Annotated in this window: 245 protein-coding genes, 4 tRNA genes and 1 pseudogene (2 of these 250 running past the window's edge); 86 read left to right on the forward strand and 164 right to left on the reverse strand. The window is 66.2% G+C overall.

Translation table 11 applies throughout. From position 1 onward, the window contains the following. The 3 genes from LGT36_RS10565 to LGT36_RS10575 all read right to left on the reverse strand — a co-directional run. On the reverse strand, window positions 1-689 hold the 5' portion of the coding sequence (locus LGT36_RS10565) for a hypothetical protein (RefSeq protein ID WP_226095751.1). It extends 229 nt beyond the left edge of the window; the window shows 689 of its 918 coding nt (coding positions 1-689); it begins with the start codon at window positions 687-689; the stop codon falls past the left edge of the window. A 3-nt stretch (window positions 690-692) separates the two neighbouring features. After that, complete coding sequence (gene pyrE, locus LGT36_RS10570) at window positions 693-1,259, reverse strand: orotate phosphoribosyltransferase (protein WP_226095752.1); 567 nt, start codon at window positions 1,257-1,259, stop codon at window positions 693-695. 79 nt (window positions 1,260-1,338) lie between these two features. Beyond that, a complete protein-coding gene (locus LGT36_RS10575; RefSeq protein WP_226095753.1) occupies window positions 1,339-2,100 on the reverse strand; it encodes an SDR family oxidoreductase in 762 nt (253 codons plus the stop codon). Window positions 2,101-2,139: 39 nt separating this feature from the next. Here LGT36_RS10575 and LGT36_RS10580 point away from each other — a divergent pair, with 39 nt between their 5' ends. Next, window positions 2,140-2,946, forward strand: coding sequence for an exodeoxyribonuclease III (locus LGT36_RS10580; RefSeq protein WP_226095754.1), 807 nt, complete (start codon window positions 2,140-2,142; stop codon window positions 2,944-2,946). Window positions 2,947-2,952: 6 nt separating this feature from the next. Here the strand turns inward: LGT36_RS10580 and LGT36_RS10585 are convergent, their stop codons facing one another. Continuing rightward, window positions 2,953-3,384: a septum formation family protein gene (locus tag LGT36_RS10585; protein ID WP_226264552.1), complete on the reverse strand. Its 432-nt coding sequence runs from the start codon at window positions 3,382-3,384 to the stop codon at window positions 2,953-2,955. Window positions 3,385-3,426: 42 nt separating this feature from the next. Next, window positions 3,427-4,011: a hypothetical protein gene (locus LGT36_RS10590; protein WP_226264551.1), complete on the reverse strand. Its 585-nt coding sequence runs from the start codon at window positions 4,009-4,011 to the stop codon at window positions 3,427-3,429. Window positions 4,012-4,199: 188 nt separating this feature from the next. Here LGT36_RS10590 and LGT36_RS10595 point away from each other — a divergent pair, with 188 nt between their 5' ends. From LGT36_RS10595 to LGT36_RS14155, 5 genes are all read left to right on the forward strand, one after another. After that, window positions 4,200-4,844, forward strand: coding sequence for a response regulator transcription factor (locus LGT36_RS10595; RefSeq protein WP_226094745.1), 645 nt, complete (start codon window positions 4,200-4,202; stop codon window positions 4,842-4,844). Continuing rightward, window positions 4,841-6,049, forward strand: coding sequence for a sensor histidine kinase (locus tag LGT36_RS10600; protein ID WP_226094744.1), 1,209 nt, complete (start codon window positions 4,841-4,843; stop codon window positions 6,047-6,049). Before LGT36_RS10595 ends, LGT36_RS10600 begins: the two co-directional genes overlap by 4 nt. Beyond that, window positions 6,046-7,077 carry a hypothetical protein gene (locus LGT36_RS10605; protein WP_226094742.1) on the forward strand — a complete coding sequence of 344 codons (1,032 nt, stop codon included), beginning with the start codon at window positions 6,046-6,048 and terminating at the stop codon, window positions 7,075-7,077. Before LGT36_RS10600 ends, LGT36_RS10605 begins: the two co-directional genes overlap by 4 nt. 219 nt (window positions 7,078-7,296) lie before the next feature. Continuing rightward, on the forward strand, window positions 7,297-7,566 hold the full coding sequence (locus LGT36_RS10610) for a hypothetical protein (protein WP_226094486.1): 270 nt from the start codon (window positions 7,297-7,299) through the stop codon (window positions 7,564-7,566). A 112-nt stretch (window positions 7,567-7,678) separates the two neighbouring features. Beyond that, window positions 7,679-8,524: a tyrosine-type recombinase/integrase gene (locus LGT36_RS14155; protein ID WP_226264550.1), complete on the forward strand. Its 846-nt coding sequence runs from the start codon at window positions 7,679-7,681 to the stop codon at window positions 8,522-8,524. Between the two features lie 16 nt (window positions 8,525-8,540). On the opposite strand, the gene LGT36_RS10620 is transcribed toward LGT36_RS14155, so the two are convergent. The 9 genes from LGT36_RS10620 to LGT36_RS10660 all read right to left on the reverse strand — a co-directional run bounded on the left by LGT36_RS10620 (window position 8,541) and on the right by LGT36_RS10660 (window position 17,080). Next, window positions 8,541-8,816: a hypothetical protein gene (locus LGT36_RS10620; RefSeq protein ID WP_226094768.1), complete on the reverse strand. Its 276-nt coding sequence runs from the start codon at window positions 8,814-8,816 to the stop codon at window positions 8,541-8,543. A 141-nt stretch (window positions 8,817-8,957) separates the two neighbouring features. Then, entirely contained in the window at window positions 8,958-9,419 is a 462-nt protein-coding gene (locus tag LGT36_RS10625; RefSeq protein ID WP_226094767.1) for a holin, read from the reverse strand. A 54-nt stretch (window positions 9,420-9,473) separates the two neighbouring features. Beyond that, complete coding sequence (locus tag LGT36_RS10630; protein ID WP_226094766.1) at window positions 9,474-9,800, reverse strand: DUF2746 domain-containing protein; 327 nt, start codon at window positions 9,798-9,800, stop codon at window positions 9,474-9,476. A 3-nt stretch (window positions 9,801-9,803) separates the two neighbouring features. Then, the gene (locus LGT36_RS10635; RefSeq protein ID WP_226094765.1) at window positions 9,804-10,673 is read right to left on the reverse strand and encodes a D-alanyl-D-alanine carboxypeptidase family protein; all 870 of its coding nucleotides are present in this window, start codon (window positions 10,671-10,673) and stop codon (window positions 9,804-9,806) included. Between the two features lie 203 nt (window positions 10,674-10,876). Next, entirely contained in the window at window positions 10,877-11,692 is an 816-nt protein-coding gene (locus LGT36_RS10640) for a hypothetical protein (protein ID WP_226264549.1), read from the reverse strand. Between the two features lie 9 nt (window positions 11,693-11,701). Further along, window positions 11,702-12,547: a hypothetical protein gene (locus LGT36_RS10645; protein WP_226096380.1), complete on the reverse strand. Its 846-nt coding sequence runs from the start codon at window positions 12,545-12,547 to the stop codon at window positions 11,702-11,704. Continuing rightward, the gene (locus tag LGT36_RS10650) at window positions 12,544-13,677 is read right to left on the reverse strand and encodes a hypothetical protein (protein ID WP_226096381.1); all 1,134 of its coding nucleotides are present in this window, start codon (window positions 13,675-13,677) and stop codon (window positions 12,544-12,546) included. The genes LGT36_RS10645 and LGT36_RS10650 overlap by 4 nt, the downstream gene beginning before the upstream one ends. Next, entirely contained in the window at window positions 13,677-14,468 is a 792-nt protein-coding gene (locus tag LGT36_RS10655; RefSeq protein WP_226096382.1) for a hypothetical protein, read from the reverse strand. Before LGT36_RS10655 ends, LGT36_RS10650 begins: the two co-directional genes overlap by 1 nt. Continuing rightward, window positions 14,465-17,080, reverse strand: coding sequence for a hypothetical protein (locus LGT36_RS10660; protein ID WP_226096383.1), 2,616 nt, complete (start codon window positions 17,078-17,080; stop codon window positions 14,465-14,467). Before LGT36_RS10660 ends, LGT36_RS10655 begins: the two co-directional genes overlap by 4 nt. 18 nt (window positions 17,081-17,098) lie before the next feature. Between LGT36_RS10660 and LGT36_RS10665 the strand changes: the two genes are divergently transcribed. Then, the gene (locus tag LGT36_RS10665) at window positions 17,099-17,245 is read left to right on the forward strand and encodes a hypothetical protein (protein ID WP_226096384.1); all 147 of its coding nucleotides are present in this window, start codon (window positions 17,099-17,101) and stop codon (window positions 17,243-17,245) included. A gap of 11 nt (window positions 17,246-17,256) precedes the next feature. Here LGT36_RS10665 and LGT36_RS10670 read toward each other — a convergent pair whose 3' ends face one another. From LGT36_RS10670 to LGT36_RS10830, 34 genes are all read right to left on the reverse strand, one after another. Next, on the reverse strand, window positions 17,257-17,760 hold the full coding sequence (locus LGT36_RS10670) for a hypothetical protein (protein ID WP_226096385.1): 504 nt from the start codon (window positions 17,758-17,760) through the stop codon (window positions 17,257-17,259). A 17-nt stretch (window positions 17,761-17,777) separates the two neighbouring features. Further along, on the reverse strand, window positions 17,778-18,389 hold the full coding sequence (locus LGT36_RS10675; RefSeq protein WP_226096386.1) for a hypothetical protein: 612 nt from the start codon (window positions 18,387-18,389) through the stop codon (window positions 17,778-17,780). A gap of 10 nt (window positions 18,390-18,399) precedes the next feature. Continuing rightward, a complete protein-coding gene (locus tag LGT36_RS10680) occupies window positions 18,400-19,428 on the reverse strand; it encodes a phage tail tube protein (protein WP_226096387.1) in 1,029 nt (342 codons plus the stop codon). 3 nt (window positions 19,429-19,431) lie between these two features. After that, the gene (locus LGT36_RS10685; RefSeq protein ID WP_226096388.1) at window positions 19,432-19,851 is read right to left on the reverse strand and encodes a hypothetical protein; all 420 of its coding nucleotides are present in this window, start codon (window positions 19,849-19,851) and stop codon (window positions 19,432-19,434) included. 9 nt (window positions 19,852-19,860) lie between these two features. Continuing rightward, the gene (locus LGT36_RS10690) at window positions 19,861-20,355 is read right to left on the reverse strand and encodes a hypothetical protein (RefSeq protein ID WP_226096389.1); all 495 of its coding nucleotides are present in this window, start codon (window positions 20,353-20,355) and stop codon (window positions 19,861-19,863) included. Beyond that, window positions 20,352-21,134: a hypothetical protein gene (locus LGT36_RS10695; RefSeq protein WP_226096390.1), complete on the reverse strand. Its 783-nt coding sequence runs from the start codon at window positions 21,132-21,134 to the stop codon at window positions 20,352-20,354. Before LGT36_RS10695 ends, LGT36_RS10690 begins: the two co-directional genes overlap by 4 nt. A gap of 10 nt (window positions 21,135-21,144) precedes the next feature. Further along, window positions 21,145-21,492, reverse strand: coding sequence for a hypothetical protein (locus LGT36_RS10700; RefSeq protein WP_226096391.1), 348 nt, complete (start codon window positions 21,490-21,492; stop codon window positions 21,145-21,147). Window positions 21,493-21,567: 75 nt separating this feature from the next. Further along, window positions 21,568-22,968 (reverse strand): hypothetical protein, encoded by a 1,401-nt coding sequence (locus LGT36_RS10705; protein WP_226096392.1) that lies wholly within the window; start codon window positions 22,966-22,968, stop codon window positions 21,568-21,570. A gap of 99 nt (window positions 22,969-23,067) precedes the next feature. Next, window positions 23,068-23,805: an HK97 family phage prohead protease gene (locus LGT36_RS10710; protein WP_226096393.1), complete on the reverse strand. Its 738-nt coding sequence runs from the start codon at window positions 23,803-23,805 to the stop codon at window positions 23,068-23,070. Beyond that, complete coding sequence (locus LGT36_RS10715; RefSeq protein WP_226096399.1) at window positions 23,802-25,091, reverse strand: phage portal protein; 1,290 nt, start codon at window positions 25,089-25,091, stop codon at window positions 23,802-23,804. The genes LGT36_RS10710 and LGT36_RS10715 overlap by 4 nt, the downstream gene beginning before the upstream one ends. A 2-nt stretch (window positions 25,092-25,093) precedes the next feature. Further along, a complete protein-coding gene (locus LGT36_RS10720) occupies window positions 25,094-25,234 on the reverse strand; it encodes a hypothetical protein (protein ID WP_226096394.1) in 141 nt (46 codons plus the stop codon). Between the two features lie 9 nt (window positions 25,235-25,243). Further along, a complete protein-coding gene (locus tag LGT36_RS10725; RefSeq protein WP_226096395.1) occupies window positions 25,244-26,722 on the reverse strand; it encodes a hypothetical protein in 1,479 nt (492 codons plus the stop codon). Beyond that, a complete protein-coding gene (locus LGT36_RS10730; RefSeq protein ID WP_226096396.1) occupies window positions 26,712-27,245 on the reverse strand; it encodes a hypothetical protein in 534 nt (177 codons plus the stop codon). Before LGT36_RS10730 ends, LGT36_RS10725 begins: the two co-directional genes overlap by 11 nt. Before the next feature lie 119 nt (window positions 27,246-27,364). Next, window positions 27,365-27,688: an HNH endonuclease gene (locus LGT36_RS10735; protein ID WP_226096400.1), complete on the reverse strand. Its 324-nt coding sequence runs from the start codon at window positions 27,686-27,688 to the stop codon at window positions 27,365-27,367. A gap of 186 nt (window positions 27,689-27,874) precedes the next feature. Beyond that, window positions 27,875-28,075, reverse strand: a complete 201-nt coding sequence (locus LGT36_RS10740) for a hypothetical protein (RefSeq protein WP_226096397.1) — start codon at window positions 28,073-28,075, stop codon at window positions 27,875-27,877. After that, the gene (locus LGT36_RS10745; RefSeq protein ID WP_226096398.1) at window positions 28,072-28,731 is read right to left on the reverse strand and encodes a hypothetical protein; all 660 of its coding nucleotides are present in this window, start codon (window positions 28,729-28,731) and stop codon (window positions 28,072-28,074) included. Before LGT36_RS10745 ends, LGT36_RS10740 begins: the two co-directional genes overlap by 4 nt. After that, window positions 28,655-29,824 (reverse strand): hypothetical protein, encoded by a 1,170-nt coding sequence (locus tag LGT36_RS10750; protein ID WP_226264674.1) that lies wholly within the window; start codon window positions 29,822-29,824, stop codon window positions 28,655-28,657. The genes LGT36_RS10745 and LGT36_RS10750 overlap by 77 nt, the downstream gene beginning before the upstream one ends. 36 nt (window positions 29,825-29,860) lie before the next feature. Next, window positions 29,861-30,229: a hypothetical protein gene (locus LGT36_RS10755; protein WP_226094656.1), complete on the reverse strand. Its 369-nt coding sequence runs from the start codon at window positions 30,227-30,229 to the stop codon at window positions 29,861-29,863. 8 nt (window positions 30,230-30,237) lie between these two features. Then, on the reverse strand, window positions 30,238-30,642 hold the full coding sequence (locus tag LGT36_RS10760; protein WP_226094657.1) for a hypothetical protein: 405 nt from the start codon (window positions 30,640-30,642) through the stop codon (window positions 30,238-30,240). Further along, window positions 30,642-31,112: a hypothetical protein gene (locus LGT36_RS10765; RefSeq protein ID WP_226094658.1), complete on the reverse strand. Its 471-nt coding sequence runs from the start codon at window positions 31,110-31,112 to the stop codon at window positions 30,642-30,644. Before LGT36_RS10765 ends, LGT36_RS10760 begins: the two co-directional genes overlap by 1 nt. Then, a complete protein-coding gene (locus LGT36_RS10770; protein ID WP_226264675.1) occupies window positions 31,109-31,630 on the reverse strand; it encodes a hypothetical protein in 522 nt (173 codons plus the stop codon). Before LGT36_RS10770 ends, LGT36_RS10765 begins: the two co-directional genes overlap by 4 nt. Then, on the reverse strand, window positions 31,627-31,953 hold the full coding sequence (locus LGT36_RS10775) for a hypothetical protein (RefSeq protein WP_226095936.1): 327 nt from the start codon (window positions 31,951-31,953) through the stop codon (window positions 31,627-31,629). The genes LGT36_RS10770 and LGT36_RS10775 overlap by 4 nt, the downstream gene beginning before the upstream one ends. Then, a complete protein-coding gene (locus LGT36_RS10780) occupies window positions 31,950-32,831 on the reverse strand; it encodes a DNA adenine methylase (protein ID WP_226095937.1) in 882 nt (293 codons plus the stop codon). The genes LGT36_RS10775 and LGT36_RS10780 overlap by 4 nt, the downstream gene beginning before the upstream one ends. Next, window positions 32,828-33,370 (reverse strand): hypothetical protein, encoded by a 543-nt coding sequence (locus LGT36_RS10785; RefSeq protein WP_226095939.1) that lies wholly within the window; start codon window positions 33,368-33,370, stop codon window positions 32,828-32,830. The genes LGT36_RS10780 and LGT36_RS10785 overlap by 4 nt, the downstream gene beginning before the upstream one ends. Next, window positions 33,367-34,299 carry a hypothetical protein gene (locus LGT36_RS10790; protein ID WP_226095940.1) on the reverse strand — a complete coding sequence of 311 codons (933 nt, stop codon included), beginning with the start codon at window positions 34,297-34,299 and terminating at the stop codon, window positions 33,367-33,369. The genes LGT36_RS10785 and LGT36_RS10790 overlap by 4 nt, the downstream gene beginning before the upstream one ends. After that, window positions 34,296-34,682 (reverse strand): WhiB family transcriptional regulator, encoded by a 387-nt coding sequence (locus tag LGT36_RS10795; RefSeq protein ID WP_226095941.1) that lies wholly within the window; start codon window positions 34,680-34,682, stop codon window positions 34,296-34,298. The genes LGT36_RS10790 and LGT36_RS10795 overlap by 4 nt, the downstream gene beginning before the upstream one ends. After that, window positions 34,679-35,305 carry a hypothetical protein gene (locus LGT36_RS10800; protein WP_226095947.1) on the reverse strand — a complete coding sequence of 209 codons (627 nt, stop codon included), beginning with the start codon at window positions 35,303-35,305 and terminating at the stop codon, window positions 34,679-34,681. Before LGT36_RS10800 ends, LGT36_RS10795 begins: the two co-directional genes overlap by 4 nt. A gap of 26 nt (window positions 35,306-35,331) precedes the next feature. Beyond that, window positions 35,332-35,544, reverse strand: a complete 213-nt coding sequence (locus tag LGT36_RS10805) for a hypothetical protein (protein WP_226095948.1) — start codon at window positions 35,542-35,544, stop codon at window positions 35,332-35,334. 211 nt (window positions 35,545-35,755) lie between these two features. Beyond that, on the reverse strand, window positions 35,756-37,321 hold the full coding sequence (locus LGT36_RS10810) for a ParB/RepB/Spo0J family partition protein (RefSeq protein ID WP_226095949.1): 1,566 nt from the start codon (window positions 37,319-37,321) through the stop codon (window positions 35,756-35,758). 37 nt (window positions 37,322-37,358) lie between these two features. Beyond that, window positions 37,359-37,640 carry a hypothetical protein gene (locus tag LGT36_RS10815; RefSeq protein ID WP_226095950.1) on the reverse strand — a complete coding sequence of 94 codons (282 nt, stop codon included), beginning with the start codon at window positions 37,638-37,640 and terminating at the stop codon, window positions 37,359-37,361. Next, complete coding sequence (locus LGT36_RS10820; protein WP_226095952.1) at window positions 37,633-38,034, reverse strand: hypothetical protein; 402 nt, start codon at window positions 38,032-38,034, stop codon at window positions 37,633-37,635. Before LGT36_RS10820 ends, LGT36_RS10815 begins: the two co-directional genes overlap by 8 nt. Continuing rightward, window positions 38,034-38,408, reverse strand: coding sequence for a hypothetical protein (locus LGT36_RS10825; RefSeq protein WP_226095953.1), 375 nt, complete (start codon window positions 38,406-38,408; stop codon window positions 38,034-38,036). Before LGT36_RS10825 ends, LGT36_RS10820 begins: the two co-directional genes overlap by 1 nt. Next, window positions 38,405-38,536 (reverse strand): hypothetical protein, encoded by a 132-nt coding sequence (locus tag LGT36_RS14160; RefSeq protein ID WP_255633401.1) that lies wholly within the window; start codon window positions 38,534-38,536, stop codon window positions 38,405-38,407. Before LGT36_RS14160 ends, LGT36_RS10825 begins: the two co-directional genes overlap by 4 nt. A gap of 268 nt (window positions 38,537-38,804) precedes the next feature. Further along, entirely contained in the window at window positions 38,805-39,044 is a 240-nt protein-coding gene (locus tag LGT36_RS10830; RefSeq protein WP_226095954.1) for a hypothetical protein, read from the reverse strand. Between the two features lie 71 nt (window positions 39,045-39,115). On the opposite strand from LGT36_RS10830, the gene LGT36_RS10835 reads away from it, so the two are divergent. Next, window positions 39,116-40,033 (forward strand): hypothetical protein, encoded by a 918-nt coding sequence (locus LGT36_RS10835; protein ID WP_248642073.1) that lies wholly within the window; start codon window positions 39,116-39,118, stop codon window positions 40,031-40,033. Between the two features lie 5 nt (window positions 40,034-40,038). Here LGT36_RS10835 and LGT36_RS10840 read toward each other — a convergent pair whose 3' ends face one another. Continuing rightward, a complete protein-coding gene (locus LGT36_RS10840) occupies window positions 40,039-40,254 on the reverse strand; it encodes a helix-turn-helix domain-containing protein (protein ID WP_226095956.1) in 216 nt (71 codons plus the stop codon). Between the two features lie 95 nt (window positions 40,255-40,349). On the opposite strand from LGT36_RS10840, the gene LGT36_RS10845 reads away from it, so the two are divergent. Further along, entirely contained in the window at window positions 40,350-40,688 is a 339-nt protein-coding gene (locus tag LGT36_RS10845) for a helix-turn-helix transcriptional regulator (RefSeq protein ID WP_226095957.1), read from the forward strand. On the opposite strand, the gene LGT36_RS10850 is transcribed toward LGT36_RS10845, so the two are convergent. Both LGT36_RS10850 and LGT36_RS10855 read right to left on the reverse strand, forming a co-directional pair. After that, a tRNA-Arg gene (locus LGT36_RS10850) sits at window positions 40,654-40,726 on the reverse strand. The two genes, LGT36_RS10845 and LGT36_RS10850, sit on opposite strands and share 35 nt — an antisense overlap. 59 nt (window positions 40,727-40,785) lie before the next feature. Further along, window positions 40,786-40,879, reverse strand: a tRNA-Ser gene (locus LGT36_RS10855). Between the two features lie 277 nt (window positions 40,880-41,156). Between LGT36_RS10855 and LGT36_RS10860 the strand changes: the two genes are divergently transcribed. Beyond that, the gene (locus LGT36_RS10860) at window positions 41,157-41,534 is read left to right on the forward strand and encodes a metalloregulator ArsR/SmtB family transcription factor (protein WP_226095959.1); all 378 of its coding nucleotides are present in this window, start codon (window positions 41,157-41,159) and stop codon (window positions 41,532-41,534) included. Between the two features lie 27 nt (window positions 41,535-41,561). On the opposite strand, the gene LGT36_RS10865 is transcribed toward LGT36_RS10860, so the two are convergent. The 6 genes from LGT36_RS10865 to LGT36_RS10890 form a co-directional block, all read right to left on the reverse strand. Then, window positions 41,562-41,649: transfer RNA gene (locus LGT36_RS10865), tRNA-Ser, on the reverse strand. Further along, window positions 41,640-42,092: a PIN domain-containing protein gene (locus tag LGT36_RS10870; protein WP_226095960.1), complete on the reverse strand. Its 453-nt coding sequence runs from the start codon at window positions 42,090-42,092 to the stop codon at window positions 41,640-41,642. Before LGT36_RS10870 ends, LGT36_RS10865 begins: the two co-directional genes overlap by 10 nt. Window positions 42,093-42,134: 42 nt before the next feature. Continuing rightward, window positions 42,135-42,734, reverse strand: a complete 600-nt coding sequence (locus LGT36_RS10875; protein WP_226095962.1) for an ATP/GTP-binding protein — start codon at window positions 42,732-42,734, stop codon at window positions 42,135-42,137. Further along, window positions 42,715-43,116: a DUF742 domain-containing protein gene (locus LGT36_RS10880; RefSeq protein WP_226095964.1), complete on the reverse strand. Its 402-nt coding sequence runs from the start codon at window positions 43,114-43,116 to the stop codon at window positions 42,715-42,717. The genes LGT36_RS10875 and LGT36_RS10880 overlap by 20 nt, the downstream gene beginning before the upstream one ends. 9 nt (window positions 43,117-43,125) lie before the next feature. Continuing rightward, on the reverse strand, window positions 43,126-43,563 hold the full coding sequence (locus LGT36_RS10885) for a roadblock/LC7 domain-containing protein (protein ID WP_226095965.1): 438 nt from the start codon (window positions 43,561-43,563) through the stop codon (window positions 43,126-43,128). A gap of 49 nt (window positions 43,564-43,612) precedes the next feature. Further along, window positions 43,613-48,235 (reverse strand): nitrate- and nitrite sensing domain-containing protein, encoded by a 4,623-nt coding sequence (locus LGT36_RS10890; RefSeq protein WP_226264677.1) that lies wholly within the window; start codon window positions 48,233-48,235, stop codon window positions 43,613-43,615. 177 nt (window positions 48,236-48,412) lie between these two features. Between LGT36_RS10890 and LGT36_RS10895 the strand changes: the two genes are divergently transcribed. After that, window positions 48,413-49,375 (forward strand): NAD(P)H-quinone oxidoreductase, encoded by a 963-nt coding sequence (locus tag LGT36_RS10895; protein WP_226095932.1) that lies wholly within the window; start codon window positions 48,413-48,415, stop codon window positions 49,373-49,375. 45 nt (window positions 49,376-49,420) lie between these two features. Here the strand turns inward: LGT36_RS10895 and LGT36_RS10900 are convergent, their stop codons facing one another. Next, complete coding sequence (locus tag LGT36_RS10900; protein WP_226095931.1) at window positions 49,421-50,275, reverse strand: HAD family hydrolase; 855 nt, start codon at window positions 50,273-50,275, stop codon at window positions 49,421-49,423. Between the two features lie 77 nt (window positions 50,276-50,352). Then, window positions 50,353-51,630, reverse strand: coding sequence for a serine--tRNA ligase (gene serS / locus LGT36_RS10905; protein WP_226095930.1), 1,278 nt, complete (start codon window positions 51,628-51,630; stop codon window positions 50,353-50,355). A 37-nt stretch (window positions 51,631-51,667) separates the two neighbouring features. Here serS and LGT36_RS10910 point away from each other — a divergent pair, with 37 nt between their 5' ends. Next, window positions 51,668-52,816, forward strand: coding sequence for a diacylglycerol kinase family protein (locus tag LGT36_RS10910; protein WP_226095929.1), 1,149 nt, complete (start codon window positions 51,668-51,670; stop codon window positions 52,814-52,816). An 11-nt stretch (window positions 52,817-52,827) separates the two neighbouring features. On the opposite strand, the gene pheA is transcribed toward LGT36_RS10910, so the two are convergent. Continuing rightward, window positions 52,828-53,763: a prephenate dehydratase gene (pheA, locus tag LGT36_RS10915; RefSeq protein ID WP_226095925.1), complete on the reverse strand. Its 936-nt coding sequence runs from the start codon at window positions 53,761-53,763 to the stop codon at window positions 52,828-52,830. Continuing rightward, complete coding sequence (locus tag LGT36_RS10920) at window positions 53,760-54,659, reverse strand: glycosyltransferase (protein WP_226095923.1); 900 nt, start codon at window positions 54,657-54,659, stop codon at window positions 53,760-53,762. The genes pheA and LGT36_RS10920 overlap by 4 nt, the downstream gene beginning before the upstream one ends. A gap of 108 nt (window positions 54,660-54,767) precedes the next feature. On the opposite strand from LGT36_RS10920, the gene pgm reads away from it, so the two are divergent. From pgm to LGT36_RS10990, 14 genes are all read left to right on the forward strand, one after another. Continuing rightward, entirely contained in the window at window positions 54,768-56,444 is a 1,677-nt protein-coding gene (gene pgm, locus LGT36_RS10925) for a phosphoglucomutase (alpha-D-glucose-1,6-bisphosphate-dependent) (RefSeq protein WP_226095922.1), read from the forward strand. 110 nt (window positions 56,445-56,554) lie between these two features. Continuing rightward, complete coding sequence (locus LGT36_RS10930) at window positions 56,555-57,469, forward strand: hypothetical protein (protein WP_226095921.1); 915 nt, start codon at window positions 56,555-56,557, stop codon at window positions 57,467-57,469. A gap of 71 nt (window positions 57,470-57,540) precedes the next feature. Continuing rightward, complete coding sequence (locus LGT36_RS10935) at window positions 57,541-58,209, forward strand: hypothetical protein (protein ID WP_226095920.1); 669 nt, start codon at window positions 57,541-57,543, stop codon at window positions 58,207-58,209. A 33-nt stretch (window positions 58,210-58,242) separates the two neighbouring features. Beyond that, the gene (locus LGT36_RS10940; protein WP_226095919.1) at window positions 58,243-59,067 is read left to right on the forward strand and encodes a hypothetical protein; all 825 of its coding nucleotides are present in this window, start codon (window positions 58,243-58,245) and stop codon (window positions 59,065-59,067) included. Next, window positions 59,064-59,918 carry a hypothetical protein gene (locus LGT36_RS10945; protein ID WP_226095916.1) on the forward strand — a complete coding sequence of 285 codons (855 nt, stop codon included), beginning with the start codon at window positions 59,064-59,066 and terminating at the stop codon, window positions 59,916-59,918. Before LGT36_RS10940 ends, LGT36_RS10945 begins: the two co-directional genes overlap by 4 nt. A gap of 30 nt (window positions 59,919-59,948) precedes the next feature. Further along, the gene (locus tag LGT36_RS10950; RefSeq protein WP_226264678.1) at window positions 59,949-61,235 is read left to right on the forward strand and encodes an MFS transporter; all 1,287 of its coding nucleotides are present in this window, start codon (window positions 59,949-59,951) and stop codon (window positions 61,233-61,235) included. Window positions 61,236-61,260: 25 nt separating this feature from the next. Next, window positions 61,261-62,163 carry a RimK family alpha-L-glutamate ligase gene (locus LGT36_RS10955; RefSeq protein ID WP_226094613.1) on the forward strand — a complete coding sequence of 301 codons (903 nt, stop codon included), beginning with the start codon at window positions 61,261-61,263 and terminating at the stop codon, window positions 62,161-62,163. After that, window positions 62,160-62,492, forward strand: coding sequence for a DUF4190 domain-containing protein (locus LGT36_RS10960; protein WP_226095373.1), 333 nt, complete (start codon window positions 62,160-62,162; stop codon window positions 62,490-62,492). The genes LGT36_RS10955 and LGT36_RS10960 overlap by 4 nt, the downstream gene beginning before the upstream one ends. A gap of 118 nt (window positions 62,493-62,610) precedes the next feature. After that, window positions 62,611-63,099 (forward strand): SRPBCC domain-containing protein, encoded by a 489-nt coding sequence (locus LGT36_RS10965; RefSeq protein WP_226095374.1) that lies wholly within the window; start codon window positions 62,611-62,613, stop codon window positions 63,097-63,099. Between the two features lie 179 nt (window positions 63,100-63,278). Next, window positions 63,279-63,425 carry a hypothetical protein gene (locus LGT36_RS10970; RefSeq protein WP_226095375.1) on the forward strand — a complete coding sequence of 49 codons (147 nt, stop codon included), beginning with the start codon at window positions 63,279-63,281 and terminating at the stop codon, window positions 63,423-63,425. Between the two features lie 30 nt (window positions 63,426-63,455). Next, complete coding sequence (locus LGT36_RS10975; RefSeq protein ID WP_226095376.1) at window positions 63,456-64,604, forward strand: MalY/PatB family protein; 1,149 nt, start codon at window positions 63,456-63,458, stop codon at window positions 64,602-64,604. A gap of 52 nt (window positions 64,605-64,656) precedes the next feature. After that, the gene (locus LGT36_RS10980) at window positions 64,657-65,247 is read left to right on the forward strand and encodes a hypothetical protein (protein ID WP_226095377.1); all 591 of its coding nucleotides are present in this window, start codon (window positions 64,657-64,659) and stop codon (window positions 65,245-65,247) included. A 51-nt stretch (window positions 65,248-65,298) separates the two neighbouring features. After that, window positions 65,299-65,799, forward strand: coding sequence for a copper chaperone PCu(A)C (locus LGT36_RS10985; protein WP_226095378.1), 501 nt, complete (start codon window positions 65,299-65,301; stop codon window positions 65,797-65,799). After that, window positions 65,796-67,034, forward strand: coding sequence for a Dyp-type peroxidase (locus LGT36_RS10990; protein WP_226095379.1), 1,239 nt, complete (start codon window positions 65,796-65,798; stop codon window positions 67,032-67,034). The genes LGT36_RS10985 and LGT36_RS10990 overlap by 4 nt, the downstream gene beginning before the upstream one ends. Here LGT36_RS10990 and LGT36_RS10995 read toward each other — a convergent pair. Next, a complete protein-coding gene (locus LGT36_RS10995; protein ID WP_226095380.1) occupies window positions 67,023-67,637 on the reverse strand; it encodes a bifunctional 2-polyprenyl-6-hydroxyphenol methylase/3-demethylubiquinol 3-O-methyltransferase UbiG in 615 nt (204 codons plus the stop codon). The two genes, LGT36_RS10990 and LGT36_RS10995, sit on opposite strands and share 12 nt — an antisense overlap. Before the next feature lie 77 nt (window positions 67,638-67,714). Between LGT36_RS10995 and LGT36_RS11000 the strand changes: the two genes are divergently transcribed. Next, entirely contained in the window at window positions 67,715-68,662 is a 948-nt protein-coding gene (locus LGT36_RS11000) for a phosphotransferase (protein WP_226095381.1), read from the forward strand. Here LGT36_RS11000 and LGT36_RS11005 read toward each other — a convergent pair. The 7 genes from LGT36_RS11005 to LGT36_RS11035 all read right to left on the reverse strand — a co-directional run bounded on the left by LGT36_RS11005 (window position 68,652) and on the right by LGT36_RS11035 (window position 74,601). Continuing rightward, window positions 68,652-69,110: a hypothetical protein gene (locus LGT36_RS11005; RefSeq protein WP_226095382.1), complete on the reverse strand. Its 459-nt coding sequence runs from the start codon at window positions 69,108-69,110 to the stop codon at window positions 68,652-68,654. The two genes, LGT36_RS11000 and LGT36_RS11005, sit on opposite strands and share 11 nt — an antisense overlap. A 46-nt stretch (window positions 69,111-69,156) precedes the next feature. After that, a complete protein-coding gene (locus LGT36_RS11010) occupies window positions 69,157-70,032 on the reverse strand; it encodes a siderophore-interacting protein (RefSeq protein ID WP_226095383.1) in 876 nt (291 codons plus the stop codon). Between the two features lie 3 nt (window positions 70,033-70,035). Next, a complete protein-coding gene (locus LGT36_RS11015) occupies window positions 70,036-71,109 on the reverse strand; it encodes an ABC transporter substrate-binding protein (RefSeq protein ID WP_226264524.1) in 1,074 nt (357 codons plus the stop codon). Further along, window positions 71,106-71,975: an ABC transporter ATP-binding protein gene (locus LGT36_RS11020; protein ID WP_226264523.1), complete on the reverse strand. Its 870-nt coding sequence runs from the start codon at window positions 71,973-71,975 to the stop codon at window positions 71,106-71,108. Before LGT36_RS11020 ends, LGT36_RS11015 begins: the two co-directional genes overlap by 4 nt. Beyond that, entirely contained in the window at window positions 71,972-72,967 is a 996-nt protein-coding gene (locus LGT36_RS11025) for an iron chelate uptake ABC transporter family permease subunit (RefSeq protein ID WP_226096127.1), read from the reverse strand. The genes LGT36_RS11020 and LGT36_RS11025 overlap by 4 nt, the downstream gene beginning before the upstream one ends. After that, complete coding sequence (locus LGT36_RS11030) at window positions 72,964-73,959, reverse strand: iron ABC transporter permease (RefSeq protein WP_226096126.1); 996 nt, start codon at window positions 73,957-73,959, stop codon at window positions 72,964-72,966. The genes LGT36_RS11025 and LGT36_RS11030 overlap by 4 nt, the downstream gene beginning before the upstream one ends. Before the next feature lie 162 nt (window positions 73,960-74,121). Continuing rightward, a complete protein-coding gene (locus LGT36_RS11035; protein WP_226096125.1) occupies window positions 74,122-74,601 on the reverse strand; it encodes an N-acetyltransferase in 480 nt (159 codons plus the stop codon). 120 nt (window positions 74,602-74,721) lie between these two features. Here LGT36_RS11035 and LGT36_RS11040 point away from each other — a divergent pair, with 120 nt between their 5' ends. The 8 genes from LGT36_RS11040 to LGT36_RS11075 all read left to right on the forward strand — a co-directional run bounded on the left by LGT36_RS11040 (window position 74,722) and on the right by LGT36_RS11075 (window position 81,535). Next, window positions 74,722-75,573, forward strand: a complete 852-nt coding sequence (locus LGT36_RS11040; protein WP_226096123.1) for a redoxin domain-containing protein — start codon at window positions 74,722-74,724, stop codon at window positions 75,571-75,573. Continuing rightward, entirely contained in the window at window positions 75,539-76,126 is a 588-nt protein-coding gene (locus LGT36_RS11045; protein WP_226096121.1) for a TetR/AcrR family transcriptional regulator, read from the forward strand. Before LGT36_RS11040 ends, LGT36_RS11045 begins: the two co-directional genes overlap by 35 nt. A 160-nt stretch (window positions 76,127-76,286) precedes the next feature. Continuing rightward, on the forward strand, window positions 76,287-76,712 hold the full coding sequence (locus LGT36_RS11050) for a VOC family protein (protein WP_226096119.1): 426 nt from the start codon (window positions 76,287-76,289) through the stop codon (window positions 76,710-76,712). 382 nt (window positions 76,713-77,094) lie between these two features. Continuing rightward, a complete protein-coding gene (locus LGT36_RS11055; RefSeq protein ID WP_226096117.1) occupies window positions 77,095-77,574 on the forward strand; it encodes a cation:proton antiporter regulatory subunit in 480 nt (159 codons plus the stop codon). A gap of 3 nt (window positions 77,575-77,577) precedes the next feature. Further along, a complete protein-coding gene (locus LGT36_RS11060; protein WP_226096116.1) occupies window positions 77,578-78,837 on the forward strand; it encodes a cation:proton antiporter in 1,260 nt (419 codons plus the stop codon). A gap of 183 nt (window positions 78,838-79,020) precedes the next feature. Further along, window positions 79,021-80,388: an MFS transporter gene (locus tag LGT36_RS11065; protein WP_226096114.1), complete on the forward strand. Its 1,368-nt coding sequence runs from the start codon at window positions 79,021-79,023 to the stop codon at window positions 80,386-80,388. After that, complete coding sequence (locus LGT36_RS11070; RefSeq protein WP_226096112.1) at window positions 80,385-80,942, forward strand: GNAT family N-acetyltransferase; 558 nt, start codon at window positions 80,385-80,387, stop codon at window positions 80,940-80,942. The genes LGT36_RS11065 and LGT36_RS11070 overlap by 4 nt, the downstream gene beginning before the upstream one ends. 170 nt (window positions 80,943-81,112) lie before the next feature. After that, window positions 81,113-81,535 (forward strand): type IV pilin protein, encoded by a 423-nt coding sequence (locus LGT36_RS11075; protein WP_226096110.1) that lies wholly within the window; start codon window positions 81,113-81,115, stop codon window positions 81,533-81,535. A 169-nt stretch (window positions 81,536-81,704) separates the two neighbouring features. Here LGT36_RS11075 and LGT36_RS11080 read toward each other — a convergent pair whose 3' ends face one another. From LGT36_RS11080 to LGT36_RS11105, 6 genes are all read right to left on the reverse strand, one after another. After that, entirely contained in the window at window positions 81,705-82,247 is a 543-nt protein-coding gene (locus tag LGT36_RS11080) for a hypothetical protein (RefSeq protein WP_226096109.1), read from the reverse strand. Further along, window positions 82,244-84,193, reverse strand: a complete 1,950-nt coding sequence (locus tag LGT36_RS11085; protein WP_226096108.1) for an alpha/beta hydrolase — start codon at window positions 84,191-84,193, stop codon at window positions 82,244-82,246. The genes LGT36_RS11080 and LGT36_RS11085 overlap by 4 nt, the downstream gene beginning before the upstream one ends. Continuing rightward, the gene (locus tag LGT36_RS11090; protein ID WP_226096106.1) at window positions 84,190-84,543 is read right to left on the reverse strand and encodes a hypothetical protein; all 354 of its coding nucleotides are present in this window, start codon (window positions 84,541-84,543) and stop codon (window positions 84,190-84,192) included. Before LGT36_RS11090 ends, LGT36_RS11085 begins: the two co-directional genes overlap by 4 nt. A 165-nt stretch (window positions 84,544-84,708) precedes the next feature. Further along, window positions 84,709-87,018: a 5-methyltetrahydropteroyltriglutamate--homocysteine S-methyltransferase gene (gene metE / locus LGT36_RS11095; protein ID WP_226096104.1), complete on the reverse strand. Its 2,310-nt coding sequence runs from the start codon at window positions 87,016-87,018 to the stop codon at window positions 84,709-84,711. 119 nt (window positions 87,019-87,137) lie between these two features. Next, complete coding sequence (locus LGT36_RS11100; protein ID WP_226264340.1) at window positions 87,138-87,566, reverse strand: OsmC family protein; 429 nt, start codon at window positions 87,564-87,566, stop codon at window positions 87,138-87,140. 210 nt (window positions 87,567-87,776) lie between these two features. Next, window positions 87,777-88,661 (reverse strand): methylenetetrahydrofolate reductase, encoded by an 885-nt coding sequence (locus LGT36_RS11105; protein WP_248642074.1) that lies wholly within the window; start codon window positions 88,659-88,661, stop codon window positions 87,777-87,779. A 282-nt stretch (window positions 88,662-88,943) separates the two neighbouring features. On the opposite strand from LGT36_RS11105, the gene LGT36_RS11110 reads away from it, so the two are divergent. The 12 genes from LGT36_RS11110 (at window position 88,944) to LGT36_RS11160 (ending at window position 99,765) form a co-directional block, all read left to right on the forward strand. After that, window positions 88,944-89,510, forward strand: coding sequence for a DNA-3-methyladenine glycosylase I (locus LGT36_RS11110; RefSeq protein WP_248642075.1), 567 nt, complete (start codon window positions 88,944-88,946; stop codon window positions 89,508-89,510). A gap of 264 nt (window positions 89,511-89,774) precedes the next feature. Next, the gene (locus LGT36_RS11115) at window positions 89,775-91,121 is read left to right on the forward strand and encodes a geranylgeranyl reductase family protein (RefSeq protein ID WP_226094785.1); all 1,347 of its coding nucleotides are present in this window, start codon (window positions 89,775-89,777) and stop codon (window positions 91,119-91,121) included. A gap of 181 nt (window positions 91,122-91,302) precedes the next feature. After that, the gene (locus tag LGT36_RS11120; RefSeq protein ID WP_226094783.1) at window positions 91,303-92,580 is read left to right on the forward strand and encodes a class I SAM-dependent methyltransferase; all 1,278 of its coding nucleotides are present in this window, start codon (window positions 91,303-91,305) and stop codon (window positions 92,578-92,580) included. 694 nt (window positions 92,581-93,274) lie between these two features. Beyond that, the gene (locus tag LGT36_RS11125) at window positions 93,275-93,901 is read left to right on the forward strand and encodes an ABC transporter ATP-binding protein (protein WP_226096669.1); all 627 of its coding nucleotides are present in this window, start codon (window positions 93,275-93,277) and stop codon (window positions 93,899-93,901) included. Then, window positions 93,898-94,566: a heme exporter protein CcmB gene (locus LGT36_RS11130; protein WP_226096670.1), complete on the forward strand. Its 669-nt coding sequence runs from the start codon at window positions 93,898-93,900 to the stop codon at window positions 94,564-94,566. The genes LGT36_RS11125 and LGT36_RS11130 overlap by 4 nt, the downstream gene beginning before the upstream one ends. Beyond that, on the forward strand, window positions 94,563-95,309 hold the full coding sequence (gene ccsA, locus LGT36_RS11135; RefSeq protein WP_226096671.1) for a cytochrome c biogenesis protein CcsA: 747 nt from the start codon (window positions 94,563-94,565) through the stop codon (window positions 95,307-95,309). The genes LGT36_RS11130 and ccsA overlap by 4 nt, the downstream gene beginning before the upstream one ends. Beyond that, on the forward strand, window positions 95,302-95,424 hold the full coding sequence (locus LGT36_RS14165; RefSeq protein ID WP_255633222.1) for a hypothetical protein: 123 nt from the start codon (window positions 95,302-95,304) through the stop codon (window positions 95,422-95,424). The genes ccsA and LGT36_RS14165 overlap by 8 nt, the downstream gene beginning before the upstream one ends. Continuing rightward, window positions 95,421-95,840: a cytochrome c maturation protein CcmE gene (locus tag LGT36_RS11140; protein WP_226096672.1), complete on the forward strand. Its 420-nt coding sequence runs from the start codon at window positions 95,421-95,423 to the stop codon at window positions 95,838-95,840. The genes LGT36_RS14165 and LGT36_RS11140 overlap by 4 nt, the downstream gene beginning before the upstream one ends. Next, window positions 95,837-97,813, forward strand: a complete 1,977-nt coding sequence (locus LGT36_RS11145) for a heme lyase CcmF/NrfE family subunit (protein ID WP_226096673.1) — start codon at window positions 95,837-95,839, stop codon at window positions 97,811-97,813. The genes LGT36_RS11140 and LGT36_RS11145 overlap by 4 nt, the downstream gene beginning before the upstream one ends. Further along, complete coding sequence (locus tag LGT36_RS11150; protein ID WP_226096674.1) at window positions 97,806-98,288, forward strand: cytochrome c-type biogenesis protein; 483 nt, start codon at window positions 97,806-97,808, stop codon at window positions 98,286-98,288. Before LGT36_RS11145 ends, LGT36_RS11150 begins: the two co-directional genes overlap by 8 nt. After that, window positions 98,285-99,109, forward strand: coding sequence for a tetratricopeptide repeat protein (locus tag LGT36_RS11155; protein WP_226096675.1), 825 nt, complete (start codon window positions 98,285-98,287; stop codon window positions 99,107-99,109). Before LGT36_RS11150 ends, LGT36_RS11155 begins: the two co-directional genes overlap by 4 nt. Beyond that, window positions 99,106-99,765: a redoxin family protein gene (locus LGT36_RS11160; RefSeq protein WP_226096676.1), complete on the forward strand. Its 660-nt coding sequence runs from the start codon at window positions 99,106-99,108 to the stop codon at window positions 99,763-99,765. Before LGT36_RS11155 ends, LGT36_RS11160 begins: the two co-directional genes overlap by 4 nt. Window positions 99,766-99,802: 37 nt before the next feature. Here LGT36_RS11160 and LGT36_RS11165 read toward each other — a convergent pair whose 3' ends face one another. Beyond that, the gene (locus LGT36_RS11165) at window positions 99,803-100,525 is read right to left on the reverse strand and encodes a cytochrome c biogenesis CcdA family protein (protein ID WP_226096677.1); all 723 of its coding nucleotides are present in this window, start codon (window positions 100,523-100,525) and stop codon (window positions 99,803-99,805) included. 165 nt (window positions 100,526-100,690) lie between these two features. Beyond that, window positions 100,691-100,876 carry a hypothetical protein gene (locus LGT36_RS11170; protein ID WP_226096678.1) on the reverse strand — a complete coding sequence of 62 codons (186 nt, stop codon included), beginning with the start codon at window positions 100,874-100,876 and terminating at the stop codon, window positions 100,691-100,693. A gap of 741 nt (window positions 100,877-101,617) precedes the next feature. On the opposite strand from LGT36_RS11170, the gene LGT36_RS11175 reads away from it, so the two are divergent. After that, the gene (locus LGT36_RS11175) at window positions 101,618-103,000 is read left to right on the forward strand and encodes a prolipoprotein diacylglyceryl transferase family protein (protein ID WP_226096679.1); all 1,383 of its coding nucleotides are present in this window, start codon (window positions 101,618-101,620) and stop codon (window positions 102,998-103,000) included. A 54-nt stretch (window positions 103,001-103,054) separates the two neighbouring features. On the opposite strand, the gene LGT36_RS11180 is transcribed toward LGT36_RS11175, so the two are convergent. The 6 genes from LGT36_RS11180 to LGT36_RS11205 form a co-directional block, all read right to left on the reverse strand. After that, on the reverse strand, window positions 103,055-103,510 hold the full coding sequence (locus LGT36_RS11180) for a signal peptidase II (RefSeq protein ID WP_226096680.1): 456 nt from the start codon (window positions 103,508-103,510) through the stop codon (window positions 103,055-103,057). Between the two features lie 84 nt (window positions 103,511-103,594). Beyond that, window positions 103,595-105,538, reverse strand: a complete 1,944-nt coding sequence (locus LGT36_RS11185; RefSeq protein ID WP_226096681.1) for a cation-translocating P-type ATPase — start codon at window positions 105,536-105,538, stop codon at window positions 103,595-103,597. Next, entirely contained in the window at window positions 105,535-105,936 is a 402-nt protein-coding gene (locus LGT36_RS11190; RefSeq protein WP_226096682.1) for a metalloregulator ArsR/SmtB family transcription factor, read from the reverse strand. The genes LGT36_RS11185 and LGT36_RS11190 overlap by 4 nt, the downstream gene beginning before the upstream one ends. A 166-nt stretch (window positions 105,937-106,102) precedes the next feature. After that, complete coding sequence (locus tag LGT36_RS11195; protein ID WP_226096683.1) at window positions 106,103-108,565, reverse strand: heavy metal translocating P-type ATPase; 2,463 nt, start codon at window positions 108,563-108,565, stop codon at window positions 106,103-106,105. Between the two features lie 64 nt (window positions 108,566-108,629). After that, the gene (locus LGT36_RS11200; RefSeq protein WP_226096684.1) at window positions 108,630-108,932 is read right to left on the reverse strand and encodes a zf-TFIIB domain-containing protein; all 303 of its coding nucleotides are present in this window, start codon (window positions 108,930-108,932) and stop codon (window positions 108,630-108,632) included. Then, window positions 108,929-109,384, reverse strand: a complete 456-nt coding sequence (locus tag LGT36_RS11205; protein ID WP_370634290.1) for an ArsR/SmtB family transcription factor — start codon at window positions 109,382-109,384, stop codon at window positions 108,929-108,931. The genes LGT36_RS11200 and LGT36_RS11205 overlap by 4 nt, the downstream gene beginning before the upstream one ends. Before the next feature lie 459 nt (window positions 109,385-109,843). On the opposite strand from LGT36_RS11205, the gene LGT36_RS11210 reads away from it, so the two are divergent. Together LGT36_RS11210 and LGT36_RS11215 are read left to right on the forward strand one after the other, a co-directional pair. After that, window positions 109,844-110,680, forward strand: a complete 837-nt coding sequence (locus tag LGT36_RS11210) for a thioredoxin domain-containing protein (protein ID WP_226096685.1) — start codon at window positions 109,844-109,846, stop codon at window positions 110,678-110,680. A gap of 108 nt (window positions 110,681-110,788) precedes the next feature. Next, window positions 110,789-111,346, forward strand: a complete 558-nt coding sequence (locus LGT36_RS11215) for a vitamin K epoxide reductase family protein (RefSeq protein WP_226096686.1) — start codon at window positions 110,789-110,791, stop codon at window positions 111,344-111,346. 636 nt (window positions 111,347-111,982) lie between these two features. On the opposite strand, the gene LGT36_RS11220 is transcribed toward LGT36_RS11215, so the two are convergent. Beyond that, the gene (locus tag LGT36_RS11220) at window positions 111,983-112,921 is read right to left on the reverse strand and encodes a cytochrome c oxidase assembly protein (RefSeq protein WP_226096687.1); all 939 of its coding nucleotides are present in this window, start codon (window positions 112,919-112,921) and stop codon (window positions 111,983-111,985) included. Between the two features lie 253 nt (window positions 112,922-113,174). Between LGT36_RS11220 and LGT36_RS11225 the strand changes: the two are divergent. Beyond that, a pseudogene (locus LGT36_RS11225) lies at window positions 113,175-113,279 on the forward strand (IS481 family transposase); the annotation flags it as partial. Window positions 113,280-113,315: 36 nt separating this feature from the next. On the opposite strand, the gene LGT36_RS11230 reads toward LGT36_RS11225, so the two are convergent. Beyond that, on the reverse strand, window positions 113,316-113,660 hold the full coding sequence (locus LGT36_RS11230) for a helix-turn-helix transcriptional regulator (protein WP_226096688.1): 345 nt from the start codon (window positions 113,658-113,660) through the stop codon (window positions 113,316-113,318). A gap of 85 nt (window positions 113,661-113,745) precedes the next feature. Here LGT36_RS11230 and arsD point away from each other — a divergent pair, with 85 nt between their 5' ends. Both arsD and arsA read left to right on the forward strand, forming a co-directional pair. Further along, window positions 113,746-114,129: an arsenite efflux transporter metallochaperone ArsD gene (arsD, locus tag LGT36_RS11235; RefSeq protein ID WP_226096689.1), complete on the forward strand. Its 384-nt coding sequence runs from the start codon at window positions 113,746-113,748 to the stop codon at window positions 114,127-114,129. 1 nt (window position 114,130) lies between these two features. After that, window positions 114,131-115,918 carry an arsenical pump-driving ATPase gene (gene arsA / locus LGT36_RS11240; protein WP_226096690.1) on the forward strand — a complete coding sequence of 596 codons (1,788 nt, stop codon included), beginning with the start codon at window positions 114,131-114,133 and terminating at the stop codon, window positions 115,916-115,918. Between the two features lie 199 nt (window positions 115,919-116,117). Here the strand turns inward: arsA and LGT36_RS11245 are convergent, their stop codons facing one another. The 3 genes from LGT36_RS11245 to LGT36_RS11255 all read right to left on the reverse strand — a co-directional run bounded on the left by LGT36_RS11245 (window position 116,118) and on the right by LGT36_RS11255 (window position 118,777). After that, the gene (locus LGT36_RS11245; RefSeq protein WP_226096691.1) at window positions 116,118-117,206 is read right to left on the reverse strand and encodes an IS630 family transposase; all 1,089 of its coding nucleotides are present in this window, start codon (window positions 117,204-117,206) and stop codon (window positions 116,118-116,120) included. A gap of 47 nt (window positions 117,207-117,253) precedes the next feature. After that, window positions 117,254-117,682 (reverse strand): OsmC family protein, encoded by a 429-nt coding sequence (locus tag LGT36_RS11250; RefSeq protein WP_226264340.1) that lies wholly within the window; start codon window positions 117,680-117,682, stop codon window positions 117,254-117,256. Between the two features lie 210 nt (window positions 117,683-117,892). Beyond that, window positions 117,893-118,777: a methylenetetrahydrofolate reductase gene (locus LGT36_RS11255; RefSeq protein WP_248642076.1), complete on the reverse strand. Its 885-nt coding sequence runs from the start codon at window positions 118,775-118,777 to the stop codon at window positions 117,893-117,895. Window positions 118,778-118,973: 196 nt separating this feature from the next. On the opposite strand from LGT36_RS11255, the gene LGT36_RS11260 reads away from it, so the two are divergent. Further along, window positions 118,974-119,540 (forward strand): DNA-3-methyladenine glycosylase I, encoded by a 567-nt coding sequence (locus LGT36_RS11260; protein WP_248642077.1) that lies wholly within the window; start codon window positions 118,974-118,976, stop codon window positions 119,538-119,540. A gap of 14 nt (window positions 119,541-119,554) precedes the next feature. On the opposite strand, the gene LGT36_RS11265 is transcribed toward LGT36_RS11260, so the two are convergent. Beyond that, window positions 119,555-120,514, reverse strand: a complete 960-nt coding sequence (locus LGT36_RS11265) for a DUF808 domain-containing protein (RefSeq protein ID WP_226095217.1) — start codon at window positions 120,512-120,514, stop codon at window positions 119,555-119,557. 203 nt (window positions 120,515-120,717) lie between these two features. On the opposite strand from LGT36_RS11265, the gene LGT36_RS11270 reads away from it, so the two are divergent. Beyond that, the gene (locus LGT36_RS11270) at window positions 120,718-120,942 is read left to right on the forward strand and encodes a hypothetical protein (protein ID WP_226095216.1); all 225 of its coding nucleotides are present in this window, start codon (window positions 120,718-120,720) and stop codon (window positions 120,940-120,942) included. Between the two features lie 374 nt (window positions 120,943-121,316). Next, complete coding sequence (locus tag LGT36_RS11275) at window positions 121,317-122,444, forward strand: prolipoprotein diacylglyceryl transferase family protein (protein ID WP_226095215.1); 1,128 nt, start codon at window positions 121,317-121,319, stop codon at window positions 122,442-122,444. A gap of 14 nt (window positions 122,445-122,458) precedes the next feature. On the opposite strand, the gene LGT36_RS11280 is transcribed toward LGT36_RS11275, so the two are convergent. After that, window positions 122,459-123,130, reverse strand: a complete 672-nt coding sequence (locus tag LGT36_RS11280) for a DUF3105 domain-containing protein (protein ID WP_226095214.1) — start codon at window positions 123,128-123,130, stop codon at window positions 122,459-122,461. 300 nt (window positions 123,131-123,430) lie between these two features. Here LGT36_RS11280 and LGT36_RS11285 point away from each other — a divergent pair, with 300 nt between their 5' ends. From LGT36_RS11285 to LGT36_RS11295, 3 genes are all read left to right on the forward strand, one after another. After that, on the forward strand, window positions 123,431-124,117 hold the full coding sequence (locus LGT36_RS11285; protein WP_226095213.1) for an ATP-binding cassette domain-containing protein: 687 nt from the start codon (window positions 123,431-123,433) through the stop codon (window positions 124,115-124,117). Continuing rightward, the gene (locus LGT36_RS11290; RefSeq protein ID WP_226095212.1) at window positions 124,114-125,625 is read left to right on the forward strand and encodes an ABC transporter permease; all 1,512 of its coding nucleotides are present in this window, start codon (window positions 124,114-124,116) and stop codon (window positions 125,623-125,625) included. The genes LGT36_RS11285 and LGT36_RS11290 overlap by 4 nt, the downstream gene beginning before the upstream one ends. A gap of 232 nt (window positions 125,626-125,857) precedes the next feature. Further along, window positions 125,858-126,253 (forward strand): metal-sensitive transcriptional regulator, encoded by a 396-nt coding sequence (locus LGT36_RS11295; RefSeq protein WP_226095211.1) that lies wholly within the window; start codon window positions 125,858-125,860, stop codon window positions 126,251-126,253. Window positions 126,254-126,361: 108 nt separating this feature from the next. On the opposite strand, the gene LGT36_RS11300 is transcribed toward LGT36_RS11295, so the two are convergent. From LGT36_RS11300 to LGT36_RS11310, 3 genes are all read right to left on the reverse strand, one after another. After that, window positions 126,362-126,574 (reverse strand): hypothetical protein, encoded by a 213-nt coding sequence (locus LGT36_RS11300; RefSeq protein ID WP_248642078.1) that lies wholly within the window; start codon window positions 126,572-126,574, stop codon window positions 126,362-126,364. Window positions 126,575-126,640: 66 nt separating this feature from the next. Next, the gene (locus LGT36_RS11305) at window positions 126,641-129,421 is read right to left on the reverse strand and encodes a heavy metal translocating P-type ATPase (RefSeq protein ID WP_226264576.1); all 2,781 of its coding nucleotides are present in this window, start codon (window positions 129,419-129,421) and stop codon (window positions 126,641-126,643) included. Then, on the reverse strand, window positions 129,418-129,738 hold the full coding sequence (locus tag LGT36_RS11310; protein ID WP_226095251.1) for a heavy-metal-associated domain-containing protein: 321 nt from the start codon (window positions 129,736-129,738) through the stop codon (window positions 129,418-129,420). Before LGT36_RS11310 ends, LGT36_RS11305 begins: the two co-directional genes overlap by 4 nt. Window positions 129,739-130,014: 276 nt before the next feature. Between LGT36_RS11310 and LGT36_RS14170 the strand changes: the two genes are divergently transcribed. After that, window positions 130,015-130,137, forward strand: coding sequence for a hypothetical protein (locus LGT36_RS14170; RefSeq protein ID WP_255633259.1), 123 nt, complete (start codon window positions 130,015-130,017; stop codon window positions 130,135-130,137). An 87-nt stretch (window positions 130,138-130,224) separates the two neighbouring features. Here LGT36_RS14170 and LGT36_RS11315 read toward each other — a convergent pair whose 3' ends face one another. The 14 genes from LGT36_RS11315 to LGT36_RS11380 all read right to left on the reverse strand — a co-directional run bounded on the left by LGT36_RS11315 (window position 130,225) and on the right by LGT36_RS11380 (window position 147,254). Continuing rightward, window positions 130,225-131,094, reverse strand: a complete 870-nt coding sequence (locus LGT36_RS11315) for a DMT family transporter (RefSeq protein ID WP_226095250.1) — start codon at window positions 131,092-131,094, stop codon at window positions 130,225-130,227. Between the two features lie 86 nt (window positions 131,095-131,180). Then, entirely contained in the window at window positions 131,181-133,649 is a 2,469-nt protein-coding gene (locus tag LGT36_RS11320) for a cation-translocating P-type ATPase (protein WP_226095249.1), read from the reverse strand. A 120-nt stretch (window positions 133,650-133,769) separates the two neighbouring features. After that, on the reverse strand, window positions 133,770-134,816 hold the full coding sequence (locus LGT36_RS11325; RefSeq protein ID WP_226264577.1) for a type II glyceraldehyde-3-phosphate dehydrogenase: 1,047 nt from the start codon (window positions 134,814-134,816) through the stop codon (window positions 133,770-133,772). A gap of 102 nt (window positions 134,817-134,918) precedes the next feature. After that, window positions 134,919-135,200 (reverse strand): metal-sensitive transcriptional regulator, encoded by a 282-nt coding sequence (locus LGT36_RS11330; RefSeq protein WP_226095232.1) that lies wholly within the window; start codon window positions 135,198-135,200, stop codon window positions 134,919-134,921. A gap of 80 nt (window positions 135,201-135,280) precedes the next feature. Beyond that, window positions 135,281-135,472: a YHS domain-containing protein gene (locus LGT36_RS11335; RefSeq protein ID WP_226095233.1), complete on the reverse strand. Its 192-nt coding sequence runs from the start codon at window positions 135,470-135,472 to the stop codon at window positions 135,281-135,283. A gap of 230 nt (window positions 135,473-135,702) precedes the next feature. Then, on the reverse strand, window positions 135,703-136,758 hold the full coding sequence (locus LGT36_RS11340; RefSeq protein ID WP_226095234.1) for an ABC transporter ATP-binding protein: 1,056 nt from the start codon (window positions 136,756-136,758) through the stop codon (window positions 135,703-135,705). Then, a complete protein-coding gene (locus tag LGT36_RS11345; RefSeq protein WP_226095235.1) occupies window positions 136,755-138,362 on the reverse strand; it encodes an iron ABC transporter permease in 1,608 nt (535 codons plus the stop codon). Before LGT36_RS11345 ends, LGT36_RS11340 begins: the two co-directional genes overlap by 4 nt. Before the next feature lie 8 nt (window positions 138,363-138,370). Beyond that, a complete protein-coding gene (locus tag LGT36_RS11350; protein ID WP_226095236.1) occupies window positions 138,371-139,432 on the reverse strand; it encodes an iron ABC transporter substrate-binding protein in 1,062 nt (353 codons plus the stop codon). 91 nt (window positions 139,433-139,523) lie between these two features. After that, window positions 139,524-140,105, reverse strand: coding sequence for an NUDIX domain-containing protein (locus tag LGT36_RS11355; protein WP_226095237.1), 582 nt, complete (start codon window positions 140,103-140,105; stop codon window positions 139,524-139,526). Continuing rightward, window positions 140,102-140,482, reverse strand: coding sequence for a glycine cleavage system protein GcvH (gene gcvH / locus LGT36_RS11360; RefSeq protein WP_226095238.1), 381 nt, complete (start codon window positions 140,480-140,482; stop codon window positions 140,102-140,104). Before gcvH ends, LGT36_RS11355 begins: the two co-directional genes overlap by 4 nt. Window positions 140,483-140,522: 40 nt before the next feature. Then, complete coding sequence (gene gcvT, locus LGT36_RS11365) at window positions 140,523-141,725, reverse strand: glycine cleavage system aminomethyltransferase GcvT (RefSeq protein WP_226095239.1); 1,203 nt, start codon at window positions 141,723-141,725, stop codon at window positions 140,523-140,525. 46 nt (window positions 141,726-141,771) lie between these two features. Beyond that, complete coding sequence (gcvP, locus tag LGT36_RS11370) at window positions 141,772-144,612, reverse strand: aminomethyl-transferring glycine dehydrogenase (protein ID WP_226264578.1); 2,841 nt, start codon at window positions 144,610-144,612, stop codon at window positions 141,772-141,774. A 138-nt stretch (window positions 144,613-144,750) separates the two neighbouring features. Continuing rightward, window positions 144,751-144,924 (reverse strand): DUF1508 domain-containing protein, encoded by a 174-nt coding sequence (locus tag LGT36_RS11375; RefSeq protein WP_226096763.1) that lies wholly within the window; start codon window positions 144,922-144,924, stop codon window positions 144,751-144,753. Between the two features lie 140 nt (window positions 144,925-145,064). Continuing rightward, complete coding sequence (locus LGT36_RS11380) at window positions 145,065-147,254, reverse strand: bifunctional UDP-sugar hydrolase/5'-nucleotidase (RefSeq protein ID WP_226096762.1); 2,190 nt, start codon at window positions 147,252-147,254, stop codon at window positions 145,065-145,067. A 204-nt stretch (window positions 147,255-147,458) separates the two neighbouring features. On the opposite strand from LGT36_RS11380, the gene LGT36_RS11385 reads away from it, so the two are divergent. Together LGT36_RS11385 and LGT36_RS11390 are read left to right on the forward strand one after the other, a co-directional pair. Further along, window positions 147,459-147,719, forward strand: coding sequence for a hypothetical protein (locus tag LGT36_RS11385; protein ID WP_226096761.1), 261 nt, complete (start codon window positions 147,459-147,461; stop codon window positions 147,717-147,719). A 59-nt stretch (window positions 147,720-147,778) separates the two neighbouring features. After that, window positions 147,779-148,786 (forward strand): glycosyltransferase family 2 protein, encoded by a 1,008-nt coding sequence (locus tag LGT36_RS11390; protein WP_226096760.1) that lies wholly within the window; start codon window positions 147,779-147,781, stop codon window positions 148,784-148,786. Here the strand turns inward: LGT36_RS11390 and LGT36_RS11395 are convergent. Together LGT36_RS11395 and LGT36_RS11400 are read right to left on the reverse strand one after the other, a co-directional pair. Further along, window positions 148,695-149,618 carry a lysylphosphatidylglycerol synthase domain-containing protein gene (locus LGT36_RS11395; protein ID WP_226096759.1) on the reverse strand — a complete coding sequence of 308 codons (924 nt, stop codon included), beginning with the start codon at window positions 149,616-149,618 and terminating at the stop codon, window positions 148,695-148,697. The genes LGT36_RS11390 and LGT36_RS11395 overlap by 92 nt on opposite strands. A gap of 11 nt (window positions 149,619-149,629) precedes the next feature. After that, entirely contained in the window at window positions 149,630-150,517 is an 888-nt protein-coding gene (locus LGT36_RS11400; RefSeq protein ID WP_226264579.1) for an NAD-dependent epimerase/dehydratase family protein, read from the reverse strand. Window positions 150,518-150,530: 13 nt separating this feature from the next. Between LGT36_RS11400 and LGT36_RS11405 the strand changes: the two genes are divergently transcribed. Further along, complete coding sequence (locus tag LGT36_RS11405) at window positions 150,531-151,745, forward strand: glycosyltransferase (RefSeq protein WP_226096757.1); 1,215 nt, start codon at window positions 150,531-150,533, stop codon at window positions 151,743-151,745. A 189-nt stretch (window positions 151,746-151,934) separates the two neighbouring features. Here LGT36_RS11405 and rfbB read toward each other — a convergent pair whose 3' ends face one another. Continuing rightward, window positions 151,935-152,927 carry a dTDP-glucose 4,6-dehydratase gene (gene rfbB / locus LGT36_RS11410; RefSeq protein WP_226096756.1) on the reverse strand — a complete coding sequence of 331 codons (993 nt, stop codon included), beginning with the start codon at window positions 152,925-152,927 and terminating at the stop codon, window positions 151,935-151,937. Between the two features lie 42 nt (window positions 152,928-152,969). Continuing rightward, a complete protein-coding gene (locus LGT36_RS11415; RefSeq protein ID WP_226096755.1) occupies window positions 152,970-153,599 on the reverse strand; it encodes a dTDP-4-dehydrorhamnose 3,5-epimerase family protein in 630 nt (209 codons plus the stop codon). Window positions 153,600-153,674: 75 nt separating this feature from the next. On the opposite strand from LGT36_RS11415, the gene rfbD reads away from it, so the two are divergent. Next, the gene (rfbD, locus tag LGT36_RS11420) at window positions 153,675-154,535 is read left to right on the forward strand and encodes a dTDP-4-dehydrorhamnose reductase (protein ID WP_226096754.1); all 861 of its coding nucleotides are present in this window, start codon (window positions 153,675-153,677) and stop codon (window positions 154,533-154,535) included. Window positions 154,536-154,565: 30 nt separating this feature from the next. Here rfbD and rfbA read toward each other — a convergent pair whose 3' ends face one another. From rfbA to LGT36_RS11435, 3 genes are read right to left on the reverse strand one after another with little or no spacing between them, the layout of a single operon-like run. Beyond that, the gene (gene rfbA / locus LGT36_RS11425; RefSeq protein WP_226096753.1) at window positions 154,566-155,435 is read right to left on the reverse strand and encodes a glucose-1-phosphate thymidylyltransferase RfbA; all 870 of its coding nucleotides are present in this window, start codon (window positions 155,433-155,435) and stop codon (window positions 154,566-154,568) included. A 5-nt stretch (window positions 155,436-155,440) separates the two neighbouring features. After that, window positions 155,441-156,310, reverse strand: coding sequence for a glycosyltransferase family 2 protein (locus LGT36_RS11430; RefSeq protein WP_226096752.1), 870 nt, complete (start codon window positions 156,308-156,310; stop codon window positions 155,441-155,443). Window positions 156,311-156,351: 41 nt separating this feature from the next. Next, window positions 156,352-156,723: an RNA-binding S4 domain-containing protein gene (locus LGT36_RS11435; RefSeq protein WP_226096751.1), complete on the reverse strand. Its 372-nt coding sequence runs from the start codon at window positions 156,721-156,723 to the stop codon at window positions 156,352-156,354. A gap of 35 nt (window positions 156,724-156,758) precedes the next feature. On the opposite strand from LGT36_RS11435, the gene LGT36_RS11440 reads away from it, so the two are divergent. Continuing rightward, on the forward strand, window positions 156,759-157,400 hold the full coding sequence (locus tag LGT36_RS11440; protein ID WP_226096750.1) for a hypothetical protein: 642 nt from the start codon (window positions 156,759-156,761) through the stop codon (window positions 157,398-157,400). Next, window positions 157,397-157,804 carry a YchJ family protein gene (locus LGT36_RS11445; protein ID WP_226096749.1) on the forward strand — a complete coding sequence of 136 codons (408 nt, stop codon included), beginning with the start codon at window positions 157,397-157,399 and terminating at the stop codon, window positions 157,802-157,804. Before LGT36_RS11440 ends, LGT36_RS11445 begins: the two co-directional genes overlap by 4 nt. Here LGT36_RS11445 and gtfA read toward each other — a convergent pair. Genes gtfA through LGT36_RS11470 form a run of 5 tightly spaced genes read right to left on the reverse strand, consistent with a single transcriptional unit; the run spans window position 157,785 to window position 163,417 of the window. After that, the gene (gtfA, locus tag LGT36_RS11450) at window positions 157,785-159,230 is read right to left on the reverse strand and encodes a sucrose phosphorylase (protein ID WP_226096748.1); all 1,446 of its coding nucleotides are present in this window, start codon (window positions 159,228-159,230) and stop codon (window positions 157,785-157,787) included. The genes LGT36_RS11445 and gtfA overlap by 20 nt on opposite strands. 27 nt (window positions 159,231-159,257) lie before the next feature. Next, the gene (locus LGT36_RS11455; RefSeq protein WP_226096747.1) at window positions 159,258-160,229 is read right to left on the reverse strand and encodes an alpha/beta hydrolase; all 972 of its coding nucleotides are present in this window, start codon (window positions 160,227-160,229) and stop codon (window positions 159,258-159,260) included. Beyond that, window positions 160,226-161,050, reverse strand: coding sequence for a carbohydrate ABC transporter permease (locus tag LGT36_RS11460; protein ID WP_226096746.1), 825 nt, complete (start codon window positions 161,048-161,050; stop codon window positions 160,226-160,228). The genes LGT36_RS11455 and LGT36_RS11460 overlap by 4 nt, the downstream gene beginning before the upstream one ends. Further along, entirely contained in the window at window positions 161,047-162,021 is a 975-nt protein-coding gene (locus LGT36_RS11465) for a carbohydrate ABC transporter permease (RefSeq protein ID WP_226096745.1), read from the reverse strand. The genes LGT36_RS11460 and LGT36_RS11465 overlap by 4 nt, the downstream gene beginning before the upstream one ends. A gap of 7 nt (window positions 162,022-162,028) precedes the next feature. Next, the gene (locus LGT36_RS11470; protein ID WP_226096744.1) at window positions 162,029-163,417 is read right to left on the reverse strand and encodes an ABC transporter substrate-binding protein; all 1,389 of its coding nucleotides are present in this window, start codon (window positions 163,415-163,417) and stop codon (window positions 162,029-162,031) included. A gap of 165 nt (window positions 163,418-163,582) precedes the next feature. Here LGT36_RS11470 and LGT36_RS11475 point away from each other — a divergent pair, with 165 nt between their 5' ends. After that, window positions 163,583-164,644 (forward strand): LacI family DNA-binding transcriptional regulator, encoded by a 1,062-nt coding sequence (locus LGT36_RS11475; RefSeq protein WP_226096743.1) that lies wholly within the window; start codon window positions 163,583-163,585, stop codon window positions 164,642-164,644. A gap of 13 nt (window positions 164,645-164,657) precedes the next feature. On the opposite strand, the gene LGT36_RS11480 is transcribed toward LGT36_RS11475, so the two are convergent. Both LGT36_RS11480 and LGT36_RS11485 read right to left on the reverse strand, forming a co-directional pair. Continuing rightward, the gene (locus LGT36_RS11480; RefSeq protein WP_226096742.1) at window positions 164,658-166,268 is read right to left on the reverse strand and encodes a methyl-accepting chemotaxis protein; all 1,611 of its coding nucleotides are present in this window, start codon (window positions 166,266-166,268) and stop codon (window positions 164,658-164,660) included. A gap of 220 nt (window positions 166,269-166,488) precedes the next feature. After that, window positions 166,489-166,574 (reverse strand) — tRNA-Leu (locus LGT36_RS11485). A gap of 101 nt (window positions 166,575-166,675) precedes the next feature. Between LGT36_RS11485 and LGT36_RS11490 the strand changes: the two genes are divergently transcribed. Next, window positions 166,676-167,344 (forward strand): D-alanyl-D-alanine carboxypeptidase family protein, encoded by a 669-nt coding sequence (locus tag LGT36_RS11490; RefSeq protein ID WP_226096741.1) that lies wholly within the window; start codon window positions 166,676-166,678, stop codon window positions 167,342-167,344. Window positions 167,345-167,531: 187 nt separating this feature from the next. Here the strand turns inward: LGT36_RS11490 and LGT36_RS11495 are convergent, their stop codons facing one another. The 39 genes from LGT36_RS11495 to LGT36_RS11685 form a co-directional block, all read right to left on the reverse strand. Next, window positions 167,532-168,026 carry a hypothetical protein gene (locus LGT36_RS11495; protein ID WP_226095146.1) on the reverse strand — a complete coding sequence of 165 codons (495 nt, stop codon included), beginning with the start codon at window positions 168,024-168,026 and terminating at the stop codon, window positions 167,532-167,534. Further along, the gene (locus LGT36_RS11500; protein WP_226095147.1) at window positions 168,023-168,385 is read right to left on the reverse strand and encodes a response regulator; all 363 of its coding nucleotides are present in this window, start codon (window positions 168,383-168,385) and stop codon (window positions 168,023-168,025) included. The genes LGT36_RS11495 and LGT36_RS11500 overlap by 4 nt, the downstream gene beginning before the upstream one ends. A gap of 52 nt (window positions 168,386-168,437) precedes the next feature. Then, complete coding sequence (locus tag LGT36_RS11505; protein ID WP_226095148.1) at window positions 168,438-168,908, reverse strand: chemotaxis protein CheX; 471 nt, start codon at window positions 168,906-168,908, stop codon at window positions 168,438-168,440. Beyond that, entirely contained in the window at window positions 168,905-169,288 is a 384-nt protein-coding gene (locus LGT36_RS11510; RefSeq protein WP_226095149.1) for a response regulator, read from the reverse strand. The genes LGT36_RS11505 and LGT36_RS11510 overlap by 4 nt, the downstream gene beginning before the upstream one ends. Then, window positions 169,285-170,097 carry a protein-glutamate O-methyltransferase CheR gene (locus LGT36_RS11515; RefSeq protein WP_226095150.1) on the reverse strand — a complete coding sequence of 271 codons (813 nt, stop codon included), beginning with the start codon at window positions 170,095-170,097 and terminating at the stop codon, window positions 169,285-169,287. The genes LGT36_RS11510 and LGT36_RS11515 overlap by 4 nt, the downstream gene beginning before the upstream one ends. Next, window positions 170,094-171,155, reverse strand: coding sequence for a chemotaxis response regulator protein-glutamate methylesterase (locus tag LGT36_RS11520; RefSeq protein WP_226095151.1), 1,062 nt, complete (start codon window positions 171,153-171,155; stop codon window positions 170,094-170,096). Before LGT36_RS11520 ends, LGT36_RS11515 begins: the two co-directional genes overlap by 4 nt. 9 nt (window positions 171,156-171,164) lie before the next feature. Beyond that, entirely contained in the window at window positions 171,165-172,865 is a 1,701-nt protein-coding gene (locus LGT36_RS11525) for a methyl-accepting chemotaxis protein (protein ID WP_226095152.1), read from the reverse strand. A 43-nt stretch (window positions 172,866-172,908) separates the two neighbouring features. After that, window positions 172,909-173,328 (reverse strand): chemotaxis protein CheW, encoded by a 420-nt coding sequence (locus tag LGT36_RS11530; protein ID WP_226095153.1) that lies wholly within the window; start codon window positions 173,326-173,328, stop codon window positions 172,909-172,911. Between the two features lies 1 nt (window position 173,329). Beyond that, window positions 173,330-175,762: a chemotaxis protein CheW gene (locus LGT36_RS11535; RefSeq protein ID WP_226264598.1), complete on the reverse strand. Its 2,433-nt coding sequence runs from the start codon at window positions 175,760-175,762 to the stop codon at window positions 173,330-173,332. A gap of 149 nt (window positions 175,763-175,911) precedes the next feature. Then, window positions 175,912-176,184, reverse strand: coding sequence for a carbon storage regulator CsrA (gene csrA, locus LGT36_RS11540; protein WP_226096025.1), 273 nt, complete (start codon window positions 176,182-176,184; stop codon window positions 175,912-175,914). Window positions 176,185-176,282: 98 nt separating this feature from the next. Then, on the reverse strand, window positions 176,283-177,776 hold the full coding sequence (locus LGT36_RS11545) for a hypothetical protein (RefSeq protein WP_226096024.1): 1,494 nt from the start codon (window positions 177,774-177,776) through the stop codon (window positions 176,283-176,285). Continuing rightward, window positions 177,754-179,808: a flagellar biosynthesis protein FlhA gene (locus LGT36_RS11550; protein ID WP_226096023.1), complete on the reverse strand. Its 2,055-nt coding sequence runs from the start codon at window positions 179,806-179,808 to the stop codon at window positions 177,754-177,756. The genes LGT36_RS11545 and LGT36_RS11550 overlap by 23 nt, the downstream gene beginning before the upstream one ends. Before the next feature lie 34 nt (window positions 179,809-179,842). After that, window positions 179,843-180,946, reverse strand: a complete 1,104-nt coding sequence (locus LGT36_RS11555; protein ID WP_226096022.1) for a flagellar biosynthesis protein FlhB — start codon at window positions 180,944-180,946, stop codon at window positions 179,843-179,845. After that, a complete protein-coding gene (locus tag LGT36_RS11560) occupies window positions 180,943-181,725 on the reverse strand; it encodes a flagellar biosynthetic protein FliR (RefSeq protein WP_370634303.1) in 783 nt (260 codons plus the stop codon). The genes LGT36_RS11555 and LGT36_RS11560 overlap by 4 nt, the downstream gene beginning before the upstream one ends. Window position 181,726: 1 nt before the next feature. Beyond that, the gene (fliQ, locus tag LGT36_RS11565; RefSeq protein WP_226096021.1) at window positions 181,727-181,999 is read right to left on the reverse strand and encodes a flagellar biosynthesis protein FliQ; all 273 of its coding nucleotides are present in this window, start codon (window positions 181,997-181,999) and stop codon (window positions 181,727-181,729) included. After that, the gene (fliP, locus tag LGT36_RS11570; RefSeq protein ID WP_255633290.1) at window positions 181,999-182,829 is read right to left on the reverse strand and encodes a flagellar type III secretion system pore protein FliP; all 831 of its coding nucleotides are present in this window, start codon (window positions 182,827-182,829) and stop codon (window positions 181,999-182,001) included. The genes fliQ and fliP overlap by 1 nt, the downstream gene beginning before the upstream one ends. Next, window positions 182,826-183,341, reverse strand: coding sequence for a flagellar biosynthetic protein FliO (locus tag LGT36_RS11575; protein WP_226096019.1), 516 nt, complete (start codon window positions 183,339-183,341; stop codon window positions 182,826-182,828). The genes fliP and LGT36_RS11575 overlap by 4 nt, the downstream gene beginning before the upstream one ends. Next, on the reverse strand, window positions 183,342-184,049 hold the full coding sequence (fliN, locus tag LGT36_RS11580; RefSeq protein WP_226096018.1) for a flagellar motor switch protein FliN: 708 nt from the start codon (window positions 184,047-184,049) through the stop codon (window positions 183,342-183,344). Continuing rightward, window positions 184,046-184,966 (reverse strand): flagellar motor switch protein FliM, encoded by a 921-nt coding sequence (locus LGT36_RS11585; RefSeq protein WP_226096017.1) that lies wholly within the window; start codon window positions 184,964-184,966, stop codon window positions 184,046-184,048. The genes fliN and LGT36_RS11585 overlap by 4 nt, the downstream gene beginning before the upstream one ends. A 103-nt stretch (window positions 184,967-185,069) precedes the next feature. Next, window positions 185,070-185,600 carry a flagellar basal body-associated protein FliL gene (gene fliL / locus LGT36_RS11590; protein ID WP_226096016.1) on the reverse strand — a complete coding sequence of 177 codons (531 nt, stop codon included), beginning with the start codon at window positions 185,598-185,600 and terminating at the stop codon, window positions 185,070-185,072. Further along, window positions 185,597-186,529, reverse strand: a complete 933-nt coding sequence (locus LGT36_RS11595) for a flagellar motor protein MotB (protein ID WP_226096015.1) — start codon at window positions 186,527-186,529, stop codon at window positions 185,597-185,599. The genes fliL and LGT36_RS11595 overlap by 4 nt, the downstream gene beginning before the upstream one ends. After that, window positions 186,526-187,296, reverse strand: coding sequence for a motility protein A (locus LGT36_RS11600; protein ID WP_226096014.1), 771 nt, complete (start codon window positions 187,294-187,296; stop codon window positions 186,526-186,528). The genes LGT36_RS11595 and LGT36_RS11600 overlap by 4 nt, the downstream gene beginning before the upstream one ends. Next, a complete protein-coding gene (locus tag LGT36_RS11605; protein WP_226096013.1) occupies window positions 187,296-187,577 on the reverse strand; it encodes a flagellar FlbD family protein in 282 nt (93 codons plus the stop codon). The genes LGT36_RS11600 and LGT36_RS11605 overlap by 1 nt, the downstream gene beginning before the upstream one ends. Window positions 187,578-188,096: 519 nt before the next feature. Next, the gene (locus LGT36_RS11610) at window positions 188,097-189,308 is read right to left on the reverse strand and encodes a flagellar hook protein FlgE (RefSeq protein WP_226264381.1); all 1,212 of its coding nucleotides are present in this window, start codon (window positions 189,306-189,308) and stop codon (window positions 188,097-188,099) included. A 28-nt stretch (window positions 189,309-189,336) separates the two neighbouring features. Then, on the reverse strand, window positions 189,337-189,753 hold the full coding sequence (locus LGT36_RS11615; RefSeq protein WP_226094618.1) for a flagellar hook assembly protein FlgD: 417 nt from the start codon (window positions 189,751-189,753) through the stop codon (window positions 189,337-189,339). A gap of 8 nt (window positions 189,754-189,761) precedes the next feature. Then, window positions 189,762-191,207 (reverse strand): flagellar hook-length control protein FliK, encoded by a 1,446-nt coding sequence (locus tag LGT36_RS11620; protein WP_248642080.1) that lies wholly within the window; start codon window positions 191,205-191,207, stop codon window positions 189,762-189,764. Continuing rightward, window positions 191,204-191,674, reverse strand: coding sequence for a flagellar export protein FliJ (locus LGT36_RS11625; protein ID WP_226094630.1), 471 nt, complete (start codon window positions 191,672-191,674; stop codon window positions 191,204-191,206). Before LGT36_RS11625 ends, LGT36_RS11620 begins: the two co-directional genes overlap by 4 nt. Then, on the reverse strand, window positions 191,671-193,044 hold the full coding sequence (locus LGT36_RS11630) for a FliI/YscN family ATPase (RefSeq protein ID WP_248642082.1): 1,374 nt from the start codon (window positions 193,042-193,044) through the stop codon (window positions 191,671-191,673). The genes LGT36_RS11625 and LGT36_RS11630 overlap by 4 nt, the downstream gene beginning before the upstream one ends. Continuing rightward, the gene (locus LGT36_RS11635; RefSeq protein ID WP_226095606.1) at window positions 193,041-193,661 is read right to left on the reverse strand and encodes a FliH/SctL family protein; all 621 of its coding nucleotides are present in this window, start codon (window positions 193,659-193,661) and stop codon (window positions 193,041-193,043) included. The genes LGT36_RS11630 and LGT36_RS11635 overlap by 4 nt, the downstream gene beginning before the upstream one ends. After that, entirely contained in the window at window positions 193,651-194,658 is a 1,008-nt protein-coding gene (gene fliG / locus LGT36_RS11640; protein WP_226095607.1) for a flagellar motor switch protein FliG, read from the reverse strand. Before fliG ends, LGT36_RS11635 begins: the two co-directional genes overlap by 11 nt. Further along, a complete protein-coding gene (gene fliF, locus LGT36_RS11645; RefSeq protein WP_226095608.1) occupies window positions 194,655-196,271 on the reverse strand; it encodes a flagellar basal-body MS-ring/collar protein FliF in 1,617 nt (538 codons plus the stop codon). The genes fliG and fliF overlap by 4 nt, the downstream gene beginning before the upstream one ends. Beyond that, window positions 196,271-196,582, reverse strand: a complete 312-nt coding sequence (gene fliE / locus LGT36_RS11650; protein ID WP_226095609.1) for a flagellar hook-basal body complex protein FliE — start codon at window positions 196,580-196,582, stop codon at window positions 196,271-196,273. Before fliE ends, fliF begins: the two co-directional genes overlap by 1 nt. Beyond that, window positions 196,582-196,989 carry a flagellar basal body rod protein FlgC gene (gene flgC, locus LGT36_RS11655; protein ID WP_226095610.1) on the reverse strand — a complete coding sequence of 136 codons (408 nt, stop codon included), beginning with the start codon at window positions 196,987-196,989 and terminating at the stop codon, window positions 196,582-196,584. Before flgC ends, fliE begins: the two co-directional genes overlap by 1 nt. Then, complete coding sequence (locus tag LGT36_RS11660; protein ID WP_226095611.1) at window positions 196,989-197,330, reverse strand: flagellar basal body protein; 342 nt, start codon at window positions 197,328-197,330, stop codon at window positions 196,989-196,991. Before LGT36_RS11660 ends, flgC begins: the two co-directional genes overlap by 1 nt. Window positions 197,331-197,490: 160 nt before the next feature. Continuing rightward, window positions 197,491-197,823: a hypothetical protein gene (locus tag LGT36_RS11665; protein ID WP_226095612.1), complete on the reverse strand. Its 333-nt coding sequence runs from the start codon at window positions 197,821-197,823 to the stop codon at window positions 197,491-197,493. Next, entirely contained in the window at window positions 197,820-198,236 is a 417-nt protein-coding gene (gene fliS, locus LGT36_RS11670; RefSeq protein ID WP_226095613.1) for a flagellar export chaperone FliS, read from the reverse strand. Before fliS ends, LGT36_RS11665 begins: the two co-directional genes overlap by 4 nt. Before the next feature lie 16 nt (window positions 198,237-198,252). Continuing rightward, entirely contained in the window at window positions 198,253-199,641 is a 1,389-nt protein-coding gene (fliD, locus tag LGT36_RS11675) for a flagellar filament capping protein FliD (RefSeq protein WP_226095614.1), read from the reverse strand. 138 nt (window positions 199,642-199,779) lie between these two features. Next, complete coding sequence (locus LGT36_RS11680; protein ID WP_226095615.1) at window positions 199,780-200,922, reverse strand: flagellin; 1,143 nt, start codon at window positions 200,920-200,922, stop codon at window positions 199,780-199,782. A gap of 165 nt (window positions 200,923-201,087) precedes the next feature. Then, complete coding sequence (locus LGT36_RS11685) at window positions 201,088-201,942, reverse strand: sigma-70 family RNA polymerase sigma factor (RefSeq protein WP_226095616.1); 855 nt, start codon at window positions 201,940-201,942, stop codon at window positions 201,088-201,090. Window positions 201,943-202,244: 302 nt separating this feature from the next. Between LGT36_RS11685 and flgN the strand changes: the two genes are divergently transcribed. The 17 genes from flgN to LGT36_RS11770 all read left to right on the forward strand — a co-directional run bounded on the left by flgN (window position 202,245) and on the right by LGT36_RS11770 (window position 219,355). Then, a complete protein-coding gene (gene flgN, locus LGT36_RS11690; protein WP_226095617.1) occupies window positions 202,245-202,727 on the forward strand; it encodes a flagellar export chaperone FlgN in 483 nt (160 codons plus the stop codon). A gap of 4 nt (window positions 202,728-202,731) precedes the next feature. Then, complete coding sequence (gene flgK, locus LGT36_RS11695) at window positions 202,732-204,171, forward strand: flagellar hook-associated protein FlgK (protein ID WP_226264492.1); 1,440 nt, start codon at window positions 202,732-202,734, stop codon at window positions 204,169-204,171. Window positions 204,172-204,174: 3 nt separating this feature from the next. Next, window positions 204,175-205,074 carry a flagellar hook-associated protein FlgL gene (gene flgL, locus LGT36_RS11700; RefSeq protein WP_226264491.1) on the forward strand — a complete coding sequence of 300 codons (900 nt, stop codon included), beginning with the start codon at window positions 204,175-204,177 and terminating at the stop codon, window positions 205,072-205,074. Beyond that, window positions 205,071-205,511: a flagellar assembly protein FliW gene (locus LGT36_RS11705; protein WP_226094632.1), complete on the forward strand. Its 441-nt coding sequence runs from the start codon at window positions 205,071-205,073 to the stop codon at window positions 205,509-205,511. The genes flgL and LGT36_RS11705 overlap by 4 nt, the downstream gene beginning before the upstream one ends. 60 nt (window positions 205,512-205,571) lie before the next feature. Then, window positions 205,572-206,279: a DUF3662 and FHA domain-containing protein gene (locus tag LGT36_RS11710; protein WP_226094633.1), complete on the forward strand. Its 708-nt coding sequence runs from the start codon at window positions 205,572-205,574 to the stop codon at window positions 206,277-206,279. After that, window positions 206,279-206,800, forward strand: coding sequence for an FHA domain-containing protein (locus LGT36_RS11715; RefSeq protein WP_226264490.1), 522 nt, complete (start codon window positions 206,279-206,281; stop codon window positions 206,798-206,800). The genes LGT36_RS11710 and LGT36_RS11715 overlap by 1 nt, the downstream gene beginning before the upstream one ends. A 1-nt stretch (window position 206,801) precedes the next feature. Beyond that, window positions 206,802-207,998 (forward strand): PP2C family serine/threonine-protein phosphatase, encoded by a 1,197-nt coding sequence (locus LGT36_RS11720; protein WP_226094887.1) that lies wholly within the window; start codon window positions 206,802-206,804, stop codon window positions 207,996-207,998. Beyond that, the gene (locus LGT36_RS11725; protein WP_226094889.1) at window positions 207,998-209,362 is read left to right on the forward strand and encodes an FtsW/RodA/SpoVE family cell cycle protein; all 1,365 of its coding nucleotides are present in this window, start codon (window positions 207,998-208,000) and stop codon (window positions 209,360-209,362) included. Before LGT36_RS11720 ends, LGT36_RS11725 begins: the two co-directional genes overlap by 1 nt. Continuing rightward, complete coding sequence (locus tag LGT36_RS11730; RefSeq protein WP_226264359.1) at window positions 209,359-210,825, forward strand: penicillin-binding protein 2; 1,467 nt, start codon at window positions 209,359-209,361, stop codon at window positions 210,823-210,825. The genes LGT36_RS11725 and LGT36_RS11730 overlap by 4 nt, the downstream gene beginning before the upstream one ends. Beyond that, the gene (locus LGT36_RS11735) at window positions 210,825-211,793 is read left to right on the forward strand and encodes a serine/threonine-protein kinase (protein ID WP_226094814.1); all 969 of its coding nucleotides are present in this window, start codon (window positions 210,825-210,827) and stop codon (window positions 211,791-211,793) included. Before LGT36_RS11730 ends, LGT36_RS11735 begins: the two co-directional genes overlap by 1 nt. A gap of 56 nt (window positions 211,794-211,849) precedes the next feature. After that, on the forward strand, window positions 211,850-213,985 hold the full coding sequence (gene pknB / locus LGT36_RS11740; protein ID WP_370634294.1) for a Stk1 family PASTA domain-containing Ser/Thr kinase: 2,136 nt from the start codon (window positions 211,850-211,852) through the stop codon (window positions 213,983-213,985). Between the two features lie 179 nt (window positions 213,986-214,164). Next, window positions 214,165-215,247, forward strand: a complete 1,083-nt coding sequence (locus tag LGT36_RS11745; protein ID WP_226264569.1) for a polyprenyl synthetase family protein — start codon at window positions 214,165-214,167, stop codon at window positions 215,245-215,247. Further along, complete coding sequence (locus LGT36_RS11750; RefSeq protein WP_226096215.1) at window positions 215,244-216,140, forward strand: phytoene/squalene synthase family protein; 897 nt, start codon at window positions 215,244-215,246, stop codon at window positions 216,138-216,140. The genes LGT36_RS11745 and LGT36_RS11750 overlap by 4 nt, the downstream gene beginning before the upstream one ends. Continuing rightward, window positions 216,137-217,828, forward strand: a complete 1,692-nt coding sequence (gene crtI / locus LGT36_RS11755) for a phytoene desaturase family protein (protein WP_226096216.1) — start codon at window positions 216,137-216,139, stop codon at window positions 217,826-217,828. The genes LGT36_RS11750 and crtI overlap by 4 nt, the downstream gene beginning before the upstream one ends. After that, window positions 217,825-218,151, forward strand: a complete 327-nt coding sequence (locus LGT36_RS11760; protein WP_226096217.1) for a lycopene cyclase domain-containing protein — start codon at window positions 217,825-217,827, stop codon at window positions 218,149-218,151. The genes crtI and LGT36_RS11760 overlap by 4 nt, the downstream gene beginning before the upstream one ends. Further along, window positions 218,148-218,480, forward strand: a complete 333-nt coding sequence (locus LGT36_RS11765; RefSeq protein ID WP_226096218.1) for a lycopene cyclase domain-containing protein — start codon at window positions 218,148-218,150, stop codon at window positions 218,478-218,480. The genes LGT36_RS11760 and LGT36_RS11765 overlap by 4 nt, the downstream gene beginning before the upstream one ends. Continuing rightward, the gene (locus tag LGT36_RS11770; protein WP_370634295.1) at window positions 218,477-219,355 is read left to right on the forward strand and encodes a prenyltransferase; all 879 of its coding nucleotides are present in this window, start codon (window positions 218,477-218,479) and stop codon (window positions 219,353-219,355) included. The genes LGT36_RS11765 and LGT36_RS11770 overlap by 4 nt, the downstream gene beginning before the upstream one ends. Window positions 219,356-219,361: 6 nt before the next feature. On the opposite strand, the gene LGT36_RS11775 is transcribed toward LGT36_RS11770, so the two are convergent. From LGT36_RS11775 to LGT36_RS11785, 3 genes are read right to left on the reverse strand one after another with little or no spacing between them, the layout of a single operon-like run. After that, a complete protein-coding gene (locus tag LGT36_RS11775) occupies window positions 219,362-219,985 on the reverse strand; it encodes an aminodeoxychorismate/anthranilate synthase component II (RefSeq protein ID WP_226096219.1) in 624 nt (207 codons plus the stop codon). After that, window positions 219,985-220,146, reverse strand: a complete 162-nt coding sequence (locus LGT36_RS11780; RefSeq protein WP_226096220.1) for a hypothetical protein — start codon at window positions 220,144-220,146, stop codon at window positions 219,985-219,987. Before LGT36_RS11780 ends, LGT36_RS11775 begins: the two co-directional genes overlap by 1 nt. After that, window positions 220,143-220,961, reverse strand: a complete 819-nt coding sequence (locus LGT36_RS11785; protein WP_226096224.1) for a class E sortase — start codon at window positions 220,959-220,961, stop codon at window positions 220,143-220,145. Before LGT36_RS11785 ends, LGT36_RS11780 begins: the two co-directional genes overlap by 4 nt. A gap of 150 nt (window positions 220,962-221,111) precedes the next feature. On the opposite strand from LGT36_RS11785, the gene LGT36_RS11790 reads away from it, so the two are divergent. Continuing rightward, window positions 221,112-221,360, forward strand: a complete 249-nt coding sequence (locus LGT36_RS11790) for a cell division protein CrgA (RefSeq protein WP_226096226.1) — start codon at window positions 221,112-221,114, stop codon at window positions 221,358-221,360. Between the two features lie 132 nt (window positions 221,361-221,492). Here the strand turns inward: LGT36_RS11790 and LGT36_RS11795 are convergent, their stop codons facing one another. Further along, on the reverse strand, window positions 221,493-221,577 hold the 3' end of the coding sequence (locus LGT36_RS11795) for a rhomboid family intramembrane serine protease (protein WP_226096228.1). 536 nt of this gene lie beyond the right edge of the window; 85 of the gene's 621 nt are visible here — the last part of the coding sequence; the start codon falls outside the window, past its right edge; its stop codon occupies window positions 221,493-221,495.

Raw genomic sequence — 221,577 nt, forward strand, 5'->3', positions numbered from 1 at the left:
TCATCGAGGGTGTCGACCCCCTTGGAGAAGTCGTCGAGGCTGATGCCCCACCCGGCCTCGAACAGCAGTGGCGACTTGAGGTTGAGCTTCTCAAGCTCACTCATCACGCGCGGACTTAGCATGTCCGATGCCACCCGCGCGTCATCGGCCAACACGCGCCAAGAGCTATTGAACGTGCTCGACTCGAAGTTCTGGTCGGCACCGCCGAGGGCTTTGACGAGCCGTGCACCACGGCTCTCTGGAATCAGGATGAGGCGAGGGAGCTCAGCCGGCAGCCTCACCGCCGCGACCCTGTACCGCCCCGCCGTCCCGTCACCTTTGAGCAACCCCCACTCGTACACGCCGTCGAAGCACTCGTGGCCGTCAAAACGGCCCGTCACCACGTTGCTGTATGAGACTTCCAGCGCACCGAACGGCGGCGTCTCAATCGCACGAAACAAGCCGTTGTGCCGGTCCTCGAATGCCCAATCGCTATGGTCGGCGAACCACACCGCCGTCATGCGTGCTCGACCAACTCGTGACTCGGTCGCGAGTTGGCCAAGCCCCGCCGCTGCGTAGGCGATCACCATGAGAAACCCTGTGAGCGGTGTGAAGGTGTGGGTGATGAAAGCAACAACCGCCCAAATGAAGATGAGGACGTAGACCCAGCGCCAGACATTGCGCGCCATCACGAGGTTCGTCCACCACATGGCCTACTCCAGTCCGAGGTCGGCCAACCCATACAGAGACAGGTACGGAAGCCCTTCCGCTTCGATTTTCTCCCGAGCGCCAGTGTCACGGTCGACGATCACGGCAACGGCGACTACCTCAGCACCCGCCTCGCGCAGTGCCTCGACAGCGGTGAGTACAGATCCACCCGTGGTCGAGGTGTCCTCCACCGCAACGACTCGCCGACCGCTCACGTCGGGCCCCTCAATACGGCGCTGCAGTCCGTGGGCCTTGGACTCTTTTCGCACCACAAAGGCGTCGAGTTCCAGGCCGCGCGAGGCGGCGGCGTGGAGCAAGGCCCCTGCGACAGGATCGGCCCCGAGCGTCAGCCCGCCCACGGCGTCAACGTCGGCCGGGCCGTGGCCCGCCTCCTCCAAGGCGTCGAGCAAGAGGTGTCCGATGAGCGGCGCGGCGGCGTGGTGGAGCGTCACCCGACGCAGGTCGACGTAATAGTCAGCCTCTTTGCCAGAAGCCAAGGTGACCTTGCCGCGCACCACGGCCAAGTCGGTGATGAGGTCGCGCAACTGCTCGCGAGGTGTCGTCAGGCTCATGGCCGTCAGCGTACCGGTGCCGGCGTGAGCCTCGGCCGGGACCACACCGTCAGCGGCCAAGCGATGCGGCCCGTGACTACTACGCGGGTCCCTTGCGAGCGAAGGCGCGCACCCAGGTACGCGGCAGCACCTTGACGATCCCCGTCATCGCGCCATAGCGCACCGATGGTGTGACGAGCACTTGCTTGCGCCGCACTGCGGCGAGCGCAGCCCTGACCACGTCTTCCGGCTCAAGCCACGCGATCTCTGGCAACTCGTCGTAGGACTCAAGTTCCGCACGCTCATGAAACTCTGTGTGCGTGAGGCCGGGCAAGACGGCTGTCGCGCTCACGCCTGTTCCCTTGAGCTGCGTAGCCAAACCCTCGGTGAAGGACGTGACCCACGCCTTGTGCGCCGCATAGCTGCCGTTGCCGAGCCAACTAGCGACTGACGACACATTCAGGATTGCACCATGGCCCCTTGCGGCCATCGCCTGCGCCGCTGCATGAGACAACACCAGCACCGCGCGGACCATCACGTCGAGCGCCGCAAGCTCCTCGTCGACGGTGGTGTGGAGGAAGCCCCGCTTCAGCCCCATGCCAGCGTTGTTCACCAACAGGTCGACGGGACGTTCTGCGTCGAACAGCCGTGCGGCGACGGACTGTGTTCCTTCCGGAGTCGAGAGGTCCGCGACCAGCACTTCGACGCGCACGCCGGTGGCTCCCGCCAGGAGATCGGCCACTTCGCTCAGCCTGTCCCGCGACCGCGCCACCAAGATGACGTCGCGCCCGGCGGTGGCGAGGTTCCACGCGAACTCCTCGCCAAGCCCTGAACTCGCTCCTGTGATCATTGCTGTAGCCACGGTCCCAGGCTACGCGGGTGCTGCCGGTAGCGTGGGGACATGCGCCTCGCCACGTGGAATGTGAACTCGATCAGGGCCAGAGTCGACCGCGTGGTCGACTACCTGGAGCGAAGCGATATTGACGTGCTCTTGATGCAAGAAACGAAGTGCAAGCCCGAGCAATTGCCGGTCGCGCCCTTTGCGGCCGCTGGCTACGAGGTGGTCTCCCACGGCCTGAGTCAGTGGAACGGTGTCGCGATCGCGTCGCGCGTTGGCATCGCCGACGTCGAGCTCGCCTTCCCAGGCCAGCCTGCCTTCGGGAAGCCGGGCATCGATCCTGTGGTGGAGGCGCGCGCGATCGGCGCGACGTGCGGTCCGCTACGTGCGTGGAGCGTGTACGTCCCGAATGGCCGTGGCCTCGCGGACCCGCACTACGCGTATAAGCGCGCCTTCTTGACGGAGTTGGCGGGCGTGGCAGCCTCGTGGACCTCCACGCCTGTCATGATCGGCGGCGACTTCAACGTGGCGCCGACTCCCACTGACATCTGGGACGAGGCCGACGCGGAGGCCGTCACCCATGTCACGGAAGAGGTCCGACAGGACCTCGCAAAGCTTGAGTCGGCGGGCTTCGAGGAGTTGAGCAGGCGCTTCATTCCCGACGAACGCCGCTACACCTTTTGGGACTACAAGCAGTTGCGATTTCCACGCAACGAAGGCATGCGTATCGACTTCGTGTATGCCTCCCCCGCCGCCGCCGAAGCGGCGACGGGGTGCGTCATTGACAGAGACGAACGCAAGGGCAAAGGCGCTTCCGACCACGTTCCGGTGGTCATCGACCTCGACACCGCGCTCTTGCCTCGTGCGTAGTCTCGACTACTGCTGTGCGTCCTTGAGCGAGCCAGTGGTCCTCGTAACCTCGCCAGCCTCGTCAGGCGTGTAGACGGCGCAGATGACCTCGCGGTCGCCGCTGCCCCAGCCTTCGGCCTCTGGGTACACGTAGTAGACGTCGAGCACGGATGAGTAGTAGTCGATGCCTACGTACTCTTCGAAGCCGGTGAGGCACATGTCGACCGCCTGCTCCTCGACCTTGAGGGCGTCGTAGTCGCCATCGATATCAGCGCCACCCTTGTAGTACACCTCTGCGTCGTGCTCCTCCGAGCACTTGAAGCCCTCGAGCTCGGTGACCGAGGTCGAGTTGACATCGAGGTCAATACAATCGCCGACGTCGGCCGTAGGAGCGGCCAGCATCGAGCAGCCCCCCAGCAGAAGTGCGGCACCTGCCAGTGCAGCCATGATGCGCATCATTGTTCCCCTCATTATGGGCGCCCGGATGGGCGCACTCAGATGCTAGCGGTCCTCCCGCCTGACTTCGGCGGATTCTTGCCTGGAGGCGATCGCTTCCACCACGGCGGAGTCGCCATGGAGAGCCAGCCAACTGAGGAGGCTCGCCGGCGTCGCGGCGTGGGCTGCCACCGCGGGCCGTGCCTCTGGAAGCGTGAAGGCGAGGTCCTCGAGGTCTGCTGATGATGCGGCAGGGTCCAGAGCAGGCGTGGGCACGGGGACAGCGTGTTGTGCCGGTGGGGCGGCCGTGGCCGGGTACGCAAGAGCCTTTGCGGTACTGCGAAGCACGCCAAGACCGCGACCTCGTGACCATGCGGCCCGAGCAGAACGGAGCGAGTGGCGCACCCACAACTCTCTGGTGGCCGCGACGGCGACGGCGTATGAGACAAACCACACCACGGGCACCAGGCGGTCAGGGGCAGACCCTCCCGCGGCGAGGGCTGCGGAGAAGTACACCCCGGCGGCGACAGACAGCACGATGCGAGTCGACAGTGACAGCGCGAGTCGTGGATGAAGCGACGCCACAATCCAGGCAAGAAAAAGGGCACCGGCGATCGCTAGTGCGATCTGCTCGGCGCCCCATTCCATCAAGACACCCCTCCACCTCGTGGAGAGAAAGGAGATCCCCCCCTCGCGAAAGAGGATTCCACGGTCACTCCCCGGCCCGCAAGCCCCCACTTATGGGGGCACTTTGTGAGTAATGGCACGGAGCCCGCGTCTTTCTCAACTACGCCTGGTACCGCTATCGTGACAAAAACGACACGCTCCAAGGGAGAGAAATGTCCACGCGCCGCACGATCGCCTTGGTAGAAGACCACGCCCTCATCGCGATCGGCTTTCGCGACCTCATTGCCGATGCCGACGACCTCGAGCTGGTGGGCATGGTCGAATCGGTCGCGGAGTTGGACAACTTTGGCACCGACCTCGACCTGGTGGTGCTCGACTTGCGGCTGAGCGACGGATCAAAGCCAGAAGAGAATGTCGACGCCATCCACGCCAGGGGTTCACACGTGCTCATCTACACGGGTGCAGAGGATCGCAGGCTCATCCAGTCAGCGGCCCGCTCCGGCGCACTCGGGCTGATTCGCAAGTCAGTGTCCCCAGCGGTATTGCTCGACGCCATCAGGACCGCAGCCGACGGTCGCGAGGTGTTCGGTACCGACTGGGCAGCGGCGATCGACGCTGACGAAGTCCTGAGGGACGCCAAGCTCTCCGCCCGTGAGCAAGAGGTTCTGAGCCTCTACGCCTCGGGAGAGACGGCGGTTGCCGTCGCGCAGACAACCGGCCTGTCGCGCGAGACCGTCGCCGACTACGTGAGCAGGATCCGTCGCAAGTATGCCGAGGCGGGTCGACCAGCCCATTCCAGGATCGATCTTTACAAGCGCGCTCTTGAAGACGGCATCCTGGACGGTCACGACACATGAGTGCTCCGCTGACGCACGTCGACCGCGTCAGCGAAGATACCGCTAGGGCCAGGCTCGAGCGCCTCCTGTACTCGTCCGTCGGATTTGCCGCGTTGATCTACGGAGGCGTGCTTTACGCAGGCTCGGGCGGGATCTCCGGTCAGACGCCACAACTCGCGCCCTGGTACGGCTGGGGGCTCATCGCCATTGCGATCGTCATGCCTGCCACGCTCGGCATCCTCACGTGGGTGATGTCGCGCCGCGCGGTGCGCCGCTTCGCTGGCACCACGGCCCTGCTGTTCCTCGTCTCCATGATGGTGTTTCCGTTCGGGCTGTCGACGCCCACCTTGATGGACAACGCGACTCCTTGGTATCAAGGCATTCACGCACTCCACGGCATGATCGCCGCGACGGCCTGGCAGCGCAGATCGATCTGGGTGTACGGACTCGGCCACGGAGTGATCATTGGCGTCGTGCAAAACGCCGTGAGAGAAGACGCCACGAAGGCCGCCTTCCTCGACGGAGCCGGGTCCCTCGTGTTCATCATCATTCTGATGGCCGCCACCCTCGGCGTCGTTGGCGCTGCTGACAGGCTTGATCATGCGTCGGAACTCGCACGGGCCCAAGCGGCGAGGACAGCCGCTGGGCGCACTCGGGAGCGGGAAGAGACGCGCATCAACGCGATGGTTCACGACGACATCATGTCTGTGCTGCTCACTGCCTCTCGCGAGAATCCCCCTGACTCGCTGCGCGACCAAGCGCGAGTCGCCATCGCCTCGATTACCTCTCTGGAGACGCGCGACGCCTCGGCCAGGGTCTACTCCAACAAGGAGACGGCGCAAGCGCTACTGGAGGTGGTGGAACGCGTCGCCCCCCTCACCCAGGTTGTCCATCAGGAGGCAGGCGACATCGAAGTGCCAGCCGACGTCGTGACGGCATTGAGTGATGCCCTGGCAGAAGCGCTCAGGAACTCGGTCAGGCACGCTGGACTCGAAGGTGGCGACGTGCCTCGTCGCGTCACCATCGCCGCCGACGATCGCGGTCTGGTGGTGACAATGGAGGATGAGGGCAAGGGCTTCAACACCCGTGCGGTGCAATCACGGCGACTCGGGATTAGTTTGAGCATCATCGAACGCATGTCGATGGTGGAGGGCGGTAGCGGAGACGTCGCGAGCCGGCTTGGCGAGGGGACAACCGTCACGCTCACGTGGGTGAGGCCCTCGTGACCGCACCTCGCTTTGAGCCAGTTGACTCCTCGCAGCTCCTCCGACTGTCTTCTGACGCCGCCCGCGTGGTGATGGGCCTGTTCATGTTCTCGAACATCCTCTACACCTTCGCAACGATCGACGAAGTGCAAAATCCCGCGCCGGTCATCCTCGCCATGGTGCTGGTCAACGCGGCTGCAGTGTTACTGGTTCTTGAGCGTCCCGATCCGTTTCCAATGCTCCTCACCATCGTGGTGGTGGCCGCTGTCGCGATCAGCACCGTCCTGGTTGCCTTTCAACTTCCCGACGCCGGTCCGCCTGGCAGGGCCAGCTGGCACTTGGGGTCAAACACCTGGATGCTCTTCTTCCTGGCCATGAGAAGACGTCCGGGCGCGGCGTGGATCGGCTACGTCCTGATGGCGGCAGGGACTCTCGCATGGAGCACCTCCGTGGACAGGGGGGTCGTCGAAGGCGTGCTTCTGCTTGACACGCATGCCGCGATTCTGTTCGTCGCGACACTCTTCGAGGTGAACCTGCGGCGCACCGCACGCCGCATCAACGAGTTTGGCGAGCACTCGGTAGCGTCGGCCGTCGAGGCCGCTGAAGGCGCCACGTCGGCTCAGATCCGCCAACGACGCGTGCGGGAGTTGAGGGCCTCCGCAGTGCCCTTGCTCGAGCGCATCGTCGACCACGGTCCCCCTCAGACAGAGGTGGAGCGCCTTCGCTATGCCACCTCAGAAGCGCTGCTGCGGGACGGAGTGAGGGGCAGGTCCCTCATGACCCCAAAGATCGCGACAGCGGCAACGAGGGCGCGCGAGAGGGGTGTTGAGGTGACGCTGCTCGACGACCGCGGCCAGGGGCTCGATTCAGGCGAAGCCATGGTGCGAATGAGTGCCGCCGTCATCGACGAGCTCGACGCCGCGGAATCGGGATCCGTCACCGTGAGGCTCGCACCCCAGGGGCGCCCCATCGCCGTTTCCATCGTCACCTCCGGCGAGCGAGGCAGGGTCGAACTGGATGCGACCGGTCAGCCAGTGAGCATTCGGTAGTGACCACACGACAAAGCCCTTGCGGCTGCTACGAAAGTGCAGGCGCAAGGGCTAAGGGTCACTCGCGCGCCCGGAGGGATTCGAACCCCCAACCTTCTGGTTGGTAGCCGACGGCGCTCCCGCAGACGTCGTCGAAGAGGCCCCAGAACGGCCCGACGCCGACGTGATCCCCATCAGAAGCCGGGCCGCGAGCCTGTCACTACCGGAGGCAGAGAGCGCATGAGCGACGTCGACGAGAAGTATGTTCGGTTCATAGCCCTCGATCTGCTGGCGGAAGTGACCAGCGCGTCCCGAGCGCACCTAGAGCGCCGTGCGGCATGGCACGAGGGACGCTGGATCGACCGGGCTCTTGGCGACAGCCCGTCCGACGACTTGTGGTCCGAACTGAGCGTCGATGCGTGCCTTTTCATGGTGCGTACCGTCCGGTCCGCTCGGAGGATGCGCGACCTCGAACTTCGCGAGATGGCGATCGCCGCGGTGTCGGCATGATCAAGTGGAAGTAGTTCTCCCGTCGTCCACAGGCCCGGCCGGGAGCGTCATGTCCCCAGGTAGGGCAGCGCGTCGCACACTCGCCAACGGCGTCCGGATGTACGTTCTGGACATGCACACCGGGGCACTGTCGCCCGCGTGGCGGGGGGCGCTCGAGGCATGGGTGCCGTGGCTCCGCACGCGCGGACTGAGGGAGACATCCATCCGAGCGCGCGTCGAGCACGTCACCACGCTCGCCCGCCACATCGGCGTCGAGGATCCGTGGGCCGTCACACGCGATCAGCTCGTCGACTGGGCAGGGCGCCAGGCATGGGCACGAGAGACCCGGCGTTCACGCCACATCTCCTTCGCCCAGGTCTATGACTTCGGACGCGAGCGCGGTTACCTGGTCGACTCCCCCGCCTACGCCCTGGCGCACGTGCGTGCCGCGATCGCCAACCCGCGGCCGATTCCCCACGACGTCTACGCGGCCGCGCTGTATGGCGCCGATGAGCAACTGGCGCTGCTGCTGCGTCTCGGCTTCGAGGCAGGCATGCGGCGCACTGAGATGGCGCTCGTTCACGCTCGTGACTTGGTGCACGACGCCGGGGGGTGGACGCTCACCGTGCACGGTAAGGGAGCGAAGGACCGCGACGTTCCGCTCAACCCGTCCCTGGCGCTGGCGATCCGCAAAGCGTGTCTCGCCGGCGGTGGGTGGTGTTTCCCTGGATCCGACCACGGCCACCTCAGCCCACGCTGGGTCGGCAAACTGCTGACGCGAGCGCTGCCCAACCCGTGGACTGCCCACACCTTGCGGCACGCGTTCGGTACGGAGCTCCTGCGTCTCGGCGTGGATCTCCGCACGATTCAGTACCTGCTCGGCCACTCGTCGGTGGCCACCACCCAGCGGTACACCAAGCCCGCTGACGACGCCCCTCGAGCGGCGATCACCGCGCTACGCGACCGGTACGCAGGCTAGGGCGCAATGCCCCGGACTAGGAGTAGCAACCCACGTCTCGCATGATGTCGTCGAGGTACTCCATCAGCTCGGCGTTGCCCGTGCCGGTACGCTCGCGCTGCTGCGCGTTGTTCGCGTCGGCCGTGTCGAACTCGGCCTGAAGCCCGTCACAGTCAGCCGAGGCCTCAAACGAGTCGATGCGCTCCTTGACGGACGCGTCGTAGTTGTCCCACGGAACGCCTTTGCTCTCTCCGCATGCCGCGAGCGCCAGGACCGCGAGCGCGATCGCGCCCGCCTTCGTGATGTTGACCATGCTTTCACCCTAGCGGCGCCGGACGACGTCGTCACGAGTCATGTGCGCGGGCGCGACAAAACGCCCCCTCACGCTGCCCGGCGAACCGGTGCGTGAGGGGGCATTCGTGTCATGTGCGACCGTCAGTGCGGCCGCATGCAATCAGGGTGCCGGCAGGGCCTCCCGTGGCCGTGTAGCGGCGTTCTTCAACAGAGCCAGCAGGGTGGTCGTCGCACACACCGACAGGATCGTGAGCCAGTCGGCCTCGAAGACGTTGAGGACCTCCACCGCGGCGAGCATCGTCACCAGCGAGTTACCGAACGTGCGGACCACACGCCACGTGACAGCAACCCACATCGGGCGCCCCGTGTCAGGGTCGGGCACCGAGACGATCGACATCACGATCGACAAGCCACCCGAACCGAGAGCGACACCGACGATGTACAACCAGTTCAACTCGGTCAGCGACGCCCCGACCGTGAAGAACGACACAGCGATGAGCTTCTCAGCAGCCTGAGAGCCCGCGCGCTCGAGCGCATCAGACCAGAAAGCCCTGGTGGCCAACCGGCCCAGCCACATGGCCAGGGCAGACCGAATGCTCTGCATTCGCGTGGGGGGGAGCATGGTGATTCCTTCCGTTGAGGGGTCGTGCACTCTAAGGGGGACGCCGACGCCTGGTCAGCGTCCGTCGATGTGGTTGCCCAGGCGCTTCTTGATGTCGCCGATGTCGCCCGAGATCGTGTCGAGCCGGGCATGTACCTCACGCGACTCCTTGTGCGCCGCCTTGGCCGCGACGCGCGCGGCATCCGCTGACCGCCTGGCTGCACTGGCCTCGGCCATCGCCTTGTCGATGTCGTCACGAGCGTTGGTCTCGTGAGTGTTCTTCACCTCTTCGTGGATCTCCGTGACTTGCCTCGATGTCACCTTCGAGCCCCTAGAGGTGCGGGCCGCGGCCACCAGCGCCAGGCCAGCGATGACGGCCGTGGCGATCTCCGTCCAGTCCATGGCTTAGGCAGCAACGAAGAGGTAGGCGTCCGAGTCGAACACCGTCACCTTGACTCCTGGTGCTGTGTTGCCCGGGGCCGCGGTGAGGCGGGCGTAGACGGCATCCCCACGTGCGACGCCATGTTGGAAGGTCACGGAACGGTTGATACGGCCGTCACGGTCGAAGTCCATGCGCTCGACGTAGTGGTTTGAGTGCGGGCCGGACGTAGTGGTGTCGTCCCAGAGAAGGACCACCTCGAGCACGTCGCCGGGCTCGCCTTCCGCGTAGATGTGCAGCGTGATGACGTAGGGGCCGATGCCACCGACGATGTTCGAGGCTTTGTCGGTTCCCAACCCTGATGCCGTGTTGAGGTGGAACGTCTCGCCCGGTTCGACCATCCGGCCGGTGTTGCGTGCTGTCGCGTCTTGCGTGTGATAGTGCTTCACTTTGACCTCCTGGCCGGTGGGGTTGAGCGCACCAAGGACGCCCTTGGGTCGGTACTGACGGGCGTCGAACTCGAAGTGCCAGTCCTCGGAGCTGATGGTCTGGCGCCACCCGTACTCGGGGTGCGCGGCAAGCCAGGAACGCATCGGGTCGTTGCAGTCGATCGCGCGACCATTGCCGTGAATGGACGTGCCGGGGATTGCAGCCATCCCCCGGTTCGATGTACGGACGTACCGCTTGCCCTTCCACCACCGCACGTCGCCATAAGGGCCATTGCCGAACCACTGGACGGTGTACCGCTCAAGGAAGATGCGGACCTGCTCGACGTAGGGCCGGTGCGTTTCGGTGATGTGGGTTCTGGGACACCCGTCATCGAACGCGCGTTCTAAGGCCGCGGCAGCCGGGGCATCAAGGGCGAACGTTGTGCCGCCGAGTGTGGTCAAGATCATGACGTCTCCCTGTCGATCTCTTTGTGTTGATGCCGAGGCGTCTAGCGGACGCAAGCACGGCGAACGACCGTCGGCCCAGTGCTTGAGGGCACGTGTGCGGTGAATGTGCGGTTGAGCTGGTGCTGACGATGTCGCGGAGGCCAGGTCATCCGCGCCGGCCGGGTGGCGCTGTTGCTTGCGGCACCGCACATCGTGGGCAACCCCTACACCGGCGTGTAGATGAACGAGCCCTGCATTGTGGAGCCGGCAGCGAACGTGATGGGCGACGTCGGCGTCGGGTAGTCCAACGCTGTTGAGCCTCCAGACCCCGTGTCGCGTCCAAGGCGAACCGTGGTGGTCGACGTGTTGTCGGCCACAATCCACCCTGGGGCGGTCGCACCGGCGTTGGTCGCATAGGTCACGTGGCCCTCGAAGAACGAGAAGGCAAATGGCGTGACCGGGGTCACCGCGGGATACGTGAACTTAGGTGTCGTCGGGAAGGTAGCGCCCGTCGTGCCAAAGATGAACTTGAAGTCAACGCGGACCCGCCCCTGTTCGAAACGGTACTTGGTCTCAGCGAGCGCTGACCCGCCCGTGCCCACAGCGAATCCGGTCAGCGTCGCTGTGTAGGCGATCCAGTCCGACTCCCACCCCTTCCACGCCGTCCCGTTGTGCCGCCACGTGATCTTCGTGTCGACCTGGAAACCCAGGTCACCCGCCACCATGCCCGTCGCAGCGCCCCGCTCCGCGTCGTCCGCCCAGACGTAGTGACCAGACGTCGAGATGAAGTTGTCACCGTCAACCGTCCAGATCACCCGATGCGCTGCAGGCAGGTCCTCCTGGTAGAAGAAGATCGGCGACGACGTCGACGGCACCACGGGCGTCGACGCGGCCGCCAGCGATGCCAAGAGCGTCGTGCGTGCCGCCGCGTCAGCGACAGGGAGTGGGTCACGGATGGTCAGCGACAACTTGTCAAACGCCGACCGCGCCGGAGCGTCGGTGGAGGCCGGCACATTGTGGCCAGCGAGGTCGATTCCCATGGAGATCTCCTAGACGGGTCGGGTGTAGTTGACGGTGAGAGCCATGCCGTCGGCGTCGGACGTGCCGCGCACCGCGTTGTAGGCCGACGAGCCCACACCCACCGTCGCGAGCGCCTGCAGGGCGCCTGTGCGGAACGACTCGAGGAGCGAGCCATCGAGCGCGAGCGTGGTGACCGCGCCCTTGGCGAGCGCGGCGGGGTTCATCGTGGCGCCGGTTGCTGCCGGCGCTGCGGAAGCGTTGGTGTTCGTTGCCGCGCGCACCACCATGGCGGGACGTGAGCCAAGCGACAGGCTGGCGTCACGCAACGTGAGCGCGATCGACTCGATCGAGACGGCGCCCAGGTCCTTGATCTGGTTGCCATATAGGGCGAGGCCGTAGAGCTGGCCGGAGCCGAACGCGTCACCCTGGTAGAGCGTTGCGCGGCCGCCGTACTCTGCCCGCGAGGCGTTCCACTGGTCGTAGGCGGAACGTGAGACGCGCCACGTGCCCGTCCACGTCGGCAGGATCGTCGCTACGGCCGCCTCAGTGGTCGGCGGGGCGTCGGGTACCTCGGGCGCACCGACCTCCGACGTGCCACCCACACGACCTAGGCAGATCATGCCGGAGGTGCCCGGCAGGTTCTCCCGGAACACCCACACGATGTCGCCCACGGTGTAGGAGCCGGCAAGGTAGGGGATCCACACTCCCGACGAGCCGTCTACGGAGACCTGCACCCGGTTGGTATCGGTGTCCACCGCGAGCAGGATCCCGGGCTTCAACTGAGTGGCGTCCGATGCGGGCTGGATGCCGCGCGGCATCAGGTCCACCTCACGTGTCACGTCCAACGCCGACAGGCGCAATGTTTGGTCGCTCACGAGATCACCGCCACATCGAGTCGCATCGCACCGTCACCGACGGTGAGGGGCAAGTCCAGGCCGACGACGACGCCGACGACGTCCACACCCCACGACCCGTCTGCAGCCTCGTCGGCGCGCACACGTAGCACGTCGCCCAGTTCGATGCGCGGATCCGGCGGCAGCTCGATCGGGATCACCTTCGCCGGCCGCAACGCCGACGCCAGCATCGTTTTCGCCGCGGCGAGGCACTGGGCCTCCGTGGTCAGAAGCGGCGAAGCGAAGAACTTGCGCTTCACTCTGAAGCCATCCGAGACCGCAGCAAACGGGCCCGTCGTCTGGCTCGCCTGAGCCCACACCGGAGGGGACGACGGGTCATCCGTCACCGCACCTCGAGCAACCACGACATTGAAGACACCATCGCGGGTCCGCCGACGGGCCTTGCCCACGATCACCGGGTAGTCGTTCCCCGGCCGGCGCTCACCCTCCGACAGCGTCAACACCGGTTCGGCGTCGTCGTCGACGGGAGGAGCCAACACCACCTGACCCGAAGGCCCTGGACGCAACACCGCAGGGATCGCGTCCGCGATCGTGTACAGCGCGTCGAGACGATCCTCCGACCACTGCAACGACTGAGGGCACGCCCTGTCCGCGAGCGCGACGTCGATCGACACGGGGAGGCCGGCCGGGACCAGACGCCGGAACTCCGAGAACAGAGTGCCGTCCTCACGTGGTGCGAGAGGCGCCGGCAGGCGGTCGTCGGCAATGACCTGGAACTCCCCCGCCGCGACGACTGACAGCACACCAGGTGAGTCCTCCGTCGTCTCCTGGATCTGGAAGCGCCCACGCCGAGTCTCATAGGCGATACCCGTGGTGTCCGACGTGACGATGACCGTGACGTCCAACTCCTGGCCGAGTGGCGCCAGGGGGTGAGTGACGTCGCCCTCCCCGGGCAGCCAGTCGAAGCCGTCAACGATGCGGGCGACCGTGAAGCGCAACTGGTCCGGTACAGCGTCGTCAGCACGCCACACGGGACGACCGCCGATGAGCGGCACAGACGCCGCCAACAACTGGCCGCCACGCCACGACGCGATGCGGGACGTGTAACCACACGACCCGGCAAGAACCTCAGAGGGTGCACCGTCAAGCATCAGAGCCTCGCCCCCCAGTCCTCACGGTCGAATCGATCCCAATCGAACGGAGCCCACTCCGTGTCGAAGTCCGCCCACGTCGCGGCCGCATACACCGTGTCGAAGTCGTCCCACTCGAAGATGAACAGCACCGTGCCAGGCTCCGGCTCATCGATGACTTGATGCGGCAGCGACCACACGCGCAGATCACCGACAGCGCCCACGAGCTCGTGGTCGAAGTCACCGACCGAGATCACCTCGACCGGGGCGAGATCCCGAAGCCCGATCTGCTGCCGGCGCACGATCGGTGCACCCGACGACAAGAGGGACTCGAGCGCGCTCGTGCCGGCCGCAGTGTCGGTCTCCACGACAAGCGGCTTCTCGGGCAACGAGGTGACGTCATGCCTCACCACCACGCCACGACGGCCCGTCACCTGGAAGAACGCACGCCGCGTCCGAAACGACTTCGGATCCGTGAACGTCGCCACATCGACAGGCACGATCTTGTCGCCCGACAAAGACTGGAACACACACACCGCACCCGAGTACTCGATCGAGAACGGCGCCGCCTCGTACACGTCCAAACCGATAGTGACCTTGTAGACGACCGAACCGCCCCACGGGACCCTGGAGTCCACCAACACCAATTGCGTGCCGTCTGACGTGCCCTGACCGCCCTGCACAGGCCACTCGTGGTCGCCCGCCGCACCCACCACGGTGTACACGTCGCCGTCCGCCATACCCGAGACGACGACCTGCGCGAAAGGGGGCGAGCCACCCGTGAGCTCCGAAGCCGAAACCGTGACACTCATCGCCGAGTCCCGCCCCTCATCGCTGCTGACCGTGCTTGCTGTGTGAACCTGGCCGAATCGTCGGCCGCGCCCCGCATCGAACCCAAGAGCGTGCCGTCGACGTCGTACAAGTTGAAGACCGCACTGCCGCCCGACGCGGGGTTCGCTGACGTCCGTGACGCCGACAGACCCGTGTAGGGGCGCAGCATCGCCGACGCCGGCAAACCAGTCCCCGACGCAGACCCACCACCGGCATAGCCGGCACCGATCAACGCAGACAGCACACCGCTCACGTCACGCCGGTTGATGGCGTCCATCGCATCGGTGCCCCAGAAGTGGTGCGCCTGGGCAGTGTGGACATACTCGTCATCCGACAACCACGCCGGAATCGAGTCCGACGTCCACGTGCCCGGACCACTGACCGGGCCACCACCAGCGAACGTGAGCCCACCCGAGCCACCCTGACCCGTTGCGACGCGGATCCTGTGGTCACCCGTGATCGAGCGCAACGCAGCCTGAATGTTCGTGATGTACCGGTACGCATCCGACGCGCCACTGAGCGAGATGTCCGTCACGATCGCCGTGGGGATCAACCCCAACTCGTCCGCATACGCCTCCGCCTCAGCACGGGTCGCACCCATCTGCGTCGCCGTGTCAATGAACGCCTGCCGGCCCTGAGTCATCCGGTCCGTCAGCACGAACTGCGACTCGCCAGCCTTCACACCAGCATCGATCCAGTCCCACGTCGACGAAGCGATCTCGTCCAACGCCGCCTGATTCTCCCGACCCTTCTCCGTGTGAACGTCGAGCGTCCGACCGTTCTCCTCGATACCCGCCGTCGCCGCCGAGTAGGCGTCATAGAACTCCCGCACCGCAGCGGACTCATCCAGCACCAGACCCGCAGCCTCACGCTGCTTATCGATCTGCTCCTCGAGCGCCTCCACCAACGACATGACAGCGTCAGCGGCGTCGTCCGTCGCCTCAGCCTGCTCCTCGGTCGCGTCCGTCAGGAGTACGGCTTGAGCCTCACTGTCTGCAAGAGCCTTCTGGTACCCCGGCAGATGGTCACGCACGTCGTCCGCAGAAATCCCAAGGTTTGCGATCGCGTCGGCAGCCTTGTCAGACGATCCGTCTTGCACCATCGCCGCAAGCGCTTCGTCAAGCGAGCTCACCGTCTCGCGTGCTTGGACCAGGTCTCCTCGCATCGCGCCGGTGACATGTAGGAAGTCTGCGAGCGCAACCTGCGCCTTTGGCAAGCCCTTGGTCGACTCCTCTACCCGAGCGAAGGCGTCAGCCACGGAGTTGATGTCTTCGCCGCCAGAGACGAACTTGTCCCAGCCGTTGTAGTCAGTGATCTTCTTGAGGCTGGTGCTAGCCTCATCTCCGCCTTCCGCGACCTCGTAGAGCGCCGCAGACGTGTCGGTCAAGTTTGCCGTCTCGACGGTGATCGACTCGAGCGCAGTCGACACGGCTTCGAAACCCGCGACCACACCACCCACAATCACCCCACCTCTGACGAGAGTGCCCAGTGCGGCGGCGTGGGTCTTGGTTGCAGCTGTCGACGCCTTGGTTACCGCGGTGTTTGCCGCAGTGGCGGCGGTGAGCGATCCGATCGCCGCGGTCGACGTGACCGTGGCTGTCGCGTCGGCCGCCTTCAGCGGAAGTGCTCTGCCCAAGAGGATGTTGCCGGCCGTCGTGGCCCCGTTCCAAAGCCATTGAGCGCCCGCCGAGAGCGTCGTCGCCGTGGTGTGAATCTTCTGCCAGTTGGCGGCGACCGCGATCGCCGTGGACAACGTGCCGACGGTGACGGCGAGCACCTTGGTTTCGGTCTCGTGCTCACCCATCCACTCGAGCGCTTCCAGACCCGCAGTCGCGACCTCGGTCACGGCCGGCAGCAGTTGCGTACCAAACCGTGCGGAGAGGTCCTCCGTGACCCCAGCCAACTTCTTCTGCATGCCTGCGAGTTCATCCGACGTGCGGGCGAAGTCGCCCGAGGCGGCGGCGGCGTCATTCTGAATGATCGCCAGCGTCGCCGTGACCTTGTCCTGCTCCGTCAACTCCGAGGCGACCTTCTTGCCCGTCGCGGCCAGAGCCTCCTGCTGCACCCGTGCCGTCGAGATGTTCGGGATCAGCTTCTGCAGCGAGTCGTACTCGCCACGCATCGCACCCGAGATGCGGTCGATCACGTCAGCGGTTGGGAGATCCCGGAACGAGCCCAGGTCGGCCGCGAGCTGCACCGTGGTCTGCGACATGTCGGCAGCCTGATCCGAGGCAAAGCCGAGCTGCGTGAACATGTCACCAAACCCAGCGGACGCCTCGAGCGCCGCCTGCTTCGACATACCCACGGTCTTGTAGGCCGTGTCGCCCCACTCCAACATCGCGTCGGCCTGGTCACCAAACAGGACCGTCGTCATGTTGACGGTCTCCGTCAGATCACGCGCTGCACCAATCGACTTCACCGAGAAGTAACCCGCGCCAGCCGCGAGCGCGACGAACTGTGCCGTGCCGGCAACCCGCAAACCGTTGAGCGCACGCTCTTGAGCGTTCAGCTTGTCCGACATCTTGTCGAAGACCTTGGACGCGTTGTCCTTGGCCAGAATGTCGAACGTGATGTTCGAGGGACGGGTCGCCACAGTGCACCTCCTGTCGGCGTGAGTTGGCTACTTGGGGGGCAATGCTTCGAGGTCTTCGCAGAACAGCAGGAACTGCTCGAGCGTGAGCGCACCGACGTCGCTGGGCGACAGGTGGTAAATGCGGGCGAACACCGGCAGGCGGAGATGAACGGATACTCGGACTGACGCCTCCTGGGCTACTGCGGGCCAGTGGTCTCCGGTGTCGGCTCCGTGGCGCCGTCGGAGGCCGGAGCGGAACCCTTCGACGGAGACTGAGGGTCCGCGTTCTCCGACTCCTCGGCCATCGCACCATCGGAGGTGTCGAGCATCGCTTCGTCTTCAGGGTCATCCGGCATCGGTGTGAAGTCCGACAGGCGCATCGAGCACACCTGGCGCCAACTGACAGGGAAGCCGCCTGTGCGAAGCGTGGCGAACCCGATCAGTTGACTCAGAATGATCTCGTCGTTGCCGGTGATCTCCGAGGGCGGACCCGAATACTCCTGACCTGTACGGGCCGCATGCTGCTCGAGGTGAGCGAGCCTGGATCGGTAGGTCAGGGCTTCGAGATCCGTCAGGCGCCACCCCAAGGCGCCAAGCGCTTCGGCCAGGTCGCTCATCTGCATGTCGAGTGGACGAACAATCGGCAACTCCGCGCCCGCCCACGGCAGGGTCTCGTCGGACGGGGTGATCTTGTAGCGCATGGGAGCGCCTCCAGCTTCTATTCGACGGGATGAGACTTGATCAACTTCGCGGCTTCATCGACTACGGCAATCAGGGCCTCGCGGGCCTCGACAATGCCGCCAGCAACACCACGTTGGAAGTACTGGTTACCGGCCTGCTTTGCGTAGGGACGTGTGCCCCGGGGTGCGAATACGGGGTGTTCCCACGTTTTCGCGTTCAGAGCCTTGTTGCCCCAGAACGGCTTTGCCGACGCCACCCGCACCGCGGCGCCCCTGCCGGTGCGCGGTGTCCGCACTTGTGTGGTGAGGTTCGATGCGACCTGGTCACGCAGGCCCGTGTGGTAGCCACGAGCCGACGCCTGCGCATCCAAGCCAATGATGCGAGCGCCAGCCAGTTGACGGGCACGCGGGCCCCTGCGATACCCTCCACGGCGACTCGGTTGAGCCATCGTGTAGCGGGTGCGAGAGACAGTCGCACCCACGGGCACACTCGCCAAGATCGACTGCTGCTCCTCGATGATCGACTCACCGGTCTCACGCAGCGACCGGCGCATGTCCCGCGCCAGCTTCGGACTGATCGCCTTCAGGTCATCGACGACGGCCCGCAGGTTCGTCTTGACGTCATACAGCGACGCATCCGACGTGGCCATGGCAGACCCGCTAGACCGCGGTGTCGGTCGACTGGTAGCAGACGTACACCGGGGACGTCGACGCGGCGACGAGGTCCAGAGCCTCGAAGTTCATTGACGTCACGATCGGGGCGTTGTTGCCGTCCTGAGGCAGCGAGTCGTTGAACACGATCGCCGGGATGTACACCTGCAGTGTCGCCTTCGACGAGGCACCGATCGTGGTCGGGTGCTCGAAGTTCAGCAGCAGCGACAGGCGGGTCTGGTTCAGCAGCGCGTCGCGCATCGTGGTGCCCTGCAGTTCGATGTCGAGCGACCCGGTCACGTCGACCATGCCGCGCTCCGACGTGCGGGTCCGCTTGCCCGCACCACCCAGGTTGAAGCCGCCGGCGTCCAGGTTGTTCTTCACGGTGACCTTGCCGCCCTTGATGAACGCCACCGGGTCATCGGCCGTCGTGGCCAACGTGGTGTCCGTGGGCTTGGTGACCGTGGCGCCGATGTAGATCTCGCCACCGACGAACGTCAGGGGCTCAGCACCGACGACGTAGGACGGCGACGCATACGCCTCGCCCGTCACCACCTCGCGGGAGATCCACTCCAACGCCAGCTTCACGATGGGCGATGCGAAGTCGATCTCCATCTGCTCACACACCGAGCCAGGGAACGTGTACGCCTGCACGGCGCCGCCACCCACCGGAGGCAGACCCTTCTGGATCGTGTACGACTTCGCGGGACCCGTGGTGGCAGGCGTATGGACCTGCAGGTACACACCCGTGTCGGCCGTCTCGGTCACGGTCTTGGTGCCAAGCACCGCCTCGAGCCACACGCCCAGGCCCTTCGTGACCGCCTCGAGGCCGATCTGACCGCCCGCGTCAACCTTCTCCAGCACACGGCCGGCAGAACGCTTCACGCGCGCACCCACGCGGCGGCCCTCAGACTGGGCGTAGGTGTTCTTGAAGTTCATGGACTCCGAGATGAACTCGGGGAAACGGTCGACGGTGACGGCAGTGCCGAACACCGACTCCTCCTTGATACCGATCGACGAGTCGAGAACGTTCGTCATGACTTACTCTCCCTTGGTTTCCGACGGGTCCGACCCGGCGTCGCTGCTGTCGTTGGCCTCACCGCTGTCACCCTCGCCGGCGGCGTGCAGGAGGGGGATCCCGTCCTCACCGACACCGAGCACGCCATCGCCGTCGACGACGGCCGGAGTCGTTGCCGCCATCAGCTCAGGCTTCGTCATGTCCTCCGCGCCCTCAACGCCCAGGTGCTCGGCGTGAGCGATCCACACGGCCTTCTTCGCGTTGTTAGAGGGACGCTGCGACGGATCGCCGCTGGGTCCCACCACGTGCCACACGTCGTTTTGACGCAGCAGCCGCTGCGCGTGCTCGAGCGAGACCTCGACCACTTCGCCGCGCTTGACAAGGCGCCCCAGCAGGGGCACGTCCAGGTCGCCCACTGGCGACACGTTCCTGATGTTGACCACGTTGGCCTCCTAGCCAGTGACGCGCGAGCGCGCGACGAATGTTCCGGCGAACTCCCACATACGGCCGATGCCGTTGTTGGCCTGCTCGCGTCCGGGGATGGTGTTGAAAGATGCCATGCGGCACCACATGACCTTGTCGCCCAAGGTGGTGTCGCCGTTGGGGTTTGAGCGGCGCACATACTCCGCGAGGCGTGACAGGTAGCCGCCGGCGGCGGTGTACGCGTCATCGTCGGCCTTCTGCTCCGTGTCGGCACCGCCGGCACGGAACGCGTAGCAGTGGACGTCGAGCGACAGATCCCAGTCCTGCGTGCGTTGAGAACCCGAGTTTGGGGCATCCTCGAGCACACCGTCCAGGGACCCGATCAGCACAATGTCCGACGCGTTGCGAGCGATGACGGTCCGCGTGACGTAGATGTGAGGCTCAGTGAAGAGATCCTGCGCTGCCTCGAACATCGCGGCACGAAACGCCACGCCCGCGTCGACGGGATTCGGTGCCGTGCTCATGCGACACCCGCTGCACCCGGCACTGCGTGGATCCACTCCAGAGCCCGCTTCGGGATCGCGTATCCCATCGACGTCGTGACCGTCTGCGTACCGTCAGCGTTATAGCCCACGACGCCCTGGTGAGTCTGCTGCCACGAGTGCGCCATGATCTCCAAGCACGCCAACTGGGCAGCCACAGGCACCTGCTGCGAGCCGACCGTGTAAGACACGGAAACCTTCGCCCCGCGACCCACGTCCACCCACACGATGCCCGGCTCCTCATCGACCGTGTAGGCGCCCTCAGAGAGCGCCGTACCGTCCACCGACACAGCAGTGACCGTCACGTCGTGATTGGGCAACACGACCGCCCGCTGCCCGTAGGCGCTCACCTCGGTCCACGTCTCGCTCGACGTGAACAGGGGACCCGTGTGGAACTCCACCACCGCAGACGCGGCCGCGATGTACAGCATCAACGCGTCCAACTCGGTGCCGGCACTGTTGTCCACCTGGCGCAAACGCTGCAGCGCCTGCTCGCGTGACACCAGGAACCGCGGCGTCAAAGGCCACACGTCCAGGATGTTCACGAACGCGTCGGCCGGGGTCGACCAATGCAGCAAGTAGCGTCCAGGCAACTCCGGCGTGAACGTCGCGTCGTGCTGCGCACTGCTGTCAGTCACCGCCGGCGCGGGATCCAACTCCACACCATCGGGACCGGTGACCGTGAGCGACGCCTCACCAGCAGCGGGGCTGAGCCACGACACTGTCGCGGGGGTACCAACGTACTTAGCAGTGTCGCTCACGGTTCACCTCCTACTTGGTCTCGTTGGCGTTGCCATCCGCAGCGTCGCCGGACTTGCCGTCGCCGCCTTCTTCAGCAGCCTTCTTCTCGGCCTCCGCCTTCTCAGCGGCAGCCTTGTCGGCAGCGGCCTTCTCAGCCGCAGCCTTCTTCTCCGCTGCAGTCGCTCCCGTCTCCGGCTTTGCGCCGTAGTGCTTGAGCTGCGCGTCGACCTGCTTCACACGCTCCGGCAGGTCGCGGCGAACGTAGCCCTGGCGCTCCATGTTGAGCGCGTCGATGATCTTCTGGTTGGGGTTGGGCTTGCCGCTCTCGGCGGACGCCTTGCGATCGGCGGCAGCTGCCGCTCGGGTGTTGCTGGCCATGCTCTTCTCTCTTTCGTGTGCGGTGGAGGGTGGAGACGGTGGGGGCCGGATGCCCGGCCCCCACCGCGAGCCCGACTAGAAGGTCGGGGGAACCAGGCCGGTACCACCGATGACCTGCACGGCGCCGTCGTAGCGCTCGAAGCAGGTCGCCTGGTAGCCGTAGACGACGAAGTCGACCTTCAACTTCTTCGACTGGGTCTGCTCGGCTCGAATCATGAGCGGAGCCGAAGGGTCCTCCCAGAGGTGGGCTTCCTTCTTGGCGTACACCGCCACGCGATCCTCGTTGGTGCCCGCGCCGAGGTTCGACGGCAGGTTGCCGTCCGTGACGACCGGGTCGTCCGACGGCAGGTAGCCGCGCACGCCCTTGAGCGCACCGGTGATGACTCCCTGACCCTGCGCCCCGACGTTGCGACCCGAGATGAACGGGTGCGTGTCAATGAACTGGTTCATGAGCCAGCGCCACCGGTTGCGACGCATGAGCACGCGGATGTCGCCGTCGACCGTCTGGTCCTTGAGCGCCTCTTCCACGCCGGAGATGGCCTGCAGGATCTTGGCGTAGAGCTCGATCGCCGTCGGGCTGGCGTCCGTGTAGGTCACTGCGGTGCCCGCGGCCAGAAGGCCGGTCGACGCCCGGAGGATCGCCTTGCGGTCCTTGTCCGTGTAGTACTCGCGGACGAGGTCCTCAAGCATGGCGTCGGATGCGTCGGGCGCCCGGTCGAGAACCTGACGCGGCACCGACTGCGAACCCGCGACCGTGTAGATGGGCACGGTGATGAGCTCGTCGTCGAAGTCCGTCTCGTCGACATCGGCGCCCTCTGCTGACTGCTCGTCCACGGAGGTGCCCGTGGCGACCTTCGGCAAGTACGCCACCATGCCCGTGGCAGGGAGCTCGTGCACCGTCATGTTGTCGCTGTTCGCGAGCTGCGCACCTTCCTTCGCCTCGGGAGCGAACAAGTCGGTGAGGTACTCCGGGATCGCAAAACCCGACACGTTCGCCGTGCTGGCGATGCGCTCAGCGACCGGGGTGCCCGCGTCTTTGCGTGCGTCGAGCACCTGACGGGTTGACTTCTCGAGACGCGAGCGCGCCTCGGTGTCGCCCAGGAACGACCGCGCGACGTCCTGCATGAACGCCTTGCCCTTGGGGTCCCGGTCGGCGCGGTACGGAGACTCCTCGGTGATAACCCGGGTTGAGGTCTCCCGCTCTTCGGGCAACTCAGCGCCCTTGTGAACCTCAGCGGCACGCGTCGCGGCCAGCTCGTCCTCGGCGATCTCGGCAGAGAGGTCCGCGGCGCGGCCCTCCATGTTGCCAAGTTCCGCGTCGATCGCCTTGCGGCGGTTGAGCGCCTCGGCAACCTTGTCATCGTCAGGCGTGTCCTGGCCGCGGAGCTCGGTGAGCTCGGCGACGACAGTGGCACGCTCCTTGTACTTCTCGGAGATGCTGCGCAGGAGTTCTGCGTGCAGCTTCTTCGGGTCCATGGTGGTTCCTTTCGGAGGAGTGAGTGTGTGTCGGTGCCAGGCAGCCAGGACGCCAGGCCGAAGCGCGGCGGCGCGGAAGCGCGGACTTACGGGGTGCGCCTAGTGGAAACGGCGCGGAGCGATGTCGTCCTCACTGATGAGGTCGACACCACGCTTTGAGGGGGCAGTGGCGGCGAGCTGCGTCGGGGGCTCCGGCAGGTCGTCAGCAAGGCCGGAGCCCGCGGTGTAGGGGTTGGCGCCGTAGCCGACGATCGCAACGTCACCGCGGTGCAGATCCACCTGCTCGATGTCGTACTGCATGTAGTCCGGCGCCCAGAGGCCCTTGATGATGCGGAACGAGAACGACATCTCGTCGACCAGGCTGTGACCCGTGTCGTTCGGGATCAACTTCGGCACGATGTACGCCACGTCCGAGTCCCGGGTGTCCAGGTCCGCGCCGACGTGCAGACCGTGCTCGGTCTCCTCGAGGTGCAACGTGCCCATGATCGTCCGGGCGATCCGGCGGATCTGGTCGTGCACGATGACGAACGGCACGTCGAGGTCCGACTGCAGGAGAGTCTGCCGGAACGCGCCTGCACGCACCACCTCGTCGTAGGGGCCGTACCAGTCCCACATCTCGTAGGGCTTCTCCGTGACCGACGCATAGCCGTCGAATCGAACGATCCCGGACGTCGACGGCTCGGAGACCCGGAACTCCGACACACGCGCGGCAACCCGCGCACCCGACGCAAGGCCCTCCGCACACCGACGGTGCGATGGGCGGTCCGCCAGCATCCGAGTCTTCGCGGCGCGCTCAGTGGCGGCCGTGGCGCGGCGCGCCTGCAACAGCGTGGTCATGACGCTCCTTCAGTTGGTGACGTGGACGTGGACGGCTCGGAGAGGTCGAGGTCGGCGCCCGCCCGGTTCGCGAGCTTGCGCAATTCCTTCTTGGAGATGACGTCGTTGACCTTTGCCAGGTAGCCCATCTGCAGGAGCCGTGCGACCGCCGTGGCGCGCTCGGCCTCGTCGATCCCCGACTCGTCCTCGAGCAGCGGCCCCATGTTCTCGAGCCCGCGTGCCTCGTCCTTGGACTTGAGACCCGCCAAGTACTCATCGATGAGGAGACGCCGGCGCTTGTCGGGATCCATGCGGAGCAGACCCTCGGTGTTGAGCTTCACGAAGCCACGGCCAGGGACCAGTCGAGACAGTGCCTTCTCGCGCCTTGTGACCGCGGGGCCGAAGTTCATGATGAGGAACTGCAGGTTGCGTTCGCTGATGTTGGCGTAGGTGATCGACTGGCCAGACACGGCCGCGTCGATGAGGTCCGCCGGCACGCCAAAGAAGCGGGAGATGTCCACCGTCTGGTGATCCATCAACGCCAGGAACCCGACGTCCTTGGCGCGAGCGCTCTGAATGTCGATCTCCCAGCTCTTGCCGATAGCTGCAGGCTCCCCATTCGACATCGACGCCGCGACCCGGCGCTGCACGAGCGAGGCCTCACGCGCGTTGAAGTCTCTGGCGTTGTTGCGCAACACCATGCTGGGCGTTGCGCCACGCTCGAACCAGTCCAGCGCAAATTGCAACGCGGAGGTGTGGGCGCTGAGCGTCCGGGCCGCCATCGCGATCGGCGACAGCCCGATCGGGGAGCCCGCCTCCGTGTATTGGCGCTCGTGCCAGATCTCGGCAGGCTCATAGTCGGTGTTGTCGATGCGGTACTTCGTGACGCGGGAGCCCTTGCCCTTCACCGTCACGTCGGAGGCAGAGACGAGGTGGATCTCGCGCGGCAGACCTGCACCATCTTTCGACGTGATGACGCCGAAGTCGTTGCCGAACCGGTCAAGGTCCAAGCGGGTCGAGTGCATCCATTCGGTGATGTCCATCGGCTGACCCTCAGCCCACGTGTCCGGGGTGACCAGAACGTCCGGCGTGCTGACGGGCGTCATGCGATCGCTGCCCGTGTAGCGGGTGAAGCAGTCGATTGGCAACGTTGACTCGAGGCCTGCACGCAGCATCGTGGCCGCCCACAAGGCCGAGATCCGCATCGCGTCGTTGGTGGAGACCCGACTACCGGAGCCCATCCCGCGTCGTGACGGAACGCCGGCGTCGGTGAGACTGATGCGGCGCTGAGGGAACAGAAAGCCCACGATCAACCACCCATCTGATAGGCGACGTACATCGCGATCGCGCCGCTGACGATGAGCCCCAGTGCGGGAGCGATGAGCCACATGCCGGTGGCGATCGCGGCGAAGCCGACGAAGCCAATGACAGTTCCGACGTTGATGCGCATGGGGATCTCCTAGTTGACGGTGTCGACGACGCTCTGGCTGCTCGGCGGGTCCTCGAGCCACTGGTAGCGGGCCAGCGTGACGGCGTAGCAGGGCGAGATGTCGCCCATGGCCTTGCCTCGGAACCAGATCCACGCGTTGCCGGAGTTGCGCTTGGCTACCCCGGCGAACGCCTCATTCAGATCGTCGTCGTCGAGAAACCACGCCTTGCGGTTGACGACGTCGGCGAACAGAGCGCCGCACGCTGCGGCGATGTCGCGTTGACCCAGCACCACGACCTCGAAGTCCTCGTCCTCCAGAGCTCGCTTGAGCGACATGGCCGCACCATTGCCGGCGAGCACCACTCTGTCGCCGCCGAACTCGTCGCGCAGATCCCGCATGCGGTCTACCACCCAGCCCGTGCCGAGTTCGTGGTCGACCAGGGACCATGCAATGTGACGCGCAGGATCCACCGCCTTGCCAGCGACGGCAATCGAGGAGTACTCGTGATCAGGTGCGATGTCCACGGACCACATGGGTGCCGCCTCGAAGTCGATCGGTGATGACGGCGCGGTCCACTTGCACTCTTTGTACGCGAGCACGGGAATGACCGGATCGGCCTTGAGCACTCCAGTCCAGATGCCGCGGTATGGCCTGTCGAACTCGTCGAGATTGCTTCGGTTCGCGTCGAGCTCTGCGCGGATGTCTTCTTCGCGGATCGTGTGACCCAGTGCCGGCATGAACTCGTACCAGCGTCGTGAGTCCTCACGGTCTGCCTCTGGGTCCTTGTCGGACCACTCGAAGTACGCGATGCGACCCTCGGCACTCGCCTCGATGATCGCGCGACCGTCTTCGACCAACTCCCACAAGTACTTCGAGGTGACCTTGTCTCCGGCAGCGGAGAAGGACCAAATCTGTGCACTCGGCACCGTGATCATCGTCGGTCGAATGTTCTGTGCCGCCTGAGCGTCCTTGTGAGCGAACAACTCGTCCGCGTGCCACTCCTGGTTAGTCCCACCATGCGACGACGACTTCTTGATCGCGTCGATCAGGATCGTGGAGTGCGTTGCGAACTTGATGCGCTCCGAACCAGTACGGGCCACCCATCCGGGCTTGTGACGGTTCGCCCCAGGCTCAAGAACCGGGCGGAGCCGCTCGAGCAGCACCGCGTAGAAGTTCTCCTCGAGCCGCTCGAGCGCCTTGTTGCGATCCTGCGCCGTGTACAGGATCCGCGAGCGCGGGTCCGTCAGTGCACGGTGTGTGGACTTCGACACCATGATCGTGGTCTTGCCTGACTGGCGTGGCACCAGGCAACGCACGTCGCGGTACCAGAACGATCCCGTGGCGGGGTCGAGCTCACACCCGACGTCGAGCACCAGGCGCTGCCACGGCATGAGATTCCAGCCGAGCAACTTGGCGACTCGAGCAACCTGCGGGCCAAGCGTCTCGCGCTGCGGGTTGCGCGGAGTGCCCCACTGCGGTGCCGGCAGGTACAGCCCCTTAGTCGCCATCCTGAGAGTCGCCCTGAATGGCAGCAAGAATCTGCTCCACCGTGGGTCCCGACTCGCCCAAGTGGTTGGGGCTACGCGGCGGCTCGAGACGCTTCAGGCCGTCAAGGATGCGGATCTGCATCGTGGAGATCAGGTCCAGACGATCGATCTTGTCGGCGTTGTCGAGCAGAAGGGCAGCCTGCCTGACCATCGCGGAGACCGTGCGCTGGAAGATGTACGCGCCGTCCGCCGCCGGCAGCTCCTCCACCAGGGCGTTGAAGATGTCGCCCTTCGGCAGGTCCTTGAGCAGGATCAACTCGGCAGGCTTCGTGTCACTAGGCGGGACGGGGACCTCAGCAGGCAAGCCCTCGTCGGCCTTCTTGGAAGCACGCCAGGCGCGCATGCGATCGCGGTTCGCGGTGCGACACGGGGTGCACTTGCATCCGCGCCGGTACCCAGGCAAGCCAGGCTCGACACCGAGAACCTCGTGGCGGGGACGGACGTGAGGGACAGGCTCGGAGGGCTTGGCGGCGCGCTTCGGCATGGCTCCTCCGATCACGTGTAATCCGGTTACCAGGGGTTTTGTGCTCAGAGATAAAAATGAACATTGGGCGATCCTCATGGGGTAAGGAATCCCTAAAAACGCGGGCCCACAGTGGAGCGTCACCCGTCGAGAGCGTTCAACCGTGGTCGACCGAACAGCCGCTCACGAAGAGGCTTGACCACGTGGTGGTGGCGCCGATTGCGCTTCGAGTTGCACGAGCGGTGCGCCGGCCTCAGGTTCGACAGTGCGTCGTTGCCACCATCAGCGACCAGCACGATGTGGTCGACGGTCGCGGCCATCGGGTGCAACCACCACCGGTCATGTGACGGGTCGAAGTCCTCCTTGAAGAGCATCCGCTTGCCGCACAGGGCACACGGTGGCCGGGACGCCAGCACGATGTCGTGGTTGCGCAGGTACTCCTGCGACTTGCGGGCGGCGGGCATCGTCACCTCCGCTGGAGCCTCCGGGGCCCGACTGCCCGCACGCTGACGAGCCCCGGAGGCGGCGAGCTGAGCGCCCATGAGGTGGCCACCCGATCCCCACCGGGCATGACAAAGGCCCCGATCAAATGACCAGGGCCTGCACGTTGGGCGCACCTCGCCCAGCACCAACAGGTTAAACCACGCCACCTACACGCGAGGACCGACACGCCGATTCAGCACGTTGAGAGCCACCAGGCGCGGCCACATGTTCTGCCCGTGCGGGCCTCGACCCTCCGGCTTCAAGCCCGCCTTGCGCAGGCTCTTGCCGACAGCCTGAACGCTGATCCCGAACCACGCCGCGAGATCCCCGGTGCCCACGGTGTCGGACTCAGCGTCGGAGCCCTTCACAGCATGCCCTTCGCGTCGAGACGGTGCTCCCGATTCTTGGTACACACCGCCGTGTGGCGCTTCGCTCCGAAGGCCCGCTTGCGTTCTGCCGGAGACAGCGACGAGTTGCCCGGCCGCACCTCGATCTCGTACTCGCCATCGCACCCGATCTCGCGGCACTGCACACCGATCGGCTGGCGCATCACACCCTCACGCCGAGCCCAACCGACGTCCAACCACAGCTGCTCGAGGTCATCCCAGAACTGCCACGCCACCATCGCCGACTCGTGCTGCGTCAGCCGGGACACGTTGACGTTGATCGCCTGCAGCAACTCGAGCGGACTCGGATACCTCGACGGCTGCCACGGCGAGCACCGCACCAGCACGCCCGCATACCTCGCCGCGAACCGCTCGATCGGCACACAGTCGTCCACGACCTTGAGACTCACCGGCGCAGGCGCTTCAACCTGCGGAGCCTTACGCACTGGAGCACCATCACCAGGCCCAGCCGAACGGATCGTCACCCAAGCCTCAGCCAGACCACGCACACGGCGAGCAGCCTCACCAGCATCAGGACGACCAGACAGGAACGCCACCACTTCAGCCGCCATGAGAACCACCAGCCACACCACCACGTCGGGCACGGCGGCGGCGCGGGCCAGGCCCTGCGCCACCACCGTCGCCCTCCCTTCCCTTCCCTACCCCACTCGTAAGACCCCCCCTGTTGGGAGGCCGTTTTGTGCGGGGATCGGGCGGGTCGGGCGGTGAGTTCGCCTGTCGAGTTTCGATCGAACTGCGATCGGATTGCGGGCGAACTGCAGTGCGCGGTGTCCCACTGGTTGCGGGGTCGCGCGGGTGCGCGGTATCCGCCGGGAAGGCGGGTCGCGCGGGTCGTGAAGCGGTGTCCGCCTGGTGGGCGGGTCGCTGAGCAGGAGAGAGTGTTTCATCCCCGGAGACGGCCTCCTGTGGCCGCTCAAGGGCGCGCGGTGTTCCGCTGGGCGCGGAGTCGTGCAGTGGCGCGGTGTCCGCCGGGAGGGCGGGTCGCGGGGTGATGGGGATCAGGGGCAGAAGCCACTTCTTCCCCGTTGGGCGGACGCCGTTGTGGCCACGTCCGCGCAAGTACTTGGCCGTCGATGCCGTGTAGTACGGCACCTCCGGGGGTGGTTGAAGCGGGGCGAAGTCGTTCGCGTCAACCCGATCGGATCGGATCCCGTTGCAACGACCACATGCGACCGCCAGCGCCTCAGGGTCGCCGTTGGCGAGCACGCGGGGGTTGACGTGGTCGAGGGTGCCTCTGAGCGGGTCCTCCTTCTTCGCACCCCAGTTGACGACGTTGTGGCAGCAGCGGCATTGGTCACCGTCGCGCAGGCGCACCAGTTCGCGGACGATGGGGTCGGACACGTCCTTGCGCTGCGCAGCCCGCCAGGCGAGCGTCTCCGGCTTCTCCCAGTGCGCGAGCTTCGGGTGTGGGCGGAGGCGGTAACGGTCTGTGCCGGCGTGCTCGAGGTAGTTGTAGCGGGTCAACGCGTCGACGAGAAGATCGGTCTCCCACGGCTCGATCGCGACCAGGTCACCGCGGGTGACGATGCCGGCGACATGATGCGCGACCGCACCGGTCTGCACGGCGGCAACTGCGGCCTTCTGCGACATGGAGACAAGCTCGATGTACGCGCCGAGCAGCGCCGACCGCAACAACGGTCGGGCCTCGGCCATCGCGGCGACCACGACCTGGTGGCCGGCAGTCTCGTCGTAGAAGTGGTTGACAGCCACAGGTCGTCGGGATCCTCTCTCGTCGGGGGTGCAGGCCTAGGAGTGCGCGAGCATGAAGCGGCGCTTGAACTCCTCGGCGGGGACGAGGTCGACGTTGGAACCCATCGAACCCCAGTCGTAGTCACAGACCACGTAGTTACCCGTCCGAAGGACGACGTAGTTCTCGTCCCCTCCGCGCACGGGCGACCTGTGGCGATCGATGACCACGTCGCCGGTCGAGAGATTGTGGTGGATGCCCACGCCCGCGTCGGTCAGCATCTGCACGACGGCTCTCAGAGACGCGTCAGATCCGTCGTACATGACTGCCTTGACCCTGGGAGGGCGGGGCTCGTAGAACCCGATCAAAGACTTGGTGTCGGTCTTCGTGTTGGGAATGCCTTCCGGCAGCGCAGCGTGATCAGTCATCGGAACTCCTATTCGGAACAGGCGCACTCGATGGTGCGGGGGTCGATACGGGACTTGCAGGACGGGCACTCGATCAGATCCGGGGGGATCGGGTCGAGGAGCGGGCAGTCCGCGAGCGCGTGTGGTCCGTCGCAGTTGACGCAGATGCGGGTGGTGGTTGTTGTTGGTCCCGGGTGTCGGATTGGGCCGAAGATTTCGTTCAGGGCGTGTGCGCGCTTGAGCGCGGCGTCGTCGGCTCGGACGAGGTCGTAGGCGCTTGAGTGGACGACGTCGACGGGGGTGGACATGCCGAGTAGCGCGCGGGGGTTGGAGGCGAGCACGACCTTGGTGTCACTGCCGATGGCGTTCTGTGTGATCCAGTAGCGGCGTTGCTGCTCGGTGCCGACGAACAGGACCACTTTGGGCTCCGCCATCACTGGCCGCCGATCTGTAGGAGGGGTGTGGGTGCTCCGGTGAGGTATTGGGCTTCGATGCCGGCGGCTGTTGCCTCGTATACGGTTTGTCCGCCTGGTAGGAGGATGTGGGGCAGGAACTCTTGTTCGAAGGTGACGATGCCTGAGGCGACGGCTTCGAGCTTGGCCTTCACGATGAGGGCGAGAGCACGCCAGCGTTGCCGGACGGCTTGCTCGTAGGCGGCCTCGGCCTGAGTGGTCGTGCGGCGTCGTGGTGGTGTGTGGTTGCTGTGGGTGAACTCGGTCGCGTTGCGGTCGGGCAGCGGCATCGTGAAGCGCACGACGCGGCCGCCGGCGGTGAACTGGATTCGTGCGCCCTCACGGTTCGTGGCGTAGCCGAACTCGTCGGCGCCGTACCTCGTAAGGATGCGCTCGATCTCGGCCCGCGAGCGCTCTGACGAGACCGATGTGTCAGCGGCGTAGTTGCTCATGACTTGTTTCCTTCCACGGCGACTCCTGCAGAGCGCAGGCCCAAGCGGTAGCCCGCACGGAACGAGTCCACGCCGGAGTAGGGGTCGAAGTCGTAGTCTTCGGGGCGGTCGCGGTAGTAAAGGCCCTCGGCCTCGGCGTCCACGTCCTGGCGCAGACGTCCGCCGTGTTTCGGGCAGTCGGCGACGTGAAGCGCGTGGATCCAAGTGTCCCCTGCTGGTAGGGCGTCGAGCATCACGCCGCAACAGGTGACAAAGTCGGCGCCGCCCGGACGCCAATGACAGACGCCCTCCGACGTGGCGTCAGCGATGCGGAGCGCGTTCACGATGTCGTCTGCGACGTCTTCCGGGGTGCCGGCCCAGGCGTTGACTTCGGGGCCACCGTCGACGGCCATGCGGCCCCAGATCCGGTTCGCTTCGAAGCCTGCAGGTGTGGGTCCACGGAGCACGGCCGTGATGATGGCGTGGCGTGGGTCTCGACGGGCGTCGACGTCGGGTGTGGTCTCGGTCGGCTCGGTCATGACGGGTCCTTCTCTGCGGTTGGCTTGCGGTCTTTCAGGTCGTCCTCGTTGACGACCGTGCCGTCGGGCATGAGGTAGGTGTCGCGATAGCCGACGATCGGGGCGCCCGGGTGGGCGAGCGGGGTCTCGCGGGCGATCGGGTCAGGCACACCGCGACGCTTCACGAGAGGACGGCCCTTGACCCAGGCACGCTTACCTGCAGCCCACCGCTCAGTGACGTGCGCGACGTGCAGCTGACGCGAGCGCGGTTGCATGGTGTCCCACGACGGGTACACGCCACGGAGGGCCTTCACGACGTCGACGGTGGGTTTCGCGGCGGTCATAGCGTGAACGCTCTGCGGATGGACGGACGGGAGGCCTTGAGTTGCTCCAGGAGGTCGGGGGACGAGATGGTGCGGTTGGACCACACGACTTCGGTGCGTGGTCCGTACACGCCGCCCTGGGCGGTCCCTGATGGGATCTCTACGCGGTCCCAGTCGCGGTACAGGCGGTCGTAGAGCGGCGAGCGGTAGCCGGACAGCACGACCGATGCTTTCGCTGCGCACAACTGCTCGGCGAGGCGTGTGTGCTCTGCTTCTGAGCCCATCTCGTTGCGGTATCCGCGGGAGTTTCGACTCGACGCCAGGTAGGGCGGGTCGGCGTAGATCAACACACCACGGTGAGGTGCGTAGCGGTCGATCAGCTCGACCGCGTCGAGTGTCTCAAGTGTCACGTTCTGCAGGCGCTCCGCGAGCGCTGCCATGCGGGCGACGTAGGCGCGGAGGTATCCGGGGAGGCTGAGGGATGATCCGCTGGGGTCGACGTGCATACGCCACGAGGTGGCCGCTGTCTTTGATGCGCGACCTTGGGCGAAGATCGTGAACACGCGTCGTGCGATCTCGAGGTCATGGGCCGGGGTTGGCGTGAGGTGGCTCGTGTACAGGGAGAGCGCTTCGACGTAGGCGGCACGGGCGTGCGGTGTCAGAGCGCACGCGCGGGCGAGCTCGTCGGGACGGTCACGGAGCACACGCCAGAACGTCATCAGGGCGCGGTCCTTATCGGACACGGTCTCCATCCGTGAGGGACGCTTCGCAAACAGCACCGACAGGCCACCAGCGAACGGCTCGAGGTAGTGCTCGTGTGGGGGGAAGAGATCAACGATGCGTTCCGCGATGCGCTGCTTGCCGCCGTAGTACGGGAACGGGGGCGCGAGCGCGGTCATGCGGCACACCTCGAGCACAGTGGCGGCAGTCCGGGCACCCAACTGCAGGTCGGGGGGCAAGCCCGGTCGTCAGTGCACCCACACACGGAACAGAACGGTGGCAGCTGTTCACGGATCTGGGCGTCGACGTCGGCTGGCAGGTCACGGAGACCCAACGCACCCGTGTAGGGGATCGGGGTCGCGAGCGCGCGGGGGTTCTCGAGCACCAGGTGGTGCAGTCCGTTGTGGTCGGCGTACCTCTGCGCCCATGGGCTGCACGGCGTGCCCTCGATCCAGCCGGCGTGAACGTCGACGAGGTTGACCACTCCGATGATCGTGCCCAGGTTGGACGGCAGGGTGATGAGGGGTATGCAACCGGTGATCCGGCCTATCTGCTCGCTGGCGCCGCCGCGTTCGAAGCGGTTTGGCACCTCGCGTTTGGCGGCGTGGATCGCGACGGGCCCGCGGTAGTCGCCGGCAATGTTCTGGGACCTGTTCTCGACGTCCTTGCCGTGCATGATGGCCCACGCCCATGGTTGGCGAACGGTCAGGATCTTCATGCCGCCACCTCCTGGTGTAGGCCGTCGCGGATCTCGCGGACACGGCGGCGTGACAGGTCGGCGCGCTTCGCCGTCTCCTGCAGGCTGAGACGCGCTTCAAGGCACAGGCGGATCACCTCGTCCTTCTCACGGGGTGACAGTGCGATGCCGGTCTCGCCCGCGACTGCGGCGTCGATCACGCTCTGGTCAATCCGTGAGGAACGGGCCAGAATCCCCGCGGGCTTGGCAGCAGGGTTGTCGAGGTCGTCTTCGTCCCACGCCGCCGGTGGCGCCCACTTGCGGTCGAACGCAAGCCGACGTGCGACCGACGCCTGACGCGACGGAGGTGGAGGGGTGGACGACAGCTCCGCATACAAGGCGACCACGGAAGCACGCGTCGACGCACGAACCCAACGTGTCTTGTTGCGCCGCGGGTTCAGCAGATGAGAGACCGTCGACGACGACGCACCGAGCCGGGCCTGCAGCACCCGTGCCGGCCAGCCCAACGCAACCAAAGCCTGCAGCCGACGACGGGTGCCGACAACGTGCACCAAACAATCCGTGTCATCGGCGATCGCCACCGCTTCCACGGCGAGCAACGCCGACGCGGTCGTGCGGGTGACACGCTTCGAAGCGGGCTTGCCCGGCCAGTCCCCGACGAGCATCCTGATCGACGTGCGATGGATCCCCGATCGCGACTCGATCTGCCCCACAGTGAGGGACTCACGAAGGCGGAGCACATGCTCACGCACCGGCTCAGCATCAACATAGGAGTGCGTGCCCGTCGCCGTCCGATACGAGGTCAGCTTCGCGTGACGGCGCACCGCTGCCAGGCACGGCGCACAACGGCACCCGTCACGCTGCGCCGCCAGGTACGTGCCATGGAAGTGCTTAGCCCGCGGGTGAGGGCACGCCTCGTTCGGCGTCGTCGGCCGATCAGTGACACTCACACCGTCACCTCCGGGGCCGGACGAGGGCCAAGGGCCTTGAACAGGTGGGCACCACGCACTGCGGCTTGGAAGACGCGGTCGCGTTCGGCGTGGCTGAAGGGTTTGCCAGCAGCATGGGCGATGGCTCGTTGCTGGGCGACGTATTGGCGGGCACTGTCGAGAACCTCGGCACGATCGGCCTCCGTGGTGCCGGCGACGAAGCCAGGCATACGAGTCACATATGCGAAGTCCCTGCAGGTCGCGATGACGGAGCAGTTCCCACAGAAGGTGCGGGCCTCGTCGATCTCTGCGCGGCTCAGCTGTTGCGCCGGCACGGTGAACGCTCTCGGCAGCGATTCCACGGGCGGCTTGCAGCGTTGCGTGTCAGCAGTCAGGGTCCTCATGCCGCCCTCACCCACCAGGCGATGACGCCCGCCCCGAACACGAGGGCGCCGGCGACGGGGAGCCACCACCAGGCGGACACCAGCGACCAGGGAGACGGTTGCGGTGTGGGGCCGGTGGGCTCGGCGTCGGAGGCGTGCGTGTTCGTGGCGGGCGTCGTGATCCGTGGGACTGGTCCACCCTCAGCGAAGACCACCCGCTCCCGGGTCACCTGTTCCTGGTCCTTCGGTGCGGCGCGCGACAGCATCACGGCCGACGCCAACGCCGCCGACTCGCCCTTCAACGCGAGCAGACGGGCCGAGTACTTCACCGCGGTCGTCGGACGGATCGACCGCGACCACAATGCGGTGACCTTGATCAACGTGCCCTCAGTGGCCGTGTGCGCGAGGCTCTCTCGCTCCAGGTTCGCCTTCGTGGCGTCGTGCAGGATCCGCTCGCCCGCATACAGGGCACGGGCCAGGTTCAGGTCGCCCTGGATGCGGGCCGCGTCGTCAGTCATCCGCTCGAGCGCCGCGTCCAACGCGGTCGACCGCATCCACAACGACACGAGCATCAGCAACGCCGCGACGATGCCGACGCCGACGTTCGACTGCACCAGCGCCACCACACCGACCAGGACCGCCACGGCGTACACCCACCGCCACCACACCATCACCACACACCGCCCTGCCGCGATACCCAACCGGCACCACACGCCAGGACATAGGCGACGCCCGCGAACAGCAGCGCGCCCGGCCGGCCGGGGTTCGTCTCCGTTGCCGGCGACATCAACGCCACCACCGTGAACACCACGGCCGTCAGGCCAAAGACGGCACACCAACGGCGTGCCACATATGGGGTGACCGCATCAGCGACCTGCTCCACATTGCCGTCGTGGCACCAACAGTCACACACCGAACACGCGGGCTGGTGTTGGCCATCACGGCAGTCAAGGCTGATACCCAAGCTGCGACGTCGCGGGCCGTTCATGACGCCAGACCCTTGATCCACGCGAGGACCAACAACACGCCCGCGATCGGGACAACGAGCGCCGCCGTACCGTTCCTCACCGGGCGCGGGGTTCGCCACTTGACCATCACTCATCACCCGGATCCGCATCGTCGACGTCGTCGAAACGCTCATCCTCGTGGAGCTCAGCGTCACCCTCAGGGTCGACGTCCTCGTCGTTCTCGGTGGTCTCGGTGGTCTCGGTCGCGAGGCGATCCACGCCACTGGACAGCATCTGCTGCTCGAGGTCGTGCAGCTTGTGACCATGCTCTGACAGCGTCCTCAGGTACAACACGACCAGGCCGACGTCGACCAAGGTCAGGTCGTGTTGGCTGCTGCCGAGGTAGCCGCCAAGAGGCCCGTCCAGTGTCAGCAACGTGGAGAGGGTCAGCAGCGCGAAGTGGTTCTCGGGCAGTACCGCGTCCTCCGGGAGCGCATCGGAAGGCGAGGCCTCCCACAGCAGGTATGTGTCGTGCTCGTCACCGTCACGCAGGAGCAGTGCGCGTGCGACGTCGACGGCGACCGCCGCGAGCGCGGCGTATGTGGGTGCGGTCTCGACGCCCTGGGCGGTCAGGGTGTGGAGCAGCCACTGGCGGCGGTCCGTGTTCGCGGTCTCGATCGCGGCACGTGCTGCAGCAAACTCCGCAAGACGGGCAGCGTGTTCTTCGCGTTGCTTGTCGATCTCGGCTTGCCGGTCGGGGTCGACGTTCACGCCGGCGAATGCTTCAGGGTGGTGCTTCTCGGGTTCCGCGCACATGTGGCTTCCCCAGGACAGTGCGTTCTCGCACCAGGCCTTGCTGGTTCCGGTGATGTGGATCTCAGCACCGGGGCAGTGAGCGTGCTCGTCGCGGGAGATCCCCATGCGCGCGATGCTGCGCGGGTCGTTGTAGCCGGCCGTCTCGTGCGTCACGACCAGCTTGTAGCCCGCTGCCTGAAGGTCCGTCTTTGCCTTCTCGAGCGCCTCGCGTTCCGACACGACGCGCCTGGCCTCGCCCATCACGACGTCGACCATGACGTGCGGGTTCATGAGTTTCGCGAGGTTGTCCTGCCACACATCCGGGTGGGCGTCCTTCCAGTCCGCGAAGTGCAGGGCGTCCTCGATCGTGAGTTGGTGGTGGTCGACGTGGCGGCGCACGGGCTCTGGCATGCCGGCGATGCGCAGGCGGGTGTCGACGGTGTTCTTCGCCCGGCCAGTGCGGCGCACGATCGTCGCCTTCGACACGCCGAGGTCGAGGAGGCCTTGGTAGCCGTCGCCCTCCTCGGAGATCGTCAGGTCGATGCGTTGCAGGTTCTCGACGAGCATCACCTCGAGCTGCTCGGTCTCGTCCATGTCCTCGTCGACGAGAGCGGGCACCGTGGTGCGACCAGCCACGAGCGACGCGGCGATACGTCGGTGGCCGGCGACCGTGAGGTAGCGGCCCTCGTCGGTCGGGTGAGGCACCACCGTGGCGGGTTGCTTCACACCGTGGGCCCGGATCGACTCAGCCAGTTCGCCGAGCTCACCGACGTCGCGGCGCGGGTTACGCGGGTGAGGGTCGATCCGGTCGATCGGGATCTCGTGCACCAGGGTGGTGCCGGCGGCGAGAGAGTCCATCGCCTTCGATGACGCCGCGGTCTTGTCTACGGCTTTGACGGGTGTGCGCTTGGTGGCCATGGGCTAGGCCCTTTCTGTGCTGGGTGAGTGGTGCGGGTTAATAGGCGCGGACGCGATCGCGTCCACGTCGCGGGCGGGCATGCGGGCGAGGGCACACCGACAGGTGGTTGATCGCCATGTGCTCCTCGTGGAAGTTGAAGGGCTCCTTGACCGTGATCGGGCGGGCAAACCACCCGCCGGCCGGGTTGTCCCAGATCGCCCACGACGCACGCGGATCCTTCTTGTCTGCCGGCGACGGCGGGTTGATCGGCACCCGCTTACCCGTGTCCGGGTTGTACGCGAACTCGATCTCTGCGTTGCATCCCCTGCACCTAGCCACGTTCCGACACCTCCTCGAGCAGGCGGTCCGCACACTGGCGCAGCGTCTCCGCCTCCGCCTGCAGACCAGCCCACGTCGCGTCGTCCAACACCTCGTCCATGCCCCGGCGCAACAACACACGCGCCTCCGAGTGCCACACCCGCGCCAGACGACGCATGTGGTAGTTCCGGCGCCAATCAGGCTTGCGGTACGCGATGAAGGCTCGGGCAACGTCACGCTGGAACGGGCTCAACTCCACGCCGCCGACGGCCAGCATCGCCATGAACTCTTCATCGCTCGGCTCGGGCTCAGTCGGCAGGATGCACGAGGTCGGGCTCGCCCCAGCGGGCGCGACAGACACCGGCCCGATCCACGGCTTGCCGCCCGTGGCCCTCGGTCCGAAGCGCCGCACCATCACTGCACCCCGACCTGGTGCATCGAGTCGAGCACCGACTCAACGTCACGCGACGCCCTCACCAACGGCGCGAGCATCGCCTCAGCAAAGTGCCGACGCGGATCCTCCGGCGGGATCGCCGCGAGCGCGGCCATGCCGTCCTGCAGAGCCCGCTCGGCGTCACGGAAGCGTTCGATGGCGGAGCCCATGCGACGCAGCGCGACGTCGGCCGCGATGTACGCGGGGATGTCGGTCGTGGGGTCGGGCTCGGGGAGTTGCACACCACCGCATGCGGTCAGTGGGGGTTGTGCCGCCGGCAGGCTGGGGAGGTTGCCAGACGCAACGTTTCCTGCCGGCGGCACAAGCTCTAGGTAGGTGGGGCGGTGCATGGTCATCGCTGCCCCTCGATGAACGCGATCGCCGCGCCGGTGAGAATGCCGGCGCCCAGCGCGAGGACAGAGACGACGGTCACGGCCAGCCACCCGAAGGTGCGGCCCACGCGACGACCCGTGCTGTGCCTCATGACGTCGCCACCGCAACTGGAGGGACCACACGGTAACGGCGTCGATCGCACGCGGGACAGGTCGTGCGGTAGGAGCCGATGTTCGTTAGGTCGCCGTCCGCGGGCTCGACCGTGAGACGCCACCCCTCGCGCTCAATGGCCGCGACGACGTACCCGATTTCCATACCCGGGATTCCGGCAAACCGTGAGTCGACCGAGACCTCCGCCTCCTCGGGGCAAAGTGCCTCACCTGGACCATCGCAATACGCAGTCATAGACGAGGCGAGCATCACGCCACCGCCCTGGACGTCGGTGACTTAGTCCCTACAGGACGCGAGCGCGTGTAGCGTTCGGCACGCACCCGGTCAGCGATGCGCTTCTCATAGGCGAGACGCGAAGACAGTGTCGCGATGGTCGCGAGCGCGGCTTCGAGTTCGGCACGGACGTCGCGCAGCTCGCGCTCGGTGTCGCGGACGGCGTGCCGACTGCGGGACTTCATGGGCGTGTCGAAGAACGTCTGAGTTGGCATCACGCCACCTCCTGGTGACGGGCCGCGAGCGCGGCGGTAGCGTGAGGGGCATCCAGCGAGAGGGGTTCGACGTGGGGTTGTTTGGGAAGCGGCGTAGAGAGCCGACGCCCGCAGAGATCGCGGCGCACAAGGCGGAGGTCCGGGCGCACCTTGCGCGCGTCGACGCTGCGCGGAAGGCCAAGCAGGCAAACACCGTGGTGGTCGAGGCCAGCGACGGACACCTTGCGAGCGGCGCCGAGACGCTGGAGCCCCGCAAGGGACTGGTCGACCGGACGCGGGTTGAGGTTCCCTCCGATGCGGTGGTTCAGCGGCGGGCGACGGTGCCCGAGTACACCGAGATCGTGGGCGTGGGGCACCGGGGGTCGGCGCTCGAGCGTTCCCTCACCCCGAACGAGCAGCGCGCAGAGGAGTCGGTGGTCACGGTCGAGTTGCGAGCCGACCCTGGCAACGAGAAGGATCCACGCGCGATCGCCGCCTTCCACCGGGGAGAGCACATTGGCTTCGTGGCGAAGGGCGAGACGAAGTGGTTCCACCCTCAGCTTGATGACCTGGCCGTGGGCGAGGTACTCACTCTCGAGGCGGTGCAAGTGCTGCGGTACGGCAGACGCTACGTTCGCGTGTACGCGTTCGCCGATCCGCTCGCCTCGAAGGTTGGCGAGCCGACCGTGCTGCTCTCGATCGGCAACATTCGAGGTCAGAATGTCGATCAGGCGGCGATCGCCGCGTGGTTTGAGGCCAACGCCCAGGAGGGTGCGAGGTTCACGACGACGGTCGCGCAGCTCGCGGCGCATCCGCACAGCCCCGACCATGTCGTGATCCACTTGGATGGAGTGGCTGTGGCCGTCGCACCGCAGGGACGCCGCCACGAGATGGCGGCCGAGGTGCGTGCCGCTAACGAGAAGGGAGCCACACTCGGAGCACCCGTTCGGGTGTCGCATACCGACTCCGGCGCCTGGACCGTGACCATCCAGAAGCCCGCCGGCGTGTAGCCCCATCACGCCGCGCCCCGATCGGGAGCAGACGAGGACGGCTTGAGCAGGCGCTCAACGTCACTGCGGCGGAAGCGGCGGTGTCCGTTCGGAGTGCGGCCCGAGGTGATGTGGCCCGCTTTCTCCCAGCGCTTGATCGTGTCGACTGAGACGCCCACAAGCCCAGCGGCCTCGCCGGTTGTCAGCAGCCGAGATGCAACATCATCATGATTGCTTTGCATGGCGCAAGGTAAGCACGCTCGCACACCTCTGTCAACATCATGCTGGTGTTTCGTTCGATGTTGCGTGCTTTGCATGGTTATGCCATACTCAGGACATGGCTAATCACGCTATGAACACTCAGAGTCAGCCGACGCCCGGAGGCACGTGGGTTCCCGAGTGGTCCCTTGCTGACAAGTTCCGCAAGGCCCGCCAGTCCATAGACCTGGACCAGCGAGCTTTTGCCGAGAAGTTGGGCGTCCAGTCTGGGACGTATCAGCAGTGGGAGGCTGGCCGTGCGCGGCCGCGCCACGTCGTCGCCACAGCCAAGCGCATCGAGATGCTCACGGGGATCTCTGCGACATGGATCCTGGGCCTAGAAACGGCTGAGCCCCGCCCGGCATCGCCGAACGGGGCAGTCGCGCGCCCGGAGGGATTCGAACCCCCAACCTTCTGATCCGTAGTCAGATGCTCTATCCGTTGAGCTACGGGCGCATGGCCCACGAGGGACCGAGAAACGAGTATAGCGGGTGGTGACACCGAGCCGAACCCGGTGGCGGAGACGGTGGGATTTGAACCCACGGAGGGCTTTAACACCCTCACGGTCTTAGCAGGACCGCGCACTAGGCCGGACTATGCGACGTCTCCCAGTACTTGTAGTACGGCCACCCAGAATACCCGGCGGAGCGACCTGGCAAAACCGCGGCGGCAACGGACGGTTGATCAGGCCGCCCGCCGCCTCAAGCAGTTAGCAGCAGCCGGTTCCGCAACAGCCGTTCTCGCAGCAGCCATCCGCGCTGCCTCCGTCGCAGCATCCGTTGATGTTCTCGAGTGTCATCGTCTCCACCTCCCTTCGATATATGTCGAATATCGAGAGGATGCCTAAATATTAGATATCTGTCAAATCTAGTGACATACTGTGTGCATGCCTCGCGCGCTGCCCGTCATCGACGTTTCCGCCCCGGTCTGCTGCGCGCCGCTGGGAGAACCATCAGTCGACCCGGCAGCCGACGCCCTCGAGATAGCGACACGACTCAAAGCGCTCGCCGACCCTGGCCGCATCCGCATCGTCCAGGCGCTCGCCTGCTGCGAGGGGCACGAGATGACGACCACCGAGGCTGGGGAACTACTCGCTGTGAGCGAGGCGACAGCAAACCATCACCTCAAACGCCTCCAGAAGGCGGGCATCCTCGCACCACACCGCGACGGCCAGAAGGTCTTCTACCGCCTAGACCTGGTCGCACTGCGTCAACTCGGAACGGTGTTGCAGGTGCGGTGCTCGGCGGCCTGTGACTGCGCATAGTCCTCACGCCCCGCGAGGGGCCAAAAGCGGAGAGTGCGGGATTCGAACCCGCGGAGGCGGGTTACGCCTCAACAGTTTTCAAGACTGTCACCTTCGGCCGCTCGGTCAACTCTCCTTGGTGTCCGCAATGGGCGACGAGGAGCCATTGTGCCAGCCATCTGGCATGCCGGGTGTCACCACGCCCAAGGCATACAGTTCGGCAACCCTCGCCAGCTCAGCGTCGTACGTGGCGATCGTGTCGATTGCGGGGTGCGTCACCGCGGCTCCCAGGTGAAGCGCCGCAAACGGCTTGAGCACGCTCGCCGCGTGAGTCGACACGTTCACGTTCTCGTCCGAGAAGCGAATGACCGGCACTCGTGCCTTCACCCGCTCAACGATCTCGAAGGCGCGCGCCTTCGTCTCGCGTGGGAACAACTCGGCGGCCTGGCGCAACTCGGTTAAGCCCAATTGGGTCGTTGCCAACTCGCCCAAGCGCGGCACGGCCCAACCGTTCCACTCGTCGAAATAGCGCACGCCTGGCAAGAACCGCATGAGCGCAGAACCGTCGACGTAGATCACGCCCTCAAGAGTATCCGGGCGCACGCGTGTACGAAGCCGCTCCTAGCCCTTCAGCCGCTTCATCGCCAACTGCACGACCGCGATCAACGCTTGCTTGGTCGCCGCCCGCTCACGAGCATCGGTGTACATCATGGGCACGTCCGCTGGTACACCAAGTGCCTCACGCACATCCTCAAGCTTGTGACGCGCAACTCCATCGAAGCAGTTGACACACACCACGAAAGGAATGCCCTTGCCTTCGAAGTAGTCGACGGCGGGGAAGCACTGGTCGAGACGCTCAGTGTCGACCAGCACGGCGGCGCCAATGGCCCCTCGCACCAAGTCATCCCACATGAACAGGAACCGGTCCTGTCCTGGCGTGCCAAACAAGTAGAGCCACAGTGAACCCGGCAGAGCAATACGCCCAAAGTCCATCGCGACCGTCGTCGTGGTCTTGCGATCGGTGACGCCGCCAGCGTCATCGACGCCGATCGACTTCTCGGTCATGGCCGCCTCAGTGTTGAGGGGGTCGATATCAGAGATCGATCCGATGAAGGTGGTCTTGCCAACGGCAAAACCACCCGCGATCACGATCTTGACAACGGTAGGGGCCTGCCCCGCATCGTCAGGCGCTACGGCGGCGTTAGAGGGCTGCGATGCCATCAAGGACACTCTCCAGAAGACTCAAGGACAATCCGCCATTGGCGTCATGCGTTGCCGCGTCGTCGGCTGTCCCGGCGGTGTGAATAGTCAGGTAATTTTCTTCAGCAAGATCCGTGACCAGCACTCGCACCACACCCAGCGGGAGCCGGGTGTGGGCCGAAAGCTCGGCAACGGATTGATATTGACCTGCAGCGAGCTGCAGGATCTTTTTCTTTTCCGGGGTGAGACCCCGAAGATTCTGGGAGCCCGACGGCGCCTCGACGAGTGCCTCCATGGGCAAGTGCGAGGTGGCAGCACTCACTCGCCCACCGGTCACGGCATAGGGCCTGACCGTGTAGGCCTCCTCTTCCGCACCCCCGTACGGCTCGATTGCTTCCGTCATAGCGTGTCCTTAGCGGGTTGCCCCGTCGGTGGGGAGGTTCTGGCGCATCTCGGTGATGAGTTGCGGAGTCAGCGCGTTCTCCGTGCGCGACACCAAAAGCGTCATCTCATAGCCGACCAGGCCGACGTCACACGTCGAGTCTGCGGCCACGGCCAGGACTGCACCGTTGTTGACGCTCATGAGAAACAGGAACAACTCGTCCATCTCGATAATCGACTGACGGACCTCGCCTGCCTTGAGTTGGCGCGCGGCACCGCGCGTCAGCGACGCCATTCCTGACACGACGGCGGCGAGAGTGTCGCCGCCCGTGCGGTCAAGGTTCTTCGACATCGCCATGAGCAAGCCGTCGGCGCTGACGACAAGTGTGTGGCGAGTGCCTGGCACGGTCTGGACAAAGTTGTCCAGCAACCACCCGAAGTTGGTGGCCTCAGTACTGAGCGCGGTCACTGGTCCTCCTTGTTTCTGTGACCCCGAGCGGGGTGACACATCGTTGTGTTCATGGTTCCGTCAGGGAACCTTGAGTACTGTCGTTGAAGTTCTTTACATCGTCACGAGCACGTTGGGTTCCAGAATAAAAACTCGAGAAGCGGTTGCGGACCGCGTCGGCGTCTCGTGGAACCTCCGGTGCGGCAACCTCCGCCACAGGCTCGGGCTCGGTCGAGCGCTCGACGGGGGTGCGCTTGACGAGTCCTGCTTGTGTCTTCTCTACCTTAGGCCGTTTGGAGGCTAGCGAACTCAGTTCGGAGAAGACTTCTGAGCTGAAGTCGGCGAAGCCCTCACCCACCGGTTGCGGATCGATCTGCACTACCGGTCGGTACTCCGTAGCCGCCTCTGGGGCCGCTGCCTGCAGGGCGCTCTCACCGGCAGCCTCCCAGCCCATCGGGCGGGCTAGTTGGTCGGGCGAGTATGCCATGGGACCTGCGCGGCCGGAGTCTGGCGCGAACGCTGGCGGTGCGACCGCGGGAATGGGCGCCGCGACATGACCGGGCATGGACCACTCGGCCTCGAACGTCTCATTGCGTGTCGGGTCGGGGATGAAGGCGGTCGGAACGCTCGGAGGATCGGCGTGCGGCGTCGGTGGAGCAACCGGAGCGGACGACGGGGCCTCCCATGACGACGGATTGGCTTGAGGCGCGCCGCCGATCCACATGGAGTTGTCTTCGGGCTGTCGGGTGTCCTCGCGCGCTGGCGGTTGCGCCTCGCTGGTAAACGGCGCTGGTTGCGGCCGCTCCTCGCTAGAGGCGGCGGCGGGGGCCGTCTGCCAAGCGCCCGACGACGGGAAGGGTGTGTGAGCAGGAGGCTGCGCTGGCGCGGGATAGGCCATCTGTTGGGCGTGAGGATGCCCAACGGACTCCTGCACAGCGAACGTCGCCGGGGCGGGGGCTTGCGCAGCGGCAGGGGCCTCGGCCCGCTCCTCTTGCTTTCCGCCCTTGCCAAAGAGGCGCGAGAAGAATCCGCCTCTGCCCTCGGAACCTGACGAAGGTGCACCGTCCAGAATCAGATCGTCGAGACTCGGCGTAGACGTGACAGGATCCGACTCGAACACGGGCGCCTGCCCCGACGGGGGCCGCTGCCAGTCGTGCTGGGGCTCCGCAACCTGCTGGCCGAAGGGTGCCGGCGGAGGATACGCGCCGTTGGCTGGCATGGACGGGTACAACGGTGACCGATACGCAGGGCCTGGTGCGGGTGGCGTCTGGAAGCCGTGGGGTTGCATTGGAGGTGCGGCCTCAGGTGCTGGCACCTGGTTGCCGGCCGATGGATAGGGCGCGTCGTCCAAGGCTACCGACTCGACACCCGCGCTCTGCTGAACCCCAGCCTGTTCCCAGGGCGCGGGGGCGACGGGCTCGGGCTCCGGCTCGTCTTCCTCCAGCATGGGGATCGCCATCGACGGGATCGCTCCCGCACCTGCCGAAGGGGCGAACGGCGACACGCCAGCGTCAGCGTCCTCCTCTACATAGCCCGTCGAGATGAGCGGCGACTGGCGAACGACCGCTGGCTCCGTGTGGCGCGGATCCGAGGCCTCGACGGCGAACGGCGGAGCGCTTGGCTCCTGCCGCGGCTCAGGCGACTGTGCAGGCTCGCTGCGCGGGTCATTCTCCTCAGACTCCGCGGGGGCGACGCCCTGTTCCTCCGTTGCATCCGGCTCAAACCAGGAGGAGGGCTCAGCGTCCGAACCTGACGGGCTCGCGAAGACGTCGGCTTCTGGCGCGCCTCGCCTCACGGCATGCCCCAGGGACTCGGCGTCTGGCGCCAGCGCAGGCGCACCGTCATCGTCTCCGCGCAGCGGACGGAAGCCGCGGAACACCCTCGAACGCTGCTCGGCGCTCTCAGGCGAGACCTCGTCGGCGGCAAGAATTGGCGTGAACCCGGACGTCGTGGCGCTCTCGAGCGCCGTGAGCTGCTCGTCAGAAGCGCGCATCGGCAAGCCGATGATGCTGTTGGTGTCTTGCGGCGCCTCAGCCGCAGCGTCGGCGCTCTTGCGGCGACGTGTTGGCAGGCCGGCGGGAGTCACTCCTTCGGTGAGTGCGTCGAGGTCGACGGCTTGAGCCTCAGGGGCCGCGGCGGCATCGGCGGCGACCAAGTTGTCGAGGGCAGCCGTCTGCTGCACCTGCGGGGTTTCACCAGCCCGAGGGGCGGTGGGCGACTCGACGGGACGTCCGGCGAGGCTCACGCCTTCTTCGATCACGGTTGGCTGGTAGCCGTGCGGCGCGGCGACGGGTCGCTGCGCTTCGCTAGGTGCCGGGTCGCGTTCTTCTGCGTCCGCGACGCTGTGGTGAACAAGCGCGGCTGGCGCATGAGTGCCCTCGTCCACGGCGGACGTTGACTGGTGGCTGTGGTCGTAAGCGGCGTTCGGGTCAAAGAGCGAAGGCGGCATCACGATGCGCGCGACGGTGCCTTCTCCCTCGACCGACTCGAGTTGAACTCTTGCACCAACGCGGCGCGCAATACGGCCGACCACGAACAGACCGAGTCGCTGGGCGCCAAGGATTTCGGAGGCGGCGGTAGATGCGACGCGCGCGTTCGCTTCTGCGAGTTCTTGCGTTGTCATGCCAATTCCGGTGTCACGCACCTCCACGATCACGTTGTCACCTTCGGCCATCGTGCGGACGACGACGGGCGAGCCAGGGTCGGAGAACACCGTCGCGTTCTCGAGTAGCTCGGCAAACAGGTGGGCGGCGGTCAAGGCTGAGTGGCCGAGCATGGACGGGTCGGCGTCGAGCTCTAGCTGAATCCGCTCATACAACTCGATCTCGGACGATGCCGTCCTGATGACGTCGGACAGTGGCATCGACCGCCGCAAGCGGCGTCCGGTGTCGATTCCTGCAAGCACCAACAGCGACTCGCTGTTACGACGCATTCGCGTCGCAAGGTGGTCAAGGGCGAAGAGCTTGGTCAGCGTTGACTGGTTGTCCTCTGTCCGCTCCATCTCGTCGATGGAAGACAACTGACGGTTGAGCAGCACCTGGTCGCGACGAGCGACGTTGACGAACATCTCGGAGATGGAACCGCGGAGGGCTGCCTGTTCGGCCGCGATGGCCAAGGTGGCGGCGTTGACCGAGTTGAACGCCTCTGCAAGGCGCCCCACCTCGTCTTGAGACTCCACAGGAATCTGCACTTCAGAAAGATCCACACTCTGACCTGGCAAGGCAACACGTTCCACGAGTCGCGGCAACTCTTGACGCACAGCGGTTGCCGTGGTGGTCAGGCGGCGAAGCGGATTAACGATGCGACGGGCGATCGCGAGCGCCGTGACGAGCGAGGCGATAACGGCAAGTGCCGCAACCGCGATCGTCGCGATGGTCTGCACCAAGCTGTTTCGCTCGACAGTCGCGGCGCGATCTCGCACCGCGCTCGCAAGTTCAGCAAGGATCGGCGAGTAGAGGGCCACTTCCTCGTCGACCTGAAGCTCCCATTCGGCGGTCCGCTGGTCTGTCAGGGCTCGGCTGGTGGGGTCGCTGACCAGACGGTCTCTGATCGTCTCGTAGCCGTTGCGCTCGACGGGAGAGTACGAGGCGCCGAACTCGGGCACGGGTGTGATGTCGCCGAGCGGCGCGACCGCGCTGGTCGCTCTGTCGAGCGCGTTGTTGGAACCGAAGTAGTAGGCCTGGAATTGGACGGTCTCACCAAGGCGCCAATAGCCCTGCGCGATCTTGCGGGTGACGTACACCTCTTCGAGACGCATTGCTTCAATGAGCTCGCCGACGGATACGAAGGTGGTCAGGTAGTCGGCGAGTACGCGGTCGTCGGTGGTGTTCGCCACCTCTCTCGTGCCGCCAAAAAGCTGGCCAATGATGCCGGTATAGGTGTCTTGAGCTGGTCCCGGTTGGACCGTCCCCTGACGTACTGTCTCGCGCAGCGTGGCGAGGTCGGCAATTCCTTGTTGCGCATCCGTCACATACTCAAGAATGAGCGCGTTGCCCGAGGTATTCGCAATGTTGTCAACCCTGTCGGCAAACGCACCGGCAGTGCGATCGACGACGGTGAAACTCTCCGGCAGCGCCTCGGCTGCTGTCCTGGCGTCCGTCAGGTACCGCTCGGTCGTGACTCCCTCGTTGCGGACAAAGCCGGCCAGAGTCCTCGCCAGGTTGCCGATGTCATTGGCGGGCGCGGCGCTTGCAATAGCGGTCACCTCTTGCGCAATTCGGTCAAAGACCTCGACGACGGAGTCAACTTCGGCCGCATCGGGCCACTCAGGGAATCCCTCCTCGACAGGCTCGACTACAGCGATCGCGCGCGCCGATTCGATGCCTCCCTGCCCATTCGCGCCGTCCATCGCGGCCTGAATGGCGTTCGCGATCGGGGCAAATGATGGGTCGTCCTCGCCGGCCTTGCGTAGCGCAGCCACGGTCGTGTTGACGTTCGTGCGAGACGTGATGCGGTCCGCTTCGCCGTCGGAAATGGCACGGAGGTAGCTCGCGACGAGGGCGCGTTCCTCTTGCAAGGCCACCACGAGTGGCGTGCCTGTTTGCACCGACTCAACGAGTTGAGAGGTATTGCGACCGGCGTTGTATGTCGCGGCGGCATTGAGCACCACGAAGGAGGCAGCAAGAAGAAGCACGATCGTCGGAACTGCGACGACCGCGAGTAGCTTGCCACGAATACCCAGCCTTTGGAGCATGTACCTCTCCCTCGTGCCCGCCAGCGGCGTGCCAGCTTTTCGCCAGCCACACTGCTGAAGCGTGTGATCCTCCGTGATATCGGCACCTTGCCGCGATCACATGAGGGCGCCTCGTGCGGACCCACTTCATGAGACGGTATATCGAACCGGTTATGACGGGAAAGGGGCAAATTGCCTATGCGCGCCATCGTGGTCGACTCACAAGAGGGCCCTGGCGTGCTAGCGGTGCGAGAGGTACCACGGCCCCGAGCAAGCAAAGGGGAGGTGGTACTGGACATTGCCTCCGCCGGAGTGAACCGTGCTGATCTACTCCAGCGACGCGGCCGCTACCCCTCGCCCGCGGGATGGCCTGATTGGCCCGGCCTTGAGTGCGCAGGCGTCGTCACGGAGATCGGCGCGGGGGTGTCGGGGATTCACGAGGGCGACACCATGTGTGCGCTCGTGGGTGGCGGCGCGTACGCCGACGCGATTGTTGTTCCGGCTGATCTCACGTTGCCGGTGCCTGCGGGCCTCGACCTCGTCGCGGCTGGCGGATTGATGGAAGCCGCGTGCACGGTGTGGTCGAACTTCGATGCGGCAACCGCGGCGACCGGCGAGACCCTCGTGGTGCATGGCGGCGCCGGCGGAGTCGGCTCTCTCGCCATCGAGATCGGCAAGGCGATGGGTCTTCGCGTCGTCGCGACCGCTGGAGGGCCAGAGCGTGCTCGGTGGGCCGAGCAACTGGGCGCCGACGTCGGGGTTGACTATCGCGCCGAGGATTTTGTCGAGGTCGTCCGATCACTCGGCGGGGCTGACGTGATTCTCGACGTCGTGGGTGCCGGCTACCTTGAACGGAACCTCGAGGCGCTGGCGGTGGGCGGCAGGCTCGTCGTGATCGGACTCCAGCAAGGCTCGGTCGGGCGCATCGACCTTGGCTCTCTCATGGCTAAGCGATTGCGGGTGATCGGCACCACCCTGCGGTCGCGGCCCCACAGGGAACGCGCCGAGATCGTGGCCGCCGTCGGCCGCGACGTGTGGCCGTGGATTCCCGCTCAGGTGGCGCCAAAGGTGCACGCCGCCGTCCCCCTTGAGGAGGCGGAGCGCGCGCACGAGATGATGCTCAGCGGCGAGGTGGCAGGCAAGGTCGTGCTCGTTCCCTGAGCAGCGCTGGCTGCCACGTCCAACGAAGCGAGCCCAGTACGAGCGCTACATTGCGAGTCGAGCGGGATCGATCAGCGGTTCAAGAGCCTCAAGTACCCCGTCCTCGTCCACAGGACCTACCTCGCCCTTGGCCGCAGCGATCACGCGCTCAGGGGCGTTTCCCATGGCGTAGGAATCACGCGCCCACGTCAGCATGTCAATGTCGTTGTTGCCGTCACCGACGGCCACGGTGTGTTCGGGGTGCACGCCAAGTTGCTCCCGCAGGGCTTCGAGCGCCGACGCCTTCGACACGCCAGGTGGCGTCAGGTCCAGCCACGCCGAGTAACCGACCGCGTACGTCACATCGCTCAAGCCGATCCTGTGCACGATCTGGTCGAAGTGATCGACGTTCGCGCCCGGCGCCCTGATCACGACTCTCGTCACGTCGTCGTGGCACAACTCATCGAAGGTGACTACACGCTGCGGACCCACGAGCTCTCCCATCGGGAACTCCTTGGTGACCCTGAAGCCAACGCCAAGATCCTCCACGGCAAAGAACGCGTCTGGCATCTCCTCCTTGATGAGCTCGAGCGCCGCACGCGGATTAAAGGTAATCGTCTTAGCGATGTCGTAACCGCCTGGCGAGCGCGGGTTCAGCCGGATGGTGACCGCGCCGTTTGAACACACGGCCCAGCCGCGACTGATGCCGAGGCGCTCCGCCACCGGCATCGTCGCAATGATGTTGCGGCCCGTCGCGAGCACCACGTGATTGCGCGACATGCGCACGCGGCCGACGGCCTCGATCACGCTGTCGGAGATGTCTCCGCCCCAGTGCATGAGGGTGCCGTCAATATCGAGGCCGACGAGCCGCCAGTGATCGGGAGTGAGGGGCGGGTCGAGGTCTTCAGGAGCGACGGCCATGGGTCGACTTTACGACGAGCCGTCGGCTAGGGCTGCCACGTCACGGTGACGGTCTGGTGAACACGGCCGTCGCTGGCTCAGGTTCGCGCCGGGGGCGTCAGGAGGTCGACGCCGCCGAGATAGGGCCGCAGAATCGGGGGAACATACACGCTTCCGTCGGCTTGCTGGTGGTTCTCGAGCAGCGCCACGATCCATCGCGTGGTGCCGATGGTGCCGTTGATGGTCGCGACCGCGCTCGTGCCGTCCGCGCCGCGCTCGCGGATGCCCAGCCTGCGCGCCTGGAACGTGGTGCAGTTGGAGGTCGAGGTGACTTCCATCCACCGTTCTTGGCTCGGGAGCCACGCCTCGCAATCGTATTTGCGGGCGGCGGAAGACCCGAGGTCTCCTGCGGCAGTGTCGATCAGTCGATACGGGAGTTCGAGGGCCTGGAGCATCGATTCCTGGATGGCAAGGAAGTTCTCGTGTTCGGCGACGGCATCTTCCGGTCGCGCATACGAGAACATCTCGACCTTGTGGAACTGATGCACCCTGATGATGCCGCGAGTGTCGCGGCCAGCCGAGCCGGCCTCGCGCCGATAACAAGCAGACCAGCCCGCGTACCGCAGGGGCCCGTCATTCAGGTCAAGAATCTCGTCTGCGTGATAGCCGGCGAGCGCGACTTCCGACGTCCCCGTCAGGTACAACTCATCCTTCTCAAGGAAGTAGATCTCATCAGCGTGCGCACCCAAGAACCCCGTGCCGCGCATCGTCTCTGGTCGTACCAGCGTCGGCGTGATCATCGGCACGAATCCCTGTGCAGTGGCAATGCCCATCGCCGCATTGAGGATGGCGAGCTCAAGTTGCGCGCCAACGCCGGTGAGAAAGTAGAAACGGGCGCCGGACACCTTGGCGCCTCGCTCCATGTCGATCGCCTTCAGACCCTCGCCCAACGCGAGGTGGTCGCGTACTGGCACGCCCTCCGCGGCGAAGTCGCGAGGAGTTCCTTCGGTACGCAGCACCGCGAAGTCGTCGGCTCCTCCGGCGGGGACGCCCGGCTCGGGAACGTTGCCAATACTCATCAAGAGTTCGCGCGCCTGCGCATCGGCGGCGTCGGCGTCGGCTTGTAGCGCTTTGACTCGCTGCGCAAGTTCTTTGGTGCGCACCAACAGGGCTGTCTTCTCATCCCCGCTCGCCCCTGCCACCTCGCGACCGAGCGACTTCTGTTCGGCGCGCGCCTGCTCGAACTGCGTCAGCGCTGTGCGGCGGCACTCGTCGGCGGCCAACACCTCGTCGACCACAGCGGGGCTCTCGCCGCGCATCCGCTGGGACTCGCGTATACGGTCTGGGTCCGAGCGCAACAATGCCAGGTCGATCATGATGGCGAGTCTACCGGCGGGGACGTAGGCTCAACCCATGACAGATGGGACGATTGCGGTGATCATCGCGGTCTCCGCCTTCGTGATCGGCCTCGCTGGACTCGTGCTCGCGGTCACCATCACGCGCCGCATCGGCACACGGGATCCGATTGCCATTCCGCCGTTTTGGCGCAAGGTGCTGAGAATCAAGTCGTTACCGGTGGCGCTCCAAGGCGAGTTCGCCCCGACCAAGCGCGGTACCGACAGGATCGCGTTCATCGCCAACCCCACCAAGTCAGGCGTGGCAGAGGTGCGCGAGCAGGCGATGCGCGCGTGCTCGATCCGATACTTGCCGCAGCCTATGTGGCTGTACACCACCGCAGAGGATCCTGGCCGTGCGGCCGCGAGGGAGGCCCTCGACGCCGGAGCCGACGTGGTGGTGGCCATTGGCGGCGACGGAACGGTGCGTGCGATTGCCGCAGAACTGGCGGGAACGGGCGTCCCTCTCGCGATCATCCCGATGGGCACAGGGAACCTGTTCGCCCGCAACCTTGAGCTTCCCCTTGGCGACACCCCCACCCTGCTGCGCATCGCGCTCGAGGGTGAGAACGCGGCGATGGACGTGGGTTGGCTCGACCTCGACAGGGGGCCTCGCGCTCAAGACGAGCGCCACATCTTCTTGGTCATCGCCGGCGCCGGCCTTGACGCTGAGATGGTTGCAGGCGCCGACGAGCGACTCAAGCGGCGACTCGGTTGGATCGCCTACTTCTTTGCTGCGCTCAAGCACCTCGGCACGCGTCGCATGACCGCTTCGGTGTCGGTCGACGGCTCTGACGAGGTCACCACCCAGATGCGGACCGTCCTGTTCGCCAACGTCGGCAAACTCCCCGGCGGCCTCATGCTCGTTCCCGACGCCTCGGCAGAGGACGGCTGGATGGACGTCGCAACTCTTGATGCCCGCGCGGGCATCGTCGGCTGGACCGCCCTGTTCGGCAACGTCGTCGCCCAAGGTGCCGGACTGCGCGTGCCAGACGTCATGAAGGCTTACGGCACCTCGCGCATCGACCATGCTCGCGGCAAGTCGATCGTGGTGTCGATGAGGCAACTGCACAAGGTCCAGGCCGACGGAGAGGGCCTAGGGCTCGCGCGGAGGGTGACCGCCAAGGTCGATCCTGGAGCGCTCATCGTGAGGCGAGCCGTCAGGTAGGGATGTGCGGGCTACTGGCCCTCGCCGCGCTTCAGCGACTCGACCCACGCGTGCGCATCCCAGAAGTCGTCGTTGCTCGTGCCAGAGGCGAGAGGCGTCACCTCGCCGTGCGCGGCCGGGTACGAGCCAAGGAAGACGACGTGCGGACACGTGCGCTTGAGGCCGACGAGGGCCTCCGCTAGACGCGCCTCGTGGATGTGGGCCAGAGCATCGATCGAGAACGAGTACTCGCCCGGGCGGTCGCCGCGTGGGCGCGACTCGATGCGCGACAGATTGACGCCTCTCGCGGCGAACTGTTCCAGCATCTCGAGCAGGGCTCCGGAGCGGTCCGTCGGCAAGTGGACCACCAGGGTGGTCTTGTCGGCTCCGGTTGCTGGCGGGGCAGGTTGAGGCCGGCCCACCTTCACGAATCGGGTGGCCGCTGAGGAGTTGTCCGCCACCCCGTCCGTCACCAGGTGGAGGCCAAGACGTTCCGCCGTCCCAGGAGGCGCGAGCGCCGAGTCAAAGTCGGCCGTGCCGTCGGCAAGCGCTACGGCCGCCGCCGTGTTTGACGTCGTCGAGACCTGAATGACGTCCGGGAGGTGAGACGCGAGCCACCGGCGGCATTGGGCCAAGCCGTGCGAGTGCGCCGCCACGCGAGTGATGGCATCAAGTGGCATCGGTGAAGCGGCGACCAACTCGAAAGCGACGGGGAGGATGACCTCCTGGAGGATGATGAGCGGCTCGCCTTGGGCAAGAGTGTCGAGCGTTGCCGTCACGCCGCCCTCGACCGTGTTCTCGATCGCCACCACAGCGAAGTCGGCTTCCCCTTGGCGTACCGCGGCGAGTGCGCTCGGGACGTCGATCACTGGCATCGGTTCCGCGTCTGCGCCCGCGGTCATCGCACGCATGGCCGCGTCGGTGAAGGTGCCTTCTGGACCAAGGTATGCGTATCGCGGCGCGCTCACTCGACGGGCTCCTGCACCTGTGCGTCGCGAAGGTTCGCGTCGCGGCTAGCGATGTGGAATGCGTCTTCGACTGCGTGCTGGGTTGATCGCAGCGACAAGCGAATGCGGCGCGAGCTGATGGCCATCATGACGTCACGGTACTGGCCAGCGCGCGCCAACGGCTTCACGACCGACTTCTTCGCTGCGCGATGACGCATCTCGCATTCCACTTCGGTGACGGTGAGCCCTGCGTCGATCACGTCGAGAGTGAGTCCCGTCTCCAGGCCTGCACCATGGGACAGCGGCAGAGCAAACTCGAGTGCCTCCCGAGTCAGACAACGCACGCGACTGAGCGGCTGAATGGGACTCCAACCCGACAGCGACGCGATCGCCTTTCTTGCGGCGCCTGCAGTCGCGCCTGTCGACCTGGCTCCACCGTCGGTCAGGCCGATCGCCAAGTCGGCCACATTCTCCAGCACGGCCTCGACCAAAGGTGCGGCACCTATCGCCGCATTGCCAAGGCCCGGCTCCATCAAGAGCACCGCACGCGGCGTCCTGCCCTCTTCGTCGCGCATCCCGATCACGGCGGCACCGGTCTCGATCGACGCCGAGCGCCCGCGCCGGTGCGAGTGGCGCACCACCACTGCGCCCGCCTTGCGAGCGAGTTGCTGAGTGTTGTCTGCCGATCCGTCGTCAACAACGAGGACCAAATCGACCCCTGGGATGGCGCGGGAGGCGCGCACCGTCGCCGCGATGCGCCTCGCCTGATTGTGGGCGACGATCAGGACTGCGGCCGTGGACTGCGAGGGGGCATCTGACGCCCGGTTCTTGGCCGCCGTCCGACCAGCGCGTGCGGGTGACCGGCGCGCCGCACCAGGCGCCTTGGGGGGCTCGGATCGTGGTTTCGCCACGCTCATAGCCTAGCCAGTTTTGTGGCAGTAGATGAACCCCTCTTTACCCATACATGGGAGGACCGTGACCCGCTAGGGCCTGCGCCAACGCCGTCGAGATGCGAGACTTGGGCCATGCACGAACGCGCAGGCACAGTTGCCCTCCCGGAAGACCTCATCGACGTCGACGCCCTGCTAGGCGCGTACTACGACCTGGTTCCCGATCCACGCATCGCCGACCAACAGGTGGTGTTCGGAACGTCGGGCCACCGCGGTTCCTCTCTCGATACCGCCTTCAACGAGGCCCACATCGTGGCGACCACGGCGGCGATCGTGGAGTACCGGCGCAATCGGGGCACCGATGGCCCCCTGTTCATCGGCAAGGACACCCACGCGCTCTCCGGCCCTGCTCAAGAGACGGCGGTCGAAGTGTTGGCCGCCGCAGGAGTCGAGGTCAGGATCGATGCACGCGACGGCTTCACGCCCACGCCGGCCGTGTCTCTCGCCATCCTGGTCGCGAACGGCGCGGTCGACGACGGCGGCCTGCGGACCTCTGGAAGCGGCCTTGCCGACGGCATCGTCATCACTCCCTCCCACAACCCGCCACGCGACGGTGGGTTCAAGTACAACCCGCCGCACGGCGGTCCCGCGGACTCCGATGCGACCAGTTGGATCGCGGCGCGCGCGAACGAACTTCTCGCCGGCGAGTGGCGTCAGGTGCCGCGATTCCAGTACGCCAAGGCAGTGGCCGCTGACAGCACGCGGGGCTTCGACTTCCTCGACCTCTACCTCACGCACTTGCCCTCCGTGATTGATCTCGAAGCCATCCGGCAGGCCGACGTGCGCATCGGTGCTGACCCCTTGGGCGGCGCGGCCGTCGACTACTGGGGCGCCATCGGCGAAGAGTTCAAGCTCAACCTCACGGTGGTCAACCCCAAGGTCGACCCTGCCTGGGCTTTCATGACTCTTGACTGGGACGGCAAGATCCGCATGGACTGCTCGTCCGCCCATGCGATGGCAACCCTGCGTGACCTCATGTCTGCCTCGGATGCGCCGTATGACATCGCGACCGGCAACGATGCCGACTCCGATCGCCACGGCATCGTCACCCGCGACGGCGGCCTCATGAACCCCAACCACTACCTCGCCGCGTCGATCGCGTACCTGTATGGAGGAGCACGGCCGGAATGGCGGGCCGATGCCAAAATCGGCAAGACCCTTGTCTCGTCGAGCCTCATTGACAGGGTCGGGGCAGACATCGGCCGCACCGTCGTTGAGGTTCCCGTCGGCTTCAAGTGGTTCGTGCCGGGCTTGCTCAATGGCGAGGTCGCCTTCGGGGGCGAGGAGTCAGCAGGAGCAAGCTTCTTGCGCCGCGACGGTCGCGTGTGGACCACCGATAAGGACGGTCTCATCATGTGCCTGTTGGCATCGGAGATCACCGCAACCACGGGATCGTCTCCCTCGACGCTGCACCGCTCGCTCACGCACAAGCTGGGTGAGTCTTGGTATGCGCGCGTCGATGCGGCCGCCACCAAGGACCAGAAGGCTGCTCTCGGCAAGCTCAGCCCCCAACAGGTCTCGGCGAGCACTCTCGCTGGTCAGGACATCACGGCCAAGCTCACTGAGGCGCCAGGCAACGGCGCCAAGATCGGTGGACTCAAGGTGACCACCGACGATGCGTGGTTCGCTGCACGCCCGTCAGGCACGGAAGACGTCTACAAGATCTACGCGGAGTCGTTTGTATCTGAGTCCCACCTGGGCGAGGTCCAGCAAGCGGCGCGGGAACTGGTGTCGGAGGCGCTGGAGGGCTAGGAGCTCCGGCCCCGTCATTTCGGTACCACACGCGCGTAGCGTCGTCCGGTGGCACCGCTATGGTGTGTGCCAGACGGGACGATCTGCGTCCCCGTGAAGAGGGTGCGATCATGCCGAAGACCACCACAATGCTCGCAGGCACCCGGCGCCAGGTGGCCGCCGCGACCATGAGCGCCATCGCGATGCTCGTCCTCAGCGGTTGCTACACCATGAAGACCGAGAACATCTATCACGTCGATGGCACCATGGATGCGACCATCCTGATTGCCATGGACGAGAGTCTCATCGAAGACCAGGTGGGCGATGTGGAGGACCCTGCGGCGGCCTTCACTGACCAGATGCTGAACGATCCCAGCATGACCGAACTCACGCAAGAGTTGGGCGACAAGGTCAATGTGAACCCTTACGCAGAGGAAGGTCAGGTCGGCATCGTGATGACGATGACCGGCGTGACCCCTGAGGAAGTCGCCAAAGCCAACGCCACGCAGAACGCACCCGCAGGCGAATCGACGCTGAGTGTCGAGGACGGCACGATCACCTTGCACTATGTCTCGGACCCTGAACTCATGACCGGCTACGACGAGTCGATCGCGTCCTTGGAATCCATGGGAATGGACGTCAACGCGCTGGCCGCCGTGGTCGACCTGGAAGCGCGCCACACGTTCCCCGGCCCCGTCCAGTCGACGACGATCGGCGAGATCGATCCCGAGAACCCGAACTCCGTCATCATCACTGACCTCACGGAGATCAACAGCTCGCTCGACTACACGATTGTGGCGTCCACCGGATCCGACAGCGGCTTCTCATGGCAGTGGTTTCTCATCATCGCGCTGATCACCTTGGCGGTCATCGGCGCCACGGTGGCGTTGCTCGTCACCCGCTCGCGTCGGGCTCGTTCCGACACGTGGGTAGGAAACCAGTCCGGAGTCGTTCACGACGGCTCAGTCGACCCCGCAGCCGCGCCAATCGCCGGCGGCGCGTTCTTGCCGGACGGCTCCACCGGCGACGTGCCGCGGCAGCAGTAGCGCCTACGCCTCGCGCGGCTCCGGGCCGTGTCGCTCCGGGCGTCACGCCGTCTCCGTGTCACGCTCGACCTATGCATCGTTGGCGACTTGCCCTGCTCGCTGCTGTGGGCGCGCTCGTCCTGAGCGGCTGCCTGCGATTCTCAGCCGACCTCACCGTCGAACCGGATGACACGGTCTCCGGACAGTACGTGGTCGCCGTGAAGAAGGGCACTGCCGAGAACTACGGCATGTCGGATGCCGAGATGGCCAAGGAGTTGTGGGCCGACTACCCGAGGGCCGAGACGCTCAAGGACGCGACGTTTGCCGACTACAGCGCCGACGGCTTCGTGGGGATCAAGGTGACTTTTGCCGACGCTCCGCTCGCCGACTTTGCCCCCACCGCCTCGGATTGGGGTATCGCCCGCGTCGGCGACGATTTTGTGGTCTCGGGGCCTTCGAACGCCGTGACTCAAGCGGCTCAAAGCGAACTGCCAGAAGGAAACGTACTGAGCGACCTGGCCGATGCCGAATTCACGGTAGGAATCACGTTCCCCGGAGATGTGATCGAGCACAACGGCAGCGCGGCCAATCGGACTGTCACGTGGAACCTGAACGACGCCCCGCCGGAACTCTCGGCGCGCGGCAGCGCCATCCCAAAACCCGACCGGGCCACCCCGCTCGCCTGGTTCGCGGTGGCGGTGCTGCTGGTAGGAGCGGTGGCATACGGTTCGGCCGGGCGGATCGCGCGCCGAAATACCTAGCCGGTTCCCCGTGACTATGGCAGGGTGATGCACATGAATCGCATCGCACGGGCCACAGTGCTCAGCCTCATCGCCGCCATCGCCCTGAGCGGCTGTGTGCGCTACAACGTCGACATCACGCTGAGCTCTGACGACACTGCCTCGGGCTCCGTGGTGACTGCCGTGCAATCTGGCATCGCCGAGCAACTAGGCGCGGAGTCCGATGCCGCCGCGCTCGAAGAGATCTTCGCTGACAGTCCGTTCGAGGACGACGCCAGCGGCTTCTCGGTCAAGGACTACGAAGACGGCGACTACATCGGCAAGGAGTACTCCTTCGACAACATGGAGCTCAGCCAGCTCGATGCGTTCGCGGACATGTTCACCATCGAGCGCGTCGGAGACGAGTTCGTCGTCTCAAGCGACACCGCGCCGACTCCAGAGGAAGAACTGAGCGAGGTGCCCGCCGGCGCCGAGTCTCAGCTCTCGATCACCTTCCCCGGCACCGTGACCGACCACAACGGCACCCTTGAGGGCAACACCGTCACGTGGGACCTGTTCTCCCAAACGGAGCCTCTGTCAGCCACGGGAAGTGCGACCTCCGGTAGCGACTTCCCCGTGTGGCTCGTGATCGCCGCCGTGCTGATCCTGCTCGTGCTCGCGGCCGTCGTGGTGGTCGTGATCGTCGCCGTTCGCAAGAAGGCTGGCGACTCGCCTGCGCCGTATCAAGAGTCGGCCACTGGAGATTTCTCCCCTCAACCGCAGCCGGTGCAAGACCTCGGAGCGCCCCCCGCCCCACCTGCGCCGCCAGCTCCGCCAGCCCCGCCGGCCCCACCGGCCCCGCCGGCACCTCCCGCTGAGTCAGAGGACAACAAGGAGTGATCAGAGCGGTCGCGCGCGCGGCGGTGTTGCTCACCGTCGCCACGGTCGTGACCGGTTGCGTCACGTTCGAGTCTTCCAACACGTTTACGGAGCAGGGCACGGTCACTCAAGACCTCACCCTGGCCATGACTCCTGCAGCGGCGGAGCAGATCGGCATTGACCTCGACACTCTCACCGCCGAGGCCTTCACCGGGCCCGACGCCGCGGACCTTGGCATCGACCCAGAGAAGGTAACCGTCGAGGATTACGTCGATGGCGACCGGCGCGGTGTCCACATTGTCGCCGAGAACCTGACGCTTGAAGAGTTCAACGAGGCCTCCCAGTCGGGTGCAGGTGCAGTAGGCCAAGGATTTGGCACACCCATGACCGTGGTCCGCGAAGGCGATGTGTACGTGGTGACCGTTCCAGCGGACCCCTCGCGCGACCTCGCGGATGTGCGCGGCGCCGGTTCGCTGGGCCTCATTGCCGACTCCATCGACTTTGCCATCACGTTCACCTTCCCTGGGCCCGTCAAGTCAACGACCGCTGGTCGGGCGGAGGGCAAGACCGTAGTTCTTGGCCTTGAAGACCTGCTGACGCCAGAGGAGATCGTGATTCGCGGACAGGCCACCGAGGCCATCGCCTGGGGACCGATCCTCAAGTGGACCGGCATCGGCGCCGTCGCACTGATCATCGTTGGCGGCGCGGCGTTCCTCGTGTGGCAAGACAAACGTCGGACGTCGCGTAACACGCTTCCGCCTCCGGTCGCAGCCCCTGAGGACGGGGGCGACGCTCCGTCCAACAACGTCGACGACTCTGGCGAAGACGACGATGGCGACGGCACGAGAGGCAACGAGGGGCCGACCCCCTGACGGTGGGGGTTGTCGCTCTCAGGTGAGAGCATGTCCTACGTGTCCAGCCCCTATCGTCCGCTGCTTCTGAAGCCTGGAGCGCGCCAGTTCGCGCTCGCGGGTCTCTTGGCGCGCCTGCCGATCTCGACGTTCAACATTTCGGCCATGCTGATGATCCAGTTGCAGTACGACCGGTGGGAGGTCGCCGGGCGCGTCGTCGCCGTCGGCGTCGGCGTATGGGCACTTCAGACCTTGCCGACTGCACGATGGGTCGACCGCAAGGGCCAAAGAATGATGATCCCGCTGACGGTGTTGTTTGTCATCGGGACCACCATCCTGATCGCCACCGCGATGACTCGCGGACCAGAGCCGCTGCTCTGGCTCGGAATCGGCATCGCGTCGCTGTCAGGACCGCTCGGATCACTCACCCGGGCGCGGTGGTCGCACATCCTGGACAACGACGACGACATTCACACCGCGTTCTCCCTCGAGGGAGCTTTGGACGAGGTGCTGTTCGTCGCCGGTCCCGCAGTGGTGACGGCCCTCGCATACTCGGTTCACCCCGCCTCCGGTCTCCTCCTGGCCGCGGCCGGCATGGTGGGCGGAATCACGCTGCTCCTTGCCCAAAAGGAAACCGAACCCCCCGCTCAGGGCGAGGGCGACTCGGGCGGGCTGGGTTTCAAGGTGCCACCCGCAATCTTCGCGGTGGCGGCCGTCGCGATAGCGCTTGGCGCCATGTTCGGCGCCCTCGACATCTCGACCGTGGCGTTCGCAAAGGAACTCGGCCATGAGAAGTGGGCCGGTCTCGTCATCGGCGTGATCTCTTCCGGATCCTTCCTGGGCGGACTCGCGTACGGAGCACGCCGTTGGCGGACCCCGCTGTGGAAGCGCCTGGTCATTGCGTCAGTGGCCCTCGCCGCCGGGTTCGTCGTGCTCGCGAACATGCCCAACCTGTGGCTCTACACCGCGTTCGGCTTCGTGGCCGGCATGGGTATCGCGCCCCTGATTACCAGCCAGGACTCAGTGGCCCAGCGCGTCGTCAAACAAAGCCAGTTGACAGAGGGCATGGCCTGGCTGCGCATCGGTTTGGGAGCCGGCGTGGCGCTCGGCAGTTGGCTGAGCGGCCGCTTCATCGACCAGTTGGGGCATGGAGCAGGGCTCCAGGTGATGGCATGGTCCGCCGTAGCCATCGCGGTGTTGGCCATCGCAGGCTCGCCGTGGGTGCGGCGCGACACGGAAGCCGCCGACCGGCGCAGGGGCATCATGAGCGAGCCCGGTGATATGGAACCGCCCGTCGAGGCTCACGGCGACCAGCCGCCCATCCCGCCCATGGTCTAGGCGCTTGCGCGATAGCGTGGAGACTATGGCTCCTCGCATCGCACTGGTCACGACACAAGACCTGCCTACGATCGACGCCGACGAGGCACTCCTGACGGCGCACCTGCCGGGCTCCCAAGTGGTCGCCTGGGAGGACGAGTCCGTGCAATGGGCCGACTACGACCTCGTGCTGGTGCGCTCGACGTGGAACTACACCGAGAGACTCGCCGAGTTCTTGGCATGGGCCGAGCGCGTGGACAGTGTGACGCGCTTGCGAAATCCGCTCAGCGTGATCAAGTGGAACACGAACAAGCGCTACCTCGCCGACCTTGACCGCGCGGGCATCCCCGTCGTCCCCACCACCTACGTCGCGCCTGGCGAGGAGGCTCCCGATGGTGCGCTCGCCGGGCACCTCGTCGTCAAGCCGACCGTGGGCGCTGGTTCGAGCGGCGCGGCGCTCATCCGTGATGACGCCGACGCTGCGCTTGCCCACGTTCGCGCCCTGCACCAGCAGGGCCATGTCGCGATGATTCAGCCGTATTTGTCCCACGTCGACACCCACGGCGAGACCGCGCTCATATACGTCGATGGCGGCTTCTCGCATGCGGCGCGCAAGGCCGCGATCCTGTCCCGCGACATGGAGTGGAGCACCGGTCTCTACGCAGACGAGAAGATCGTGCCAGCAAAGGCGACCGCTGCGGAGCGCGAACTGGGAGATCGCACCGTGTCGATGCTCGAAACCCTTGTGCCAGGTGGCGGCGAGGTGGCGTACGCGAGGGTTGACCTCCTCCCCACCGACAACGGCCCAGTGGTGCTGGAACTCGAACTCACCGAACCATCGCTCTTTCTTGCCGTCGACGCCGCGGCCCCTGGCAACGCCGCCGCCGCATTTCTCAAGATCGCCGACAGGCAAGCGCAGGCAACGCCAGAGGAGGGAAGTGAATCATGAGCAACGACAGCCAGTGGGCTACCCCGCCCGAGCACTCTGCAGCGGCCGCGCCGCAACCCGCAGGGAGGAATCCCTCTGGCGAGCGCACCGACAGCAACTGGCTAGGGATCACGTCGCTGGTGCTCTCGCTGGCGACCTTCGTGACCGGTGTGTCGTGGATCGCGGGGATCGTTCTCGGCCACATGGGCCTGGCCGCCGTGAAGCGAGGCGAAGCGAGCAACCGCAGCTTTGCCCTTGCCGGCGTCGTTATCGGCTGGGTGTTCGCCGCCCTGACCTTGTTGGCGATCGCGGGCTTCTTCCTCTTCCTCTTCGCCGTGAGATCGTCCTAGCCCTGGCGGCGACAAAGCCGTAGCGCCCGCCGCCCGTTGCCGACGCTTGACGGACGCGTCGGCGGAGGCCACGCTGAGGTCGAACGTCACGCCTGTTCAGCGAAGAAGGGACGGTGGAATGCGACGCGAGTTCGCACTCCCAGAGGAGCGCCCTCAGATCGTGATGACAGAAGAGGTGAGCGCGCCCATCGACAAGGCGTGGACAGTTCGCTTCGAGCCCCTCTACCTCGCGCAGTGGTGGCGGCCAAACGGCTACGTCAACCCGATCGTCGAAGTTGATCTCGTGCCGGGTGGCAGGTGGCGGATTTCCCAACGGGATCCTGAGGGCAATGAGTTCTCGTTCTACGGCGCCTTCACCGCCGTCGACGAGCCGCGCGTCGCGGTGCAGTCCTTCAGGACCGAACTGTTTCCGACGCTCGAGTCAACGATGACAACCGAGTTCACCTCCCACCCTCGCGGCACCACGATCGTGACCACCCACGAGCTTCCCGATGCGAACTGGTTGCGCGGCTATCTGCGCCTTGGCGCCCTGGAGCGCATGGCGGAGTCTTCCGAGCACTACGGGCACTTATTGGCTCACTTGAGGCCCCGCCCGTCAGCGTCGTGACGCCTTTCACGCATCATCTGGAACGACTTCTCATATTCCCCCTCGCGCTCACGCACAAACGGCTGTAGGATTGTTGCTACATCCAACAAACCTGTGCGACATGGTCGACGCCATAAGGGAAAGCCACGCACCCGCGCCGACGGCCCTACCCGGACGTCGACGGAAGGACACCACCCCTTATGCACGACGTCGAACCCGCGCCCTTGACCAGCGAGATCGAGATCAACAGGCGCTCCGACAAGGTCGAGTCGCCTCAGCAGTACTCCAACTGGCGCGACTACGCATTCTCGGAAGTTCCAGAGGAAGACAGCAACCACCGCCGCTAGTCCGCGAGCGCTGCGTGACACACTGGGTTCATGGCCGAACCCAACCCCTTTGACCAGGTTTCTCTCGATCGCCTCCGCGAACGTACCAGCGCCAAATGGCGCCGATATGACGCCGACGTTCTGCCCCTGTGGGTCGCGGAGATGGACGTCAATCTTGCGGCGCCGATAGCGAACGCCCTCGAGCACGCGGTCCGCTCGGGCGACACTGGCTACCCTGGCTCGACGCCCTACGTTGAGGCATTCGTCGAGTTCGCCCGCTCACGGTGGCAGTGGCCGACGCTCGATCCCGCCCTCGTGCGGCCCGTCGCCGGTGTGATTCCTGGCTACACCGACGCGCTGGTTCAGGCTGCAGGTCACGGCGGCCACGTCGTCGTCACCTCTCCCGTCTACCCACCCTTCTACTCCTATCTGCGCGAAGCGGGCCTGACCGTGGTCGAGGCCGTGTTGAGCGACCAGATGAGGATCGACCCTGTCACGCTCGATGCGGCCTTGGCACAGGCCGGGCGTGACACCGATGCCGGCGTTGCCGTGTTGCTGTGCAACCCCCACAACCCTGGCGGAACGGTCCACACCAAGGCCGAGCTCGAACAGCTCGCGAGCATCGCTCGCCACCATGACGCCACGGTGGTTGCGGACGAGATCCATGCGCCGCTCGTGTATTCGCCTGCCCAGTTCACGCCCTACCTCTCTGTCGATGGCTCCGGCATCGCGCTCCACTCCGCCTCCAAGGCGTGGAACCTCGCCGCCATGCCTGGAGCGCTCATGGTGTTTGGGCACGAAGCGGCCGACGCTCACCGCATCTACGCGGCAGGCGCCCACCACTGGCCGGGCCACTTCGCAGTGATCGCCCAGACTGCCGCCTACTCCCAGGGAGCGGCGTGGCTCGACGCCGCGCTCGCAGGCCTCGACGCCAATCGACACGTGCTTGGATCACTCCTCGCGGAACACCTACCCGACGTCGGCTACCGCATGCCTGACTCCACCTATCTGGCGTGGCTCGACTGCACAGCGCTCGGCCTTGGCGACGACCCGGCCGCGGTCTTCTTGGAGCGCGGACGGGTCGCGCTGAACTCTGGCCCGACCTTCGGCACCGGGGGCGCAGGTCACGTGCGCCTCAACTTCGCCACGAGCGGCACCGTGCTGACGGAGGCGGTGCGCCGCATGGCTTCCGCACTGTAGGAGCCGCTTGCCTTTCCGTGCTCGGTCGCCTGCCGCATGGGACACTCGTCCTATGCGACGGTCTGAGCGCCTCCTGCGTGCCGCCGTCGCCGCATGCCTGTCTACCGGCGTTGCGCTCACGATGCACGTCGCCGGCGGCGGCGCTCTGCCGGCACTTCCTGGCATCGCGGTGCCCCTCATGCTCGCGTTCGCTGTCAGCGTCCACCTGGCTGGCAAGACGATGTCGCGGTGGCGCCTCGGCGCCGCAGTCGCCTCGTCCCAAGCGCTCTTCCACGCCCTGTTCGCCCTGGGTTCAGGCGCTACGTTCGTCACTCACTCCGGCGACGCCCACACGGGACATGCCCCTGGTGCCTTCGCTATTCACGCCTCCGGGTCGCACGCGGCTCAGTCCCATCTCACGCCATCGATGCTGGGGGCGCACGTCGGCGCCGCCATCGCGACCTACGCGGTCCTGCGCCGTGCCGACGTCCTGATCGCCCTGATCCGCGACGCCGCGGCGGCGCTTGTCTCTCGCCTCACCGTCCCTGCCCCAACCGTCATCGCGACCGGCGCCGCCGTCGTCCCTCCCCGCCCCACGCGCACGCCCATCAACATTGCCCGCTGCCCGCACGCACCGCGCGGACCCCCTCTTCGCCTCGCCTGATACCGCTACCCGCGCACCGTGTGCGCCCCTTCAGACGAGAAAGAGATACTCATGTTTGCCTTGTCCCGTGCTGCCCTCGTGGCGGCGATTGCCCTGACCCTTGCCTCCTGCTCGACAGGCTCCCCTAGCGACGACGCCTCGTCGCTCACCATCACCGATACGTGGGCGAAGGCCGCCGACGACGGAATGACCGCCGCCTTTGCCTCGGTCCACAACAACGCCGACCGCGATATCACCATTACTGGCGCGAGCTCCCCGGCCGCCATGGCCGTCGAACTTCACGAGGTCGTCGACGACGAGATGCGCCAAGTCGATGGTGGCTTCACCGTTCCAGCAGGCGAGACGCTCATGCTCGAGCCCGGCGGACTCCACCTCATGTTCATGGGGATTTCCCAACCGATTGCTGCTGGCGATGAGGTGACTGTCACGCTCACCCTCTCGGATGGCACTCACGTCGAGTTCACCGCAGTTGCGAAGGACTTCGCTGGAGCCAATGAGGACTACGACGGCGGGATGGAGATGGAGTCCTCCTCCCCGGAGCCGAGTCAGTGACCTCGATCGAGAACACGCCGTCGCGGCGCCGGTTCCTCGCAGCGGGCGCCGCTGCGGGGGCCGGCGCGTTGGTGGGCGTCGCCGGAGGCGTGGGCGCCGAGCGAGCCGGCGCCATTCCAGGCGCGCCCGCGCGCCCTGACGACGCTGGGGTCAACGGCGGCCGGGTCGTCCCCTTCTACGGCCCTCGCCAAGCGGCAGTGACGGCGCGTCCCGGAGCCTTCGCGTCGTTCGTAGCCCTCGATCTAGCCAGGGGCGTCGGCCGTGAGCGACTCGCCGCCTGGATGAAGCTCATCACGGACGACGCTGCACGCCTGACCCAAGGGCTCCCTGCACTCGCCGACGTGGAGCCCGAACTCGCCGCGACGCCAGCAGGCCTCACGATCACGGTGGGTTTTGGGGGTGGCTTCGTGGAGCGGGCGCGCGGCGAGCGGCCCACGTGGCTGCGTCCGCTGCCCGCGTTCTCGATCGACCGCCTCGAAGAGGCCTGGTCAGACGGCGACGTGCTCTTCATCGTCACGGCCGATGAGCCAGGGACCGTCGCTCATGCCTTGCGCATGCTCCTCAAGGACTCGCGCGCGTTCGCAACCCTGCGATGGCGTCAAGACGGGTTTCGCAGGGCGTACGGCTCCGACCCTTCAGGGCGCACCATGCGCAACCTCTTCGGCCAAGTGGACGGCTCCGCCAACCCGCGGCCGGGCGCACCTGACTTCGACGCAGCGGTGATCGCGGGAGACGAAGCCCCCGCCTGGTTGAGGGGCGGCACCAGCTTTGTGTTGCGGCGCATCGCCATGGACCTCGACGGCTGGGACCAGGTAGACAGAGTGGGACGCGAGAACGCGGTGGGGCGAACCCTCGACACCGGTGCGCCACTCACAGGAGGCAACGAGCGCGACCCGCTCGACCTCGACGCCAAGGGGGCCAATGGGCTCCCCGTCATCTCGTCGGTGGCCCATGCTCGGCGCGCCCACGTGGCCGATCCCGCGCTCCGCATCGTCAGGTTCGGCTACAACTACGAAGAGCCGCCCGCCCCAGGATCGACGGCGCTGAGTTCGACCGGACTGCTCTTCGGTGCGTGGCAAGCCGACGTCGATCGACAGTTCGTGCCGCTGCAGCGCGCACTCGACGAGGCCGACCTGCTCAACGTGTGGACCACGCCGATCGGCTCGGCCGTCTTTGCCATCCCACCTGGTTGCGCTCGGGGCGGTTATCTTGGCGAGGCGTTGCTAGGCGTCTGACGGCCGGTCCCACACGATCGTGTAGCGCCACAACAGTTGCGACTTGTACTCCGCGCCGGGCAAAACCTTTGCTGCGGCGGCCTGCACATCGCGGTAGGTGTGCGGAGGCGGCCATGCGGTGGGCGAGCCGTGCTGCCACGAGCCTTTGACAAGGGCGAACGCCTTGTCAGCAATCGAGGCGCCGACCTCGCGGTGCAGATCGCGCCACGTGGCACGGGCCGCGCCGACGATGCAGAGGCGACCGCCTGGCGCCACCCACGACTTGAGCCGCTCCAAACCCTCCTCGATGTCCATGTGGTGCAGCATGGCGCCCGAGTAGACCACGTCGGCTGGCTCAAGATCTGTCGAGAAGATGTCGCCGACAATGTAGGTGATGCGCTCGGAGTCTTGGGCGAGCGCTCGTTCGATGCTCGGCTCGTCGACGTCGATCCCTGTGACCGTCAGCCCCGCGCGCGCCATGGTGCGCGCAGCAAGGCCCTCCCCGCATCCCGCATCGATTCCCGTGGCCGCGTGCTCGGGAAGTTGAGCGAGGAGTTGCTGTTGGTAGCGGATCGTGTGATTGAACCGGCGGTTGTCTGGGACGGAGGAGGGCGCTGATGACATGCCCCCAGTGTGCCGGTCGCCGGAGGTGGTGCGCGCCCCGCCGCGCACACTTTGGCGCGAGACCCTACTGTGGAAGGGTGAGCAATGACGCCACACCTCCAGCAGAGGTGCACATCGACGAACCACTCGTGCGTGCTCTTCTCAAGAGCCAGCACCCCGATCTCGCGGATCTTCCGCTGGGCGCCCACCATGAGGGTTGGGACAACGTCACGATTCGCTTGGGGGACGACCTAGCCGTCAGGCTACCCAGACGCCGCCTGGGCGCAGCCCTGACAGCGACAGAACTCGACTGGATTCCCGACGTCGGCGCGAGTTGGGCCTTCCCCTCTCCGCGCGCACTGCGCGTCGGTCAACCCAACGAGCGCTACCCCTGGCGATGGTCGATCGTTCCCTGGCTCGACGGCGTTCCCGCCTACGAAGAGCCGCTGAGCGCCGACGGGGCGGCGGAACTTGGCCGCGCCCTCGCCCAGGTACACGTCAGCGCGCCCTCTGATGCGCCCATCAACCCGTTCCGCTCGCGACCGTTGCGCGAGAGGGCCGAGAGGCTTGACTTGCGACTCGAGGCGCTCACCGCAGAGCACGCAGACGCCTTGAGCTCTGACGCCGCCCGCGCAATGTTCCAGGCGGGCGCCACCCAGGAGCCCGCTGACCCGACCTGGACGCACCTCGACATCCACGGCGCCAACGTGCTCACGCAGGGAGGCCTCCTCGCGGGCTTGCTCGATTGGGGGGACGCCGCCGCCGGCGACCCCGCCACCGATCTTGGCGAGGCGCTCGTGCTCGTCGGTCGCGAGCTCTTCGCGCCGCTCGCGCGGGCCTATGCCGACGCTGGTGGCGCCGCCGCGTCGGATGGCACGTTGACAGAGGCGACCATGAAGCGGGTTGAGGCGGAGGCCGTCGCTTACGCCGCTCTGCTCGCCGCCACCGAAGACGGTGACCATGCCAGGGCGGGGTGGGTGGCGCTCGTGGACTTGGGCATTGCCGACGCCGTTCCCACCGGCCTCACGGTGCCCGCTAGGGCGTAGGGTCCGAAATGGCCGTCACGACGGTCGATTCGACTTCACGCCCGTCGCTCACTGTGGCCGAGCGAATCGGCGGGCCTGGGTACTTCGAGCTAAACCAGAACACGAGGGTGACCTCGCCGCTAGCGACCTCGTAACGCGCGCATTCCAACCGGCCGAGCGGGGTCTCGATGGTCTCGCTGGTGATCGTCGTGACGTCTCCGGGGTAGACCGCGCTATCGCGCAGGTCTTCCCACGTCGTCCTTGCCTCCATGGCGTCACCCAGCGGCTCGCCCTTGTCATCAAGGGGGGTGATACCGATGGAGACTTCGTGTTCGTCAGGGTCGATGTACACGGTGCGGCGCCGATCAACCACTTTGCCCTCGCGCTGAGTGACGAGTTCGCGGCTGTGGCCGTGTGAGAAAGCGGCGCGAATCTGTTCCGACGTGAACGGCGGCTTGGCCATAGTCATGTCTCCACGCTACCCGCCGCGACTCAGCCGTGCGCGGCGAGCCGGACTACAGCCCCAGCGCCTTCATGTACGGCTCGAGGATCTCCCAGTTCTCTTCGTCTGAGCGGTCCTCACTCCATATCTCGTCGTACTGTGCGCGCTGCTCTTCTGTCAGTTTTGCCCACACGTCGAGCAGGCGCTGGATGTCCGCATGCCAGTAGCCAACGATGCGCAAGGCACGAGCCGGAAGCCCCAACTCGCGCCGCAGTACCGTGCGAACTTGCCGCGACACCGACGACTCACAGGCGACCCACACGTACACCGGCGGCTCGTCGCCGTGCTCGACGCCAGGCACATCGCCCGCGAGCGCCGTGCTCGCCGTCGCGGCCCTCACCTCCCTCGCCGTCGCGTCGACGATGGTGCTCGCACTCACGCCGTTCCCGCCGACGACCCACTCCACCGAGGCGTCGGCCGCAGTGGGAAGCGACCGTGCATCTTCTAGCGAGGCGAGCTCGACGACAACCACAAACCGCTCGTCTTTGCTTGCCTCAGCGAGGATCCTGGCAATCGCTGGCAGTGCCGTGGCGTCCCCCACCAACACGCGAGGGACGCGCGCTGCTGGAGCCGCGTAGTACGCCTTCGGCTCGCTGACCTTCACCGCGTCGCCCACGGTGAGTGACTCCGCCCACGCGGAGCCTTGGCCGTGGCCGTGGATCGCCACTTCAAGTTCGAAACCCTCAGGGGTCACAGCGGAAATGGTGTAGTGGCGAGCGGTGTGGCCGTCGGCGTCTGGAGTGTGGGCGCCCACCTCGATGTGCACAAACTCGTCAGGCACGCCCAGCGACGACCACGCGCCGTCGCCACAGACCTGAAGACCCACCCTGACAAAGCCGGGCGTGATGCGGGCAAGGGATGTGACGACGGCGTCGATGGTCGTTTCCATGGCTTAAGCGGCCTCCTCGAATGCGGGCACTTCGGTGGCAGGGTCGCCGTCAAGGGCGGCATCGAGCTTGGGCGCCAACTGCTCGACAACGTAGGCCTGTGACAGCGGACTCGCGAAGGAGAACGCGCCTTCGAACACGTTGGACGTCGACCAGATGTGGCCGCCGTTCATGGTGATTCCGAGCGAGTCGTATCCGGGCATGGCCTCGATCTGAGCCTGGGTATCAGGGGACAACGCGGCCAGCCAGATGACGGTGTCGAGGTCGAGGATGTCGAGGCGCTCCGGGCTGACCGTGAGGTAGAAGTCGGTGTCGACATCGCCGTACTGGTCGACCACCGTGGTCTCGAGTCCAAGGCGCTGCAGCAATGCGGGACGGGGATCGTGAGAGTAGTAGGCGCCCGGCTGGCCCTCGAAGAGGAAGCCGACGGCTCCTGTCTTTCCCTCCCAATCGGGGTGAGCCTCGCGCGTGCTCGCGAAGAGCTCCTCGTTGGCTTCGATGAGTTCCTCGCCCTGCTCGGATTTGCCAACGGCAGCGGCGATCAGGCGCGTCTCTTCATCGAACGGCATTCCATAGTCCGCGTAGTCACCCGACTGAGCGACCACGGGCGCGATCTGGCTCAATAGGTCGTACTCCTCCTGCGTGATGCCCGACCACGTCGCGATGATGAGGTCGGGGGCGAACCCTGCGACCTGCTCGATGTTGAGTTCAGCGTTCGCGAGCACCTCTGGCTCGGCGCCGACGGCCTCGCGTGCTTCGTCTGCCCACGGCCAGGTCGCATAGTCGTAGCCACCGAACCATTCACGCACGGCGACCGGCGCGACGCCCAGGGCGTAGAGCCAATCCTGCTCGTGGTAGCCGACGGTGACCACGCGCTCCGGCTGGGACTCGATGGTGGTCTCGCCATACTTGTGCTCGAGCGTCACGGGGAAGGCGTCTGCAGCTGGAGGCGCGGAGTCGGTCGGGTTCGCAGTGTTGGACGCTTCTGGCGAGCCGGACGACGAACACGCGGCGAGCGTAAGCGCCGCGGCCGCCATCAACGCAACGCCCGCACGGCGGGCAAAGGTGGGGTTTCTCATGGTGTCCTTTCGGGATGGGGAACGACGTCGGGTGACGCTTCCGGTGTGCGCAACCCGGTGAGGGGCGCGCGGGAGGGAACGACGAGCGGGGTGCCGGTGACGGGGTCGGGCACCACAGTGACGGGGAGGCCGAAGGCTGCGGAAACGCGCTGTGCCGTGAGTACCTCTGCAGGCGTGCCGCGGGCAAGGACAAGACCGGCAGACATCAACACCACGTGGTCCGCGTAGCGCGCTGCCTGGCCAAGGTCGTGCAACACGGTGACGACGGTGCGGCCCGCGGCGGCGAGCGCGTGGAGTAGATCCATGACCTCGTACTGATGGGCGATGTCAAGGTAAGTCGTGGGTTCGTCGAGCAGCAGGATCTCGGTGTCTTGGGCAAGTGCCAAGGCGATCCAGGCCCGCTGGCGCTGGCCGCCGGACAGCGAGTCGACAGGACGGTGCGCGAGCCCCGTAAGGCCTGTTGCTGAAAGGGCGTGCGTGACTGCCTCGGTGTCGGCGCTCGACCACGGCGTGAAGGCGCCCAGGTAGGGAGTGCGACCGCGGGCGATCAGGTCCTTGACCGTGATCCCTGCGGGAGCAATCGGCGCTTGCGGGAGCAAGCCGAGTTCCCGCGCCACCTCCTTGGTTGGCCGCCGGTGGATATCGGAGCCGTCAAGCGTCACGACGCCTTCGAGGGGCTTGTGAAGTCGCGCCATCGCTCGCAGCAGGGTCGACTTGCCACAACCGTTCGGGCCGATGATGGCGGTCAGTGAAGCGGGAGGGATCGGGACGGAGACTTCGTGGACTACGCGGGCCGACCCGTATGCGAGGGAGAGCTCCGCGGCCTCGAGACGGTGCGGTGGCAGCGGCTGCTGATGATCGGTCATGAGCGAATTCCCTTCGCGCGGTGCAACAGGTACAGCAAGTACGGGGCGCCGATGGCTGCGGTGAACAGCCCGATCGGCACCTGCGTCGGCGAGAAGAGCTCCCTCGCCGCGAGGTCGGCGACTGCGGTCAAGGCCGCGCCGGTGATGATCGACGGAACCAAGGCGATCCCCTCCGTGCGCACAAGTCGTCGTGCGATGGCGGGGGCTACCAGGGCAACGAAGCCGATGGGCCCGGTGAGGGCGGCCGCCAGGCCAGCGGCGAGCGCTCCCAGCGCAATGGCCGCAAGGCGCAGCCGCACCGGTCGCACTCCCAGTCCAGCGGCGAGGTCGTCTCCCATCTCGACCACCCGAAGCTTGCGCTCGAGCCACAGCGCCAGGGGAACCGTGACCGCGACCGCGATGGCCGCGAGGGTCACGTGCTCCCATACACGCGCATTGGTCGACCCGATCGTCCACAGGTACGCCTGGGGAGCGAGGTGCTCGGGAACGGCCGTGAGCAAGTAGGTGGTCACCGACGAGGCCACGAAGCCGATGCCGATTCCCGCGACGATGAGCCGCATCGGTTGGATCCCACGCGACCACCCCACGCCCACGATGAGCGCGGATGTCAGCAGCGCACCCGCGATTGCTGCGGGAGCGAGCGCAAGCGAGGAGGTGTTGCCGAAGGCCCACATGGACGCGACGGCGGCGGCCGCGGCGCCCTGAGTGACCCCAAGGATGTCCGGCGATGCGAGCGGATTGCGGGCGACGGACTGGAGGAGTGCACCCGAGCAGGCGAGCAAGGCGCCCACGAGCGTCGCCGTGTAGGTGCGCGGAGCGCGCAATTGGCCGACGATGAAGTCAGCTGGCGAATCGGTCGTGAAGCCCGTCGCGGATTGCAGCGAGTCCCACCACGGCAGCGCCGTCTGGCCGTACGTCAGCGCTACGACGACGGCTGCGAGCGTGATCGCGGCCAGCACCAGCGAAACCCGCGCGGGCCTTGCGAGCGTCATGGCGCGACCGCCCTCATGCGTCGCGCGAGCAAAGCGAGCAGGATTCCGCCCAAGAGCGCGGTGGTCACGCCGACGGAGATCTCGCCTGGACGCGCGACGATGCGTCCCGCCACGTCACACAACAGAACGACCGCTGCACCGAACGGGATGGACAAGACAAGCAGCCAGCCGATGCGGGGCCCGACGAGGGCACGGACCAGGTGCGGCACGGCGAGACCCACGAACGCGATCGGACCGGCCAGCGCCGTCGCGACCCCCGCAAGGGCAATCACCGTGACCAGCACGTGCACGCGCGTGAGCCCTGCACGCGTCCCCAGCGACGCCGCCGCGTCGTCCCCAAGCGCGATCGCGCTCAGCGGTCGCACCGCGAGAAGCGCCACGAGGATCGTCAGGCCGATGCCCACCACGAGCGGACCGGTGGGCACTCCCGCCCTGCCGGTGAGCGATCCCGCGAGCCAGAAGCGCAACTGGTTGAGGGCGAAAGGCTGCGCGACGACGATGGCGGACGTGACCGCGGTCAGCAGCGCGGTGACGGCGGCGCCAGCGAGCACCAGCCTGGCGGGCGCTGCGGCGCCTGCCCCGGTCGCTCCCACGCCATAGGCGACGAGACCCGCGACGGCAGCCCCCATGAAGGCGAGCAGAATCTGTGGTGCGAACGAGCCCACGCCAGCCACGACGGTTCCCAAGACGATCGCGAGCGCGGCACCCGCGTTGAGCCCCAAGAGCCCTGGGTCGGCGAGAGGATTGCGAGTGAGGGACTGCGTGAGGGCTCCTGCGACGGCGAGCGCAGCGCCAGCCGCGATGCCGATGACGGTGCGGTCGACGCGCAGGTCCCGCACAATCTGGTGACTCGCGTTGGCCGGGTCGTAGTCGACAAAGGCGGCCCACACGTCGGCCGGGGGGATCTCTTGGGCGCCAATCGCCAGCGACGCCACCACCGCGACGAGCGCGACGATGATGGCCGCGGGCGCGGCGAAGGCAAGGCGATACACGGAGGCTCCGAAGTGTGAGGCGTCGCGACGGCGACGACAGCAGGTAAGGCGAACCTAACTCACTGGCGGGCGTTTACGCAACATCACTGTTGCGTAAATAGGCGCCGACGTGCGGCAATCGCTCGCGCCGCTACCAGGCGGCCCGTGCGAGACTCCCCTGGCTCACACCGAGCGCGCGTACGTCACGACGCCTTCTTCAGGCGCCGCCTCGTCCGCCGCGCCATCGATGACTACGGCGAAGCCTTCCCGACGCAGAAAGCCCCGCGCCCTCACGTCGGCCGCGGGAACATCAGTGACGAGCACGGGAACGCCCTCGCGATCGCAGTGTCGGACGGTCTCGCCGAGCAGTTGCTGGGCGGCGCTGCGACCGCGCACCGTGTCGTGCGCCTGAACGGTGACGAGCTCGGCCCGTTGGCGGTCGGGATCGATCCGGAAGGCAACCACACCATGAATGTCGCCATCCGCGATGTAGAGGAGCACCGTGGGTGCGTCTTCGCGCGGGAAGAGCACGTCGATGGTGCGCTCGAACAGGCCTTGCGATGTGGCCGCGCCTCGCCCCCTGCGCGACTCGTAGACGCCGCTGAAGAACCTGGCCACGTCCTGGGTATCCGCCGCCGCTGCGATGCGGATGGGCGCAGACATGGCTTGAGGATACGTGAAGAACACGCGTTGTCGAAGCGCTTCGTTCGAAACGTAGGGAATAGGCGGGGGTGGTCGAGCGCTTATCTGTACGTCTTCGTACACTTTTGATAAGGAGTCCCCATGAGAATTCTTCACCGGATCTACGTCGAGGCCGTCGGCGTCTTGACTCTCGCCGCCTTCGCGCTCACTACGCTGCAGGCGATGCGGCACGGCTCACCAGCCCATCTGATCGCGGCTGCCCCATGGCTCGCGAGCTTCATCCTCATCTTTGGCTCTGCGGTCGCGCCTCGCCGCCTCGTCGCCAAGACGCGGCATCACTCGTGGCCGTTCTACGCCGCCAGTGTGGTGGCGACGGCCGCCGCATTCGCGGTCCATTGGCTAGCCGGCCTCCTCGCACTCGCGGGCACCGCTGCCTTGCTCGGCTACACGCTGTGGTTCACGCGTCAGCATCGTCCGGCTCCCGTGGTCACCGTGGGCGAGGTCCTCCCAGACTTCCCCCTGATGCGCGTCGACGGTTCTGTCGTGTCATCGGCCGCACTCGCGCAACAGCCTCACGTCATCCTGTTCTATCGGGGCAACTGGTGCCCCTTTTGCATGGCTCAAGTACACGGGGTGGCCGCTCAATACCGGGAGTTGGAACAGCGCGGGGTCAAGGTGGCGCTGATTAGCCCTCAGCGCGCCGAGGATTCCGAGGAACTGTCGCGCCGCTTTGAAGCTCCGATGGACTTCTATGTCGACGTCGACGGCTCGGCGGCAAGGACTCTCGACATCGTCCAGGCTGGCGGGGTTCCTGTGACCTTCGGTGCCGGGACAAACGGCGATACCGTAGTGCCCACCATCATCATCACCAAGGCCGACGGCACCGTTGCGTGGATTCACCACGCCGACGACCACCGCGTCAGGCCGGAACCGTCAACCTTCCTGGAGGTCATCGACCGTGAAGGGATCGGCGTCTCGAGGTCAGGCGCGTAGAGACGGAATCGCGAACGCCGCGCTCCAGTTGTTCTTGGAGCGCGGCTTCGGCGTCTCCGTCGACGAGGTTGCGCAGGCGGCAGGGGCCTCCAAGCAGACCATCTACAAGTTCTTCGGCGGCAGAGAAGGACTCATTGGCGCGGCCATGCAAAGCGAACTCGAGGCCGTCGTCGGGCCGATGCGACAAGCGGCGAAGTTCGCAGGCTCGCCTGAGGATCGGCTCGAGCGCTTTGCTCAGGCCTATCAAGACACGCTTTTTGCCGACAATTGCCTTGCCATGTACCGCTTCGTGATTGGCGCAACACGTGAACATCCCGGCCTGAGCACCGTATTCAACGAGACGGTCGTTGAGTACCTCTCGGGGCTTGTGGAGCCTGCCGTCGCCGCAGCCACAGGTGCGGACCCCGTACGGTCACGGGAGATCGTGCAGATGTACCTCGGGATCCTCCAAGGCACAGAGCTCAACAGGGCCCTCGCAGGGATGAGCCCGGACGCAAGCACGCTCGCGGGCCTCAGGGCCGAGGCCGTCCGCGCCGTCCTCAAGTCGCAGTGACACCCGACGGGCTCCCACTTCCGATATGCCGTGACGCCGGCACGAACAGTCCCACGGAGGCCCCTCGTCACGCGGGTTCTACCGCCCTTGCAAGCCTTCTCGAGAGCGGTCGCCAGCTCACGGCTAGCGGATTGTCCCCCGAAAGGATCATACTTCTGCCATGAGAACGCAAAGGCTGTCCTTGATCACCTTGCCGGTTGACGACCTCGGGGCCGCCATCGACTTCTATCAGCGCGCCATGGGGTGGGACGTCAAGATGCGCTTCGGCGACGACATCGCCTTCGTGCAGATGAACGGTTTTGTCGCCGCGTTGTGGTCGCGCGCCGCTTGGGAAGCCGAGGGGCTCGACTTTGCGCCGCCCGGCTACACCTCCTTCGCCATCAACTTCTCGCGTCCGCCAGAGGTTGACGAGGTCGCCACCCAGTGGGCGGAAGCAGGAGGCGAGATCGCAAAGGCGCCCGGCGCGGTGTATTGGGGCGGGTACTCCGGTTACGTGCGCGATCCGTGGGGCAACCTCATCGAACTTGCGGTGAATGACGCGCTCCACATCGCTGAGGATGGCCTGACGGAACTGCGCGACAACTAGCCCCACCCTCCGCAAATGGCTTGATTCGTACCGCCTGGCGCCCGTTCCCCGCACAAATGGCTTGATTCGTACCGCCCCAGGGGCCCCAGCGTCGGCAAATGGCTTGATTAGTACCAGCGTCGGCTGGCTACCACCCGGCCGACGCGTCGGCCGTTGATCCCTGCCGCACACCTCCGGTCGGAGCGCAGGCAGTACAAATCCAGCCACTTCTAAGGTCCAGGGGCTAGCAACGGTACAGATCCAGCCACTTGCGGAGCGGCGGGCCTTGGCGCGGTACAAATCAAGCCATTTGCGGGGGCGGGGCCGACGCTGGCCACGGCTTCCCGCCGAGACCTCAGGCCGATCGCGTGACCGCTAGAGCTCTCCATGGGACAGTAGAGCCATGGAAATCTTCGAGACCCCGCTGCCTGGCATAGGCGTTCGCTACGAGTTCACTTCGGAACTCGGCGACCATGTGGGTGTCGTGGTGCGCCGCGATGGAAAGCGCGATGTCGCGCTGTACGACCGCCAGGACCCCGACTCCTGCCGCGGCACCATGGAGCTCACAGAGGGCGATGCCAGCAAGCTCGCAGAGCTCCTTGGCGGCACCAACATCACGGCGCGGCTCGAGTCCCTGAGGCACATGGTCGAGGGCCTTGCGATCGAGTGGGTGACGATGCCAGCGGCCGGTGGCTTGAGTGGCAAGACCATCGGCGACGGTCACATTCGCACCGCGACCTCTGCCTCGGTCGTTGCCGTCATCCGCGGCGATTCCGGCTTCCCAGGACCAGGACCAGAGTTTGTGCTCGAAGGGGGCGACACCGTGCTCGTCATGGGCGCGGACGACGCGGTGGGCCACGCGCGCACCATTCTGACGGGCTGAGCAATGCCCACTCTCGCGGGCGTCTACCTGTCCGCCAACGCGACTGAGCCGCTCCACGCCTCGGTGGTGCTCATTGAGCTCGGGATCGTGTTGCTGGTGCTCGCGGGTCTGGGGCGACTTGCGTCCCGCATCGGGTTGCCGTCGGTGCCGCTGTACTTGCTCGCCGGCCTGGTCATGGGCGAGGGCAGCTTCTTCAAAGTCGATGCCGGCGAGGAGTTTCTCGCGATCGGGGCGCAGATCGGCGTCGTCATCCTGCTCCTGCTGCTCGGCCTCGAGTACTCGCCTGCCGACCTCAAACACGGACTCAAGACCACCTGGCTGGCCGGGCTCGTCGATGGTCTCGCCAATACAGTCCCCGGCATCGTGATGGGGCTAGTACTTGGCTGGTCGCCGCAGGCCTCGCTACTGCTCGGTGGGGTGACCTACATCTCGTCTTCCGGCATCATCGCGCGCCTTCTCGATGATTTCGACAGGTATGCGAACCGCGAGACGCCCGTCATCCTCAGCCTTCTTGTCATGGAGGACATCGTGATGGCGGTGTTCCTGCCCATCATGGCGGTGATCTTGGTCGGGTCGAGCGTGGTGCAGGGTGCGGTGACAGCCGGCATCGCGATCGGCCTCGTCGCAGTGGCGTTCTTCGTGTCTCTCCGCTTCTCCACCCATGTGTCAAAGGCCGTGCACTCGCGCTCACGCGAACTGCTGTTGTTGTCGGTGTTGGGCCTGTCGTTCTTGGTTGCCGGGATTGCGGAGGCGGCACAGATTTCTGCAGCAGTGGGCGCGTTCCTCTTGGGTCTGACGCTCTCGGGTCAGGTCGCCGACGAGGTGCGGACCCTCCTTCCTCCCTTGCGCGACGTGTTCGGCGGGATCTTCTTCGTGTTCTTTGGACTCACGATCGACCCGCGCGACCTCCTGCCTGTCCTCGTGCCCGCGCTCATCCTGGCCATCATCACTGCAGTCACCAAGATTGCGACAGGCGCCTGGGCGGCGTCCCGTGCAGGCATTGGCCCCAAGGGACGCTGGCGTACCGGGTTGTCTCTTGTCGCGCGCGGAGAGTTCTCGATCGTCATCGCCGGTCTCGGCGTGGCCGCCGGTGTCGAGAGCACCCTCGGGCCACTCGCGGCTGCCTACGTGCTCATCCTGGCCGTGGTGGGCTCGGTGCTCATGCGGTGGGCAGACCGGATCCCGGTGCCCCGCGCCGTGACCAACCTCCCGACTCGGTCTACTCGCCTAGGAACCCGCGTCCGATCGACCAAGAAGGCCTAGCCAGCACGCCGCGCCCGCGGGTAGGAAGTCCGACCTGCTGGCCACTTTTCGTATGTAAGAATTGTCCGTCGCCCGGTGTGGCCCGCGCTTGCGAGGCCCCGGGATGATGCGCCGGTCACATCGCGCGGGTGGTGTGACACTCGCGCTTGCGGGCGCAACCATGGTGTTCTTCGGAGACTTCTGATGTTTGCGCGCTATCGCGAGATCCTGGCGCTGCCGGGCGCGTCTGCCTTCTTCTGGTGGGGCCTCCTGGCACGCATCCAGATGGGCATGACCGGGCTGGCGACGTTCCTCTTGGTCCAGATCGAGTACGGCTCCTACGCGCTCGCCGGCTCGGTCCTCGCAGCCGTCGCCATCGGCAACGCCATCCTGGCGCCTCAAGTCAGCCGACTCATCGACGAGTTCGGCCAGTCACGCGTGTTGCGCATCGGATTCGCTCTGTCAGTGACGGCTCGGTGCGGTCTGGTGATCGCTGCGTTGATGCACGCGCCGCTGTGGATGTTGCTGAGCGTGGCTCCCCTGGTGTCGCTCAGCGGTAGCCAATCGACGCTCACCCGCGCCCGGTGGACCCACATCGTCCCCGACAAGCACAGCCTCAATACGGCGTTCTCCCTCGAGAGCTCGCTCGAAGAAGTGCTCTTCATCGCGGGTCCGGCGCTCGCCACAGTGCTCGCTACGACGGTGGCGTCGTGGCTTCCCAGCGCCATCGCGGCTTTCACGCTCCTGGTCGGCGGGTACGTGTTCTTGTCGTTGCGATCGACGGAGCCTCCCGCGCGCAGGGCCGACGCTGGGACAGTGCCGCTCACGATGGCGCCGGTGATCGACGGCTCGCTTCCGCGAGTGGGACTCGTTCCTGAAGGTGCACGCGCGCGCAAGCGGCCCCGCCGCTACCGCAACCCGTTACGCGGACATCTGCTGGTGACGACTCCCGCGCTCATCATCACGACCGTCGTGTTCGCCACCCAAGGCGCGCTCTTCGCGTCCGTCGACGCGTCCACCGTGGCGCTCGCCGAGGAACTCGGTCACAAGTCGTGGTCGGGCCCCGTTCTCGCGGTCTTCGCCCTCGGTTCGTTGGCCGGAGGCCTGTTGTATGGCTCGCGCATGTGGGCGGGTTCTCTCGCATCGAGGCTGCTGTGGGGAGTCACGGGGAGCGGCATTGGCGCGGCCACGTTCGCCTTCGCTCCCAACCTGCTGGTGCTCGGGGCTCTCATGTTCATGACAGGACTGGTCATCGCTCCGACCATGGCGGTGGGCGACGGAGTGGTGCACGCGCTGATCCCTCGGTCTCGCATGACGGAAGGCATGGCATGGACGCGTGTCGGTCTCGACCTCGGCGTCGCCGGCGGCGCGTGGCTGACGGGAGTGATGGTCGAGCGCGGCGGGGCGTCGCATGGCTTCGGCGTGACGAGCGCCGCCGGTCTTGCAGGGGTGCTCATCATGGCCGCGTCATGGCGGTATTTGCGCGCCAAGCGCGCGTACGACGAAACGGTGGTTCGGGAGCCGAGTCTTGAGTCCGACCGGCAACGAGTCACTGGAATGATGAGCGCATGACCCGCCCGTTCACGGTGCGGCCCGTCCGTCTCGACGACGCCGCAGCCATCACTGCTATCTACAACGCCTACGTGCTTGACACGGTGATCACCTTCGAGATCGACCCCGTCGACAGCCAAGAGATGGCCAGGCGCATCGCCAAGCTCCTCGACGCAGGCCTGCCGTGGCTGGTCGCAGAGGATGCCGTGATTGCGACCGAAGGGGGCGCCGATTCTGCGGTCCTTGGCTACGCCTACGCGTCCCCTTTCCGCGATCGCGCTGCGTACGACCACACCCTTGAGACGACGGTGTATCTCCATCCCGATGCAAGGGGCCGCGGGCTAGGCACCGCCCTCTACGGCTCGCTGTTCGCTGCCGTCGAGGAACTCGAGCCCGACGTCAGCCACCATGCGCCCGTTCACGCACTCATCGGCGTGATCGCGCTGCCCAACAACGCCTCCGTTGCTCTTCACGAGCGCTTCGGCATGATGCAAGTTGGTCATCTCGGAGCAGTCGGCCGCAAGTTCGATCAATGGATCGATGTCGGCTATTGGCAACTCACCTACGACGCCTGACAGACCGCGGGGCCTCACCGCGCACCTGGCCGATGCCGACCCCGGGGCGGGGAGTGCGTCACCTTCCGTTGCGGATCCGTCACGGGCAGGCCAGGATTGGACTGCCAACGTCGTGCTGACGTGGCACCCTTAACCCCGTTTTGGGGACTTGCAGCGAAAGAGCAAAATACATGAATATCGCCTCACTGAGGCGGCATTCCGATGATGGATTCTCCTTGGTCGAGATGCTTACCGTCTTGATCATCATCGGCGTGCTCGCCGCCATTGCCATACCCCTTTACCTCGACCAACAGAAGCGCGCCCACGACTCCACCGCACAATCCGACCTCAATGCGATCACCAAGGGCATCCTTGGCGAGATTGAGGAGGATCAGGTGGGAGCGCCTCTGCTCACTGTCTCCGGAACCTCCGTGCTCCTCGATGGCGAGAGCGTCGGCTCCCTGTCCCCCGGCGTCGTGCTCGGTTCGTTGCACTGGACCGACTACGAGGACTGGTGTGTTGATGTGACCCATCCCGGCGGAGACCACGCGAAGAACCCCGGCTACAAGTTCGAGTCCACCGAAGGCAAGGTGGAGGTGGGCCAGTGCTCGTGACAAGGTGCCATCGCGTGGTCGCCTCTACCTCCGTCCACGTCAAGCGGCGGCGCGCCTCGGGGTCGACGACCTGCCAGTAGACCGAGTCGGACTCCCTTTCGGTGTCCGGGTAAGTGTCGCCCGAGCGCAACGACGAATCAATGACCGGTTGCCCTCGATGCCACCGGGTCTACGAGTTCCGCAGAATGTCTTCTACCTCGTTGTAGTCACCCAGAGTCGTGTACGGGGTGATGATCAAGAATGAACCGTTCGCGTCGTGCTCGTCTGTCGCCTCGCTGTAGTGGAGCTCGGCATACCAGCGTCCTTCCAGGTCGGGGCGTGAGAACGCAAACTTGGTGACCTCCTCGTCCGACACGCGCTCGTCAAGCCTCGCCTCCCACCCCTCGGACTCGAGTGCGGCGATGATGCGATCGCCCATTGCCTTGGCGACACCGGGTTGGTCTGAGAACGCGAGGTACAGCCGAACATTCCAGTAGGCGGGATCTGACGGACGGTGTCCGGCGCGAGATGTGTCACCGTAGCGCACGCCCGAGGTTGACACCGCCTCTGCCGTGAACTCCTCCTGCGGGATGGCGTCGACCACCAACAGGGCGGTCTCTTCGGCCGTCGCTCGGTACTCCATTAACCGGCTCTGCTCCGACACGCATCCTCCTAGGGTCAGGGTCACTGCGACCACCAGCGCCGCCACCGCCACCGCGCGAGCGGACCTCACGGCGACACCGTCATGTATCTGGCGTCGATGTCATCACGGTCGTTGCCGTGAGTAGCCAGCACGCGATCGCCCGGCAAGACAACGTGAACGTCATCGGGCCGATACAGCTCCACCTCTCCATTCACCACCACGCCAATGACATTGGTGAAGGCCGTGCTCCCAGGGTCCAGCAGCGCAGAGTGCCCGGCGAAGTGAGGTGGGTTTCCGCCCTTCCAATAGTCCTCCAGATCGGTGCTGGTTGGATCGGAGGCGTCCACCTGTCCCGTCTCGAGCCTGACAACCCCCGGTGTGACGAGCGGGCTCGGCCCATGCGGAGCGAAGAAGTCCTGTTCCGGGTGCTGGATGAGTCCCACCACCTTGTCGTTGCGCACCATCATCGAGAAGTGCGGCGCGTCGCCAGTGTGCGGGAAGTCCCGCAAGCCCGTCACACCGTCACCGAGCCCCGCCGGGGCCACGTAGACCACCTTGTCCGCGCGCAGTCCAGCCTGTTCGGCCAAACCGAGCGTCGCGGCGCCGTAACTGTGGCCGACCGCCGTGACGTCGGCTCCGACAGGCAGCTCGATCGCGTTGGTGAAGCGTGCGAGCCGCGGTGCGAGCGCATGCGAGTAGGAGGAGTCGATAGCCTCGGGGATGTCACCCGGCATTTCGCCGCCGCACCACTGAAATACGGCGGTCGGCTCGTTCTCATCGCTCGCCGCCACGTAGATGTCCCCAGCCCGCGCGTCGGCAAATCCCATCACCGAACTGCCGGTGCCAGGCACCGACACCACCACGTGCTCCACCCAGTCCGGCATCCCGCCAGTGACTGGGTCCACCCACCCGTGGTAGGTCGCGATTGCCTCGTGGGCGGGATCAAAGACGACAATCTGGGTGCCGGCGACCTGGCGTGGCACGCCGCCGCTCATCTCGAAGGCCGGCGGCACCGCGATCAGGGAGCGATAGTAGTCCGCTCTGGCCTCCTCCTCCGCGATGCGTTGGCGACGGGCCTGGTAGTTGTAGGCATGTTCGCGGTCCGTTGGGATATCGGCGAGTTGCTGCCTGAGGTCGGCCACACGAGCGTCGATCGTGGCAATCTCGTCCTGGACCCCATAGCGGTTCGCTTCGATCCTGTCGGCAAGAATCACGCCGTCGAGGTTGCCCACCATGCGAGGCGCGTGCTCGATGAGGGACCGAGTGGCGTCGGGGTCCAGGTTCGACCACCACACCTCGACCTGATCCGCCGGCGGTGGAAAGAGCCACAAAAGCTCGGCGAGATCGGGATGCTCCTCAAGCCACGCGAGGATCGCATCAGCATCCTCGCTCGCCGCGAGCTGGCGCAAGAACGACATCATGACGGCGGCCTCAAAGTCGGCCTGCGCCACTGCGGAACGCGGGCCGGGGCTGGGGTGCCGGAAAGCCGACATCGCATGCAGCATGAGTGCGTCGGGATCACCGATGCGTTGAAGCGCGCCCACGCAGTCAGAGGTGGCGGTCTCGATGAGGTCGCCTACGGACAGACACTCAGCCCACAATCGACCGTTTGCCTCGAACTGCCCTGGGCCCCACGCATCGTCCATATCCGAGACCGGCATACCCCACTGTTCTGCCATCGACTGCCGCGCGGTGAACACCTGCCTGCGCAGGTCGGGCACCTCGCATTCGAGAGACTCGATGCGCGCCTTGGCCCACGCGAGGGAGTCCGCAAGATCACCGAGCGCGAAGGCGGCTCGCTTGATGCCGTCCCGCGCCTCGGTGACCGCGCTGGTGGCCAGCGCCATCCGATCCATGAGCGGCGCCGTCTGGGCGGAACTCAGCACGGCGGGAACCCCCGCCCACGTTCCCTCGAGCGAGTTAGCGGCGCCATCGAGTTCGGTTGCAGCCTGGCGAAGCTCGTCGGCCGCGCCCCGCACGGCGTCCGGCTGAACAGGCAGGTCAGGGACGTCATGCACGGAGACGAGCGCCGTCATGATCTCTCCACACGCGCGTTCGAGGGCGTGAGGCCGTTGTGCGTTTCTAGGCCATCGGTCGCGAACACCCTCGCCGCGAGTTGCTCATCCTGTTCCAGCAGGGCAAGCACGCCCCTGCGTGCAGCCTCCACCGTGAGCCCCGCCGCAGTCATCGACTCTTGGGCGAGCATCGCCCGAGGACCGAGAACGCGCGCGCATTGACCGGACACGGCAGGTAGCGCCGCCACCGCCCGTGCGGCTGCGCGATGTGCGCGCTCCGCAGCTGCGGACGCCGCCGACCACTCCTGAACGTTGACCGTCGCCCGATGACTCAGCTCCAGGACCCCCTGGACGTCTATCCCCACCCTCATGAATGCAAACTACCCGAAATCGCCCTCCCCTCCGATGGGAAGGATTCCCCTGTGGATAACCCGAGACTCGCCACTGGCGGCAACATCGTCGGCGTCCTGTCACCCCACTGACATGACAACGGCCCGGCTACTCCGCAAGGAGCAACCGGGCCGCCGTGACAAGCCTTAAGCGCGAATAGCCTTGGTGGCCGCGATCAGGTTCTCGAGGCTCGCGGTGGTTTCTGCGTAGCCGCGCGTCTTGAGGCCGCAGTCGGGGTTGACCCACAACTGCTGACCAGGGATCGAGTCCTTCGCGAGAGTCAGCAGCTCCGTGATCTCCTCCGTCGAGGGAACACGTGGGCTGTGAATGTCCCACACGCCGGGGCCAATGCCGCGCGCGTAGCCGTGGCTCTTGATCGCGGGCAGCACCTCCATGCGGGAGCGTGCCGCCTCGATCGACGTGACGTCGGCGTCAAGGCCATCGATCGCGTCGATGATCTCGCCAAACTCGGAGTAGCACAGGTGGGTGTGCACCTGCGTGTCGTCCTTCGCGCCGGCCGTGGCCAACTTGAAGGAGTTCACCGACCAGTCGAGGTACGCAGGCTTGTCGGCGTTCTTGAGGGGCAGGAGCTCGCGCAGGGCGGGCTCGTCCACCTGGATGATGCCGATGCCGGCCGCCTCGAGGTCGGCGATCTCCTCGCGGAGCGCGAGGGCGACCTGGTTGGCGGTCACACCGAGCGGCTGGTCGTCGCGCACAAAGGACCACGCGAGGATCGTCACCGGGCCGGTGAGCATGCCCTTGACAGGCTTGTCCGAGAGCGACTGCGCGTATTCGGCCCAGCGCACCGTCATCGGCGTGGGGCGTGCGACGTCTCCCCAGAGGATCGACGGGCGCGTGCAGCGCGAGCCGTACGACTGCACCCAGCCGTTAACCGTGACATCGAAGCCGTCGAGCAACTCGGCGAAGTACTGGACCATGTCGTTGCGCTCGGCCTCGCCGTGGACCAGCACGTCCAGGCCAAGGTCTTCCTGCATCTTCACGACGGAGGCGATCTCGGCCTTCATCGCGGCCTCGTAGTCGGCGTCGCTCAGCTCGCCCTTAGCCCAGGCGGCGCGCGCCTTGCGGATCTCAGGGGTCTGCGGGAACGAGCCGATGGTGGTGGTCGCGAGCTCGGGCAGGTGGAAGCGGTTGGCCTGGGCCACAGCGCGCACCGAATAGTCGGCACGAGCGAAGTCCTGCTGCTTGACTGCGGCCAGGGCGTCACGCACGTCCGCGCGGTTGGTGCCGGGGTGAGCCTTACGCGAGGCGAGGGCTGCGCGGGCCGCGGCCAAGGCGTCGGCCGCTGCGTCCTCGCCCTCGGTGAGCGCGGTGGCGAGGGCGGCGATCTCCGCGACCTTCTCGTCGGCGAATGCGAGCCAGCTGATGAGCTCCTCGCCCAGGTGCTCCTCACCCGTGAGGGTGTGAGGCACGTGGAACAGCGAGGTGGAGGTGGATACGGACACCGTGGCCCCGAGCCCCTGCACGGCCTTGAGGGTCGCAAGCGCGGCGTCCAGGTCGGTGCGCCAGATGTTGTGGCCGTCGACCACACCGGCCGCGATGACCTTGCCGTCCAGCTGCACGCCCGTCGGCACGGTGCCGCGCACCAGGTCGATGCCGATCGCCTCGACCGGCGTCGCGGCCAGCACCGGGAGGGCGTCGTCGAGCGAGCCCATGGGCGCCGCGACCAGGAGCTGGGGGCGCGCGGTCTGCTCGCCCAGCCACTGGTAGACACGGGACGCGTTGGCGAGCACCTCGGCGCGGTCGGCGTGGGTGTCGGCCACCAGGATGGGCTCGTCGATCTGGACCCACGCGGCGCCTGCGGCCTTAAATGCGGCCAACAGCTCGATGTACACGGGAAGCAGGTCATCCAGGCGGCTGACCGGGTCGAAGTCGCCGGTGGCGTCGTCGGAAGCCTTCGCCAAGTACAGGAACGTGAGCGGGCCGGTGATGACGGGGCGGGTCACGAAGCCCGCGTTCTTGCCCTCGACAAACTCGTCGACCCAGCGCGTGCTCGACAGCGCGAACACCGTCTCCGGGCCGATTTCCGGAACCAGGTAGTGGTAGTTGGAGTCGAACCACTTGGTCATCTCGAGCGGGGCCTTGTCACCCTCGCCGCGCGCGATGATCGAATACGCGGCCAGGTCGGCGGAGCCGTCGGCGCCGCGCAGGTCCGCGAAGCGCGTGGGGATGGCGCCGAACGTGACTGCCGCGTCGAGCATGTGGTCGTAGAACGAGAAGTTCGAGGGGATGGCACTCGTGTCGGCGCCCAGGCCCAGGCCGGCCAGACACTCGCGGGTGACGGCGCGCAGTGCGGCAGCCGTCGCCTCGAGGTCGGCCTCGGTGGAGGCGCCCTTCCAGAAGGACTCGAGCGCCTTCTTCAGCTCGCGATTCGCGCCGATGCGCGGGTAGCCGAGGATGGTTCCGGTGGGAAAGGGCGCGGGGGTGACGTCTAACATGTTTCCTCACATGAGTGCATGCGCGGCGGGCTCGCCATTGCGCTTGGTCGACGCTCATACACGCGCCGAGACAGCGCGGCACAGTCTAGCCCGAGAGGCCCGCACGGGCCAATGTGGGTCTAGTTCTTCTCGACCAGCGCGACCGACGTGGGCGCCTCGATGGTGCGCGACACGGTGCACTCCTTGTCGTGCGAGATCCTGAGCGCCGACGCCACGCGGGCGCGCGCCTTGTCGCCGTCGGTGCCCTCCGGGAACACCAAGTCGAACAGCACGCGCACGTTCTCGAGCACGTTGCCCTCGACATCGTCGTGGACGTAGTCGGCCTGAGAAGTGACCTCGAACTTGCTCGGCTCGGCTCGCCGCGTGGTCATCATGTCGACGTCAAGGCTCGAGCAGCCAGCTACCGAGGCGAGCAGCAACTCGACGGGGCTCAGTAGCCCCTGGCCGCGCCCGAATTGGAGCGAGGCGCCGGCTGCGTTCGTGACGGTGTAGACGCCCACTGAATCGCGGGTGAGCGTTACGGAGCGGGGGGTGATGTCGCGTGTCATGGGATCCATGGTGGCACGTGGGCTGCCGCACCCGGCACCACCTGCGCCGAAGTTACAGCGTGAGCCGAACTCGTTTGCGCACCGTGCGGGGCTCACGAGTAGTAGCGTCCCACGGCCGTGACTTTGGCACGATGGGGTGGGCGGCGGCGCGCTTGGCGGCGGCGCGCTTGGCGGCGGCGCGCTTGGCGGCACGACCGCGTGACGGCGTCCCTAAGACTGGCGCAGTCCGAGAGCGTCCACGAGCGCGCACGCGGCCTCGGGCCTGTTGAACGTGATGATGTGGATTCCAGGTGCGCCTGCGTCGACCAGGTCGCGCGACAGGCGAGCCGCGTGGTCCACGCCAGCCGCGAGCGCGGTTGCGTCGTCCTCCGCGGCCTCGAGCGCACCGAGCAGCTCGCCAGGCGTGGGCACGCCCGTGAGCTCGGCGGCGCGATAGGCGCGGCGAGCGGAGACGAGCGGCATCACCTCGGGGACGATCGGCAGGCCGATGCCCTCGGCGGCCGCGTCGCGGACGAGCGCCTCGTAGTGGGGCACCTCGTAGAACACCTGGGTGATCGCGAAGTCTGCGCCCGCGTCTTGCTTGGCGCGCAGCACGTCGAGTCCCTGCTGGCGCCATTGCTCGAAGGCGTGCTGGGCGGGGAACGCTGTCACGCCAATGCTGATGTCCAGGCCGTGTGCCGCGGCGACTTCTCGCAGCAGCGCAACCAATTCGGACGCGTACTGCAGCCCGTCCGGATGGGGGCTCCAGTTCGTCTGACCCTTGGCCGGGTCGCCGCGCAGCGCCAAGAAGTCGCTCACGCCCTCGCCCAGGTACTCCTCGATCACCGCGACGAGGTCCGCGCGGCTCTGGTCGACGCACGTGAGGTGGGCCAGCGGCGGGATGGTGTGCGCTTCGGCCAGGCGCTGCACCACGCCGCGGCTGGTCGAGCGAGTCGACCCCGACGCGCCGTATGTGATCGAGACGAAGTCGGGCCGGGTGCTGGCAAGCACTTCCATGGTGTCCTTCAGCGATTCCTCGGCCGCGGGGGTACGCGGCGGGAAGAGCTCGTACGACAGGGTCGTGTGCTCGGTGGCGAGGAGGTCGCGGATCGTCATGGCGTGGCAAGACTACGCGGGCGCGCGGGTGCGTGACGCACCGCCAGGCCCGCGCGCAGGCCACCTATGCGTGCGTTGACGCACCGCCAGGCCCGCGCGCAGGCCACCTATGCGTGCGTTGACGCACCGCCAGGCCCGCGCGCAGGCCACCTATGGGTGCGTGACGCACCGCAGGGAGGGGTGCCGCAGACGGCTGTCGTGCCCAGGCGGGCCAGGCGTGGCCTCTCCCCGCCCCCGGAGCTCACCGGGCCTCCCGTCGGCCCCTCACGCCACACTGGAGCCATGATCACGGAACCGAACGACCTCACTCGCTGCTTTGGCAACGGAGACCCGCTGTATGAGGCGTATCACGACTGTGAATGGGGTGTGCCAGTCCACGGCGACACGGCCCTGTACGAACGCATCGTGCTGGAAGGCATGCAGTCCGGGCTGTCGTGGCTCACGATCCTGCGCAAGCGGGACAACTTCCGGGCGGCCTTCGCCGGCTTCGAGCCAACCGCCGTCGCGGCCTTTGGGGACGACGACGTGGAACGACTACTCGCCGACGCGGGCATCGTGCGCAACCGACTCAAGGTCAACGCCGCGATTATCAACGCGCGCGCCGTGGTCGCGCTGCAGGAGGCGGGAGGGTCGCTCGACCAACTGTTCTGGTCGCACGCCCCCGAGCCGCGGGCCGCTCGTCCCACAGACTGGGAGGGCGTGCCCGCTTCGACCCCGGAGTCGGTGGCGCTCACCAAGGAACTCAAGAAGGCTGGCTTCGTGTTCGTGGGGCCCACCACCATGTACGCGGCGATGCAGGCGTGCGGCCTGGTGGACGATCACATTGAGGGGTGTGTCGCGGCACGCTAGGTCACCGCCGTCTGATCGGAAACGCCGTGGTCATCTTGGACCCACGCGATGAACTCAGTCGCGATGGCCAAGGCGCGAGATGCGATTTTTCGCTCCGACCAGTCCCCCGAGTCCGCTGGGTCCCTGGTACGGAAGGAAGTTGCCCGATTCGAGGGCTACGACATGTGCCACCCCAAGAAAGCCGCTGCCGCGCATCCGCAGTACAGTCCACAGTGGAAGTCGTCACGTCGTGGCGGCGCACTGCGGCAGGATAGAGGAGAGGACATGTCGACCACCGGGAGCAGGCGAGAGCCCCAGGTGGGGAAGGCTGGACGACCGAAGGTCGGGCCGCAGCCGGGTCCACCGGCGCAGGGCACCGAGGCTGACGTCATCGTGGTGGGCGCTGGCCCGGCCGGTTCGAGCACCGCTCTGTCCCTGACGCAGGCCGGGCTGGAGGTCCTTCTTCTCGAGAAGTCGACCTTCCCTCGAGAGAAGGTCTGCGGGGATGGCCTCACGCCACGGGCGGTCCGGGCGCTCCTCGCGATGGGCGTCGACCTCGACTCGGAGGGCGGGTGGATGCGAACCGAGGGCCTTCGGGTCGTGTCCGATGATGCCCGGCTCGAGCTCGACTGGCCCGATGTCGCGGCCTTCCCTTCCTACGGGCTTGTCCGCACGCGGTTGAGCATGGATGACGCTCTCGCTCGCCACGCCGCCGAGGCGGGCGCACACGTCCACCAGAACACCACCGCTGTGGGGTTGATCCGCGACGAGCGGAGCGGCCGCGTCACGGGCGTGAAGGCGCGACGCAGCGACGCCGTCAGCGAGACAGGCGAGGACATCGTGTTGCGCGCCCCGGTCGTCGTCGCGGCCGACGGCGTCTCCAGCCGTCTGTCCGTGGAAGCGGGGATACCGCGCCGCGCCGACCGTCCTATGGGCGTGGCAGTGCGCACCTATTTCACGAGTCCGCGTCACACGGACGAGTACCTGGAGGGATGGCTCAACCTGACCGACGAGACTGGCCGCGCGCTCCCCGGCTACGGTTGGATCTTCGGGATGGGCGACGGCACGTGCAACGTCGGTCTGGTCCTGCTCAACGCCCCGGGCGCGAACCGCCATGTGGACTACCGTGCATTGCTCGCGTCGTGGCTGGCGCCGATGCCCGAGGAGTGGGGCTTCGTCGAGGAGACGCGCACCGCCCCGGTGACCGGGGCGGCCCTACCCCTGGGCTTCAACCGCACGCCGCACTATATCCCCGGACTGATGCTCGTGGGCGACGCCGGCGGAATGGTGAACCCTCTCACCGGGGAGGGCATCGCGTATGCCCTAGAGTCCGGTCGGATCGCCGCCGACGTGCTTGTGCGGGCCCTGGCTCGGCGCCAGCCGGAGGAACAGGAACGGATCCTCCAGTCCTATCCCAAGGTGCTCAACGACGCCTACGGCGGGTACTTCGCCCTGGGGCGCTGGTGCCTCAAAGTTGTCAATCACCCAACAGTCATGGCCGCCGCTGTCAAGCACGGGTTGAGCCGTCCGGCGCGTGTGCGGTTCGCGTTCACGATCCTCAGCAACCTGACCGATCCCCACGGCGACGCCAAGGAACGGATCTTCCACGCTCTGACGCAGCGTCTCCGCTGATCGGACGTGCGTGCCACCCCGGCCGCCGAGGCCCGAAAGGAGTGCCGGTTGACGCCGGTCCACTAGGCGGACAAGATGGGATCGTGGGTGACTCCTCCGTCCATCTCCCGTGCGAGCGGAGCCGGAATGCCAGGCGTCCGTGAGTGGGGCACCATCAGGATGGGATGATGCGGGAGATGCGATGAGTCGTCGCGAGAGTAAGGGCGAGAAAAGTGTGGCGAGCGCCCTCGCCGTCATCCTGGGTCCCGACCCGGACATAGCCCTACGCGCCTACGACGGGAGCGATGCAGGACCGGCCGACGCCGCTGCAACGATCGTGGTGCGGTCACCCGCAGCGCTACAGCGAGTGTTGCACTCGCCCAACGAACTCGGCTTCGCCCGGGCCTACGTCGCGGGCGACATTGACATCGAGGGGGACATCTACGCCGCACTGGATCTGCGTGAACGCTTCGGTGCGGCGGCCCGCCGCCCGCAGGCATGGGCCGCCGTGCCGGGGTTGGTGCGCAAGGCCGGTGGGGTGCGGCGGGCACCCGAACGACCGGCAGAAGAGATCCGGGTACACGGGCGCCGTCACAGCCGTGCGCGGGACGCCAAGGCGATCTCCCATCACTACGACGTGTCCGGTGACTTCTACCGCCTCTTCCTCGGGTCGACGATGACTTACTCGTGCGCGGTGTGGGAGAACACGTCGGTGGGTCTGGACGCCGCACAGGAGGCCAAGTACGAACTCATCTGTCGCAAGTTGGGGCTCGCCCCCGGCATGCGGATGCTCGACGTCGGCTGTGGATGGGGAGGCATGGCCATGCACGCCGCCCGCCATCACGGGGTGCACGCGGTAGGCGTCACGCTCTCCCGTGAGCAGGCGGATCTCGCCCGTCGCCGGGTCGCCGACGCCGGGCTCAGCGACAGCGTCGAGATCCGGCTGAGCGACTACCGCGACGTGGCGGACGGGCCCTACGAGGCGATCAGTTCCATCGGCATGTTCGAGCACGTGGGCACCGCGCACTTGGGCGAGTACTTCTCACGCATGCGCTCTCTCCTGGTGCCCGGCGGTCGGCTCCTGAACCACGGCATCAGCCGACCCCACGGGGTGGGTCCCATGCCCCGCGGCGGGTTCATGCAGCGCTACGTCTTTCCCGACGGTGAGCTCCAGGAGATCGGCCGGGTCGTCTCCGCTGTGCAGCACGCCGGGTTCGAGGTCCGGCACACCGAGAACCTCCGGGAGCACTACGCGCTGACCCTGCGGGCCTGGGTGCGCAACCTCGAGGAGCACTACGACGAAGCGGTCGCCCTGGCCGGGCCCGGCCGGGCGAAGGTGTGGCGGCTGTACCTCGCAGGCTCTGCCCTGGGGTTCGAGCGGGGGGAGATCGAAGTACACCAAACCCTCGCCGTCCGCGCCGACAACGGGTCGAGCGGGATGCCTCTGCGACCGGACTGGGAAACGGGACCTCGGACGTGAGGTGGGGGCGGTCCGGCGCAGGTGAGTCCTCGTCGGTGGCCGCGGCATCTCCGGGCCGTGGTTGATGGCATCCGGGGCCTGCGTCTCGCCGTTCCCAGATCACCGCGAGACGCGAGGTTCTCCGCTCCAGCAAACCCCCACCTAATTTGGAATGCGGAGGTAACGAAGGTAGCGTTGAGTGACCGGCGGGCCGCCCATACCCCTGAGGGACGCGCCGGTTTCGGTACTCACGCCGTAGCGCTTCGACCGCCCCAAGGAGCCGCAATGCCCAGGACCATCTGCTTGCCGAAGCCCGCACCATGGGCTGCGCCCCGCGCGCGAAGCGGCGGTAGCGAATCCGGATCACCGTCGGCATCGTCGGCAGGAACCCAGCGCTCGTGCTGATCGGCGCCATTGCGGGGTGTGGCAACGGCGGCGCGAACCAACCCAGCATGGGCACGACGCACGCCGGAGTTTCGCGTGGGATCCGGGCGTACGCCTTTGCCTCAAACGACGGTGGTGCGACGTGGGCACCGACCGGCTGACCGGGGTCGCGGGCAGGGCTACCGGAGACCACCCCACCGCCATGAGATCGATGAGAAACCTTGCCCCCACCCTCCCTGCTCGTGACGCGCCTGAACCACATGCCTCCCCCTTGGCCGTCGGCGTAGCCCCGGGGCAGGGCGGCGACGGATCGCTCGTAAACCTCACCCGGGTGGCAGTCGATGTCGACAGGTCGCCGGTGCTACGGGACGTCGACCTCATCCTCACCCCCGGTGCCGTCATCGGCATCCGGGGCGCCAACGGGGTTGGCAAGACCACGCTCCTACAACTAGCGGCCACCGTTCGTCGGCCTGTGAGCGGCATGGCCCGTGTGCTCGGTGCGGACTTGCGCGGCGTTCCGCCTGTCGAGGTGCGCCGTGCCATCTGCCTGATCGGACATGACCCGGGCCTGTACCCCCAACTCACCCTCCGGGAGAACCTGCGCTTCGTCGCCGACATCCACGGCCGTTCGCCTGCGACGGTCGAGTCCGCGCTGCAGCAAGTGGGGCTGGCCCGTGCCGCGGACCGACGAGTGGACCGGTGTTCGCAGGGCATGGTGAAACGGGCGGATCTCGCGCGGGCCCTGATCGGCAGGCCTACCCTGCTGTTGCTCGATGAGCCGCACGCGGGGCTCGATGCCGCGGCCGCGGAACTGGTCGACTTTATCCTCGCCGACGTTCGCGCACGCGGTGGCGGCGCGCTGGTCGTATCCCACGACCCGCAGCGGCTGCAGGCGATGGTCGACGAGGTCCTCGAGTTGCGCGATGGCGGACTCGTGAGTCTCGGGAGGTCGACATGATGAGCTCACTGCACACTGCGGCTGCGGTCGCACGCAAGAGCCTGCTCGTCGACCGCCGTTCCGGTGAGTCGCTGCTGGTCATCACCCCCTTTGGTGCGGTCGCCCTGCTGATCATCCCCATCGCGGTCGGCACCGAAGTGCCGTTGCTTCGACAAGTCGGCCCGGGCATGTACTGGGTGGTAGTCCTGCTTTTCGGCGTGCTCGTCACCCTCCGACAGAGTTCCCTGCAAACGCCCGCACAATCCAGAGTGTTGCTCCTCGCTGGCGTGCCCGGGCCGATCCAACTGGCCGGGAACGCGATGGCCACCGGCCTGTTGGTATTCGGCCTCGGCGCCTTACTAGCACCCGTGACGGTGATGCTCTACAACCCCAACCTGGGAGGCTGGCCGTGGCTGGCGGCGGCCCTGCCCGCCGTCGCCGCCGGGCTAGGAATGCTCGGGGTCATCGCCGACGGGCTGGTGCGTCAACTCAGCGTGCGCAACTCACTCGGGCCGTTGCTCATCGTGCCGCTTGCTCTTCCCCTGCTGTTGGGGGCGACCCAGACCATGGAGGCGACCGCATTCGGGCGGTCCGCTGTGCCGTGGCTGATACTGATGGTGATCGTGGATCTGGTTCTGTTTCTGGCGTTGTTGTTCGCCGGTCGGCTACTCGAGGAGGGCACATGACAACTCGCTCGCACTGGGTCGCACGGCGGGTGATTCCCCCGGCAGCGGTAGTCGCGATGGCTGCGGGTCTGGTCTCCGCGCTCTTGGCGCCTCCGGACCGGTTACAGGGAAATCTACAGAAGTTGATGTATGTGCACGTTCCCGCGGCGTGGCTCGCCTATGCCGCGTTCCTGCTGACGCTGGCGGGCAGCGTCGGCTGGCTGTGGCGCCGTCGGCGCGCATACGACAGGCTCGCCGCTGCGGCCGCGGAGGTGGGTGTCTTCTTCACCGGACTGACGCTCATGCTCGGCTCCATCTGGGGCAAGCCGGTGTGGGGGGTGTGGTGGACCTGGGATGCCCGACTGGTGACCACCGCCCTGCTGTTCTTCATCTATGTGGGCTATCTGGCGCTACGTCGAGCGATACCGGAGCGCGCTGACCGCGCCCGCCGCTCGGCAGTGTTCGGGATTCTGGCATTCGCGATGGTGCCCATCGTCCACTTCTCCGTGCTGTGGTGGCGGACGCTCCATCAGCCGCCGACGGTGCTGCGCCCGGGGGACCCCACCATCGACCACACCATGCTGCTCGTGCTCGGGATCAATCTGCTCGGCTTCACCCTGGTGGGGCTGTGGCTACTGATGCAGCGGATCGGCATGTCCTTCGACGAGGAGGCACTTGAAGACGCCACGGTCGCGCTGGACCGTGACCTCGCGGGTGCCGCAATCGAACCACCTCAACTGAAAGGAACGTCGAACAGTGTCTGAATGGTCGTGGGTCGCCGTCGGCTTCACCGTCACCTATGGGTCGCTCATCGCGTACTTCCTGCTGATGCAGCGGCGACGGGTCGCGGTGCGTCGCCAATTGAAGCGGTTGCGATGAAGTATCGCGCCATCGTCATCCCCGTGATCGGAGTGATTGCCGTGTTGACGGGCTTCCTCGTGTTCGGGAACCTCAATCAGAACCTGGTGTACTACCTCACCCCCACCGAGGCGACGGATCAACGTGACGACACCGATCCCGGACAGCGGTTCCGGCTCGGCGGGCTCGTCGAGGAGGGCAGCGTGATCCGGACCGGGGACGAGGTGCGGTTCACACTGGTTGACGCAGCCGCAGCCGTACCGGTGGTTTACGCCGGCATCCCCCAGCAACTGTTCGCCCCTGGAGTTGGGGCGATCGTCGAGGGTGCCTGGAACGGGAATGCCTTCTATGCGGACACGATGATCATCAAGCACGACGAGGAGTACCAGGTGCCGGAACCCGACACCGCGGGAACGGCTGATGAGGTAGACCCGTGATCGCAGCCACTGGCTGGACCGCGATCGTGATCGCCCTTGCGGGCTCCGTGTCTCTCGTGATCCACGGCTGGCGCGCCGAGCGTCGGCCGCAAGGGGTGCCTCGCGCGGCGCTGAAGCTCTCCGTCGGCGGGATGGTGTTCGGCAGCGTGGTGGCGTTCGGAGCGCTCCAAGTGGCGCTACTCACCGACGACTTCTCCGTGTCGTACGTGGCGGAGAACTCCGCAAGGGCAACGCCACTGTTGTTCAAAATCTCGACGGCGTGGTCGGCGTTGTCCGGCAGTATCGTGCTGTGGACGCTGGTGCTCGCCGGGTTCACGGCGGCGGTTCTGCGGCAGGTCCGAGACATGCAGGACCGACTCGGCATCGGGGCATTGGTGGTGATGGGCCTCGTCGCAACGTTCTTCTTTGGGCTCGTCGCGACCGTCGCCAATCCCTTTGAAATCCTCGCGAACCCCCCGACGGACGGGCCCGGCCCGAACCCGATCCTGCAGAACCACTTCATGGTGCTGATCCACCCGCCGATGCTCTATCTCGGTCTGGTGGGGTTCACCGTGCCGTTCGCTTTCGCGATGTCGGCCCTGATGCTCCGACAAGGCGGCGTGGATTGGCTGCGTCGCACGCGTCGCTCCAATCTCGTCGCCTGGACGTTCCTCACCGGCGGCCTGGTCTACGGCGCCTGGTGGTCGTACGAGGTGCTCGGCTGGGGTGGATTCTGGGCGTGGGACCCGGTGGAGAACGCCGCGTTGATCCCCTGGCTACTCGCGACAGCGTTCATCCATTCCTCCGCACTTCAGGTACGACGCGGAATGCTGCAGGCGTGGAACTTCGTGCTGGTGCTGGCGACTTTCTCGACGACCATTCTCGCGACCCTGCTCACCAGGTCGTCGGTGATCGCGTCGGTGCACAGCTTCACCCAGTCCGGGGTCGGCCCGGCGCTGCTCGGCTTCCTGGTGATCGTCCTCGGCGTGGGCTTCACACTTTTCGCGATGCGCGGTGAACAACTCCTCTCGAACCGACGGCCGGAATCGATCCTCAGTCGGGAGGGCGCGTTTCTTACCAACAACGTGATCCTGAGCGTCTTCGCCTTTGTCGTGCTCCTCGGCACCATCTACCCGGTGTTCGTCGAAGCGTTCAGTGGGGGTCAGGTATCCGTAGGCCGGCCCTTCTTTGATCGCATGGCGGTGCCGTTGTCGTTCGCGCTGCTGCTCGCGATGGGCATCGGGCCCTTCATGCCGTACCGCCGAGCCGGAGGTGCGGTGATGTGGCAACGGCTACGCGTGCCGCTGCTGCTTGCCGCCGCGGTATCCGCTGCCCTCGTCCTTGCGGGCTTGCGTGAGGTGAGTGTAGTGCTGGTCGCGTTCCTCGTGACTGCGATGGTGAGCGGGACCGTGCGAGAACTTCTGACGAACGCGCCGCAACCGCGGCCGCAGTCGATCTGGCGCTTGGTCAGACGGCAACACGGCTACTGGGGTGGTCAGTTGGCGCACATCGGGCTCGCGTTGGTGGCCCTTGCCATCGCGACGTCGGGAACGCTCGCAGAGCGGGCGAGCGTCTCGCTCACTATCGGCGAGTCAACACCGTTCGATGGCTACACGCTCACCTATGAGGGCATCGAGCAGGTGCCCGGCGGCGACCGCAGCGCGACCATCGCAGGGATCGTCTTCGAGGCCGACGGGGAAGTGGTGTTCCGCGCGGAGCCAGCGCTGACCCAATTCAACAACCAGGTGCAGGCCGTCGCCACCCCATCCATTTGGAGCACCCCCACCCGGGACATCTATGTGGCATTGTCGAGCTTGGAGGACGGCCAAGTCACGATCAATCTCTACCGCTACCCCTTCATGTGGTTGCTGTGGACAGGGGGTCTCACCGTCATGGTGGGCGGTGTCTGGGCGCTGGCTGGCGGAGCACGACGGCGCGGGGCGGCGGTGCAATTGGAGGAGCATCGGACGAGCGAGAAAGGTGCCCATGACTAGGACGGTTTCGCAGTGGGCGGTCGCCGCCGTCACTTTGGCTCTCCTGGCCATTGCGGCGGGTGGGCTGGTGGCGGGCAACCAGTCACCCGAGGATCGTGCGTATGCGATCGAGCAGCGCCTGCGCTGCCCGACCTGCAAGACCGTGTCCGTGGCAGAGTCACCGTCGGAGACCGCCGCCGGCATGCGCCAAATCGTCGCGGAGCAGGTGGCGGCGGGACGCACCGACGAGGAGATCTTCGACTACTTCACTCAGCGGTACGGCCAATGGGTGCTGCTTGAGCCGCCGTTCGCCGGACAGACACTGCTGCTCTGGCTACTTCCGCTCGCCGCGGCTGGCGGCGGCCTGCTGGTGCTGCTCACCCGCGGCAGGGTCACGGCCGCGGCCCCCGATGAGTTGTCAGATGCCGAACGCCGACGCGTTGCCGCGGCACTTGACGCATACCGGGAACGTGAGCCAGAGGATGACGAGCCGTGACGGCGGAGCGGGGGCAACACCTGGAGCGCCGGGATCAGGCGCTCCGGGACCTCGTCGAACTCGACCGGCAGGTGCTGGTCGGCGAACTCTCCGCCTCCGACGCACGGCGGTTGCGGGGAGGTTACGAGCGGGAGGTTGCGGCCGCTTTGGCCGGTCTGGACCGGCTCGAGGCCCACGTCGCGGCGAACCCGGCGCATGTCGCCAAGGGCAGGGGTCGACGCGGGCGTTTCTCCCGGCTGGGACTGTATGCTGCGGGGCTCGTAGCCGTCGCGGTCGCCATACTCCTGCTCCCAGGCAACGTCTTGGACCGTCCGCTAGGTGGGTTCGTCACCGGCAACGAGGCGCTTCAGAATTCCGGTTCCTCCTCGATCGCGCCGCAAACAGGGGTCGACCTCTCCCAAGTCACCGACGCCGAGATGGAGGCGGTCATTGCCGCGAACCCGGACGTGATCGGGATGCGGCTCGCGCTCGCGGACCGCTACACGGCGAGTGGCCGCTATGACCTTGCTGCGGTGCACTACCTCAAGGTGCTGGAACAGGATCCGTCGAATCCGCGCGGCCAGGCGTCCCTGGGCTGGCTGATGTTCAACCTGGGCGAGATCGACCAGGCTGAGAGGCTGGTCGACGAGGCACTGCAGACGACCCCGGAACTGGTCATCGGGTGGTGGTTCAAGGCGAATATTCGGATGTACGGTTTCGACGATCCTGCGGGAGCGATCGAGGCGCTCGACGTGTTGGAGACGCTTCCTGATCTGAATGCGGAGGTTCGCGACCAAGTCGACGCTCTGCGTCGCGAGGCGTCCCAGGGGGCGGGCCGATGACCGAGTCGCAACAGTCTCTTGAGCGCGCGGACGGAGAGACGCAACGCGCACCACGACGCGGGTTTTTGCGCTGGCTGCGATACAGCGCGGTGCTCGCGGTGGTGCTGTCAGTGGGCGTAGGCGCACTGTTCGGGGCGCGACTGAACCGGGATCCGACGCTGGTCTTCACTCCGTTGATCGGGCAGCCGGCATCGGAAAGGACCATGCCGTACTTGGAGCAGGAGGGCGCGGTGTCGCTGAGCGACTTCCGCGGTCAGGTGGTCGTCGTCAACTTCTGGGCGTCGTGGTGCGTGGCCTGCCGCGAGGAGCATCCCGCTCTGAACGCGGCCGCGGCAGCCTATCGCGACGCTGGCGTGCAGTTCATCGGCGTGGTCTACCAGGACCGACCCTCCAGCGCGATCACGTTCCTCGACGAGATGGGCAGGACCGAGAGCTACCGCTATGTCACCGATCCGGAATCGCGCGTGGCGATCGACTTCGGCGTGTTCGGGGTTCCCGAGACTTTCTTTATCGACGAGACCGGAACGATAGTGGCGAAGATCACCGGGGCATCGACGCTCCCGCTACTGTCCGGGGTGCTGGACGAGATACTGGCGGGGCGGACGCCGACCCGGGAGACCACCGTCGGCCCGGTGCAGGGGGCGCCGGGTGAGTGACTCAGGACGCCGCCGCGACCGGTGTGTCCATTCCGGGTCAGATGGGTGGCCAGCCCAGCCGGGCGTACACCGCCAACACCGAACTCATGAACTCGGTCCACTGGCCGCTGATGACCGCGACTCCCATGATGACGAGCAGGATGCCACCGCTGATCTCCAGTTTGCGTGAGTGGCGACGCAGCCAGCCAAGACGAACCCGACCCCGCGCCACGGCCACGGCCAGACCGAGGAACGGCAGGCCCAGTCCAAGGGAATACGCAGCGAGTAGCAGGCCACCTTCCACCATGGTGGTCGTGCTCGCCGCCGTGATCAGCACGCCAGCCAGGACCGGTCCGATACAGGGGGTCCAACCGAAGGCGAACGCGGCCCCCAGCGGCGCTGCGGCGCGGGGCCCGCGGCCCATCCGAGACATGTCGATCCGGACTTGACGCTGCAGCAGGCCAATCCGGAGCACCCCGGCGGTCACCAACCCCATCGCCACGATGAACATGCCACCGATCAGTTCGAGCATTCGGCCGTTCTGCGCCAGTACAAGTCCCAACCCGGACGCGGTCACCCCGAGTGCGACGAACACCGCGCTGAATCCGGCGACGAAGAGTCCGGCGGCCAACAGCACCCGTGGGGTCGGAACCGTCCGCTCACCGTCGCTCATTCCGGAGACGTAGGCCACGTAGCCCGGCAGCAGCGGCAGTGTGCACGGCGCGGTGAACGACACCACCCCGGCCACCAGGGCAAGTGACGCAAGGGCGAACAGTTCCACGTCTATCCCTCAGTCGACCTCTGCAGTTGCCGGACTTGGTGTGCTGGTGGCGAGCGCGCGGCCACCGATCATCATGTGATTCTGTCACGTCTGGGCAGCCGGCGCTGACTTCTGATCAGGTTCCGGACCAGCCGGATGAGGGCGCGGACGCGACACTGACTGGCCTCACGTCAGTCCGCTACGGCATCCCACTTGCGCCGTGATACGACGTAGAGCACGGTGATGAGCGGCTGCGCCCACGAGCGCACCGTCGAGCGCGGAGGCAAGAGCGTGAGTGAGCCACGCCAGGAAGCCGCCGATGCTGGACCCGCCGAGAAACGCCTCCCCCGCGCCGTGCCCCTTCTCGGCCATGTGCGGCCGACGTCATCCCTCTTCACCATGAGCGCTACGGCGCCGCCGACTGCCTCGTGGCATGGACCGCAGGGCGAATGCCAACGTGTTGCGCAGCGACCCGAGGGCTATCCGCCGGATGATGGGGAGTTCGCACATGGCGATACCGAATGTCAATCCGTCATGCGGCCTGATCTTCATGGAAGGCCCGCACACTGTTACCAGGAAGACAGTGGGCGCATCGGCGCCATGGCATGAAAGTAGGCGAGAGCATGTTGAAGAGCAAGTCCATGAAGTGGTACCTGGGAATCGCGGTAGCGGCAGTGGTGATGTGGGTCGCGGACGTCTCCGGGGGGACAATCCTGACCCTGGCAGCCGTGGGGTTCATGGTGGCGATGCACGCCGGTGGCCACGGTGGCCATGGTGGCCACGGTGGCGGGTCTCGCGATGCCAATGCAGTCGACAAGGGTGCGGAGCGCCACTCCGGGCACGCCGGACACGGGTCGCCGGGGTCATCGATTGAAGCGCCCGTCCGGAAGACGGCAACCGACACGGATCCAAAGCCCAGAGGCGGGTGCCACTAACATCGCATCCGTCGGGTGGCTGATCGGTGCGCCACAGCGCCCGTAGAGCGGGCCTCCAACAGGGCAGTCTTGGGTCAATCATGACTGTCCGGCGATCGCGAGTCTTGCCGTGCAGATTACCCTTGTCACATGTGCGACCCCGGGGTCCCCGGGTTGCCGACTCTACGGGAAGGTAGTCATGGCACGACGATCAGCCAAGAAGAAGCGTCCGACGTCTGGCGCGCGGAAGCCTGGGACAACGCCCAAGCGACCGGTGCTACCGCCGTTGTCCGAGCGACTCAAGGGGCTTCCGGGCGACGCGACTGCGCGCAACGGCGGACTCGGCGCGCAGGGCCGCATGCCAGCAATGACGGCGGGTCTTGCAGGCGTCGGTGCGCGACCGTCAAAGGCCAAGCGCGCCCCGGCTCACCCGGGCCCTTCGCCCCTCCCGCCTGCGCAACCGACGCCGGTGCTCGCCAGGGTCGGCGGCGAGGCGGGAACCAAGAGCGCGCTCGAATTCGTGACTTTCCCCATCGCTGCTGCGGCCGAACTTCGACCGCATGCGCTGGGAGTCACCTACTGGTTCGATCCACCCACGACCGGCGGCCCGTATGAGGTGGTCCTGAGGTTGATGGGCCGTCGCCTCGACGTGGAGGGCGACCGCACCGCTGACGACGACTTCGTCAGTTCCACATCTCTCCATGACGTCCGATCGGAAAGTGGCCGAACGTCCCTGACCCACAGGGTGCTGGGGAAGTCCCCAGGTCGCTGGCACGTCACCGCTGAGGCCATGGCCGTACCCCAAGGCGGGGGCCAGTCGGAGATCGTGCGACTGCCCTCAGCGGAAGGAGTCGGTCAGTCGACGTTCGCGCCGGTCGCCAGCGCGCGGGCTCCCGGGGTCGTCGTCGGCGCGTGGCCGGCCATGGTGAGCCTGGGCGTGGTGCTCGCCCTACTGCTCCAGGGCGTCCTGGCCCAGAAGCACGGACTTCCCTCCGGAAACGTGCTCGTGCTCGCGCTCATCGCCAGTGCTCTCGGGGCCGTCGGCGCCAAGCTCTACTACCGGTTCACGCACTGGAATGAGCATGGGGGGCGAGCACTCGCCGGGCTGAGCGTCCAAGGGTTCGTGATCGTGGCCACGGCTACCTTTGTGATCGGCGGCGCGCTGCAGGGCATTCCAGTCGGAACACTCCTGGATGCCACGGTGCCCGCGCTGCTTCTTGGACAGACCGTCGGCCGACTGGGTTGCCTGATGGGCGGGTGCTGCGTCGGAGTCCCGACGCGTTCACGCTGGGCAATTTGGTCCTCGGATCGTCGGGTCGGGACGCGTCGCGTGCCGGTGCAATTGATGGAGTCCGGCGCGGCGGCCACCCTCGCGCTCGTGACCGGCGCTATCGCATGGCGAGGGCCGATATCGCCAGCAGGCCTCCTGTTTGTGGGGGGCATCGCCGCCTACGTGGTGGTGCGTCAGCTCCTGTTCCCGCTGCGCGGCATCCCCCGTGCCACCCGGTATGGGCGACAGGCAACCCTCGCGGTGGCCTCGCTCACCGTGGTCGGTGCGGTGGCGGTGGCGCTCTTCGCGTGACGCCACCGCACCTGCGGTTTCCCCACGATGGTTGTGGGGGATCGTCGGTCTGGCTCACGGCACTCGCGGCGGACCCCCGCCATGGGGTCCGCCGTCGCGCGGCCTGGTCAGGACCAGCAACGCCGCCCCAGTGACGATGGCCGCGTCGGCGAGGTTGAAGGTCGGCCACCACCCGGTGTGCAGATAGTCGGTGACAACCCCGTCCCGGGCTCGGTCGACCACGTTTGCCGTGGCACCACCGAGTATCAACGCGAGCCCAGTGAGCCTCCCGCGGGGGGCGCCAGTGGCAGCACGCCAGGCAAACATGCCGAGCGCGGCGGTGACGACGGCGGTTGCGGTCACCACCAGCGGTGCCGGCGCGCCGGCCCCGACCGAGAAGGCCACCCCGGGGTTGTAGGCCAGTCGCAGGTCGACCAGGCCCAGACCGACCACCCGGTCCTGCAGCGCGGTCACCGCCCACGCCTTGGCGCTCAGGTCGACCGTCGCGACCAGCGCGGCTCCGGCAGCCACTGCGAGGCGTCGCCGTCTCGGGCTGGGGGCTTTTCGCGCCTTCGGACCTCTGGCGGATGTACTCATCGTATGGATCTTTGCATGCTACGCGGCCACGGGAACGCCCGCGGGGGCGTCCTGCGGTAGCGGGCGGGCGCGGCCGGCGCGAACGCCGTTGGCGATGACGAACACCTCCGCCACCTCGTGCACCAGGACCACCGCGGCCAGGCCGAGGACGCCGAACAGCGCCAGAGGGATCAGAACCGCGATGAGCGCCAGGGACAGCCCGACGTTCTGCAACATGATGCGGCGGGCGCGGCGGGCGTGGGCGAACGCCTGCGGTAAGTGGCGCAGGTCCTCACCCATCAGGGCGACGTCGGCGGTCTCGATCGCCACGTCGGTGCCCATCGCGCCCATGGCGATTCCCAGGTCGGCGGTCGCCAGGGCGGGTGCGTCGTTGACGCCGTCGCCGACCATGGCGGTGCGGCGGTGGGACCGGAGCTGGGCGACCAGTGCGGCCTTGTCCTCGGGGCGCAGGTCGGCGTAGACGTCGTCGATGCCGACCTCACGGGCCAGTGCGTTGGCCGTCAGGGTGTTGTCGCCGGTGAGCATGGCGACGTGGTACCCGTCACGGCGCAGCTGGGCCACGACCTGCGCGGCCTCAGCACGTAACTCGTCGCGCACCGCGACCGCTCCCAACAACTCTCCGTCCTCCTCGATGAGCACGGCGGTGGCACCGGCCTGTTGCATCCGCTCCACTTCATCGGCCAGTGGTCCTGCCTCGACCCAGCCGGGGCGACCGAGTCGGACCGCCCGACCCTCGAACGTGCCGGTCAGGCCGGCACCTGGCACGGCCTCCACGTCGGAGGCCGGGCTGACCGCCGGGACCGCCGCGAGGATGGCTCTGGCCAAGGGATGCTCGCTACGGGCCTCGAGCGCGGCCGCCACCGCCAGGACGCGGGCCTCCGTCTGACCCGCGGCGACGGCGACGGCGACGACTGCGGGGGCGTTGCGAGTCAGGGTACCCGTCTTGTCCAGGGCCACCCCGCGGATCGCGCCCAGGGCCTCCACTGCCGCGCCACCTTTGATGAGCACGCCCTGCTTGGACGCCGCTCCGATGGCGGCGACCACCGAGACGGGCACGGAGATCGCCAGCGCGCAAGGCGAGGCCGCGACCAGAACCACGAGGGCCCGCTCGATCCACGTGCCCGGGTCTCCCAGGAGGCTGCCGACGACGGCGATGAGGGTGGCCGCGATCATCACCCCGGGCACCAACGGCTTGGCGATGCGATCCGCCAGGCGTTGAGCCTCGCCCTTGCGGGACTGCTCGGCCTCGACAATCCGCACGATACGGGCCAGGGAGTTGTCCTCGGCCGTGGTGGTCACCTCGACCTCAAGGACCCCAGAGCCATTGATCGATCCGGCGTACACGGTCTGTCCGGGGCCAGCCTCCACGGGCACCGACTCCCCGGTGATGGCCGAGACGTCCAGTGCGGTGCGGCCGGCGGTGATCACACCGTCGGTGGCCACCCGCTCACCCGGCTTGACCAGCATCAGATCCCCAACCCGCAGCTCCGCCGGGGCCACGGCAGTCTCCGCACCGTCGCGCAACACGGTGGCCTGGGCCGGGACCAGATTCAGCAGGGCCCGCAGGCCGTGGCGGGTGCGCGCGAGGGAGTACTCCTCCAGGCCCTCGCTAATCGAGAACAGGAACGCCAGGACGGCGGCCTCGGCCACTTCACCCAGCACCACCGCGCCGATCGCCGCGATCGTCATCAGCGTGCCGACCCCGATCTTGCCCCTCGCCAGTCGCCGCACCGTGCCAGGCACGAATGTCCACGCGCCCACGAGGAGGGCCACCCAGTTCAGGACGAGCGCAACGGTGGGCTGCCCCATGGACCCGGTGACGAGCCCCGCAACCAGCAGCACGCCGGCGATCGCGGCGAAGCGCAGTTCGCTCACTTCCCACAACCGCTCCGCCGCTTGCTCCTCGCCGGTCTCGCCAGCAGGCGTGGTCTCGTCGTCTTCGCATCCACATGCATCGCTCATCGCGAGGTCTCCTTCGTTGCGTCGTTCGTCTTCGGGTCGTCGGCCGGGGGGCGCCCATAGGTCGGGCACAGAGCCACGGCGTTGCCGGTCGCGGCAAGGAGGTCCTCCGCCGCCGCCAGCAGGTCCATCAGTTCAGGGCGTGTCAGGTGGTATACCGACGCGCGGCCCTCGGCGCGGTAGTCGACCAACCCACAGTCGCGCAGGCACGCGAGGTGCGAAGAGACCGTGGACTGGCCCAGACCCAACTCCGAGCACAGGTCCACCACCCTTGCCTCACTCACCGCCAGGCGCCGCACTAGCGCGAGACGCGTCGGGTCGGCCAAACTCCGGAAGAGGGCGCCAGCCGAGGCGAGCTCCGCCCTTCTATTATGATCATGATTGACAGTTATCATCGGCATAGGACGATACTAGCGTCTCAACGGCTTGACCGACAACCAGGGAGACGACGGCACCCTCACCTGCCGCGCACCACTTGCCCTAGCCTCGATCCACCGACATGAGCGAGCGGGCGTCGTCTCGGAGCGGGCTGCCTCCCGGACCTCCACGCAGTAACCCTGTACCGACCTATGCCGTCTTGGGTTCGCGGTAGGCGAGCAGGCGAAGGGCATTGGCCACCACCAGCAGGGTGGATCCCTCGTGGAACAGAACGGCAAGTCCGATTCCTATGAATCCGAAGATGGTGGCCGGGATCAAGAAGACCACAACGCCAAGACTCACCCATAGGTTCTGCCGGATGATCCGGCTGGACCTGCGGCTAAGGTTCACGGCGAACGGAAGCCGTTCGAGGTCGTCACCCATGAGCGCGACGTCGGCGGTCTCCATGGCCACATCCGAACCGGCGGCTCCCATGGCGATCCCGACGGTGGCGTTGGCCATGGCGGGAGCGTCGTTGACACCGTCACCGACCATCGCGACTTTGTTCTCCCTGGTGCGGAGGTCGATCACGGCCTTGACCTTGTCTTCGGGTAGCAGGTCTCCACGCGCCTCGTCGATGCCGAGTTCGGCGGCCACGGCATCGGCGACGGTCTGGTTGTCTCCGGAGAGCATGATCATGTGGTTGATGCCCGCCTTTCGCAACTGCGCGACCACGTTCGCCGCCGAGGCGCGCGGAGTGTCCATGACGCCGAGAACGCCCAGGTACCGGCTGCCGCGGCGAACCACCATGGTGGTTCGCCCCGAGGCCTCAAGACTGCGGGCTGACTCGGTGATGTCCTCAGGCATCGGCTCACCGTCAATCTCGCTGAAAAGGATCCTCTTACCGATGTGGATTCCCTCGCCGTCGATCGTAGCGCTCACCCCTCGGCCGGTGAGGCTGGTGACACCGTCAGCCTTCAGCGGGGACGCCCCGTCGAGACGGTCTCTGGCGGCCGTGACGATGGCGGTCGCCAGGGGGTGATCACTCTGCGACTCGACCGCAAGGGCGACGCTCAGCAGTTCGGATTCCTCAATTCCGGTAGCCGGAGTTACGTCGGTGAGCTTCGGCTTGCCCAATGTGAGCGTGCCGGTCTTGTCGAACGCAATGGAACTCAGGGTGCCGAGGTTTTCTAACGGGCCGCCGCCCTTGATCAACAGCCCGCCGCGTGCGGCACGCGCCAATCCGCTCAGGACCGCGCTGGGCGTGGAGATTGCCAACGCGCACGGGCTGGCGGCGACGAGCACGGCCAGGGCACGGTACACGGTGGCGGAGAATGGTTCGTCGATGACCAGGCCAGCAAACATCAACACGACGACGAGCAAGAGCACGGCGGGAACGAACACCCGCTGGAAGCGGTCGGTGAAGCGCTGGGTGGGGGAGGTCTGCGCCTGGGCCTCACTGACTAGTATCACAACGCGTGCGAGCGTGGAGTCCTTGGACAGCCGGGTGACCTCGATTTCCAGCGCCCCAGGTCCGTTGACGGTACCAGCGTAGATCCGGCTTTCCGGGGGGACATCCCCCTCGCCGCGAGGGGCCTGAGGGTCGAGCGGGGTCTTGTCGACCGGAATGCTCTCCCCGGTCACTGCCGCCTGATCCACACTGCTCTGACCCGCGGTCACAAGACCGTCGGCGGGGATACGGGTGTTCGGCTTGATGATGACGGTGTCGCCCAACCGGAGATCCTCCACGGGGATCTCTTGCTCGGCGCCTTCACGCAGGACCATCGCGGTGGCGGGGGCGAGTTCCCCCAGCGCCTCGATCGCCCTCCGGGCGCGACCCATGGCATAGCCCTCCAGTGCGTGGCCGATGCTGAACAGAGCAAGCAGCAGAGCGCCTTCAGCCAGTTCCCCGAGTGCCGCAGCGCCCGCGGCGGCAACCAGCATCAGGAAATCGATCTCGAACCGCTTGGCCCTCACACTTTGGATGGCTTCTCGGAGCGTGTAGTAACCGCCGAAGAAGTACGCCGCGATATAGAGCGCCGTGGAGATGGCGTAAGGCACCGCGGAGCTCAGCCCCAGCAGGAAGCCCACCACCAGCGTGGCGGAAGAGAGAATCGCAAAGATCAGTTCGCTGCGCTCACCGAAAATCCCGCCGTGCTTGTGGTCATGTTCTTGACCCTTCTCAGGGGCTTCAGCCTCAGCGTCGGCCACTTGGGTGGCACGCGGTCGACCGCCGCGTGGCGGGTTCCCGAAACGCTCGAGCAGTTCCCGAATAGCCTGCTCCGAGGTTTGGCCCGCGTAAAACTCGACCCGCACGTATCCCGTCGGAGAGACGTGCGCCTCCACCACGCCGACGGCTTTGCGTAGCCGCTGCTCGAGCAACTGCGCCGGGGCAGGCCTCGACACGCCGTCCACGTTGAGACTGAGATGGCCGAAGTCGCCGTCGACCCGTGCGCCCAGGGACAGCGCGAGCTCGCGGATGCGCTGCAGGCTGATGACGTCGGGCTCAAAGTGCACGCACAGTTGCGTCGTCTCTTCTTCCTGCTTGACGTGGGCGTTCATGACGCCCTCGCGGGTCTCCAGGCCAGCCGTGAGCCGTTGGACGCAGGCGTCCCTCTCGTCAAGCGCGTCTGGCAGGACCGCATTCAGGTCAAGTTGCGTGTCGGTGGCCATGTTGTCGTCCTTCATAGTCGGGAATCGAGATCCACAGGGAGTGAATCAGCGGGACCGCTGGGGCCTAATCAAAGAGTTCGCCGAAGAAGCCGCCGCGCTTGCGGCCGCGTCCCGAGCCGTGACTACTCCCGGAGTGGCTGTCCCGCCGGTCGTAGCCTTGGCCCTGGGGCTCGGCGGCTCGTGGTCCAGGTGCTGGCGAGGCGGCGTAGTAGGCATTTTCGGCGTCGATCAGCGACTCGAGTTCGCCGCTGTCGAGGAAGATTCCCCGGCATCCAACACATTGGTCGACGATGACGCGGTTGCGTTCATAACTGCGCATTTCCGCTCCGCATTTGGGGCAGATCAGGGCCGTGGGTGAGGCGTTCATAAGGACTCCTTGGTTGACGGGGTGGACGGGAAATTCGGATTCGGTCGTGGCGGCAAACCGACGACGGGGGCGTGGCCGATGTGGGTGATCGCCAGGTCCAACAGCATTCTGACGTGGCTGTCATTCAGCCTGTAGAACACGTGGCGACCCGAGCGGCGAGTGGCGACGACCCGGTGTGCTCGCATCAGGCGAAGCGCCTGGCTCACGGAGGACTCGCTCAACCCGCTCACCGACGCCAGATCGTGCACGCAGACCTCACCTCCTTCAAGCAAGGCGGCCAGGATGCGGACGCGGCCGGGATCGGCCATCAGACGGAACACATCGGCCAAGCGCTCCACGTCGGCCGCAGGCGGCAACGAACGCCTGAGGACATCAACACTGTCGCCTTCGTCGGCCGACCGGTGCCTGGACACACCGTCGGGGGTGACCGAAGCACTCTCCGGTATCATCATACAAACATATTAGCACCTGGTTGCATATGCTGTTGAGGGTGCAGTGCACCGCGCTGGGTCGAGCCGACAGAACGTGATCAGGTCAGGGCCAGTGAAGGAAGCGTCGACCCATGGCCGGTGGTGCCATAGCGTCGGAGCAACACTCGACGTTTGGGAGTTGCCTCGACCCCGGTTGGTGGACACGGGATTATGCGGCTTGTTGAAAGGCCGCAACAAGCGCGGAGGAATGCGTCGATGTTGCTGGGCCAGCGCGACGATCGCATTCGCGATCGCTGTTGCTCCAACAGCCGGTAGCCAGCAAACGTCGCGTGAACGACCGCCACGCGAGCAGGGGCCACCCGCTGCCGCTGCTGCGCGGCTTTCCAGTTCTGATGCGGGCAGCGGCTCCCTGCGTTCCCGTCTAGTTTAGTGGCGGTGCCGATTGAGCGCACCAGCGCGCACCTAGCTGAAGGAAGCCACATGTCCAAGACCACGAAGCCCGCCCGCAAGGGCGAAGCTCGCGCCATGGCTGCCCTACTGAATGCGGGCGAGGCAAACGCGGCTCGCCGCCAGCGCGTAGTCGCAATCGCACTCGCGGCCATCGGCGTTCTGGTTCTCGGACTGGTCGTTGCGTTCATCGTCAGCAACCGACCGGCACCTGCCCCAGACTTGACCTCGGTTGAGGACCCCCTAGGCTCCGTCCATGCGCCTTCCACCGCCAACGACGCGGGGGGAATCCAAGTGGGTGTAGACGGCACCGCCGGAGGCGCCGTGACTTCTGCGGAGACTGTCGTAGTAGCGGTCTACTTCGACTACATGTGTCCGGTCTGTGGCGCCTTCGAGGCCATCAACGGTCCTGTGCTCGCGAAACTGCGCGAAAGAGGAGAGATTGTCATCGAGTACCGACCGGTGTCCATCCTGGACCGGACCTCGCAAGGGACGCGGTACTCCACGCGAGCTGCTGCTGCTGCCGCGCTGGTTGCCGACCGCATGCCTGAGGCGTTTGTCGACTTCAACAACCTTCTGTACGCGAACCAGCCAGAGGAGGGCACGTCAGGCCTGACGGACGAGCAGCTCGCGAGCCTGGCAACGCAGGCTGGAGTGCCCGCAGAAGTCGCCTCCGCAATTGTCGAGGGTCAACATATGACGGGGGACGACTCGTTCGCTGGTTGGGTTGCCGCCGCCACGGAACAGGCAACCCGCGATTTCGCGCCACAGTTCGGCACACCGACCATACTCATCAATGGCGAGAAGACCGAGTTCGATTGGAGCATTGACGGTGCCATTGAAGCCGCCATTGAAGCGGCTCGCAGCTAGATGGGGGCGACCGCTATGAGAGACGCGGGCATGCCCGCCCCTGCGCCAGGCGGACTAACTGTTCGCCTTTTCCGCGTTCGGCACGACAACCGCTTCATATTCACCACGATGCTGCTGTCCGCCTGCATCAGCCTGCTGGCATCCTTTGTGCTTTCAGTGGACGCCATCCGGCTTGCAGAGAATCCGGAACTCGTGCTCACGTGCGACGTGAGCGCAGTCCTCTCTTGTAGCGCGGTCGCTGAGTCCTGGCAGGCTGCACTGTTTGGGTTCCCGAACGCCTTCCTAGGGCTAATCGCCGAACCCGTGGTAATCACGCTCGCTGTCGCCTCGCTCGGCGGGGTGCGGTTTCCACGCTGGTTTATGGCCGCTGCGCAAGCGGTCTACACCATCGGGTTGATCTTCGCCTATTGGCTCTTCGCCCAGTCAATGTTTGTCATCGGCGCCCTATGTCCGTGGTGCTTGCTAGTAACCGTTTCCACAACGCTAGTATTCACGACGCTGACCCACGTGAACATTCGCGACGACAACCTCTACCTGCCCCGCAGGCTGCAAAGGGCGACGCTCTGGGCTGTCGCGCACGAGGTGGATGTTGCGATCGTGTGGCTTTGGCTCCTCTTCTTGGGCACGGCGGTCGGGCTGAAGTACGGCCCCGGACTGCTCGGCTGATCGCAGCGGAGCGCGCGGGCGACCGCCGTGTGCCGGTGCGCGCGGGGAACGCAGCTTGCGGTGTGGATATGCAGTGCCAGTTCGATGCGCAAATGCATGAGTGAGGTTCGCCCCCTACGCGCTCCTGTTCGTCGATTCAGAGCGGAGCCACCTGTGGTCAGCCATCCCGTACTTCCGCTTTGTGGCCGGCGTCACGGAGTGTGCTCGCATCGCTACATGACGCGAATGGTCGGCAGAAACGATGCAACAAGTGCAGCGCCGCAAACAGACGGAAGAACGGAAGAACGGAGCTGGCCCCGGCGGCAGCGCGCAACTTCGCGGTGCGTCGAGACCGTTCCAGGAGACCTCATCGGCGGCCGCACCGCCCGATCCGCTGCTTGCTGACGACGAACCACAAAACACCTCCAGATTGAGGTGTTGCGACGACCAGCAGAATCCACCTAGGTATTATCCCGTGTAGCGGAACCGACCGCGTCGGCGATCTGCAGGCCCGACCGTCGGATGGATCCGCTGTTTCTCACTGGAGGGTTCGCAGTGTTCGCTCTCCTGTCGATCTCCACCCCTGCCTGACACGCCACCCCTGCCTGACACGCCAGCGCTGGTGACACCAGGACTGCGGGTAAGACCTCGGACGGCTCATTCCGCTGGTCCACCACCGCGCAACCGGGCCAGGTAGGCGTTGTACTCCTCGAGTTCGGGATCCCCGTGACGGTCGACGTCCTTGTCACGTGTGATGGCACTTTTCGTGTCGAATCGTTTCCACCGCACCACGACGATCAGAATCATCAGCAGTCCCGGGGCTTCGCCGTACGACCAGGCAAGGGCGCCTGCGAGCCACTGGTCGTACTCAGGGTCGACCTGCCAGCTCACGGGAGACGAGGAGAAAAGCGGCACGAGCGGGGTCGCGGTCATCATCACGATGACGCCGAAGAAGGCGTGCAGGGGCAGTTCGGCGACGAGGTCCAGTGCCCTTCCGTGATGAGTCTGCCGGATCGGAAGCGGGTCCTGGGACAAGATGGGCACGGTGAACAGAATGCCCGCCACGAGGAATCCCACCTCGAGCGCCGTGTGCCCGGCCCACGTGCGCAACAGGGTGTCCGCGAGATCGGAGAAGTACAGGCCGTAGAAGGCGAGCAAAAACAGCGGGATCATGAACGCCGGATGAATTGCGATCCGGGCCAGGCGCGACCGGAGGCCCCACCGAGCGGTCACCATCACAGCGCGACCGAGCCGATTGTGCGGGACGGCGCGCAGGACAAGGGTGCCGGGGCGTCCCAGCACGAGTAGGGGTGGAACGGCCATCATGAGTGTGAGTTGCTGAAACATGAAGATCGAAAACATGCGGAACCCGTAGCCCTCGATTCCGGCCCCGGTGACGACCGCGAGGACCACGCATCCCGCGACAAAAGACACCGTGGGGAGGATGGGCCAATGGCGCCCGGAGCGCCATAGCCGCAATGCGCCGGTGAGGTAGAGGAGAAGCAGCGCCCCTGCCAGTACCGGCAACACGGGGACGGGCTGGAGTGTGGGGGCCAGATAGGTCTCGAGCGACGGCGGCAATGTCGGAATCCACACGGGTCCACTGACGTCCGATGCCTCAGTCAGCGCTACTATCACCACCGTTACATTATGCAGGTGCCGCTCTGCTGGCGTTGCGCACCACACGAAGTGACCTCCCACGCCGCTAGCGGGAGTTTCCCCCGCTGTTCCGGTGGGCGGGTTGTTGCGTCTCATGAGGTTGGTGACGGCGGGGCCGTGAGGGAGGGATAGGCCCCGAGGGCAGGATGGAAGTACCACTACATCCGCCTGCTGGAAGGACCTATCCCTCATGAACCACGCTAATGCGCCGCTGACCCCAGAAGGGCGTCACCGTCTGATCGAGCGGTGCCGCCACCGTCCCATCGCTCACGTCGCTACCGATGCCGGAGTCGCCGCAGGCGATTGTCGCCGGTCGCGGCGCCGACTCCCTTCAGGTCGCGCAGGCGGGACGCAGGCGCGGTGCCTCAGGCCCGTCGGCGACGATGCTGCCAAGGGCGCTCAGCGCCGCGGCGAATGCCTCAGGAGCGAGTCGGTACCAGGTGTAACGGCCCTCAGCCTCACTGAGCACGATGCCAGCCTCCCGCAACAGCCGCAGGTGGTTGCTGATGGTGGTCTGTCGCGCGCCCGTGATGTCGACCAGGTGGCACGTGCACAGCTGCTCGCTGATGAGCGCCTCCACGATCTTGAGGCGCAGCGGGTCAGCCAACAGGCCGAACTGGGTCGTCACGACCGCGGGGAAGGGAACCCGCGGCAAGGGACTAATCACCGGACTCATGTCCTATACGCTACTACTCATCATTGTGGTGTGATGTCAGTAAGGCATGATGCATCGGATTACCCGACAACATAAGGAGGACCCCATGGCCCACGTAGAGATCTTCGATCCCGCAATGTGTTGCTCGACGGGTGTGTGCGGTACCGATGTTGACCCCGCACTGTCCCGCTTCGCCGCCGACGTGGCGTGGCTGTCCGGCCGCGGCGTCGAGGTCGACCGGGCCACTCTCGCCCAAGAGCCGACAAAGTTCGTCGCCAACGACGCCGTGCGACAGGCGCTTGAGGCAGACGGAACGTCGGCGCTGCCGATGGTTCTGGTCGACGGAACGGTAAAAGCCAAGGGGGCGTACCCCACGCGTCAGGACCTCGCGACGTGGACTGGCTTCGAGCGCACCGCCCTACCGCTCAGCGAAGTTGTCGCGGCCCAGGCGCCCGCCGAGGCCTGCTGGGGCGGGTCGGGTTGCTGCTGACATGGCATCCCCGGCCCTGAGCGACGTCCGGCTGCTACCCGGGGTACTCGCCGCGCCGACGTCGTACCTGTTCTTCACCGGCAAGGGCGGGGTCGGCAAGACCTCGTGCGCGGCAGCGAGCGCCGTTGCCCTCGCCGACGCTGGCCGCCGCGTGCTGATCGTCTCCACGGACCCGGCGAGCAACCTGGCGGAGGTGTTTGCGATGCCCGAACCCACCTCCTCCACGCCCGTCCCGGTACCGGGGGTACCCGGCCTCGACGTGGTCGACGTCGACCCATCGGCAGCGGCCGCTCAATACCGGGAGCGCGTCGTCGGGCCCTACCGCGGCCTGCTCCCCGCAGATGCGGTCGCCTCAATCGAGGAGGAACTCTCCGGCTCCTGCACCGTGGAGGTCGCCGCATTCAACGAGTTCGTCACTCTGCTCACCAGCGAAGACATCTCCCGCACGTACGACCACGTGATCTTCGACACCGCTCCCACGGGTCACACGTTGCGTCTGCTCGCCCTACCCGCGGCGTGGACCGGCTTCCTGGAAACGAACACCGCGGGGATCACCTGCGTCGGCCCCGTCTCCGCGCTGGGCCACGCCCAAGAGGCGTACGCCGCCAGCCTGGCGGCCTTGCGGGACGCCGACCGCACCACCGTCGTTCTGGTCGCGCGCGCCGAACGCTCCTCACTGGACGAGGCAGCTAGGGCCTCCCGCGAGCTTGCCCAGCTGGGCATGACCAGCCAGCGCCTCATCCTCAACGGGGTCCTGACCAACCCGGCCGACGGCGACCCGGTCGCCCACGCACGACACGAGCGCGAGGCAGTTGCCGTCAACGCCCTTCCCACCGAGCTGGCGCAAGCGGCATCCGTCGACACGGTCCCGCTCCTCGCGCGGGCACCCATGGGGATCGACGCCCTGCGCGCAGCCCTCACCGGCGCCTCGGCTACCCACTCCTCCCCGGCAGTCGCCGCGCCAGACCTGGATGCACTCCGCGACCTCGTTGCTGAACTCGCCCAGGGCGAGCCCTGCATCGTCATGACCATGGGCAAGGGCGGCGTCGGGAAAACCACGATCGCAGCCGCTCTCGCTCTCGCGCTGGCAGATCGCGGTCTGCCAGTCACGCTCAGCACCACGGATCCGGCCGCGCACGTGCACGACGTACTGCCGGACCCGCCGGCGAACTTACTCATCACTCGCATCGACCCCGCCGTAGAGACCGCCGCTTGGACTGAGCACGTGTTGGCCACGGCCGGATCAGGGATGGACGACGACGCCCACGACCTCCTCGCGGAGGACCTGCGCTCGCCGTGCACAGAGGAGGTCGCCGTCTTCCACGCCTTCGCGCGCACCGTGGCCGAGGCGTCAGGCCGGTTCGTCGTGATCGACACGGCGCCCACAGGACACACCCTGCTCCTGCTCAAATCCTCGCAGAGCTTCGCTCGCCGGGCGGCAACCAGCGGCGACCACACCGACGACGCGGCTTCCTCCCTTTTCGAATCCCTCGCCGACCCGCACCGCACCCGCATTATCCTCGTCGCCCTGCCAGAGGCCACCCCGGTGCACGAGGCTCTCTCGCTCCAGGCCGACCTCGCGCGCGCGGACCTGCACCCGTGGACGTGGGTCGCGAACGCCTCGCTCGCCGCGACCGCGACCACTGACCCGGTGCTTCGCGCTCGCTCGGCCGACGAGGGACGCTGGCTCGCCGAGATCGCCGACGCCAGCCCCCGCCGCCCAGCCGTCGTGCCGTGGCTCCCCGACGTCCCGGCCGGCGCCGACGCGCTACGCCGACTTGTCGGGTAACGCCCGGACTCGACCGTCCCAGTCGCCGCCTTGGGCATCGAGGCCGCCGACGTCGCCCGACTTACGCACGATCTCATGGTCCACGCGAAGGTGATCGGCTCCTAGCGACCACCGAAACCACAGAGCGAGCGGTGCGGCCGAGGCGGGCCAACGGCGGGCCGCCGCTCAGATGCGGTCCGGCTCCTCCTAGTGGTGTGTCTCAGTTTTGGTTGACTGTTTGGAGCGTGACGCGTCCGCGGGCGACTTTCTCGAGGATGCTGTCAGCGGTCGCGGTCCAGACCAGAGGCTTGGGTTCGTCGTTGTGTGCGGCGAGGTATTCCTCGATCGCGGCGATGAGATCGGGCACGGAGTGGAAGACACCGCGCCTGAGCGCCTTGTCGGTCAGTTCACGGAACCAGCGCTCGACGAGGTTCAGCCAGGATGACGATGTGGGCGTGAAATGCAGATGAAACCGGGGATGTTTGGCTAACCAGGCCCTCACGTTGGCATGCTTGTGGGTGGCGTAGTTGTCCAGAATCAGGTGGATTTCCAACCCGGCTGGGACGTTGTTCTCGATCGTTTTGAGGAACTTCAGGAACTCGGTGTGCCGGTGCTTGGGCAGGCAGGACTCGATCACCGTGCCCGTGGCGACGTCCAGGGCGGCGAACAGGGTCGTGGTGCCGTTGCGCTTGTAGTCGTGGGTCATCGTTGCCCCGCGGCCCTTCTTCATCGGCAACGAAGGCTGCGTGCGGTCCAACGCTTGGATTGACGATTTCTCGTCCATGCACAACACGATCGCCTGCTCCGGCGGGTTCAGATACAGGCCGACGACATCGACGAGTTTCTCTTCAAAGTGGGGGTCGTTCGAGAGCTTGAACGCGTCGACCCGATGCGGCTTCAACCCGCGGGCCGCCCAGATCCGCTGTACCTGGGCCGGCGATACCCCCGACGCTTTGGCCATCGTCCGAACCGACCAATGGGTCTGCCCCGCAGGCTTGGAATTCCGCGTCAAATCAACGATCTCATCGATCTTCGACTGCGGAATCACCGGCTTCCGGCCCCGACCGGCACGCACTCTTCCCAGCTTCGCCAGACCCTCCGCCTCGAACCGGGCACGCCAAGCCCGTACCGTCGTCGGCGTCACCGACACTGCGGCAGCGATCCCAGCATTGGCGACCCCATCGGCGGCCAACAACAGAACACGCGCCCGCTGCACCTCACGATGCGCCGCCGTCTGCGACTTCGACAGCACCGCAAGCGCGGCACGTTGACCATCAGACATCACCAAAGCAGGAGCCGGATTCCTCATCAAGCAAGAATATCAACCAAACCCCTACTTATTTTGGAGACACACCACTAGTTCTTCTCGACCAGCGCGACCGACGTGGGCGCCTCGATGGTGCGCGACACGGTGCACTCCTTGTCGTGCGAGATCCTGAGCGCCGACGCCACGCGGGCGCGCGCCTTGTCGCCGTCGGTGCCCTCCGGGAACACCAAGTCGAACAGCACGCGCACGTTCTCGAGCACGTTGCCCTCGACATCGTCGTGGACGTAGTCGGCCTGAGAAGTGACCTCGAACTTGCTCGGCTCGGCTCGCCGCGTGGTCATCATGTCGACGTCAAGGCTCGAGCAGCCAGCTACCGAGGCGAGCAGCAACTCGACGGGGCTCAGTAGCCCCTGGCCGCGCCCGAATTGGAGCGAGGCGCCGGCTGCGTTCGTGACGGTGTAGACGCCCACTGAATCGCGGGTGAGCGTTACGGAGCGGGGGGTGATGTCGCGTGTCATGGGATCCATGGTGGCACGTGGGCTGCCGCACCCGGCACCACCTGCGCCGAAGTTACAGCGTGAGCCGAACTCGTTTGAGCACCGTGCGGGGCTCACGAGTAGTAGCGTCCCACGGCCGTGACTTTGGCACGATGGGGTGGGCGGCGGCGCGCTTGGCGGCGGCGCGCTTGGCGGCGGCGCGCTTGGCGGCACGACCGCGTGACGGCGTCCCTAAGACTGGCGCAGTCCGAGAGCGTCCACGAGCGCGCACGCGGCCTCGGGCCTGTTGAACGTGATGATGTGGATTCCAGGTGCGCCTGCGTCGATCAGGTCGCGCGACAGGCGAGCCGCGTGGTCCACGCCAGCCGCGAGCGCGGTTGCGTCGTCCTCCGCGGCCTCGAGCGCACCGAGTAGCTCGCCAGGCGTGGGCACGCCCGTGAGCTCGGCGGCGCGATAGGCGCGGCGAGCGGAGACGAGCGGCATCACCTCGGGGACGATCGGCAGGCCGATGCCCTCGGCGGCCGCGTCGCGGACGAGCGCCTCGTAGTGGGGCACCTCGTAGAACACCTGGGTGATCGCGAAGTCTGCGCCCGCGTCTTGCTTGGCGCGCAGCACGTCGAGTCCCTGCTGGCGCCATTGCTCGAAGGCGTGCTGGGCGGGGAACGCTGTCACGCCAATGCTGATGTCCAGGCCGTGTGCCGCGGCGACTTCTCGCAGCAGCGCAACCAATTCGGACGCGTACTGCAGCCCGTCCGGATGGGGGCTCCAGTTCGTCTGACCCTTGGCCGGGTCGCCGCGCAGCGCCAAGAAGTCGCTCACGCCCTCGCCCAGGTACTCCTCGATCACCGCGACGAGGTCCGCGCGGCTCTGGTCGACGCACGTGAGGTGGGCCAGCGGCGGGATGGTGTGCGCTTCGGCCAGGCGCTGCACCACGCCGCGGCTGGTCGAGCGAGTCGACCCCGACGCGCCGTATGTGATCGAGACGAAGTCGGGCCGGGTGCTGGCAAGCACTTCCATGGTGTCCTTCAGCGATTCCTCGGCCGCGGGGGTACGCGGCGGGAAGAGCTCGTACGACAGGGTCGTGTGCTCGGTGGCGAGGAGGTCGCGGATCGTCATGGCGTGGCAAGACTACGCGGGCGCGCGGGTGCGTGACGCACCGCCAGGCCCGCGCGCAGGCCACCTATGGGTGCGTGACGCACCGCAGGGAGGGGTGCCGCAGACGGCTGTCGTGCCCAGGCGGGCCAGGCGTGGCCTCTCCCCGCCCCCGGAGCTCACCGGGCCTCCCGTCGGCCCCTCACGCCACACTGGAGCCATGATCACGGAACCGAACGACCTCACTCGCTGCTTTGGCAACGGAGACCCGCTGTATGAGGCGTATCACGACTGTGAATGGGGTGTGCCAGTCCACGGCGACACGGCCCTGTACGAACGCATCGTGCTGGAAGGCATGCAGTCCGGGCTGTCGTGGCTCACGATCCTGCGCAAGCGGGACAACTTCCGGGCGGCCTTCGCCGGCTTCGAGCCAACCGCCGTCGCCGAGTTCGGGGACGACGACGTGGAGCGACTGCTCGCCGACGCGGGCATCGTGCGCAATCGACTCAAGGTCAACGCCGCGATTATCAACGCGCGCGCCGTGGTCGCGCTGCAGGAGGCGGGAGGGTCGCTCGACCAACTGTTCTGGTCGCACGCCCCCGAGCCGCGGGCCGCTCGTCCCACAGACTGGGAGGGCGTGCCCGCTTCGACCCCGGAGTCGGTGGCGCTCACCAAGGAACTCAAGAAGGCTGGCTTCGTGTTCGTGGGGCCCACCACCATGTACGCCGCGATGCAGGCGTGCGGCCTGGTGGACGACCACATCGAGGGATGCGTCGCGACGCGCTAGGCCCTCCGTGCGGGTCAGTGGGCGTCCACGGCGTCGGCGGGATTCCCGCGCAGGCGCTGCACCCCGTGAAACACCGTGACGACAACCGAGCCGACGAGCGCGCCCACCATCGCGGAGGCAAGCGTGTTCGCGAGCCATCCCAAGAAGCCGCCGATGCCGGCGATGTCATGCACGGCCTCCTCGGCGCTGTGGACGAGTTCGTAGGGCGCTACCCAACCCAACTCGTCCAGTCCGACGAGCAGGATGTGCCCTCCGACCCACAACATGGCGATGATCCCCACCGTGGACAGCACCGCGAGGAACTTGGGCATCGCGAGGACGAGCGCTCGACCGAAGGCTGCGGACGCCCCGGTCCGCTTCTCCGCCAAATACAGCCCCACGTCATCCATCTTCACGATGAGCGCGACAACGCCGTACACGATGGCTGTAATGACGACAGCCACCACCGCAAGAATGATGGCCCTCGACACCAGTGGCTCGTCCGCGACTTCGTTGAGCGCGATCACCATGATCTCTGTGGAGAGGATGAAGTCGGTGCGAATCGCGCTGGCCACCATCGTCTTCTCCACGTCGACGCCTTGGACCGCCGCTGGTACCTCGCGCTTGTCCTTGGCGTGACCGGTGACCAGTTCGTAGAGCTTCTCCGCACCCTCGAAGGCGAGATACGTGCCACCCACCATCAGTATGGGCGTGAGGAGCCACGGGAGAAGCTGGCTGAGAAGCAGCGCGGCGGGAAGGATGAACACCAACTTGTTGCGCAAAGAACCGATCGCGATCCTGCGGACGATGGGTAGTTCGCGCGCCGACGTGAAGCCGTGGAGGTAGCGGGGCGTCACCGCAGTGTCGTCGATCACGACGCCAGCCGCCTTCACGCCGGCCCTGCTCGCCGCCACACCGATGTCGTCTACGGACGCCGCTGCAAGCTTCGCGAGCGCCGCGATGTCATCGAGCAGCGCCACCAGACCGCCAGCCATCAGCCCTCCTTGCTCGTCGATTGAGACACAAGGCTACCCGGGAGTGTCCCGGCGCTCCCGCCGCAAGGCCCACGGGCGCGTGACCTCAAACACCTCCACATCGGAAATTGATCCGCCATGCGGTCCCGCCTTCATGTGAGGTCCGCACACTGATCGCATCAAGACGGTGCGCGAATGAGCGCCATGGTGTGGAGGTAGTCGAGATGTCACTGAAGAGCCTGTCGACGAAGTTGTACCTGGGGATCGCCGTCGCTGCGTTGGTCATGTGGGTCGCGGGCGTTTCAAGCGGAACGATCCTGACCCTGGCCGCGATCGGGGTCATGGTGGCCATGCACGCCGGGCACTCGTCGGCGTCGGAGTCGACTGGCGCGGCAATCACGGACACCGAAACCCGTGTCCAACACCCGCGCAAGGGCGGGTGCCACTAGCACAACTTCAGTGTGGCGAACGAGCAAGAGGACGCATCGTCCCACGGGAACAGCGCCAGGTCTCGCTACGTAGTTCGGCACCGAAGCGCATCCCGGGTTGACGCCGGTTTGGGAAGGAAGACATGGGACGACGACCAACGAAGAAGAAGCGTTCCGCGTCTCGTGCGCGGAAGCCTCAGGCGACGCCCAGGGGATCCGCACCGTCGTCGCCAGACCGGCACACGGGGACTCCTGGCGACGGGACGATGCGCGGCGCAAGTTTCGTGGCTCAGACCCGCATGTCCCCCATGTCGGCGGGACTCGCAGGAGTCAGCAATCGCCCCCCGAGGGCCGCGGGAGCCCAGTTTCGCCCGGGTCCCTCGCCCCTGCCCGCGATGAAACCCACGCGAGTGCTGGCCAAGATCGGGGGTGAGTCGGGGACCAAGAGCGCACTTGAGTTCGTCACCTTTCCCATCGACGCAGTTGCCGAGCTTCGGCCCCACGCGTTGGGAGTCACGTATTGGTTCGATGCACCACAGACGAAGGGACCGCACGAGGTCGTCCTGCGGTTGACTGGCCGTCGCCTCGACGTCGCAGGTGATCGCAAACCTGAGGACAACTTCGTCACGACCGCATCGCTTCACGACGTTCGACCCGGTAGCGGCCGGACGTCCCTGACCCACCGGGTGGTCGGGAAAGCTCCAGGCCGTTGGCATGTGATAGCCGAGGCGGTGGCAGTCCCGAAAGGCGGTGGCCAGTCGGAGGCTGTGCGACTGCCTTCGGCGGAAGGAGTCGGTCGGTCGACGTTCGCACCCGTCGCCAGCGCACGCGCTCCCGGAGTGATTGTGGGCGCATGGCCAGCCATGGTCTTGCTCGGCGTCGTGCTCGCCTTGGTACTGCAGCGGGTATTGGCCCAGAGGCACGGACTGCCCTCCGGCAATGTGCTCGTGCTTGCCCTCGTGGCCAGCGCTCTCGGTGCTGTCGGCGCCAAACTCTACTATCGCGTCACGCACCGGAAAGCGTCTGGGGGCCGAGGGCTCGCCGGGCTGAGCGTCCAGGGTTTCGTGATCGCGGCCACGGCTACCTTTGTGATCGGCGGCGCTCTCGCGGGGCTTCCCGTCTGGCACCTTCTGGACGCCACCGTGCCCGCACTTCTGCTCGGCCAGACCGTTGGCAGACTGGGATGCCTGATGGGCGGGTGCTGCGTCGGAGTGCCGACAGGCTCACGCTGGGCTGTGTGGTCATCTGACCGGCGCGTCGGGACGCGCCGCATCCCGGTGCAACTGATGGAGTCTGCGGCGGCAGCCACCCTCGCGCTCGTAACCGGTGCCATCGCATGGCAGGGATCGATAACGCCAACAGGCGTCCTGTTCGTCGGAAGCGTCGCGGCATACGTGGTGGTGCGTCAACTCCTGTTCCCGCTGCGTGGTGTCCCCCGCGCCACCCGCCATGGGCGCCAGGTGACACTCATCGTGTCCCTGACCACCCTCGTCGGCATGCTGTTGGTGTCAAGTCTCGCCTGACGCCAACTCCGTCGTCAGGCTCCAACCCCTCCCTGGCAGGAGGCACCTGGCTCAGGCGTCTGTTCGCCCTGGAGGTATCGTTCCAAGAACGGCTTGAGGCGCTCGTCGTTGGCAGAGTCCAGTTCGACTTGGACACCCCAGGCGGTAGCAACAACGTCAGAAGCGAGATCCTCAAACGGGCTCACGAGCATGTACGGGTTGGCCTCAGCAAGGTCGCGCAACGTGGCGACCTGCGCATCGTCGAGCCCAGGCCGGTAAGTCACCCAGACCGCACCGTGTTCGAGGGAGTGCAACGCGTTCTCGCTCCGGATCGGCTCGGCGTAGTATCCACAGTTCTGCAGGACAGGGTCGTGGTCGCCACCGGTGGGCGGCAGCAGTGTGCCCTCGGGGGCTGCGCTTGCCGTCTCATACGGGATGTCCTGCGTCACGTGCGTGGCGGAGGGTACGTCGACGAGCTTCTCGCCCTCGATGGGTTTGCTCGCGGCTTGTTCGACTGCCTCGGCATCCCGCTGCGCGTTGACAATGACGATCGCGGTGGGCACCGCCAGCGCCAGCACGACCCCAGTGACGATGAGGCTTATCAGAACCTTGTGGCGGCGATCGGCACGCGCCTGCGCGGCTCGAATCTGAGCAATCTGGGCACGCTGCTCGTTCTTGTCAACACCCTTTTTCTTACTCGCACTCACGGGATCCTCCGGATCGCTTGGGACATTGGCCTGACCAGGGAACGTGGACAGGTGTAGTGCTCGCGGAACCATCAATTCTACGTGAAGTGGCAGGCTTTCCGGAATTGCGGCGCACCACGCGCTGGACCTTTAGCGTCTCGACCCACTGGGGCCTTTCGCGCACCCGCCCACGACTGTGGTCACAGGCGGACAGTTCCCAGCATGTGAGCCGCTGCTTGGGACCCTCGCACGTGGGACTCGAGTTCCAACGACCCACCCCGGGTGGGGTGGGAGACTGGCGGTGTAGAAGGAGGAATCACTATGGCCAACCCGTCAGATCGTATGAAGGGCCCTGCATCACCGGCCGGTGCGCCGTCGTCCGTCCTCGAGGCGAGCGGCATCGTCAAGACCTACCGCAGCGGGTGGTGGCCGCGCCGCCGCGCCAAGCCGGTGCTACGCGGCGCAGAAGTGCACCTCAAGGCGGGCGAGATAGTGGGCCTCGTGGGCGAGAATGGCTCGGGAAAGTCGACGCTCATGAAGATCCTGGTCGGAGCACTGAACCGGGATGCTGGCAACGTGACTCACAGTGGCTTGGTCGGGTTTTGTCCACAGGAGCCAGTTCTGTATGAGAGGTTGACCTGCGATGAGCACTTCGAGCTATTCGGGCGTGCCTATGGCATGGACGAATCAGCCATGCAACTGTCCCGCGACGACATCTACGCAACCCTCGGCTTTGCCGAGTGGAGGAACGCCCAGGTTGAGGAATTGTCGGGTGGGACCCGGGCAAAGCTCAACCTGGGCCTGGCGCTACTGCCGGATCCAGACCTCCTGCTTCTCGATGAGCCGTACGCGGGGTTCGACTGGGACACCTATCAGCGCTTCTGGCAACTGACCCGTACTCGGCGCGACGCGGGGCGCAGTTTGCTCATCATCAGTCACTTCATCACCGACGCAGATCGGTTCGACCGCATCTACGACCTGATCGACGGGCGGACGGTAGCGCGATGACCGCGCGCGTCGCTCCGTTGACAGGGCTACTCGCCTGGCGCAACCTGATCGAGTACGCCCGCCGACCGCTCAACCTGGTGCTCCTGGCTACCGTGCCCGTCGTGTTCGTCGCCCTGTCGGCTGGCGCACTGGCCGACTTCTCCCAGTTGCTTGGGGCTGAAGCGTCCTTTGGGCAACTCGAGACCGTCACCGCGGGCTGGGCCGCAGCCTTCCTGGCCGGAGTGGCTGGCTTCTTTCACGTGGCGGGATCGCGCGACGCCGATCGACGGTTGGCCTCGGCGGGCTCGGCCACCGCACGCGTGGTCACCGCAAGGCTCACGTCCTCGCTGCTGTTGGCCGTGGTGGCCGCCACTGGCGCCCTCATCGCATTGGTGTGGCGCACCGACGTGACGGACCTGCCCCGCGCGATCGGGGCGACCGCGATGTTCGCGATCATCTACCTCGGGATCGGTGCCGCGATCGGGGGCCTGGTCCGGTCGGAGTTCAACGGGTCGCTGCTGCTGATTTTCATCTGGATGCTCGATGTCTTCCTTGGTCCCGGCATGGGCCCGTCCGACTCGGCGCTCACCCGTTTCTTCCCCACCCATTTCCCCACCCTGGTGATGTTCGACTCTTCTATGACCCACGCCGGACCTCTCGGGGACCTTGGCGCATCGTTGGCCTGGGCGCTCGGCGGCCTGGCGTTGGCGTTCGTCGTCCTGTTGATCACGACCCGGCCAGTCCGCACGAGCAATACTCGGGGGGTCAACTCATCGTGGGCGCGCCTGGCGACCGGGCTGCGGTACGCGTGGCGCGAGTACCGTCGCAACCTCGCCCTGTGGGTGCTGCTGGTCGTCGTGCCCCTCATCTTCATCAGCTTGTCGTTCGCGATCACGCCGGATGACCCCACCCCGGTCGAACTTGCTGAGGGCGGACGGCGAACACTCTCGATGCTGTCGTTGATCGATGTCCACGGCGCGGTCATGGTGTCGATCACTGTGGCGTTCCTGGCCGGGCTGGCTGGCCTGTTCGTCGTACTCGGCTCGGCCGAGGCCGACCGCCGGCTGGTTATCGCTGGCTTTCGGACCCGTGAGGTCCTCGTCTCCAGGCTCGGCGTGATCGCGCTTGCCGCCGTGCTCGTTACCGGCGTGTCGCTGGCGGTTACGGCCGTCAGTTTCACGCCCCGAGTCTGGTTCACCTTCACGTTGGCCACCCTCGCGATCGCCGTCACGTACGCCATGATTGGTGTGGTGATCGGCCCTCTGGTTGGCCGGCTCGGTGGGCTCTACCTGATGTTCCTCCTGCCCTTCATCGACCTGGGGCTCGCCCAGAACATCATGTTCGATGCCGCCCCACCGGCCTGGGCGTCCTGGCTGCCGGGATACGGCGCTGTTCGCGTGCTCGTCGACGGCGCCTTCACACCCACCTTCGACGAGACCACCGGGCTGCTGATCGCCCTCGCCTGGCTCGTGGGCATCATTGCCGTAGCCGTCGGCGCATTCCACCGTGTCGCCGCTCGGCGGACCTAACACAGGAGAACCATGCGCTACCGACTCGCTCGCCGGTCACCACACACACCGCAGCCCCCAGGCCGCTCGTCTGGCGAACTGCACACTCTTGACCTTGGCTCACGCTGATGGTGATCGGCGCCTGCCCAGAGGGCACTGCTGGCCTGCTCCCACCCGGTCGACGCACGAGTCTCACGACCAGCCGTCCCGCCCGGAGCGGGGGGCGGCCCCAGACAGGACGGGGTTCCGTAGCGTGACTGAGATATACGACTACCAGCGCCAGGTGATCAACCGGCTCAAGACCGCGCGCGGTCACCTCGGCGGGATCATCCGCATGATCGAGGACGACGCCTGGTGCCCCGACGTCATGAAGCAACTCGCCGCCGTGCAGGGCATGCTTGAGGGCACCAGCCGCGAGGTGTTCCGCCATCACCTTGAGGGGCACGTCGCCACCGCTATTCGCGCTGGCCGCGGCGAGGAAATCGTCGACGAACTGATGGAGACACTCAAGTACGACAAGCGCGTTCTCCGGCCAGCTCCGGCCGATGTCAATGTGTCAGAGCACGCCGCCGAACTCGCCGTAGCGGATGCTGACCGGAGCGTGCCCGCCGTCCGCGACCAGGGTGGTCTCAAGAGCTGCCTGGTATAGGCGCGCCGCGGACACGAGGCGATCTCGTTTGGGGCGGCGGCAGCCACCGTCCCAGGTAGTCCGTCAGCCCCGTATGCCGGGTGAGGGCCGCCGGGCCGTAGGCCGAACTCACGCCTCCCATGGCTCAAGGCCAGACTGCTGACGACGGATGTTCTTCACATAGGCCGACGGTGGGAGATGGCTTGCGACCGCTCCCGGTCGGGTCTGCTCCCGGTCAAGCCCGCCCACCGTCACGGCCGCAGCCAGCACCGTCAAGCCCGCCCAGCCCCTCAACGACCCGACCGCAGACCCCTCTGGGGTCTGCGGTCGGGTGTGATCCACCTTCTTCCGGTGGCAACGGCCGTCGCGGATTTGCTCCTCCCCGACGGCCGTTGCCGCGGCTCGCGGTCAGTGCGAGTGGTGCTCGTGAGAGTCGTGGTCGTGGCCAGCAGGAACGTAGTTGTTCGGGTTTTCGACAAAGCTCTTGTGGCAGCCATGGGAGCAGAAGTAGTACGTCTGTCCTTCGTGCTCCACGCTCGCGGCTGCGGTCGATGGGTCCACGCTCATACCGCACACGAGGTCAGTAACTTTGGCGGGAGTGGTTGTCATGGTGTCCTCCAGTTGATTGTCTGTTCCGATTTCGACCACCGGTTCGGTGGTCGAAACTGTGATGTCTTGCGGGAGCGTTGCCGGTGTGAAGCGGCGTAGCCGGTTGGCGTTGGCGACCACGGACAAGGAAGACAACGCCATTGCCGCAGCCGCGATCGCCGGACTGAGGGTGATGCCGAATGCCGGATACAGCACTCCAGCCGCGATCGGGATGCCAGCCCCGTTGTAGACGAAGGCGAAGACCAGGTTCTGACGGATGTTACGCATGGTGGCCCTCGAGAGGTCCACCGCCGTCACCAACCCGCCGAGCGCCCCGGAGATCAACGTGATGTCCGACGACTCGATCGCGACGTCGGTGCCGGTTCCAATCGCGGAGCCGACATCCGCCTGGGCGAGGGCCGGGGCGTCGTTGATACCGTCGCCGACCATCCCGACGACGCGCCCCTCACCCTGCAGCCGCTTGACCTCCTGCGCCTTGTGCTCCGGCATCACCTCGGCCACGACGCGTTCGATGCCGACCTCTCGGGCGATCGCTGCAGCTGTGGTGCGGTTGTCGCCGGTCATCATGATCACGGCGATACCCCGCTGCTTGAGAGCGGCGACTGCGGCGATGGAACCCTCCTTGATCTTGTCCGCCACCGCCACGACTGCCGCGGGCTGGTTGTCGATCGCTACCAGGATGGGCGTCTTGCCGTCTCGGGCAAGTCGCTGCTGCTCGTCCAAGAGGCCCTCCACGTCGACGCTGGCCTCCACGAGCAACCGGGCGTTGCCGATCAGGATGTTGCGTCCGTGCAACCGGGCACCCACGCCCTTGCCAGTGAACGAATCGAACTCGGCGACATCGTCCAGCACCAGGTCGCGCTCCAGCGCCCCGGCCACGATGGCCGCGGCCAGCGGGTGCTCGGACGACCGCTCGACCGAGGCGACCAACTGGAGCACCTCGTCGGCTGTGAATCCCTCGCTCGGAACAACGTCGGTGAGCTCGGGCTTTCCCATGGTGATGGTGCCCGTCTTATCCAGGACGACCGTGTCGAGCTTGTGGGCCGTCTCGAGTGCCTCGGCCGAACGAATCAAGATCCCGGAAGTGGCCCCCTTGCCGGTCCCGACCGTAATGGAAAGCGGTGTGGCGAGCCCAAGAGCGCAGGGGCAGGCGATGATGAGGACTGAGACGCTCGCCACGAGTGCGAAGAGGAACACCGGCGGTGGGCCGATCAGGGCCCAGGTCACGAAGGTCCAGATGGCGATGATGACGACCGCTGGCACGAAGTAGCTCGAGACCTGGTCGACGACGCGCTGAATCGGCGCCTTGGAGCCCTGGGCCTCGCGGACCATCTTGACGATCTGAGCGAGCATCGTGTCGGCGCCGACCTTGGTTGCCCGGTAGCGGAACGTCCCCGTTTGGTTGATGGTCGCGCCGATCACCTCGTCGCCCACCGACTTGCTCACGGCGATTGGCTCACCGGTGATCATCGACTCGTCGACTGCAGACCTGCCATCGACAACCTCGCCGTCCACCGGAAGCTTCTCCCCCGGCCGCACCACAACAACGTCGCCCTTGATGACCTCCTCGATCGGGATGTCGATCTCAGCGCCGTCGCGCAGAACTCGTGCTGTCCGGGGCTGGAGACCGATCAACGTGCGAATCGCCTCACCCGTGCCTGCCTTGGCTTGAGTCTCGAACAGGCGCCCGAGCAGGATCAGGGTGATAATCACGCCGACCGCCTCGAAGTACACCTCACGCATCTCGGGCGGAAGCAGTGCAGGCGCGACCGTCACGACCACGCTGAATCCGTAGGCGGCGATCGTACCGATCGTGATCAAGGCGTTCATTTCCGCCCCGCGGTGGCGCAGCGCGAGCCAGCCAGTGCGGTGGATCGGCCACCCCGTGTAGAGCATCACCGGTGTGATGAGTGCGAACTGGAACCAGTCGTTCATCAAGAATCCAGGGACCCAGCTCACATTAAAGAGTTCGGCTCCCATGACAGCGAGCACAACCGGGGCAGTCAGGATCGTTCCGAAGATGACCCGCTTCTTCAGGTCCGCGATCTCGGCGTTACGGTCGCGCTCCTCGGCTTCCTCGGCTTGCGCCGCCGTGAGCGAGTCGACCCCCTTGTGTTCTGAATCGTCTTCGACGGGCGGCATGCCAGCAGGGGTTTCGACCTCTGCGACCGCCGCGGCGTCCGCCGGACTTCCGCCCGAGTCCGCATCCTCACCGTCAACAACGATGAGTCGGCCGCGCATCATATTCATCCCGCATGCGAAGCCGAAGCTCCCCGTCTCGCCTGGGGTGAATTCCACCGACGTGGTCTCGTAGGCGGGGAGCCCGAGGTTGACCTTGAAGTCCGGCATCACCACCCGCGAGGAGCATTCACCGGCCTCCTGCCGGTCAAATTCCATTCGCACCGGCACGCCACGGGTCACCTGGACCAGTTCGGGGCTGTAGCCGCCTTGAACCTTGATCCGCACCACCTGTACCCCGCCGTCCAGATCGGCGCGTCCGGTCCGTTTCGGACCAAAGAAAAACCATAGTGCCCCCAGTGTGAGGAGCACCCCCGAACCTATAACCACAAATGTCGTCATCTCCGGCTACCTCCTATCTGCATCCCGGCCGCTGAAGTGCGGTCACGCTTGTGCTGGTCCATACGTGGGTCCTGCCGGGTCGGCAGAGCCCTGAAACTGTGATCGGTCATGGTGAATCCCGCTTCGGTCACCGCAGTGACGAGCGCCTCGCGAGCGACCGACTCGTCGCCCCGGACCACTACCGGCGAATGCCCACCGACGCGCAGGCTGATGCCCACGTCTGCCACGCCGTCGACATCGTGAAGCCGCTCAAGCACCTCCACGAGGCATGTGCCACACATGAGTCCCTCGACAGAGAACAACTCTTTGTGATTCATCGCTCAACCTCCTTCACGTACTATACCCCCGTAGGGTATAAGTATCGACACGCATGGACTGAGTTCCCACTGCGGCTCGATGAAGGTTCCATGAAGATTGAGGGCGGGATCGAACCCGAACCCCTTCGACGGGTGCCTGATCGGCGCTACTGGCCGATTAACCTTCATGGAACCTTGATGGGGCGAGGTGTCGAATCTTCACCGTCGCCAACAAGACTGGATGACGTCGCGGTAGAACAGAGAACCGCCGACAGCACACCGATGAAGGAGACACCCGTGAGCACATGCTGCAAGGACGACCAGGCCGACGACGCCGGTTGCTGCTCGAGCGCCACCACGGCGGATACCAGCGCTACCGCGTCCGCCCACCAGGGTGGCGGGGGCTGCTGCAAGGGCTAGGCATCCACAGACGCCCCATCGCCTCGCCCGCACGGCTTGAATTCGGCGAAGTTGTCGACGCCCGGCAAGACTTCCCGTTGGGGCGGATCACTCCCGAGCGCGCCTGAAGGGCACGCGCCGTTTGGAGTTTCGTTCCCGGGCGGGTCGCACGACCACCCACAAGGCCACCAGCACCGTCACCAAACCGACCGCAGTCCAGCCCGTGGGCTGTTCGCCGAATGCCACCGCAGCCAGCACGATGCCGAGAACAGGCGTCAGGAACGTCCACGCGGTCAGGACATCCAGCCGTGATCGGCGCGCCTCAATGAACCAGAGCACTGTGGTCACTGCGGTACCGACAACGGCCAGGAAGGCCAAGACGGCGACAAACCTGGGTGTCCACGAGATCACCGGCGGCCCCTCAACAACGGCGGCGAAAATCACTAGGGCCGCACCGCCGAGGATGAGGTGCCAGCCGATCGCCATGATCACATCGAGTCCACCCAGGCGCCGAGCTAAGAGCGTTCCGCCCGTAATTGCCACCGCAGACAGTACGGATAGGGCCGCGCCGCTACCGCCACCGCCGGGGACCGCGACCAGGACGAGGCCGGTGAAGCCAGCCAGCAACGCCCCCGCTGTCCGCAAGGAGACAGCCTCCCCGTAGAGCCACCACGCTGGCAGCAGGATGAGCAACGGCTGAGCATTGGCGAGCACCGCGGCGGTGCCGGTTGCCAGCTCGGACACGCCAGCGAACATGGCCGCGAACGCGACCGTGACGTTCACCAGCCCCAGCACCGTGATCAGCCCCCACGCATGCCCGCCGGAGGGCATCGGGCGCCGTTGGACACCTGCCACCATCACCAGGACCACCCCGGCGATCATGGCGCGCAGCGCCGCGAACCACAGCAGCGGCGCATCCCGCAGGCCGAGACGGATAGCGACGAAGCAGGCGGCGAGCGCCACGGCAATGAAGAGCATCCGTAGCGGCCGGGGGCGTCGCGGCTCCGCGACGCCCCCGGTGGCCAGTCCGCCGGCCTCCTGCCCACCTCTCAGGGTTAAGCCGGTCACCGCCCAGCCGTGGGAGCTGCTTCCACGGCGGGTGAGGCTAGCGTCTTCACGGACGTCACGGCGTCCGGAAGGCGCAGACGCTTGAGCATCAGGGCGTTGACCGCGACGATCAAGGACGACCCGGCCATCGTCAGCGCCGCGATCTCGGGACGCAGGAGCAGTCCGAACGACGGGTAGAACACACCCGCCGCGATCGGGAGCGCGATGACGTTGTAGCCGACAGCCCACCCAAGATTCTGTCGCATCTTGCGGACCGTACCCTTGCCGATGCGCAGGGCGATGGGCACGTCCAACGGGTCTGAACGCATGAGCACGAGATCTGCCGTCGCGACGGCGACATCCGTGCCAGCGCCGATCGCGATGCCGATGTCCGCCGTGGCCAGGGCAGGGGCGTCGTTGACGCCGTCGCCGACCATCGCGACCCGCTTGCCCGCCCGCTGCAGTTCGGCGACCTTCTCCGCCTTGTCTCCCGGTAGCACCTCGGCGATGACGGTGTCGATTCCCAGCTGGTCGGCGATGCGCAGGGCCGTGGCCTCGTTGTCTCCCGTGAGCATCACCACTTTGATGTTGACCTTGTGCAGGGCCGCGACAGCCGCGGCCGCTGTTTCCCGCGCTGCATCGGCCAGGGCGATGACCCCCACCGCACGTCCGTCGACGGCGGCCAGGACGGCTGTGCGGCCCGCGGCTGCGAGCTCGTCGCGGCTCGCGGCGAGCGTGCCGAGGTCGATGTTCTCCTTGGCCATCAGCCGCAGGTTGCCGACGAGGACGCGGCGTCCATCGACGGTCGCCGTTGCGCCGTGCCCGGGGACGTTGAGGAACTCACTCACCTTCAGCGTAGGCAGACCCCGCTCGGCCGCATGCTGGTCGATAGCCCGGGCCAGCGGGTGCTCGGACTCCCTCTCGACGGCCGCCACCAAGGCCAGCATCTCGTCCTCGGCCATGTCGGCCACGACGACGTCGGTGACCTCTGGCTCGCCCTTGGTCAAGGTGCCGGTCTTGTCCATCACGACCGTGTCGATGTGAGACGACACCTCCAGCGCCGTGGCGTTCTTGAACAACACGCCGCGCTGTGCGCCCAACCCGGTCCCGACCATGACCGCCGTCGGCGTGGCCAGCCCCAAGGCATCCGGGCATGTGATCACGACGACCGTGATGGCGAACAGGATCGCCAACTGCACGGGCTCGCCGAGCACCAGCCACCAGACCAGGAAGGTAGCCGTGCCGCCAATGAGGGCGACGAACACCAGCCAGAAGGCTGCCTTGTCGGCCAGGCGCTGCCCGGGTGCCTTGGAGTTTTGCGCCTCCTGGACCATCTTCACGATCTGCGCGAGTGCGGTGTCCGCGCCCACCTTCGTGGCCCGGGCCCGCAGGGTCCCGGTGGTGTTGATCGAGGCGCCAATCAGTTCGGAACCCGGCAGCTTCTCCACTGGCATCGACTCCCCGGTGACCATCGACTCGTCGACCTCGGACTCACCCTCCTCGACGACCGCATCGACAGGGATCTTCGACCCCGGACGGATCAGGAGCAGGTCACCGACCACCACCTCCGAGGTGGGAACCTCCACGGGCGTTCCGTCACGAATCACCATCGCCTGGGACGGAGCCAACTCGAGCAGGGTTCTGATCGCATCGTTGGCCCCGCCGCGGGCCCGCATCTCGAACCAGTGCCCGAGTAGCACGAATGCGGTCAATACGGCCGCGGCCTCGTAGAAGACCTCGCCGCCCCCTGTCAGGGTGATGATGACGCTGTACAACCACCCCGAACCCACCGCGACGGCCACCAGCACCATCATGTCCAGTGTCTTGGCCCGCAGCGCCCGGTAGGCACCGTCGAAGAAGATCCAGCCCGAGTAGAACACCACCGGCAGGGACAGGATCAGGGTGAAGACATCGTCGCGCAGCCCCAACACCGACGGAAGGTCCTCCAGCCCCAGCACGTCCCGACCGATCGGGGACCACAGGGAGATCGGCACGGCAAGGATCACCGCGACCAGGAACCGATTGCGCATGTCGCGGACCATGTCCGCCATGGACGCGCCGCCGTGGCTGCCTCCGTGGCCCATCACCGACTGCGCGGAATGATCGGCATCCGCACCGTCCCCGTGGCCCGCGTGTGCGTCGTGGCCGGCGTGTGCGTCGTGGCCGGCGTGTGCGTCGTGGCCCGCGTGTGCGTCGTGGCCCGCGTGTGCGTCGGAGTCGCTCGAATCGCTGGGATCAGCCATGGGGTCGCACACGTGCTCAGGCACTGACTGCCCGTCGCAGTGGAAACCGCAGTCGCGAATCCATCCGGACAACTCCGCAACGTCGGTGCGGTCGGAGTCATATGAGACGGACGCGGTCTGGGCAACCATGTTCGCCTCGATCGACACCACGCCGGGCCTACGCCGGAGTGTCTTTTCCACCACTGCGGCAGATGTCGCCCAGTGCATCCCACCAATCTGTAGGACAGTGCTCTTGGTCGTCATGGTTAACCTTTCCTTAGTGGGTGTCGTACCGGTCTCCGATATGTCGAGGCCTATCGAGGCGCTCTCTGCAGGTTACTCGCCGGGGTTCGGCGGTTGCCATGCAGGCTCAAGCGTGGTGCATCATGGCCTGGGAGCGGGCAGAAACTCCTGACGCATCCCCAGGGCCGCATCGGTCATGGCAATCGAGGTCGGACCGTCGGTGACGCTTCCGACCAAAGCACGGATGGCGTCGATGGTTTCCGGCACGACGATGGCCTCGTTGTAGACCTGGTAGGTCAGGTAGGCCTCATCGCCTTCGACGCTGAGGACGTCCTCCCAGAGCGCGACTTCCCACATGTCACCGCGGGGTCGACCAAGATCACGCATGAGTTCGACGGTGGTGTTCAACGCGACCAGGCCATCGGCCATCCGGATGAAGGCGATGCGCGGAGCGGCCCGCAGTGCGTCAAGAACCTCGTCGCGTGTCGCTTCCCGCGTCAACTGCAGTGTCCAGAAGTGGTTGTGAGTCTGGGTGTGCGCGGCCTTGGCGGCCATCGTCACGACATCGAGGTCGGGGAGCACCGTGCGGGCATCCGGGCCCTGGTGCGAAGGGATCGACGGCTCGGGCATCACGGTGTTCATGAGGCCACCGAGGTGAGACTCTCCTGGATCCGTGGCGCGACGGATGAGGACGCCGCGGCCCCGAGCTAGGAGTTCGGCATCGCGCAGCGCCCCGAGGACGCGCACGATGCTCGTGGTGTTGCAGGATACGACGCGCGTGGTGTCCCGGCCGAGCGCGGTCGCGTAGTTGGCCTGGGCAACGAAGGAGTGACCGGTGGTGGCGTGCGACTCCCCTCCCTGGAACACGGCCTTGATCCCGGCGGCTCGGTAGGCATCGAAGTTGAGGGCCGCGACCTTTTTTGGCGTCGTGTCCACCACTGCATCGACCTGTCCGAGCAGTTCGTGCAGGCTCCCGGCTACGTCCACACCGGCGGCGCGCATCGTCCCGTCGGCCTGCTCGTTGGCCGCATAGATCGGGATGTCATGCCCCACCGCGGTACGAATCCGCCAGTCCGATGCGACGTCGGCGACACCGACGAGTTCCATATCCGGCATCGCGCGGACGGCATCGGCCACACGCTTGCCGATTACTCCATAACCATTAACAGCAACACGGGTAGTACTCACGTGACATCGTCTCCATTCGTTGTTTGGGCGCGCCGCGTCGGCGCGCAGGTCATGCGGGGATGACATCCTCGGTCGACGGCCCGTTTCGGGCCAAGAGCTCTCTCAGCTGCGAACGAGCCGTGCGATGGCATCCGATGCCTCTTTGAGTTTAGTTTCCTGTTCGACACCACCGACACGCGCGGCCTCAACGAGGCAGTGGCTCATGTGGTCATCGAGCAGAATCAGGGCCACGCTGTGCAGCGCGCGGGACGTCGCCGAGACCTGGGTCAGGACGTCGATGCAGTACTTGTCATCGTCCACCATCCGCGCGATTCCACGGACCTGACCCTCGATGCGGTTCAGGCGCTTCAACAGATCCGCCTTCCCGCCATTAGTTGTCGCCATCTCAATCTTCCTTGCTGTCGGTCCGCGTCGCCGCGGTGCTGCTTGCCTGCCCTGGGCGAATGGCCTGGGCAGGGTCGGGGTCATGCCGGGGCGTACCGGGACGGGTCGACGTCGAAGGTCTCCACGCAGTGCGCGGAGCAGAAGTAGTAGGTGACGCCGTCGTTATCCCGGCTCACCGCCGTCGTCGAGGGGTCGACCGTCATTCCGCAGACCGGGTCGGTGGCCGTGCTGTGCTCAGACCTGTGCTCAGAGGTTCGGCGCTGGTGTGCCATGACGTGCTCCTTGGATCGCATCGGACCTCAACCACCGGGCATGTGCCGCTGGTGAGATGTTATCGCAATACCCCGGGTGGGTATCCACTACCCAGTGGACAGCACTGTGATGTGGGTCCGACCGAGGTCCGCTGAAGATTTGATCAACACTCAAAGAGAGTTCACCGTCACGGCGCGCAGGGACGGGGCTGTACCGTCGTCTCGCCTCAGAATCCAAGGTCTGCGCCGACTCACTGACGCGCGAAGGCCAACCCGGCCGACCGCACACTGACGAGCACCTCGCTGTCCGGCCGCCACTGCTGGTCGCCCAGCACGCGTGCCTGCAGAGGCTGCTCGCAGGCTGGCAGGTCCATCGTGACCACCGCGTCGTGCCCGAAGTAGGCGACATCGCGGACCATGGCCATGACGCCGCGGCCGCTGCCAGCGCCCACGGCGCTCAAGGACAGCTGCTCTGGTCTCAGCACCAGGTCCACGGTGTCGCCAGGATGGGCGATGTGGCCGTCGGCGAGGTCTGCGGGCACCACTCCCAGTGGGCTGGCCACCGTACCGTTGTTCCACGTGCCCGGCAGGACCAGCGCTCCGCCGACGAACTGTGCGAGCCATCGGGAGACGGGCTTGGCGTAGATCTCGGCCGGGGTGCCGACCTGCACGAGCCGACCCTCGTCCACCACGGCCACCTGATCCGCCATGGACAGCGCCTCGTCCTGATCATGCGTCACCAGCACCGCCGTGGACTGCGCGCGCCGCAGCACCTGGCGCACCTGGCCGCGCACCTCAGCACGCAGCGCCGCGTCGAGGGCGGAGAACGGCTCGTCCAAGAGGACCACATCCGGCTCCGTCGCTAGGGCTCGCGCCAAAGCTACGCGGTGACGTTGCCCGCCGGACAACTCGCCTGGCATGCGGGTGGCGTAATCGGTCATGCCCACCATTTCCAACAGGTCCAGCGCCTTTCGGGCACGGCGTTGCGCGCGCGGTAAGCCAAAACCCACGTTTGCGAGCACGTCGAGGTGCGGAAACAGCGCGGCGTCCTGGGGTACCAATCCGATGCGCCGACGCTCAGGGGCCACGTGCACTCGGGGGCCGGACAGTACCGTGCCGTCGACGACGACGGCACCCTCGACCGGCCGGTTCAGTCCGGCGATGACGCGCAGCAGCGTGGACTTGCCCGAACCCGACGGTCCGAGCACGGCGGTGAGGCTGCCGTGCGGCACGGTGAAGGTGATGCCTCGCAACACGGGCGCGGAGTCGTAGCCCGCCACAATCTTGCGTACCTGCAGTTCGCTCACAGTGTCTCCTCCGGGTGGCGTTTGCCGCCTGCGACTTCCCGCGTCAGCAGCAACGCCGGCACGGCGGCCACCGCGATCAGCACCAGCGCATACGGCGCGGCCGCGGCGTAGGCGGTACCGGATGTGAGCCGCCACAGCGATGTTGCAAGCGTCTCCGTACCCGTGGGCCGCAGCAACAGCGTCGCTGGCAATTCTTTCATGGCCGTCAGCGCCACCAGCAGCACGCCTGCCCCGATGCCCGGCCACGCGATGCGTGCGGTCACGCGGGTCCACACCCCCGCGGGCGTCGAACCCAGGGTGCGGGCCACGTCCTCCAAGCCGGGCTCCACCTGCACGATGCTCGATCGCACGGCGCCTACTGCCTTGGGCAGGAACAGCACACCGTAGGCGAAGGCAAGCATCCAGATCGACTGATACAGCATCGGCGCCACGTTGAGCGAGAAGAACACGAGCGACAGGCCCACAACGATGCCCGGTAGGGCCAGTCCCAGGTAGCTGGCGGACTCAGTTGCGGTCGCCAGGCGCGAGCGGAAGCGGGCCGCCAAAATGCCAATGGGTAGGGCGAGGGCAAGCGCCACTACCGCGCCCGCCACCGCAAGCCCCACCGTGGACAACGCGTCGGCCAGTAGGCCTCCCATCCTCACCGTCGTGGAGGTCTCGGTCCTCAGCAACAGATACCGGGCCAGCGCACCGAGCGGCACGCCGAGCGACAGCGCCGCCACCACCGCGAGCCCGCCGTGGGCGAGCCAGCGCCACCGGCCCAGCGCCACAAGGACTGGCCGGGTGCGCGCCGCCACGGTCGATCCCATGCGCGCCGGGGCGCCCCGAATGCGCCGCTCGGCCGCCACGAGCGCGATCCCCATCGCGGCCAAGACCACGGACATCACGGCCGCCAGGGTGCGGTCAAACAGGCTCTCGTAGGCCACCTGGATGGCCCACGTGAAAGCCTGGTAGCGCATCAGGGCGACGGACCCGAAGTCGCTCAGCACATACAGCGCCACCAGCAGCACCCCGGCAAGAGAGGCGGGGCGAATCTGCGGCCACGTCGCCTCGAGGAATGCCCGCGACCTGCCCCGGCCAAGTGTGCGTGCCACATCTTCGCTGGCCGAGTCGGCGAGGCGAAGTGCGGCGATCGTCGGCAGTGTCACGAGCGGCACGTTGCACAACGTGAGCACAAGAAACGCGCCCCAGAAGCCCCTCACATCGGTGGTCGCGATCCACCCGAATGCCGCCACATACGAGGGCACTGCGAGCGCCAAGGAGGACACGACGAGCCACGCGCGGCGGCCCGGCAGATCGGTGCGAGTCAGCAGCCACGCGATCGCGACGCCCAGCACCAGGCACGCCGCCGCCACTGCGACCACCAGGCCGACGGTGTTGAGCATCAGTGTCGCGATGCGCGGGTTCCACAGTGCATCAACAATCTCGGAGCCGTCTGCCTGGGCCACCCTCACCACGAGGTACACCAAAGGAATGGCCGCCAACATGGCAGCCACCACGGCGGAGACCGGCAAGACCAGCCGCACGCTCGGCGCGCGCACACGACGACGGGGGGTCAGAGTCGCCTCAGAACTCCCCGCCGCCGTGTCGCGCGCGGACTGCATGTGTCTCCCTACAGGAGGCCGACTTCCACCAGCAGAGCGGTGGTCTCCCCCAACGAATCGAGGTCAGACAGGTCCAATTCAGGGTTGGTCAGCGACTCAAGGGCTGGCAGACCCTCTGGTGCCGCCACGCCGTCGATCAGCGGGTACTCGTAAGTGGTGTCCACAAAGTACTGCTGTGCGGACTCGGAGACGAGGTACTCGATGAACTGCAACGCGTCGGCGTCATCCGCGGCTCCCTCAAGCAGACCGGCCCCCGTGACGTTGACGATGCTGCCGGCATCCCCCGGCTCAGGGAACGCCAACTGGGCGCGCATGTTTTCGGCGCCCACCTCGGCGGCCATGCGGTACCAGTAGTAGTGGTTGATCAGGCCCAACTTGATCTCGCCGGCGTTGGCAGCCTCAAGGATGGGGGTGTTCTTCGCATAGACCTGTGCGTCTGAGGCCTTCATGTCCTCGAGCCACGCACGGGCAACGTCCTCGCCCTCAAGCACGCGCAGCGCGGTCACGAAGGATTGGAACGATGCGTTGGTGGGAGGGATGCCCACCTGGGAGGCCCACTGCGGGTCGGTGAGGGCCGCGACCGCCGTCGGCACCTCGTCGGCGCTCAGTTGTTCGCTGTCGTAGACGATCACGCGTGCGCGGCCGGTGACACCCACCCAGGAGCCATCCGTGGAGGTGAAGCCGGCGGGGACCGTCTGGGTGATGCTCTCTGGCAGGGTGGCGAACATGCCTGCCTTCGCGACGGCTCCCAGCGCGCCCGCATCTTGTGACAGGAAGACGTCGGCTGGGGTGGCGTCGTCTTCCTCAAGCAGCAGGGCGGCCAGTTCGGTGCTCCCGGCGTAGCGCACGTCGACGCTGATGCCGGTGTCGGATTCGAACTGCTCGATCAGCGGATCAATCAACTCCTGGTCGCGTCCGGCGTAGAGCGTGAAGGTCCCATCGGCGACGGCGGACGAGGGGGCGGCTGCGTCCGGCGTCGGCGCGGTGTCGACTTCGGCCGGGCCGCACGCGCTGAGCGTGAGCCCGGCCAGGGCAGCGGTCACGACGGCGGCTGGGCGCAAGGCGGTCATAGGGGGCCTTCCTGAGGGGAGCTGGGGACGGAGTAAGGCGAGCCTAATATGTAATTACGCAACGAGTCAATTGCGTAATTCGTGGTACTCCTCAGCAATGACTGCGGCGATGCCTCGCGACCGCATCGTCCAGCAACGCCGCGACGATGCGTTCGTCGGCGGGAAGCCACGTCACGCCGTCACGCCAGGACCCCGGCTCAAGCCAGCGCACCGCGTCGTGATCCTCAAGAGGCTCAGGCTCTGCGGAGCCTGGCGCGAGTTCGCACCAGAACAGCCGCATCACAAAACGCAACGGGGACGGCTCCACTCCTGGCGCGGGGATCTCACCGGGCGCACGGATCTCCCACACTGCGTCACCGGTGACGGCCGAGACGTCCGGCCCGCGCAGTTCGTCACCCAGCACGATGTCCACACCGAGTTCCTCGCGGAGTTCGCGCCGCAGCCCCAGCTCGACCGTCTCGCCGGTCTCGACCTTGCCGCCAGCGAACTCCCACATGCCACGTGCCCATTCAGGGGCGGTGCGACGCGCCGCGAGCAGGAGACGCGGCGAGGAGAAGGAATCGGTCAGCGCGCCAGCGACGATCAGCAGCTCGCCAGGCGATCCTGAAACGGAGCCGGGCCCAAAGGGACCGGGTTCTGAGGACGCGCTAGGAATCGGCGCGTCCACGCTCACGCGATGTGGTCAGAGTAGGCGTCGGAGTCGAGCAGTTCGACGTCCTCCGACACGTCAACCTTGAAGATCCAGCCAGACTCGTAGGGCTCGTCATTGATGGCTGCCGGGGCATCGTTGAGTGCCTCGTTCACGGCGGTGACAGTGCCGCTCACTGGCGAGTACAACTCGCTCACCGCCTTGGAGGACTCGAGTTCGCCGCACACCTCGCCTGCGGTCACCTTGTCACCCACGGAGGGCAACTCAACAAACACGACGTCGCCAAGGGCTTTCGCGGCGTGCTCCGTGATGCCAACAGTCACGACGGAGCCGGGCTCGACGTCGCCTGACACCCACTCGTGCTCGGCGGAGTACAGCAGGTCTGCGGGAACCGAGGACATGACAACAGCCTTTCGTCAAGGGAATGCGGGCGACGCCTCGCTACGAGGCCCGTGAGTAGAACGGTAGCGCGCTCACGGTCATGGTTTCGCGTCGACCACGCACATCGATCTGGACAGCAGTGCCCACTGCCGACGCTGAGGGGTGCACCAGGGCCATCGCAATGGGCGCCGACAGGGTAGGAGAAGGCGCTCCCGACGTCACAACCCCCACCTCGCGGTCGTCCATCATCACTGCGTAGCCGGGCCTTGCCGCTCGCCGCGAGTCCCCAACGAGGCCCACCAACACCCTCGCATCGGCGGGGGCCAGCGCGGGATCGCTCGCCCACTCGTCGTGCCGTTGTTTGGCGGCAGCCAGCGCCTTGCGCCCCACGAAATCCCCTCGTTCGACAGGTTCTTCGGTGAAGCCCACCGCGCCGTCGAGCCCTGGCCTCCTGAGCTCTCGTGCCGGAGCGGTTTGCACGACCCAGCCGAGGCCCGCCGTGTACGGCGTGGTCGACCGCGTGAGTTCCTGTCCGTACAGCGGCATGCCTGCCTCGAGGCGCAGCGTGTCACGGGCAGACAGGCCGCAAGGGATGAGGCCGAACGGAGAGCCAGTGGCGAGCGCGAGGCGCCACACCTCCACGGCATCTTGTGGCATGACAAAAAGTTCGAAACCGTCTTCGCCCGTGTAACCAGTGCGCGCCACCATCGCGTGGATATCGCCGTGGAGCAGGACCGTGCACCACGTGTAGTTCTTGAGGGCGCGCACGTCCTCGGCGCCAAGCGCGCACATCTGGGTGACGATCTCCATGGCCCTCGGCCCTTGGACGGCCTGCAGCGACACCAGGTGGGTGACGTCCTCCACCACCGCTTCGAACGTGCTGCAACGCTCCCGCAGTTCGGAGACGACGACGCCGACGTTGGCGGCGTTGGCAACGATGATGAAGTGGTCCCAGTCTCGCCTGTACACGATCAGGTCGTCGATGATGCCCCCGTCAGGCATGCAAAGCATCGTGTACTTCGCTCGCCCGATCGCGAGACGGGCCATGCCCGACACGACCGCTTCGTCGAGTGCCGCAGCGGCCTCACCGCCACGCACAGCAACTTGACCCATGTGGCTAATGTCGAAGAGGCCAGCGGCTCTGCGGACTGCCTGGTGTTCGGCAACGTCTCCCGCGTATCGCACCGGCATCTCCCAGCCAGCAAACTCGATCATGCTCGCGCCGAGCGCGACGTGCTCGTGGTGCAGCGGAGAGCGGTTCATAGCGCCAGCGTAGACGGCTCGGCACGCGTCATGGGCACCGCGAGACCTAGTCTTCGAAGTGCTCTACTGGCGGGCACGTGCAGACCAGGTTGCGATCGCCGTACGCGTTGTCGATGCGCCTGACGGGCGAGAAGTACTTGTCGCGACGAAGGCCAGGAACAGGGAAGGCTGCCGTCTCGCGAGAGTAAGCGGCGACCCACTCGTCGGCCGCGAGCGCCTCCGCGGTATGCGGTGCATGCCTCAGCACAGAGTCGTCTGCGGAGACCTCGCCGCTTGCCACCGCATCGATCTCGCCCCGAATGGAAATCATCGCATCGACAAAGCGATCAAGCTCGGTGAGGTCCTCCGATTCCGTCGGCTCAACCATGAGCGTCCCAGCGACCGGCCAGGACATCGTGGGAGCGTGAATCCCGTAGTCGATCAGTCGCTTTGCCACGTCCTCAGCGGTGACACCTGTGGTCTTCGTGAGCTCGCGCAGGTCAAGGATGCACTCGTGCGCCACGAGGCCGCCTGGTCCGCGGTACAACACGGGGAAGTACGGATCAAGCCTGACCGCCACGTAGTTGGCGGCGAGCACCGCCATCTGAGTGGTCTGCCTCAAGCCGTCCCCGCCCAGCATGGCGATGTAGGCCCAGGCGATGGGAAGGACCCCTGCCGAGCCATACGGCGCGGCGCTGACAGCCGCCCCTGCCCGTCGAAGGTCTCGCGGACGCTGAATCGACTGGCGCACAGCCGGCAAGAACTCGACCAGGTGCTCCGCGACGGCAACCGGGCCGACGCCGGGGCCTCCGCCGCCGTGCGGGATGGCGAACGTCTTGTGCAGGTTGAGGTGGGAAACGTCTCCGCCAAAGTGACCCGGCTTGGCGAGCCCCACGAGAGCATTGAGGTTGGCGCCATCGATATACACCTGGCCGCCGGCGTCGTGAACGGCAGCGCACACGTCTTTGACGTGCGGTTCGTAGACGCCGTGCGTCGACGGATAGGTGATCATGATGGCCGCGATCTTGGGACTATTGGCGGTCAGTTTTGCCGTGAGGTCGGCCATGTCAATCTCGCCGTCGGCTGCGGTCCTCACCACGACCACGCGGAAGCCCGCCAGCACCGCAGAGGCGGCATTAGTACCGTGAGCCGAGTCGGGGATGAGGCAGATGTCTCGCTCAATCTCGCCGCGACTGAGGTGGAAGTTTCTGATCGCCAGCAACCCCGCGTACTCCCCGCGCGAACCGGCGTTCGGTTGGACCGACACCGCCGCATAGCCGGTGATCTCGGCCAACCAGTCCTCGAGCTGCTCGATCATGTGCCGATACCCGGCGGTCTGGTTCGCTGGCGCGAAGGGGTGAATGTTCGCGAAACCTGGCCACAGAATCGGTTCCATCTCTGCGGCGGCGTTGAGTTTCATCGTGCACGAGCCGAGCGGAATCATGGTGCGATCAAGCGCAAGATCCCTGTCGGCAAGCCTGCGCATGTAGCGGGTAAGGGCCGCTTCTGATCGTTGCGCCGTGAACACGGGGTGGGTCAGGTACTCGGACGTGCGACGCATCCCGCGAGGAATCGCCACGCGAGGTGCCGTGTAGACGGGGTGGCGCTTGGTCGCGATGACCGCCTCGACGAGCTTGTCGAGCGTCTCCAACTCCGTCTTCTCATCGCAAGCAATCGCGACCCTGTCGTCATCCACCTTTCGGATGTTGATCCCCGCAGCTGCTGCACGGGCCACGACCGAATCGGCACCGTGAGGAACGCTCACGGTGATGGTGTCAAAGAAGGCCTCGTGCATTGGCTGGAAGCCGACGGCCGTCAGGGCGTCGTACAACGTCACGGCTCGGGAGTGGACCTCCATCGCGATATCCCGCAAGCCGTCGGGCCCGTGGTAGACCGCGTACATCGACGCGACGACGGCGAGGAGCGCCTGCGCAGTGCAAATGTTGGAGGTCGCCTTGTCACGCCTGATGTGCTGCTCGCGTGTTTGCAGCGTCAGCCGGTATGCCGGGTTGCCAACCGCATCGACGGACACGCCAACGAGGCGACCAGGCAGCTGGCGCTCAAGGCCTTCGCGGACGGCAATGAACGCCGCGTGAGGCCCGCCATAGAACAGCGGCACTCCGAAACGCTGGGCCGAGCCCACCGCGATGTCCGCTCCCATCTCTCCAGGGGGCGTCACGATGGTGAGTGACAAGATGTCGCAAGCGACGGTGACGAGTGCGCCTGCAGCGTGAGCGCGTTCGATGAGCGGTCGGAGATCCCGAAGGGCGCCCGACATTCCAGGGTTCTGAATCACCACCCCGGTCACGTCAGCGGCGGGCTTCCACTCCTCCGAGATGGTTTCGACCCTGACGTCGATTCCCAGCGCACTCGCTTGAGCCAGCGCGACCTCCAAGGTCTGTGGGAAGCACTCGGCGTCAAGGACGACGGCACCGGTGTTCCCTCCGGCGCGCTGCATCATCAGCACCGCCTCGCCCACCGCCGTGGCCTCGTCGAGGAGTGAAGCGTTTGCGTACGGCAGCGCCGTGAGGTCGGACACCATCGTCTGGAAGTTGAGCATCGCCTCGAGGCGGCCCTGGGAAATCTCCGCTTGATACGGCGTGTAGGCGGTGTACCACGCAGGATTCGAGAGAATCCCCCGCCGAATGACCGCTGGAGTGACGGTGTCGTAATACCCCTGGCCGATCATCTGCACCGCTTGCACGTTGTCGTGCGCGAAACGCTCGAGAGCGGCGAGGGCCTCACCCTCGGTGAGCGCAGGCGGCAGCACGAGCACGTCGTCTTGGCGAATCGACTCGGGCACCGCTTCATCAATGAGCGCATCGAGCGACGGGTAGCCGACCGCTTCAAGCATGCGGTGGACAGACTCGTCCTCTGGTCCAATGTGGCGGTCGGCGAAGGTTGTCACATCGCCCATTCTGTCCTACTGGCGCGAGTGGCGATAGGTGACTGCCCGCGCGGCGCTCAGAAGACAACTACCCGGCAACGGCGGCGGGCGCAACAACGGCGCCCCTCCCTGTAGGGAAGGGCGCCGTTGGGTGGAAACCTAAGAGTTGTCGACCGTCTGGGCGCCGAGGGCGTCCGACTTGATGCGGTCGATGGCGCTGACCGCTGAGGCCTTTGCCTTGTAGCCCTCGCTTGAGGCAAGAGTGTTGCCGTTCGAGGCCTTGATACGAAAGCGGAACTCGCCCGCTTTGTCCTTATAGATTTCGAAGTGCACTCCAGTGCTCCTTTGCATCCGGTGTGGTGCCTTGCAGGAGCCATCCTAGGAGCGAAAGTCGCCGTTGACCAGGGGTTTCCCGATGCCCGGGCCACCACGTGACCCGAGCACCGGGAGTGCCGCTGGAGTGTCGAGCAGCGCTAGCGGCCGAAGCCGAAGCCGAAGAAGCCGCCGAACCACACGGGGAAGCGCCAGTTCCAGCCACCGCCTGGGTAGTACGGGGTGAACCCGTTGCCCCAGCCGTGACCGAACCAGTGGCCCCAGCCGTGACCGTTGCCGTGGCCTCCGCCATGACCGTTGCCATTGCCGGGTCCATGACCATTGCCTGGGTTGGACTTCTTCTCGACGGTGACGTCGAACGTCACGACCGTCCCGGTCGTGTCGCCGGTGATCGTGAGCGTCGTGTCGCCCTTGACCGACTTCGGCACCGTGAAGGCAACCGATGCCGTGCCGTGCTCGTCGTACACGTCGGTAGGCAACTCGTTTGTCACGTCGAAGGTGCCAACCGTCTTGCCACCGAGCGCGACGGTGACCGTCTGGTCAACAGGGTCCGTCGGGCCAGTCATCATCAAGGAGCTGAGGTCGAAGGTGACCTCGTCTCCTTGAGTGAAGGTGAGGTCCTCGAGGCCGCTCACGCCGACCGCGTGCTGGCTGAAGTCGGCGGGAAGTACGCCGTTCGCCTCGAGGTACTCCACTTGGGCCGTCAGGTCAACGCGGCCAGAGTCGGCGCGGTTGGTGCCCTCCGCCAAGGTGGCGAAGTTGTCGCCGCCCGCTGCCAAGAAGGAGTTGACCACGACCTTCACCACCTGGTCATCGGCAATCGGCTCGCCGTCGAGGCGCATCTCCAGGATGCGACTACCTGCCGCAGCAGCCGGGTCATAGGTATACGTGAAACCGGTGGACGTTCCCAACCTCAAGAACGGCCGCGATGATCCCTCTGGCTGCCACTGCTCCTCAAGCACCTGGGCGAGCTGCGCACCCGTCAGGTCCATCGTCACCAAGGTGTTGGCAAAGGGCTGGACGGAGGCCGCCTGAGCGAAGGTGATATCCGAGGGGTACAGCGCAGGGTCGCCCGCAGCTGTCCCCAGCATGTCGGCTCGCAAGCCACCGGGATTCATGAGCGCAATCTGCGCCCCCAATTCCTCGGTAGCCCACAACTGAATGTTTGCCACGGCATTGCCGAGCGTCGATTCGCCGCCGCGAGACGAGCCAGGCGCGCCGGTGGCCGTGCGTGCCCTGTACAAGGGCTCTTCGATCTGCCCCAGTACCACCGAGCCAAGAACGTCGGCCTCGGCCACTGCGTCGTCGACAATCGCCTGCACCTCCGCGTTGGTAGGGAAGGCCTCGTACAGATCGATCACGCTCGTGTCGAGACCTGTGACGTTGCCGTCGGCGTCGACCGTGAAGAGCAACTTGTTGAGCGCCATCCCATACTGCCCAGCGGAGACGACGGGGCGCTCCGTGACCGCGCGGCCCTCTGCGGCCCATTCGGCAACCGGCACGCGGTGGTCGTAGGCAAGGTGCGTGTGACCGGAGATCACGGCGTCGATGTCAGGAGACAGGTTGGTGATCATCTCGCCGAAGTCGTTCGACGGGTCGACGGCATCGGCGTACGCCGTGGTGGGCGCGCCTTCGTGGACCAAGAGCACGATCAGGTCTGCGCCTGCAGCGACGAGCGCGTCAGCAGACCTGTTGGCCGCGACGTACTCCTTCTCGAAGGCAAGTTCGGCCACCCCGTCCGGCGAGACCAGTGATGGCGTCTCGTCCGTGACGGCACCGATGAAGCCCACCTCGACGTCTCCGTAGCTGACCGTCCAGGTCTCAGGAAGCGCCGGGTCTCCGGTGTCGACGTAGCGGACGTTCGCTCCGAGGTACTGCCAGGTCGCGCCCCCATAGGGGTTGGTCGCTGGGTCGTACGGTGCCATGACGCGCTCGGTCAGGTCGGCAAAGCCCTTGTCAAACTCGTGGTTGCCGACGGCCGATACGTCGAGACCCATGGCATTCAGGGCGTCGATGGTGGGCTTGTCGTCTGCAACGAAGCTCTCGAAGGTTGAGGCGCCGATCAGATCGCCAGCAGCCGCGAAAACGGTGTTGGGGTATTCCGTCTCGAGCTGATCGACGGCGCCCGCGAGAACGGCCGCGCCGGCGTTCCCAGAAAACGAGTCGGGCAGGATGCGCCCGTGGAAGTCGTTGATGCCCAGAATCTGCACCGTCGTGGGGTCCGGTTCTTCGACGACGGCGCCCGCTGGCGTCGCCGTGAAGCTCAACGCCACGGCGAGCGCCGCGACGATGACGATCGCTCTCCGTTGAGCAGTCATGATTGAGGTCACGTGAGTACCCTTTCGCATGGTTTACGGGTTATGGGGTTTTCGCGCAGGTTGTGCGTACTGTTGACCGTAGCCCGGTCGCCCGCTTTGTGCCACGGGAAGCGCGATCAGTCACCGAATGCTCACCGCCGTGTCATTGGCCCGACACCTGGCCCGACACCTGGCGCGTCGCCAACGCCGACGCAGCGGGCCGACTACCGTTCAGGCATGGAAACCTTGGTGGCGGTGGCGCTAGGCGCCATCTCGGGGTGCGGGGCGGCCAAGGTTCACCGCCTTGTTGACGGCGGCTGGCTCCTCAACCTGGTTGCGGGTGCGCTCGGCGGCTACCTGGGCAAGTCGCTGTGGGCGGAAGACCTCGCCCCCACGCTTGCCGACAGCGCCCTGGCAGCGGCGGCCGTCGCAGGCACCTTCGGCGGCATTGCGCTTGCCCTCGCGGCCGGCCTCACGCGGCGCCTGATCGGGCGCTGAACCCCCGACACGCCCATCGGCGTGCGCTCGACTACCCTGGTAGCCGGAGAAAGGCCGCCGTGAAACTCATCGTACAAATCCCTTGCCTCAATGAAGAGGCGACGCTCGCTTCAGTGCTGAGCACCATTCCGCGCACGCTGCCAGGCATCGACGAGCTCGAGATCTTAGTTATTGACGACGGCTCTGACGACCGCACCGTGGAGGTCGCACGCGAGAACGACGTCCACCACATCATTTCGCACACCCGCCGCATGGGGCTGGCACGGTCCTTCCGAGACGGTGTCGACTATGCCCTGTCCCACGGCGCGGACATCGTGGTCAACACGGATGGCGACAACCAGTATCCGCAAGAGCGCATCGGCGACCTGGTCCAACCCATCCTGGACGGCACCGCCGACATCGTGATCGGCGACCGCCAGACGCACACCATCAGCCACTTCTCGCTGTTCAAGAAGACGATGCAGCGTTTCGGCTCGTGGGTGGTCAATCAGGCCGCCGGCACTGAGTTGCCCGACGCTGCTTCCGGTTTCCGCGCGTACTCGCGCTACTCGTTGTACAAGCTCAACGTGGTGACGCAGTTCAGTTACACGATGGAGACCATCATCCAGGCCGGGAACAAGAGCCTGGCGATCACGTCTGTCGAGATCGACACGAACGCCAAGACGCGGGAGTCGCGCCTGTTCTCCAACATGTTCGAGCACATGCTGCGCTCCGGCCAGGCGATCCTGCGCTCGTACATCATGTTCAAGCCATGGGCGGTCTTCGCGGGTCTCACCTTGCTGTTCGGGCTGCTCGGCTTGATCCCGTTCGTGCGCTACGCGATCCTGCTGAGCCAAGGAGACCAGGGCAACCACTTCCAGTCGCTCATCCTTGGCACGCTACTGATCATCGGCGCTGGCCTCTCGCTCGCACTCGGCGTCTTGTCCGACCTGGCCAAGACCAACCGCATTCTTGGCGAGGATCAGCTATACCGGCTCAAGGAGCAGCAGTACGGTCCTGCTCAGCCCGCCGCCACCGCCGCGCGAGCACTCCGCCCGCAAGACCAACGGCGTCGGCAAGCGTCATAGCGAAACGGCTGAGGAGCGCGAGAGCGAGCGCCTCAGGCTCGGTCGCGACGGCGCCGAGCAGCACCACGAGCGCCCCTTCTCGCACGACCAAGCCCGCCGGCGCAAACACCGCCAAGAACCCCACGAGCCACGCGAGCGCGAAGGCGCCGGTAGCGAGCGGCCAGAGCGCCTCATTGTCGGCAGTCAAGGCGTCGAGCAAGATCCAGGCTTGCACGCCGAGCGCGACCCAGTTGCCGACGGACCATGCGGCCGACGCGAGCAGGGCCTTGGTGCCGATGCTCGGCGGGGCGGCGTCCCGGCGGAGCACCTTGAGAGCAAGACCGAGCGCACGAGTCAGCACGGCCGGCACCAGCAGTGCCGCAAGCGCGGCAACGAGGACGAGCGCCCACCAGTAGTCCGCGACCGCGCCAGGCGCCCACCACACGAGCCCCGCGGCGCCCACAACGCCGGCAGTGACGACGCCGACGGCCATCGCGACCAGCGATCCCGTCATTGCCCGCGCCCGCGACACCCCATGGGCACGCGCGAATTCGGCCTGCGCCAGCACCGGCCACACGGCGCCGGGGACGTACTTGCCGGCCTGCGATACCAAGAAGACAGCGGCCGTCTCAGGCCATGCGGCCTCAAGCCCGACGGACCTCATGACAGCGCGCCACGACATGGTGTTGAATCCGAGCGCGGCCACGGCGGCGAGAGTCGCGAGCGCGAGCGGCCGCCATCCCATCTGGGCCACAGCCGACGAGACGTCCGACCATTGGGACGTCACAGCCCAAGCCAGCAGCGCGACGGCGATTGCGAACAGAACCCAGCGCAGGAGGGATCCGCGATTCACGAGCACGGTCCTCACGATCCGGCTCGCCACGCCCACATGCGTTCCACTCCCTCGGCAAGTGACATGAGTGGCCGCCAGCCAAGAGCGTCGGCCGCGAGCGACACATCGAGCGTCGAGTGCGCGGCGTCAGTCGCCCGTGCCTCATGCCGCACCACGCGCAAGGCGTGCGGCGCGACCACGGGCCTCAATACCTCCAGCAGCTCGTCAAGCGTGGTGGGCACCCCGGAGCCGATGTTGACGATGGGCGGCGCCGAGTCAGCGCGGTGAGCGGCAAGTGCAGCGCGTGCGATGTCGTCGACGTACACATAGTCGCGCGTCGCATCCGGATCTCCGTAGAGATGCACCTCGCTACCGCCCAATACCGCCTCCATCCAATGGGCGAGCACTCCTTGGCCAGGCGCGGGGCGCTGCCCAGGCCCGTAGGCGTTGGCCACGCGCAGTGTGACAGTGTCGAGGCCCGATTGCGCGAGGTGGTTCTCGATCTCGTACTTCGCCTCGCCGTAGGCATTCACCGGGTGCACGGCGTCACCCTCTGCGAACGGCGGGGTGGACGGGGGGCCGTAGAGCGTGCCTCCCGACGAGAAGCTCACGAGACGCGGGCTCATACCGGCATCGGCGAAGAGGTGCAGCGCTTGATCGATATCGCGCTTGTCCGCATCGATCAACGCGGGTTGCTCGACGGCAAGCCTGGGATTGATGCGGGAGGCGCACCACACCACCGTGCGCACAGAGAGCGCCTCGGGGTTGAGGAGACCGCCGTTCACCAGCGGGTCGTCGAGGGTAAAGCCGCGTGCGGTGACGCCTGCCGCGGCGAAGACTTCGCAGATCGCGCCGCCCAGGAAGCCAGCGGAGCCCACCACAGCCACCTCGTACACTGGGTGCTCCCCGCCGCTACTCACAGTGGATAAGCCTATGACCTCGCACCACAGCGACCGGCCCTTGCTGGTGTTGGCATCGACGTACCCTGCGCACAACGGCGACGGGACGCCGTCGTTTGTGAGGGACCTTGCCGTCGGGCTCGCAGACCGTTTCGCCCCGCACCTGCTGGTGCCTGCCGTACCTGGCGGGCCGTCTGAAGAGGCGGCCGACGGCATCACCGTCTCCCGTTACCGCTACTTTCCGCGGCGCTGGGAAGACGTCGCTCACGGCGCCATCCTTGAGAACGTGCGATCCCGCAAGTCCCGGTTGATTCAACTTCCGTTCCTCGTCGCCGCCCAATGGCGGGGCGTCAGGCGCGAACTGCGTCATCGTCGTCCCGATGTCATTCACGCGCACTGGATCATCCCTCAAGGGCTCGTCGCGCGCGTCGCGGCTCCAAGGATTCCGCTCATGGTCACCACACTTGGGGGCGACCTCTACGCACTCAACGACCCAATTTCGCGCGCACTCAAGCGCTCCGTGCTGCGCCACGCGAGCGTGGTCACCGTGATGAGTGCCGACATGCGCTCTCGCGCCATCGCTCTGGGAGCCGACCCGGCCACCACCCACGTGCTGCCCATGGGCGCCCAAGTCGCGCAGTTCGCCGATGCCGCGGCCGGACGTGCCGACCGCACCGCCGATGGGTCGGTGCGCCTTCTCGCCGTGGGCAGACTGGTGGAGAAGAAGGGCTTTCATCTGTTGCTTCAGTCTCTCGCCGACGTCGGCGGCGAGGGGTGGCACCTGACGATCGTGGGTGACGGGCCCCAGCGGGCAACTCTCGAGCGTGCTGCCGCTGGGCTTCCCGTGACCTTCGCCGGACAACTGACCCGCGAGCAGCTCACGAGGGCCGACGCCGAGGCGGACATCGCAGTGTTCCCTTCCGTGCGCGCGGCGAGCGGAGACCAGGACGGACTCCCCGTTGCTCTGCTCGAGGCGATGGCGTCGGGTTGCGCCGTGGTGGTGTCCGACCTCCCTGGGCTCGCGGAGTCCGTGGAGCCGGGCGTCTCTGGACTCGTGGTCCCCACCGGCGATGCGGGGGCGCTCACCGAGGCGCTCGCGCGACTCATCGGGGATCGCGACGCCACCGTGGCAATGGGTCTCGCGGCGGCGGACCGAGCACTGCGCTTCGACGTGTCGGCGGTCGCCGACGCGTATGCGGCGCTGCTCGAAGAGGCAGCGTCACGCCGAGCGTCGGCCGAGGAGGGTTAGCGCCCCAAGCGCTCGTACTTCATCTCAGTCTCGAGAGCTCCGTGGAGCGCGGCGCCGTACCGTCCCTGACACTCACCGGAGCCATGGTGCGGCGTTTCTGACGTGACACGCCGGCGTGGCGGGTCGCGCTGTGTCAGAGACGGTCCGCAAGAGGGCTGGACGCGGTCGCGCCCATGGCGCCCGGAACGCCTAGCGCCCCAGGCGCTCGTACTTCATCTCAGTCTCGAGCTTCTTGGCGCGCCACCACGGCTCGTTGTCGCGGTACCAGGCGATCGTGGCGGCGAGGCCGGCGGCGAAGTCCTTGTAGACCGGCTCCCAGCCCAGCTCCTCGCGCAGCTTGGTCGAGTCGATCGCGTAACGCATGTCATGACCGGGGCGGTCGCTGACGTGGTCGTATGCGTCGGCGTCTTGGCCCATCTGCTCGAGGATCATCTCGATGACGGACTTGTTGTCCATCTCGCCGTCGGCGCCAATGAGGTACGTCTCGCCAGCGCGACCCTTGTCGATGATGGTCCAGACGGCGCGGTTGTGGTCGTCCACGTGAATCCAGTCGCGCACGTTCTCGCCCTTGCCATACAACTTGGGGCGAATCCCGTCGAGCACGTTCGTGATCTGGCGGGGAATGAACTTCTCCACGTGCTGCGCTGGCCCGTAGTTGTTGGAGCAGTTGGAGATGGTCGCCTCGACCTTGAAGGACCTGACCCAGGCGCGTACCAACAGATCCGAGGCGGCCTTTGAGGACGAGTATGGAGAGGACGGGTTGTAGGGCGTTTCCGCCGTGAACTTGGCAGGGTCGTCCAACTCGAGGTCGCCATAGACCTCGTCGGTCGAGACGTGGTGCAACTTCTTGCCGTGGCGGCGCACCGCCTCGAGCAGTTGATAGGTGCCGATGATGTTGGTCTGCACAAATGGCCACGGGTTGTCGAGCGAGTTGTCGTTGTGACTCTCTGCCGCGAAGTGGACTACCAGATCGTGCTCCGCCACCAGGTCATGGACCAGTTCAGGCTCGGCGATGTCGCCCTTGACCAAGGTGACCCGCTCATCATCGGGGAGCGAGGCCTCGTTGCCGGCGTAGGTGAGGGCGTCGAGCACCGTCATCTCCACGTCGGGACGCTCCTCGAGCGTCAACCGCACAAAGTTGGAGCCAATAAAGCCGGCGCCGCCGGTGACAAGAGCCTTCATGACAGCCTTCCTCGCCCCCGCGTTCGCGGGGTCCCCAGAATCCTATGCGTCCGCGTCGCCCGTGAGTGAAGCGACGAAGCCCGCAACGGCGTCGGCCGTGGGAAGCAAACCAGCGTCGCGGGCCACCTCAAGCGTGGGGGCCGCCTCGTCCTTGGGCGACAGCTGCGGCGTCAACGGAGCGCCGTGGCGGCCCACGCTTGGCCACTCGATGCCGATGGCGGGATCGAGCGGGTTCACCTCATGCTCGCGGCCAGGCGCGTAGGGAGTAGAGCACAAGTACATGACGGTCGAGCCGTCCTCAAGCGACATGAACGCGTGGCCAAGGCCCTCCGAGATGTACACGCCCCGGCGGTCGACGTCGTCGAGCAGCACGGAGTCCCATTGGCCGTACGTGGGAGAGCCGACTCGGATGTCTACCACCACGTCGAGCACCGCGCCCTTGGCGCACGTCACATACTTTGCCTGTCCTGGAGGCACGTCGGCGAAGTGGATACCGCGCAACACGCCTGCGGCCGACACTGACAGATTGACCTGCGCCAAAGAAAAGTCATGCCCGACCTCAGCAGCGAAGGGGGCGTCCTTGAACACCTCGAGGAACAGACCGCGGTCGTCGCCAAAGTGGCGGGTGGTGATTTCCCACGCACCCGCGATGCTCAGTTCCCTGTACTCCATGGCGCCTCCCTTGCCCGCAACAGCCTAACGGCCACGCCACCGCCAGGCTGTCGGTCAGCGACTAGCCTTGACTGCGTGAACCTCTCCCAGACCCGCATTCTCATCACCGGTGCCCACGGGATGCTCGCGACCGATGTGGTCGAGGCGCTCGGCCACGCGGGAGCGGCCGACGTAACGCTCACCGATCGCGATGAACTGGACATCCTCGACGCAGAGGCAGTGGCAGCAGCGGTTGCCGGTACGGACCTCATCATCAATTGCGCGGCCTTCACTGCGGTCGACGCTGCGGAGGAGCAAGAGGACCTCGCGCTCGCAGTGAACGCGACAGGGCCTGCCAACATTGCGCGCGCTGCCGCTACCGCCGGAGCACGGATGATCCACATCAGCACCGACTACGTTTTTGCAGGGGACGCGGCGACTCCGTACGCAGAAGACGCGACGATGAACCCTGCCTCCGCCTACGGGCGCACCAAGGCGGAGGGTGAGAACGAGGTTCGCGCTTCCGGCGCCGACGCCCTCATCCTGCGCACCGCCTGGCTCTACGGACGCGGCGGGCCTTGCTTCCCCAAGACCATCGCCAAGGCCGGCCGCGAACGGGGAGCCCTGTCAGTAGTGGACGACCAAATGGGGCAGCCCACCTGGACCCGCGATGTGGCCGCCTTCATGATTCGCCTGCTCGAGGCCAACGCCCCGGCCGGTACGTATCACGCCACCTCTGACGGACAGTGCTCCTGGTACGACTTCGCCAAAGAGATCGCGGCGTCGGCTGGGCTTGGCGACATCGTCTCTCCCACCGACTCCTCCGCATACCAGCGGCCGGCGCCGCGGCCCGCATGGTCGGTGCTAGGCCACGACGCCCACGAGGCACTCGGGATCGAAGGCATCGGGAACTGGCGTGAGCGCTGGGCGGTTGCGGCCGACGAGGTTCTGGCCTAGCGGTGCGCCGCCGCGCTGGCAGCAGCCGGGCTACCGGCCCTCGTCCAGCACCTTGAGCAAGTACTGCCCGTAACCAGACTTGGTGAGCTTCTCCGCCCGCTCGCGAAGTTCGTCGTCGCTCAAGAAGCCGCGACGCCACGCCACCTCTTCTGGGGCGCCGATGCTCATGCCCTGGCGGTGGACCACCGTCTGGACGAACTGGCTCGCGTCCAGGAGGGAGTCGAAGGTACCGGTGTCGAGCCAGGCCGTGCCGCGAGGGAGCACGCCCACCTGGAGCTTGCCAGCGTCGAGGTAGTGCCTGTTGACGTCGGTGATTTCGTACTCGCCGCGGGCGCTCGGCTTGAGGCCCCGCGCGATCTCAATCACGTCGTTGTCGTAGAAGTAGAGGCCAGGCACCGCGTAGTTCGACTTGGGGTTGGCCGGCTTCTCTTCGAGCGAGATCGCCTTGCCGTTGGCGTCGAACTCCACCACGCCGTACGCGGTGGGATCCGCCACACGGTAGGCGAAGACGGCCGCGCCGTCGATGTCGGAGAACCTCTGCAACTGCGAGCCGAGCCCGTGGCCGTAGAAGATGTTGTCCCCAAGCACGAGCGCTGCGCTGTCGTTACCCACGTGCTCGGCACCGATCGTGAAGGCCTGCGCCAGGCCATTCGGTTCGGGCTGCTGTGCGTAGGAGATCGAGATGCCGAACTGGGAGCCATCGCCCAAGAGGCGCTCGAACTGCTCGGCGTCATGGGGCGTCGTGATGACCAACACGTCCCTGATGCCCGCGAGAATCAGTGTCGACAAGGGGTAGTAGATCATCGGCTTGTCGTAGACGGGGACGAGTTGCTTGCTCACGCCCACGGTGATCGGGTGCAGTCGGGTGCCGGAACCGCCAGCCAGGATGATGCCACGCATGGGCACTAGTCTGCCCGAGCCGTCAACCTCTTGCGAGCAGCGGCCACTTCCGCCCTTTGTCGAGCGGCCAATCCGGCGGTCACGACGGCGCGAAGCGGCGCCTGCCACCAGTGCGGATAGGCGCCGGCGACGTATCGGCGTGCCGACTCGTGATGCGCCTTCAGCATGGGCGCGGGATCCGATCGGTAACTGTGTCCGCCGAGATGCGTCACCACCGCTTGCGGGATCCACACCTGCCGGTACCCAGCCTCACTAAGACGCCTTCCGAGGTCGACATCCTCAAAGAACATGAAGAACCGCTCGTCGAATCCGCCCAGCCGTTCCCAAGCGGTGCGCCGCACCAGGAAGCACGATCCCGACAGCCACCCCGCCTCCACTTCTCCCCCGGCGGGGTCGAGATCAAGCTTGTACCGACGCGTCCACGGGTTGCGCGGCCAGGCCTTTCCAAAGAGCGCATGGCCGGTGCCGAGCAGGAACGTCGGCAGCGGTCTCGCCGACGGATACGTGGAGCCGTCAACCTCTTGCACCCGCGGCCCCACGGCACCGATCGCGGCATCGGAGGCGGCCGTGTGGAGCATCGCTGCCACGGCGCCGCTCTCGAGCACAATGTCGGCATTGGAGACCAGAATCCACTCGGCACCACCCTGCCGCGCGCCGACATTGGCGGCGGTCCCGTAACCACCGTTGCGTCCCGTCTGGACAAAGCCGACGCCAGCGTCGGCCGCCGCCTTCTCGGCAACGTCGTCTCCCGAAGCGTTGTCGACCACGGTGACGCTCGCGACGCCATCCGCACCCACCGCGGAGGCGAGGAACGACGCGATGGTGTCGCCGGGCTTGTATGTCACGACGACCACATCGGCGGAAGGCTTGGGCATGTCCCCGAGCCTAATCCGTTGCGGTGCCACACCTGGCGCCCCTACGGCCGGCCCCGCAACTTGTCGAGCTGACGGCGCTCCTTCTTGGTGGGCCTGCCAGAGCCGCGATCGCGGAGCGCAGGGGGCGCGACAAACTCGGGCGGCGGAGGTGCGGGGGTGTGGTCGACGTATGCCGCCGCGGCCGGCTCAGCCCCCACGCGCTTCGCCAGCAACTGCCTGACCTCGACCACTCGGTCGATACCCCCAGCGCGCACCACCACGCGGTCGCCCACCTTCACGTGGGTGGCGGCCTTGGCGCGATCCCCGTTGACGCGCACGTGACCCGCGCGACACGCCATCGTGGCCTGAGTGCGGCTCTTGTACAGGCGCACAGCCCACACCCATGCATCGGCGCGCACTGACCCGGTGACCATCCCCCGAGACTAAGCCAGCAACGTACGCTTGGTGGGTGCAAACAGTCTTGGAGATCATCGGATGGATCGGATCCATCCTCATCGTCGTATCACTCACGCAATCGCAAGTGCTGCGGTTCAGGTGGATGAACCTGACGGGTTCCGTCGTCGCGACCTTCTACAACGCGGTCATCGAGGTGTGGCCCTTCGCGGCCATGAACGGCGCCATAGCCATCATCAACGTGTACTGGCTGCTCCGGTTGCATCGCGAGGCCAGCGATCCAGGAGTGTTCCAGGCGCTCACCGTTGATCCAGACAACGCCTACCTGCGCCACGTGCTCGACGTGCACGCCGACGACATCCAGGCGCACCAACCCGGCTTTGTCGCCGACCCTGGTGAGGGTGCTGGTTCGCGCCTCACGCTCTTGGTGGTGCGCGGCGATGAAGCCGTCGGCGTGGTCGCCGTCAGGGACTTGGGGGATGGCAAAGGCGAGGTCGAACTCGACTGGGTCAAGCCGCGCTTCCGTAACTTCACGCCTGGACAGTTCGTGTACCGCGACTCCGGCGCGCTTCCCGGCGCAGGCTTCCGCACTCTCACCCTGACGCCGCATCGCGCGACGGACGTGGAGTACCTTCGCCGCGCGGGATTCCGGCTCGAGGGCGAGCAGTGGGTGCGAGAGCTCAAGACTCCGGCGTGACCGGCCCGCCGTGCCCGTGCGGCTCGGGCGCGACGTACCGCGAGTGCTGCGGCCCGTTCCTTCGCGGCGAGTCTGCCGCCCCCACCGCGGAAGCCCTCATGAGGTCCAGGTACACCGCCTACGTGCGCCGCGACGCCCGGTACCTGCTGAGCACGTGGAACCCGTCCACACGGCCAGCGGCTCTCGACCTGGACGACGCCGTATGGCTTGAACTCGAGGTGAAGTCAGTCAGCGCGGGCGGCGAGGGCGACGCGTCGGGCACCGTGTCGTTCGTGGCGCGTTATCAAGGCGCCGACGGCGTGGTCGCCGTGATCGAAGAGACCAGTCGCTTTGTGCGTGAGCCCGTTGGCTGGCAGTACGTCGATGGCGACCTCGGTCCCGCGGCTAGTCGTCAGAGACCTTGAGGTCGAAGCTCGCGTCTGCCACGTCAAACGTCAGGACCACGCTGGCATCGTCCTTTGTCCAGCGCATCACCCCTGCGGTTCCCGCGGTCTCGAACGAGAAGTAGCCGTCGAAGGCAGGGTGGGTGTTGCGCAACTTCATGGCGTCGAGTTGGGCGGCGACGATGGGCCGCTCAAGCGCCGACTCGATCTGCTCGGCAGAGAAGTGGTGCCGGTTCACGTCGCGCCCCACGCCGGTGCGTTTCAGCAACTCCATGTCGCCGGTGCCAGCGAACAGTCCCACGTAGTACACCTGCGGGATGCCCGGGGTCATCAATTGGATGAGGCGGGCAAGGAGGTAGCGATCGTCGTCTCGACCAAGCGCATCGTAGAAGGTGCAATTGACCTGGTAGAGATCGAGGTTCGAGGCGGCAGCCCCGGTCGCTGCCAGGCTCGTGCCGTGGCTGGCATGGTGGATCGAGTCCACTAGCGCGTCGATCTGGCGCGGCTCCAGCAGACCCGGTTGCCCGGGCGCCAAGTCGCTCTCACCCACATCGACGATGCCGATGCCGTCGTGCGTGTCGAGGACGGTGACCGCGTTCTTTGGTCGTATCGCGAACCACTGCTTGAGCGGTTCGAGGTCGCGGGCGTGGAGTGCGTGGAGGACGAGCGGCGGCAGCGCAAAGTCGTAGACCAGGTCGACGCTCTTGGCGATTTCGATTTGCTGGCTGTGGTGGCCGTGAACCTCCAGCAACACCTTGGCACCGCGCTCATGGGCCATGGCGACGATCCGTTGCGTGTAGGCGCTGGTCGATGGCGTCATGAAGCAATCGGTGCCGGTCTCCTTGCCGGTGTAGCCCACCGCGTCGAGGCGCAGCATCGTCACCCCGCCGGATGTCAGGGCGTCGACAACCGACTCGAGGTACTCCCACGCCTGAGGCGTCCTCAGATCAATGTCGATCTGCTCGGGCGTGAACGTCGTCCACACGAGCCGCCTCTTGCCCGCCCACTCGATGGGAGTGAACGGCAAGCCTGGCCGCGGGCGGTAGATGCGGGTGAGGTCACTCTCCGTAGCGCCACCGGGAAACACCGCATCAAGCGTAAGGAACATAGGGGCCCACGGCGACTGATCCCCCCGGCGCACCACATCCTGGAATTGGGGAGACTCGGCGGAGACGTGGTTGACTATCACGTCGCTCATCACCGTGTGGTGGTCGCTGAGCGAGCGAACGTCGTCCCACGTGCCCAACCGTGGGTCCACGGCGGTGTGGTCCTGCGGATCGAAGCCAGCGTCGACTCCGTCGTACGGCGTGAAGTAGGGCAAGAGGTGGACCCCCGCGAAGGCGCCTGTGAGGGGGCCCTCCAAGAGGTCGTGAAGCGCGCGCACCGAGCCGCCGCACCTGTCGAGGTACGCGATCAACTGCGGTCCGTCTGTGCGGGGTTGAGTCATGAGGCACTCCTTGGCGCTGAGTCAGGTCTAGGAACGAGAAAGCACTCGGCGCAACCAGGCCGTCCGCGCCGCTCGTGCATCGCGAGCCATGCGCGCCCACGGCGCGAGGAAGTCGAACCCGTGTGCACCACCTGGCCACACGTGGAGTTCGGCGTCACCGCCCGCCGTCCAGATGGCGTCGGCAAAACTCACGCACTCGCTGCGGAAGGTTTCCGCCGATCCGACGTCGATGAAGGTCGGGGGCAGGCCGCGGTGATCGTCGCACGAGGCCGCCGATGCGTAGGGAGGCGGGGCGGTTTCCGAGGGGTCCTGCCCCAAGTAGGCCCGCCATCCGGTCGCGTTGGCCGTGCGATCCCACGAGCCGGTGCCTTCCATCTGCCTGGCGGACGGCGAGTCGCTCCTGTGATCGAGCATGGGGCACATGAGCAGAAGACCCGCGAGGGGTGGGCCGTCGTGGTCTCTGGCATAAAGCGCCGCGGTCGCCGCGAGCCCCCCGCCAGCGCTCACTCCAGATAAGACGATGCGTGAGCCATCGAGCAGCGGCGGCGCGTCGTCGCTGGCAAGCCACGCCAAGGCCGTGGTCGCGTCGTCAAGGGCGGCAGGGAAGGGATGCTCAGGGGCCAGGCGGTAGTCGACGACCACCAGCGCGCAACCGGCGTCGGCGACGCCTTGAAGCAGTCCGGGAGTGTCCGAGTCTGCCTGGCCAGCGATGAGGCCCCCGCCGTGCAGGTGAAGCAACACCGGCAGCGGTCGTCGCGCATCCACCGGCGTATAGACGACGACGGAAAGCCCAGTGCCGTCCGACGGCCTTGTCACGGTGCGCTCTTCCCGTGCAAAGGCGCCGTGCATGGTCAGCTCGGCCATCGAGAACGGTGCGGCGAGCGCTCGCACGTGTGGGATATCGGCGTCGGTCATGCCGGTCACCACGGCGTCGCCGTATTCATCAAGGGCTCTCGCGACCGCCGCGTCGAACGGCGGCCGCGCTGTCACATCGGTCATCCCTTGACTGCACCTTGAAGGAGCGCGGCGACAAACTGGCGCTGGAAGGCGAGGAACACCAACAGCGTCGGCGTCAGGATCAGGAGCGACCCTGCACACAGCATTGGGATGTCCGTGCCCCACTGTCCCTGGAAGGCCCCAAGAGCACCCGCCATGGTGCGTTTGGTGGGGTCGTCTACCAACACGATGGCGAGTAGAAACTGGTTCCAGGTCCACAGGAACAGCAGAATCGCGAGCGAGGAGATCGCCGGCATCGACAACGGCACGTGCACTCGCCAGAAGAGCTGCCACGTGGATGCGCCGTCGACCCTGGCGGCCTCTGAGAGGTCCTGGGGCATGTTGACAAAGTGCGCGCGCATCCACATCACGGCAAAGGGCATGAAGAGACCGAGCAGCGGCAGAATGATCGCCCACTGCGTATTTAACAGGCCATATCCGCGGATCTGGTAGTACAGCGGCACGATGATTCCCTCGAAGGGAAGCGTCAGCCCCAACACAAAGATGATGAAGAGCGTGCGACGGAACGGCACCTTGAGATGACCGAGCGCGAATCCGGCGAGCGTCGCGATGAGCACGGCGGCAGGAACGACGCCCAGCTCGATGAGAAAGCTCGACTTGAGCAACGCCGCCATGTTGGCCGCTTGGAAGGCGTTGCCAAAGTTTTCCCAGTGCGGGTCCTCTGGCCACTCGAGTCCCGCGGGGTAGGTCCCGGGCTCGTGCAGTGCCGTCACAAAGAGGCTGACGAACGGAATGATCGTGATGAACATGACGAAGACGAGAAGGCCACGTCCGAGCCACAGCTCGCGGGCAGAGGTTTTCACGATTCTTCCTTTCCGCGAGCGAGGCGATGGAGCGGCAACACGACGGCGAGCACGAGCACGGTCAGGGCGACGGCGAGCGCCGAGGCTTGACCGATCTCGCGTTGGAGGAACGCGAGGTAGTAGATCTCGAGTCCGGGCACCAGAGTGCTGTTTCCTGGCCCTCCTTGGGTCGAGATGTAGATGATGTCGAAGCTTCTGAGCGCGCTAATCACCGTGATGGTGATGGCGACTCCAAGTTCTTGCCGCACGGCGGGAAAGGTCACCGCCATGAACTCCCGGACGGGCCCGGCGCCATCGAGGCGCACGGCCTCGTAAAGCGCGGGGTCGATCTTGGTCATGCCCGCGAGGAGCAGCAGCATGCACAGGCCGAGTGAGACCCATGCGCCGATGACGCCGACGGCGGGGAGGGCTGTGTCGAAGTCCCCCAGCCATGCGCGGGTGACGTCGCCAAGGCCGATCAGCCTGAAGAACTGGTTGACAGCGCCATCGGTAGCCATCAGCCAGGTCCACATGATGCCTGCCGCGACCAGCGGAATGACCTGCGGGAGGAACAGCACGGTACGCGACACGAGCGCGAGGCGGCTCGTTCCGAACTTCCTGATCAGCGCAGCCGCAATCAGGCCGAGCGTGACGGGAACGAGCGAGAAGTAGAGGATGAGCTGGAAGGCGTTGAGGATGGAGCCGAAGAGTTCCTCGTCGGTGAAGAGCCGCGCATAGTTGTCGAAGCCGATCCACGTGGCTTGGGTGATCCCGTCCCACTCGTAGAACGAATACTGAATGGTCGCGCCGAGAGGGGTCAGTACGAACACCGCGTACACGATGGCGGCCGGTGCCACGAGCGCGAGACCTGGCAGCCCGCGGCGCAGGCGTCGCGCGCGGTCCGCGCGACGCCGGGCCTCGGGGGTGAGCGACGGCTCCGAGACGGACGGGCGGCGGTTGAGGCTGGTGCCCGTTCGCCTGGATGCAGTCATAGTGAAATCAGCCGCCGATCTCGTCCTCGTAGCTGGCCTGGACAGAAGCGAGGAGGCCCTCTGGGGTCTGCTCACCAGCGAACATCTTCTGCAGGTTCGGCGTCCAGCCCTTGGCGTAGATCGCTCCCGTTGCGTTCGCGATGAAGTCCATCGCGCCGTTGTTCTCGCCAACGGTCGCACCGGCCGCGAGTGTCTGTGCGGTCACGGAGGCTGGGTCGATGTCAGGCATGAACGCGTCTGTCGGGCCCATGGGGTGCGATCCGCCGACCTCGATGTCGATGGTCCGCGCGGTCTCGTCGGTCGCGACCCAGTTGAGGAAGAACGCCGCGCAGTCAGGGCTCGCTGCGTTGGCCGAGATGCCGTAGGTCAAAGGCGCCGACATGGCTCCCAGTTGGCCTCCCTCTTCGAGCGGGGGCATCAGGAAGAATCCTGCGTTGCCAGGCATCTGGGCGTCGAGGTTGCCCGACTCCCAGTCGCCGTTAAAGATGAACAGCGACTCGCCGCCGATGAACCGGCTCATCATTTGCGAGTAGTCCATCGAGTTGATGTCATCCGCGAAGTAGCCTGCCTCGATCCAGCTGTTGAGGTGCTCGGTCGCTTCGAGGTTGGCCGGAGTGTCGATCGTCGCGCCCTCGCGCTGGTAGATCCACGAGTTGATCTCGCTGGGGTCGCCATAGGACGCCATCAGTGCCTGCAGAGGGAACGCGAGGCCTCCCGTGGCGCCGCCATTGAACTGCGCCATCGGCGTGATGCCTGCGTCCTTGGCTGCCTGCAAGTAGCCGTCGAACTCCTCAAGCGTCTTTGGTGCTTCGGTCATGCCGATCTGCGCCGCGAGCTCCTTGTTGTAGAACACGCCGGTCATGGAGAAGTTGATGCCCATGGCGTACAGGGGGCCGTCGCCACGCTGTCCGTCGGCGTTGACGCGCATCTGCTCGAGCTGCGAAGAGGGCCACTCGTCCCACCCAAAGGCTGCCGCGTATTCGTCGAGGTCGTACAGCAGCCCGTCCTTGGCGAGCTCGGAAACCTGAGGCAAGCGCATGAGGTCTGGCGGGGAGTCGACAAGAACGCGAGGCGCGTTCTGCGTGATCACGGCGAACTGGTCTTCACGGGTGTTGAACGTGACGTTGGGGAACTGCTTCTCGAACTCCGCCGTGAGCTCGTTGAACACAGGGAAGCCCGTCTCGACGTACGCCTCAAGCGTGACCGGATCGGCGCCGCAGGAGGGCGCATCGCCGGTCACTGGAGCGGCAACCGCGGTGGAGTCGACCGTCGGCTCGTCGTCTGTGGTTCCTGGCGGGGTGCAGGCCGCCATGGAGAGAGCGCCAGCGAGGCCGAGCGCGATAGCGGCAGGCCGCCTGGCACCCGCCGGATGGCTGGTCTTGGGAATGAAGGACATCGTTGTCTCCCTTTTTCGAGGCTCACATGAAGTGATTGGCCGTTGCTAAATCGAACTAGCAACAAGAGATTCGCCCATCGGCATGCATAATGTCAACTCAGGCAGGCGTCGATTCGGTCACAGTGATGTAACAGTTCTCGCCGCAGGGAGACCAAAGGAGGCCCAGTGGCAGCGAAGCGCGTGACGCTCGCCGACGTTGCGGCGGCCTCTGGCATCGCGGTCTCGACGGCCTCGCTCGTCCTCTCGGGCCGCGGCACCGACGTACGCATCTCTCAGACGGTCCAAGAGCGCGTCAAGGCCAAGGCCGTCGAGCTGGGGTATCGCCCCAACGCCATGTCCGTCGGCCTGCGCAAGGGTGTGACCAGCACGCTTGGCTTCGTGTCGGACTCCGTCGCCTCGTCTCGCCTCGCTGGCGACATGATCAAGGGCGCCATCGAGGCCGCCAGGGACCGCGGCTTCATGGTGTTTGTCGCCGAGACGAGCGGAAACCTCACTCAAGAGCACTTGCTGCTTGACGCCATGTTCGACCGCCAGGTTGACGGGCTCATCCTCGCGTCAATGTTCACTCAGGAACGTGACATCCCGCCAGCGGTTGAGCGCACCCCGGCCGTGTTGCTCAACATCGGCCCCACCTCTGCAACCAACCTGCCAGTCGTGCTTCCCGACGAACATGAGGCTGGGCGCCAGGCCGCTCAAGCCCTTCTCGACGCCGGCCACCGCGACATTCACCTCGTGGGTGCGGGACTTGGACCGGAAGGGGTGCCTGCGCGTGCACTCGCTGGCGTCCAACGTCGGGCGGGAATCCTGAGCGTGATGGCCGAGCACGGGCTTGAACCTGCATCGGGGCATATCGCGCATCAGTGGTTGCCAAAAGAGGGCTGGCTCATTGTCAGCGAGCTGCTGAAGGACCACCAGCCTGGCGCACTGATCTGCTTCAACGACCGCCTCGCGATGGGCGCTTACCAAGCGCTCCAAGAACGAGGCTTGAGCATTCCCGAGGACGTGTCCGTGGTGTCCTTTGACGACGCGTCCATCGCCAGTTGGCTGCGACCGGGCCTTACGACCTTCGCCCTCCCTCACAGGAGCATGGGCAAGCGCGCAGCCGACTTGTTGATCACCCAGATCGAGCTCGAGCGCGCTCAAGGATCGGCGACGTCTGAAGGAGGCACTCACCTCATTCCGATGCCGATGCGTGACCGGGAGTCGCTAGGGCCGCCCAGGGCGTGAGGCTCTCCAGCCGCTAGTACTGGAACATCTCCACCTTGGCCCGCAGATTGGCCGACAGTTCCGCCAACTCCGAAACCGACATGCCCATCTGCTCGAGCACGTTGGAGGCGTCGGAAGCGGACGATGCCACGGCCGAGATGTTGAGCGCGATATCGCCGGAGCCGGTCGCGGCCTCCGTCACGCCGCGGCTCATCTCGTTGGTAGTCGCGGTCTGCTCCTCGACTGCGGAGGCGATCGTCATCTGGAAATCGTTGATCTCCTTCACGATGTCGGTGATCTCGGCAATGGCCTTGACGGCACTGCCCGTGTCCTGCTGGATCGCCTCGACACGCCGTGCCACATCTTCGGTGGCGCGTGCCGTCTCCTGAGCGAGGTCCTTGACCTCGCTCGCGACCACCGCGAAGCCCTTGCCGGCCTCGCCGGCTCGTGCCGCCTCGATGGTCGCGTTGAGCGCGAGCAGGTTCGTCTGTTCCGCAATGCCGGTGATGACCTTGACGACGTTGCCGATCTCTTGTGAGGACTCTCCCAGGCGGCGCACTTGCTCGTTGGTTGAGGCCGCCACTCCCGTGGCTTGAGACGCGATGCGCGCGGCCTCGTTGGCGTTGTGGGCAATCTCCTTGATGCTGGCGCCCATCTGCTCGGCGCCTGACGCGATCGCCTGGACGCTGCGGTTCACTTCTTGTGCAGCGGAAGCGACGACGTCGGCCTGCGCTGAGGTCTCGTGGGAACCGGCGGCCACCTGGCTGTTGGCCGCCGACAGTTCTTCCGCCGCGGCGGCCACCGTCTGCGCGGAGGCCACGACCTCGGCCATCGTCTCTCGCAACGATGTCTGAGCCGTCGCCAAGGCGAGCGCCATGTCGCCGATCTCGTCCCTCGATGTGACCTTGGCCGTCTGCGTGAGGTCCCCCTTGGCCATCGCCTCAAGCGAGGCGCTCACGGCCTTGGCGCCGTGGCCAATGCGGCGGGCGACTGCCCAACCGAGCACTGCCGCGCCAGCCGTGCCCACGACGACGAGCACGAGGACTAGGGTACGCACGGCGCTCGATCGGGCTGTATTCGCGTCTTCCTGAATCAGCAATTCGGCGTTGACGTCTTCCGTCAACTGGCCCACTGCTGCCACCAGGTCGGTTCCTGCAGCGCGGATACCACCTTCGCGCACCGACTTGAGCAAATCCAGGTCGTCGTCGATGGCGGCAGGAATGAACTCGTTGAGGATCCCGTCTTGGTATGCGATCCACTGAGTCTGAACAACGTCGAGTCCCTGGGGAGCGTGACCAAAAGTGGCCTCGTAGGAGGCGCCGAACTCCGCGAGCGCCGTGTCGAACCTCGCGTAGTTCTCGCGAAGCTTGACCAGTTGCTCCGGTCGGTCTTCAACGGGATATGAGGCTACGGTGCCCGCGCTTTGGCGGGCAGCCCACAGCACATTCTGCAGGTTGAGGATGCTCGCGCTCATCACTTCTTGATCCGTCACCATGTGGCGCGTCTCCGCGTCGATGCTTGCCATCTGGACCGATGCCACGGTTCCCACCACCACGAGTGCGAGCAGGCCGCCACCCACGGCGCTCAGAATCTGAGCGGTCAGGGACATGCGTGCCTTGCCGCGTAACTTCGAGACGTTCTTCATGAGGGGTACTCCTGGCGGTGCTGTGAGGACGCCCAGGCGGATATCCTGCGCAACCTCAAGATCGTCCGAATGCCCCCCACGGTAAGGAAATTGCCCCCAGTTTGGGGGGCACCTGTTTGGGGGGCATGCGGGGCGGCTGGCCAGACGAGACCAGGGCACCAAAGCATCCGACACGAAGGGAGCGCACAAGAAAGGCCCCCGATTTCTCGGGGGCCCTCGTTGGTGCGCGAGGGGGGATTTGAACCCCCACGCCCTTTCGGACACTGGCACCTGAAGCCAGCGCGTCTGCCGTTCCGCCACTCGCGCGCGCCGGGAAAGCCTAACACGCAGCGCCTGCGCCCCACGAATGCTTACGACCAGCCCGCTGCTGCCGATGAGAAGCGAGGACGATGCGAGAGGAGTGACGCGTGGAAGCCATCTCCGCACTAGGCCAGCGCGTGGAACAGATCCACACCCTCATCGCTTCAGTGACGCCAGGTGCGACGCCTTCAGCAGGCGCCCCCTACGCCACGGATCTGAGCCGATCCCTCGCGTCGTCCGCCAACTCGAGCCTGTTCTCGTCAGGCGTGTCCAACAACGGAGTGTTCACGGCTGGCACTTCTTTTGCCGACGTCCTCGCGGCCGTCTCACCATCGGGAACGACCAGTCTCGCGGCGGCCGCTTCAGAGCTCAATGCTCAAGGCATCCCGCGCTCGCTCGCCGGCTATGGCAACGGCAAGATTCCTGCCGACGCGCTTGCACCCCTCAACGGCTCGAGCGAACGCATGTGGGCGCCAGCCGCCGAGCGACTCAATGCCATGATCTCCGACGCCAAGGCGGCAGGCGTGTCCATCTCGGTCACCGATGGCTACCGCACCTACGACTCACAAGTGCGCCTCGCCCAACAAAAGGGCCTCTACTCCCAAGGCGGCCTCGCCGCTGCTCCTGGCACCAGCGAGCATGGCTGGGGCCTCGCCGTTGACCTCGGCCTCAATCCCACGGCCCAAGCCTGGATGCGTCAGCACGCGCAAGACTACGGATTCGTTGAGAACGTACCCCGCGAGCCATGGCACTGGGAGTTCGTGCCCAAGGCGTGACGCGTCGGCTCCCCCGGGACCGAGCACGAGACCCCGCGCCAGCGTCGTGCGTCCGCGCGGGCGCTCAGCCCCAGCGCCGTGCTCGCGCGGCCCCTCAACCCCGGCGTCGTGCATGCGCGCGAAAGAGCGGCGTGGAGCCTCTCAGCTGCCCCACGCCGCCCTTGTCTCCCCTTGAAGCAAGGGGAAATCAGTACGCGACCACCACCGAGACTCGGCCGCCGCCGTAGCCCTGGATCGCCAGCTTGCCGTCGAGCCGGCCTGCTGGCGCAAGCGCCCACTTCTGCACGTCTGGCGGCAGCGTCTCCCGAGGCGCGTACGTCGAGTGCAGCTTCAGATGCTGAGTGCCTGGTTTGTTGAACATGGACGCGGCGATGTTGAGAATCTCCGTCATGTTGTCGAACTGCGCCGGCGTGACGAGTCCGCTCTTGATGGTCGTCTCCGCGCCCACGTGTGGCAGGAGGGCGATCGCGGAACCCGCCCATGCGGTGAGCGGCACGTCGACCGCGACAATCGCGCCGATGTTGCCGAGGTCATTGACGTAGGCGCCTACGGTGGCGCCGTCGATCGGGTCGACGATGACAGAGGTCGCGGTCCACTCGATCTCCCTGCCAAGGAGGCTCTCGAACAGGTCGCGCACCTCGAAGGCGGAGGGCACCGGCGTCGGCTTCATGTCGGTACTCATGCGATGAACGGATCGATCGTCTCGCGGAAGATGTCCGCGGTGAATGGCTTGGCGATGAGGAACAGTGCCCCTGCCTCCTCGGCTTGCTGCCGCATAGCGGGCGAGCCCTCTGAGGTGACAAACGCGAAGGGCGTCTCGTCGCCCTCGCTGCGCAGGTTCCGCAACAGGTCGATTCCCGTCATCTCAGGCATGTTCCAGTCGGACAGGACGAAGTCGGGCCTGGACGCACGAATCCGTTCGAGCGCAACAGCACCGTCTTCTGCCTCTTCGATATCCCACCAGTCGTAACCCGCTTGACGCAGAGTGCGGATCACGATTTGCCGCATCACGCGGCTGTCGTCGGCGACTACGACCTTCATGGTTCGTCACCTCTTCCTATCCTTGTTCCATCGGGGCTGAGACCCGCTGTGCTTACGTCAGTGCCCAAAGTCCGACGCCCAAAGGGGCGCCCTTCCATCCAAAGTACGTCTTGAGAAGACACGTTGCAGAGCCCATGTCTGGGCGCTCGTGCGTGACCACTGGCAACGTCAGGGCTCCTGGGTTGGTGACGAGCGACTTGACGTTGCCGCCCACCACGTTTGCGATCTCGCCCACTGCATCGGCGAAATCCGCATCGGAGACATGCTCTGCCTCGTCCATGGCCAAGAGAGCGCGGGTGAGGTGCTCACCTGTGACTCGGCCAGCCATCAACATCACCCTGGTGACCACGGGACCCGAGACGTCGACCCACGTGTAGCGCGGGTCCACAAGGTCGGGGTCTTCGCCCATCCAGGGGTACAAGTGACCTGGCTCGCCGTCGATCATCGTCGTGAACAAGTCCTGCGCAATGGTGAGCACAGGGTCCACGTCGCTGAGCGGCTCCCAGGTGGCCGGGATGGTCATACCGTCTCCTTCACTTCCACCAGTCCGAGGAACTGGAGCTTGTCGAGGATTACCTCGGGGGTGAATGGCTTGATCACGTATTCATGGGCGCCTGCGGCGAGGGCGCGGACAATCTGATCCTGCTCGCCCTCGGTGGTCACCATCATGAGAGTGACGTCACGCCACTCGCTGCGCTTGCGCACCTCGACCACGAACTCGAAGCCGGTCTTGACCGGCATGTTCCAGTCGATGCAGCACAGGGCGATGTCGTGGTGCGCTTCCATTTGCTCAAGCGCGACTTGACCGTTCTCCGCTTCGACCGTGTCGAATCCCGCACTGGTCAGGATGTTGCCCACGATCTTGCGCATCACGCGCGAATCGTCGATGACGAGGGCCTTCATAGCCTCTTCCCTTCTCGGGGTCTGTACACGGAGCTATTGCCCACCTGAATCCGCTCCCACGCGTCGTCCACGCCAATCGTGGTCTCGGCCGCCCCCAGGAACAGATACCCACCAGGGGTGAGCGCTGCCCGTACCTTGCTGAGCACACTGCGCTTGGTATCGACGTCGAAGTAGATCAGCACATTGCGCAAGAAGACGATGTCGAAGGGACCGCCGGCCGGCGGCAGTTCGAGCAGATTGTGCTTGCGGAACACCACCTGATTGCGCAACTGCGGCGAGATCTCGAAAGAGGGCCCTTGCCGCTCGAAGTGCTTGACGAGCATCGGCGCCGGGAGGCCCCTGTTGATCTCGAGCTGGCTGAACCGCCCTGAGCGGCCCTTAGCGAGCACGTTCTCTGCAATGTCGGTGGCCACAATCTGGACCTTGAGCGACGGAAAGTTGTCAGCGATCGTCATGGCAACCGAGTACGGCTCTTGGCCAGTGGAACAGGCGGCGGACCATACCCGAAGCGGTCCCCGTCCCTTCGCTGCGAACTCGGGAAGGATATGGGTCTTCAGGACGGTGAAGGGATTCAAGTCCCTGAACCAGGACGTCTCGTTCGTGGTCAGTGCCTCAACCACCGACTCGTGCTGGGAGATGTCCGCCCTGAGCGCCCTGACAAAGGCGTCAACGTCGGCCGCGCCGGCGCTGCGGGCGAGCGGCGCCAGCCTGCTCTCGACCAGGTACTCCTTGCCCTTATCCAGTTGAATGGCGCTGCGGGTGCGCACCAACGTGGCGACAAAGTCAAAGGTGTCCGCTGCGAGGGTCATGAGGTCACCGCCCTTGGCGCCATACGGTTGGCGACGGCACGAGCGATTGCCTCCGAAACGTCGGTAATGGGGAAGAGCTGATGAGCCAGCCCTGCTGTCGCGACGGCGCCTGGCATGCCCCACACCACAGACGTCTGCTCGTCTTGAGCAAACACACGTCCGCCGGCGTCGACGATAGCCCGCGATCCCTCGCGGCCATCAGCACCCATTCCTGTCAAAACGACTCCCAGTAGATCCGGACCGAAAACATCAGTGGCCGAGCGGAACAACACGTCAACGGCCGGTCGGCAGAAGTTCACCTGGTCACCGTGAGACAAACGCGTTACCACTCGTCCTCTCTCATCGGCCACCAGCAGGTGGTAATCACCCGGTGCGACATAGATCACTCCGGCTTCGAGAGTCTCCCCGCCCTTTGCCTCGACGACGCGGTGGGGGCCTAGGCGGTCGAGGCGGGCTGCCAACTGGGCCGTGAAGAGCGGCGGCATGTGTTGAACGATGAGCATCGGCACGGGTAGAGCGGTGGTGAGGCCGCTGACTACCTTGGACAGCGCCTCGGGACCCCCGGTGGAGGAGCCGATGACGACCGCTCGCGGCGTGCGGGGGCGGGCGAGGCGCGGTGCCAACGTTGTCTGGCCGCGGTGGAACGTAGGCTTCCGAAAGAGCGCCTTGATCTTGGGCAACAGTTGGGCGCCAATGACCTGGCTGGCTTGAGACATGTCGCCGTGGTTGGTCGGCTTGGTGACGTAGTCAGTGGCTCCTGCGGCGAGCGCGTCAAGGGTTGCTGACGCGCCATGCTCGGTCAGGGTGGAGAACATCACGATCGGCATCTTCAGCCCGCGGCCGCGGATGGCCGTGACGGCTTCAATGCCCGTCATGACGGGCATCTCGATGTCCATCGTGATCAAGTCGGGGTGCAGAGCCTGGGCCTTGGTGACCGCGATGGATCCGTTCTGAGCCACGCCAACGACATCGATGTCCGGGTCGGTGGCGAGCGCGTCTGATACGAGCCTGCGGACGACGACCGAGTCATCGACAACGAGCACTCTGATTTTTCCCATGCCAGTGCCCTAGAACGAGAATTCCGCGACGCGGTCGCGCAGGGTCGTTGACAAGGACGAGAGCTGATCGATCGAATCATCGAACGTCGAGAGGACGGCCACGGACGAGGCCGTCTCCGTTGCGACATCCGTGATGGAAGAGGCGATGGACTGGGAGCCGTCTGCGGCCACTGCCATATTGCGCCGCATCTCGTGAGAGGTGGCAGACTGCTCCTCGACTGCCGAGGCGATGGTCGTCTGAAAGGCGTTGATCGCCTCGATGATCCCCGTGATTTCGCCGATGGCAACGACTGCTGCCTCCGCATCCTTCTGGATCGCCTCGACACGCTCGGCGATGTCTGCGGTCGCTGTCGCCGTCTCTTGGGCCAAGTCCTTGACCTCGCCGGCGACAACGGCGAATCCCTTACCGAGTTCCCCTGCCCGCGCCGCCTCGATGGTCGCGTTGAGCGCAAGCAGGTTGGTTTGGGCGGCGATTTGAGTAATCACCTTGACGACGTTGCCGATCTCTTGGCTGGACGCTCCCAACTGAGACACGATCCCGTTGGTGGTGCTCGCCACCTCTGCGGCGTCGGTGGCGACCCTGGCCGCCTCGACGGTGTTCTGCGAAATTTCCTTGATGGACGAGTCCATCTCTTCTGCGCCTGAGGAGACCGCCTGGACGTTGCGAGATACCTCGTCGGCCGCGCTCGCCACCCTGCCGGCGTTGGCGGCCGTCGACTGCGAGCCGGAGCTCACCTGACGTCCGGCGGCTGACATGGATTCAATCGCGCTCGCCACGGTTCCCGACGCGTCGCGAACGTCCCGCAATACCGCCGCAAGGTGAAGCCTTGCCTCGTCAAGTTTGATCGCCATCCTGCCCACTTCGTCGTGCCCAGCGACATCGACCGTGCGAGTGAGGTCACCCGTCGACATGGCGTCCAGCACGTCGCCGACGCTCTTCACCCTGCGGCGCACGGTGACGGCTACCCGCGTGCCAAACCACACTGCCAGCGACAGCCCGACGGCCAACATCGCGACCACTGCCAACATCGTCGTCCGGCTGCTTGCCTGGGCGCTTTCGATCCTGGCGGCAGTGTCTTCCTCGAGCGCAGACTCGAAGACGCCCAACACCTCGGCGACCGTCGCTCTGCTCGCCGCACCGGTGTCGGCGTCGGCCTCGATGAAGCCCGCCAGATCGCCGTCTTTGGCCAAAGGCATCAGGGTGCTGTCGCGCAGTTGGCGCCACGCTGACCTGGCGGCCTGAAGAGCCTTCCAGGCCGGCAGGTCGGCGACCATTTCCTGGCCCTCCAGCTGCTCGGTCGCCTCCTTGATCCTCGTGTCGATGTCCGCAATGCTCATCACGGCATCGCGGTGCGAGGCTGCGTCAGAAGAGAACACCAAGCGGTCGAGCTCGACGCGTTCGAGCGCGTAGAGCTCCCTCAGCTCAGCAACGGGCGCGAGGACACCCTGCTGGGTGTCGACAATCTGCTGGTTGTTGCTGATCGCCTGCTCGCCCAGCATGACGACCGCAAGAGCGGCGGCCACCGCAGGGACGGCGACGAGGCCGAGCGCGGCGAGAATCTTGGTGCGAATCCCCACGTTGTCGTGCCACACCGCCTTGCGCGCGACCGTGCCGCCACCGCTGCCAGTAGCCGCAGTGCCCGCGCGAGGTCGGCGCGCTACAACCCGGCTGACCGCGCGAGCCGTGTCGCGCAAGCTCACCTTGAGCATGTGCTCTCCTTACAACGAGTGCGAGGTGTCGAGGGCGCGCACCCTAGACACGCGCCGCGAGGTCGACATCGAGCGACAGCAAGAGGCCTTCGTCCATGGAGTACACGCCGGTGACGACGTCCCGCAGCGCGGCCTCCAGCGTGGGCGGTGGCGGCCCGAACTGCTCGGAGTCGAGCTGCAAGACGTCACCCACCTGGTCGACCAGCAGACTCACTGGCTCCCCGTCGACCTTGACCACGACCATCATCGGCTCGTCATCTGGGCCGTAGGGCTCACGTCCAAGCCGCGCGCGCAAGTCCACCATCAGCACCACCTGGCCGCGCAGGTTGACCAGCCCGGCGACGGTGCGAGGGGCGTGCGGAACGGCGGTGCGCTGGTGGAGGCGCAGTGCCTCTTGAACCCTCGCCACGTCCACGCCGTAGAGGCGGTTGTCGAGCTTGAAAGTCGCAAGTTGGTGTTGCATGTCAGGACTCCATTCCAGCGCCGACGAGCTCGGCCTCGTGGTCGTCGTAGAAACCGCTATCGATCGCCTCGACTGCTCCGCGGAGGTCAAGCAGTTCCGTCACCCTGTCCTTGACCACGATGGAGCCCAGCAGGCCATAGCCGGAGACATCGGAGAAGTCGACCTTGTCGCAATCCACGATGTCGACCACTTCGTTCGCCACGAGAGCGACGGTGCGCTCGCCGCGCGTGCACACGATGACCGCGAACTCTTCGCGCATGGTGCCTCCATCGCCCAGCAGTTGGGCGAGATCGGCCACTGGCGTGATCTTGCCGCGGTACTGCATCACCGACGATCCGGACACTTGCTCGATGACGCTCGCGGGTAGGCGCTCGAGTCGAGTGACTGCGCCGAGCGGCATCGCGACCTGGCGGCCCTCACCGACCGACACGATGAGCATGGATTCCTTTTGCACGGACGCGGTGTGCTCGGTGGTGGCGGCACGCACAGCGTCCTGCAGGTCGATGTCGAGAGCCTTGCGGGCCACCGCAGGGATGTCCAAGATGAGCGACACGGATCCGTCGCCCAGCAGCGTCGCGCCTGCATACAGGCCGATCGCCTTGACGGCGGCCCCGATGGGCTTGGCCACAATCTCTTCCGTGTTGAGCACCTGGTCCACCACAAGACCGAAGCGGCCGCCATCGGCCTGGAGCACGGCAATCACTGCGCCGACGAGGGACTCGCGTGGCGTCCTACCAAGGACGTCCCGCAGGTCGACCATGGGCAAGAGCTGTCCACGCAGGCGGTAGACGGCGGCGTCGCCGACGTACTCGACGCCGCTCTGCTTGTCATCGACGGCAAGCAACTCCAGCAGGTTGACTTGTGGCACGGCGTAGGTTTCGCCCGCACACTCGACGGTGAGCGCTGGCATGATCGCTAGCGTCAGCGGAATGCGCAGCCTCCACGTCGTGCCAAGGCCGGGAGTCGACTGCACGTCAACCACTCCGCCAATGGCCTCGACTTTGGTGCGCACCACATCCATGCCGACGCCGCGGCCGGACACGTTGGTCACCACCTCTGCGGTCGAGAAGCCAGGCAGGAACAGCAACTGCAAGATGTCCTGGGTGCCCATCGCGGCCACCTGTGCCTGAGTGCGCAGCCCGCGCTCGACCGCCTTCGCGGAGATCACTTGCGGGTCGATGCCCTTGCCGTCGTCGCTGATCTCGACCACGACCTGGCCGCCTTGGTGGAAAGCCCTGAGCGTCAGGACGCCCTGGTCGGCCTTTCCAGCCTCCTTGCGACCCTCCGGCGACTCGATGCCGTGGTCGATCGCGTTGCGAATCAGGTGGGTAAGCGGGTCCTTGATCGCTTCGAGCAGCCCGCGGTCAAGTTCGGTGTCCTGACCAATCATCTCGAGTCGCACGTGGCGACCGAGCGAGGCTGAGATGTCGCGCACCATCCGCGGCACCTTCGACCACACGTGCTCGATGGGCTGCATCCTGGTCTTCATCACGCCTTGCTGGAGCTCTGTCGCGATGAGCGACAAGCGCTGCGAGGCGCGCACGAGCGCCGCGTCGCCAATGTCGGCCGACAGCCTCGTCATGGCGTTTCTCGCCAACACCAGTTCGCCGACGTGGCGCATCAGGGCATCGAGCACGTCGACGTCGACTCGAATCGAGGCGTCGGCGGCAGATCGGACGGGAGCGTCGTCCGTTCGGCTTTGAGTTGGCGCATCGCTGGTCGCGTTGTCCATGGCTTCCACCAATTCCGGTTCGATGACCTCGAGAGTCTGCTCTGGGTCAATGGGGGCGCTGACGCTTGGTGAGGTCATCGGCTCGGCGGCGATGGCCTTGCGGGTCGTTGACGGGCGGGTGGCGCGGGGCTTGGCTGGAGCCTTGGCGCGGGGCTTGGCTGCCGCCTTTTCAGGCGTCTTTGCGGCGGCCTTCGCGGGGGCCTTCGCTCTGGGCTTGGCCACAATCTTGCGCTTTGGTGCGGCCTTGGTCGGAGCTGCCGCTTCCGACTCTTGCGCGGCCGACGCGGCGGGGGCGGGCTTTGGGGAAGCAAGGGGCGCACCTGTTGGGTCATCCAGAACGGACTGAATGTCGGCGACAACGGAGGACCAATCGGCGCCGCCTTCTGTGCCAGATGACTCGATGGAGCGAAGGATCTCCCGAACGGCGTCGACCATCTTGAGCAGCACGTCAGTAGTGCGCGGGGTCATGGGACGCTTTCCGTCGCGGAGTTCCGCAAGAAGGTTCTCGCCCACGTGAGTGAGGGACTCCAGCACGCCGAACGCAAGGAACCCACTGGTGCCCTTGATGGTGTGAATGGTGCGGAACACGGAGCCGAGTAGCTCTCGCGAGCCTGGCTGATCTTCTAGCGCGACCAAGTCCTGGTCGAGCTGGTCCAGGTTCTCGTGGCTCTCGACCACGAATTCGCGGACGATGTCATCCATCCCATCCATGGGTATTCTCCCGTTGCCATCATGGCGGCGGCTCGCCGCCTTGTCGGGGGACCCATCGGCCGAAGTTGGCTCGCGGTGAGCAGTCAGACGCGGCTTACCGAGGCGCGGTGATCGCGACCCTTTGGCGGGACAGACGCGGGCTACGCTTTGGCGTCGCCCCGAGGCTTCTGAGCGGGCATCGACTTGGGAGATGGTGCGAGCCCGCGCAGCGTTTCGAGGGCGCTGTCGTCGGCCGACGCTGCCTCGACGTTGTGCTTCTCCACCGCTTCGAAGATCTCGGCTCTCGTCACGCGAATCTCTCGCGGTGCGTCGATTCCGACGCGAACGCCGTCGGAGCGCACGTCGATGATCGTCACCACGATGTCTTTACCGATGATGAGGCGCTCACCGACACGGCGCGACAGGACGAGCATGTAGCGAGACTAGTCGGTCAGCGCCGCATCAGCGACTAAGAACGCCGCCAGACACTGCGATGCGCCGTCCTTCACCGGAGACAGAGAACGGCCTCTCATTACTCGCGGGCCGCGATCCTTTCGCCCAACAGCGCTGCCCACACCACTCCTGTGGCTGGTAGACCATCCATCCAGGCGGCGGGAAGGGGTGCGTCCAGCACGGCTCCTGGGGCTTGCGCGTCGGAAATCCCTACGACCGCGAGCGCGTCAACGTTGCGGTGCTCTCCCAACAACTTGAGGTCACCTGCATAACTCGAGGCGCGCTTGGTCCCGTCGACGATCGCCCACGTCGTATCCGCTTCCACCGCGGCGAACAGCTCGGCAGCGGCAGCAGCCCCTCGACGTCCTGGCGCGATGCCGAGTGCCACGATCGTGGGGTCCCCCAGTCGAGCCGCCTCTTCAGCACGCCGCCGTACGACGCGCGCCTGGTCTGACGTGCGAATGCGGCGACCGTGGCCGCGGATGGCATCGATCTCGCCGGCGAGCATGACCGCTTGGCGTGGCACGCCCACCCACGCAGCCACTTGGGTCGCGACGGCGACGGCCTTGTCGGCCGGGCCCGCAATCAGTAGAACGTCGCCTGCCTGCGGCCTGCGCACTGGCGGGGTGCCAAAGCGTGCGACCACGTCGAGCAGAGGCACGGGGGTGTCGAGGTCGGCGAAGCCAGAAACGAATCGCGCAGGCACTCCGAGCGCGAGCAATGCGGGAGCGGTGCATTCGGTGGCGACCGCCGTGGCGACGTCGGTGAACACGCCCCAGCGATTGACGACGACGCCAGCCTCACCGTCGTCTCCGGCAACCGCGTCGGCGCCTGCAACCACGCCGTCCCCGGTACGAATGGCACCATTTGTACCGCGATATGGCCCTTCACCGGTACGAATGGAGCCATTTGTACCGGTGGGGGCGGGGTCTGCACTAGCCGGGTCCGTGGGGGCCGGGTCCGTGGCCGGGAGGGCCGGCCTCAAGACGACGGCTTCGTCCCTGTCGATTCCAGGGAAGGTTGCGGGGGCAAAGGCTCGCGGCCGCGCGCGGCCGGCCACCCGCGCTGGCGCCTCCGCTCGCGCGGTGGCCGCCTGCTCCGTCAACTGCAGCACGAGTTCGTCGAACTGCGCCATATCGGTGGGCTCTGCCGTCTGCGCGACATCCTGCACGCGCTGGGCCGCCGCGTCCTGTCGGCCTGGCTCAGCCACCGCAGCGTTGGTCGCGACCGCCCGCGGAGCAGCCGCGTCAGCCAACATCGCCTCCCTGGCCGCTTTGGCGTCGGCGATCTCTTCGGCAAGTTGGGCGTCGGCCGCCTCATCGCGCGAACGAGCCGCCGCGACCACCGCGCCGCTCCCCAACTCGCCAGCGCGACCCGCTGCGAGCGCCGCGCCGGCGACCTCGTCGGAGATCTCGAGCGTCAGCTCGTACTTCTCGCGCGCGAAGAACCCGAGCACGCCGCCAGTGCGCACCTTGTCGGCCTTGACCACGCGAACCTCGGGACCGTACTCCTCGCGAGCGCGCAACATCAGCGCCTCGAGATCAGCCCCTTCAAGCAGCAAGCGCTGAGGCATCGGTCACCACCCCTACGGTCTCGACCTGCACGGGAGCGCACGTCACTTCCGAATATGACAGCACGGGCATGGTGGGGAGCGCTAGTGCGACGGTACGTCGCAAGGCCGGCCGCAGCCCAGGCGCGCACACGACGATCGCCTCCCGACCGCCCATCTCGATGTCCTGAACGCGGTCACGCAGGCTCGTCAGCAATCGCTCGACGCGATCGGGGTCGACCACCAGTTGGGTGCCCTCCTCGCTCGGCCTGCGGGCTTCAAGCAGCTGCTGTTCGAGCACCGGCTCGAGAGTGATGACCCTCAGAATGCCGTCGTGCACGTAGGGGGCAGAGACCGCCGGTCCCAGTGCGGTGCGTGCGGCCTCGATGAGGCCCTCTGGGTCCGTCGACATTTTGGCGCGCAAGGTGAGGCCTTCGAAGACTCTGGGCAAGTCACGGATGGACACTCGCTCGGTGAGCAGTCCCTGGAGCACCCGTTGCACCTCTCCAAGTGACAGCATCCCCGGCACCAACTCGTCCACCACAGCAGGGTTGACCTGCTTGACGCCTTCGACCAGGACGCGCACATCTTCGCGCGTCAGGAGCCGCGAGGCGTTGGACGTGATGATGGATCCCAAGTGAGTGACCAGCACCGACACCCTGTCCACCACGGTCGCGCCCGCGAGTTCCGCTTGGGCCCGCATCTCGGTAGGGATCCACTTGCCCGTCAAGCCAAAGACCGGCTCGTGGACGGGGGTGCCGACGATCTGTTCGAGGTGATCGCCGAGCGCCAGCAGACGCCCAGAAGGCGCCTCGCCGCGGCCGACCTCGACCCCAGCGATCTTGACCACGTACGTGGAGCGCGGCAGTTCCACCGAGTCGCGGGTGCGCACGGGCGGCACCACCAGGCCCAACTCCATGGCGATCTTGCGACGCAGGCCGCGCACCCTGGCCAGCAAGTCCTGATCAGTGCCGGAGCCCACAAGGTCTACCAGGTCGGGAGCCAACTGGATCTCGAGCGCGTGAACACGCATCTGCTCCATGAGCGCTTCTGGCGAGTCAGGCGCCGGTGCGCTGGCGTCGGCCGCTGGCACCACTTCCTTGCTCGCCTTCTCCGCCTTGTCGCGCACGCCGATGCGTTGACCGACGATGAGCAGGACGGCGCCCACCGCGATGAACGGCAACTTGGGCATTCCTGGCACCAGAGCCAGCACGATGGCGGTGCCTCCAGCGATGGTGAGGGCTGTGCGCGACTGGGTGAGCTGCTCGCTTGCGGCCGTGCCCATATCGGACGACGCCGTGGCTCGGGTCACGATCAGACCGGTGGAGACGGACATCAGGAGGGCAGGGATTTGGGTCACGAGGCCGTCGCCGATGGTCAAGAGCGAGAAGCGCTCGAGCGACTCTCCAGGAGACATGCCCATTTGTAGCATGCCGATCGCGAAGCCTCCCAGCAGGTTCACGATGGTGATGATGATTCCGGCGATCGCGTCGCCCTTGACGAACTTGGATCCGCCGTCCATCGCGCCGTAGAAGTCGGCTTCCGCAGCGATGTCAGCGCGACGTTGGCGGGCGGTGTCCTCATCGATGAGTCCGGCGTTCAAGTCGGCGTCGATCGCCATCTGCTTACCAGGCATGGCATCGAGCGTGAAGCGCGCGCCCACCTCCGCCACGCGGCCCGCACCATTGGTGATGACGGCGAACTGAATGACCACCAGGATGAGGAAGATCACGAGGCCGATGATGAGCGAGCCGCCCACGACGAAGTGGCCGAAGGCCCCGATAACTTCGCCTGCGTAGCCGTCGCGCAACACCAACCGGGTCGAGGCCACATTGAGGCCGAGCCGGAACAGGGTGAGCACCAGCAGCATTGACGGGAACACCGAGAAGTCGAGGGGTCGCTTGACGTACATCGACGTCAGGAGGACCACGAGCGCCATCGCGATGTTGGTAACGATGAGGAAGTCGAGCATGGCGGCCGGCAGCGGCACCACCAAGAGCAAGACAATGCCAACAACGCCGAGGGGAACGGCGAACTGGCTGAGGCGTCCACTCATGAGCGGACCTCCTTTTCAGTGGTGGGGCTGGCGGTCATGCGGCGACCGGCGTGGCGTGAGGGTTGCGGTGCATTCCGACGGCTGCGCCGCGGCGGCGCAAGGCGAGGACGAAGGCGAGGACTCGGGCAACAGAGGTGTAGAGCTCGGCGGGGATCTCGTCGCCGAGCTTGCATGCGGCGTGCAAGGCCCTCGCGAGCGCGATGTCTTGGACCATGGGGATCTTCTTGTCGGAGGCGACCTGGCGGATGCGGGTCGCAACGTGACCCTTGCCCTTCGCGACCACTCGCGGGGCGCCGGTGCCCGGCTCGTACTTCAGCGCGACGGCCACGTGGGTGGGGTTGACCAGCACGACGTCGGCGTGCGCGACTTCCGCCATCATCCTGTTGCGGCTCATCTGCAACTGGCGAGAGCGGATGGCGCCCTTCAGCAACGGGTCGCCTTCAGTGTTCTTGTTCTCGTCCTTGATTTCCTTCATGGACATACGCGTCTGCTTGCGGTTGCGCTTCATCACCACGAGCATGTCCGCCCCCGCCAGCACGAGGCCCGCGACGATGCCGGTGCGCACCAGGTCATTCGTGCCGCCGACGGCGGTATCGATGATCGACGTGAGCGAGTGGGCGCCGGAGCCGAGTAGCAAAGGCACCAGCGACTGAATGACGATGTACAAGACGGCGCCGATCGCCCCGGCCTTGAGCGCTGCCTTCGCTCCGTTCCACCACGCCTGGCCGCCGAAGATCTTCTTGGCGCCTTGCTTCGGATTGAAGTGCTTGAACGAGGGCTTGAGCTTCTTGGGTGCAAAGTGGATGCCGCCCTGGACTGCGCCGGACAGGATCGCGGCGAGAAAGACAGCCAAGAGCAGCGGCGCCATCGTCATAAACATGGACACCATGCCATCCCACAGCGCTTGCTGAGCGAGAACAGGATCGGGCGACTGAGCGACGGTGGCGATCGTTGCCATCTGGGTGCGGGCCTCTTCTGAGACCTTGTTGAGGACGAGCGGCAACACCGCTGCCGCGGCGGCGATGCCCACCCATGCCGAGAGATCCTGAGAGCGCTGCAGGGAGCCATCCCTGCGCAACTCCTTGATGCGCTTGGGAGTGGCCTTCTCGGTCTTGTCACCACCGGCGTCGTTGCTCATGAACTCACCCCCATCACGAGTTCAACGGCCCGCTCGGTGAGCTCTCCGACGATCTGGGGCAGCGTCAAGTATGCGATAGAGCCGAGCGAGAGCGTGAGCAAAATCTTGAGCGGGAAACCCAACGCGAAGGCGTTGAGCGCAGGGGCAGCGCGGGTGAGCAAGCCAAGCCCGACGTCGGCGAGAAAGAGGACGACGATGAGCGGCCCTGCGATCTGGAGCGCCGAGACCATGAGCTCGCTGAGGCCGCCCGTGAGCACGCGGCCCATGACGGTCATGTTGAGACCCTCGCCGAGCGGCAAGGCGTCGAAACTGCGCACCAAACCACCGAGCACGAGTTGGTGGCCATTGGAGGCGAACAGCAACGCGAGCGCGGAAAAGTCGTAGAACTTGGAAAACAGCCCGCCCTGGGTCTGGCTCAGGGGGTCGAAGCCCTGGGCAAGCTGAAATCCACCGAAGATGTCGATGATCGAGCCGGCCGATTGAACGGCGGCAAACACCATGCGAACCAAGAAACCAAGACCAAGGCCGACCACCAGTTGCAGCACGAGCGCACCGAGGAACTCGAGGCTTCCTGAGACGAGCATCGCGCCGGGAACTGTGCCTGCCGCCTCGACGGCGCGCGGCCCAGCAAGCAGGCCGACGCCCAGCGAGATGGCCACCTTTACAGGGGCGGGGAAGGCCCTGAAGTGGAAAGGCGGCGCGACCACGAGGAACGCCAAGATCCGCACGCTCGCGAGCATGGTGGTCTCGATGAGCCCGAGGTCGAAGGAGAAGTTCACGTCAGCCGCCAAGCAGCCCAGGGATGCGCTCGAAGAGGCCGGTGGTGAACGAGACGGACTCCGCAATCATCCAGTGACCGGAGATCAACAGCGCGACGCCGACGGCGACGGCCTTGGGCACGAAGGACAGGGTCACTTCCTGGATTTGGGTCGCTGATTGGAACAGCGAGACGGCGAAGCCGACGACGAGCGCGGTGATGAGCAGCGGCGCAGAGAGCTTGGCCGCGAGCACGAGCGCGCTGAACCCGATGTCGAGAACTGCTGACGTGTCCATTACCCGTAGCTCCCAATCAGTGAGGTGATGATCAGGGTCCAGCCGTCGACCAGCACGAACAGCAAGAGCTTGAACGGGAGCGACACCATGACGGGCGGGAGCATCACCATGCCCATCGACATCAGGGCGCCTGCGACCACCAGGTCGATGACCAGGAACGGCACGAACACGACGAAGCCGATGATGAAGGCCGATCGCAATTCCGAGAGCATGAACGCCGGCATGAGGGTGGTCATGGAGACGTCCTCGCGAGTCTCGGGGTTGGGGGCCTCCGCCGCGCGGGTCATCAGCGCGATGTCTGACTCCCTGGTGTGGGAGAGCATGAACTCACGCAACGGATCGACCGCGTCTTCGAGACCCTCCGAGAACGACACCTCGCCCTGAAGGTAGGGCTGGACTCCGGCGTCGTTCATCTCGCTGAGCACGGGGCCCATGATGAAGAGGCTGAGGAACAGGGACAGGCCGGCGAGCACCTGGGTGGGCGGCGTGCCCTGAAGACCCATGGCGTTGCGTGTGAGAGTCAGCACCACGAAGATTTTGGTGAAGCTGGTGGTCATCAGCAAGAGCGAAGGCGCCACCGACAGCAACGTGATGGCGATGAGCACCACGATGGAGCTCGAGGGCGTGCCATCGACTCCGTAGATGTCGACGGCGACGCCGGGCCCGCTGACGGGCGTCGGGTCGACGGGCGCGAGTGGTTCAGTCGGGTCGACGGCACCGGCTGCGGGAGAGGCACAGGCCAGGACGGCTGCGAAGGCGACGGCGCCGCCGATCACGAGTGATCGGATGCGCACAGCCACACGCGGACGCCGGAGCGTTGCGGAGGTCATGAACGACGAGTGGTCCATTCTTGCGCCGCCACCACCGCCTGTCGCCAGGTACCTGGCGACAGGATCGATCCCTCGAGGGGTGTGCGGGGCCGTCTGGCGTCGGCCGTCCGGGCCGACGTCGAGCGGGCAGGGACTGACGCGTCGTTGCGCGCCTTGACGGGGGCGGACAGCTGCTCCGCAGGTCCACCTTCCGTCGTCAGAGTGAGAAGTTCGTTGTCAAGGTCAGAGGCGTCGGCGGTGTCTTCTGGCTCGGGCGCTGCGACCTCTCCTGCATCGTGCAGCAGGCTGACGCCGTGCTCGCCGTAGCCGATCACAAGCCGACGTCCTGAGGCCTCAATGAGGGCGACGCCGGCTTTGCCTCCCAATTGCTGACGGCCAAGGACCACCAGCTCCTCGCGGCGACGACGACGCAGGGTCGTCGAGGACTGCATGCGGCGGCTGAACCACCACAACAGTCCGAGCACGGCGGCCAAAGACAGGCCGACGCGCGCCACGAGGATGAGGGTTTCCATTTACTGGCCGCTCTCCGTTGACACGATCTCGGTGATGCGGATTCCGTAGTCCTCGTCGACTACGACGACTTCGCCGCGTGCGACAAGACGCCCGTTGACCATGACGTCGGCCGGGGAGCCTGCAGCCCTGTCGAGCTCGAGGACGGTGCCTGGAACCAGGTCGAGGACCTGACGCATCGGCAAGCGGGTGTGACCGATCTCCGCCGTCAGGACCAGTTCGACGTCGTGGAGCAGGCGCATGCGGGAGCGCTCTGCAGCGGCGTTCATCGGTACGTGGTCGGCCGCGGCTTGCTGTGGGGCGCTGACCCGCACGCGAATCGCGAACCAGGCCTGAGGCGATCCGTCTTCGCCCACCAAGGCGAAGGCCTCGACGTCGGGGTCGGTCAGGAAGTCGCCAAGTGATACGACCTCTGCCGTGTCGAGGACACCGGAACCCAGTGTTGCGGCGGCGGCCTCAAGGGCTGGGCGCAGGGCGTCGGCGGCGGAGACGTCTTCTCCTGCGCTCGCGAGCGCTGCGGCAATGGCTTCATCGGCGATCACCATGAGGTCGGCGCTCGTGGAACCCACGAAGTGCGCACGTACAGCGGTCGCGGCTGCGTCGGGCGCCTGTCCAGGGTTGAGCTCGGACACGGTCAGGGACACGGCGGTGGGCAGGAGCGCAGCGAGCTGTTCTGCTGCGGCACGCCCTGTGGCGGTGGCGGTGGTCATTTTTCCTCCTCGGTGGAGACGACGAGACACGCGACGCGGGTGCCATTGACACCGATCGCTGCGTGGCCAAGAGTGACGTCGCCGACGACGACATCAAGGGGACGGTCGGCCGGGTGATGCAAACGCACCACGCTGCCCACCTGGAATTCGGTGATCTCGCGAGCGCCCATGGTGCGGCCAGAGAAGCGCACCGAGACCGGTAGCGGCACCTCGGCGACGCGCTGCGACAGCAAGTCGAGGGCGGCGTTGTACTCACGTTGTTCCTCGTCGGTGCGGCTCGCAACGTGCTCTTGTTCACGCAATTGGGACATGAGCACTTCCGCCACGATCATGAGCGTGATCGATGTGGTCACGCGACCGATCGCCATCTCAAAACCGAGCACCAACACCGGCTCAGAGGCGGGAACTACCTGCATGAAGTGCGGGTTGTACTTGGCGGCGCGGACCTCGAACTGCATCGGCAAGATCGACGCGAAGCCGTAGCCCAGTTCGTCGACGGCGTGGTCGAGCATGTCCTTCATGAGGTTCCACTCGATCTCGGTCATCTCGCGGAAGGGCATGTCGAGCGTCACAGCAGGACCGCCAAGCAGGCAGTCGATCAGCGTCATCGACGCGTTGGTGGGAATCTGCAGAAGGGCCGGGGTGCGGCTTGGCTCCACCTGGAGCACGATCATCGTCGTAGTTTGCGGCAACGACTGGATGTATTCGTCGTACGTGTGGAGTTCGATCGTCTCGAGGCCAACGGACGTTAGAGCACCAAGACGGGAGCTCAGCAAGGTGCCCCACTGGCGCGCGAAGGTCTGGCCGGCCACCTCGATGGCTCGCTCGTGCTCGCGCGTGAGGGTCATCGGCTGCCGAAAGTCGTAGACCTCGGGCGTGCCAGAGCCACGCTTGCGTCGTTGAGATGCCCGATTCATCACGGGCACCTCATCGGCGCAGACGTCACCGCGTGAAGGTTTCGCGCGCTGCCGCAGCCGCTCGCGTGCTTGCGGTGTGAGAAAAGCCTCTCGGGAAGGTCCCCTACTGCGTCACAAAGTCGGTGTAATACACCGCCACCACTTCTTCGTGATACAACTCGAAGAGCTTCTCCTCGAGTTCGTGTTTGAGCTGCTCCCTGTAGTCGAGGTCAGACAATTCCTCCTGAGTGCGTCCCGAATACAGCGCGATCGCCGCGTCAAGCGCGATCGAGGCGTCGATCGGTCCGTGCGAGCCGCCAGCGTCGGCGATGAGTTGCAGCGCGAAGCCCAAACGCAAGTAGTGCCCGCCTGCCAGGTTGATGCTGATCGCCTCGACGGGCAACACCTCGCCCAGTTCGTACTCGGGCTCGGCGTTGACCTCTGCCGCTTCGTCGGCCGGGGCTGCCGCGCCCGGTCCTGCGAGGAACCAGTACGCGGCGCCAAGCGCCACGACAAGGACCGCCGCGATGATCACGCTGAGCTTCTTCTTGCCCTTGGCCGGCTTGGTCGGCTCCTCCGGTGCACCGGCTGGCGGCCCCGTGGGGCGCGCGCCGATCTTCTGTTGGGGGGACACGATGCGAGCATCCGTGCTCATGATGATCCGCCTTCCTGGCTCATCGCCTGCGCTTGTGCTTGAGCCGCCTCGATCTCGGCATGCAGTTGGTCGGCCGTCAGCGAGCCTTCAGCCAACGATTGCGCGATTTGGGGCAGGAGCGCACGCACGGTTTCCGACGCTGACGACTGAATGACGACGTCGACGCGGCGGTTCTCCGATAGGGCCGCGTCGGTGGTTCCTTGGACGGCTGGCCTGGCATCGCCATAGCCGACGGCGGAGATCATGTTTCCTGGCACGCCGCCGGACTCGACAAATCGCCTCAGCACCTGAGTGGCCCTCGCGCTGGAAAGCTCCCAGTTGGTGGGGTAATTGCTCGATGGCAACACATTCGCGTGGCCCTCGATCGAGACTTGCCTGCTCTGGTTACGCACTGGCGCCGACATCGTGTCGACAACCCGCTGGGCCGTCGTCGTGAGTTGAGCGTCGTCGGCGGCAAAGAACACGGCAGAGCCGACCATGCCGACGATGAGGCCGCGCGAGTCGATCTTGTACTGCACAGCGGCCTCCAATCCGCTATTGCGCAGTGACTCCTCGATTTGCGCTTGGATGTCGCTCAGTTGCTCGTACTCTCGCGCCGCTGCAAGGAAGTCGATCGTCTCTTGAGAGAGCTCTAGGTTCGTGTCGGTGAGTTGCGGGTTCGCTTCGCCGTCAACACCGGTGAAGTCGGGGGCGATCTGGAAAGACTCGACCCCATTGAGGGGACCGGAAGAACCCACGAGCATCGACGTCACGTCCTGACCAAAGCCGACGGCGAGCGACACCCGGAGTTCCTCGAACTTCTCTTTGTCCACCACGGAGATGGCATAAAGGACGATGAACAGCGCCAGCAGCACCGTCATCATGTCGGCGTAGGAGACTGCCCACCGCTCGTGGTTCTCGTGCTCCTCTTCCTGGTGCTTTCTGGTCATGCCGCCTCCTTGGCCTGCTTCGGCTGGTCGGGAACCAGCGCGCGCAGGCGTTCACCCACCACGCGCGGATTGGACCCGGCCTGAATCGATAGCAGGCCCTCCATGGCGAGTTCCATGTGGGAGCATTCGATCTCGGTGATGCGCTTGATGCGCGCCGCGATGGGCAGCCAGATGAGGTTGGCGGACAACAGGCCCCACAGGGTGGCCACGAACGCGGACGCGATCATCTCTCCGATGGTGGAGGGTTCCTCGAGGTTTCCGAGCACTTCCACGAGCGAGACCACGGTGCCGATGATGCCGATGGTGGGCGCAAAGCCGCCCATGTCGGTGAAGAGTTTGGCGATCACCTTGTCCTTCGCGCGGCGCGCGTCGATCTTGGTCTCCATCATGGCGCGCAGGTCCTCTGGATCCACGCCGTCGATGGCGGACTGCAACCCGTCCTTCAGGAAGTCGTCGTCTATGGTGCGGGTGGCGTCCTCAAGTGCGAGCAGGCCTTCGCGACGGGCCTTATCTGCCAACGACACGATGGTGTCGACCGTCGCGTTCATGTCCTTCTTCTTGTACAGCAAGAACTTGGGTAGCCCGGAGAAGCCCCTCGTGAAGTCCGCCAGAGTGGTGGTGGCCAGGCCCGCACCGAGGGTGCCGCCAATGACGAGCATCATGGGCGCGGGCAAGATCACCGACATGGGGGTCGAGCCTTCGAGGAAGATGGCCAAGACGATGGCGCCAAATGCCGCGCCGATCCCGATGATCGTTGCAAAGTCCATCAGTCAGCCTCCGGCGCCACCGCAAGCCGAGGTTGGTGACGCAGACCGGTGACAGACGCGATTGCGGTGCCCTGGTCGACATTTGCCACGTCGATGGCCTTGGCCACCACGGCGGCCCGGTGATCTACCACCAGGCTCGCGATGTCTTCGATGTCCTCTTTGACGAGGTACTTGGTGCCGTCGACAAGAGTGACGATGGTGTCGGGCGTGGTTTCGACTCTCTCGATGAGGTCAGGGTTGACCGCAAAACGCTGGCCCGTGAGGCGCGTCAAGATAATCACGGTCGATCACCATCCCTGGTCTGAGTTCCGGGGCCCTTCCCTGGGCCCTCCGTCCCCTACTACATCGGCGGGCAAGCGGAGGGTGTGAGCGAACGCTCCCATCGACTGCCGTGATGCAGATCACTCGCGGCCCCCCAACCTGGGGATGCGTGACCGGAGGGCGCGTCGGAGGGCGCGTCGCGCCACCACCACATATCCACGCGCACCCAGGCGCGTGAACGGGGCCGCCGCGGCGACGGGCCGGATAGTGGTGCTCGCGCGACGCGGGCCGCAGTGACGGGCCGGATAGTGGTGCTCCCGCGACGCGAGGCGCAGTGGCGGGCGGGACGGGCGTGCGACGGCCAGCGGGGGGCCGGAGAAGACACGAACGGCCGGACTCGTGTGGAGTCCGGCCGTTCGATGGTGCAAGCCACAGCGGGGCGCCCGATGCCGTCCGAACGCGGGGCCCGACGCGCCCAACGGCCTTGTGGACCGTTGCCCGGGGCGCGCCCGCGTCAGGACGGCAAGCCGCCGCTATGCCTAGCGCTTGAGGTTGACGAGTTCCTGGAGGACCTCGTCGGAGGTGGTGATCACGCGCGAGTTCGCCTGGAATCCGCGTTGAGCCACGATCAGGTTGGTGAACTCGGCAGAGAGGTCAACGTTGGACATCTCAAGCGAGCCGCCAGAGAGCATGCCGCGCCCGCCAGATCCCGCAGCGCCCACTTGCGCGTCGCCGGAGTTGACGGTGGGCCTGTATAACGACGAGCCCGACTTCTCGAGGCCCGACGGGTTGCCGAAGTTGCCGAGCGCAACGCGGCCGATGGCCTGCTTGAGTCCGTTCGAGAACGATCCGAGCAACGTGCCGTCCGAGTTGATCGCGAAGGACTGCAGTCCACCCGCAGCGCGCCCATCCTGGCTCGCCGCTGCGATGGTTTCCAGACCGGAGAAGCCGGTGAGGGTTGCCATGTCGATCGTGATGGCCTGGGTGCCGACGGCGGCGTCCGCAGGGAGTGGATTGAAGGTCAGCGTGTTGAGCGTGCCGTCGGTGTTGAACGTGACGGTGCCGGTCTGGGTTGACGTGGTTCCCGCCACGGCACCGGCGATGGTCCACTCGCCGGGGTTGGCGGTACGCGTGAATGCCATGTTGAGCGTGTGCGGCGCACCCGAGCCGTCGAACACGTCTACTTGGCGATTCAGCGTGGTGCCCACAGCGGCGTCGTAGGGCAGGTTGCCCTCGAAGACGCTCCCCTGCGTGGCCTCGGCACCCATCAGCGTCGACACCGGCAACCGCAGCGTGGTCAGCGGCGAGTTGAGGTTGATGTTGCCGGCCCCGTCCGCTGCCCACCCTTGAACGAGCCCTCCGTCTGGAGTGACCAACTGACCAAGCGCGTCGAAGGAGAAGGCGCCCGCACGTGAGTACAGCTGCTCCCCGCCCTTGTTGACCACAAAGAAGCCGTCACCGGAGATCATCATGTCCGTCTGGCGGTTGGTGAGCTGCGATGCGCCTTGCTGGAAGTTGGTGGTGACGCCCGCGACCTTGACGCCGAGGCCGACCTGGGCGGGGTTGGTACCGCCGACGCCTGGCTGTGCGGCACCGGCGTTGTTGATCACTTGGGACAGGGTGTCCTGGAACTGAACCTGCGAAGACTTGAAGCCCGCCGTGTTGACGTTGGCGATGTTGTTGCCCGTGACGTCAAGCATCGTCTGGTGGGCGCGCAGTCCGGAGATTCCGGAGAACAGAGAACGGAGCATGATGGATTTCCTTTGCTAATCCGGACGGTCAGGCGCCGGCTGGGTTGATGGACAGGATGCGTTCGAGGCTCACGGTGGCGTCTCCCACCGTGAGGGAAGGCACCGCGTCCGCAAACGAGGCGCCGGTCGCGGAACCAGTGATGACGGTTCCGTCGGCGTCGGTAAAGCTCACTTCGCGACCAACCATGCCCATCGCAGCCATGCGCATGGTCAGCGCAAACTGCTCTTGAGACGTGTTGGTGATGCCCGTGAGTTGTTCGAGGGATGCCAGCTGCGTCTGCTGCGACATCATTTCGTTCGTGTCCATGGGGGAACTGGGGTCTTGATTGCGCAGTTGCGCGACCAACAGCGCCATGAACACTTCAGAATCAAGGGTCTGCTTTGGCGGCGTAGTGGGTGCGGTGCCGGTGTTAATGCCGGCGGCCGAGACGGGTGCGACACTCATGGTGACTCCTAGAGATCCAGGTCAAGGCCGCCACGACTGGCAGCGCGATGGGGGTTGATGGTCATGGGCGTTGATGCTGCGGCGGGAGTGGTTCCTGTTCCTCGCGCAGATTGCCCGCCTTGCTGCTGGCCGAAGCCCTCACGGTCAGATCTCATCGACTGGTCTTTCGCGTCTCCCGAGGAGCCACTGCCGACGTCGAGTCGAGGGTCGAGGCCCACGCCCACGAGGTCGCGGCGCAAGTCCGGCAATGCGGCCCTGAGAGCGGCCCGAGCCTGCTCCGACGCCCCGAAGAGCTCAAGGTGAACGCCGTCAGCGCCGATGTGCGCCACCACCTTCACGGGGCCGAAACCCTCAGGATTCACCGTGAGCGTCAGCACGTGCTCACCCTGCGGTAGTGCCCGCAAGGATGTGAGTTGGCCGGACAGTTGGGAGGCCAGTTGGGGAGGCACGACGGGGGCGGTTGGCGCAACGGCTGGCGCGGTCGCCGACGCTTGAGCGGGCGTTGCTGGGGCCGTGGCGGCGACGACGTTGGCGCCGTCGACGTTCACAGCGGGCTTGGCGACGGGGTCAGCGGCAGCGACCGGCTTGAGTTCTGCCGGCACCGCCACGGCACCCGCGTTAGCTCCAGCGCTCGCTGGCGCGGAGGCCACGGCAGTCGCGGTAGGGGTTGGCGTGCTGGCGGCGCGTCCTGGTTCGCTCGCTGGCCCGCCGACGCTCTGTTCGGTGGCGATGCCAAGGGGCAATTCCGACGCGGCCTGCGCCGCCGACGCCGAATCGGTTGTCGCCGAAGCGGCGTTCGTCGATGCGGCGTTCGTCGATGCGGCCGTCGCCATCGGCGCCGCAGTAGGCACAGCCGGCGTCTCCTTCAAGGTGGCGCCCGTTGTCGACACGATCACGACGGACGACGCGGCGGCCGGTTCCTGGGGAGTCGTGCCAGGCACGGCAGCCGCCTCGTCCACCGACTCGCCGCCCGGCGCGCCTTCAACCAAGTCCGGAATGTCTGCCCCAGCGTCGGCCGTTGCTGCTGTCGCGGCTTCTGCCAACTGCTCCAACGTCGCACCGGCCGTCGCCGCAGCGTCGGCCGTCACTGCGCTGTCATCAACCGGCGGCAAGCCAGCCGTTGCCGCCGCAGCCTGGGACTCGGTGCCCGAATCCCGAGTCCCAGGTGCGGACGCTTGTGGAGAGGCGACGCCGTCGTGGTGCGGCGCCGCGGAAGACTTACCTTGGCTGCGTTGCGCCTTGGCGTGGTGAGCGTGTGCAGCGTCGTCGCGAGCGTCGGCACGGCGCTCCTGCGCGCGGCGAGTCTTCGCAGACTGGTCGCGATCCGTTGCCTGAGCGCGCGCCGCGGCGGCGAACTCGTCGGCGAAACGATCTCCGCCCTGGCGGGAGGCTGGCTTCGCCGGAGCCGACGGTGCGGGCGCTGGCGCGAGCGATGCGGTGGCGACTGCGGTCACTGGGTCACCTCCGCGGCCCTACGCAGGGACGACTCGTCGAGCACGATTTGCTCCTCGCGGAGATCAGCGGCCTCGACCTCCCTGAGGTGCTTCACCTTGAGCTTGCTGATCATCGCGGCACGCATGCGCGCCTCGCTCCACTCGCCGGTGGCGGCATCGGCAGCCTCTGACGCGATGTAGACCGCGTGGTTGTACTCGCCCAGCAGCGCGGTGGCCGATGCCCGTGCCGCGACGATGGCGCGCCACGTGGGCGTGCTGACCGCCACCTCGTGTGCGCGTCGCTCCTCGTACATGTCGGCAGGGGCGTCAGCGGGAAAGCTCTGGTTCGCGAGGCTTTGCTCAGCGACCGCCCGCGCCACTTGCGCATCGAGTCGCGCCTTGTTGGCTCTGGCCAGATCGGCCGCGGCCCGCTCCTCTTGGAGTTCGCGCACTCTCATGAGTCCGCTGAGGGCAAAGTTCCTGTTCACTGTTCCGCTCCCATCTGCGCCACCAATGCACGCAATTGCGTCCATGAGTCGGTGGGTTCCGCCACAAGGTCGAGGCTCTGTCTCAAGAAAGAATCGATGTGCTGCGAGTGCGCCACGGCAGCGTCCACGAGCGGGTTCGAGCCGGCGGCGTAAGCGCCGACGTCGAGCAAATCCTGGGCGCGGCGCCTCGCAGCGAGAATCTGTCGCAACCTGAGCGCGAGCGACTGCTGCTCCGCGGTCGTGACCCTGTTGGCCACGCGGGAGACGGAGGCGAGCACATCGACGGAAGGGAAGTGACCGGCGACGGCGAGTTCGCGGGTGAGCACCACGTGGCCGTCAAGAATGGACCTGGCGGCGTCGGCGATGGGCTCGTTGTGGTCGTCGCCGTCCACCAGCACGGTGTAGATCCCGGTGACGGAACCTTGGGCGGCGGTGCCGGCCCGCTCGAGCAACTGGGCAAGCACGGAGAAGGTCGACGGCGGGTAGCCGCGCGTCGCGGGGGGCTCCCCCACGGACAGCCCGATTTCGCGCTGCGCCATTGCCACGCGGGTGAGCGAGTCCATCATGAGCACCGCGTGCCGGCCCTCGGCGCGCAGCTGCTCGGCGATGCGGGTGGCCACGAAGGCGGCGCGCAGACGCACCATAGGCGGCTCATCCGAGGTTGCCACAATCACGACGGAGCGCGCGAGGCCCTCTTCGCCAAGGTCGTCCTCGATGAACTCGCGCACCTCACGGCCGCGCTCGCCCACCAGTGCGATGACGGAGACTTCGGCGTCGGTGCCGCGGGCCACCATCGACAAGAGCGACGACTTGCCGACGCCGGAGCCGGCGAATAGGCCGATGCGCTGGCCACGGCCAACGGTCACGAGGGTGTCGAGCGCGCGTACGCCCAGACCCAGCGGGGTGTCCACCCTGGTGCGCTGCAACGCGGAAGGCGCGCTGCCCGTGATGGACTCGCGGCGCGCGTGTGGGCCGTTCATGACGGGACCCTTGCCGTCGATCGGCCGTCCCAGTCCATCGAGCACGCGTCCCAAGAGTTGCGGCCCGGTGGGCGTGGTGAGCGGGCTGCCAGTGGCCCTGGCCTGCATTCCGACGCGCAGGCCGTGCACGGAGCCCAAGGGCATGCAGCGCAAGGCGTGCGGGGTGATGGCGACCACCTCGGCGACCGTCGGCTCGTCGCGCTCCGACTCGATGGACACCAGGTCGCCCACCGCGCCGGAGATGCCTGTCACGTCGATCGACAGCCCCACAATCTGCGACACGGCGCCCACCCGCTCAGGTGCGGCGGCCGCGAGCGCGCGGCGCAGCACCGGATCGGCCTCAAGCGAGGCCGCGGTGGGATACCCGTCGAACAGGGTGGGGATGCTCATGCGCTGTCACCCAGCAAAACCTCGCGGGCGCGAGCGAGCGCGGTGGAGATCCTCGCGTCGAGCGCGCCGTTCTCGTGTTCGGTGATGGCGTCACCGGGCTCGAGCCGCGAGTCGGGCACCAGCGTGAGGCCTGCAGGCACGTCGGCCTGGCCTGACTCGATGAGCAGGTTCACGTGGAGCAGATCCTGAGGGTGCAGGCGCAGCACGGTGGGAGAGGCCTCGACGGGCAGGTCGAGCGCCCTGGTGAGGAGGGTGCGAGCCGATCCGGCCCCTGGCTCGACCTCGCGTTGGAGGACGGCACTTGCGAGGTCAAGCGCTGCCGCGTAGACCGAGCGCCGTGCGTCGTCAAGCACTGGAACGGCGCGGGAGTGCCACTGCTCGATGGCCTCACCGAGTGCGGCGACGGCCCGCGCAGTGGCGGCGTCACGCGCGGCCTCCCTGGCCGCGTGCTCTTGCGCCATACGTTCCCTATCGGCCTTGGCGGCGTCGGCCGCGGCGCGCGCTCCTGCGGCCCAGCCGGCCGCGAAGCCTGCGGCGCGCGTGGGGTTGTCCGTGTCGCTGCGGTGGGGCGTGATCGCGGCCGGCTTGAAGGTCGACACGCTCGGCTCAGTTGACATACTCGTCCTCGCCGTCCCTGCTGATCATGATCTCGCCAGCCTCTTCGAGCTTGCGGATCACCTGCACCACCTGAGAGCGGGCCTCTTCGACGAGCGACATGCGCACCTTGCCCAGCAGGTCGATCTCCTCTTCCAGCGTGGTCCTGGCGCGCTCGGACATGTTCTTGAGGATCTTCTCGCGCACAGCGTCGTCTGCGCCCTTGAGCGCCGTCGCGAGCGTGGAAGCCTCGACGCCCCTCAGCACCAACTGGATGGCGCGGTCCTCGAGCAGGGTGATGTCCGCAAATACAAACATCATGGAGCGGATGATGTCCGCGAGTTCAGGGTCGCTCTCGGTGAGGCCTTCGAGGATGAGCTTCTCCGTCGCCGCATCGGCACGGTTGATGATCTCGACGAGCGGCTGCACGCCGCCTACTGCCGACATTTCTTGAGTGGTCAGCACGGCGGTCGCCTTGCGCTTGAGCGACTCGGCGACCACGGCCACCACGTCGGGGGAAGCGCGCTCCATCAACGCGATGCGCCGTGCCACGATCGTCTGCACCTCAGGCGCAAAGCCGGTCATGATCGCCGAAGCGTGCTCTGGACGCAGGTGCGCGAGCACGAGCGCGATCGTTTGGGGGTGTTCGCCCACGAGCAGGGACACCACCTGACGGGCCTCCGCGTGCATCAGGAACTCGAAGGGCTGGCCCTGCATGGAGTTGGACAACCGCTCGAGCACCTCGCGCGCCTTGTCCTTGCCAAGCGTCTCCTCGAGCAGTCGCTGCGCAAAGTTGAGACCACCCTGGCTGAGGCCAGGTCCGCGGTTTGACCTCGCCTTGAACTCCTCAAGCACGTCCAGGATCGTGTCGTCATCAACGTTGCTGAGACGAGCAATCTCGGTGGTGAGCTGCTCGATCTCCGTCTCATTGAGCTGGCTCATGATGCGCGAGGCCGTCTCCCGTCCCATCTGGATCAGCAGGAGCGCGGCCTTCTGGGTGCCGGTCAGTAGCGCGGTCATTGCTGCCTACCCGAGACGAGCCAGCCGCGCAGCACCTCGGCCACTTCGGCCGGTTGGGCGGAGGCGAAAGCCATGATCTCGTCGCGCACGCTCGCGGCGACGGATCCCATGTCGGGCACGGGGGCCGCGCCCAATTGACCCGCGGCCTCCGACGCCTTGTCGAGCACCGCTTGGGCCCGCGCTTCGAGCGCTTCTTGAGTCCTGTTCTCGAGCGCCTCGACCGCTTCAAGGCTGAGCGTCGTGCGCTCGTTCTCGATCGCGCGGCGCGACATCCTCAGGATGAGCAGGAACACCAGGATGACCACGATCGCGAGCGACGCCCACTTCGCGATCGAGATGTACATGGACGTGGTCGCTGCTTCGCGCGCTTCGGCGCTGGCGGCCTCGAGGGCGACTTGCGCGGTCTCTGCCGTCGTCGTGTCAAAGGACATCTTGTTGACGGAGACCACGTCTCCTCGTTCGTCGTCGACGCCAGCGGCGGCCGCGACCATCGTCTCCAGGTCGCCCATGTCCAGGTCGGCTGCGGCCTCGTCTGAGACCACGACGGACACTGACTGACGCTTGACGTTGCCGGGAGCGGACTCGAGCGTCTCCGTCACCTTGTTGATGGCGTTGTTGTTGACGGCGGTTTCCTTGCGATACTCGCCGCCACCGTCGGCACCCGCGGGAACCGAGATGTTGTCGGGTCCGAGAATGCCGGCGTCTGTCGCAGCGCCCCCGGTGTACTCCTCGACCGAGGTCGACTCGTTCAGCGGCGGCAGTTCCTCGTCAGCTGAGAACGTCTCGGTGGTCCTGGCCGTCTTGTCGTAGTCGAGTTCTGCGCTCACAGACACCACGGCATTGCCGACGCCGACGACGCGGTCGAGCATCGCTTGGACGTTGGAGGCGACACGGGTTTCGTAGTCGCTCACTTGGCCCGCTTGCATCAGCGTGGACGCGTCGCCCCCGACCGTGGACAACACCACGCCCGTGGAGTCAATCACGGCGACGTCTTCAGCCTGCATGCCCTCGATCGAGGCCGACACCAGGTGCACGATGGCCTGAACGCTTGCGGTGCCAATGGAGGAGCCCGCGCGGGTCTCGACGAACACCGATGCGGTGGGAGCCGCCTTCTCGGAGACAAAGACGGTGTCTTGGGGGATCGCGAGCTTGACGGATGCGGCCTGCACACCCTCCATGGCGCCGATGGTCTTGGCGAGCTCTCCTTCGAGAGCGCGCTGGTAGGTCACTTGCTGCTGGAACTCGGAGCTGGTCATCGACACGTTGTCGAGCAGCGCATATCCGGCGTCGGAGTTCGCTGGCAGCCCTGCGCCAGCAACCGCCAAACGGGTGTCGTACAACTGAGCGTTCGGCACCATGACGGTGGTGCCTCCAGCTGCGAGTTGGTACTCGACCCCGCTCGCGTTCAGCTGGTCGACAATCGCGGCCGCATCCGTGGCAGACAGGTTGGTGTACAGCGGCGACATCGTCGGCTTGGTCGCCCACTGGCCGAGTGCGACGGCTCCGAGCAGAATGCCTGCCGCCAAGAGCACCGCGAAGACGCGCTGCGCGAGAGAGAGCTGCTGGATCGACTTGTTCATGCTGCCGAGCAGCGTGGTGAGCGGTGCGGGCATCAGGCTTGCATCCTCATGATCTCGTTGAAGGCCTCAATCGCGCGGTTGCGCACGGTCGCGGTGAGTTCCATGGCCACCGCCGATTCCGTCGCGGCGATCGTGTACTGGTGCACGTCGGCAAGGTCGCCTGTCACGGCCTTGACCGCAAGGGCCGCCGAGTTCGACTGCATGGCTTGGAGGCCGTCGACGCTCTGGGCGAACGACGCTCCGAAGGCTGCGTCGGTTCCCGACGGGCCACGGGTGGCGGCTGGCTGAGCGACGGGCGTGTACCCGGTGGCGCTGACGGCCGACGTCACTGCTGGCACAAACATCAGGACCTCCCGATCTGGAGTGCGGTGGTGTACATCTCGCGGGCCCGCTCGACGACGGAGGCGTTGGCTTGGTAGCCGCGCTGCGCCATGATCAGTTGGACCATCTGGCTTGACATGTCGATGTCGGGGTAGCGGACGTAGCCCTCTTCGTCGGCCAGGGGATGGCCGGGCTCGTAGACGAGTCGGCCGGCCGCGTCGCCGAAGGCGGCGCCAGCAACGTGCACGCCTCCAGAGTCGCCGCCCTGGGTGTCATTCGCTTGCGCCACGACGTAACGGGCCTGGAAGGCCGCCTCGTCGGTCGGGCGAACCGTGTTGAGGTTCGCGAGGTTGTCCGACACGGCGTCGAGCCAGTGGCGGTAGACATTCATTCCTGAACCGGCGATGCCGAGTGCCGCGAAGGTCCCCATCAGTTGGACCTCAAGGCCGTGCGGATTGCGGAGAACTTCCCATCCATGGCGCGGGTGGCCAGTTGGAAGCGCAAATTCGTGTCGATGTTGGACAGCACCTCGGTGTCGAGGTTGACGTTGTTGCCGTTCTCGCGAGTCGGCTCGAGCGAGGTGAGCACTTTGGCCTGCACCCGCCCTGAGCCGTCGCCTACGGCGCTGCTGAGCGCCTGCTCGAACTGGACGCGTCGGGCCTGGAAGCCAGGCGTCTGCACGTTGGCGACGTTGTCGGCGATGACCCGTTGGCGCAGCGACAGGGAGTCAAGCGCGCCCGACATGGCGTCGAAGCTGACGGAACCAAACACGGATCGCACCACCCTTCGTGACGACGTGGGGGCCGATCCGTGGCCAAACTATGGGAGCTATCCGTGCTCACGGCCCCCATCGGCCGTCGCTAGGGCCTGGTGAGGTGTGTCGGCGTGACGTTTGTCACGTTCTCTCACATGCGGTGGCGTGGCGCCTGAGTTACGCGGGCGTATCCAAGTACACGGGAGGCGCAGGGGTGCCGGCCTGCAGGTGGCTGAGGGCGCGGTCGTGCTTGCGTGAGTTGCGTGCGGCCGACGCGAGTTGCTGGGACACGCTCAATTGGCGTGCCAACAGCGTGCGCGCCCTCTCGACAAGGTGGGCAGGGAGAGGGCCAAGGTTGACGGGCGGTGTCCACGGGTCGCGGGCCACTTCCTCGAAGACGCGGTCGAGCGCAAGCATGCTCTCTGCCTCTGCCACGTCCATCTCAAGAGCCGCGAGCGCGGTCGACCAGGCATCCTGCCACTGGTCAGACGCTGGCGCTGAGAGGCTCATGCGACGCCCAGTTCCCCAAACGAGCGCTCCGGCTCCGCCTCTGCTACCTGGCGAGCGGCCTGCTGCCATGCCTCCTGGAGGGGCTCGACGAGGCCTCGGCACGCGGCAACCTTCGCAGCGTCGGCTTGGATGTTCGCCTCCACCAGTGAGGTGGACAGGAACGTGTAGACGGACATGAGTTGGCGCGCGCCTTCCCAGGCGTCGAGATCGAGGGTGGCGGCCAGTTCGGAGACGATGTCTTGGGCGTGGTTGAGTTGCTGGTTGGCCGCTTCCCTGTTTCCCTCTCCGAGTGCCGCTTCCGCGCGCAACAGGTCAAGGACGAGGCGGTCATACAGCATGATCAGCAGCGTGGCAGGCGACGCAGTCGCGACTGCGTCCTGCACGTACCGTTCGCGGAGATTCGCGTAGTTCATGGTGTCCCTGCCTTTCCTATGACTGCCAGTTCGCGGACAGGCTCTCGAGTTGGCCGCTTAGCCAGGAGGACTGCGCGTTCAGGCCCGAAAGCGCGACTTCGAGCGCGGTGTATTGAGCCTGGAGGGTCTCTTGACGCACAGCGAGCCTGTCGTCCCACGCGCTGATGCGGTCAGCGTAGTCCTTGGCGAGCGATTCCTGACCGGTGATCTTGAGGGTCAGCGCCCCTGTCTGAGCGTCCGACTGGTTCTCGGCAACGCCTTGCACCCGCTCTGCCAGCTTCTGTACAAAGAGCGCCGTTCCGTCGGGGTCGTCTGCGAGCGCCGCCGCGAAGACGTCCTCGTCGAACGTGAAAGTGCCGTCGCGTCCCACCACAATGCCGACGGTCGACGGCGACTTGCCGTCGACTGGGTAACTCGCCGCCTGCGTCAACTGGTTCTGGAGCGACCTGACCGCAGAGTCACCCGAGAGCAATCCTCCCGCCACAGCCGTGGTGCCATCTGATTTGGTCGTAGTGGTCGCCTTGGTGCGCGAAGCAATGTCGGAGAAGACCACACCGATCGCGTTCACCAAGTTCGAGGCGAGACTCTTCACGGCGGCGGCATCTGGCGCCACGTTGATCGTCACGGTCTCGCCTGCTTCGGTGGCCTTCGAGACGGTCACGTCGACGCCCGTCATGACGCCTGCAAAGGTGTTCGACGATTGCGTGTAGGTCTGCTCGTACGCCGAGCCCTTCCACAGCGTGATGGACGCATCGGCAGGCGTGGTGACGACGGAGGTGGCCAGCGGATCCGCGGTCGCCGCGATCACCGCGGCCTCGTCGCCCACAAAGAGTTCAAAGGCGCCGTCAGCTCCCGTCGTCTCAGACGTGAACTGCAGGCGATACGTGGGAGTCGCGCCGCCCGACACCTGCACGGTCGTGGCCTTGATCCCCATGTCGGAGTCGTTGATGGCCTTCGCGATGTCCCCGAGCGAGTTGGAGGCGGCCGTTACGGACACGTAGGTGTTCTGGGCCGTCTTAAGGGTGAGCGTCGGAGGGTTGTCAGTGGTGAGTCCTGCGCCGGTGGTGACCGCGTCGGTCAGCGATACCTGCTTGGTAGCGACCGCGTCGACGGAGAAGGTGAGGGTTCCCGCCGTGGCGGAGGTCGTCGTGCTCGCCTTGGCGGCCGACGACGACGAGGTGGCCTTATAAGAGGTCCAGTTGTCGGCGGATGCTGCTTTGGCAGCGACTTCGCCGAGGGACTTAGTCTTGACGTTGATGGCCTGGAGAGCCGCGGCGATGCTCTGGGTAGTGGACTGCTTGGCCTTGAGAAGCGTCTGCGGTGCAGCCTCGAGCTTCATGAGCTGCGAGATGATGCTGGTCGTGTCGAGGCCTGACGAGAGTCCGTCGATACCGAATGTCGACATCGTCGTCCTCCCTTCGTCAGATGTCTCACGCTGAATGCGAAAGGCCACCGCGACGGCGGCGGGACAACTCGGGCAAATTGTCCCGCCACCGCGTGGCGACCGGTTGGTCGGGCCGCGAGTGCGACCCGACCGGTCGGATTACCGCAGGAGCGAAAGAACGCCCTGAGGAATCTGGTTGGCCTGCGCGAGCATGGCGGTGCCAGCCTGCGACAGGATCTGTGCACGGGTGAAGTTGACCATTTCGCTGGCCATGTCCGTGTCGCGGATCCGGCTCTCGGAAGCGGAGAGGTTCTCCACCGCAACGTTGAGGTTCTTGACGGTGTGGTCAAAGCGGTTCTGCACGGCACCGAGGTCGGCACGCGTGGTGGAAACCGTCTTGATGGCTGCGTCGATCGCCGTGATGGCGTTCTCCGCACCGGACGTGGCACCGTTGCTACCAGCGACGAGGGTACCTTCGTCAGTGCCAGCGACGATCGCGCTGAACCCCGACACCGAGATGGCGCTGGGGCCATCGTTGGTCGCGGTCAACTCGAGCGCAGTGCCGTTCATGGTGGCGGTCACGCCAACGCCCGCAGCAGTGATCTGAGTGGCGATGCCCGTCTCATCGATGCCGGCAGCGCCGCCGTCGAGGGTGACGGTCTTGCCGTTGACAACGACGTCGACAGTGGTGCTGGCCGCGATGGTGGCACCAGAGAAGTCAGCCGAGCTGGTCCACACGGATGCGGCTGCACCCGCGCCACCAGCAGTGGTGACGTCCACGCCACCAACACCAAGGCCGGCAGCACCCATCGAGGTGCCGATGCCCACAGAGATGGTCTCGCCAACGTTGGCACCGACCTGGAACTTGCCGGTGTAGTTGCCGTCAAGGAGCTTGGTGCCGTTGAACTGCGTGGTGTCCGCGATGCGGGTCAGCTCGTCCTTCAGCTGGCTCATTTCGGACTGGATGTTGCCCTTGGCGTCGGATGACAGACCGCCATCGTTGGCCGCCTGCACACCGAGGTCACGCATACGCTGCAGGATCGCGTGGGTCTCGGTCAGGGCGCCTTCAGCGGTCTGCACGACCGAGATGCCGTCCTGCGAGTTGCGTACTGCCTGCTTCAGGCCACCGATCTGCGAGCGAAGGCCCTCAGAAATGGCGAGGCCGGCAGCGTCGTCTGCTGCGCGGTTGATGCGGAAACCACTTGAGAGCTTCTCGAGCGACTTGCTCAGGTCGTTCTGCGTGTTGGACAGGTTGCGGTAGCTGTTGACAGCCGCAATGTTCTGGTTGATTGAGAGACCCATGGTGCTTCTCCTCCTTGAATCGGGTCATGACTGCCGCCCTTCCCTGGGCGAGCAATTCCTTGATCGGCCACTAGCGGTCAGTGTTGAGTTTTTTTGTGGAGTCCGCCGCCCGGCGGACGCGTCCCGTGCGGCGCAATGCCCTACGCCACACGGGACGGGTACTTCTTAACTTGCCGCGCGCGCCCAAGCGTGAGAGGCGGCTTCGACCGAAGGGGCGACAGCCGCAGCTCCGCGGGTTTCTGCCGTCCGCGCGGCAATGGCCGCGTAGTACGCCTTGCGGCGACGCTCGACCACTCCTTCGTGGGGATCCACCGTGGGTACGGCGTCGGAGTCCAAGTTGGCCTTGAGGCCATCCTTCAAGAGCGCGAGGGCCTCAGTGCGAAGTTGGCTGATGCGAGAACGGGTGAGACCCATCTCTTCTGCCAACTCCACCACTGGACGGTCATGGAAGAACAACTGGTCAACCACGTAGGCGAGCTTCTCTGGCAGGCACTCGATGCCGGCACGCAAGTACTCGATCTGTTCGGAGTTGACGAGCGCGTCGAGCGGACCGACAGAAGAGTCGACCACCATGTCGGCCACGGCGCCGTCGAAGGCGTCCATGGAAAGGACACGTGTGTCGGCATCGGCGTGGGCCGCGTGCACCTCTTCTACGCTGATCCCCATGGCGTGAGCGATCTCCGCCTTGGTGGGCGTGCGACCGAGCCTGCTGGTGAGCATGTCGCTCACATCGGCCGCGGTGCGAGCGCGTCGACGGGCTCCGCGAGGCACCCAGTCCATCGAGCGCAGCTCGTCGACCAGTGCGCCACGGATACGCATCGAGGCGTAGCGCGCAAAAGGAACGCCCTTGGTGTCGTCAAAGGAACGGGCCGCCCGCACCAGCGCCATCGCCCCGGCAGACATCAGGTCGGCCCGAGAGACGTGCGATGGCACGCGAGCGAGGACCTCGTTCACGTTGTATCCCACCAGCGCGAGGTGGGCTTCCACCAGGGCGTTGGATCGGTTCATCGCTTCGTTCATGGCGCAAATGTGACTGACGGGTCCTCTTTAGACAAGGAGAGAAATCACACGTGGCGCTTATCACTGGGCCGAGCGGGAAATGTCACACGACACGCCCGTAATCGGTATGTCCGATTCGCCCGAAACCCGGTGTGACATGGTCCATTGCCCACACATAGGGGGCCCCCAACTTGGGGGCGCGCAACGACACGCCCGGATCGCCGGAAATTTCTGAGTGAGACTTGTCACAGGATGCTTGTCAGAGCCGATAGGTCACGTGTGAATGGCCATCAACCGGGCTGTTCGAAAGCGAAGGAGTCACTGTGGGACTCAATGAACTGTCGACCGTGCTGTGGCGCGAGCGAGAACTTCTCGAAATGTTGTTGTTCAAGTTGGAAGAAGAGGAACTCGTGCTCGCGAGCGGACGCTCGCGCTGGCTCGGGCGCGCGACGCGCGAGGTCGAGGCCGTACTTGACCAGATCCGCGGCATCGAACTTGGTCGCGCCGTCGAGGCCGACGACGCCGCCCGCGAAGTCGGTATCACCGAAGGCGCCTCTCTGATGGAGTTGGCCAAGGCCGCCCCGTCGCCGTGGAACGACCTGTTGCGCAGCCACCACGTGGCCCTGACGGACATCACCGCGCAGATCGACGCGCTCGCCCACTCCAATCGGGAGATTCTGGCGCAGCAGGTGCGTGACACCCAAGACGCGCTCATGGGCATCAGCGACACCGTCAAGACGTACAACCCCAAGGGCGGCTCCGCCTCAGGCACCGATGCTGCCTTCCTGATTGACGAGGCGCTGTAACGCCATGAGCTCGTTCTCCGGACTGTCCACCGCGCTGTCGTCGCTGATCGCTCAGCGACAGGCTCTCAACGTCTCCGGTCAGAACATCGCGAACGCCAACACCGTCGGCTATACCCGGCAGCGTGCGGACCTTCAGTCCGTTTCCACGGCGGCGGTACGGTCCATGTTCTCCACCCCGCTTGGCGCCGGGACCGGAGTCAACACCGTTGGCATCGCCAGGCTTGGCGACGAGTTTCTCGACGCCCGGCTGCGCACCCAGACGTCTCAGTCAGCCCACTACGCCTCGACGGCGACGGCGCTGCAGCGCGTCGAGTCGGTGGTGACGGAGCCGGGAGACACGGGACTAGCGTCTGGCATGCAGCAGTTCTGGACGGCGTGGGAGGACGTGGCTAACGCGCCAGACTCTGGCGCCACGCGCACGGCGCTTCTTGGTAAGGCGACGACGCTGACGCACCAGATCGCGGACACCTACAGGGCGTTCGAGACGCAGTGGCAGCAGGCGAGGGTCGAGGCGGGCGCCACGGTGGCGCAGGTCAACACCGCCGCTCAAGGCATTGCGGAACTCAACAACGAGATCCGCGGCGTGCTGGTCTCCGGCGGTTCGGCGAACGAGCTGATCGACCACCGCAGCGAACTCATCACCCAGTTGTCCTCTCTTGTAGGCGCCACGAGCCGCCTCAAGGAGGACGGCACCATGGATGTGATGATCGCCGGCAACCAGTTGGTGACGGGCGACCGTGCGCAGACACTCCAACTTGAGGGCTCCTACGTGATGAACGCCGCGATCGCCGAGCCTCCCGTTGCTACCGATGTGGTGCGATTGTCATGGGCCAACACTGGAACGTCCCTGGTGCTCGATGGCGGTTCGCTCGCGGGCACCATCACGTCGCTGTCGCCAGCGTCGTTCGGTGGACCGATTGCTACGGCCGTCAGCACGGTGAACAAGGTGGCCACGGATGTGGCCGCAGCTGTCAACGCCGTGCACTCGAGCGCGCAGACGCTCGCAGCTCCTCCCAACGACACCGGCGTCGACTTCTTCTCCCTCACCGCTGGCACCCCCGCAGCTCTGGGACTCAAGGTCGCCATTACCGATCCTCAACAGATCGCTGCGGCGAATGCGGCCAACGGCCCGCTCGACGGCTCGGTGGCAGACCAGATCTCCCAACTTCGTGACGCCGCCGGCGGACCGGACCAGACGTGGCGCAACTTTGTGGTTGACCTTGGAGTCACCACGCAGGCGACCATTCGTAGGGCCGATGTGTCGGAGACCTCACGAGCAGTTGCCGAGAACATTCAACGGTCAAACGCAAGCGTCGATATTGATGAAGAGATGACCAACATGCTCGCCTACCAAAGGGCCTACGAGGGCGCAGCCCGTGTGCTCACAGCGGTAGACGAAATGCTGGATACCCTGATCAACCGGACTGGACTAGTGGGGAGGTAGGCCGTGATCAATCGTGTGACGCAGCAAACGATGCAGCGCTCGACGCTGTACAACTTGCAGAACAACATGGCCACGATGTCCAAGCTCCAGGCGCGGATGTCTTCTGGCAAGGCGATCCAGCGTCCTTCCGACGACCCCAGTTCAACCGGACGCACCATGACGTTCCGTGCCGAAAAGGCCGCGGCTACCCAGGCTTCTCGCAACACGGCCGACGGCGTGGCTTGGCTCGCGACCATCGACAACACGATGCAGAGCTCCATCAGCGCATTGCAGCGCGTGCGTGACCTCACGGTTCAGGGTGCGAACTCCGGTTCCGTTGGTCCCACCTCGCGCGGCGCGATCGCTACCGAGATCGAGGGCCTGCGCGACACGTTGCTTGACCTTGCCAACACCAACTTCCAGGGGCGGTCAGTCTTTGCTGGCACCTCGAACGCTGGTGTCGCCTTTGAAGACGGCACCGCCGCCACGCCCTATGCGTGGAACGGCGTGGCCGGCTCGAGCGTCGAACGCCGCATCGGCCCTGATGCCACCGTGCGGGTGGACGCCGACGGCGCCGCTACCTACGGCACCGGTGCCACGTCTGTGTTCCAACTCCTCGACGACATCGCGGCCGACTTGCGCGGCACGGCCGAAGTCTCGGGTAGGTTGGCTGAGATTGATACGCGCCTCAATGGAATGCTGGCGCAGATTGCGGATGTCGGAATCCGGTACAAGCAGGTTTCCGACGCGCAACAGTCCATCGCGAAGACGCTGCAGGATGTGACGTCTAGCATCGACGATGTCGAAGGCATCGACCTTGCGGAGACCATCATGGAACTGAAGATGCAAGAGGTCGCCTATCAGGGCGCCCTTGGCGCTACGGCACGCGTGCTGCAGCCCACCCTCATGGACTTTCTGCGATGAGCGTTGCCGTCGCGCTTGACGGGGCACGCAGCGAGTTGCGGGAACTGCCCGACGAACTGACCTTTGTCGAGGCGCCTCCTGGCATGGCCGGGCTGAGGCGCTTTGACCTCACGTCTCTTGACGAGGCGGGCTTCCTGTTCGCCTTGCGTAGTCTCGAGCAGCCTGGCGTGCGACTCTTTGTGATCCCTCCTCGCGCCTACTTCCCCGGCTACGCCCCGGAGGTTTCCGCGTCGGTGCGCGAGGCGCTCGACATGGCGGCCGACGCACAGCCGGTGATGCTCGCCGTGGTTCACCCAGGTGGGGACGACGTCACGACGGCCAATCTGTTGGCGCCCATCGTGGTCAACCCGGCGACGGGCGCGGCCGCTCAAGTGGTGCTCGACGGCGACGAGTGGCCACTGCGCGCGCCCCTCGGGGCGGGGTCAGACGAGGCGTAGCGACGCCCCACCCGCGCGAGGCGAGTGAGCCCTCCCAACCTCGCAAGATACGATTCCCGTATGGGTGTCCTTGATCGCTTCGAGAAGGGCGTCGAGAACGTGGTGCAGTCCGCGTTCGCCAAGACGTTCCGTTCAGGCGTGAAGCCGGTGGAATTGTCAAGCGCGCTCAAACGCGAATGCGACGCCAGGGCCGCTGTGGTCGACAGGCAACGCACGGTGGTTCCGAACGAGTACGTGCTGGTCCTCAGCCCTGCGGATATGGAGTCCGTGCGTGAATGGGGTGACTCCGCCCTCGCTCACGAGTTCGAGGACTCGCTCCATGATCATGCCGATCGCCAGCGCTACAGCTTTGTGGGCAACGTTGCCGTGCGCTTTGAAGAGGATGCGGACCTGGCCACCGGCCGCTATGCCGTCCACTCGCGCTCCACGCGCGGTCCTGCGGCGCCAGCAGGCAACCGCGCCCCGCACTCCCGCTATCCCCTGCTGGACATCGACGGAAAGCGCTACCACCTCACGGGCTCGTCCACCGTGCTGGGACGGGGCTCCGAGGCCGACATCGTCGTGGACGACACCGGAGTGAGCCGCCAGCACATCCGCCTCGAGCGCACCGAGTACGGCACCATCGTGACCGACCTGGGCTCCACCAACGGCACGTTCGTGGAGGATCAGCGCATCCACGAGGCCACGCTCGTCGACGGCAACGCCATCACCATCGGCCGCACCACCATCCTGTATTGGGATGGCCTGCCAACGGACGAGGACGACTGATGAGTCAGTTGTCCATCTCCCTTCTGCGGATGGGCTTCTTGGTCCTGCTGTGGGCGATGGTGCTGGTGGCCATCGCCGTGTTGCGTTCCGACCTCTACGGCACGCGCGTGACCTCGCGCGGCAAAGGCAGAAAGAACCGGCGCGAGCACGGTGGCCGCGCGAACAAGCGCGCCGCGCCGTCGCGGGCTAGCACTGGAGTGAGGGCCGGGACCATTTCGACTCAGGCGCCCGCCGCGGCTCACCTGGCCATCACGTCGGGAACGCTCAAGGGGACGACGGTGCCGCTGGGGGCCGCTCCCATCTTGATTGGCCGCGCGGCAACCTGCACAGTGGTGATCGAGGACGACTTCCTCTCCGCCAGGCATTGCCGCATCTTCCCTGAAGACGGCAAGTGGCTGGTGGAGGACCTGGGGTCTACCAATGGCACATTCCTTGGCAACCAGAAAGTCGAGGACCCCGTCCCGTTCTCGATAGGAGAACGCGTGCGCATCGGCGCGACCACCTTGGAATTGAGGGCCTGATATGTTCCTGACGCTGCGCTTCGCAGCGCGTTCCGATGTGGGATTGGTGCGCGCAGACAATCAAGACTCCGCCTTTGCAGGCCCTCACCTGTTGGTGGTCGCCGACGGTATGGGTGGCGCCGCTGGAGGGGACATCGCATCGTCCCTGGCGGTCGGTCGACTCGCCGCTCTCGAGGGTGAGGCGCTCGGTCCCGATGAGGCCCTCGACCAACTCAAGGAAGCCATCGCCGAGGCCCACGCGGACATCGTCGAGCGGGCGCACAACGACCCAGAACTGTCAGGCCTTGGCACCACGGTGACCGCGATCCTGCGCTCCGGAACGTCGCTGGCCATGGCACACATCGGCGATTCCCGCTGCTACTTGCTGCGCGAAGGGGAACTCGACCAGGTCACCTCAGACCACACCTTCGTGCAGCACCTGGTGGACACGGGACGCCTGTCGCTCGCCGACGCCGAGAACCACCCCAAGCGCAACCTCGTCCTGCGCGTGCTCGGCGACATCGACGCGGACGTCCCCGTCGACATCTCCGTGCGCGAGGCCCGCCTTGGCGACCGGTGGATGCTGTGCTCAGACGGGCTGTCGGGCGTGGTCTCCCGCAGCACCATTCACCAGACGATGCTCGAGGTCGAAGACGCGGCCGATTGCGCCGACGCCCTCGTCTCCCTCGCCCTTGCCGCAGGCGCCCCCGACAACGTGACGTGCGTCATCGGCGACATCGTCGACGTCGACTCTGCCGCCAGCAAGGCCAAGCCAGCCCCCAACCAGATCGTCGGCTCAGCGGCCCGGGACCGCAAGCGCCCTACCCAGGGATCGACGTCGTCGGCCGGCCGTGCCGCCAAGCTCTCCACCGCCCCGGCGGAGGAGGACGAGGACGAAGAGCACGGAAAGCGGTGGGCTCACCTGAGGCCATGGCTACTGCCGTTCGCCGCGCTCGTGGCCGTGGTCGCAGGGCTGTGGGGGGCCTACGCCTGGTCGCAGACCCAGTACTACGTGGGCGTCGACGGCGACGAGGTCGCCATCTATCGCGGCATTCCGCAGAGCCTTGGCCCCATCTCGCTGCACCACGTCGCCGAGTCGACGAATGTCTCGCTCGACTCCCTGGCCCCCTTCGAGCGCGAGCGCGTCGACTCCTCCATCCGCACGAGCGATCTTGGTGAAGCGCGCGACATCGTGGCGTCTCTCGAGGACGACGGCTAGTGGCCACGGTTCTCGAGGTCTCCATTCGCGTCGGGAGGCGATCGGAGGCCGTGCTGCTGGCCATCGCGTGCGCCATCGCGATCGCGGCCAGGGCCTTTGTCGACGCGAACGCCGGCCCGGGGATCGACGGCTCCCTTGCTGCGTATGCCGTGGCCGTGGTCGCCATCGCGACCGCCGCACACGTGGTGGTCCGCCTCAAGGCGCCCGACGCAGACCCCGTCCTCCTGCCAGCGGTCTTTGCGCTCAATGGGTTGGGCTTGGCGATGAATCGCCGCATCGATTTCGCCTATCTCGACAGGGGCCGTGAGACGGCCTTCGCCGAGACCCAAACCCTCTGGGCGGTCATCGGCATTGTGGCGGCGCTGACGATCGTCGCCGTGCTTCCCGACCACCGCTTGCTGCGCCGCTACACCTACACGGCCGGCGCGCTCGGCCTCGTGGGCTTGCTGCTCCCGCTTGCGCCCGTGATCGGCCGTGAGGTCAACGGCGCGCGCATCTGGGTGTCGATCTTTGGCCGCTCGCTGCAGCCTGGCGAGTTTGCCAAGATCGCCTTCGTCGTCTTTTTCGCGGGGTACCTGGTGTCACACAGGGACACGCTGGCGCTCGCCGGACCCAAGGTGCTCGGCATCCGCCTGCCGCGCCCGCGCGACCTTGGCCCCATCCTCATCGTCTGGGCCGCGGCCCTGCTGGTCCAGGTGGCGGAGCGCGACCTGGGCGCCTCCCTCCTGTTCTTTGGACTCTTCGTCGCGATGCTCTACGTCGCGACCCAGCGGATCTCCTGGGTGATCGTCGGCGTCGGCCTGTTTGCCGTCGGCGCCGTCGTGGCGGGGACGCTGTTCTCTCACGTGGGCGCGCGCTACGACGCGTGGCTGCACGCTCTCGACGGGGAGGTCTACGACTCCGGAAGGTCCTACCAATTGGTGCAAGGCCTGTTCGGCATGGCCTCCGGAGGGCTCTTCGGCACCGGCCTTGGTGACGGCTCCCCCGCGCTCGTGCCGTATGCGGAGTCGGACTTCATCATGGCCGCGCTCGGTGAGGAGCTTGGGCTCACCGGCTTCATGGCGATTCTTGCCCTCTACCTGGTGGTGGTGCAGCGGGCCTTGCGCGCAGCGATCGGCGTGCGCGACGGCTTCGGCAAACTCGTGGCCGCCGGTCTCGGGTTCGCGATGGCGCTGCAACTCTTCGTGGTCGTCGGCGGCGTGACTCGGGTCATCCCGTTGACGGGACTGACCACGCCCTTCCTCGCCTACGGCGGCTCCTCGATGATCGCGAACTGGCTGGCCGTTTCCCTGCTCTTGCGCATCTCGGACGTGGCGCGGGCGGGGGCGGCCGACGGCGCACGCGCGGCGCAGGTGACCGCATGAACGAGCCGATCCGCCGCCTGTCAGTCGTCACCCTGCTGCTGTTTCTCACGCTCATGGTCGCCGCATCGTGGGTGCAGTTTGCGAAGGCCGGCGAGCTGGGCGAAGACCCTCGCAACGTCCGCACGCTGTATCGCCAATTCGGGTCCTTCAGGGGTCCGATTATCGTGGACGGTCAATCGATCGTCAGCTCGGTGCCTGTGGATGATCCCTTCAACTACCAGCGCATTTATGCCGACGGGCCGCTGTACGCGCCCGTCACGGGCTACTACTCGATCGGCCCTGGTCGCTCGGGTCTTGAGGCGACGGAGAACGCGCTTCTCGACGGCAGCGCCGACGCTCTGTTCTGGACGCGCCTCGGCGAACTCTTCGCTGGCCAAGAGCAAGAAGGCGCCTCTGTCGAGTTGACGCTCGACGCCGACGTTCAAAGGGCGGCGTACGACGCTTTGGCTGGCAAGAGTGGCGCCGTCGTCGCGCTCGACCCGCGAACAGGGGCGATCCTCGCGATGGTGTCGACGCCCACGTACGACCCCGCCGCACTCGCCGTGCACTCGTCGTCGGAGGCCAATCGCCTGTACGAGGCGCTGCTGGCCGATCAGACGGACCCTCTGTTCAACAGGGCCATCGGCGGCGACACGTATGCGCCTGGGTCGACCTTCAAGCTAGTGGTCGCCGCCGCGGCGCTCGAGTCTGGGTACACGCCGGAGACCCTCATCTACGCTCCTCAAGAGCTCACGCTTCCCGGCACCACCGCGACTATCAGCAACTACGGCGGCAGTCGGTGCGGCCCCACCGACAACATCACTCTTGCCGAGGCACTCAGGGTTTCGTGCAACACCGCATTCGCCGACCTGGCGATGCGGCTGGGATGGGGAGTCATCGAACGCACGGCCGCCAAGTTCGGCTGGGGCGAGCAGCTTGAGATCCCGCTCGACGTGACACCCTCGCGACTCCCCGACAACCCCAACGAGCCTCAAGTGGCCCAGTCGGGCATCGGCCAGTTCGACGTCCGCGCGACACCACTCCAAATGGCGATGGTCGCGGCTGCCATCGCCAACGACGGCGTGCTCATGAAGCCCTACTTGGTCTCCACGGTGCGCGACCCAGACCTGCGCGTGATCGAGCACACCTCGCCTGAAGAACTCTCTTCCGCACTCAGCAGGGACGCCGCGGGCGCCCTCAACGCGATGATGCAAGGAGTGGTTGCGAACGGAACGGGAAGCAACGCGCAGATCAGCGGCGTAAGCGTCGCGGGAAAGACAGGAACGGCCGAAACCGGCACGGACGCGGCGCCGCACACTTGGTTCGTGGCCTTCGCCCCCGCCGACGACCCGGTGGTGGCCGTGGCCGTCTTGGTTGAGAATGGTGGGGACCTCGGTAGCGAGGCCACGGGCGGCAAGGTCGCCGCCCCGATTGCGAAGGCCGTCATCCAGGCTGCGATCGCTAGCGCAGCAGGGGGGAGCTGATGCAGATGCAAGCGGGAACGACGCTGGGCGGTCGCTACGTGTTGCGCTCCCTTCTCGCCGTTGGCGGCATGGGCGAGGTGTGGCGAGGGGTCGACAGCGAGCTCGACCGGCCCGTCGCCGTCAAGGTGCTGAAGGAAGAGGCTCAAAGCAACGAGACCTTCCTCAAGCGCTTTCGCAACGAGGCACAGAACGCCGCGGGGCTCATGCACCCCAACATCGCTCAGGTCTTCGACTACGGCGACCAGGCTGGGGCCGCCTACCTCGTCATGGAACTGGTCGAGGGAGAACCGCTGTCGACCGTGCTGGAACGCGAGCTCACGGTGGATGAGCACCGGCTGGTCCGCATGATGATCGGCACCTGCAATGGTCTGCACGCGGCACACCAGGCCCAGGTGATGCACCGCGACATCAAGCCAGGCAACCTCCTGATCGAGGGTGAGGACCACGTCAAGATCACGGACTTTGGCGTGTCACGAAGCCGCGACCAGACCACGCTGACCGCGACCGGCATGGTGATGGGCACCGCCCAGTATTTGGCTCCCGAACTCGCCCTCGGCAAGCCAGCCACCCCAGCGTCGGATCTCTACGCTTTGGGAATCATCGCCTACGAAGCCGTGGTGGGCAGGCGACCCTTCACAGCGTCGTCCCCCGTCGACATCGCCATCGCCCAAGTGAACGATGCGGTGCCGCCGCTCCCGGCGACCGTCTCGCCCGCTTTGGCCGCGGTGATCATGGACCTCCTGGAGAAGAATCCGCGGCGCAGGCCACGCACTGCCCTCGATTTGGCCGAGATCCTGGCCGGGCTGCGGCTACCCACCAAGGCCGAGAGGGCCGCTCGCGAGCACGGCGCACCAGAGACCATCTCACCCAGAAGAACAGGCCGCGCACCCGCGCGCGTCATGCCCCCATCCATCGCTCCCGCGAGGTACAGACCGCGCCCCGACGCGCCGTCGAAACGGCAAACCTAGCGGGAATGCCACAATAAGCGCTAGATAACGTGCCCTTTGGGCTACAGGCAAGGAACATGATGAACGACGAACCACAGCTCCTAGCGGGCCGATACGAGGTCGGCGACCTCATCGGTCGCGGCGGGATGGCCGAGGTACACATCGGCTATGACACGCGCCTCGGCCGCAACGTCGCCATCAAGATCCTGCGCGCCGACCTCGCGCGTGACCCATCCTTCCAGACGCGTTTCCGCCGCGAGGCGCAAGCGGCCGCCGGGCTCAACCATCCGTCGATCGTTGCGGTATACGACACCGGCGAAGACCACCGGCGCAACGAACAGGGCGCCATCCAGGCCGTCCCCTTCATCGTCATGGAGTACGTCGAGGGCCACACCGTCCGCGACATCCTCAAGGGCGACGTCGCTGCGCCCATCGATGAGGCCGTCGAGATCACCCAGGGGGTCCTGTCCGGCCTCGACTACGCGCACCACGCTGGGCTCGTGCACCGCGACATCAAGCCAGCCAACGTGATGCTGACGCCCACCGGCGCGGTCAAGGTCATGGACTTCGGGATCGCCCGCGCCCTCGCCGACGTCGGGCAGACGATGACGCAGACGCAAGCCGTCGTCGGCACGGCCCAGTACCTCTCCCCAGAGCAGGCGCGCGGCGAGAACGTCGACGCCAGGTCAGACCTGTACTCGACTGGTTGCCTCCTCTTTGAACTCCTGACGGGCAGGCCTCCTTTTATGGGCGACTCGCCCGTGTCGGTCGCGTACCAGCACGTGCGCGAAGAGGCGCCCAGGCCTTCTCAGTTCGCTTCTGACGTGCCGGCGGAGCTCGACGCCGTGGTCGCCAAGGCCCTTCAGAAGGATCGCAACGCGAGGTACTCCTCGGCACAGGAGTTCTCGGCCGACCTTCAGCGCGCGATGGGCGGGAGCCCAGCCCCCACCACGGGTGCCACCGCCGTTGGCTCCGCCGCGTGGGGCGTCGGCGCCGCTGGCGTTGCTGCCGCGGGGGCCGCCGCCGCTGGCTCCGACCACGACTTCACTCCTGGCACGGACGCGACGTCCATCATGCCCGGCGAGCCAGCTCCGCGGCCGCATCCCCCGACGACGGGCGCCACGGCGGTCATGCCTGCTTCGGCTGGCTGGGGAGCCGTCATGGGCGGCCCCCCAGGGCCTCCTCCATCGGTGTCGCCTCCTGTGACGGGAACGATCGTCACTGACGACGAGCTGGTGGAGGATGACTCTCGCAAGCGGCTGATGATTCAGATCGGCATCGCCGCTGCTGCTGTGATCGGCCTGATTCTGGTGATTTGGGCACTGTTCTCGATGCTCGGCAATGAGGGTGGCGAGCCTGAACCCACGGCGGAACTCGTCACGATCCCGATTCTCGAAGGCGTCGATCGCGACACCGCCCAGACCCGACTCGAGGCCCTTGGCCTGACACCAGTGTTCGAAGAAGAATTGTCAGAAGAGATCGAGTCAGGTCGCGTGATTCGCACCGACCCTGAGTCCGGCGAGAAGGTGGACCCTGCCACCGACCCAGAGGTCACCGTCTACCTCTCGAGCGGCCCAGACGAGATCGAGGTGCCGGAGGTTCGCGGCATGACTCAAGAGGATGCGGTCACCGCTCTCGAGGACGCGGGGCTCGAGGTATCCACCGTCGAACCAGATCACGACCCCGACATCGCTGCCGACCGCGCCTCCAAGACGGAACCCGCCGCTGGGACCGTTGTTCCCGTCGACACGGGCATCACGCTGTACATCTCCGATGGCAAGGTGGAGTTGCCCGAACTGCGCGGCAAGACCGAAGGCGAGGCTCAACAACTCCTCGTGGAGCTCGGACTGATCGGAAACCTTCAAGACGTCGAGACGACCGAAGTGGACCCCGGCACCGTGTTCGAGCAGGACCCGCTGCCTGGCCTGGTCGACCAGGGCTCCACGGTGACCATCAAGGTTGCCAAGGCGCCCACCACAGTCGAAGTTCCCAACGTTGTCGGAAGCTCTCAGGCGCAGGCCATGAGCGCCCTGAATAATGTGGGGCTCAAGAGCAGCGTGACGGAAGAGAACCACCTCACAGTGCCCGCTGGCCAGGTCATCTCCCAGAACCCCTCTGGTGGCATCAAGGTCGCGATCGGCACCACCGTGAACCTCGTGGTGTCGAAGGGGCCGCTTCCGGTAACGACGGAGCCGGCACCCCCGGGCCCTTAGCAGCCTCGGGCATCGTCCCCTCTTGAACACCAGGGACGATGCCCGCGTAGCATGGGAGACGGAGCAAGGGAGCCGCCCATGCAGTCGAGTACGAGCGAGTCAGTGCGCGGCGCCCGCGCGAGCGCACTTCCGCGCCGTGCGGGAATGACTGCGGGTTCGTCAGCGTCTTATCAGGCACTATGACCGCGCTGCTGACCACCGACGCCCTGCAGGACTACGTCTCCGAGCGCCTCGGCGCGGTTCAGGCCGCCCTTGATGACCATGTGATCGCGGCGACAGCCGAGCTCCCGGCGGCCGGTCCCGACTATCGCAACCTGTGGCAGACGCTCGGCGTCCAGTTCGGCGGCGGCAAGAATCTGCGGCCCTCCCTCACCCTTGCCGCGTACGCCGGGCTCGGGGGGGAGGACGACGAGGCAATCCTGCCGGTAGCCGCGGCCATGGAGATGCTGCACCTCGCGATGCTGGTCCACGACGACGTCTTGGACCACGACGAGGTGCGCAGGGGCCGCGCCAACGTGGCAGGAACGAGGCGCGCGGAGCTCGCGAACTCCCGGCTCAGCCCCACGCAGGTGGACGACCACGTGCTGGCCGCAGCGTTGCTCGGTGGAGACCTCGCACTGTCTTCCGCCTACGACCTGATCTCGCGAGCGCCCCTGCCTGCGCACCATCGGCTCGCGTGTCTCGACCTGGTGACCAGGGCCATCCGCACCACCATCGCGGGTGAGCTGCTGGACATGTACGGCGACCTGATCGACCCTGCCGAGGCGAACTCACTGCTCGTGGCAGAGCTCAAGACGGCGACCTACTCATGCGTGGTGCCGCTTCGGGCAGGGGCACAACTCGCCGGCGCAGACCCCACCATGGTGAGCCACATGGAACGACTGGGCGCCTCGCTCGGCTTGTCCTTCCAGTTGGTTGACGATGACCTCGGTGTGTTCGGTGACCCCGCCGTCACGGGCAAGTCGGTGCTGTCTGACTTGCGAGCTGGCAAGCGGACCGAGTTGCTGCGGTTGGGATTCCACGCGACGGACGACGCCGGACGCCAGGTCTTGCGCGAAGCCGTGGGTAACCCTGAACTCGACGAGGACGGCGCTGCGGCGGTGCGCGCCATACTGGTGGATTCGGGCGCGAGGGACCGCTCCCTCAAGGTGGCCCGCCAGCACGCCAGAATCGCGCGTCGCATCGCGTCGGAGCGCATCTCTAAGCCACTGTCCGGCTACCTCATTGGCCTGATCGACTCGCTCGAGGAGCGCTCGTCGTGAACGCCCACGGGGGGCGTGCTCACCACGACAACACCACGTCGCTTGCCCTCTATGACCAGACCGCGCAGGCAGCGGCCGCGACGGTGCTCGCGAAGTATTCGACCTCCTTTGGCGCAGGCACCAGGCTTCTTGGTCGCACGATGCGCACTCACATCCGGTCGATCTACGCGATGGTGCGCGTCGCTGACGAGATCGTCGACACGTACAGGGGAGAAGACGCCCGCGCGATGCTTGACAGCTTTGAGGGCGAGGTGAACGCGGCGCTCGACAGCGCATTCAGCGCGAACCTTGTGGCACACGCCTTCGCCTTGAGCGCCAAGCAGGTGGGGATAGGCAGAGACCTCACCGAGCCGTTCTTCGCCTCGATGCGCATGGATCTCGACACCACGGCGCACACGCAAGCAAGCTTCGACCGCTACGTCTATGGCTCGGCTGAGGTCATCGGCGAGATGTGCCTCGCCGTGTTCCTCAACTCGTACACCGGGCCGCGCGAAACTCCCTCAGAGGTGCGGGAGGGCGCAAGGCGGCTGGGGGCGGCCTACCAAAAGATCAACTTTCTGCGCGACCTCGCGATGGACGACGGCGAACTGGGGCGCTCGTACTTTCCTGGCGTCACCGTTGCTACCCTCGACGACGTCACCCTGGCCACCCTCGTGGACGATTGCCGCGCCGACATCAGGGCGGCGGAGGCGTGCCTGCCGGCGCTGCCAAGGCGCGCACGCATCGGCGTCACCACCACCATCGACATCTACTCACGGTTGCTGCGCAGGATCGAGCGCACTCCAGCGCAACAACTGTGCACTACCCGCATTCGCGTAGCCAACCCCGTGAAGGCTGCCTACGCACTGCGCAATGCGTGTCCGTGGGTCAGTGCTACCAGGAGGGTCGCATGACCGCCCCACATCCCCCGCACATCGTCATCATCGGCGGCGGCATCGGCGGTCTCGCGACCGCAGGGCTGCTCGCTCGAGGTGGCGCCGCCGTGACCCTCTTGGAACGTCACGCCAGCGTCGGCGGGAGGGCCGGCCAATGGGTGCACGACGGCTACACGTGGGACACGGGACCCTCGTGGTACCTCATGCGTGAGGCTTTCGATCAGTACTTCGCGCTCATGGGGACGTCTTCCGACGAGCAACTCGATCTCATCGACCTTGACCCGCGCTATCGCGTGTTTTTCGAAGACGACGACGCCGCAGGTGCTGGCGAGGTGCTCGACGTGGTGGCCGATCCTGACGCCAACTACGCGCGCTTCAACGAGATGTCTCCCGGCGATGGTGACGCAATGCGCGAGTACGCGCGGGAGTCGAAGGAGTTGTACACCCTCGCGCTGCAGCGGTTCCTCTACACGACGTTTGAGCGGGTCGACAAGGTGCCCAACGCCACCGTGCTGACCCGTCTGCCGATGCTCGCCTCCCTGCTCACGCGTTCCCTCGGCTCCAAGGTTGCCGGCAAGGTGCGCGACGAAAGACTCCGCAAGATCCTTGGCTTCCACGCCGTCTTCCTCGGATCCTCTCCCTCGCGCGCGCCATCGCTGTTCTCGCTCATGAGCCACCTCGACCTGACCGACGGCGTTCGCTACCCGCGCGAGGGCATGTACCAGGTGATTCGCGCGATCGAGGCGCTCGCTGTCACGCACGGCGCGCACATCAGGACGGGCACCAACGTCACCAGGATCGTGGTGGGCGACGACGGCCTGGCTACTGGCGTCGAGCTTGAAGGGGGCGAGGTCATTGACGCCGACGCGGTGGTCTCCGGCGCCGACATGCACCACACCGAGACGGCACTCCTTGAGCCCCAGCACCAGTGGCAACCGGAGCGGCGCTGGGCGAAGCGTCAGCCGGGCGTGAGTGCCCTCCTCGTGTACGCAGGGGTGCGGGGAGAGGTCCCTCAGCTCGCCCACCACAGCCTGTTCTTCTCCCGCGACTGGGAGGCCAACTTCGACGCCATCGTCGGCGGTGGGGAACTCAAGCCTCCCTTCCCCGCCTCGGTGTACGTGTCGCGCGTGACCGCGACCAACCCCGATGCCGCGCCAACGGGCCACGAGAACCTCTACATGCTGGTGCCTTTCCCCGCCGATCCCGAGTTGGGCGCCACCCCAGCAAGCCGCGCGCAACTCGAGGAGTACGCGTGGCGCTACCTCGACCAAGTCGCCGCATGGGCGTCGATCCCTGACCTACGCGAGCGCACCACCCTGTACAGGATCACCGCGCCGTCGGACTTCGCCACCGAACTGAGCGCTTGGCGCGGCACCGCACTCGGCCTCGAGCACACCGTGCGCCAGTCCGCCGTGTTCCGGCCAGGAAATGTCTCACGCAAGGTGCCCAACCTGATGTACGTGGGCGCCTCCACCGTGCCCGGCATCGGCATGCCGATCTGCCTCATTTCTGCCGAGCTCGTGGCCAAACGGCTCCTGGGAGCGACCACCGTGTCGCCTTTGCCGACGCCGGCGCCGCCAGGATTCCTAGCCCGCTCCCGCAAGCGTGGCGTGTTGGGCGACATCGCCCGCCGCGCCGCCGCGCCCGGCTCACCTGGTGCGCAGGCGGACGACGCTGGCGCGGCCGCTACCTCGGAGCGCGCGTGAGTTTCGCGTACCTTGGCGCGTTGCTCGTGAGCATCGCCGGCTTGGGATTCCTCGACGCGCGCTACAGGGTCGCAGTGTTTGCCGAGCCCAAGCGGGCCCTTGCCACCATTGGCATTGCCGTGCTCGCGTTCCTCGCATGGGACCTCGCAGGGGTGGGACTCGGCATCTTCTTTCGCGGCGACGCCGAATACATGACCGGCGTACAACTCGCGCCGGAGGTACCGCTCGAGGAACTGTTCTTCCTGATCCTCTTGACGTATCAGACGCTGCTGCTGTGGCGAGCGCTCGAGCGCCAGCGCGAGCGCGCGGGGGGCGCCGCATGACGTACGTGGTCCTGTCCGCTGCGGTCTTGGCGATCATTGCGGCCGTCACGGTGCCGACGCTGCGACGACTGCCATTGCGGCCGCTCGTGATCACGGCGCTGGTCTTGATCGCACTCACGGCAGTGTTCGACAACATCATCGTGGGCGTTGACCTGGTCGCGTACGACGAATCGAAGATCTCTGGTGTACGCGTTCCCATCGCCCCGATCGAGGACTTCGCGTACACGCTGGGCGCCGTCATGCTCGTGCCAGCGCTGTGGACCTGGCTCGGCGGACGTCGGGGCACATCCCGCGGGCTGGACCCGAGCGAACGGGGGCAGGACTCGTGATCGCGAGCATCATCCGCGCCTCCAGGCCGGTCAGCTGGATCAACACCGCCTTCCCCTTCGCCGCCGCCTACCTCTTGGTCGAAGGCTCGATCGATGCCCGACTCATCGTCGGCACCCTGTTCTTCCTCATCCCGTACAACCTGCTGATGTATGGCGTCAACGACGTCTTCGACTACGAGTCGGACCTGCGCAACCCGCGCAAGGGCGGCATCGAGGGCGACGTGGTGCGCGACAGGGACGCCGCGCGGCGCATCCACAAGGGCATTCTGTGGGCCTCCGCCATCACGGTCCTGCCTCCGCTCGCATGGCTGCTCACCCAAGGCTCGGTGGCTTCATCCGTATCGCTCCTGGCCGTCGTGGCCGGCGTGCTGGCCTATTCCGTACCGGTGCTGCGGTTCAAGGAGCGACCGTTCCTCGACTCGCTCACCTCGGCACTGCATTTTGCGGGCCCCTTGCTCTACGGGCTCGTCCTCACGGGAGCCGAACTGACCGCGAGGGGAGTGTGGCCCATCTGGGCGGCGTTCATTGCATGGGGCATGGCGAGCCACGCCTTTGGCGCGGTGCAAGACGTGCGGGCAGATCGCGAGGGGGGCATCGCCTCGATCGCTACCGTGATGGGCGCGCGAGTCACCACGTGGTTCGCCTTGGTCATGTACCTGGCCGCAAGCGCCGTTCTGCTCGTGCTGCCGTGGCCTGGCGTGCTCGCCGCGGCGCTCCCGCTCGCTTACGTGGCTTCGGTAGCGCGGTTTGTCCGCATCACTGACCAAACGTGCGAAGAAGCGAACAGGGGTTGGCGCACCTTCCTATGGCTCAACCAGCCCGTCGGCTTCTTGGTGACGATGCTGTTGATCGTGACCGCAAAGGGCTGGCTCTAGCGACGCCTACTTGGTGACGAGAGGCGACAGGCCTTCAGACCGGCCGGCGGGGTCAGGCATGCCGCACGCCTCAAGCCAGTTGGCCAGCAGGCGGTGGCCGCCCTCGGTGAGGACCGACTCCGGGTGGAACTGGACGCCGTGGAGCGGGAGCTCGCGGTGTCGGAGCCCCATGATGATCCCGTTGGCCGTGGTCGCCGTGACCTCGAGCTCCGCCGGCACGGTGGGAGTCTCCACCGCAAGCGAGTGATAGCGCGTCGCCGTGAACGGCGAGGGAAGGCCGTCCAACACGGACGCGCCCTCGTGAGACACCAAGGATGTCTTGCCGTGCATCAGCTCGGGCGCATGGGAGACGACGCCCCCGAACACCTCTGCGAGCGCCTGGTGTCCCAAGCAGACTCCCAGCATCGGAACCCCCGTTGCCGCGCAGGCGCGAATGACGTCCATCGACGAACCGGCGTCGGCCGGGGTGCCGGGCCCAGGCGAGACCAAGACGCCATCAAAGGAAGAGATCACGGAGAAGTCGACGGCGTCATTGCGCACCACGACCGTCTCGGCACCCATCTGGCGCAGGTATCCGACGATCGTGTACACGAACGAGTCGTAGTTGTCGATCACGAGAATGCGTGTCATCAGCCGTCCACCGTCTGTTCTTGGAAGGGAAGGATCGCGGAAACGAAGGGGAAGACCCATTCGAACAGCACGAGCACGACGAGCGCAAGGGCCAGTGCGGCCTCGATGGCCCGCAACCACACCGGGCCAGGCAGGTGCCTCCAGATCCAGGCGTACATCATGCGCCCTCCACGATCTCGCTCGGGTAGCCGTGACCGGTTGGCGCCCAGTACTCGAGTTGTCCGTAGACCACGTAGCGCTGCTCGGCCGAATAGCGGGGGTGGCACGTCGTCAGTGTGATCGAGGCGGCGGTGGGTGCCACGCCAGGCTCGCGCGGGGTGGGGGCGATGGCCGCCGTGTACGTGGGCGCGACGATCTCGGAATCCGTCACCCGGTAGACAAACCACGCAGCCTCCGTCTGCACTACCAGGGCGTCCCCCACCTCCAGCTTCTCGATCGAGGTGAAAGGCTTGCCGTACGTGGTGCGGTGACCGGCCACGGCAAAGTTGCCGACGGCGCCTGGCATGGCCGTGTCGGAGTAGTGGCCGATGCCGAGGGAATCGAGCACGCGGGCGCGATCCGTCCCTTCCGAGATCGGCTTGACGTAGTCGTAGCCCCAACGAGGCACGTGCAATGCCCCGAACGTCGTCGCCTCCGCCTGGCTTGCCAGGACGGGCGCGCCGTCGGGGGAGTACACCTTGAGCTCGTCGGGGATGAGTTGGACGATCGTGGGCGCTTCGTCAGCAGCGCCGGCGTCGCCAGAAGCCTCGACGCGTGCAGTCTCAGGGAACGCAAGGTCGTCGAGCGCGGCCGCCTGGGTGCGCCCCGACTGGACGTCCGTATAGAACAACTGCCACACCACAAACAGGCCCAGCACCACTCCGACCGTGACGAGAGTCTCGCCGATCACGACGAAGGCCCGATCGACGGCACTGCGCTCTGGGCGCGCGGGGACCGGCGTCGGGGAGTCGACGGCGGGGGGACGATGCACGGTCATGGCACCTTAAGAGTACGCGAGCCTGCTTCCCCTAGCCGTTCCCGCGTGTGCCTGCGATGGTGGCACAGAGGCCGACGCCCGGTACGCTGGGCGCAATCGGTCGCCACGCGCGCGCCGCACCACCATGTTGAAGTCGTCCAGGAGGGCACAATGGCCGTCTCGAAGAAGCGCAATAAGTCAAACGCCTACAAGGTTCCGCGCAGCGCAACCAAGCCGCCGTCTGACAACCCCAAGTGGCTCGTTCCCGCGTTCTCCACGCTGCTGCTGCTGGGGCTCGGGTGGATCCTCGTGTACTACATCTCTCGCGGTCAGTACCCGCTCGAGATTGGCAACGTCAACATCTTCATCGGCTTCGCGATGCTGCTGGCAGCCATGGGATTGCTCACCCGCTGGAAGTAGACCGCGCACTCTAGCTGAGTTACACCGCTGTAGTTCTCCCCAGAGATTTCCACAGTCGGGGGAAAACTACACCGGTGTCATTTCCCTCATCACGGCGCCGCTTCTGCCGATAGGGCTCATGGGGCCACGCGTCTATCGCGAGGCGCGCGAGAACGGCGATTGGCCCACGAGCCGCAACATGACCGCCATGGTCGCCGCGCCAAGCACCAAACCGCCG

The sequence above is a fragment of the Demequina sp. TMPB413 genome (assembly GCF_020447105.2).
Classification (GTDB): Bacteria; Actinomycetota; Actinomycetes; order Actinomycetales; family Demequinaceae; genus Demequina.

Excerpts from the sequence above, each read along its gene's own strand:
- pyrE (WP_226095752.1), bottom strand. The coding sequence starts at position 1,259 with ATGAGCCTGACGACACCTCGCGAGCAGTTGCGCGACCTCATCACCGAC.
- LGT36_RS10580 (WP_226095754.1), top strand. The coding sequence starts at position 2,140 with ATGCGCCTCGCCACGTGGAATGTGAACTCGATCAGGGCCAGAGTCGAC.
- LGT36_RS10585 (WP_226264552.1), bottom strand. The coding sequence starts at position 3,384 with ATGATGCGCATCATGGCTGCACTGGCAGGTGCCGCACTTCTGCTGGGG.
- LGT36_RS10595 (WP_226094745.1), top strand. The coding sequence starts at position 4,200 with ATGTCCACGCGCCGCACGATCGCCTTGGTAGAAGACCACGCCCTCATC.
- LGT36_RS10600 (WP_226094744.1), top strand. The coding sequence starts at position 4,841 with ATGAGTGCTCCGCTGACGCACGTCGACCGCGTCAGCGAAGATACCGCT.
- LGT36_RS10610 (WP_226094486.1), top strand. The coding sequence starts at position 7,297 with ATGAGCGACGTCGACGAGAAGTATGTTCGGTTCATAGCCCTCGATCTG.
- LGT36_RS14155 (WP_226264550.1), top strand. The coding sequence starts at position 7,679 with ATGCACACCGGGGCACTGTCGCCCGCGTGGCGGGGGGCGCTCGAGGCA.
- LGT36_RS10620 (WP_226094768.1), bottom strand. The coding sequence starts at position 8,816 with ATGGTCAACATCACGAAGGCGGGCGCGATCGCGCTCGCGGTCCTGGCG.
- LGT36_RS10625 (WP_226094767.1), bottom strand. The coding sequence starts at position 9,419 with ATGCTCCCCCCCACGCGAATGCAGAGCATTCGGTCTGCCCTGGCCATG.
- LGT36_RS10630 (WP_226094766.1), bottom strand. The coding sequence starts at position 9,800 with ATGGACTGGACGGAGATCGCCACGGCCGTCATCGCTGGCCTGGCGCTG.
- LGT36_RS10635 (WP_226094765.1), bottom strand. The coding sequence starts at position 10,673 with ATGATCTTGACCACACTCGGCGGCACAACGTTCGCCCTTGATGCCCCG.
- LGT36_RS10640 (WP_226264549.1), bottom strand. The coding sequence starts at position 11,692 with ATGGGAATCGACCTCGCTGGCCACAATGTGCCGGCCTCCACCGACGCT.
- LGT36_RS10650 (WP_226096381.1), bottom strand. The coding sequence starts at position 13,677 with ATGCTTGACGGTGCACCCTCTGAGGTTCTTGCCGGGTCGTGTGGTTAC.
- LGT36_RS10655 (WP_226096382.1), bottom strand. The coding sequence starts at position 14,468 with ATGAGTGTCACGGTTTCGGCTTCGGAGCTCACGGGTGGCTCGCCCCCT.
- LGT36_RS10670 (WP_226096385.1), bottom strand. The coding sequence starts at position 17,760 with ATGCGCTACAAGATCACCCCGTCCGACGAGACCCTGCCGTGGGCGGGC.
- LGT36_RS10675 (WP_226096386.1), bottom strand. The coding sequence starts at position 18,389 with ATGGCCACGTCGGATGCGTCGCTGTATGACGTCAAGACGAACCTGCGG.
- LGT36_RS10680 (WP_226096387.1), bottom strand. The coding sequence starts at position 19,428 with ATGACGAACGTTCTCGACTCGTCGATCGGTATCAAGGAGGAGTCGGTG.
- LGT36_RS10690 (WP_226096389.1), bottom strand. The coding sequence starts at position 20,355 with ATGAGCACGGCACCGAATCCCGTCGACGCGGGCGTGGCGTTTCGTGCC.
- LGT36_RS10700 (WP_226096391.1), bottom strand. The coding sequence starts at position 21,492 with ATGGCCAGCAACACCCGAGCGGCAGCTGCCGCCGATCGCAAGGCGTCC.
- LGT36_RS10705 (WP_226096392.1), bottom strand. The coding sequence starts at position 22,968 with ATGGACCCGAAGAAGCTGCACGCAGAACTCCTGCGCAGCATCTCCGAG.
- LGT36_RS10710 (WP_226096393.1), bottom strand. The coding sequence starts at position 23,805 with ATGACCACGCTGTTGCAGGCGCGCCGCGCCACGGCCGCCACTGAGCGC.
- LGT36_RS10720 (WP_226096394.1), bottom strand. The coding sequence starts at position 25,234 with ATGCGCATCAACGTCGGAACTGTCATTGGCTTCGTCGGCTTCGCCGCG.
- LGT36_RS10725 (WP_226096395.1), bottom strand. The coding sequence starts at position 26,722 with ATGGCGACTAAGGGGCTGTACCTGCCGGCACCGCAGTGGGGCACTCCG.
- LGT36_RS10730 (WP_226096396.1), bottom strand. The coding sequence starts at position 27,245 with ATGCCGAAGCGCGCCGCCAAGCCCTCCGAGCCTGTCCCTCACGTCCGT.
- LGT36_RS10735 (WP_226096400.1), bottom strand. The coding sequence starts at position 27,688 with ATGCCCGCCGCCCGCAAGTCGCAGGAGTACCTGCGCAACCACGACATC.
- LGT36_RS10755 (WP_226094656.1), bottom strand. The coding sequence starts at position 30,229 with ATGACTGATCACGCTGCGCTGCCGGAAGGCATTCCCAACACGAAGACC.
- LGT36_RS10760 (WP_226094657.1), bottom strand. The coding sequence starts at position 30,642 with ATGGCGGAGCCCAAAGTGGTCCTGTTCGTCGGCACCGAGCAGCAACGC.
- LGT36_RS10765 (WP_226094658.1), bottom strand. The coding sequence starts at position 31,112 with ATGAGCAACTACGCCGCTGACACATCGGTCTCGTCAGAGCGCTCGCGG.
- LGT36_RS10770 (WP_226264675.1), bottom strand. The coding sequence starts at position 31,630 with ATGACCGAGCCGACCGAGACCACACCCGACGTCGACGCCCGTCGAGAC.
- LGT36_RS10775 (WP_226095936.1), bottom strand. The coding sequence starts at position 31,953 with ATGACCGCCGCGAAACCCACCGTCGACGTCGTGAAGGCCCTCCGTGGC.
- LGT36_RS10780 (WP_226095937.1), bottom strand. The coding sequence starts at position 32,831 with ATGACCGCGCTCGCGCCCCCGTTCCCGTACTACGGCGGCAAGCAGCGC.
- LGT36_RS10785 (WP_226095939.1), bottom strand. The coding sequence starts at position 33,370 with ATGAAGATCCTGACCGTTCGCCAACCATGGGCGTGGGCCATCATGCAC.
- LGT36_RS10795 (WP_226095941.1), bottom strand. The coding sequence starts at position 34,682 with ATGAGGACCCTGACTGCTGACACGCAACGCTGCAAGCCGCCCGTGGAA.
- LGT36_RS10810 (WP_226095949.1), bottom strand. The coding sequence starts at position 37,321 with ATGGCCACCAAGCGCACACCCGTCAAAGCCGTAGACAAGACCGCGGCG.
- LGT36_RS10820 (WP_226095952.1), bottom strand. The coding sequence starts at position 38,034 with ATGGTGCGGCGCTTCGGACCGAGGGCCACGGGCGGCAAGCCGTGGATC.
- LGT36_RS10825 (WP_226095953.1), bottom strand. The coding sequence starts at position 38,408 with ATGACCATGCACCGCCCCACCTACCTAGAGCTTGTGCCGCCGGCAGGA.
- LGT36_RS14160 (WP_255633401.1), bottom strand. The coding sequence starts at position 38,536 with ATGAGGCACAGCACGGGTCGTCGCGTGGGCCGCACCTTCGGGTGGCTG.
- LGT36_RS10830 (WP_226095954.1), bottom strand. The coding sequence starts at position 39,044 with ATGCCAACTCAGACGTTCTTCGACACGCCCATGAAGTCCCGCAGTCGG.
- LGT36_RS10840 (WP_226095956.1), bottom strand. The coding sequence starts at position 40,254 with ATGCAAAGCAATCATGATGATGTTGCATCTCGGCTGCTGACAACCGGC.
- LGT36_RS10845 (WP_226095957.1), top strand. The coding sequence starts at position 40,350 with ATGGCTAATCACGCTATGAACACTCAGAGTCAGCCGACGCCCGGAGGC.
- LGT36_RS10860 (WP_226095959.1), top strand. The coding sequence starts at position 41,157 with ATGCCTCGCGCGCTGCCCGTCATCGACGTTTCCGCCCCGGTCTGCTGC.
- LGT36_RS10875 (WP_226095962.1), bottom strand. The coding sequence starts at position 42,734 with ATGGCATCGCAGCCCTCTAACGCCGCCGTAGCGCCTGACGATGCGGGG.
- LGT36_RS10880 (WP_226095964.1), bottom strand. The coding sequence starts at position 43,116 with ATGACGGAAGCAATCGAGCCGTACGGGGGTGCGGAAGAGGAGGCCTAC.
- LGT36_RS10890 (WP_226264677.1), bottom strand. The coding sequence starts at position 48,235 with ATGCTCCAAAGGCTGGGTATTCGTGGCAAGCTACTCGCGGTCGTCGCA.
- LGT36_RS10895 (WP_226095932.1), top strand. The coding sequence starts at position 48,413 with ATGCGCGCCATCGTGGTCGACTCACAAGAGGGCCCTGGCGTGCTAGCG.
- LGT36_RS10900 (WP_226095931.1), bottom strand. The coding sequence starts at position 50,275 with ATGGCCGTCGCTCCTGAAGACCTCGACCCGCCCCTCACTCCCGATCAC.
- serS (WP_226095930.1), bottom strand. The coding sequence starts at position 51,630 with ATGATCGACCTGGCATTGTTGCGCTCGGACCCAGACCGTATACGCGAG.
- LGT36_RS10910 (WP_226095929.1), top strand. The coding sequence starts at position 51,668 with ATGACAGATGGGACGATTGCGGTGATCATCGCGGTCTCCGCCTTCGTG.
- LGT36_RS10920 (WP_226095923.1), bottom strand. The coding sequence starts at position 54,659 with ATGAGCGTGGCGAAACCACGATCCGAGCCCCCCAAGGCGCCTGGTGCG.
- pgm (WP_226095922.1), top strand. The coding sequence starts at position 54,768 with ATGCACGAACGCGCAGGCACAGTTGCCCTCCCGGAAGACCTCATCGAC.
- LGT36_RS10930 (WP_226095921.1), top strand. The coding sequence starts at position 56,555 with ATGCCGAAGACCACCACAATGCTCGCAGGCACCCGGCGCCAGGTGGCC.
- LGT36_RS10935 (WP_226095920.1), top strand. The coding sequence starts at position 57,541 with ATGCATCGTTGGCGACTTGCCCTGCTCGCTGCTGTGGGCGCGCTCGTC.
- LGT36_RS10940 (WP_226095919.1), top strand. The coding sequence starts at position 58,243 with ATGAATCGCATCGCACGGGCCACAGTGCTCAGCCTCATCGCCGCCATC.
- LGT36_RS10950 (WP_226264678.1), top strand. The coding sequence starts at position 59,949 with ATGTCCTACGTGTCCAGCCCCTATCGTCCGCTGCTTCTGAAGCCTGGA.
- LGT36_RS10955 (WP_226094613.1), top strand. The coding sequence starts at position 61,261 with ATGGCTCCTCGCATCGCACTGGTCACGACACAAGACCTGCCTACGATC.
- LGT36_RS10960 (WP_226095373.1), top strand. The coding sequence starts at position 62,160 with ATGAGCAACGACAGCCAGTGGGCTACCCCGCCCGAGCACTCTGCAGCG.
- LGT36_RS10965 (WP_226095374.1), top strand. The coding sequence starts at position 62,611 with ATGCGACGCGAGTTCGCACTCCCAGAGGAGCGCCCTCAGATCGTGATG.
- LGT36_RS10970 (WP_226095375.1), top strand. The coding sequence starts at position 63,279 with ATGCACGACGTCGAACCCGCGCCCTTGACCAGCGAGATCGAGATCAAC.
- LGT36_RS10975 (WP_226095376.1), top strand. The coding sequence starts at position 63,456 with ATGGCCGAACCCAACCCCTTTGACCAGGTTTCTCTCGATCGCCTCCGC.
- LGT36_RS10980 (WP_226095377.1), top strand. The coding sequence starts at position 64,657 with ATGCGACGGTCTGAGCGCCTCCTGCGTGCCGCCGTCGCCGCATGCCTG.
- LGT36_RS10985 (WP_226095378.1), top strand. The coding sequence starts at position 65,299 with ATGTTTGCCTTGTCCCGTGCTGCCCTCGTGGCGGCGATTGCCCTGACC.
- LGT36_RS10995 (WP_226095380.1), bottom strand. The coding sequence starts at position 67,637 with ATGTCATCAGCGCCCTCCTCCGTCCCAGACAACCGCCGGTTCAATCAC.
- LGT36_RS11005 (WP_226095382.1), bottom strand. The coding sequence starts at position 69,110 with ATGACTATGGCCAAGCCGCCGTTCACGTCGGAACAGATTCGCGCCGCT.
- LGT36_RS11010 (WP_226095383.1), bottom strand. The coding sequence starts at position 70,032 with ATGGAAACGACCATCGACGCCGTCGTCACATCCCTTGCCCGCATCACG.
- LGT36_RS11015 (WP_226264524.1), bottom strand. The coding sequence starts at position 71,109 with ATGAGAAACCCCACCTTTGCCCGCCGTGCGGGCGTTGCGTTGATGGCG.
- LGT36_RS11020 (WP_226264523.1), bottom strand. The coding sequence starts at position 71,975 with ATGACCGATCATCAGCAGCCGCTGCCACCGCACCGTCTCGAGGCCGCG.
- LGT36_RS11025 (WP_226096127.1), bottom strand. The coding sequence starts at position 72,967 with ATGACGCTCGCAAGGCCCGCGCGGGTTTCGCTGGTGCTGGCCGCGATC.
- LGT36_RS11035 (WP_226096125.1), bottom strand. The coding sequence starts at position 74,601 with ATGTCTGCGCCCATCCGCATCGCAGCGGCGGCGGATACCCAGGACGTG.
- LGT36_RS11040 (WP_226096123.1), top strand. The coding sequence starts at position 74,722 with ATGAGAATTCTTCACCGGATCTACGTCGAGGCCGTCGGCGTCTTGACT.
- LGT36_RS11050 (WP_226096119.1), top strand. The coding sequence starts at position 76,287 with ATGAGAACGCAAAGGCTGTCCTTGATCACCTTGCCGGTTGACGACCTC.
- LGT36_RS11055 (WP_226096117.1), top strand. The coding sequence starts at position 77,095 with ATGGAAATCTTCGAGACCCCGCTGCCTGGCATAGGCGTTCGCTACGAG.
- LGT36_RS11060 (WP_226096116.1), top strand. The coding sequence starts at position 77,578 with ATGCCCACTCTCGCGGGCGTCTACCTGTCCGCCAACGCGACTGAGCCG.
- LGT36_RS11065 (WP_226096114.1), top strand. The coding sequence starts at position 79,021 with ATGTTTGCGCGCTATCGCGAGATCCTGGCGCTGCCGGGCGCGTCTGCC.
- LGT36_RS11070 (WP_226096112.1), top strand. The coding sequence starts at position 80,385 with ATGACCCGCCCGTTCACGGTGCGGCCCGTCCGTCTCGACGACGCCGCA.
- LGT36_RS11075 (WP_226096110.1), top strand. The coding sequence starts at position 81,113 with ATGAATATCGCCTCACTGAGGCGGCATTCCGATGATGGATTCTCCTTG.
- LGT36_RS11085 (WP_226096108.1), bottom strand. The coding sequence starts at position 84,193 with ATGACGGCGCTCGTCTCCGTGCATGACGTCCCTGACCTGCCTGTTCAG.
- LGT36_RS11090 (WP_226096106.1), bottom strand. The coding sequence starts at position 84,543 with ATGAGGGTGGGGATAGACGTCCAGGGGGTCCTGGAGCTGAGTCATCGG.
- metE (WP_226096104.1), bottom strand. The coding sequence starts at position 87,018 with ATGTTAGACGTCACCCCCGCGCCCTTTCCCACCGGAACCATCCTCGGC.
- LGT36_RS11100 (WP_226264340.1), bottom strand. The coding sequence starts at position 87,566 with ATGACACGCGACATCACCCCCCGCTCCGTAACGCTCACCCGCGATTCA.
- LGT36_RS11105 (WP_248642074.1), bottom strand. The coding sequence starts at position 88,661 with ATGACGATCCGCGACCTCCTCGCCACCGAGCACACGACCCTGTCGTAC.
- LGT36_RS11110 (WP_248642075.1), top strand. The coding sequence starts at position 88,944 with ATGATCACGGAACCGAACGACCTCACTCGCTGCTTTGGCAACGGAGAC.
- LGT36_RS11115 (WP_226094785.1), top strand. The coding sequence starts at position 89,775 with ATGTCGACCACCGGGAGCAGGCGAGAGCCCCAGGTGGGGAAGGCTGGA.
- LGT36_RS11120 (WP_226094783.1), top strand. The coding sequence starts at position 91,303 with ATGAGTCGTCGCGAGAGTAAGGGCGAGAAAAGTGTGGCGAGCGCCCTC.
- LGT36_RS11130 (WP_226096670.1), top strand. The coding sequence starts at position 93,898 with ATGATGAGCTCACTGCACACTGCGGCTGCGGTCGCACGCAAGAGCCTG.
- ccsA (WP_226096671.1), top strand. The coding sequence starts at position 94,563 with ATGACAACTCGCTCGCACTGGGTCGCACGGCGGGTGATTCCCCCGGCA.
- LGT36_RS11140 (WP_226096672.1), top strand. The coding sequence starts at position 95,421 with ATGAAGTATCGCGCCATCGTCATCCCCGTGATCGGAGTGATTGCCGTG.
- LGT36_RS11150 (WP_226096674.1), top strand. The coding sequence starts at position 97,806 with ATGACTAGGACGGTTTCGCAGTGGGCGGTCGCCGCCGTCACTTTGGCT.
- LGT36_RS11160 (WP_226096676.1), top strand. The coding sequence starts at position 99,106 with ATGACCGAGTCGCAACAGTCTCTTGAGCGCGCGGACGGAGAGACGCAA.
- LGT36_RS11170 (WP_226096678.1), bottom strand. The coding sequence starts at position 100,876 with ATGGCCGAGAAGGGGCACGGCGCGGGGGAGGCGTTTCTCGGCGGGTCC.
- LGT36_RS11175 (WP_226096679.1), top strand. The coding sequence starts at position 101,618 with ATGGCACGACGATCAGCCAAGAAGAAGCGTCCGACGTCTGGCGCGCGG.
- LGT36_RS11185 (WP_226096681.1), bottom strand. The coding sequence starts at position 105,538 with ATGAGCGATGCATGTGGATGCGAAGACGACGAGACCACGCCTGCTGGC.
- LGT36_RS11190 (WP_226096682.1), bottom strand. The coding sequence starts at position 105,936 with ATGCCGATGATAACTGTCAATCATGATCATAATAGAAGGGCGGAGCTC.
- LGT36_RS11195 (WP_226096683.1), bottom strand. The coding sequence starts at position 108,565 with ATGGCCACCGACACGCAACTTGACCTGAATGCGGTCCTGCCAGACGCG.
- LGT36_RS11200 (WP_226096684.1), bottom strand. The coding sequence starts at position 108,932 with ATGAACGCCTCACCCACGGCCCTGATCTGCCCCAAATGCGGAGCGGAA.
- LGT36_RS11205 (WP_370634290.1), bottom strand. The coding sequence starts at position 109,384 with ATGATGATACCGGAGAGTGCTTCGGTCACCCCCGACGGTGTGTCCAGG.
- LGT36_RS11210 (WP_226096685.1), top strand. The coding sequence starts at position 109,844 with ATGTCCAAGACCACGAAGCCCGCCCGCAAGGGCGAAGCTCGCGCCATG.
- LGT36_RS11215 (WP_226096686.1), top strand. The coding sequence starts at position 110,789 with ATGCTGCTGTCCGCCTGCATCAGCCTGCTGGCATCCTTTGTGCTTTCA.
- LGT36_RS11230 (WP_226096688.1), bottom strand. The coding sequence starts at position 113,660 with ATGAGTCCGGTGATTAGTCCCTTGCCGCGGGTTCCCTTCCCCGCGGTC.
- arsD (WP_226096689.1), top strand. The coding sequence starts at position 113,746 with ATGGCCCACGTAGAGATCTTCGATCCCGCAATGTGTTGCTCGACGGGT.
- arsA (WP_226096690.1), top strand. The coding sequence starts at position 114,131 with ATGGCATCCCCGGCCCTGAGCGACGTCCGGCTGCTACCCGGGGTACTC.
- LGT36_RS11245 (WP_226096691.1), bottom strand. The coding sequence starts at position 117,206 with ATGAGGAATCCGGCTCCTGCTTTGGTGATGTCTGATGGTCAACGTGCC.
- LGT36_RS11250 (WP_226264340.1), bottom strand. The coding sequence starts at position 117,682 with ATGACACGCGACATCACCCCCCGCTCCGTAACGCTCACCCGCGATTCA.
- LGT36_RS11255 (WP_248642076.1), bottom strand. The coding sequence starts at position 118,777 with ATGACGATCCGCGACCTCCTCGCCACCGAGCACACGACCCTGTCGTAC.
- LGT36_RS11260 (WP_248642077.1), top strand. The coding sequence starts at position 118,974 with ATGATCACGGAACCGAACGACCTCACTCGCTGCTTTGGCAACGGAGAC.
- LGT36_RS11265 (WP_226095217.1), bottom strand. The coding sequence starts at position 120,514 with ATGGCTGGCGGTCTGGTGGCGCTGCTCGATGACATCGCGGCGCTCGCG.
- LGT36_RS11270 (WP_226095216.1), top strand. The coding sequence starts at position 120,718 with ATGTCACTGAAGAGCCTGTCGACGAAGTTGTACCTGGGGATCGCCGTC.
- LGT36_RS11275 (WP_226095215.1), top strand. The coding sequence starts at position 121,317 with ATGAAACCCACGCGAGTGCTGGCCAAGATCGGGGGTGAGTCGGGGACC.
- LGT36_RS11285 (WP_226095213.1), top strand. The coding sequence starts at position 123,431 with ATGGCCAACCCGTCAGATCGTATGAAGGGCCCTGCATCACCGGCCGGT.
- LGT36_RS11290 (WP_226095212.1), top strand. The coding sequence starts at position 124,114 with ATGACCGCGCGCGTCGCTCCGTTGACAGGGCTACTCGCCTGGCGCAAC.
- LGT36_RS11305 (WP_226264576.1), bottom strand. The coding sequence starts at position 129,421 with ATGACGACATTTGTGGTTATAGGTTCGGGGGTGCTCCTCACACTGGGG.
- LGT36_RS11310 (WP_226095251.1), bottom strand. The coding sequence starts at position 129,738 with ATGAATCACAAAGAGTTGTTCTCTGTCGAGGGACTCATGTGTGGCACA.
- LGT36_RS11315 (WP_226095250.1), bottom strand. The coding sequence starts at position 131,094 with ATGCTCTTCATTGCCGTGGCGCTCGCCGCCTGCTTCGTCGCTATCCGT.
- LGT36_RS11320 (WP_226095249.1), bottom strand. The coding sequence starts at position 133,649 with ATGACGACCAAGAGCACTGTCCTACAGATTGGTGGGATGCACTGGGCG.
- LGT36_RS11330 (WP_226095232.1), bottom strand. The coding sequence starts at position 135,200 with ATGGCGACAACTAATGGCGGGAAGGCGGATCTGTTGAAGCGCCTGAAC.
- LGT36_RS11335 (WP_226095233.1), bottom strand. The coding sequence starts at position 135,472 with ATGGCACACCAGCGCCGAACCTCTGAGCACAGGTCTGAGCACAGCACG.
- LGT36_RS11345 (WP_226095235.1), bottom strand. The coding sequence starts at position 138,362 with ATGCAGTCCGCGCGCGACACGGCGGCGGGGAGTTCTGAGGCGACTCTG.
- LGT36_RS11350 (WP_226095236.1), bottom strand. The coding sequence starts at position 139,432 with ATGACCGCCTTGCGCCCAGCCGCCGTCGTGACCGCTGCCCTGGCCGGG.
- gcvH (WP_226095238.1), bottom strand. The coding sequence starts at position 140,482 with ATGTCCTCGGTTCCCGCAGACCTGCTGTACTCCGCCGAGCACGAGTGG.
- gcvT (WP_226095239.1), bottom strand. The coding sequence starts at position 141,725 with ATGAACCGCTCTCCGCTGCACCACGAGCACGTCGCGCTCGGCGCGAGC.
- LGT36_RS11385 (WP_226096761.1), top strand. The coding sequence starts at position 147,459 with ATGGAAACCTTGGTGGCGGTGGCGCTAGGCGCCATCTCGGGGTGCGGG.
- LGT36_RS11405 (WP_226096757.1), top strand. The coding sequence starts at position 150,531 with ATGACCTCGCACCACAGCGACCGGCCCTTGCTGGTGTTGGCATCGACG.
- rfbB (WP_226096756.1), bottom strand. The coding sequence starts at position 152,927 with ATGAAGGCTCTTGTCACCGGCGGCGCCGGCTTTATTGGCTCCAACTTT.
- LGT36_RS11415 (WP_226096755.1), bottom strand. The coding sequence starts at position 153,599 with ATGGAGTACAGGGAACTGAGCATCGCGGGTGCGTGGGAAATCACCACC.
- rfbA (WP_226096753.1), bottom strand. The coding sequence starts at position 155,435 with ATGCGTGGCATCATCCTGGCTGGCGGTTCCGGCACCCGACTGCACCCG.
- LGT36_RS11430 (WP_226096752.1), bottom strand. The coding sequence starts at position 156,310 with ATGCCCAAGCCTTCCGCCGATGTGGTCGTCGTGACATACAAGCCCGGC.
- LGT36_RS11435 (WP_226096751.1), bottom strand. The coding sequence starts at position 156,723 with ATGGTCACCGGGTCAGTGCGCGCCGATGCATGGGTGTGGGCTGTGCGC.
- gtfA (WP_226096748.1), bottom strand. The coding sequence starts at position 159,230 with ATGACTCAACCCCGCACAGACGGACCGCAGTTGATCGCGTACCTCGAC.
- LGT36_RS11455 (WP_226096747.1), bottom strand. The coding sequence starts at position 160,229 with ATGACCGATGTGACAGCGCGGCCGCCGTTCGACGCGGCGGTCGCGAGA.
- LGT36_RS11465 (WP_226096745.1), bottom strand. The coding sequence starts at position 162,021 with ATGACTGCATCCAGGCGAACGGGCACCAGCCTCAACCGCCGCCCGTCC.
- LGT36_RS11470 (WP_226096744.1), bottom strand. The coding sequence starts at position 163,417 with ATGTCCTTCATTCCCAAGACCAGCCATCCGGCGGGTGCCAGGCGGCCT.
- LGT36_RS11480 (WP_226096742.1), bottom strand. The coding sequence starts at position 166,268 with ATGAAGAACGTCTCGAAGTTACGCGGCAAGGCACGCATGTCCCTGACC.
- LGT36_RS11495 (WP_226095146.1), bottom strand. The coding sequence starts at position 168,026 with ATGAGTACCGACATGAAGCCGACGCCGGTGCCCTCCGCCTTCGAGGTG.
- LGT36_RS11500 (WP_226095147.1), bottom strand. The coding sequence starts at position 168,385 with ATGAAGGTCGTAGTCGCCGACGACAGCCGCGTGATGCGGCAAATCGTG.
- LGT36_RS11505 (WP_226095148.1), bottom strand. The coding sequence starts at position 168,908 with ATGACCATCCCGGCCACCTGGGAGCCGCTCAGCGACGTGGACCCTGTG.
- LGT36_RS11510 (WP_226095149.1), bottom strand. The coding sequence starts at position 169,288 with ATGAAGGCCCTCGTCATCGACGATTCGCGCGTGATGCGCAAGATCGTG.
- LGT36_RS11515 (WP_226095150.1), bottom strand. The coding sequence starts at position 170,097 with ATGACCCTCGCAGCGGACACCTTTGACTTTGTCGCCACGTTGGTGCGC.
- LGT36_RS11520 (WP_226095151.1), bottom strand. The coding sequence starts at position 171,155 with ATGGGAAAAATCAGAGTGCTCGTTGTCGATGACTCGGTCGTCGTCCGC.
- LGT36_RS11525 (WP_226095152.1), bottom strand. The coding sequence starts at position 172,865 with ATGCTCAAGGTGAGCTTGCGCGACACGGCTCGCGCGGTCAGCCGGGTT.
- LGT36_RS11530 (WP_226095153.1), bottom strand. The coding sequence starts at position 173,328 with ATGCAACACCAACTTGCGACTTTCAAGCTCGACAACCGCCTCTACGGC.
- LGT36_RS11535 (WP_226264598.1), bottom strand. The coding sequence starts at position 175,762 with ATGGATGACATCGTCCGCGAATTCGTGGTCGAGAGCCACGAGAACCTG.
- csrA (WP_226096025.1), bottom strand. The coding sequence starts at position 176,184 with ATGCTCGTCCTGTCGCGCCGTGTCGGTGAGCGCCTCATCATCGGTAAA.
- LGT36_RS11545 (WP_226096024.1), bottom strand. The coding sequence starts at position 177,776 with ATGCCTCAGCGCTTGCTGCTTGAAGGGGCTGATCTCGAGGCGCTGATG.
- LGT36_RS11550 (WP_226096023.1), bottom strand. The coding sequence starts at position 179,808 with ATGAGTGGACGCCTCAGCCAGTTCGCCGTTCCCCTCGGCGTTGTTGGC.
- LGT36_RS11555 (WP_226096022.1), bottom strand. The coding sequence starts at position 180,946 with ATGAGCAACGACGCCGGTGGTGACAAGACCGAGAAGGCCACTCCCAAG.
- fliQ (WP_226096021.1), bottom strand. The coding sequence starts at position 181,999 with ATGGACACGTCAGCAGTTCTCGACATCGGGTTCAGCGCGCTCGTGCTC.
- fliP (WP_255633290.1), bottom strand. The coding sequence starts at position 182,829 with ATGACCTCCGCAACGCTCCGGCGTCCGCGTGTGGCTGTGCGCATCCGA.
- LGT36_RS11575 (WP_226096019.1), bottom strand. The coding sequence starts at position 183,341 with ATGGAAACCCTCATCCTCGTGGCGCGCGTCGGCCTGTCTTTGGCCGCC.
- fliN (WP_226096018.1), bottom strand. The coding sequence starts at position 184,049 with ATGACCACCGCCACCGCCACAGGGCGTGCCGCAGCAGAACAGCTCGCT.
- LGT36_RS11585 (WP_226096017.1), bottom strand. The coding sequence starts at position 184,966 with ATGAATCGGGCATCTCAACGACGCAAGCGTGGCTCTGGCACGCCCGAG.
- fliL (WP_226096016.1), bottom strand. The coding sequence starts at position 185,600 with ATGAGCACGGATGCTCGCATCGTGTCCCCCCAACAGAAGATCGGCGCG.
- LGT36_RS11595 (WP_226096015.1), bottom strand. The coding sequence starts at position 186,529 with ATGACCAGAAAGCACCAGGAAGAGGAGCACGAGAACCACGAGCGGTGG.
- LGT36_RS11600 (WP_226096014.1), bottom strand. The coding sequence starts at position 187,296 with ATGGACTTTGCAACGATCATCGGGATCGGCGCGGCATTTGGCGCCATC.
- LGT36_RS11610 (WP_226264381.1), bottom strand. The coding sequence starts at position 189,308 with ATGCTCCGTTCTCTGTTCTCCGGAATCTCCGGACTGCGCGCCCACCAG.
- LGT36_RS11615 (WP_226094618.1), bottom strand. The coding sequence starts at position 189,753 with ATGAGTGTCGCACCCGTCTCGGCCGCCGGCATTAACACCGGCACCGCA.
- LGT36_RS11630 (WP_248642082.1), bottom strand. The coding sequence starts at position 193,044 with ATGAGCATCCCCACCCTGTTCGACGGGTATCCCACCGCGGCCTCGCTT.
- LGT36_RS11635 (WP_226095606.1), bottom strand. The coding sequence starts at position 193,661 with ATGTCAACTGAGCCGAGCGTGTCGACCTTCAAGCCGGCCGCGATCACG.
- fliG (WP_226095607.1), bottom strand. The coding sequence starts at position 194,658 with ATGACCGCGCTACTGACCGGCACCCAGAAGGCCGCGCTCCTGCTGATC.
- fliF (WP_226095608.1), bottom strand. The coding sequence starts at position 196,271 with ATGCCCGCACCGCTCACCACGCTGCTCGGCAGCATGAACAAGTCGATC.
- fliE (WP_226095609.1), bottom strand. The coding sequence starts at position 196,582 with ATGTTTGTGCCAGCAGTGACGTCGGCCGTCAGCGCCACCGGGTACACG.
- flgC (WP_226095610.1), bottom strand. The coding sequence starts at position 196,989 with ATGGGGACCTTCGCGGCACTCGGCATCGCCGGTTCAGGAATGAATGTC.
- LGT36_RS11665 (WP_226095612.1), bottom strand. The coding sequence starts at position 197,823 with ATGAGCCTCTCAGCGCCAGCGTCTGACCAGTGGCAGGATGCCTGGTCG.
- fliS (WP_226095613.1), bottom strand. The coding sequence starts at position 198,236 with ATGAACTACGCGAATCTCCGCGAACGGTACGTGCAGGACGCAGTCGCG.
- fliD (WP_226095614.1), bottom strand. The coding sequence starts at position 199,641 with ATGTCGACATTCGGTATCGACGGACTCTCGTCAGGCCTCGACACGACC.
- LGT36_RS11680 (WP_226095615.1), bottom strand. The coding sequence starts at position 200,922 with ATGGGTCTCTCAATCAACCAGAACATTGCGGCTGTCAACAGCTACCGC.
- LGT36_RS11685 (WP_226095616.1), bottom strand. The coding sequence starts at position 201,942 with ATGAACGAAGCGATGAACCGATCCAACGCCCTGGTGGAAGCCCACCTC.
- flgK (WP_226264492.1), top strand. The coding sequence starts at position 202,732 with ATGAGCTCGTTCTCCGGACTGTCCACCGCGCTGTCGTCGCTGATCGCT.
- LGT36_RS11705 (WP_226094632.1), top strand. The coding sequence starts at position 205,071 with ATGAGCGTTGCCGTCGCGCTTGACGGGGCACGCAGCGAGTTGCGGGAA.
- LGT36_RS11710 (WP_226094633.1), top strand. The coding sequence starts at position 205,572 with ATGGGTGTCCTTGATCGCTTCGAGAAGGGCGTCGAGAACGTGGTGCAG.
- LGT36_RS11715 (WP_226264490.1), top strand. The coding sequence starts at position 206,279 with ATGAGTCAGTTGTCCATCTCCCTTCTGCGGATGGGCTTCTTGGTCCTG.
- LGT36_RS11720 (WP_226094887.1), top strand. The coding sequence starts at position 206,802 with ATGTTCCTGACGCTGCGCTTCGCAGCGCGTTCCGATGTGGGATTGGTG.
- LGT36_RS11730 (WP_226264359.1), top strand. The coding sequence starts at position 209,359 with ATGAACGAGCCGATCCGCCGCCTGTCAGTCGTCACCCTGCTGCTGTTT.
- LGT36_RS11735 (WP_226094814.1), top strand. The coding sequence starts at position 210,825 with ATGCAGATGCAAGCGGGAACGACGCTGGGCGGTCGCTACGTGTTGCGC.
- pknB (WP_370634294.1), top strand. The coding sequence starts at position 211,850 with ATGATGAACGACGAACCACAGCTCCTAGCGGGCCGATACGAGGTCGGC.
- LGT36_RS11745 (WP_226264569.1), top strand. The coding sequence starts at position 214,165 with ATGACCGCGCTGCTGACCACCGACGCCCTGCAGGACTACGTCTCCGAG.
- crtI (WP_226096216.1), top strand. The coding sequence starts at position 216,137 with ATGACCGCCCCACATCCCCCGCACATCGTCATCATCGGCGGCGGCATC.
- LGT36_RS11765 (WP_226096218.1), top strand. The coding sequence starts at position 218,148 with ATGACGTACGTGGTCCTGTCCGCTGCGGTCTTGGCGATCATTGCGGCC.
- LGT36_RS11775 (WP_226096219.1), bottom strand. The coding sequence starts at position 219,985 with ATGACACGCATTCTCGTGATCGACAACTACGACTCGTTCGTGTACACG.
- LGT36_RS11780 (WP_226096220.1), bottom strand. The coding sequence starts at position 220,146 with ATGATGTACGCCTGGATCTGGAGGCACCTGCCTGGCCCGGTGTGGTTG.
- LGT36_RS11785 (WP_226096224.1), bottom strand. The coding sequence starts at position 220,961 with ATGACCGTGCATCGTCCCCCCGCCGTCGACTCCCCGACGCCGGTCCCC.
- LGT36_RS11790 (WP_226096226.1), top strand. The coding sequence starts at position 221,112 with ATGGCCGTCTCGAAGAAGCGCAATAAGTCAAACGCCTACAAGGTTCCG.